This is a genomic window from Calidifontibacillus oryziterrae (assembly GCF_000331575.1).
Lineage (GTDB): Bacteria > Bacillota > Bacilli > Bacillales > Bacillaceae_J > Calidifontibacillus_A > Calidifontibacillus_A oryziterrae.
In genome coordinates, this window is the sequence record NZ_KB223527.1 from 1,082,584 (window position 1) to 1,313,269 (window position 230,686).

At 36.2% G+C, this 230,686-nt stretch carries 210 protein-coding genes, 4 tRNA genes, 4 riboswitches and 2 other annotated features (1 of these 220 cut by a window edge); of the genes, 62 read left to right on the forward strand and 152 right to left on the reverse strand.

The annotated features are described in order from the left end of the window. The first annotated feature begins 91 nt into the window (after positions 1-91). Positions 92-544 (forward strand): universal stress protein, encoded by a 453-nt coding sequence (locus tag D612_RS0113975; protein WP_017756106.1) that lies wholly within the window; start codon positions 92-94, stop codon positions 542-544. Positions 545-591: 47 nt separating this feature from the next. Here D612_RS0113975 and argH read toward each other — a convergent pair whose 3' ends face one another. Both argH and D612_RS0113985 read right to left on the reverse strand, forming a co-directional pair. After that, positions 592-1,974: an argininosuccinate lyase gene (argH, locus tag D612_RS0113980; RefSeq protein ID WP_017756107.1), complete on the reverse strand. Its 1,383-nt coding sequence runs from the start codon at positions 1,972-1,974 to the stop codon at positions 592-594. Further along, positions 1,971-3,179 (reverse strand): argininosuccinate synthase, encoded by a 1,209-nt coding sequence (locus D612_RS0113985; protein ID WP_017756108.1) that lies wholly within the window; start codon positions 3,177-3,179, stop codon positions 1,971-1,973. Before D612_RS0113985 ends, argH begins: the two co-directional genes overlap by 4 nt. A 368-nt stretch (positions 3,180-3,547) precedes the next feature. Between D612_RS0113985 and D612_RS0113990 the strand changes: the two genes are divergently transcribed. Next, positions 3,548-3,865, forward strand: coding sequence for a hypothetical protein (locus D612_RS0113990; protein ID WP_026092516.1), 318 nt, complete (start codon positions 3,548-3,550; stop codon positions 3,863-3,865). Between the two features lie 255 nt (positions 3,866-4,120). Here D612_RS0113990 and D612_RS0113995 read toward each other — a convergent pair whose 3' ends face one another. The 4 genes from D612_RS0113995 to D612_RS0114015 all read right to left on the reverse strand — a co-directional run bounded on the left by D612_RS0113995 (position 4,121) and on the right by D612_RS0114015 (position 8,040). Beyond that, positions 4,121-4,633 carry a MogA/MoaB family molybdenum cofactor biosynthesis protein gene (locus D612_RS0113995; RefSeq protein ID WP_017756110.1) on the reverse strand — a complete coding sequence of 171 codons (513 nt, stop codon included), beginning with the start codon at positions 4,631-4,633 and terminating at the stop codon, positions 4,121-4,123. Between the two features lie 28 nt (positions 4,634-4,661). Beyond that, positions 4,662-5,498, reverse strand: coding sequence for an EcsC family protein (locus D612_RS0114000; protein ID WP_017756111.1), 837 nt, complete (start codon positions 5,496-5,498; stop codon positions 4,662-4,664). A gap of 227 nt (positions 5,499-5,725) precedes the next feature. Next, the gene (locus D612_RS0114010) at positions 5,726-6,913 is read right to left on the reverse strand and encodes an acetate kinase (protein WP_017756113.1); all 1,188 of its coding nucleotides are present in this window, start codon (positions 6,911-6,913) and stop codon (positions 5,726-5,728) included. A 131-nt stretch (positions 6,914-7,044) separates the two neighbouring features. Then, complete coding sequence (locus D612_RS0114015; RefSeq protein WP_017756114.1) at positions 7,045-8,040, reverse strand: class I SAM-dependent methyltransferase; 996 nt, start codon at positions 8,038-8,040, stop codon at positions 7,045-7,047. Positions 8,041-8,396: 356 nt separating this feature from the next. Between D612_RS0114015 and D612_RS0114020 the strand changes: the two genes are divergently transcribed. After that, the gene (locus D612_RS0114020) at positions 8,397-10,115 is read left to right on the forward strand and encodes an IS1634 family transposase (RefSeq protein WP_017755013.1); all 1,719 of its coding nucleotides are present in this window, start codon (positions 8,397-8,399) and stop codon (positions 10,113-10,115) included. A 213-nt stretch (positions 10,116-10,328) separates the two neighbouring features. On the opposite strand, the gene tpx is transcribed toward D612_RS0114020, so the two are convergent. The 5 genes from tpx to sppA all read right to left on the reverse strand — a co-directional run bounded on the left by tpx (position 10,329) and on the right by sppA (position 13,842). Then, positions 10,329-10,829 carry a thiol peroxidase gene (gene tpx, locus D612_RS0114025; RefSeq protein WP_017756115.1) on the reverse strand — a complete coding sequence of 167 codons (501 nt, stop codon included), beginning with the start codon at positions 10,827-10,829 and terminating at the stop codon, positions 10,329-10,331. A 201-nt stretch (positions 10,830-11,030) separates the two neighbouring features. Beyond that, positions 11,031-11,513: a GerW family sporulation protein gene (gene ytfJ / locus D612_RS0114030; protein WP_017756116.1), complete on the reverse strand. Its 483-nt coding sequence runs from the start codon at positions 11,511-11,513 to the stop codon at positions 11,031-11,033. Continuing rightward, positions 11,449-12,165: a DUF2953 domain-containing protein gene (locus D612_RS0114035; RefSeq protein ID WP_017756117.1), complete on the reverse strand. Its 717-nt coding sequence runs from the start codon at positions 12,163-12,165 to the stop codon at positions 11,449-11,451. Before D612_RS0114035 ends, ytfJ begins: the two co-directional genes overlap by 65 nt. Positions 12,166-12,311: 146 nt before the next feature. Continuing rightward, the gene (locus D612_RS0114040; protein ID WP_017756118.1) at positions 12,312-12,812 is read right to left on the reverse strand and encodes an RDD family protein; all 501 of its coding nucleotides are present in this window, start codon (positions 12,810-12,812) and stop codon (positions 12,312-12,314) included. A 13-nt stretch (positions 12,813-12,825) separates the two neighbouring features. Continuing rightward, complete coding sequence (sppA, locus tag D612_RS0114045; RefSeq protein ID WP_017756119.1) at positions 12,826-13,842, reverse strand: signal peptide peptidase SppA; 1,017 nt, start codon at positions 13,840-13,842, stop codon at positions 12,826-12,828. Positions 13,843-14,140: 298 nt separating this feature from the next. Between sppA and D612_RS0114050 the strand changes: the two genes are divergently transcribed. Further along, positions 14,141-14,947: an NAD kinase gene (locus tag D612_RS0114050; RefSeq protein WP_017756120.1), complete on the forward strand. Its 807-nt coding sequence runs from the start codon at positions 14,141-14,143 to the stop codon at positions 14,945-14,947. A gap of 107 nt (positions 14,948-15,054) precedes the next feature. Here D612_RS0114050 and mbcS read toward each other — a convergent pair whose 3' ends face one another. The 4 genes from mbcS to D612_RS0114070 all read right to left on the reverse strand — a co-directional run bounded on the left by mbcS (position 15,055) and on the right by D612_RS0114070 (position 19,572). After that, entirely contained in the window at positions 15,055-16,632 is a 1,578-nt protein-coding gene (gene mbcS / locus D612_RS0114055) for an acyl-CoA synthetase MbcS (RefSeq protein WP_017756121.1), read from the reverse strand. A 269-nt stretch (positions 16,633-16,901) separates the two neighbouring features. Continuing rightward, the gene (locus D612_RS0114060) at positions 16,902-17,111 is read right to left on the reverse strand and encodes an alpha/beta-type small acid-soluble spore protein (protein ID WP_017756122.1); all 210 of its coding nucleotides are present in this window, start codon (positions 17,109-17,111) and stop codon (positions 16,902-16,904) included. Positions 17,112-17,206: 95 nt separating this feature from the next. Continuing rightward, the gene (gene thiI / locus D612_RS0114065) at positions 17,207-18,424 is read right to left on the reverse strand and encodes a tRNA uracil 4-sulfurtransferase ThiI (RefSeq protein ID WP_017756123.1); all 1,218 of its coding nucleotides are present in this window, start codon (positions 18,422-18,424) and stop codon (positions 17,207-17,209) included. A 5-nt stretch (positions 18,425-18,429) separates the two neighbouring features. Beyond that, positions 18,430-19,572: a cysteine desulfurase family protein gene (locus D612_RS0114070; RefSeq protein ID WP_017756124.1), complete on the reverse strand. Its 1,143-nt coding sequence runs from the start codon at positions 19,570-19,572 to the stop codon at positions 18,430-18,432. Between the two features lie 237 nt (positions 19,573-19,809). Between D612_RS0114070 and brnQ the strand changes: the two genes are divergently transcribed. Further along, a complete protein-coding gene (gene brnQ / locus D612_RS0114075) occupies positions 19,810-21,150 on the forward strand; it encodes a branched-chain amino acid transport system II carrier protein (RefSeq protein ID WP_017756125.1) in 1,341 nt (446 codons plus the stop codon). 32 nt (positions 21,151-21,182) lie between these two features. On the opposite strand, the gene D612_RS0114080 is transcribed toward brnQ, so the two are convergent. Beyond that, a complete protein-coding gene (locus D612_RS0114080) occupies positions 21,183-21,623 on the reverse strand; it encodes a hypothetical protein (RefSeq protein ID WP_017756126.1) in 441 nt (146 codons plus the stop codon). A 70-nt stretch (positions 21,624-21,693) separates the two neighbouring features. After that, positions 21,694-23,382 carry a septation ring formation regulator EzrA gene (ezrA, locus tag D612_RS0114085; RefSeq protein WP_017756127.1) on the reverse strand — a complete coding sequence of 563 codons (1,689 nt, stop codon included), beginning with the start codon at positions 23,380-23,382 and terminating at the stop codon, positions 21,694-21,696. A gap of 177 nt (positions 23,383-23,559) precedes the next feature. Here ezrA and hisJ point away from each other — a divergent pair, with 177 nt between their 5' ends. After that, on the forward strand, positions 23,560-24,381 hold the full coding sequence (gene hisJ, locus D612_RS18405) for a histidinol-phosphatase HisJ (RefSeq protein ID WP_017756128.1): 822 nt from the start codon (positions 23,560-23,562) through the stop codon (positions 24,379-24,381). Here the strand turns inward: hisJ and refZ are convergent. The 3 genes from refZ to D612_RS0114105 form a co-directional block, all read right to left on the reverse strand. Further along, on the reverse strand, positions 24,378-25,016 hold the full coding sequence (gene refZ, locus D612_RS0114095) for a forespore capture DNA-binding protein RefZ (protein WP_026092519.1): 639 nt from the start codon (positions 25,014-25,016) through the stop codon (positions 24,378-24,380). The genes hisJ and refZ overlap by 4 nt on opposite strands. Positions 25,017-25,211: 195 nt before the next feature. Then, on the reverse strand, positions 25,212-27,125 hold the full coding sequence (locus tag D612_RS0114100; protein WP_017756130.1) for a sensor domain-containing diguanylate cyclase: 1,914 nt from the start codon (positions 27,123-27,125) through the stop codon (positions 25,212-25,214). Between the two features lie 150 nt (positions 27,126-27,275). Further along, positions 27,276-27,902: a hypothetical protein gene (locus D612_RS0114105; protein WP_017756131.1), complete on the reverse strand. Its 627-nt coding sequence runs from the start codon at positions 27,900-27,902 to the stop codon at positions 27,276-27,278. Positions 27,903-28,210: 308 nt separating this feature from the next. Between D612_RS0114105 and rpsD the strand changes: the two genes are divergently transcribed. Beyond that, a complete protein-coding gene (gene rpsD / locus D612_RS0114110; protein WP_017756132.1) occupies positions 28,211-28,813 on the forward strand; it encodes a 30S ribosomal protein S4 in 603 nt (200 codons plus the stop codon). Positions 28,814-28,947: 134 nt separating this feature from the next. On the opposite strand, the gene D612_RS0114115 is transcribed toward rpsD, so the two are convergent. From D612_RS0114115 to D612_RS0114140, 6 genes are all read right to left on the reverse strand, one after another. Further along, positions 28,948-30,366 carry an FAD-binding oxidoreductase gene (locus tag D612_RS0114115; RefSeq protein WP_017756133.1) on the reverse strand — a complete coding sequence of 473 codons (1,419 nt, stop codon included), beginning with the start codon at positions 30,364-30,366 and terminating at the stop codon, positions 28,948-28,950. A 75-nt stretch (positions 30,367-30,441) separates the two neighbouring features. Beyond that, the gene (locus D612_RS0114120) at positions 30,442-31,362 is read right to left on the reverse strand and encodes an electron transfer flavoprotein subunit alpha/FixB family protein (protein WP_017756134.1); all 921 of its coding nucleotides are present in this window, start codon (positions 31,360-31,362) and stop codon (positions 30,442-30,444) included. Positions 31,363-31,383: 21 nt separating this feature from the next. Next, positions 31,384-32,154: an electron transfer flavoprotein subunit beta/FixA family protein gene (locus tag D612_RS0114125; protein ID WP_017756135.1), complete on the reverse strand. Its 771-nt coding sequence runs from the start codon at positions 32,152-32,154 to the stop codon at positions 31,384-31,386. Between the two features lie 44 nt (positions 32,155-32,198). Beyond that, a complete protein-coding gene (locus tag D612_RS0114130) occupies positions 32,199-32,495 on the reverse strand; it encodes a hypothetical protein (protein WP_017756136.1) in 297 nt (98 codons plus the stop codon). Beyond that, on the reverse strand, positions 32,492-33,781 hold the full coding sequence (locus tag D612_RS0114135) for an FAD-dependent oxidoreductase (RefSeq protein WP_017756137.1): 1,290 nt from the start codon (positions 33,779-33,781) through the stop codon (positions 32,492-32,494). Before D612_RS0114135 ends, D612_RS0114130 begins: the two co-directional genes overlap by 4 nt. Positions 33,782-33,993: 212 nt before the next feature. Beyond that, on the reverse strand, positions 33,994-36,843 hold the full coding sequence (locus D612_RS0114140; protein ID WP_017756138.1) for a transglycosylase domain-containing protein: 2,850 nt from the start codon (positions 36,841-36,843) through the stop codon (positions 33,994-33,996). 138 nt (positions 36,844-36,981) lie between these two features. Continuing rightward, positions 36,982-37,234 (forward strand) — a binding site (T-box leader). Between the two features lie 93 nt (positions 37,235-37,327). On the opposite strand from D612_RS0114140, the gene tyrS reads away from it, so the two are divergent. After that, positions 37,328-38,587: a tyrosine--tRNA ligase gene (gene tyrS / locus D612_RS0114145; protein WP_017756139.1), complete on the forward strand. Its 1,260-nt coding sequence runs from the start codon at positions 37,328-37,330 to the stop codon at positions 38,585-38,587. Between the two features lie 123 nt (positions 38,588-38,710). Here tyrS and acsA read toward each other — a convergent pair whose 3' ends face one another. Continuing rightward, entirely contained in the window at positions 38,711-40,429 is a 1,719-nt protein-coding gene (gene acsA, locus D612_RS0114150) for an acetate--CoA ligase (protein WP_017756140.1), read from the reverse strand. Positions 40,430-40,620: 191 nt separating this feature from the next. On the opposite strand from acsA, the gene D612_RS0114155 reads away from it, so the two are divergent. From D612_RS0114155 to D612_RS0114165, 3 genes are read left to right on the forward strand one after another with little or no spacing between them, the layout of a single operon-like run. Next, positions 40,621-41,253, forward strand: coding sequence for a GNAT family N-acetyltransferase (locus tag D612_RS0114155; protein ID WP_017756141.1), 633 nt, complete (start codon positions 40,621-40,623; stop codon positions 41,251-41,253). 42 nt (positions 41,254-41,295) lie between these two features. After that, on the forward strand, positions 41,296-41,943 hold the full coding sequence (locus D612_RS0114160; protein WP_017756142.1) for an acetoin utilization AcuB family protein: 648 nt from the start codon (positions 41,296-41,298) through the stop codon (positions 41,941-41,943). After that, positions 41,940-43,118 carry an acetoin utilization protein AcuC gene (locus tag D612_RS0114165; protein ID WP_017756143.1) on the forward strand — a complete coding sequence of 393 codons (1,179 nt, stop codon included), beginning with the start codon at positions 41,940-41,942 and terminating at the stop codon, positions 43,116-43,118. Before D612_RS0114160 ends, D612_RS0114165 begins: the two co-directional genes overlap by 4 nt. A 59-nt stretch (positions 43,119-43,177) precedes the next feature. Here D612_RS0114165 and motS read toward each other — a convergent pair whose 3' ends face one another. The 4 genes from motS to D612_RS0114185 form a co-directional block, all read right to left on the reverse strand. Next, a complete protein-coding gene (gene motS, locus D612_RS0114170) occupies positions 43,178-44,002 on the reverse strand; it encodes a flagellar motor protein MotS (protein WP_017756144.1) in 825 nt (274 codons plus the stop codon). Continuing rightward, on the reverse strand, positions 43,992-44,804 hold the full coding sequence (motP, locus tag D612_RS0114175) for a flagellar motor protein MotP (protein ID WP_017756145.1): 813 nt from the start codon (positions 44,802-44,804) through the stop codon (positions 43,992-43,994). Before motP ends, motS begins: the two co-directional genes overlap by 11 nt. Positions 44,805-44,864: 60 nt before the next feature. After that, a complete protein-coding gene (ccpA, locus tag D612_RS0114180; RefSeq protein ID WP_017756146.1) occupies positions 44,865-45,869 on the reverse strand; it encodes a catabolite control protein A in 1,005 nt (334 codons plus the stop codon). A gap of 280 nt (positions 45,870-46,149) precedes the next feature. Continuing rightward, on the reverse strand, positions 46,150-47,226 hold the full coding sequence (locus tag D612_RS0114185; RefSeq protein ID WP_017756147.1) for a bifunctional 3-deoxy-7-phosphoheptulonate synthase/chorismate mutase: 1,077 nt from the start codon (positions 47,224-47,226) through the stop codon (positions 46,150-46,152). 179 nt (positions 47,227-47,405) lie between these two features. Between D612_RS0114185 and D612_RS0114190 the strand changes: the two genes are divergently transcribed. Further along, positions 47,406-49,586, forward strand: a complete 2,181-nt coding sequence (locus D612_RS0114190; protein WP_017756148.1) for a cell division protein FtsA — start codon at positions 47,406-47,408, stop codon at positions 49,584-49,586. Between the two features lie 35 nt (positions 49,587-49,621). Here the strand turns inward: D612_RS0114190 and ytxJ are convergent, their stop codons facing one another. The 9 genes from ytxJ to D612_RS0114235 form a co-directional block, all read right to left on the reverse strand. Continuing rightward, positions 49,622-49,969 carry a bacillithiol system redox-active protein YtxJ gene (ytxJ, locus tag D612_RS0114195; RefSeq protein WP_017756149.1) on the reverse strand — a complete coding sequence of 116 codons (348 nt, stop codon included), beginning with the start codon at positions 49,967-49,969 and terminating at the stop codon, positions 49,622-49,624. Between the two features lie 14 nt (positions 49,970-49,983). After that, positions 49,984-50,367, reverse strand: a complete 384-nt coding sequence (locus tag D612_RS0114200; RefSeq protein ID WP_017756150.1) for a YtxH domain-containing protein — start codon at positions 50,365-50,367, stop codon at positions 49,984-49,986. Positions 50,368-50,413: 46 nt separating this feature from the next. Next, positions 50,414-50,821, reverse strand: coding sequence for a DUF948 domain-containing protein (locus tag D612_RS0114205; protein ID WP_017756151.1), 408 nt, complete (start codon positions 50,819-50,821; stop codon positions 50,414-50,416). 163 nt (positions 50,822-50,984) lie between these two features. Continuing rightward, positions 50,985-52,298, reverse strand: a complete 1,314-nt coding sequence (murC, locus tag D612_RS0114210; RefSeq protein ID WP_026092521.1) for a UDP-N-acetylmuramate--L-alanine ligase — start codon at positions 52,296-52,298, stop codon at positions 50,985-50,987. Positions 52,299-52,482: 184 nt separating this feature from the next. Then, a complete protein-coding gene (locus tag D612_RS0114215) occupies positions 52,483-53,592 on the reverse strand; it encodes a nicotinate phosphoribosyltransferase (protein ID WP_017756153.1) in 1,110 nt (369 codons plus the stop codon). 150 nt (positions 53,593-53,742) lie between these two features. Continuing rightward, positions 53,743-56,079, reverse strand: coding sequence for a DNA translocase FtsK (locus D612_RS0114220; protein ID WP_017756154.1), 2,337 nt, complete (start codon positions 56,077-56,079; stop codon positions 53,743-53,745). 133 nt (positions 56,080-56,212) lie between these two features. Continuing rightward, a complete protein-coding gene (locus D612_RS0114225; protein WP_026092522.1) occupies positions 56,213-57,007 on the reverse strand; it encodes a DUF1444 domain-containing protein in 795 nt (264 codons plus the stop codon). Between the two features lie 41 nt (positions 57,008-57,048). Then, positions 57,049-57,570, reverse strand: a complete 522-nt coding sequence (locus tag D612_RS0114230; protein ID WP_017756156.1) for a hypothetical protein — start codon at positions 57,568-57,570, stop codon at positions 57,049-57,051. Positions 57,571-57,584: 14 nt separating this feature from the next. Continuing rightward, on the reverse strand, positions 57,585-58,655 hold the full coding sequence (locus D612_RS0114235; RefSeq protein WP_017756157.1) for a M42 family metallopeptidase: 1,071 nt from the start codon (positions 58,653-58,655) through the stop codon (positions 57,585-57,587). A 147-nt stretch (positions 58,656-58,802) separates the two neighbouring features. On the opposite strand from D612_RS0114235, the gene D612_RS0114240 reads away from it, so the two are divergent. Then, positions 58,803-59,111 carry a PepSY domain-containing protein gene (locus D612_RS0114240; RefSeq protein WP_017756158.1) on the forward strand — a complete coding sequence of 103 codons (309 nt, stop codon included), beginning with the start codon at positions 58,803-58,805 and terminating at the stop codon, positions 59,109-59,111. Positions 59,112-59,129: 18 nt separating this feature from the next. On the opposite strand, the gene trmB is transcribed toward D612_RS0114240, so the two are convergent. Then, positions 59,130-59,777, reverse strand: coding sequence for a tRNA (guanosine(46)-N7)-methyltransferase TrmB (gene trmB, locus D612_RS0114245; RefSeq protein WP_017756159.1), 648 nt, complete (start codon positions 59,775-59,777; stop codon positions 59,130-59,132). A gap of 494 nt (positions 59,778-60,271) precedes the next feature. Here trmB and D612_RS0114250 point away from each other — a divergent pair, with 494 nt between their 5' ends. Then, positions 60,272-60,565 (forward strand): YtzH-like family protein, encoded by a 294-nt coding sequence (locus D612_RS0114250; RefSeq protein WP_233274998.1) that lies wholly within the window; start codon positions 60,272-60,274, stop codon positions 60,563-60,565. 22 nt (positions 60,566-60,587) lie between these two features. On the opposite strand, the gene D612_RS0114255 is transcribed toward D612_RS0114250, so the two are convergent. The 7 genes from D612_RS0114255 to pepV form a co-directional block, all read right to left on the reverse strand. Then, complete coding sequence (locus D612_RS0114255) at positions 60,588-61,367, reverse strand: phosphotransferase family protein (protein WP_026092523.1); 780 nt, start codon at positions 61,365-61,367, stop codon at positions 60,588-60,590. 89 nt (positions 61,368-61,456) lie between these two features. Then, the gene (gene pulA / locus D612_RS0114260; protein ID WP_017756162.1) at positions 61,457-63,631 is read right to left on the reverse strand and encodes a type I pullulanase; all 2,175 of its coding nucleotides are present in this window, start codon (positions 63,629-63,631) and stop codon (positions 61,457-61,459) included. 28 nt (positions 63,632-63,659) lie between these two features. Continuing rightward, complete coding sequence (locus D612_RS0114265; protein WP_017756163.1) at positions 63,660-64,661, reverse strand: NERD domain-containing protein; 1,002 nt, start codon at positions 64,659-64,661, stop codon at positions 63,660-63,662. Positions 64,662-64,719: 58 nt separating this feature from the next. Further along, positions 64,720-65,406 carry an LrgB family protein gene (locus tag D612_RS0114270; protein ID WP_017756164.1) on the reverse strand — a complete coding sequence of 229 codons (687 nt, stop codon included), beginning with the start codon at positions 65,404-65,406 and terminating at the stop codon, positions 64,720-64,722. Next, the gene (locus tag D612_RS0114275) at positions 65,403-65,807 is read right to left on the reverse strand and encodes a CidA/LrgA family protein (RefSeq protein WP_017756165.1); all 405 of its coding nucleotides are present in this window, start codon (positions 65,805-65,807) and stop codon (positions 65,403-65,405) included. Before D612_RS0114275 ends, D612_RS0114270 begins: the two co-directional genes overlap by 4 nt. A gap of 143 nt (positions 65,808-65,950) precedes the next feature. Then, positions 65,951-68,026, reverse strand: a complete 2,076-nt coding sequence (locus D612_RS0114280) for a sensor domain-containing protein (RefSeq protein ID WP_017756166.1) — start codon at positions 68,024-68,026, stop codon at positions 65,951-65,953. Positions 68,027-68,237: 211 nt separating this feature from the next. Continuing rightward, positions 68,238-69,662 carry a dipeptidase PepV gene (gene pepV, locus D612_RS0114285; RefSeq protein WP_017756167.1) on the reverse strand — a complete coding sequence of 475 codons (1,425 nt, stop codon included), beginning with the start codon at positions 69,660-69,662 and terminating at the stop codon, positions 68,238-68,240. A 371-nt stretch (positions 69,663-70,033) separates the two neighbouring features. Here pepV and D612_RS0114290 point away from each other — a divergent pair, with 371 nt between their 5' ends. Continuing rightward, positions 70,034-70,231 carry a DeoR family transcriptional regulator gene (locus D612_RS0114290; protein ID WP_407637472.1) on the forward strand — a complete coding sequence of 66 codons (198 nt, stop codon included), beginning with the start codon at positions 70,034-70,036 and terminating at the stop codon, positions 70,229-70,231. Positions 70,232-70,352: 121 nt separating this feature from the next. On the opposite strand, the gene D612_RS0114295 is transcribed toward D612_RS0114290, so the two are convergent. Then, complete coding sequence (locus tag D612_RS0114295) at positions 70,353-71,066, reverse strand: pseudouridine synthase (protein ID WP_017756169.1); 714 nt, start codon at positions 71,064-71,066, stop codon at positions 70,353-70,355. Between the two features lie 110 nt (positions 71,067-71,176). Between D612_RS0114295 and D612_RS0114300 the strand changes: the two genes are divergently transcribed. Continuing rightward, entirely contained in the window at positions 71,177-71,395 is a 219-nt protein-coding gene (locus tag D612_RS0114300) for a hypothetical protein (RefSeq protein WP_017756170.1), read from the forward strand. 64 nt (positions 71,396-71,459) lie between these two features. Here the strand turns inward: D612_RS0114300 and D612_RS0114305 are convergent, their stop codons facing one another. Further along, positions 71,460-73,097 (reverse strand): putative polysaccharide biosynthesis protein, encoded by a 1,638-nt coding sequence (locus tag D612_RS0114305; RefSeq protein WP_017756171.1) that lies wholly within the window; start codon positions 73,095-73,097, stop codon positions 71,460-71,462. Positions 73,098-73,507: 410 nt separating this feature from the next. Here D612_RS0114305 and D612_RS0114310 point away from each other — a divergent pair, with 410 nt between their 5' ends. After that, positions 73,508-74,797: a BaiN/RdsA family NAD(P)/FAD-dependent oxidoreductase gene (locus tag D612_RS0114310; RefSeq protein WP_017756172.1), complete on the forward strand. Its 1,290-nt coding sequence runs from the start codon at positions 73,508-73,510 to the stop codon at positions 74,795-74,797. Positions 74,798-75,117: 320 nt separating this feature from the next. Here the strand turns inward: D612_RS0114310 and D612_RS0114315 are convergent, their stop codons facing one another. From D612_RS0114315 to D612_RS0114330, 4 genes are all read right to left on the reverse strand, one after another. After that, positions 75,118-75,660 (reverse strand): peroxiredoxin, encoded by a 543-nt coding sequence (locus D612_RS0114315; protein ID WP_017756173.1) that lies wholly within the window; start codon positions 75,658-75,660, stop codon positions 75,118-75,120. A 186-nt stretch (positions 75,661-75,846) separates the two neighbouring features. Next, entirely contained in the window at positions 75,847-78,264 is a 2,418-nt protein-coding gene (leuS, locus tag D612_RS0114320) for a leucine--tRNA ligase (protein ID WP_017756174.1), read from the reverse strand. 186 nt (positions 78,265-78,450) lie between these two features. Beyond that, positions 78,451-78,703: a binding site (T-box leader), on the reverse strand. Between the two features lie 49 nt (positions 78,704-78,752). Further along, positions 78,753-79,988: an MDR family MFS transporter gene (locus D612_RS0114325; protein ID WP_017756175.1), complete on the reverse strand. Its 1,236-nt coding sequence runs from the start codon at positions 79,986-79,988 to the stop codon at positions 78,753-78,755. Between the two features lie 163 nt (positions 79,989-80,151). After that, on the reverse strand, positions 80,152-80,427 hold the full coding sequence (locus D612_RS0114330; RefSeq protein WP_017756176.1) for a YtzC family protein: 276 nt from the start codon (positions 80,425-80,427) through the stop codon (positions 80,152-80,154). Between the two features lie 211 nt (positions 80,428-80,638). On the opposite strand from D612_RS0114330, the gene D612_RS0114335 reads away from it, so the two are divergent. Next, entirely contained in the window at positions 80,639-81,595 is a 957-nt protein-coding gene (locus tag D612_RS0114335) for a TIGR01212 family radical SAM protein (protein ID WP_017756177.1), read from the forward strand. Next, positions 81,592-82,173, forward strand: a complete 582-nt coding sequence (locus tag D612_RS0114340) for a tRNA (mnm(5)s(2)U34)-methyltransferase (protein WP_017756178.1) — start codon at positions 81,592-81,594, stop codon at positions 82,171-82,173. Before D612_RS0114335 ends, D612_RS0114340 begins: the two co-directional genes overlap by 4 nt. A 71-nt stretch (positions 82,174-82,244) precedes the next feature. On the opposite strand, the gene D612_RS0114345 is transcribed toward D612_RS0114340, so the two are convergent. Further along, the gene (locus D612_RS0114345) at positions 82,245-83,330 is read right to left on the reverse strand and encodes a tetraprenyl-beta-curcumene synthase family protein (RefSeq protein WP_017756179.1); all 1,086 of its coding nucleotides are present in this window, start codon (positions 83,328-83,330) and stop codon (positions 82,245-82,247) included. A gap of 7 nt (positions 83,331-83,337) precedes the next feature. Continuing rightward, positions 83,338-84,144: an alpha/beta hydrolase gene (locus D612_RS0114350; RefSeq protein ID WP_017756180.1), complete on the reverse strand. Its 807-nt coding sequence runs from the start codon at positions 84,142-84,144 to the stop codon at positions 83,338-83,340. Positions 84,145-84,465: 321 nt separating this feature from the next. On the opposite strand from D612_RS0114350, the gene D612_RS0114355 reads away from it, so the two are divergent. After that, complete coding sequence (locus D612_RS0114355; protein WP_017756181.1) at positions 84,466-84,990, forward strand: gamma carbonic anhydrase; 525 nt, start codon at positions 84,466-84,468, stop codon at positions 84,988-84,990. Between the two features lie 219 nt (positions 84,991-85,209). On the opposite strand, the gene D612_RS0114360 is transcribed toward D612_RS0114355, so the two are convergent. Both D612_RS0114360 and metK read right to left on the reverse strand, forming a co-directional pair. Continuing rightward, on the reverse strand, positions 85,210-85,416 hold the full coding sequence (locus tag D612_RS0114360; protein WP_017756182.1) for a cold-shock protein: 207 nt from the start codon (positions 85,414-85,416) through the stop codon (positions 85,210-85,212). A 370-nt stretch (positions 85,417-85,786) separates the two neighbouring features. Then, entirely contained in the window at positions 85,787-86,983 is a 1,197-nt protein-coding gene (gene metK / locus D612_RS0114365) for a methionine adenosyltransferase (protein WP_017756183.1), read from the reverse strand. Between the two features lie 174 nt (positions 86,984-87,157). Further along, a riboswitch (SAM riboswitch) is annotated at positions 87,158-87,318 on the reverse strand. A 242-nt stretch (positions 87,319-87,560) separates the two neighbouring features. On the opposite strand from metK, the gene pckA reads away from it, so the two are divergent. From pckA to D612_RS0114385, 4 genes are all read left to right on the forward strand, one after another. After that, on the forward strand, positions 87,561-89,144 hold the full coding sequence (gene pckA, locus D612_RS0114370; RefSeq protein ID WP_017756184.1) for a phosphoenolpyruvate carboxykinase (ATP): 1,584 nt from the start codon (positions 87,561-87,563) through the stop codon (positions 89,142-89,144). Between the two features lie 266 nt (positions 89,145-89,410). Beyond that, on the forward strand, positions 89,411-90,406 hold the full coding sequence (locus tag D612_RS0114375) for an ABC transporter substrate-binding protein (protein WP_017756185.1): 996 nt from the start codon (positions 89,411-89,413) through the stop codon (positions 90,404-90,406). A gap of 17 nt (positions 90,407-90,423) precedes the next feature. Next, entirely contained in the window at positions 90,424-91,188 is a 765-nt protein-coding gene (locus D612_RS0114380; protein WP_017756186.1) for an ABC transporter ATP-binding protein, read from the forward strand. Then, complete coding sequence (locus D612_RS0114385) at positions 91,181-91,993, forward strand: ABC transporter permease (protein ID WP_017756187.1); 813 nt, start codon at positions 91,181-91,183, stop codon at positions 91,991-91,993. Before D612_RS0114380 ends, D612_RS0114385 begins: the two co-directional genes overlap by 8 nt. A gap of 168 nt (positions 91,994-92,161) precedes the next feature. On the opposite strand, the gene ytkD is transcribed toward D612_RS0114385, so the two are convergent. The 3 genes from ytkD to D612_RS0114400 form a co-directional block, all read right to left on the reverse strand. Further along, the gene (ytkD, locus tag D612_RS0114390) at positions 92,162-92,635 is read right to left on the reverse strand and encodes an RNA deprotection pyrophosphohydrolase (RefSeq protein ID WP_017756188.1); all 474 of its coding nucleotides are present in this window, start codon (positions 92,633-92,635) and stop codon (positions 92,162-92,164) included. A gap of 101 nt (positions 92,636-92,736) precedes the next feature. Beyond that, complete coding sequence (locus tag D612_RS0114395; RefSeq protein WP_017756189.1) at positions 92,737-93,063, reverse strand: hypothetical protein; 327 nt, start codon at positions 93,061-93,063, stop codon at positions 92,737-92,739. Positions 93,064-93,135: 72 nt separating this feature from the next. Further along, positions 93,136-93,540, reverse strand: a complete 405-nt coding sequence (locus D612_RS0114400; protein WP_233274999.1) for a phage holin family protein — start codon at positions 93,538-93,540, stop codon at positions 93,136-93,138. Between the two features lie 260 nt (positions 93,541-93,800). On the opposite strand from D612_RS0114400, the gene D612_RS0114405 reads away from it, so the two are divergent. Further along, positions 93,801-94,061 carry a DUF6154 family protein gene (locus tag D612_RS0114405; protein WP_017756191.1) on the forward strand — a complete coding sequence of 87 codons (261 nt, stop codon included), beginning with the start codon at positions 93,801-93,803 and terminating at the stop codon, positions 94,059-94,061. A 598-nt stretch (positions 94,062-94,659) separates the two neighbouring features. On the opposite strand, the gene D612_RS0114410 is transcribed toward D612_RS0114405, so the two are convergent. Continuing rightward, positions 94,660-95,724, reverse strand: a complete 1,065-nt coding sequence (locus tag D612_RS0114410) for a TRAP transporter substrate-binding protein (protein WP_017756192.1) — start codon at positions 95,722-95,724, stop codon at positions 94,660-94,662. A 113-nt stretch (positions 95,725-95,837) separates the two neighbouring features. On the opposite strand from D612_RS0114410, the gene D612_RS0114415 reads away from it, so the two are divergent. From D612_RS0114415 to D612_RS0114435, 5 genes are all read left to right on the forward strand, one after another. Continuing rightward, entirely contained in the window at positions 95,838-97,442 is a 1,605-nt protein-coding gene (locus tag D612_RS0114415) for an ATP-binding protein (RefSeq protein WP_017756193.1), read from the forward strand. Further along, entirely contained in the window at positions 97,442-98,128 is a 687-nt protein-coding gene (locus D612_RS0114420; RefSeq protein ID WP_017756194.1) for a response regulator, read from the forward strand. The genes D612_RS0114415 and D612_RS0114420 overlap by 1 nt, the downstream gene beginning before the upstream one ends. Positions 98,129-98,355: 227 nt before the next feature. After that, complete coding sequence (locus D612_RS0114425) at positions 98,356-99,402, forward strand: DctP family TRAP transporter solute-binding subunit (protein ID WP_017756195.1); 1,047 nt, start codon at positions 98,356-98,358, stop codon at positions 99,400-99,402. 115 nt (positions 99,403-99,517) lie between these two features. Then, positions 99,518-100,027 carry a TRAP transporter small permease gene (locus D612_RS0114430; protein ID WP_017756196.1) on the forward strand — a complete coding sequence of 170 codons (510 nt, stop codon included), beginning with the start codon at positions 99,518-99,520 and terminating at the stop codon, positions 100,025-100,027. A gap of 1 nt (position 100,028) precedes the next feature. Next, a complete protein-coding gene (locus tag D612_RS0114435) occupies positions 100,029-101,444 on the forward strand; it encodes a TRAP transporter large permease (RefSeq protein WP_017756197.1) in 1,416 nt (471 codons plus the stop codon). Positions 101,445-101,616: 172 nt separating this feature from the next. Here D612_RS0114435 and D612_RS0114440 read toward each other — a convergent pair whose 3' ends face one another. The 5 genes from D612_RS0114440 to D612_RS0114460 all read right to left on the reverse strand — a co-directional run bounded on the left by D612_RS0114440 (position 101,617) and on the right by D612_RS0114460 (position 108,635). Continuing rightward, a complete protein-coding gene (locus tag D612_RS0114440; protein WP_017756198.1) occupies positions 101,617-103,218 on the reverse strand; it encodes an o-succinylbenzoate--CoA ligase in 1,602 nt (533 codons plus the stop codon). Between the two features lie 433 nt (positions 103,219-103,651). Beyond that, the gene (gene menB / locus D612_RS0114445; RefSeq protein WP_017756199.1) at positions 103,652-104,470 is read right to left on the reverse strand and encodes a 1,4-dihydroxy-2-naphthoyl-CoA synthase; all 819 of its coding nucleotides are present in this window, start codon (positions 104,468-104,470) and stop codon (positions 103,652-103,654) included. A gap of 32 nt (positions 104,471-104,502) precedes the next feature. Continuing rightward, the gene (gene menH / locus D612_RS0114450; RefSeq protein ID WP_017756200.1) at positions 104,503-105,327 is read right to left on the reverse strand and encodes a 2-succinyl-6-hydroxy-2,4-cyclohexadiene-1-carboxylate synthase; all 825 of its coding nucleotides are present in this window, start codon (positions 105,325-105,327) and stop codon (positions 104,503-104,505) included. A 114-nt stretch (positions 105,328-105,441) separates the two neighbouring features. Continuing rightward, positions 105,442-107,223 carry a 2-succinyl-5-enolpyruvyl-6-hydroxy-3-cyclohexene-1-carboxylic-acid synthase gene (gene menD / locus D612_RS0114455; RefSeq protein WP_017756201.1) on the reverse strand — a complete coding sequence of 594 codons (1,782 nt, stop codon included), beginning with the start codon at positions 107,221-107,223 and terminating at the stop codon, positions 105,442-105,444. Further along, complete coding sequence (locus D612_RS0114460; RefSeq protein WP_017756202.1) at positions 107,220-108,635, reverse strand: isochorismate synthase; 1,416 nt, start codon at positions 108,633-108,635, stop codon at positions 107,220-107,222. Before D612_RS0114460 ends, menD begins: the two co-directional genes overlap by 4 nt. 338 nt (positions 108,636-108,973) lie before the next feature. Here D612_RS0114460 and D612_RS0114465 point away from each other — a divergent pair, with 338 nt between their 5' ends. The 3 genes from D612_RS0114465 (at position 108,974) to D612_RS0114475 (ending at position 111,947) form a co-directional block, all read left to right on the forward strand. Next, positions 108,974-109,918: a 1,4-dihydroxy-2-naphthoate polyprenyltransferase gene (locus D612_RS0114465; RefSeq protein WP_017756203.1), complete on the forward strand. Its 945-nt coding sequence runs from the start codon at positions 108,974-108,976 to the stop codon at positions 109,916-109,918. 131 nt (positions 109,919-110,049) lie between these two features. Then, entirely contained in the window at positions 110,050-110,799 is a 750-nt protein-coding gene (locus D612_RS0114470; protein ID WP_017756204.1) for a TraR/DksA C4-type zinc finger protein, read from the forward strand. A 356-nt stretch (positions 110,800-111,155) separates the two neighbouring features. Further along, the gene (locus D612_RS0114475) at positions 111,156-111,947 is read left to right on the forward strand and encodes a TIGR00266 family protein (RefSeq protein ID WP_017756205.1); all 792 of its coding nucleotides are present in this window, start codon (positions 111,156-111,158) and stop codon (positions 111,945-111,947) included. Between the two features lie 46 nt (positions 111,948-111,993). Here the strand turns inward: D612_RS0114475 and D612_RS0114480 are convergent, their stop codons facing one another. The 6 genes from D612_RS0114480 to glgB all read right to left on the reverse strand — a co-directional run bounded on the left by D612_RS0114480 (position 111,994) and on the right by glgB (position 120,573). Then, positions 111,994-112,434 (reverse strand): universal stress protein, encoded by a 441-nt coding sequence (locus D612_RS0114480; RefSeq protein ID WP_017756206.1) that lies wholly within the window; start codon positions 112,432-112,434, stop codon positions 111,994-111,996. A 100-nt stretch (positions 112,435-112,534) separates the two neighbouring features. Next, positions 112,535-114,934 (reverse strand): glycogen/starch/alpha-glucan phosphorylase, encoded by a 2,400-nt coding sequence (locus D612_RS0114485; RefSeq protein ID WP_017756207.1) that lies wholly within the window; start codon positions 114,932-114,934, stop codon positions 112,535-112,537. A gap of 68 nt (positions 114,935-115,002) precedes the next feature. After that, positions 115,003-116,433 (reverse strand): glycogen synthase GlgA, encoded by a 1,431-nt coding sequence (gene glgA, locus D612_RS0114490; protein WP_017756208.1) that lies wholly within the window; start codon positions 116,431-116,433, stop codon positions 115,003-115,005. Then, entirely contained in the window at positions 116,430-117,461 is a 1,032-nt protein-coding gene (locus D612_RS0114495) for a GlgC family sugar phosphate nucleotidyltransferase (protein ID WP_017756209.1), read from the reverse strand. The genes glgA and D612_RS0114495 overlap by 4 nt, the downstream gene beginning before the upstream one ends. Before the next feature lie 12 nt (positions 117,462-117,473). Continuing rightward, positions 117,474-118,607: a glucose-1-phosphate adenylyltransferase gene (locus D612_RS0114500; RefSeq protein WP_324603079.1), complete on the reverse strand. Its 1,134-nt coding sequence runs from the start codon at positions 118,605-118,607 to the stop codon at positions 117,474-117,476. A gap of 25 nt (positions 118,608-118,632) precedes the next feature. Further along, positions 118,633-120,573, reverse strand: a complete 1,941-nt coding sequence (gene glgB, locus D612_RS0114505; RefSeq protein WP_017756211.1) for a 1,4-alpha-glucan branching protein GlgB — start codon at positions 120,571-120,573, stop codon at positions 118,633-118,635. 501 nt (positions 120,574-121,074) lie between these two features. Here glgB and D612_RS0114510 point away from each other — a divergent pair. Beyond that, a complete protein-coding gene (locus tag D612_RS0114510; protein WP_017756212.1) occupies positions 121,075-121,464 on the forward strand; it encodes a response regulator in 390 nt (129 codons plus the stop codon). Beyond that, on the forward strand, positions 121,464-122,342 hold the full coding sequence (locus D612_RS0114515) for a hypothetical protein (protein WP_017756213.1): 879 nt from the start codon (positions 121,464-121,466) through the stop codon (positions 122,340-122,342). The genes D612_RS0114510 and D612_RS0114515 overlap by 1 nt, the downstream gene beginning before the upstream one ends. Before the next feature lie 102 nt (positions 122,343-122,444). On the opposite strand, the gene D612_RS0114520 is transcribed toward D612_RS0114515, so the two are convergent. The 3 genes from D612_RS0114520 to D612_RS0114530 all read right to left on the reverse strand — a co-directional run bounded on the left by D612_RS0114520 (position 122,445) and on the right by D612_RS0114530 (position 122,708). Beyond that, a tRNA-Glu gene (locus D612_RS0114520) sits at positions 122,445-122,516 on the reverse strand. A 13-nt stretch (positions 122,517-122,529) separates the two neighbouring features. Beyond that, a tRNA-Asp gene (locus D612_RS0114525) sits at positions 122,530-122,605 on the reverse strand. Positions 122,606-122,631: 26 nt separating this feature from the next. Next, positions 122,632-122,708, reverse strand: a tRNA-Met gene (locus D612_RS0114530). A gap of 366 nt (positions 122,709-123,074) precedes the next feature. On the opposite strand from D612_RS0114530, the gene D612_RS20040 reads away from it, so the two are divergent. Then, complete coding sequence (locus D612_RS20040) at positions 123,075-123,209, forward strand: hypothetical protein (protein ID WP_017756214.1); 135 nt, start codon at positions 123,075-123,077, stop codon at positions 123,207-123,209. A 75-nt stretch (positions 123,210-123,284) separates the two neighbouring features. On the opposite strand, the gene pflA is transcribed toward D612_RS20040, so the two are convergent. The 3 genes from pflA to D612_RS0114550 form a co-directional block, all read right to left on the reverse strand. Then, complete coding sequence (gene pflA / locus D612_RS0114540; RefSeq protein ID WP_017756215.1) at positions 123,285-124,028, reverse strand: pyruvate formate-lyase-activating protein; 744 nt, start codon at positions 124,026-124,028, stop codon at positions 123,285-123,287. Positions 124,029-124,125: 97 nt separating this feature from the next. Next, positions 124,126-126,351 (reverse strand): formate C-acetyltransferase, encoded by a 2,226-nt coding sequence (pflB, locus tag D612_RS0114545; RefSeq protein ID WP_017756216.1) that lies wholly within the window; start codon positions 126,349-126,351, stop codon positions 124,126-124,128. A gap of 291 nt (positions 126,352-126,642) precedes the next feature. After that, positions 126,643-127,068: a hypothetical protein gene (locus D612_RS0114550; RefSeq protein WP_233275026.1), complete on the reverse strand. Its 426-nt coding sequence runs from the start codon at positions 127,066-127,068 to the stop codon at positions 126,643-126,645. A gap of 206 nt (positions 127,069-127,274) precedes the next feature. Between D612_RS0114550 and D612_RS0114555 the strand changes: the two genes are divergently transcribed. Further along, entirely contained in the window at positions 127,275-128,366 is a 1,092-nt protein-coding gene (locus D612_RS0114555) for an ATP-binding protein (protein ID WP_083888521.1), read from the forward strand. A 305-nt stretch (positions 128,367-128,671) separates the two neighbouring features. After that, positions 128,672-128,744: transfer RNA gene (locus D612_RS0114560), tRNA-Ala, on the forward strand. A 416-nt stretch (positions 128,745-129,160) separates the two neighbouring features. Here D612_RS0114560 and D612_RS0114565 read toward each other — a convergent pair. The 7 genes from D612_RS0114565 to D612_RS0114595 all read right to left on the reverse strand — a co-directional run bounded on the left by D612_RS0114565 (position 129,161) and on the right by D612_RS0114595 (position 139,379). Continuing rightward, entirely contained in the window at positions 129,161-129,805 is a 645-nt protein-coding gene (locus D612_RS0114565) for a transcriptional regulator (RefSeq protein ID WP_017756219.1), read from the reverse strand. Between the two features lie 969 nt (positions 129,806-130,774). Further along, entirely contained in the window at positions 130,775-132,661 is a 1,887-nt protein-coding gene (locus D612_RS18815) for a diguanylate cyclase domain-containing protein (protein ID WP_233275000.1), read from the reverse strand. Positions 132,662-132,801: 140 nt separating this feature from the next. Further along, on the reverse strand, positions 132,802-135,372 hold the full coding sequence (locus tag D612_RS0114575) for an EAL domain-containing protein (protein WP_017756221.1): 2,571 nt from the start codon (positions 135,370-135,372) through the stop codon (positions 132,802-132,804). 109 nt (positions 135,373-135,481) lie between these two features. Further along, positions 135,482-135,566, reverse strand: a riboswitch (cyclic di-GMP riboswitch). A gap of 180 nt (positions 135,567-135,746) precedes the next feature. Then, positions 135,747-136,160 (reverse strand): EAL domain-containing protein, encoded by a 414-nt coding sequence (locus D612_RS0114580; RefSeq protein WP_017756222.1) that lies wholly within the window; start codon positions 136,158-136,160, stop codon positions 135,747-135,749. A gap of 53 nt (positions 136,161-136,213) precedes the next feature. Next, positions 136,214-136,414, reverse strand: a complete 201-nt coding sequence (gene copZ, locus D612_RS0114585) for a copper chaperone CopZ (RefSeq protein ID WP_017756223.1) — start codon at positions 136,412-136,414, stop codon at positions 136,214-136,216. A 131-nt stretch (positions 136,415-136,545) separates the two neighbouring features. Next, positions 136,546-138,954, reverse strand: a complete 2,409-nt coding sequence (locus D612_RS0114590; protein WP_017756224.1) for a heavy metal translocating P-type ATPase — start codon at positions 138,952-138,954, stop codon at positions 136,546-136,548. 101 nt (positions 138,955-139,055) lie between these two features. Continuing rightward, positions 139,056-139,379 (reverse strand): metal-sensitive transcriptional regulator, encoded by a 324-nt coding sequence (locus tag D612_RS0114595; RefSeq protein WP_017756225.1) that lies wholly within the window; start codon positions 139,377-139,379, stop codon positions 139,056-139,058. 268 nt (positions 139,380-139,647) lie between these two features. Between D612_RS0114595 and D612_RS18415 the strand changes: the two genes are divergently transcribed. After that, positions 139,648-141,342, forward strand: coding sequence for a methyl-accepting chemotaxis protein (locus D612_RS18415; protein WP_017756226.1), 1,695 nt, complete (start codon positions 139,648-139,650; stop codon positions 141,340-141,342). 116 nt (positions 141,343-141,458) lie between these two features. Here the strand turns inward: D612_RS18415 and D612_RS0114605 are convergent, their stop codons facing one another. The 4 genes from D612_RS0114605 to D612_RS0114620 form a co-directional block, all read right to left on the reverse strand. Beyond that, positions 141,459-142,724 (reverse strand): TRAP transporter large permease, encoded by a 1,266-nt coding sequence (locus D612_RS0114605; RefSeq protein WP_017756227.1) that lies wholly within the window; start codon positions 142,722-142,724, stop codon positions 141,459-141,461. Continuing rightward, entirely contained in the window at positions 142,721-143,194 is a 474-nt protein-coding gene (locus D612_RS0114610; protein ID WP_017756228.1) for a TRAP transporter small permease, read from the reverse strand. The genes D612_RS0114605 and D612_RS0114610 overlap by 4 nt, the downstream gene beginning before the upstream one ends. Before the next feature lie 165 nt (positions 143,195-143,359). Next, on the reverse strand, positions 143,360-144,388 hold the full coding sequence (locus D612_RS0114615; RefSeq protein WP_017756229.1) for a TRAP transporter substrate-binding protein: 1,029 nt from the start codon (positions 144,386-144,388) through the stop codon (positions 143,360-143,362). 142 nt (positions 144,389-144,530) lie between these two features. Then, a complete protein-coding gene (locus D612_RS0114620) occupies positions 144,531-145,898 on the reverse strand; it encodes an FAD-binding oxidoreductase (protein ID WP_017756230.1) in 1,368 nt (455 codons plus the stop codon). A gap of 265 nt (positions 145,899-146,163) precedes the next feature. On the opposite strand from D612_RS0114620, the gene D612_RS0114625 reads away from it, so the two are divergent. Continuing rightward, a complete protein-coding gene (locus D612_RS0114625; RefSeq protein ID WP_017756231.1) occupies positions 146,164-147,486 on the forward strand; it encodes an S-layer homology domain-containing protein in 1,323 nt (440 codons plus the stop codon). A 167-nt stretch (positions 147,487-147,653) separates the two neighbouring features. On the opposite strand, the gene D612_RS0114630 is transcribed toward D612_RS0114625, so the two are convergent. The 3 genes from D612_RS0114630 to D612_RS0114640 form a co-directional block, all read right to left on the reverse strand. Further along, positions 147,654-149,759 (reverse strand): methyl-accepting chemotaxis protein, encoded by a 2,106-nt coding sequence (locus D612_RS0114630; protein ID WP_017756232.1) that lies wholly within the window; start codon positions 149,757-149,759, stop codon positions 147,654-147,656. A gap of 125 nt (positions 149,760-149,884) precedes the next feature. After that, entirely contained in the window at positions 149,885-150,979 is a 1,095-nt protein-coding gene (eutH, locus tag D612_RS0114635; RefSeq protein ID WP_017756233.1) for an ethanolamine utilization protein EutH, read from the reverse strand. 155 nt (positions 150,980-151,134) lie between these two features. Further along, a complete protein-coding gene (locus D612_RS0114640; protein WP_017756234.1) occupies positions 151,135-151,902 on the reverse strand; it encodes an enoyl-CoA hydratase-related protein in 768 nt (255 codons plus the stop codon). Between the two features lie 296 nt (positions 151,903-152,198). On the opposite strand from D612_RS0114640, the gene D612_RS0114645 reads away from it, so the two are divergent. The 3 genes from D612_RS0114645 to D612_RS0114655 all read left to right on the forward strand — a co-directional run bounded on the left by D612_RS0114645 (position 152,199) and on the right by D612_RS0114655 (position 155,866). Beyond that, complete coding sequence (locus D612_RS0114645) at positions 152,199-152,945, forward strand: stalk domain-containing protein (RefSeq protein ID WP_017756235.1); 747 nt, start codon at positions 152,199-152,201, stop codon at positions 152,943-152,945. A 96-nt stretch (positions 152,946-153,041) separates the two neighbouring features. After that, positions 153,042-154,625 (forward strand): S-layer homology domain-containing protein, encoded by a 1,584-nt coding sequence (locus D612_RS0114650; protein WP_154649492.1) that lies wholly within the window; start codon positions 153,042-153,044, stop codon positions 154,623-154,625. A gap of 224 nt (positions 154,626-154,849) precedes the next feature. Then, positions 154,850-155,866 (forward strand): copper amine oxidase N-terminal domain-containing protein, encoded by a 1,017-nt coding sequence (locus D612_RS0114655; RefSeq protein WP_017756237.1) that lies wholly within the window; start codon positions 154,850-154,852, stop codon positions 155,864-155,866. 86 nt (positions 155,867-155,952) lie between these two features. Here the strand turns inward: D612_RS0114655 and D612_RS18420 are convergent, their stop codons facing one another. The 14 genes from D612_RS18420 to D612_RS0114725 all read right to left on the reverse strand — a co-directional run bounded on the left by D612_RS18420 (position 155,953) and on the right by D612_RS0114725 (position 170,613). Next, a complete protein-coding gene (locus D612_RS18420; protein WP_017756238.1) occupies positions 155,953-157,647 on the reverse strand; it encodes a methyl-accepting chemotaxis protein in 1,695 nt (564 codons plus the stop codon). Between the two features lie 119 nt (positions 157,648-157,766). Beyond that, positions 157,767-158,099: a hypothetical protein gene (locus D612_RS0114665; protein ID WP_017756239.1), complete on the reverse strand. Its 333-nt coding sequence runs from the start codon at positions 158,097-158,099 to the stop codon at positions 157,767-157,769. A 37-nt stretch (positions 158,100-158,136) separates the two neighbouring features. Then, positions 158,137-159,075 (reverse strand): FixH family protein, encoded by a 939-nt coding sequence (locus D612_RS0114670; RefSeq protein WP_017756240.1) that lies wholly within the window; start codon positions 159,073-159,075, stop codon positions 158,137-158,139. Beyond that, complete coding sequence (locus tag D612_RS0114675) at positions 159,072-159,743, reverse strand: ABC transporter ATP-binding protein (RefSeq protein ID WP_017756241.1); 672 nt, start codon at positions 159,741-159,743, stop codon at positions 159,072-159,074. The genes D612_RS0114670 and D612_RS0114675 overlap by 4 nt, the downstream gene beginning before the upstream one ends. Further along, positions 159,740-160,537: an ABC transporter permease subunit gene (locus D612_RS0114680; RefSeq protein ID WP_017756242.1), complete on the reverse strand. Its 798-nt coding sequence runs from the start codon at positions 160,535-160,537 to the stop codon at positions 159,740-159,742. Before D612_RS0114680 ends, D612_RS0114675 begins: the two co-directional genes overlap by 4 nt. Before the next feature lie 111 nt (positions 160,538-160,648). Next, positions 160,649-161,938: a nitrous oxide reductase family maturation protein NosD gene (gene nosD, locus D612_RS0114685; RefSeq protein ID WP_017756243.1), complete on the reverse strand. Its 1,290-nt coding sequence runs from the start codon at positions 161,936-161,938 to the stop codon at positions 160,649-160,651. Next, positions 161,935-162,507: a hypothetical protein gene (locus D612_RS0114690; protein ID WP_017756244.1), complete on the reverse strand. Its 573-nt coding sequence runs from the start codon at positions 162,505-162,507 to the stop codon at positions 161,935-161,937. Before D612_RS0114690 ends, nosD (D612_RS0114685) begins: the two co-directional genes overlap by 4 nt. Positions 162,508-162,646: 139 nt before the next feature. After that, the gene (gene nosZ / locus D612_RS0114695; RefSeq protein WP_017756245.1) at positions 162,647-164,521 is read right to left on the reverse strand and encodes a Sec-dependent nitrous-oxide reductase; all 1,875 of its coding nucleotides are present in this window, start codon (positions 164,519-164,521) and stop codon (positions 162,647-162,649) included. Positions 164,522-164,533: 12 nt separating this feature from the next. Continuing rightward, entirely contained in the window at positions 164,534-164,971 is a 438-nt protein-coding gene (locus D612_RS0114700) for a hypothetical protein (RefSeq protein WP_017756246.1), read from the reverse strand. A gap of 227 nt (positions 164,972-165,198) precedes the next feature. Further along, positions 165,199-166,101 (reverse strand): DMT family transporter, encoded by a 903-nt coding sequence (locus D612_RS0114705; protein WP_017756247.1) that lies wholly within the window; start codon positions 166,099-166,101, stop codon positions 165,199-165,201. 165 nt (positions 166,102-166,266) lie between these two features. Beyond that, positions 166,267-167,952, reverse strand: coding sequence for a methyl-accepting chemotaxis protein (locus D612_RS18425; protein WP_017756248.1), 1,686 nt, complete (start codon positions 167,950-167,952; stop codon positions 166,267-166,269). Positions 167,953-167,970: 18 nt separating this feature from the next. Next, complete coding sequence (locus D612_RS0114715; protein WP_017756249.1) at positions 167,971-168,357, reverse strand: STAS domain-containing protein; 387 nt, start codon at positions 168,355-168,357, stop codon at positions 167,971-167,973. A 25-nt stretch (positions 168,358-168,382) separates the two neighbouring features. Beyond that, on the reverse strand, positions 168,383-168,802 hold the full coding sequence (locus D612_RS0114720; protein WP_017756250.1) for an ATP-binding protein: 420 nt from the start codon (positions 168,800-168,802) through the stop codon (positions 168,383-168,385). 179 nt (positions 168,803-168,981) lie between these two features. After that, entirely contained in the window at positions 168,982-170,613 is a 1,632-nt protein-coding gene (locus D612_RS0114725; RefSeq protein WP_017756251.1) for a Na/Pi cotransporter family protein, read from the reverse strand. 244 nt (positions 170,614-170,857) lie between these two features. Here D612_RS0114725 and D612_RS0114730 point away from each other — a divergent pair, with 244 nt between their 5' ends. Beyond that, positions 170,858-171,853, forward strand: coding sequence for a potassium channel family protein (locus D612_RS0114730; protein WP_017756252.1), 996 nt, complete (start codon positions 170,858-170,860; stop codon positions 171,851-171,853). A 19-nt stretch (positions 171,854-171,872) separates the two neighbouring features. Here the strand turns inward: D612_RS0114730 and D612_RS0114735 are convergent, their stop codons facing one another. From D612_RS0114735 to yugI, 4 genes are all read right to left on the reverse strand, one after another. Next, entirely contained in the window at positions 171,873-172,274 is a 402-nt protein-coding gene (locus D612_RS0114735) for a YugN-like family protein (RefSeq protein ID WP_017756253.1), read from the reverse strand. A gap of 168 nt (positions 172,275-172,442) precedes the next feature. Beyond that, positions 172,443-173,792: a glucose-6-phosphate isomerase gene (locus tag D612_RS0114740; RefSeq protein WP_017756254.1), complete on the reverse strand. Its 1,350-nt coding sequence runs from the start codon at positions 173,790-173,792 to the stop codon at positions 172,443-172,445. 36 nt (positions 173,793-173,828) lie between these two features. Further along, positions 173,829-174,992 (reverse strand): iron-containing alcohol dehydrogenase, encoded by a 1,164-nt coding sequence (locus D612_RS0114745; protein WP_017756255.1) that lies wholly within the window; start codon positions 174,990-174,992, stop codon positions 173,829-173,831. 347 nt (positions 174,993-175,339) lie between these two features. Continuing rightward, complete coding sequence (yugI, locus tag D612_RS0114750) at positions 175,340-175,762, reverse strand: S1 domain-containing post-transcriptional regulator GSP13 (RefSeq protein WP_017756256.1); 423 nt, start codon at positions 175,760-175,762, stop codon at positions 175,340-175,342. Between the two features lie 301 nt (positions 175,763-176,063). Here yugI and D612_RS0114755 point away from each other — a divergent pair, with 301 nt between their 5' ends. After that, positions 176,064-177,422, forward strand: coding sequence for a sodium-dependent transporter (locus tag D612_RS0114755; protein WP_017756257.1), 1,359 nt, complete (start codon positions 176,064-176,066; stop codon positions 177,420-177,422). A gap of 31 nt (positions 177,423-177,453) precedes the next feature. On the opposite strand, the gene D612_RS0114760 is transcribed toward D612_RS0114755, so the two are convergent. The 5 genes from D612_RS0114760 to D612_RS0114780 form a co-directional block, all read right to left on the reverse strand. Beyond that, positions 177,454-178,629 carry an aminotransferase gene (locus tag D612_RS0114760; protein ID WP_017756258.1) on the reverse strand — a complete coding sequence of 392 codons (1,176 nt, stop codon included), beginning with the start codon at positions 178,627-178,629 and terminating at the stop codon, positions 177,454-177,456. Next, complete coding sequence (locus D612_RS0114765) at positions 178,626-179,120, reverse strand: Lrp/AsnC family transcriptional regulator (RefSeq protein ID WP_017756259.1); 495 nt, start codon at positions 179,118-179,120, stop codon at positions 178,626-178,628. The genes D612_RS0114760 and D612_RS0114765 overlap by 4 nt, the downstream gene beginning before the upstream one ends. Before the next feature lie 74 nt (positions 179,121-179,194). Then, entirely contained in the window at positions 179,195-180,595 is a 1,401-nt protein-coding gene (locus D612_RS0114770; RefSeq protein ID WP_017756260.1) for a sensor histidine kinase, read from the reverse strand. Position 180,596: 1 nt separating this feature from the next. Continuing rightward, positions 180,597-181,274 carry a response regulator transcription factor gene (locus D612_RS0114775; RefSeq protein WP_017756261.1) on the reverse strand — a complete coding sequence of 226 codons (678 nt, stop codon included), beginning with the start codon at positions 181,272-181,274 and terminating at the stop codon, positions 180,597-180,599. Next, complete coding sequence (locus D612_RS0114780; protein ID WP_017756262.1) at positions 181,267-182,253, reverse strand: YncE family protein; 987 nt, start codon at positions 182,251-182,253, stop codon at positions 181,267-181,269. Before D612_RS0114780 ends, D612_RS0114775 begins: the two co-directional genes overlap by 8 nt. A gap of 198 nt (positions 182,254-182,451) precedes the next feature. On the opposite strand from D612_RS0114780, the gene D612_RS0114785 reads away from it, so the two are divergent. Beyond that, positions 182,452-183,147 carry a nitrous oxide reductase accessory protein NosL gene (locus D612_RS0114785; protein ID WP_017756263.1) on the forward strand — a complete coding sequence of 232 codons (696 nt, stop codon included), beginning with the start codon at positions 182,452-182,454 and terminating at the stop codon, positions 183,145-183,147. 71 nt (positions 183,148-183,218) lie between these two features. Here D612_RS0114785 and D612_RS0114790 read toward each other — a convergent pair whose 3' ends face one another. The 6 genes from D612_RS0114790 to D612_RS0114815 all read right to left on the reverse strand — a co-directional run bounded on the left by D612_RS0114790 (position 183,219) and on the right by D612_RS0114815 (position 188,028). Next, positions 183,219-183,950, reverse strand: coding sequence for an ABC transporter ATP-binding protein (locus D612_RS0114790; RefSeq protein WP_017756264.1), 732 nt, complete (start codon positions 183,948-183,950; stop codon positions 183,219-183,221). Further along, the gene (locus D612_RS0114795) at positions 183,940-184,770 is read right to left on the reverse strand and encodes an ABC transporter permease (RefSeq protein WP_017756265.1); all 831 of its coding nucleotides are present in this window, start codon (positions 184,768-184,770) and stop codon (positions 183,940-183,942) included. Before D612_RS0114795 ends, D612_RS0114790 begins: the two co-directional genes overlap by 11 nt. 21 nt (positions 184,771-184,791) lie before the next feature. Then, the gene (locus D612_RS0114800; RefSeq protein WP_017756266.1) at positions 184,792-185,253 is read right to left on the reverse strand and encodes a nitrous oxide reductase accessory protein NosL; all 462 of its coding nucleotides are present in this window, start codon (positions 185,251-185,253) and stop codon (positions 184,792-184,794) included. Continuing rightward, entirely contained in the window at positions 185,250-186,596 is a 1,347-nt protein-coding gene (gene nosD, locus D612_RS0114805) for a nitrous oxide reductase family maturation protein NosD (protein ID WP_017756267.1), read from the reverse strand. The genes D612_RS0114800 and nosD (D612_RS0114805) overlap by 4 nt, the downstream gene beginning before the upstream one ends. Before the next feature lie 129 nt (positions 186,597-186,725). Next, positions 186,726-186,974 carry a DUF1871 family protein gene (locus D612_RS0114810; protein ID WP_233275001.1) on the reverse strand — a complete coding sequence of 83 codons (249 nt, stop codon included), beginning with the start codon at positions 186,972-186,974 and terminating at the stop codon, positions 186,726-186,728. 307 nt (positions 186,975-187,281) lie between these two features. Beyond that, complete coding sequence (locus D612_RS0114815; RefSeq protein WP_017756269.1) at positions 187,282-188,028, reverse strand: peptidylprolyl isomerase; 747 nt, start codon at positions 188,026-188,028, stop codon at positions 187,282-187,284. Positions 188,029-188,181: 153 nt separating this feature from the next. Between D612_RS0114815 and D612_RS0114820 the strand changes: the two genes are divergently transcribed. Further along, positions 188,182-188,568 carry a kinase-associated lipoprotein B gene (locus tag D612_RS0114820; protein WP_017756270.1) on the forward strand — a complete coding sequence of 129 codons (387 nt, stop codon included), beginning with the start codon at positions 188,182-188,184 and terminating at the stop codon, positions 188,566-188,568. Between the two features lie 94 nt (positions 188,569-188,662). On the opposite strand, the gene D612_RS0114825 is transcribed toward D612_RS0114820, so the two are convergent. The 6 genes from D612_RS0114825 to D612_RS0114850 all read right to left on the reverse strand — a co-directional run bounded on the left by D612_RS0114825 (position 188,663) and on the right by D612_RS0114850 (position 195,312). Continuing rightward, a complete protein-coding gene (locus tag D612_RS0114825; protein ID WP_017756271.1) occupies positions 188,663-189,799 on the reverse strand; it encodes a SpoIIE family protein phosphatase in 1,137 nt (378 codons plus the stop codon). Next, entirely contained in the window at positions 189,792-190,136 is a 345-nt protein-coding gene (locus tag D612_RS0114830) for an STAS domain-containing protein (RefSeq protein ID WP_017756272.1), read from the reverse strand. The genes D612_RS0114825 and D612_RS0114830 overlap by 8 nt, the downstream gene beginning before the upstream one ends. Further along, positions 190,133-190,567 (reverse strand): ATP-binding protein, encoded by a 435-nt coding sequence (locus D612_RS0114835; protein ID WP_017756273.1) that lies wholly within the window; start codon positions 190,565-190,567, stop codon positions 190,133-190,135. Before D612_RS0114835 ends, D612_RS0114830 begins: the two co-directional genes overlap by 4 nt. Before the next feature lie 114 nt (positions 190,568-190,681). After that, on the reverse strand, positions 190,682-192,226 hold the full coding sequence (locus D612_RS0114840; protein ID WP_017756274.1) for a methyl-accepting chemotaxis protein: 1,545 nt from the start codon (positions 192,224-192,226) through the stop codon (positions 190,682-190,684). Positions 192,227-192,251: 25 nt separating this feature from the next. Further along, the gene (locus D612_RS0114845) at positions 192,252-194,849 is read right to left on the reverse strand and encodes a chemotaxis protein CheA (RefSeq protein WP_017756275.1); all 2,598 of its coding nucleotides are present in this window, start codon (positions 194,847-194,849) and stop codon (positions 192,252-192,254) included. Then, positions 194,842-195,312 (reverse strand): chemotaxis protein CheW, encoded by a 471-nt coding sequence (locus tag D612_RS0114850; protein WP_017756276.1) that lies wholly within the window; start codon positions 195,310-195,312, stop codon positions 194,842-194,844. Before D612_RS0114850 ends, D612_RS0114845 begins: the two co-directional genes overlap by 8 nt. A gap of 596 nt (positions 195,313-195,908) precedes the next feature. Here D612_RS0114850 and D612_RS0114860 point away from each other — a divergent pair. Then, positions 195,909-197,777 (forward strand): transglycosylase domain-containing protein, encoded by a 1,869-nt coding sequence (locus D612_RS0114860; protein WP_017756278.1) that lies wholly within the window; start codon positions 195,909-195,911, stop codon positions 197,775-197,777. Positions 197,778-197,909: 132 nt separating this feature from the next. Here the strand turns inward: D612_RS0114860 and D612_RS0114865 are convergent, their stop codons facing one another. The 3 genes from D612_RS0114865 to D612_RS18430 form a co-directional block, all read right to left on the reverse strand. Next, positions 197,910-198,236 carry an STAS domain-containing protein gene (locus tag D612_RS0114865; protein ID WP_233275027.1) on the reverse strand — a complete coding sequence of 109 codons (327 nt, stop codon included), beginning with the start codon at positions 198,234-198,236 and terminating at the stop codon, positions 197,910-197,912. 446 nt (positions 198,237-198,682) lie between these two features. Beyond that, positions 198,683-199,249, reverse strand: a complete 567-nt coding sequence (locus D612_RS0114870; protein ID WP_017756280.1) for a DUF5366 family protein — start codon at positions 199,247-199,249, stop codon at positions 198,683-198,685. Between the two features lie 103 nt (positions 199,250-199,352). After that, positions 199,353-200,600: an SH3 domain-containing protein gene (locus D612_RS18430; RefSeq protein WP_017756281.1), complete on the reverse strand. Its 1,248-nt coding sequence runs from the start codon at positions 200,598-200,600 to the stop codon at positions 199,353-199,355. A 195-nt stretch (positions 200,601-200,795) separates the two neighbouring features. After that, positions 200,796-200,931, forward strand: a riboswitch (FMN riboswitch). A gap of 243 nt (positions 200,932-201,174) precedes the next feature. Between D612_RS18430 and ribD the strand changes: the two genes are divergently transcribed. The 5 genes from ribD to D612_RS0114900 all read left to right on the forward strand — a co-directional run bounded on the left by ribD (position 201,175) and on the right by D612_RS0114900 (position 204,991). After that, entirely contained in the window at positions 201,175-202,269 is a 1,095-nt protein-coding gene (gene ribD / locus D612_RS0114880; RefSeq protein ID WP_017756282.1) for a bifunctional diaminohydroxyphosphoribosylaminopyrimidine deaminase/5-amino-6-(5-phosphoribosylamino)uracil reductase RibD, read from the forward strand. A gap of 3 nt (positions 202,270-202,272) precedes the next feature. After that, positions 202,273-202,920, forward strand: a complete 648-nt coding sequence (gene ribE, locus D612_RS0114885) for a riboflavin synthase (RefSeq protein ID WP_017756283.1) — start codon at positions 202,273-202,275, stop codon at positions 202,918-202,920. 24 nt (positions 202,921-202,944) lie between these two features. Beyond that, positions 202,945-204,138, forward strand: coding sequence for a bifunctional 3,4-dihydroxy-2-butanone-4-phosphate synthase/GTP cyclohydrolase II (locus D612_RS0114890; RefSeq protein ID WP_017756284.1), 1,194 nt, complete (start codon positions 202,945-202,947; stop codon positions 204,136-204,138). 42 nt (positions 204,139-204,180) lie between these two features. Further along, positions 204,181-204,645: a 6,7-dimethyl-8-ribityllumazine synthase gene (ribH, locus tag D612_RS0114895; RefSeq protein WP_017756285.1), complete on the forward strand. Its 465-nt coding sequence runs from the start codon at positions 204,181-204,183 to the stop codon at positions 204,643-204,645. Between the two features lie 154 nt (positions 204,646-204,799). After that, complete coding sequence (locus D612_RS0114900; RefSeq protein ID WP_017756286.1) at positions 204,800-204,991, forward strand: hypothetical protein; 192 nt, start codon at positions 204,800-204,802, stop codon at positions 204,989-204,991. An 87-nt stretch (positions 204,992-205,078) separates the two neighbouring features. Here D612_RS0114900 and D612_RS0114905 read toward each other — a convergent pair whose 3' ends face one another. Beyond that, a complete protein-coding gene (locus D612_RS0114905) occupies positions 205,079-205,615 on the reverse strand; it encodes a DUF420 domain-containing protein (protein WP_017756287.1) in 537 nt (178 codons plus the stop codon). A 380-nt stretch (positions 205,616-205,995) separates the two neighbouring features. On the opposite strand from D612_RS0114905, the gene D612_RS18435 reads away from it, so the two are divergent. After that, on the forward strand, positions 205,996-206,181 hold the full coding sequence (locus D612_RS18435; protein ID WP_017756288.1) for an aspartyl-phosphate phosphatase Spo0E family protein: 186 nt from the start codon (positions 205,996-205,998) through the stop codon (positions 206,179-206,181). A gap of 54 nt (positions 206,182-206,235) precedes the next feature. Here the strand turns inward: D612_RS18435 and D612_RS0114915 are convergent, their stop codons facing one another. Beyond that, positions 206,236-206,451: a hypothetical protein gene (locus D612_RS0114915; protein ID WP_017756289.1), complete on the reverse strand. Its 216-nt coding sequence runs from the start codon at positions 206,449-206,451 to the stop codon at positions 206,236-206,238. 227 nt (positions 206,452-206,678) lie between these two features. On the opposite strand from D612_RS0114915, the gene D612_RS0114920 reads away from it, so the two are divergent. Beyond that, complete coding sequence (locus D612_RS0114920) at positions 206,679-207,236, forward strand: biotin transporter BioY (protein WP_051023222.1); 558 nt, start codon at positions 206,679-206,681, stop codon at positions 207,234-207,236. Between the two features lie 88 nt (positions 207,237-207,324). Here the strand turns inward: D612_RS0114920 and D612_RS0114925 are convergent, their stop codons facing one another. Next, positions 207,325-208,827 carry a leucyl aminopeptidase gene (locus tag D612_RS0114925; RefSeq protein WP_017756291.1) on the reverse strand — a complete coding sequence of 501 codons (1,503 nt, stop codon included), beginning with the start codon at positions 208,825-208,827 and terminating at the stop codon, positions 207,325-207,327. Positions 208,828-208,990: 163 nt separating this feature from the next. On the opposite strand from D612_RS0114925, the gene D612_RS0114930 reads away from it, so the two are divergent. Beyond that, positions 208,991-209,467, forward strand: coding sequence for a divergent PAP2 family protein (locus D612_RS0114930; protein ID WP_017756292.1), 477 nt, complete (start codon positions 208,991-208,993; stop codon positions 209,465-209,467). 54 nt (positions 209,468-209,521) lie between these two features. Here D612_RS0114930 and D612_RS0114935 read toward each other — a convergent pair whose 3' ends face one another. From D612_RS0114935 to D612_RS0114945, 3 genes are all read right to left on the reverse strand, one after another. After that, positions 209,522-210,226, reverse strand: coding sequence for a 3D domain-containing protein (locus D612_RS0114935; protein ID WP_017756293.1), 705 nt, complete (start codon positions 210,224-210,226; stop codon positions 209,522-209,524). 137 nt (positions 210,227-210,363) lie between these two features. Further along, the gene (locus D612_RS0114940) at positions 210,364-210,681 is read right to left on the reverse strand and encodes a YuiB family protein (protein WP_017756294.1); all 318 of its coding nucleotides are present in this window, start codon (positions 210,679-210,681) and stop codon (positions 210,364-210,366) included. Positions 210,682-210,759: 78 nt separating this feature from the next. Then, a complete protein-coding gene (locus D612_RS0114945; RefSeq protein ID WP_205619894.1) occupies positions 210,760-211,986 on the reverse strand; it encodes an NAD(P)/FAD-dependent oxidoreductase in 1,227 nt (408 codons plus the stop codon). Positions 211,987-212,447: 461 nt separating this feature from the next. Here D612_RS0114945 and D612_RS0114950 point away from each other — a divergent pair, with 461 nt between their 5' ends. Beyond that, positions 212,448-213,443, forward strand: coding sequence for an NAD(P)/FAD-dependent oxidoreductase (locus D612_RS0114950; RefSeq protein ID WP_017756296.1), 996 nt, complete (start codon positions 212,448-212,450; stop codon positions 213,441-213,443). A 96-nt stretch (positions 213,444-213,539) separates the two neighbouring features. On the opposite strand, the gene D612_RS0114955 is transcribed toward D612_RS0114950, so the two are convergent. Beyond that, positions 213,540-214,328 (reverse strand): flagellin N-terminal helical domain-containing protein, encoded by a 789-nt coding sequence (locus D612_RS0114955; protein WP_017756297.1) that lies wholly within the window; start codon positions 214,326-214,328, stop codon positions 213,540-213,542. A gap of 83 nt (positions 214,329-214,411) precedes the next feature. Then, the gene (locus D612_RS0114960) at positions 214,412-214,765 is read right to left on the reverse strand and encodes a HesB/IscA family protein (RefSeq protein WP_017756298.1); all 354 of its coding nucleotides are present in this window, start codon (positions 214,763-214,765) and stop codon (positions 214,412-214,414) included. Positions 214,766-215,049: 284 nt separating this feature from the next. Between D612_RS0114960 and D612_RS0114965 the strand changes: the two genes are divergently transcribed. Further along, positions 215,050-215,775: a DUF2225 domain-containing protein gene (locus tag D612_RS0114965; protein ID WP_017756299.1), complete on the forward strand. Its 726-nt coding sequence runs from the start codon at positions 215,050-215,052 to the stop codon at positions 215,773-215,775. Between the two features lie 79 nt (positions 215,776-215,854). Here D612_RS0114965 and D612_RS0114970 read toward each other — a convergent pair whose 3' ends face one another. After that, positions 215,855-216,094 carry a YuzB family protein gene (locus D612_RS0114970; protein ID WP_017756300.1) on the reverse strand — a complete coding sequence of 80 codons (240 nt, stop codon included), beginning with the start codon at positions 216,092-216,094 and terminating at the stop codon, positions 215,855-215,857. A 231-nt stretch (positions 216,095-216,325) separates the two neighbouring features. On the opposite strand from D612_RS0114970, the gene D612_RS0114975 reads away from it, so the two are divergent. Beyond that, positions 216,326-216,565, forward strand: a complete 240-nt coding sequence (locus D612_RS0114975) for a NifU family protein (RefSeq protein WP_233275002.1) — start codon at positions 216,326-216,328, stop codon at positions 216,563-216,565. A 152-nt stretch (positions 216,566-216,717) separates the two neighbouring features. Here D612_RS0114975 and thrB read toward each other — a convergent pair whose 3' ends face one another. From thrB to yutH, 3 genes are all read right to left on the reverse strand, one after another. Beyond that, the gene (thrB, locus tag D612_RS0114980; RefSeq protein ID WP_017756302.1) at positions 216,718-217,635 is read right to left on the reverse strand and encodes a homoserine kinase; all 918 of its coding nucleotides are present in this window, start codon (positions 217,633-217,635) and stop codon (positions 216,718-216,720) included. Between the two features lie 37 nt (positions 217,636-217,672). Further along, on the reverse strand, positions 217,673-218,974 hold the full coding sequence (locus tag D612_RS0114985) for a homoserine dehydrogenase (RefSeq protein WP_017756303.1): 1,302 nt from the start codon (positions 218,972-218,974) through the stop codon (positions 217,673-217,675). A 241-nt stretch (positions 218,975-219,215) separates the two neighbouring features. Beyond that, positions 219,216-220,256, reverse strand: a complete 1,041-nt coding sequence (gene yutH / locus D612_RS0114990) for a spore coat putative kinase YutH (protein WP_017756304.1) — start codon at positions 220,254-220,256, stop codon at positions 219,216-219,218. A 167-nt stretch (positions 220,257-220,423) separates the two neighbouring features. Here yutH and D612_RS0114995 point away from each other — a divergent pair, with 167 nt between their 5' ends. Then, positions 220,424-220,924: a phosphatidylglycerophosphatase A family protein gene (locus D612_RS0114995; RefSeq protein ID WP_017756305.1), complete on the forward strand. Its 501-nt coding sequence runs from the start codon at positions 220,424-220,426 to the stop codon at positions 220,922-220,924. A gap of 83 nt (positions 220,925-221,007) precedes the next feature. Here D612_RS0114995 and D612_RS0115000 read toward each other — a convergent pair whose 3' ends face one another. The 3 genes from D612_RS0115000 to D612_RS0115010 form a co-directional block, all read right to left on the reverse strand. Next, on the reverse strand, positions 221,008-221,778 hold the full coding sequence (locus D612_RS0115000; protein WP_017756306.1) for a TIGR01457 family HAD-type hydrolase: 771 nt from the start codon (positions 221,776-221,778) through the stop codon (positions 221,008-221,010). A gap of 135 nt (positions 221,779-221,913) precedes the next feature. After that, positions 221,914-222,546 (reverse strand): helix-turn-helix transcriptional regulator, encoded by a 633-nt coding sequence (locus D612_RS0115005; protein ID WP_017756307.1) that lies wholly within the window; start codon positions 222,544-222,546, stop codon positions 221,914-221,916. Between the two features lie 79 nt (positions 222,547-222,625). Then, positions 222,626-223,066: a DUF86 domain-containing protein gene (locus tag D612_RS0115010; protein ID WP_017756308.1), complete on the reverse strand. Its 441-nt coding sequence runs from the start codon at positions 223,064-223,066 to the stop codon at positions 222,626-222,628. Between the two features lie 254 nt (positions 223,067-223,320). Here D612_RS0115010 and D612_RS0115015 point away from each other — a divergent pair, with 254 nt between their 5' ends. After that, the gene (locus D612_RS0115015; RefSeq protein ID WP_026092534.1) at positions 223,321-223,593 is read left to right on the forward strand and encodes a DUF3055 domain-containing protein; all 273 of its coding nucleotides are present in this window, start codon (positions 223,321-223,323) and stop codon (positions 223,591-223,593) included. A gap of 199 nt (positions 223,594-223,792) precedes the next feature. Here the strand turns inward: D612_RS0115015 and D612_RS0115020 are convergent, their stop codons facing one another. Next, positions 223,793-224,062, reverse strand: coding sequence for a YutD family protein (locus D612_RS0115020; RefSeq protein ID WP_017756310.1), 270 nt, complete (start codon positions 224,060-224,062; stop codon positions 223,793-223,795). Between the two features lie 28 nt (positions 224,063-224,090). Beyond that, complete coding sequence (gene lipA / locus D612_RS0115025; protein ID WP_017756311.1) at positions 224,091-224,993, reverse strand: lipoyl synthase; 903 nt, start codon at positions 224,991-224,993, stop codon at positions 224,091-224,093. Between the two features lie 166 nt (positions 224,994-225,159). On the opposite strand from lipA, the gene D612_RS0115030 reads away from it, so the two are divergent. After that, the gene (locus D612_RS0115030; RefSeq protein WP_017756312.1) at positions 225,160-226,158 is read left to right on the forward strand and encodes a M23 family metallopeptidase; all 999 of its coding nucleotides are present in this window, start codon (positions 225,160-225,162) and stop codon (positions 226,156-226,158) included. A 77-nt stretch (positions 226,159-226,235) separates the two neighbouring features. Here the strand turns inward: D612_RS0115030 and D612_RS19120 are convergent, their stop codons facing one another. The 4 genes from D612_RS19120 to yunB all read right to left on the reverse strand — a co-directional run. Beyond that, positions 226,236-226,349, reverse strand: coding sequence for a methionine/alanine import family NSS transporter small subunit (locus D612_RS19120; protein ID WP_017756313.1), 114 nt, complete (start codon positions 226,347-226,349; stop codon positions 226,236-226,238). Beyond that, positions 226,349-227,857: a sodium-dependent transporter gene (locus D612_RS0115040; protein ID WP_017756314.1), complete on the reverse strand. Its 1,509-nt coding sequence runs from the start codon at positions 227,855-227,857 to the stop codon at positions 226,349-226,351. Before D612_RS0115040 ends, D612_RS19120 begins: the two co-directional genes overlap by 1 nt. 289 nt (positions 227,858-228,146) lie before the next feature. Beyond that, positions 228,147-229,715 carry a Na+/H+ antiporter NhaC family protein gene (locus D612_RS0115045; protein WP_017756315.1) on the reverse strand — a complete coding sequence of 523 codons (1,569 nt, stop codon included), beginning with the start codon at positions 229,713-229,715 and terminating at the stop codon, positions 228,147-228,149. Positions 229,716-229,842: 127 nt separating this feature from the next. Then, positions 229,843-230,030: riboswitch (Lysine riboswitch) on the reverse strand. 114 nt (positions 230,031-230,144) lie between these two features. After that, on the reverse strand, positions 230,145-230,686 hold the 3' portion of the coding sequence (gene yunB, locus D612_RS0115055; protein WP_017756317.1) for a sporulation protein YunB. The gene runs 214 nt beyond the window's last position; only the last 542 of its 756 coding nucleotides appear in the window; the start codon falls outside the window, past its right edge — the gene reads right to left on this strand; it ends in the stop codon at positions 230,145-230,147.

Below are 230,686 nucleotides of genomic sequence, written 5' to 3' on the forward strand. Positions count from 1 at the left end.
TCACTCTTTTTCCATACAATAACAATAATTTGGTGTTATAATTATTAATAGAATAAAGTACCTAAAATGGATAATTGAGAGGGGGATAAACATGAGCTTTACTTATAAAAATATATTAGTTGCTATTGATGGTTCAAAAGAATCTGAAAAGGCATTCCGTAAAGCTGTAACCATCGCAAAACGGAATGATGCTAAATTAATTATTGCCCATGTAGTAGATACACGATCTTTCGCAACAGTTGAGGCTTATGACCGTACAATCGCAGAACGCGCCGAAAGATTTGCAAATGAGATTCTAAACGAACATAAGAAAACTGCAGAAACAGCTGGTTTGCAAAAGGTAGAATTAATTGTTGAATACGGCTCACCTAAAGTTAAGATAGCAAAGGATATTGCACCTGAAATGGAAGCTGATTTAATTGTATGTGGAGCAACGGGACTTAATGCTGTGGAGCGTTTCTTTATTGGTAGTGTATCTGAGCATATCACACGCTATGCAAAGTGCGATGTTCTTGTTGTACGAAATGATGAGGATAGCAAATAATAAGATGTTAGTTTAGGGACGATTTTTTACTAAAAAGAAGCGTTGGGCTATTTCCCCAACGCTTCTTTTGCCTGCTCTAGTGCAAGTTTAACTTGTGCAAAACCCGTACCGCCTAAGCTATTACGTCTTGCTACAACTGTTTGTGGCTGTAAAACATCATATATATCTTTCTCAAATAAGTCAGATGCTTGCTTATAATCATCAAGTGAAAGATCAAGTAAATATATGCCCCTTTGTATACATGTTAATACTAGCTTTCCAACAACCTCATGTGCTTCTCTAAAGGGCATTCCTTTTGTTGCTAAATAATCTGCAAGCTCAGTTGCATTAGAGAAATCAGATTTTACTGTTTTTTCTAGCACGTCTGTTTTTACATTTAATGTTTCAATCATTCCAGCGAAAATTTTTAAGGAGCCTTTTACGGTTTTCACTGCATCAAACATTCCTTCTTTATCTTCCTGAAAATCTTTATTATATGCTAAAGGTGTTCCCTTCATGACCGTTAATAAGCCAAACAAAGAACCGTATACACGCCCTGTTTTACCACGAATGAGCTCTGCCATATCTGGATTTTTCTTTTGTGGCATAATGCTACTACCAGTTGCAAACGTATCATCAATTTCGACAAAATTAAATTCTGATGTTGACCAAAGAATTAACTCTTCGCAAAAACGTGATAAGTGCATCATTAAGATTGAAGCATTACTTAAAAACTCTAGTATAAAGTCTCTGTCACTTACCGCATCTAAGCTATTGTTATAGACACTTTCAAACCCTAATAATTCAGCGGTATATTCACGATCAATCGGAAAGGTTGTTCCCGCCAAAGCACCTGCGCCAAGCGGAGAAACATTAATCCTTTTTAATGATTCCTGCATTCTCGCATAATCTCGATTTAGCATCCAAAAATAGGCTAACAAATGATGCGCAAATGAGACTGGTTGGGCGCGTTGTAAATGTGTATAACCAGGAAAAACAGTTTCAACATGAATTTCTGCCTGCTTAACCAATGCCCCCTGTAATGCTCTTATATATTCTAAAATTTCCTTTACTTGATTTCGCAAATATAGATGTGTATCTGTAGCAACTTGGTCATTTCGGCTTCTACCTGTGTGTAATTTTCCGCCGACAGGGCCGATTAAGTCAATCAATTGTTTTTCAATATTCAAATGGATATCTTCATATTGAACGGAAAATTCCAATTCGCCCTTCTTTGCCTTTTGAAGTAGATGAACCAATCCATCCTTTATTTTCTCAGATTCTTCACCAGTTAATATCCCGCATTTACCTAGCATTGTGACATGGGCAACGCTTCCTTCGATATCCTCTTCAACAAGCTGTTTATCAAAGTGGATCGATGCACCAAACTCATCGACCCACTGTTCTGCTGTTTTTTCGAAGCGGCCACCCCAGAGCTTCTTTACAGTCACGCGTTCACCTTCTTTTTACCATTAACCATACTGTTCACTTGTGTTGGGAGACCCCAAAGCTTCGTAAAACCAACTGCTGCAGTATGATCAAATGAATCATCTGTTGTATACGTCGCAAGCTTCTCGTTATAAAGTGAATAGTCAGACTTACGTCCCTCAACAATTGCATGTCCTTTAAATAATTTTACACGAACTACACCTGTAACTGTTTGTTGTGTTTCAGTTAAGAAGGACTTAAGTGCGTCTGTTAATGGCGAGAACCATAAGCCGTTATAAATTACTTCTTCAAGCTTCATTTCAATAATCGGTTTGAAATGTGCTACCTCACGGGTTAATGTTAGATCTTCAAGCTCTTTATGTGCTTTAATCAATGTAATAGCAGCTGGCGCCTCATAAACTTCACGAGATTTAATGCCAACAAGACGGTTTTCTACATGGTCAATACGACCAACTCCATGTTTTCCAGCTAATTTATTTAATGTAAGGATTAATTCATCTAGCGGATATTCCTTCCCATTTAAACTTACAGGTTTCCCTTTAACAAATTCAATCTCAACAATTTCTGGAGTATCCGGTGCATCCTCAATTGCAACCGTTAAATCATAAGCATCAGCTGGTGGTGCAACCCATGGATCTTCTAAGACACCACACTCATTTGCTCTTCCCCACAGGTTTTGGTCGATTGAATATGGGCTATCTAAATTAATTGGAATTGGAATACCATGTTTTTTTGCATATTCTATTTCTTCTTCACGTGACCAGCTCCACTCACGAACCGGCGCAATAACCTCTAGATTTGGATTTAAAGCAGCAAACGATACCTCAAAGCGGACTTGGTCATTTCCTTTGCCAGTACAACCATGAGCAACAGCGTCCGCACCTTCCTGTTCTGCAATTTCAACAAGCTTTTTTGCGATTAACGGACGCGATAATGCTGAAACAAGCGGATACTTATTTTCATACATTGTATTAGCATAAAGAGATGGCAATACAAATTGCTCTGCAAATTCATTTTTCGCATCAATAACAACTGATTTAATTGCCCCAACCTTTAACGCTTTCTCTTTAATGAAATCTAAATCCTTTCCCTCCCCTACATCTAAACAAACCGCAATCACATCATACCCTTGTTCTGCAATCCATTTAATTGCAACTGAAGTATCGAGACCCCCAGAATAAGCAAGAACACATTTTTTATTAGCCATTCAAAAATTCCTCCTCTTAATTACCTTGCTATTGTATAAAGATTCTTTTTAACTTATAAATATTCATAAAAAATAAAAATGAAAGAGGATCATTTATCCCCTAAAAAACTGTACTATTCGCAGTTCGATAGAATATACTCTAACAATTTTTTTCGCTTTTTTCAATAGGTATTATAAAAAATATTATAAAAATCTAGAGTTGTTATAAATGGATATCACAAAGTAGATCATGTAAAATATATACTATTCCATCATTGATGAATTTTAGCTTGTTAATAGGAGAGAGGCACTGTTACTATTTCATAACTCATTTTGTGAAAAAACAACAATTACTTTTAACACGGCCTAAGCAAAAAGGGGAGAGTCATTTGACTAGTTATTTTCAATTAGATCAAAGATTAGGAATATTGGTACCAAACCTAGATAAGGAATGGGGTCAATACAATCATGATATTCAGCAAGAGATACTAGCTGAATGGGAGAAAATTCGCGGGCAAATTCCCGATCGGATTAAAAGCTTAGAAGCATCCATTAATAAAAAACAAGCTGAATTAAACGTTGAAGCAAACTTTTTGCGATCATGTCAATTAAACACAGAAATCGCGGAGCTCGCTTCAATTATTAATGATCTATGGATTTGGTATCGAACAAATCAACATATATCTTCTGCAAAAATGCACCAATGAGACTTACATCACTTCAATTCACAAGATCGAAAACTGAATGAACTAACGACGTGAAAATTTGTCTTAGCATTATCTTCTTTTTACTACTAATCAACAACACGCTGACGTAATACATTATGAAAAGTCCAAATTACTTGGCAAAAGCGATTTGGACTTTTCATATTATCATTGTTTATTTCAATGATTAGAAATTTACTTTTCCTTACACATATACCTGTATCATTTTACTTTCCATCGCTCTGATTCCGTATGATTTTACTTGTCCTTCCGAATTTCCCGAATGACGTGGGTAAGCTCTGGAAGAATAAGTTTATTCATTGCCAGTTTTACCGCTCCTGACGAACCTGGGGTTGAAAATATTGGTGTTCCCATTGCAACCCCAGCAATAGCTCTGCTTAATATTGCTGCCGAGCCAATATCTTCCGTATAGCTTAACATTCTGAATATCTCCCCGAAGCCTACCATTTCTTTTTCAAGTAGTTGCTCTACGGTTTCAATTGTAACGTCCCGTTTCGCAATGCCTGTCCCCCCATTTATCAAAACAACATCAATATTACTCGCTTCACAGCCTTTTAAAATAGCGGTGCGGATCGGTCCTTGCTCATCTCTTACAATTTCGTAGTCAACAATTTGATGACCGTTCGCTTCAAGTAACGACTTCATTAACTGACCACTTTTATCGGTTTCCTCAGTACGGGTGTCACTAACAGTAATGACCTTACATCGAACAAATTTTGGGGCTTCTTTTTTATGCTCTTCTACACTCATGCTTTCACCTCAAATGGATTGGATTTATTCAAACTCCCTTTTCACTTAAAAACCGTTTTTGATAATAATAATTGGCAAATTCTGTCACTTGCCTTGAAAGCTTATAGTTCATTCCGGCACCTATTGCCATTCCAACCAAAGGCAAACCTTGGATTAATTTTTTTCTAAACATGATGATTACCATTGATTTTAATAGTTGTAACAGAGGTTGCTCTAGCCACGTAACATCTGTTAAATCGTCATCCTTTTCATATAAATAATAGTATTGCTCGTCAAACTGGCGCACATCCTTTATCAAACTTTCCCAGCTAGCTGCCCGCATTCTTTTTGGTAATGTTGCAGCGTGAAATACTTTTAATGACGTCATCATTTCAAAAGGTACATTTACATCGTAACCATAAACAAGTGCAATATTTTGTACAGCACGTAAATTTAGGATAGTGATCGCCGGAATATCTGCACTTAAAAGCAACCCGCCAGTACCAGCTAGGCCGCCTTGTGAAAATGAATAGATTCGATACTTTGAAATTTGCTGATCTGCTAAATATGTAAGTTGATCAATTGTTAAATTCTTCATATCATCAATTTGTTCAATTTGATCATTGAAAATTCGCGCTGCTTTCAATAAGCGTTCTCTTTCATTCATTTGTGAGTCGGATCCATGAATAAATGAATTCAAATGAAACAACCAGCTATCAAGGCTTTTGAAAAATTGTTCTTTAACAGTTGGATCTAGCTTCTCAAAGCTTTTCTCCAGCCATTTATCAAATGTCCGTTCGAAATCTGTCGGTACATATTCAAATAATTGTTGCTCCCATTGTTCAATTCGCTTAAAAACTTGACGATCACGCTCAGATATTTCCATTGACTATCCCCCTATGCGCTTTATTTATTCCTATTTTAACTGTTTTAAAGCCGCAGTTCCAACCTCAACATGAAAAAATGCGTAATCTGCCCACAACTGCAAATAACGAAGCATACCGTAATTCTTTATTCCATTCACTTTTCTTTGCTCCGTTAACAACGGTTAATAAAAAAATAAACATGAGGTATACCCTCATGTCTACAATTTTTTTACACCAGAAAAGCATTCTATATTGCCAACCTTACAGTATCCCGGGCAATCATTACTTCCTCATTCGTTGGAATAACCATAACCTTAACAGGAGAATGCGGTTGATTAATAAACGCTTCCTTCCCTCGAATTTTATTTAAGGCTCGATCCCAGTATACTCCCATAAATTCTAAGCCCTGAAGAACTCTAGCCCGTACAACATCACTATTTTCACCAATGCCCGCTGTGAAAATAATTGCATCAATACCACCCATACGTGCTGCGTACGAGCCTATATATTTATGAATTCTTGATGCGAATACTTCTAATGCAAGTTCGGCGCGATTATTTCCATTATCTGCTTCCGTTTCGATATCGCGTAAATCACTAGAAAAGCCTGAAATCGCCAACATTCCACTTTCTTTATTTAATATTTCAAGAACTTCGTCTGCTGATTTCCCTGTTTTTTCCATTATATAAGGTATTAAAGCAGGGTCAATATTACCTGACCTTGTTCCCATCGTCACACCTGCTAGAGGGGTAAACCCCATTGATGTATCAATTGACTTCCCAGCCTCTATTGCAGCAATACTTGCACCGTTTCCTAGGTGACAAGATAGTAAGCGAAGAGTTTTTAACGGACGCTTCATTAATTCTGCTGCCCTATGTGATACATATTTATGTGACGTACCATGGAAACCGTATTTTCTAATCCCAAATTTTTTATAATAATCGTATGGTAAGCTATATAAAAACGATTTTTCAGGCATTGTTTGATGAAAGGCTGTATCAAATACTGCTACCGCTGGAACATTAGGCAGTACCTCTTTAAAGGCCTTTATACCCGTTAAATTGGCTGGATTATGTAATGGAGCCAGCTCAGATAATTCATCTATTGCATTCACAACCTCAGGAGTAATTAAGACAGAATCCCAAAATTTTTCGCCCCCATGCACTACGCGATGCCCTATTCCTTCGATTTCCTCTAATGAAGAAATAATTTTCAAGCTTGTCAGCTTCTCAAGCAATAGCTTTACAGCTACCGCATGGTTGGGAATATCCAATATATCTTTATGTTTTTCATCATTTACTGTAATAGTGAAAATTGAGTTGTTTAAGCCTATTCTTTCAACAAGTCCTTTTGTTAATACCGTTTCATTTGGCATCTCAAACAATTGGAATTTCAAAGAAGAACTGCCTGCGTTGATAGCCAATACCTTTGACATGATTCACAGCTCCTTAAAATAATATTTTTATTTTGAACTTTACTATCAGTAGTATGCTTTTTTTGTTCATTTCTCATTACAACTACATCCAAAATAAAAATATTGTCCTAAATCATGCCAGAAACCACAGGTTATTTATAAATATTTGTTTTAAACCAACTATCAATACGCTGAATCATTCCACTCATCGCTTGTTTATTTGAAAAGCTAGGCAAATCAACTAGCAATGCCTGCTTCGGTATTTGCGCCTCGTCACCTTTTTTCTGAAGAATAAAAATACTTTTTGCGTGTTTTTCATTTTTAAACATTGATAATGGTAATTGTAACAACCCAATAATAATTGCATTTTGTTTTATGAAATTGTTAAGGTTTTTTGCCTCTTCTCCTGTAAACATAAAGTTAGGAATCATTCCGATAAAATAACCACCTTCTTTTAAATGCCTTATCGCTTTTTCTATATATAAATAGTGGATAAAAGAATGATCCATTGTCGTTGTATGTAATTCATAGTCTTTCGCTACTATATCATTTGGATAATAGCCTACTGGCAAATCTGAAACAATCACATCAACATCATCAACAAAAATCGGTTGAAGGGCATCCTGCTTAAACAACTCTACTTCATGCTTTTGAAGGTTTGATCCAACAAAGCCTAATTTAATTAGCGTTTCATCTACCTCTACTCCATAAGCACGTATAGCTTTATTCGTATGGTTTAATATGGCCGTCACTAAATTCCCCGTTCCGTAGGCAGGGTCCAATAAGCGTAGAGACGGTTTCGAAACCGTAAGCTTTTCAAAGAGATAGCTTATAAAAAGACATACTGCATCCGGGGTCATTTCATGATTGGGCTGAACCGCTTCCTTCATTCCCTTCAAAATTGCTAACTGAAACGCCTTCCGGATTTGTTCATTTGAAAATTGATTTAAATGGATCTCTTCATATTTTTTCAGAAGCCTCTTTTCGGTAAAGGAATGAACCCCCTGAAGAACCGCATTTTGAAATAAATTTTCCCCGCTTTCTGCTAACGCATCCAAATATGATAGATGAAGCTCTTCCTTTAATATATTTGCAGATTCATCCAAAGCCTGAAATAGCTTTTCTATATCAATAACAGGTGGTACCATCTAATCGCTCCTCTGACTATTTTCTAATGTTTTATTGTAGCATTTGCAAAAGACGACTGCCACCAATTACGTCTATAGTTTACATACCAATCTGCAAAAAAAACCACAGTGTTAAAGACTGTGGCATAAGACCATTGCTTCTTCATATATTGAATTAGTTAGCAATTTTAGCGGCTTCAATTGCCTTTTCATAATTTGGATGATTAGTTGCGGGAGTTTGACACTTAGAATTAATTAAAAATGCTAGAAGCCTTGATAGGGCTTATTTTTTTTGTCAATTTTTCTGTTTTAATATTGAGTACTATTTAGTACTATGTTATTATATAGGTAGATTATAGGGAATCGAGGAGTCGACTATGCGAATAAAAAAGAGCATCTCTAAACATTCTGTTTCTTATTCAGTTATTGAAAATGTCCGTGATGTAAACGGAAAGTCAACCACTAAAGTGGTCGAAGCTCTTGGTAATGAGGATGAGATTCGTGCCAAGCATCCTGGTGTAGACCCAGAAGAATGGGCACGAGCCTATGCGAAAAAATTAACGGAAGAAAAGAAAAAAGAGAAGACCCCTATTATAGCCAAATACCATCCTCATAAAATGATTGATCAGCATCAACGTCGTTCTTTTAATGTTGGTTATTTGTTTTTACAATCGATTTATTATCAACTAGGTTTATCGCAAGCAATGAAAGTCATTCAAGAAAAATATAAATTTCAGTACGATTTAAATGAGATTTTATCCAAAATAATTTATATGCGAGTGCTACACCCAACCTCTAAAAAGAACTCTTTTGAACAAGCAAAATCTTTATTAGAGGGGATTCATTGCCAGCCACATCAAATGTATCGTGCACTAGATATCCTGCAAAAAGAATCAGATTTTATTCAACAAACTACATATAAAAACAGTTTAAAATTAGTCAATCGCCACACGAAGGTTTTGTATTATGACTGTACAAACTATTATTTTGAAATGGAACAAGAAGATGGAGATAAACGGCATGGCATCTCTAAAGAAAATCGCCCTAATCCAATTGTTCAAATGGGACTATTCATGGATGCCTCAGGCCTCCCTCTAGCTTTTTCTATTTTTCCTGGGAATGAAAATGAACAAGGTTCACTCAAACCTTTAGAAAAGAAAATCCTCAAGGATTTTGAATTATCGGAAATAGTTGTTTGTACGGATGCCGGCTTGTCATCAGAAAAAAATCGTATCTATAATACGTTGGGGAATCGGGGATTTATTACAACACAATCCGTAAAAAAGTTAAAAAAACACTTAAAAGAGTGGGTACTAGATCCAGAAGGATGGCACATTACCCCTGGTGATAAAGCGATTCACCTTTCAGAAATTGATGACAGCTCCAACAATAAAACTACCTATTTTAAAGAACGTTGGATTAAAGAAGGCGAATTAGAGCAACGATTACTTGTCACTTTTTCACCGAAATATAAACATTATCAGCAAACCATTCGTGAACGGCAGATTGATCGGGCATTTAAAAAAATAGATATGCCGTCGGCTTTAAAAAAGAAAAGACCAAATGATCCAACTCGTTTTATAAGTGCGCACCATGCCACAAAAGATGGAGAAATTGCTGATAAAACGCATTTTTCAATAGATGAAGCAGCAATCCAAAAAGAAGCTCAATACGATGGTTTTTATGGGATTTGTACAAACCTAGAATCAGATCCATTAGAGTTGATACGTATCAATCATCAACGTTGGGAAATTGAAGAAAGCTTTCGTATCATGAAAAGCGAGTTTAAATCCAGACCCGTTTATGTGAAAAAAGATCAACGAGTAGAGGCGCATTTTCTAACGTGTTTTCTCTCCTTACTGATTTATCGCATACTCGAAAAAAATTTAGATGAACAATTCACTTGTTCAGATATTATACAAACGTTACGTGATATGAGAATGATGGAGCTATCAGGGGAAGGCTACATTCCGCTATACGAACGAACGGATTTAACCGATAAGCTGCATGAAGCATTTTCTTTTCGGACTGATTATGAAATTGTTCCAACAAAAAATATGAAAAAAATTTTAAAACAAACGAAAAAAACAAAATAGTACTCATTTTTCAACCAACTAAAAAACCTTCCAGCACCCTATTATAACAAGGGTTTGGAAGGTTTTTCGCTAAATTAACTGTCAAACTCAGGATTGTAGCATTTGCAAAAGACGACTGCCACCAATTACGTCTATAGTTTACATACCAATCTGCAAAAAAAACCACAGTGTTAAAGACTGTGGCATAAGACCATTGCTTCTTCATATATTGAATTAGTTAGCAATTTTAGCGGCTTCAATTGCCTTTTCATAATTTGGATGATTAGTTGCTTCAGATACATATTCTACATATGTGATGATATCATTACTATCGACTACAAAAACCGCTCTTGTAAGTAGACGAAGTTCTTTTATGTAAACTCCATATGCCTCTCCAAAAGAAAGATCGCGATGATCAGATAATGTTTGCACATTTTCAATCCCATTTGCGCCACACCAACGCTTTTGTGCAAATGGTAAATCTACACTTATCGTTAATACCTTTACATTTGTTAAATTAGAGGCTTCCTCATTGAACCTCCTTGTTTGTGCATCACAAACACCTGTATCTAACGATGGAACTACGCTTATGAGACGGACATTCCCTTTTGTCCCATCCAGTGTAACTTCAGATAAGTCATTTGCTAAAACTGTGAAATCTGGTGCTCTATCGCCAACCTTAACTTCATTTCCTACTAGTGTTACTGGATTACCTTTAAATGTTACGTTTGCCATCTTATTTTCCTCCCCTAAAGCACATTATAATTAAAAAAACTATCTTAAAAATTTATATTCCCTCTAAAGGAAAATAAGAAACATCTTTTTCAATTCCCAATACCTTTTTGAACCTAATCCACATGAAAAAAGTCTCAATAAAGAAAGCTTTTCTAAATTGAGAACTATTTATTATCCAAATTTATTTGTATATTGTCCCTTTTAAATCGGTGGTTCATGCTGCTGCTTTTCTGATTCTTCCTTTTTGTTATCCTTATTTTGATCCTTATTATTACTTAACATACTTTGAATCTTATCTACAGCTTGTGGTGCTAAGTCTAACAACCGTTCATACAAGTGGGTACTCTCATCAAGATGAATCATTTTAACCCCTGATGAGTTAACAATTAAAAATGCGATTGGTGTAATCGAGACTCCCGCACCACTACCACCACCAAAAGGGAGAGTATTTGCACTGTTTGCTCCGTCACTGCTATCTCCACCCTGTGTTTGTCCTTGACTTTGTCCTTGTAATTGAAACTCACTTCCACCTGCCGCAAATCCAAACCCTACTTTGGAAACTGTTAAAATTACACTTCCATCTGGTGTCTCGACTGGATCCCCAATAATTGTATTTACATCAATCATTTGCTTCAAGCTTTCCATAGCTGTTGTCATTAAGCCTTGAATTGGATGTTCTGACAAGTTGACTACCTCCTTTAGTATTTCTCCAATATTTCACTACACTTAATGCCGCGACAATAGCATACCCGATCCGAAATGAAATCATACATTCAAATCGTGTTTGTAACAAATTCTCTTGAAAATATGGAGTCACCATTACGTTAGGAGTGGACATTAATTTCATATACTTACTTACTATACCGATTATTCCACCCTTAAGCGCCCAAATCGTCCCCACAACTATTCCAGTATGAGCTGCATCACCAAGGCCAACTAAACTTTTCCATTCAAGCTTATGAACAGAAATATGCCTCATGAACTTTTTTACTATGACATGGAGATGAATAACTTTTTCTAAAAATTGCTTAGCTTTTTTCACATTATTGATTATTTCATTTGGAGTAATCTTTTGTTTATCCTTTGAAAGTAGCGGTTTGTTTTTATTATTTCCGATATTTTGCTTCGTTTCTATTTCTAAAGATGCACTATCCTTATCAAAGTTTATGAAAGGAACGTTGTAGGTGTATGAGATTAAACCATATAAAGCCTTTATTGTGATCTTAATATGGTTATTGTCCTCTGTGTGTAAAACATCTATTTTTATCTTTATCTTTAAAAATAAAAGTAAAATAAAAAGCAAAATGACTGCCAAACCTATTAAGACCCAATTCATACTCCTTCACCACCCTTTCACTTTCCATTATCACCTCTCAGAAAAACAAATAAACCTGCCAAGTGTAATCCCTCAGCAGGTTTATAGTATGAAATAATGTGAAAATACTGGATATAATATCAACTTAAATGCCTAGTAATATACAATTACCAATGAGAAAGCGTCAAACCTCTACGTTCTTGAACGACTACAGTGTCGGCAATCCAATCATGCCAGCCCTTTTTCCTTGCTGAAAACCCAGCTACAATAAATCCTAAAAAGAATACCGTTTCACTAATAAATTTCCCAACTAATTCTCTAAATACGACTGTACTCCAGGTTAGCTTTTCCTCTGTTTCATTAACAACTCTCAATCCAAATATCATTTTCCCAAGCGTTTGCCCAAAATGCTTAGTCATGATGATGAAATAAGCATACATAATTAACGCTGTTAAAATGGCAGAAATTGAAAACAGACCCGAATCATCCATAGGGACATTTTGCCACCGTAAAAAAGGGGCAATTAATATCCGATTTAAACTACCAACAACGATTAAATCAATCATAAACGCCCAGAAGCGCACCCAAAATCCTGCAAAAACAACAAATTTATGATCCATTTGTTGTGATTTCTGTTCATTTATAATTCCGATCGTTTGTTCTTCCATTTGACATCCCCTCCTATCGTGCATAAAGATACATTAGTCGTGGAGAATTAGGTTGACTAAGCATATTTGATATATTCGTTAATTCAAAATCAAGGTCACCCACAAACAAGTGTTGACTCATTGAACTAAACAGTGAATCAAAACCAAATGAAACTCCGTATCTTACAACTGAAACATCGCCCACTTCTTCAAGATCTTTCATCGCAGCAATTGTTTCATCTAAATAACCAAACTCATCAATTAAGCCTAACTCCTTTGCTTGGCGACCATCATAAATCCGTCCGTCGGCAATTTCCCGTACCTTATCTGGAGACATATTACGACCGTTTACAATAACATCGACAAATCCTTCATAAGAATTATCAACCATTTCTTGAAGGATACGTCGTTCTTCATCAGTTATCTCACGAGTCGGACTCATAATATCCTTATGCTCTCCACTTTTTATTGTTTCAAACTTCACACCATACTTCTCTGCTAATTGAGCGTAATTGATACCCTGCATAATTACACCTAAAGACCCTGTTAATGTTTCGGGACTTGCAAAAATTTTATCCGCAGGAGCAGATATATAATACCCTCCTGAAGCTGCCATACTTCCCATCGAGATATAAATCGGTTTTGAATAATTCTCCTGAATATCTACGATCCGATCATGCAATTCTGCACTTTCCGAAACTCCACCACCAGGTGAATTCACTCGAATGATAATGCCTTTTACACTATCATCCTCCCCTGCATTTTGAAGCATTTTTAAAAACTTACGATGATTATATGTAGGTGATTCAAAAAATGCTCCAATCTCACCGGTATCTTGAATTACTCCATTAACATCCAATACAACAATACTTCCAAATTCTGAGCCTTCCTCAATTATAGTTTCAGTAAATTCCTTGTTCATTTCTTCCATCCAACTGAATCGCCAATCGTCCTCATTATTAAATGCTAGTGAAGTTAGAAAATTAACCCCCAATGAAAAGAAAAATAATATAACTGCTATACCAAGCGCTAACCACCGCTTTCCATTCAAGAAAAACTCCTCCTTATAAAGTTAATAAAGGTTCATCCGGAAATAATGTAAAAAGTTTCCTAAATCCTTCATTAGTTTACCAAATTTAAAACTGAAAATCTTTATGAATTTTATATCCGATTATTACTTTTTAATGATTCATAATCTCTCTCCTCTAATTATTAAGTCTTGTCTTCTTTTATCCAACGATTATTTTTTAAATAAAGAAAGATAGAATTAGTATAGTTTCTTATTATATAAGCAAATCATAATATAGACAAAGAATTACTAGTTAATCTTTCAAGGAGGACCATAACATATGCCTAATCGTCGCAATTTATTCTTTTTTTATCATCATAATGATCAAACTAATCAACAAGTAGAACAACTAAAAAAGATTGCTGCAGACAATAATTTCTTTGTAATAGAAAATGATGAAGAAGCAAACATTGTAGTAAGTATTGGTGGAGATGGTACATTTCTGCAAGCAGTTCGAAAAACAGGCTTCCGTGATGATTGCTTATACACAGGTATAAATAATACGAGCTCACCTAGCTTATATGCCGATTTCAATATAAATGAAACAGCTAAGCTACTAGATGCTATGTCAAATGAAAATATAGAAGTACGCCGGTATCCTACGATAAAGGTGACAATAGATGATCATACATCGTTCTATTGTTTAAATGATTGTTCGATTCGGTCTTCAATTATAAAAACATTTGTTATGGATGTATATATAGATAATCTTCTTTTTGAAACGTTTCGCGGGGACGGCATGGTGGTAGCTACACCTACTGGAAGTACTGGTTATACGAAATCACTTAAAGGTGCTGTCGTAGATCCAATGCTTCCATGTATTCAATTGAGTGAGCTTGCTTCATTAAATAATATAAAATATCGAACATTAGGATCTTCATTAATATTGAGTGGGGAAAGAGAATTAACCCTTAAAGTAGTTCAGGATGGTAATGATCATCCAATTATCGGTATGGACAATGAAGCATTAAGCATTCAACATATTAAAAAAATTTCAATAAAATTAGGAGACAAACGAATTAAAACTGTAAAACTGAAAGATAATTCCTATTGGGAGAAGGTCCACCGAAAATTTATTCAGCAATAATTGAACAAAAGCTATAGGCGCCCTGATTAGCGACGTATAAACTGGAATTTGCTAAACAATCAAAAAAGCTGGAAGATTTTTTGATCTACCAGCTTTTGTACGTAATACTATGCTTTTTTCGCTAACTCCTGTTGACGAAGCTCAACGCGGCGAATTTTACCAGATGTTGTTTTCGGTAACTCATCTATAAATTCAATTGCACGCGGATATTTGTACGGTGCTGTCAATTCTTTAACGTGATCTTGTAATTCTTTGACTAATCCGTCACGATTCTTATCGACACCATCTCTTAAAACAACAAACGCTTTAACTATCGAGCCCCGTACCTCATCAGGGCTAGCAACAACTGCACATTCTTTTACAGCTGAATGTTTGACTAATGCATCTTCAACCTCAAATGGTCCAATTGTGTATCCTGAACTTATAATAATGTCGTCGCCACGTCCCTCAAACCAGAAGTAGCCGTCTTCATCCTTTTTCGCTCTATCACCAGTAATGTACCAATCACCGCGAAACTGCATTGCCGTTCTTTCAGGATCTTTATAATAGTTTTTAAACAAAGCTGGTGTTTCTCTGTGAACAGCAATATCTCCTACCTCACCTACTGCACAAGGCTCTCCATCTTCGTTTACAATATCAACTCGATTCCCTGGAGTAGGCTTACCCATTGAACCAGGTTTGACCTCCATTCCTTCCAATACACCAACTAGTAATGTATTTTCAGTTTGCCCATACCCATCGCGAACAGTAATATTAAAATACTTTCTAAACGTCTCAATTACTTCACGATTCAGAGGTTCTCCTGCTGAAACAGCGCTGCGAAGATTTGGTAAATTATAATCATTTAAATTCTCAACCTTCGCCATAACTCGATATTCTGTCGGCGTGCAGCAAAGAACATTAACATTGTAGTCTTGTAATAATTGTAAATATTTATTCGCATCAAATTTCCCATGATAAACAAATCCTGTTGCTCCAGAACCTAACACAGACACAAATGGACTCCAGATCCACTTTTGCCAACCTGGGGCAGCTGTTGCCCAAACTATATCACCTTGTTTAATTCCTAGCCAACCACTAGCAGCTGTTCTTAAGTGAGCATACCCCCATCCATGTGTATGAACAACTCCTTTCGGATTCCCTGTTGTTCCTGAAGTATAGGATAGAAACGCCATGTCATCCGCCTTTGTATCCGCTTTCACAAGTTCGTCACTTGCAGCGGCTTCAAGTTCATCTAAATACTGCCAGCCCTCTACCTTCTTACCTATAACAAATTTAGAAAAATCAATATCGTTAATATGATTAAACTCATCTACTAGAGAATCAATACTAATAACTGCCTTCATTCCTCCGTGCGTTAAACGGTAACGAATATCTTTTTCACGGAGCATTTCCGATCCAGGGCTGACAGCAATTCCTGCCTTAAGACATCCTAAGTAAATTGCATATGCGTCAATAAGACGTGGAACCATAATAATTGCCTTGTCACCTTTTGTCAAACCGGCTTTTAATAAAGCGTTTCCAATCCTATTTACTCTTTTCATTAAGTTTGCATATGTAATCTCATCCTTGTTACCTTGCTCGTCTTCCCACTTAATCGCTACTGCCTCTGGGTTTTGCGCAAATCGCTCTACCTCTTCTACTAAGTTATAAACTTCTGGTGCTAATAAATCTTCTCTTTTCATTCCTTTCCCCCCCCAAGTTTTGTGGTTTCTAAACATTCCAATTCGTTGCGTTACGCTGAGCGGTCGCTCAATTTGTTTGCACAAAAATGCAACTTATATAGAATATATTAACCTAATAAGTATTGTACTAAAAACTTATAATTTTTTGAATACAATATATTGTCCTTTTAGTTAAAAATTTTAAACAAGGTACTTATACTTACTTAATTAATATCAAAAAGGGTAAGTCTGAAGACTTACCCTATGCCATTTATATATTCAATTTACCGTTATCTTCCAAAGCCTGCCATTTGTTGTTGAGCCATAGAAACGAGACGTTTTGTAATTTCTCCACCAACTGAACCATTTGCACGAGAAGTTGTATCTGCTCCTAGGTTCACACCAAATTCTTGGGCAATTTCATATTTCATTTGATCAATGGCTTGAGAAACCCCAGGCACTAATAATTGGTTACTGTTGCTACTTCTTGTATTAGGCATTTTGATTTTCACCTCCTCAACTGTTGTGTTAATAGAGTGTGAAAAAGCAAAAGCCTTCATACATAAAAACCGTTGGTAATTGTATGCAAAATCACCTAAAATAATTCTTCAAATTGTTGGTCAATATTATGAATTTTAGTAGAACTCTCAATATCGATTACTTCTATGTTACATATAGCTTCACTGATCATTTCTTTCATTTTCGATAACCTTTGCTCATAAAAATTAATTCTATCTTTTTTCGGTTTTGTTTTTGGATCAGAGGGAAGAAAAATTGTACAACAATCCTCATATGGTCGAATTGATATTTCATAAGTATCAATCATATGGGCAAGCTCGATAATTTCTAATTTATCCATAGCAATCAACGGTCTAATAATTGGGAAATTTGTAACTTCATTGATTGTATTCATACTTTCCATAGTTTGACTTGCTACCTGACCTAAGCTTTCACCAGTAGCAATCGCTAAAGCCCCATTATCTATCGCGACCTTTTCAGCAATCCGTAACATCATTCTTCGCATCGCTGTCATTGTATAGCTTGAAGGAATATGTTTATGTAGCTCCTGCTGGATATCAGTAAATGGAACGATATGCAAGCGGATTCTACCACCGTACTTTGTTAGTTTATGTGCTAGATCAATCACCTTTTGCTTTGCCCGTTCATTCGTAAATGGTGGACTATGAAAATGGATCGCTTCAATTTTAACACCACGCTTCATTGTCATGTACCCAGCAACAGGACTATCAATTCCACCTGAAAGCATAAGTAGTGCCTTCCCATTCGTACCAACCGGAAATCCACCGGCTCCTTTTTCAATTTTACATGTAATAAATGTTACTCCTTTACGCACCTCAACACGAACATTTACATCAGGTTGGTGGACATCAACTTTTATGCCATCGGTGTTTTTAAGGATATATCCACCTACTAAATGATTTAATTCCTGCGAGCCAATCGGAAAAGATTTGTCAGCACGTTTAGCTGTTACTTTAAATGTTTCGGCATCTGGCTTTGCTTCCTTTAAGGCTTTTAGAGCACCTTTTTGGATTTCCTCAAGCTCGCTTTTTGTTTTAATAGCTAAACTAAAGCTTTGAATGCCGAATACTTCTTTTAGTATATTACTAATTTTTTCGTGGTCTTCTCCATTTAAATCAATGTACATCCGGTCTTTCGTACGATTAATAACAACATTTGGAAAATCCCTCAACTTATTTTTTATATTCCCTTTTAAAACCTGGGAAAATCTTGACCGGTTTTTCCCTTTTAATGACATTTCCCCATAACGAATTAATATATGATCATATTCCATTTTTTCTACCCCATGACATTTTGTAATTTCGGTACTATTTCGTCTAAAGCTTTTAGAAATTCATCCGCTTCTTCTAGTGTATTATCAAATGATAAGCTAACACGTATCGCACTTTTTGCTCGTTCTTCTCCTAATCCTGCTGCTAATAAAACTTTACTAGGCTGAGCAAGCTTTGAAGAACATGCTGATCGGGTTGAGACATATATATTATGTTTACTTAAACTATGGATTATTACTTCTGGTTTCACCTTTAATACTGAAAAATTTATTATATGCGGTGCCGAATTAGTTAGTGACGTATTTACGATAACACCACTGATTTGATTTAAACCAGCAATTAACTTTTCTTTGATCTTTATTAAAAATTGCGTTCGTTCCTTTGCCTTGTCTAAGTTAATTCTTAACGCTTTTGTCATTGAGACAATTCCAGCGATATTTTCTGTTCCAGACCGTACATTCATTTCCTGGCCACCGCCACTTAACAAAGGTGCTAGCTTGACACCCTCACGAACAAACAAAATGCCTGTTCCCCTTAAAGCATGAAATTTATGACCAGATATAGAACAAAGATCGACCCCACATTCCTTCATATTTAATGGTACTTTCCCAATTCCTTGAACATGGTCCACATGAAAGAATATTTTAGGATAATTTTTAAGGAGCTGCCCTATTTCTTTTATCGGTTGTACAGATCCTAATTCGTTATTCACATGGATTATAGAAACTAATATCGTATCAGTTTGAATCGCTTCTCTTAGCTGTTCGATATTAATTATACCGTTTTTGTCTACAGGAAGATATGTGACTCTATAACCTAGTACTTCAAGTTGTTTACAAGCTTCGCTTACGGATGGATGCTCAATACTTGTAGTGATAATATGCTTACCACGCTTTTTATGACCTATGGCAACACCCTTGATAGCGAGGTTATTCCCTTCGGTCCCACTGGAAGTAAAGATAATTTCAGTTTGTTTTACTCCTAGCATCGACGCAGTTAATAACCTTGACTGCGTTAACAATTTTTCAGCCTCACTTCCGAGCGAATGAATGGATGATGGATTGCCAAAGTATTCTATAGCTACCTTCCCGTATGCTTCTACTACATCTTTATAGGGTTTTGTCGTTGCACTATTGTCAAAATAAATCAATGGATTCACCTGATCTTATATTAAATTTGCATTTACATATAATATCACAAACAACTTCTATTTTGAAACCCGTTGGTACAAAACATCAATTGATAATTCCACATTATCAAACAATTAGAAAATATTTAAACATTATAATATTTTTTTAATATAGCATTTTTTCATTTTTTTATGATAAGATGTTTATTAAATTCTTCAAATTATCTTAAAACTTAACAACTAGGAGGTCCCCATATAATGAAAACCATAACAGCCAAGAAAACACTAGCAGTCGGGCTCATGCTTTTTGCCCTCTTCTTTGGTGCTGGAAATATGATATTCCCACCTGCACTTGGACAAGCAGCTGGAACTAATATATGGCCCGCACTTATTGGATTTTTAATCACTGGTGTGGGTCTCCCGCTTTTAGGTGTAACAGCAATTGCCATTAGTAATGGTGATTTACAGCAAATTGCAAATCGTGTTCACCCGATATTTGGTATGATATTTACCACTATCGTCTATTTAACAATAGCGCCTTTTTTTGGAATTCCACGAACAGGTACGGTATCTTTTGAGATCGGAATTATTCCTTTTTTACCAGTAGGATTCAAGCACAGCGGTGTAGCCTTGTTTATTTTTACTATTCTATTCTTTGCCACCACATTTTGGTTGGCTCTTAATCCGTCAAAATTAGTTGATCGCATCGGTAAAGTACTTACCCCAGCACTATTAATCATTTTAATAATTCTTGTCGGGAAAGCATTTATCCAACCGATGGGTTCAATTTCGGCGCCAATGGATGCATATACTACATCCCCGTTATTCAAAGGCTTCATTGAAGGCTACTTAACGATGGATGCGATAGCAGCACTTGTTTTCGGTATAGTTATTATTACAGCAATAAAAGACTTAGGCATTACTGACAAAAAAGTAATTACAGTCACAACAATCAAAGCTGGAATCATTGCAGCTATTGGGCTTGCACTAGTCTACATTTCATTAGCCCTACTTGGTGCTACTAGTACAAGTGTAATTGGTGTTGCAGAAAACGGTGGTCAAATTCTATCTGGAGCAGCAATCTATTATTATGAATCTCTTGGTACGATCATTTTAGGCTTAGCAATCACGTTTGCTTGCATAACAACGTCTGTAGGGTTAGTTTCATCGTGCTCAGAATACTTTACAAAGATTTGGCCAAAGCTTTCTTACCGTAGCTATGCTGCAATTTTTTCATTTTTTAGTATGATTGTTGCGAATGTCGGTCTAACTCAATTGATTAAAATATCTGTTCCGGTCTTAGTGACTGTTTATCCAATTGCCATTACTTTAATCATTTTAACGTTCCTCGATCGTTATATTAATAGTTCCAAATTTGTATATAGAGGTGCTGTAATAGGTGCTGGATTAATTAGTATTTTTGATGGACTTGTTGCTGCTGGTTTGGTAGGTAAAAATATTACACAGCTGTTATCTAACGCTATGCCACTTTATAGCGAAGGTGTTGGTTGGATTATCCCAGCAATCATAGGAGCAATCCTTGGAATTTTTATTGAAAAAACAAATAATAAAGCCCAACAAAATAAAAAAGCTGCATAAAAACGAGGCTGTCTATTGACAGCCTCGTTCGTTTACTCAATCGTGATATTGCTTATATTAAGCGAATAAAGTAGGGTATCTATTGAGATTATTTTATTCTCCGAAATATTTTTCAATTCCTCCGTTGTTAACCCTTCTATTCTAATTGACATTTGTTTATCTGCATCCACCTGCTCGACCTGATGATGAGCAATATATTTTTCATTACTGCGTTCCCTCAAAAATTCAGATGTGTCTACGTCATTTCGCGCATTTGGCTGTGTTAAATGCTCTAGAGCAATAATACGATTAGCAGCCCTTTCAGCCTGGATTACTGGGGAATCAATGACTAATTGCACGATTACAAGTGACCAAACAGAAATACAAATGATGGCCATAACAACAACAGTTATTATTTGTAGCAAGGGAGGAGATCCTTTGCCTACAATATCAATATCATTAGCAGTTTTGATCACATTAGACATATATATCATTTCCATTCTTCCAAATTAAAAGGTATAAATTATGCGCTTACCTCGCCATTTTGCTCAAGTCACATTTATTTTACTGAGTTTTTACCAATTTATTTAACTTTTTTAATGCATCAGGGTCTATTTCTTCAATTGCTGTTGCAGCTTGTTCTAATGCCAAATCATAGTCATACATTCGGAAAACATGCTCAGCTTCTGAAAGCTTTGCAGCTAAAATTGCATATTGGCTGCGATAGCGGTTACCATATTGAATGACCTTTTCAACTAAAATAGCCTTTTCAACAGTATCTTCTGTTTTTTCATATAGTTTATTAACTGCTTCCTCTGCTTCAGCAAGTAAATTATTAACTGCATACATATCTAAAGGATTTTCATCAAGCTTAAAAGCTACTGCTCTTAAATTTGATTCTGCTGTATCGAAAGCTCTTATTAAAGCTTCCGGAAGTCCTGGTAAGTGGTTATTCCTAATTAAGCTTTTGCAATCAATTATTGTTTTCCTCATATTAATAATTTTTTCTTTTGCTTCTCGCTCATCTTTTCGCAAAGTGTGAAGCATTTCAGTAAATTGTATGTACAAATCATTAACACTTTCGATACTATCCTTAATTTCCTCTAGATCATCACGTAGCTTTGTTGCCGGTTCATTATTTTCTTTAAAGTTATTCACTAACTCTTCGTATTTTAATGTTATTTGCGCAACCTTTTTTTCAATTTTACGCTGGTCTTCAATATCTTTATCCTTCAAATGATAGATTTCTTGGACACTTTCTGTTTCTTGTTTTGACTGTATCATCTTTTCCTGCCAATCTTTTATAATTGGCTCAAGTCCATTATATTCTTTTGATACAATGTGCTTTGCGATAACTTCTCTTTCTAAGCAATCATAAATTTGTTCAATTCTGTCCTGAATATCAGAAATTCCTTCTTTTACAATCTCAATCTCGGTTTGTTCAAGCTTACTTAAATATGATTTCAACTCGCCCTCAATTTTAGTAAGTTCTTTATTTATTTCTAAATGATCAATCACATAGCCTGCTTCAATCATTTCAGCCTGACCTTTTCTAATCTCATGAATCTGCGAAGGTAATTCAGTTTGACATAAACTAAGTAACCTTGGCAAATCTATCAGTTTTAGCCCTAAACTTTCAAGTTCCGAGCGGATTCCAAGCACCATTTCACGAGCTTCCAAGTAATTTCCGCCTTGTGTGGTTACATCAAATTCTGTAAATTTATTTGTAATTTCTTCTAATTCTTGCTCTAATTTAATAATCGCACTTCCGAACGTATGCCTAGCTGTAAGCATAAGTTTTCGATGCTGTTTCATTATACCCTTCAGTTCTTCTATTTCTATTTTATTTCTTTCTTCGCTACCTACCAATTCCTGTAAATCCGCTAAAATACCAGCAATTTTCTCATCGATTTCCTGTAGTTTTATTCGGATACTATTATTTATTCCATTTGCTTTTTTAAACATGTATCGATCTGCAGCTTCTTCAGCATCAAATAACAGTTCCTCTATAGCAGGCAATTCATTTGTTATAATTTCATCCCAAGCCGTTCGCCAAACCTCGAATTTTTCCTCAGTTTGTCCGGTCATGTTCAATTGTTTTACTTTGGCAATTTCATCAGTAACAGGACGGTTCATTATATTAATTTTCCAGTGCTCTAGCTTATCAACTTCGTTGTAAATTTTCTTTCTCATCACAAACCCGTATATGATTATTGCTAATAAAATTATAATAAATATTAATAAGTACTCCATAATTGCCTCCTTACTCCCTACTAATCATTATAAAACAATCTGAACATGTCTATAAAGACAGAAGGCGAATTTTAAATAAACTTTAATATAATGCACTTTTCAATGATTTTATGATACCATGTAAACAACAATTTTGCGCCAATTTTTTTAGGAAATTTGGAAGTTTGGAGGAAAATTATGAAATTTGATGGACACATTCATTCACCATATTGTCCACACGGTAGCCAAGATACATTTGAAGAATATATCCAATCTGCCCTAGCACATGGCTTTCGGGAGATTTCTTTTACGGAGCACGCCCCGTTGCCAGAGGGCTTTAATGATCCCACCCCTGACAAGGACAGTGGCATGAACCGTGTGCATTTAGAAGCATATATTGAGGAACTAGAAATGCTTAAACAAAAATATAAAAATAAGCTGAAAATCAATATAGGGTTAGAAATCGATTATATTGTCGATTTTGAACAAGAAACAACAGATTTTCTTAACAAATTTGGGCGATTTCTTGATGACAGCATTCTCTCTGTTCATTTCCTAAAACTCGAAAATCAGTACTTTTGTCTTGATTTTAGTGATGAGGAATTTGAGAAAATCATTTCCTTATTCGGATCAACTGAGCGTGTTTATCAAGAGTATTATAAACTCGTCAAAAGGTCGGTCGAAGCCGATTTAGGAATCTATAAACCTAAACGTATCGGTCATATGACGTTAGTCCGTAAGTTTCAAAAGAAATTCCCTTGCAGCAATAGTTTTAAAGAGGATATTTTCGCTATTCTAGATTTAATTTGTGAAAAAAAAATGTCTTTAGACTATAATGGTGCAGGTGCGATAAAACCTTTATGTCTTGAGCCCTATCCACCTAATTGGATTGCTACTGAAGCAGCTAAACGGAGCATTCCTCTTGTATATGGCTCAGATGCTCATAGCGTAAAAGGCCTAAAGCAAGGATTTAACAAATTATCTACTTCGATCATACTTTCATCACCGACTGGATTCTAATTTACAGCTCGATGAGAAATCGCAACCCTATCATTTTGCAAACAAAGCACTTCATCTATCCAACGATCAATCTCGTTAAAATATTTAGTTACGAAATATGGTTCCACGGGGTTGATATGTAATACCTCAACCATGTATTGTGGTTGAAGATACGGCATTGTCATTAAGCCCTTTAATTGGGCAATCGTAATCATAATTGGCAGCTTTTTAAATTCCTTGTTTTGAATACCTGTTTCAATAATTGTTTGCAAAATGTATCTTTCCTTTGTTAAATAGGTCGTCATAATTTCTCTAATTAATATTGTATCTACCGTTACTTCTCGATGCACGAGTCTTGCCAATTGGTGATTTTCACTTTCAAATATTAGTACATTCCTAACGATTTCCTGCAAACACATTTTGGCAGACATGCTGTCTTTTTTTGAGAATACAAGGCTTAAAATCGCGATATATTGTTCTAAAAAATAGATCATTAATTGTTCTAATAAACCCTTTTTGCCATCGAAATAATAAGAAATTAAAGCAATGTTTACATTTGCCTGCTTCGCAATCTCTCGTACTGATGTTCCGTTATATCCCTTCGAATTAAACAAAGTAAGCGCCGCATCAAAAACCTTTTGTTTTGTCATCGACATTTCCTTCATCGTTATATCACCCCTTTGAACATATTTTCTTCGTCTAGAGGGCGATTCCTTTAAGATTCGCTCGACAAAAATAGTGCAAACGTATTGATATATAAGAAGATTGGTGATTACGGTCGAAAAAGAACAAAAGTGGAAGCTCCTAGAATAATGTGAAAAGAGACTGTCTAAATAGACAATCTCTTTTTCTTAATCCACTTTCTCCTCGTAGATAACGACACGGTTTTTCCCGGATTGTTTAGCCTTATACAACGCTTCATCAGCTCTGTTAAATAGCCGTTTAACTGAATCCGTGCGCTCCTTCGTCCAGAATGAGATCCCGCATGAAATCGTTACTTTCGGATCGGTTTCAGCGGCAACTCGATTGACTAACCGCTTTGCTACCATCATTCCGATTTCCAGCGAGGCTTTAGGAAGATAAATAGCTAGTTCTTCGCCGCCCCATCTAGCCGCAATATCATGGTCACGAACACTCCGTTTAATAATATTTGCAACTTGAATAATGACCTCATCACCGATTTGGTGACCGTATGTGTCATTGACTAGTTTAAAATTGTCAATATCTATAATCAAAAATGCACCTAAAGCATCAAAATTCATGGATTGCTGAATTTTCTCATCTAAATAATTTCGAGAGTAAAGCTTCGTTAAATGGTCAGTGATGACCATTTTTTCTAATTCTTCCCTTAACATTGAGTTTGTAAAAGCCAAAGTGGAATGATGAATTAGTGATTGAAGTAATTTGAATTTTTCGAATGAAAAATGGTATGGATTTTGATTTAATACATAGACCGCTCCAATTAAAGCATCACTTTGAATCATCGGCACCGCCATAAGGGAGCGGTATTTTTTTTCATTAATACTTTCATCTAAAGTAAGGTCACCAATGAATAACGCATCGTTTTCTTTTTTTATTTTTTTATTAATAAAATCAACAAGTTGTTGACTATCTTCTGAAAGAAAATACTCCGAGCTTCCACCCAGAACCCTAGACTTTCCATCCGATAGGAACATGATAAAACCAATTTCCTCAGCATCAAAAGACGTCGTAATTTGTTCAGTCATGAAACTAATTGTTTCATTTAAACGTAAATTTGAATTTAACCGGTGCGATGTTTTATTGATCAACTGTAAATCAGATATTAACCTTCTCGATTGTTGATAAAGTTGAGCATTTTCTAGTGCACTACCTGCTGTATTAGCAAGAAGCTCAATGAACCCCACTTCCTGTTTCGGGAACATATGTGTATTCGGAGCTGTAACTTGAAGAACTCCATAAATTCCTTGCTTTCCTTTTAATGGGGCATACAAAATGGATTTACCATTTAGTAATGAGTCTTCAAATTGAACCGTCCCAGTTAAATAGGCTTGAGCAGCTGCTTGATTAGCAGATTCTGATCCATACTGTAGCTCACAAATAGGCAGTTCAGGATGACTGGAATTATCGTGAGATAATAATAACAAGCAATCAAAAGAAGGATATACTTCCTTTAGCGTATGAATAATTTCACCAAGTACGTCATCCATATCCATCGACGAGTGGAATTTGGCTGTCACACGGTATAACTGCTCGTATCTTTCATCTTCATTTAGAGATCCATAGTATCTCTTCCAGCTTTCCAATAGAAGCGAAACCTCTATCCCAACCAATTCAAGAAATTCTACCAATGATTTTGCAAGGCTACCTTCGTTAAACTCAAAATATATAAAGCCAAATTTTAATGCTCTGTTATCTTGTTTTTTTAACAGAACAATAAGATCTGCTTTCCCTTGCGGAATTTCCCACAGTGACGCTCGGGAAAGCACATCACCTTTAATGGTATAATTCCCCTCGATTTCTTTTAAATGATCGTTTAATAAAGAATATTTACTTGATTTTTTATCAATCTCTTCCGTAGATTGCTCTAAAATATAGCGATCCTTCCACTTGTTATATAAATATAATCCAACAGAATCTGCTTCTGTTTTATCCTTTAAAAAACGGATTAATCGCTCAATCATATGTGAAAAGTTCGTTTTATTTTGATCATCTGTTATTAAATCAAAGAGGAAACTTTTTAATTCTATTTTTTCATTTAATAGCAAATTTTCGGGCTTTGTCATATAAAAAATCACCTTCAAAAAATACAAATTTCCTTCAGCCGTTCATAATTATTACTTTTATTATAAACGTAATAGTTATATATTCCTATTAATTTTTACAATTCTAGGTTACTATTTTTTATTTTACAAAAGAAAATAGTAGTAGTTTAGTTAATTACTTTCATATATGACGAAATCATTTTGAAAAACAACTAGCCAAATGTCATTGCTATATGATAAAGGATGAATCGAAGCAGGTTCATCAGAAAAACCTTCTGTCCACATTTTTTCTCCTTTTAAATAAACAGTTACCAATACTTTATTTTCGCTTTTTGAACTTTCATACTTAATCAAATTTTCATGAGAAACTATAACTTCTTCCGCATTTTGAGGTCGAGAATTTAAGGTCAAATCAAAAAAGCGCCATTCCTTATTACTATTCATCCAAAATCCACTATTGTCTACAGCGAAAATTTTTTCAGGATAATTCATTAATTCGTGGGAACCAATTGTCTCAAAGCGGTAACGGTCTGTAATATGAATTTCATATAAGATTAAAACAGGTTTGCCTTCATGCTTTTTTACAACTACAACAATTGGGTTTTCTTCACCTGATGTTTGCTTAATTACAGAAACAAGTGGTTTAAAATCATTCTCAAGTTCATTCGTAGTATTTATTTGTTCGAATTTCTGGGATTGAAAGTAAAAAGATATCATCACTATAACGATAACAATTCCTAGTAATGCTAAGCGAATTCGGCGTTCTTTGCTCGTTTCATCATTTAAGCTTCTGTTCATAGTACCCCCAACTTTTACATTCAGCATTATCTTAAATTCTAGTTTTTTTTTGCTAAAATTACAATTAATAATTCCGTTCTTGACTTTACAGTAGAAAATTAATATAATAATCGTTGTGTGTAAAATAAAAGCAGCCTGAGTGTGCTTGCTTTTGTCTCATTTTGTTCCTCTAAAAACTGAGGTGTATCGTGTAACTCTTTGCTGCTGGAGCGAGGATACATGAAAACAAAATGAACAAATGATCTTAAGTGCATACGTCTGTGTTTTTATTTTACAAAATAAAAACATTTGAAGGAGGAACTAAAACAATGTCTCGTTATACTGGACCATCTTGGAAATTGTCTCGTCGTCTTGGTATCTCACTATCTGGAACAGGGAAGGAATTAGAAAAGCGCCCTTACGCGCCTGGTCAACATGGACCGAATCAACGTAAAAAGCTTTCTGAATACGGATTACAATTACAGGAGAAGCAAAAGCTTCGTCATATGTATGGTGTAAATGAGCGCCAATTCCGTAACACATTTGGTGAGGCTGGGAAAATGAAAGGTATTCATGGTGAAAACTTCATGATCCTTTTAGAATCTCGTCTTGATAACTTAGTTTATCGTTGTGGACTTGCACGTACTCGTCGCCAAGCACGTCAGCTTGTAAACCATGGACATATCATGGTAAATGGTAAACGCGTTGATATTCCATCATACCGCGTAAAACCTGGACAAACAATTTCAGTTCGTGAAAAATCTCAAAACCTAGATATCATTAAAGAAGCTATTGAAATTAACAACTTCGTTCCAGATTTTCTAACGTTTGATGCTGAGAAGCTTGAAGGTACTTACACTCGCTTCCCAGAGCGTTCTGAAATGCCTGCAGAAATTAACGAAGCGTTTATCGTTGAGTTCTACTCACGTTAATAACATCGCTTTGTAGATTCAGTATTTTAAAACCCTCAAACCCTTGATAAATAAAGGTTTTGAGGGTTTTTTCATTGGTTTTTGCTTCTTAAAATAATGTGCAATATACTATTATTTTGAGGCAGCTCCTCTATTTATAGCTTGTAACAGACCTTTCCTGGATTCAGAATCATTTTTGGATCAAATACTTGTTTAATCTCCTTCATCAATCGAATATTTGTTTCACCGAGCGATTTTTCCAGATAATCGATCTTTCCAAATCCGATGCCGTGCTCACCGGATACTAGGCCACCGAATTCTGTGGCCTTATCGTAAGCATGATTCATGAAAATATCAACTCTGCGTTTGAATTCCTCTTCTTCAAGTTCATTGCTGCAAGTATAGATATGGAGATTCCCATCTCCAGCATGTCCAAAGCTCTTAATAGTAAGACCAACCTCTTCTTCCAGAGATTTAATATACGTAAGATACGGGGCGATCCTATTAATTGGCACGACGACATCACATTCATCTAATAATTCTGTTTCCTTTTCGATAGCTTCTAAGAAGGAGCCTCTTGCTTCTCGGACCTCTCTCTTCAATTGGGGTTCATTCACAACTAAAACATCAATCGCCTCGGTTTCATAGAACATTTCACCTGCTCGCTCCACCATTGCATCCAATTCATCCTCAGAGGAGGCATCAAATGTCACGAGAAGATAGGCGTTCACATCAACGCCATTCACATTTTTCGGAAATACCTGTTTTCCTAAGTACCTTTCAGAAGACTCTACAATATCCCGTTCCATGAACTCTATCGATTGTGGTGCCAGATGGTTCATGAAGATTTTGGGAACAGTAGAGATACATGTTTCTATATTTTCATAAGGGACAATCAGTGTCATGAATTCTTTTGGCTGAGGCAACAGCTTCAAGGTTAATTCTGTGATGATCCCTAAGGTTCCTTCTGATCCAATCATAAGATTGAGTAAACTATACCCGGAACTATTCTTGGTAACAGCGGAGCCGAAATTGCAGACGTCACCATTTGGTAGTACAACAGTCATGGCACGAACAGATTCTCTTGTAGTTCCATATTTGACTGCCCGCATACCTCCTGCATTTGTGGAAACATTACCACCTAATGTAGCAAACCGTTCCCCCGGATCAGGCGCATACATAACCCCCTTCTTTTCGGCATCATCGGCAAGATTAGCTAATAAGACGCCTGGCTGAACTCTTACAACTAAATTTTCCAAATCATATTCCAATATCTGATTCATCTCAGTCATATTGAGTACTACTCCACCCAATACTGGTACGGCTCCACCAACTAAGCCTGTTCCTGCCCCCCTAGGTGTGACAGGAATATGATGTTTGTTGCAAATTTCCATGATTGCGGAAATCTCTTCTGTACTAGTAACATCGATCACTACATCTGGGAGCTTCTTCCCATATATAGGCATTTCATCATGACTGAAATCGGCATTAATCTCATCCTTGACTTTGACCCGGTCGGGTGCAATTTTTTGAAACTGCTCAATTATTTCTGGTGTAACGTTCTGGTAATCCATAAGGCACCTCCTGTAATTTATGACACTTTCTCCTAAAATGCTATGAATAACTTTAATCCCTCTTCATGCACTTATTTATTTAAGGGCATGAATAATTTCTGAAAGGACTTCTTCAATGTCACCAACGATATAATAGTCAGCAAACTTAAAGATTGGTGCATTTTCGTTTTTATCAACTGCAACGATTGTTTTTGAATCACGGATTCCGTATACATGTTGAATTTGTCCTGAAATACCAGCAGCTAAGTATAGTTTTGGTTTAATAACAACACCTGAAATACCGATATAGCGTTCTTCAGGATACCAGTTTAGATCTTCTGTCACTGGACGCGTACAGCCAATTTCTCCTTCAAGAATCGAAGCTAATTCTTCTGCATATTTCAAATTCTCTTGTTTGCCAAAGCCACGACCAACACCGATTACTACATTTGCTTGGCTTAAGTTTACAGTAGAAGCTTCCTTCTCTTTCCTTTCTATGACGACAGCATTTGTTGCAGAAGCTTCAACTGTTATGATTTCTCCGCTTGCCGGGTTATCTACCTTTTGCTTTTCAAATATGCCTGGTGCAACTGTTACAACAACCGATTGGCTTGTTACTTCTAACTCCTTCTCTGCTAATCCACCGAAGATTGTTCTCTTTGCCACTACTTTTCCACCCTCAAGATTAAGTGACTTACTTTCAGTTACACATGGGATATCTAATATAGCTGCTACTTGTGCTGCAAGTGTTTTCCCTCTTCTTGTAGCTGCAACTAGAATTAGTTCAGGTTGAACTTTTTCACCTTCATTGGCTACTTCTTTTGCATATAGCTCCCACATTGCATTCTCTCGTATAGGTAATAATTTAACTATTTTTGCACCATAAGCAAAACATTCAGAGGCAACTGATTCATCTCCATTAACAAATGCTGTAACTTGATCAGCATCTGTTGCAACCTTTGATAACAATTCATAAGCATGTTCCGGAACATCTGCAATTACCCATATGTTTTTCATTTCAAATACGCCCTTCCTATATTAAATATCCTTATTAGCTTTCAATTGTTGAACAAGGCTCGATGCTGCTTCTTTCACGCTTTCGCCATTGGCATTCATTCTAATTTGCTTACGGTCTTGAATAGAAGGTCCAACATGCGTCACCTTAAAGCCTCCTGCTAATTGGTCTGCATTTAAGCCTAGGTCCGTTACAGTTAATTCATCAGATGGTTTCTTCTTTGCTGCAAGAATTTGCTTCATACCTGGAATGCGCGGAATATTAATATCAGAAAGGACAGTTACAACAGTTGGACCTTGGACCTTCACTACTTCAATTCCATCCTCTAGTTTACGTTCTGCTGTAAATGCATCCCCATCTGCTGTGAATGCAACTACATATGTGACTAATTGATAGTCAAGTAATGCAGCAACACGTGGTCCTACTTGTTGAGAATATTGGTCACCAGAACCTTCTCCACAAATGATTAAATCCACGCCACCGATTTTCTTTGCTGCTTCTGCAATTATCTTTGCAGATGCTGAGCTATCAAGCTCTGTAGTTTCCACATAATAAGCTTTTTCAATACCCCTTGCCAAAACATCTTTAGTAGAAGCTTTTACACCTGTACCAACTGTTAGAGATTCAACATTAAAACCATTTCTTTCGCTTAAAGAAACACCTAATTCAATCGCATTTCTGTCATATTCACTTACTTTATATTTAACTTTGTCCATATTAAGCGTTTTCGAAGCATGATCAACGACAATATCTACCTCATCAGGAACCCATTTATAACAAACAAGAATTTTCATTACTGTTTCCTCCTTTTTACACTGAAAGTTCTTAGATGAAGATATCATCCGTATCTAAATTCAACTCCAAACGTTCCTTTTGGATATTCCCATTTCTCAAGGATGGTGTGACCACATAACACACGGCAAGCACCACATTCTACACAGCCAGCATAGTCAAATCTGTACGAACCATCATCATTAATTTTGTATAGGTTTACAGGACATGCAATAACAAGCTTTTCGAATTCTTTACGATACTCAGGTGTATCTTGACCTTCTTTTTTCAAAACAATATGTGCATTTTCTTCATCAACATTGAATTTAGTGACTCCGAGTTTTTCCTCTACATTTACTTTCATAGAGATTTAACTCCCTTAATTCCGTCTTTGATAATATTTCTCATGCCAACTTTTTTCACATGTTTCTTCATCGCAGTCATAAGTGGCTGACTTGGGTCGCCATCAATAACAAACATACTTTCCATCATATTTGTAATCATGACTGGATACTCATTAAAGATTCTTTCCGTCTCCATGAATTGTGGGAAGTTCTTATATAATTTCAAATCCTTCATAACATAGCTTTCGTCTAATAGTTGTTTATATTTTGTCAGTGTTGCTTCACTGTAATTGCCTTTTCCCTTTGCTTCGATTATTGCTTTGGCAGCACACTCAGCAGATGTAACAGCTAAATCCATTCCTCTTATTGCATAGCCAATATTAATACAGAAACCAGCTGCGTCTCCAATAACTAATACGCCGTCACCAACTAATTTTGGGATCATATTAAATCCACCCTCTGGAACAAGATGTCCAGAATACTCAACCATTTTTCCATCTTTTATTAATGGACTAATTGCCGGGTGATATTTGAAATCCTCTACCATTTGTGGGAGAATCTTTTCTGCTTTGTGTAAATCGGCTAATGTACAAACAACTCCGAGTGAAATCGTTGATTTATTGGTATATAGAAAGCCACCACCAACACGACCAGCCGAAGGGCTACCTACAAATAACCAAGCTGCTCCCTCTCCACTGTTTAATTGGAAGCGATCCTCGATTACATTCTCTGGTAAAGCAATAATTTCTTTTGCTCCAACTGCAACTTCATCAGGCTTCAATTCGCCTCTAAAGCCAAGTTTTTGTGTAAGCAATGAATTAACACCTTCAGCAATTATAACAACTTCTGCTTCAAGCTCATCCTCACCAGCAATAACGCCACATACTTTTCCGTCTCTCTTAATTAAATCATCAACACGGATGCCTGGAATAATTTGTGCTCCAGCTTCCTCTGCTTTCTCTGCTAACCACTGGTCGAATTCACCTCTAATGACAGAGTATGAATCCTTGCCTTGGACACCAAGCTTAGGAGAAGTGTAATCGATTGTAAATGCGCTTTCTTCAGTCATCATACTAATTTTTTCATGAATAATTTTTCTTTGAACAGGTGCTTCTTTCGCAAAGTCTGGCATAATTTTTTCTAAACTATGGGTATAAAGACGACCACCTGTCATATTTTTGCTACCTGGATAATTGCCTCTTTCAATAATAAGTACGTCTTGACCTTCTTTTGCCAATATATAACCTGCTACAAGTCCAGCAATTCCCGCTCCAACAATAATGGCATCAAATTTCTCTTCAGACATATGTCTCACCTCTATTAGTCTTGTTTTAATGAACGGGGAATAAGAGAACTACTTTAATCCCCATTCATGCAGTTATTTTTTCAAGTGCATCCTAATGTGGATGAATGTGGATAAAAAATAGAGAAACATTATTAGTTTGGTCAAAATAACGAAAAAAAACCCCTTGTACTTTCGTTCAAGGGTTTTTTCTTATTTTTGCAAACGTTGCTTTTTTATAGGTTATCCAATGGATCAGGTATCTTCAGCTCATCTTCTGGCTCTTCGGATTCCTCATCATCCTCGAGACTATCTTCAAAATTAGGCTCCTCACCTGGTAACGGAATCTCATCATTTGGATCGTAACTATCCCAATCATTGGTAGATACTTCGATTGAAGGACTAGATTCGTTACCTAGAACATCGACAGCAGTTACATAGTAAATAGCGCTAGGATTTGAAATAGTATAAGAAGGCTCCGAAGTTTTCGGAACACTAGCAACATTACTAAAAGCTTCAAATGGACTATTTGCGCGATAGACCCGATAACCTACAATATCGGTATCTGCGTGCTTTTCCCAAGTTAAAATATTACCATTTAGAGAAACCGCAACGATTGTCCCTGGAATTTTTCCATCATCAGTGATTTCGTCTTTTTCTGGTATGACGATATTAGCCCAAGCTTCTTTATTTCCAAAAAGCTGTGACATATCCTTTAAATCAGCTAATTCATTGGCAGCCAAATATTCTGGATTTATCATAAGCCCCTTTGTGACAAACTCATCTGGAAAACCATCAGGCACCTTATAATATTTGTCATCTACGACAATATAAGACCCTTCAATTAAACTGTCATCAACTTCTTTTGGAACAAATTTCGCATTAAAAAGATCACTTTTTATTAATCCAGCTTTTTCACAAAGCTCAGAAGGAAGCTTCCCACTAACAGCACAATATGATCTCCGTACAATTCCACCAGGCATGGCAAACCTTTCAGTTGTATCAACCAATTCAGGCTTTAAATCATGAACAGCGTTCATTAGGTCGGCCCAAATCATCTGGTTGCGTATGCCATATGAGTAGCCCTTATAGCTTTGTTCAAGTGGTTTAGGTGTGTCATAACCCATCCATACTCCAAATGTAACTTTAGGATTCGTTGCCACTAACCATGAATCATGATAATCCTGTGCTGTACCTGTTTTCCCAGCCCAATCAGATTTGAATTTCATTTTACTTGGTAATCCTGCAGCCGTTCCAGAAGTTATAACATCTCGCATCATGTCAATCATTAAATAGGCTGTTTGTGGTGAAAATACATCAACAGGTTTTGATTCGTGTTGATAAATAAGCTCACCGTCTTTTGTCTCGATTTTTTCTATCATATAGGCATCTACGAACGTTCCACCATTTGCAAAAGTTGCATATGCATTGACATTTTCCTCAACTGAAATTCCTTTTTCTAATCCACCTAGCGACATTGATAAATGACTTTTATCTCCCTCTGTTAAAGTGCTAATACCCATTTTCTCTAGATATTGCGTAGGGTTTCTATCAATAATCGTCGAATAAACTTTAGCAGCAGGAATATTAAAAGATTTTGCTAAAGCGTATCTAGCTGAAATTAAGCCATTATAGTCATTGGAATAGTTTTTGGGTTCCCAAATACTTGGACCAGCTTTTATTTTCAGTGGTACATCGGGTATTACAGAACCTGGATGATAAAGTCCAAGTTCAATTGCTGGCGCATAAACGAGAAGCGGTTTCATTGTTGATCCATTCGAGCGATATCCTTTTGTAGCATGATTTAGGTTCTTTCGTTCATAATCACGACCGCCAACAAAGCTTATAATTGCACCTGTTTTATTGTCAATTAAAATCGCACCTACTTCGACAGGTTCCATTATTTTAGTTGTTTCACCTGTTTCCGGATCGATAACTTTCTCAGATTTATCACTGCCATAATACTGAAAATCATTTTTTACTTCCTGCATTTTATCATATATTTCTTTATCGATCGTTGAATAAATTCTATAGCCATTTTGCCTTAGGTTTTTATCTGCCTTCATATAATACTCATTATAAAGGTTATCATCATTCTTCAAATCTTCATCAGAATAACCATCCTGTTCTGCTAGAATTTTCATGATGATTTCCTTTGCACGATCTTCAATTTCAAATGTTACCCACGGATAATTTTGTACTGGACTCTGTTTAGGTGGAGCTAAATTCCCTTTTATATCATAGGCAAGTGCTTCATTATATTCCTTTTCAGTAATATACCCAGCAATAAGCATTCTATTTAAAACGGTCTTCATTCTATTCAGACTTGGTTCAATATCCTCTTTTATCTCCCCATTGGTCGTGAATGGTGTATATGCAGAAGGACTCTGTGGTAATCCAGCTATATAAGCAGCCTGGGGAAGATTTAATTCACTTGCATCTACACCAAAAATACCCTGGGCAGCGGTTTGAATTCCGGCAATATTTCGTCCGGAAGAGTTGCGACCAAACGGCACAACATTTAAATATGCTTCAATGATTTCATCCTTGTCAAAAAATCGCTCCAAACGAAGCGCAATCATAATTTCCTTTGCTTTCCGTTCAAAAGATACTTCATTTGTTAAAATTTGATTCTTAATTAATTGCTGCGTAATTGTACTACCACCCGTTTTAACGGCTGAATTCGTAAATTCTTGTATTATAGCACGTAGAATAGCTTTCGGTACAACACCAGAATGCTCACGAAAGTTCTCATCCTCTGTGGCAATAATTCCGTTAATTACATGTTCAGAAACATCAGCTAATTTTATTTCCTCACGATCAATATCAGAGCGGAGCTTTCCTAAATAAATTTCATCTTTAAAATAAAGCTCTGTTGTCTCCTCATAGTTATAAATATCCTTCTTCATACTATCATAGCTTCTTATAGGCTCATCCTTAACAAGGGACGCAAAATAGCCTGCTCCTACACCGCCAGCGAAGAATACTCCCATTAAACAAAATGTGATAAATATAAGGACCAAATTCCATGAAACTTTCGTAAATATTCTTGCTACTTTTACAAAATTTTTCTTATTAAAATTCATACTCAATCCCCCTAAGACAGGATTATTATAGCATAAACACTTTATCTTTAATATGATAGTTAACGATTGTCAAATTTAAATTTGACTTTTTGAAGGATTTTGTGTTAAATCTTTATTATATTGTGTTGAATTTAATATTTTATAGCTTTGAGAGGAAGAAGTAGTGTTTATTTCCCTGTTACTAGAGAGCTGACGACTGGTGGAAGTCAGCACAAAAATAGACATGAATTACATCCTTGAGCATTTGTTAGGAACAGAGCAGTTTATCCTTTGAGATCCGCATCTCCCTTTTCTTAGTACTAGCAAACGGTTTTGGCCGTTATCCGATTTAAGTGGAAGAAATAAACGTTCTTCAAATAGGGTGGTACCGCGAATTATATTCGTCCCTATTTGTAGGACGTTTTTTGTATTAGCTGAGTTACAGTACAGTGAAGAATTTTTAAAACTTTGACAGAACCTAATCTTAATAAGGAGTGAAACTTGTATGGATTTATTAAAGGATTTACAATACCGAGGTTTAGTAAATCAAATAACAGATGAAGAAGGACTTGAAAATGAGCTAGAAAGTGGACAAATAACACTATATTGCGGTTTCGATCCAACTGCCGACAGCTTACATATTGGCCATTTACTAACAGTCTTAACTTTACGCCGCTTCCAATTAGCTGGTCACAAACCGTTAGCATTAGTAGGAGGAGCAACAGGTTTAATTGGTGATCCTAGTGGAAAAAAAGCAGAACGTACCTTAAATGAAACAGAAATTGTTCAACAATGGAGCGAGCGTATTAAAAATCAGCTCGCCCAATTCCTCAATTTTGACGGAGAAAATGCCGCAAAAATGGTGAATAACTATGATTGGACTGGAAATTTAAGTGTGATTACCTTCCTTAGAGATATCGGAAAAAATTTCGGACTAAATTATATGCTTGCAAAGGATTCCGTTGAATCTCGAATTCAATCAGGAATTTCATTCACAGAATTTAGTTATATGATCCTCCAATCATATGATTTTTTAACCTTATATAAAAATGAAAATTGCCGCTTGCAAATTGGCGGAAGCGATCAATGGGGAAATATTACAGCTGGTCTTGAATTAATACGTAAATCAACAGATGAAGATGCGAAAGCATATGGGTTCACGATTCCACTTGTCACAAAAAGTGATGGCACGAAGTTTGGTAAGAGTGAAGGTGGCGCGATTTGGCTGGATCGTGAAAAAACATCACCATATGAATTTTATCAATTTTTAATTAATACTGATGATCGAGACGTCGTAAAGTTTTTAAAATATTTTACATTTTTATCTCAGGAAGAGATTGATAGCTTGGAGAAAGAGGTTGAATTAGCACCTGAAAAACGAGTTGCGCAAAAACGATTGGCAGAAGAGGTTACAAAACTAGTTCATGGTGAGGATGCTCTACAACAAGCGATTAGAATATCTGAAGCTTTGTTCAGTGGTGATATTAAACAATTAACAGCTGAAGAAATCAAACAAGGCTTTAAAGATGTCCCATCATTTGAATGTCCACAGGATGAAATTGGTTTACTTGATTTATTAGTTGAGAGTAAAATTTCTCCGTCAAAACGCCAAGCTCGTGAAGATATAAGCAGTGGAGCAATCTATATTAATGGAGAAAGAGCGACTGATCTTGACCATACTATTACTAAAACAGACCGGATTGAAAATCAGTTTACAATCATTCGCCGTGGCAAGAAAAAATATTATTTAATTAAATACTTATAAAATAGAAAAGTCCGTGGGTTCGATATTTTCTTATTCCAATATGTTTAAAATAGTTAAAATTGCTTCAAGTACTAGAAAACCCTTGAACAAAAAATGTTCAAGGGTTCTTTACTATCTTTATAATTAGTCTTCCATTGTTGAAAGGTCTCCAGTTGGCAAGTCAAGCTCCCATGCTTTAAGCACTCGTCTCATAATCTTACCGCTTCGCGTTTTTGGAAGCTTATCTCTAAATTCTATTTCGCGAGGTGCAGCATGTGCAGCTAAGCCTGTTTTTACAAAGTTACGAATTTCCTCTTTTAATTCATCACTTTGCTCATAGCCGTCACGAAGTGCAATAAATGCCTTTATAATTTCCCCACGAACTGGATCCGGTTTACCAATAACACCAGCCTCAGCAATCGCCGGATGCTCAACGAGTTTACTCTCTACCTCAAATGGTCCAACACGCTCTCCTGCTGTCATGATAACGTCGTCAACACGTCCTTGGAACCAGAAATAACCATCTTCATCCATATATGCTGAGTCACCAGATACATACCAATCATTTGCTATGAAATATGATTCGTATTTTTCTGGATTGCCCCAAATTTGTCTCATCATTGATGGCCAACCTTTTTTAATTGCAAGATTGCCCATGCGTAATGGTGGAAGCTCATTACCTTGGTCATCTACAATTGCTGCAACTACACCTGGTATCGGCTTACCCATTGATCCTGGGCGAATATCCATACAAGGATAATTTGAAATTAATTGTGCTCCAGTTTCTGTCATCCACCAGTTATCATGAATTCTTAATCCAAATACTTTGTGTCCCCAACGAACAACCTCTGGATTTAACGGCTCACCAACACTTAAAACATGGCGTAATGATGATAAATCGAATTGTTTAATTATTTCATCGCCAGCACCCATTAGCATTCTAAATGCTGTTGGTGCACTATACCAAACAGTAACACGATAGTCTTGGAGTACTTGATACCACGCTTCCGGTTTGAAACGTCCACCTACAATAACGTTTGTTACACCATTAAGCCATGGCCCAAACATACCGTAAGAAGTACCAGTTACCCAACCTGGATCGGCTGTACACCAGTATATATCATCATCTTTTAAATCTAGTATCCATTTTGCCGTTTGATATTGTTGAATCATGGCATTATGAACATGAAGAACGCCTTTTGGCTTACCAGTAGATCCTGAAGTATAATGCAACAGATGGCCGTCCTCACGGTCAACCCACTCAATTTGAAGCTCAATACTAGCTTCTGCCATCCGATTATTAAACTCGATAATTTTACCTTCTTCTTTTACATTGTCTCCCACAACAATGACTTTTTCTAATAATGGTAATTCAGCAAAAGGAACACGTCCTAACAATTCAGGTGTAGTTACGATAACCTTAGCGCCACTATCTTCAAGGCGATCGCGGACAGCTCCCTCCATAAATGCTTCAAATAATGGTCCAACAATTGCACCTAATTTAATAGCACCGAGAACGACGAAGTAAAGCTCTGGTGAACGTGGCATAAATACAAACACACGGTCCCCCTTCACAACACCAGCAGCATTCTTTAATACATTCCCTGCCTGATTAGAGCGCTCCATCATTTCCTTATAGCTATACTTTTCGATCCTATTTGCATCACGATAATGCAAGGCAATTTTATCTTTCTTATCGGATAATGCATGACGATCGATTGCTTCATATGCAATATTAACTCGTCCAGTTTCTGACCAGCTAAAGTTTTTTTCGACGTCTTTCCAGTCGAACGAAGCATAAACCTCGTCATAATTCTTTAAATTATAGTCCCCCTGTAATGCAGAAAGCGTTTCCATTTTCATCTAACTTTCTCCCCCTTATATTTGTAGAATGGTTATAGTATAATATAAATATTCAGATTTTTCAATTTCCTTATAAAAATATGTCATAAATTATTTTTTGCATTGTCTACCAGCCTATTATTTCATGTATAATAGATCTTAGTTTAAATATTCATAATTATTTATACAACCTATTTTATGGTGGTGACTTAATGGAACACAAAAAAACATACTACGCCAAAGAAATACATACAAAAGCTGGCCCTTTAATGATTGAAGGCCCTGTTGAGGCTGACTTATTAGCAAACTATCATTTTCATGAAGATTTAGTAGCTTTTCGTCAACCACGAGATCAACATAAAGCAATTGTAGAAATTGCTAGATTACCAGAGGGGAGGATCATAATAGCAAGAGACGAAAATACAATAGTAGGATATGTAACGTACTTATATCCAGATCCATTAGAAAGATGGTCAGAAGGAAATATCGATAATTTAATAGAGCTTGGTGCAATCGAAGTAATTCCTAAATTTCGTGGCTGTGGTGTTGGTCAAAATCTTTTACGTGTTTCAATGATGGACGATGCGATGGAGGACTATATTATCATTACAACAGAGTATTATTGGCATTGGGACTTGAAAGGTACCGGTCTTAACGTTTGGGACTATCGAAAGGTAATGGAAAAAATGATGAATGCCGGTGGACTTGTTTATTATGCTACTGATGATCCTGAGATCAGCTCCCATCCAGCAAATTGTTTAATGGCACGGATTGGAGCTAGGGTTGATCAAGAATCTGTTCAAAAGTTTGATCAGCTAAGATTTTTAAATAGATACATGTATTAATTTTCAATAGCTTTACTTATTTTTCAAAAAGGGGGAGATTTCATGATTATCGAGGAAATTATGAATACGAACTTAATTACAATGAGACCGCATGAAACGATTGCTAAAGCTTGTGAGTATATTCAAACGAAACGAATTCGACATATCCCAATTGTAGATGAAAACTTTCATGTTATCGGAATTGTTACAGATCGGGACATTCGCGATGTCAGTCCGTCAATTTTCCATTCAGAGGAACATATTGAGGATCTACAAAAGCCAATTGCAAGTATTATGACAGAAGAGGTCATCACTGGACATCCATTAGATTTTGTAGAAGAGGTCTCTGCTATTTTTTATGAGCATAAGATCGGTTGTTTGCCAATAGAATCAGAAGGTAAGTTAGTTGGAATCGTAACAGAAACAGATATGCTCCATACTTTAGTAAAAGTAATGGGGGCTGATCAACCTAGCTCGTTAATTGAGATTCAAGTTGACAACAAGCTTGGAATGCTTGCTGAGGTGGCCCAGGTTTTTTGTGAAAAGAATGTAAACATTATTAGTGTTCTCGTTTATCCAGATAAAAAAGATTCGTCTCGAAAATTATTATTATTCCGTGTGCAAACAATGAATCCTGTGAAGGTTATTGAAGGACTTAAAAAACGCGGCTATACGGTGTTGTGGCCTAATCTTCCGGGTGTTTCCTCATGAAAATGAATAGTTACTATGTGTTTTCGGAAGAGTTTCAAAGCTATAAATTTAATGATGACCATCCTTTTAACCAGAGAAGAGTGCAGCTTACAACAGATTTATTAAAAATGTCTGGTGCTCTTAATGACGATGACATCATCCCGCCAAGGATGGCTACCGATGAGGAAATCGCCTTAATTCATGATTCTAGCTATATCGAGGCTGTGAAAAAAGCAGGGCAAGGTGAACTATCTGAAGAAGTAGCTCAAAACTACGGACTTGGTACTGAAGATGTTCCAGTCTTTGCAAATATGCATGAAGCAAGTGCTTTCCTAGTAGGCGGAACTTTAACTGCAGTTGACCTTGTAATGGAAGGAAAAGCTGACCATGCTTTAAATTTAGGCGGGGGGCTTCATCATGGTTTTCGTGGAAAGGCTTCAGGTTTTTGCATTTATAATGATAGCTCTATTGCTATAAAATATATGCAAGAAAAGTATGGGGCAAGAGTATTATATATCGATACAGACGCCCATCATGGTGATGGTGTCCAATGGTCGTTTTACGACGACCCAACCGTTTGCACATTTTCAATTCATGAAACAGGAAGATATTTATTTCCTGGAACAGGTAATGTTAATGAAAAAGGACAAGGAGCAGGTTACGGTACTGCCTTTAATATTCCGGTAGATGCCTTCACTGAAGACGAGTCTTGGCTTGATTGCTACATAACATCCTTTCGCCAAATAGCAGAATTTTTTAAACCAGATGTGATACTAACCCAAAATGGTGTCGATTCTCATTATTTAGATCCTTTGACACACCTATCGGCGACGATTAAGATTTATCGTGAAATTCCAAAGCTTGCTCACCAAATTGCTCACGAGTATTGCGGTGGAAAATGGATCGCAGTCGGTGGCGGTGGCTATGATCATTGGCGTGTAGTTCCTAGAGCTTGGTCAATGATTTGGCTAGAAATGACAGGGCAATTAGATCATATAGCGAAGGGGCAGCTTCCTAATGAATGGTTAGATAAATGGCAAGCGCTTTCACCAGTGAAGTTAATTCCAACTTGGGAAGATCCTGATAATTTATATCCACCTATCCCTAGAAAAGCAGAAATTACGGAGAAAAACTCCCAAACACTAGCAAGGGCTTTACTGCACATTCGTAAATCTAACAAAGACATTGTATTATAATTTCAAACATGTAAGCACATAGTAAGACAGGTTGTCCTATTATACAAAGGACAACCTGTTTATTGTTGCTCAGCACTATCATTCGTCATCTCAGCCGGCATGTCTGCCGAAATTGTTTCGACATATTTAGGGTCGGAAATTACAATTTCAACACGGCGATTTTTCGCCCAATTTTCTGGGCCTGTATTGTCAACAATAGGTCTCGTTTCTCCATATCCAACTACGTAAAAACGGGTTTTTTCAAGATTATGATTCGCTTCAAGATAACGGACAACACTAGCGGCCCTTGCTGTAGAAAGCTCCCAGTTTGAAGGAAAACGATAGGTCGAAATCGGACGATTATCTGTATGTCCTTCAACTTTTATAGGATTTGGCACACTATTTAGCAATGTTCCCACTTTATCCAAAAACGGGTATGCTGCAGGCAATAGCTCTGCATTCCCACTAGCAAATAATACCTTTTCTTGAAGAACCAATACAACTCCACGTTCTTCACGATTAGCAGATATTACTTCGGTTAACCCATTTTCTTCTAAAAACTTATTGACTTCAGCCATTAACTGCTGTAATGAATCTGATTCAGAACCACCCTGTTGATTATTATTATCTTGATTTTCTTCCTGCTCTTCCTCATTTTCTTGGTTTGATTTAGAAATTTTTGGGTTTTCAGATGGCTTCGGATTTTTAATCACTGATGGATAACCATCAAAGTTTAATGTGCTTTTTTTAAATGATTCTGCAATTGCTTCGAATTTCACTAAATCAATTTGCGACATTGAGAAAAGTAATATAAAAAACACTAGAATCAACATCGTCATATCAGAAAAGGTCGTCATCCATGCGGCAGAACCGGACCTTTTTTCAGTCTTTTTTCTAAGCTTCATTCGCAGTCTCCTCCTCCGCATCATCATCGTCTTTTTGACGAGCATTTGCTGGTAGGAACGCACTCAATTTTTCTTCTAAAATTTTCGGGTTTTGTCCTGATTGAACACCAATTACACCCTCTATAACAATTTGCTTTAAAAATACCTCTTTTTCTGTTCTAGCTGCTAGTTTACTAGCTAATGGAATACATATAACATTGGCAACTAATGATCCATATAAAGTAGTTATGATTGCAATTGCCATACTAGGACCTAATGTAGATGGATCATTTAAATTTTTCAGCATCAGAATCAATCCAACAAGTGTCCCAATCATCCCCCAAGCTGGTGCAAGTTCACCAGCTTTTTCGACGATAGCTCGTCCAATTTTATGACGATCCTCCATCGCTGTAATTTCGGCGCTCATAATATCATTAATGACATCTGGCTCAATCCCGTCTACAGCTAGCAAAACACCTTTTTTAATAAATTCATCGTCAACATTTTCCATTTCCGCTTCTAACGCAAGTAATCCTTCACGGCGAGCACGATCTGAAAGATTTACAAAGATCTTAATTAACCCTTCTAAATCTTGCTCATGTTGGCTAAATGCCTGCTTAACTACTTTAAACAAGTTTTTTAATTCTGGTAAAGTAAAAGCCGTTAGTAACGCACCCGTTGTCCCACCAATTACTATAAAAAAAGAAGGAATATCGATAAAGTTGACGAGCCCAGCAAAACCTGCATTTGATAAAATACCAAATAAAAAGAATACTACCGCAGCAACTAACCCTAGTGTGGTTGCAATATCATTTTTCTTCATTGGCCTCTCCCTAATAGATAATGTCCATAACATTATAGTTTTCTATTTCTTTTATTCATATCAGTTTTTTGTTGACTGTCGAAACTCAATTCGATGCGGCAAAACTACGATATGATTTTCTACTTTCTCTTTATTCATGTACTTTGTAAGTAATCTCATCGCGACTGCACCAATATCATACATCGGTTGGACAACAGTCGATAATTGCGGACGAACCATTACTGCTAGTCTCGTGTCCTCAAATCCCATGACCTCAATATCATTTGGTACTGATATTCCAAGGTCCGAAGCTCCATTAATAACACCTAAAGCGATTTCGTCAATAACAGCAAATATAGCTGTTTGCTTTAAACCTTTCTCATGGAAGGTTTCAATAGCATGTAATCCCACCTCATAGCGTGAGTAATCGCCAATATAAAGATTGTTTTCATCAAATGGAAGATTGGCTTCTTCTAAAGCACGACGATATCCTGTAAGCTTTAACTTTCGTGTCGTTAATTCTTCTATCGGGCCGGAAACAAAGCCTATATGCTTATGACCCTTCTCAATTAACGCATGGACCGCATCATAACTCGCTTGTTCATAATCAATATTTACCGACGGTAATTCATTGTTTTCCTCGACTGTCGCAGCTAAAACAATCGGTACAGGAGATTTTTTAAATTCCTCAACATGCTGATATGTAATATTGCCGCCCATAAATACGATTCCATCCACTTGTTTGCTGAGCAATGTGTTTAGTAAGTGGAGCTCTTTATCTTTATTACGATCGGAATTACTTAAAATAATATTATATTTATACATCGTTGCAATATCTTCAATTCCTCTTGCTAGTTCAGCAAAAAACATACTTGATATATCAGGAATAATGACCCCAACAGTCGTCGTTTTTTTGCTAGCAAGACCACGCGCTACAGCATTCGGCCGATAACCGAGCCGTTCAATCGCCTCAAGGACCTTTTTTCGAGTTGAAGGCTTTACATTAGGATTCCCGTTCACTACGCGAGAGACAGTAGCCATCGATACGCCAGCTTCACTTGCAACATCATAAATTGTTATATTCAAAATGGAACCTCCTTTACCGTAAAGCGTTGAATTTTTTTATTTTAATTATACGTTAAAAATCATATTTATTATAGCTTAATTCTATTATACAAATAATCGTCATGCAATGAATACTGTTCACAATTGTTTAATTTTGTTAAAATTTGTCTTACTAAAAGGTTCTATATTGGAAGATGAATCCCATTATTGGAATGTTGAGAACCCACTTTGTAAGCACGATTTATAAAAAATAAAAAACCTGTACCACCAAAGATGATACAGGACATTATAACAAATTATTTTACACCCTAACTTTTACATTACTTTTTAGAGCTTCAATAAATTTATCAAAAGTAGGGATATCCATTTGTTGTGCTGAGTCTGATAATGCAACCGCTGGATCTGGATGAACCTCAGCCATGACACCATCAGCACCAATAGCAATAGCTGCCTTTGCAGCAGGAAGCAATAAATCTCTTCTACCCGTAGAGTGTGTAACATCTACCATTACGGGAAGGTGTGTTTCTTGTTTTAAAATTGGAACAGCCGTAATATCAAGTGTATTTCTCGTAGCAGTTTCATACGTACGTATTCCACGTTCACATAAAATAATGTTACCATTCCCACGTGAATGAATATATTCTGCAGCATTAATAAACTCAGAAATAGTTGCCGACATTCCACGTTTTAAAAAGATCGGCTTATTGGTTGAACCTACAGCTTTTAACAATTCAAAGTTTTGCATATTTCTAGCACCTATTTGGATAACATCCAAATATTCTAGTGCTGCATCTAAATCTGAGTGAGTTACAATTTCACTAATAACAGCAAGATCATATTCTTCTGCAATTTGTTTTAGAATTTTTAACCCTTCTAAACCTAGCCCTTGGAAATCGTAAGGAGACGTTCTAGGTTTATATGCACCGCCACGCAACAGTTTTAGACCGTGTCTCTTAACTGCTTCCGCAACTTGTGCTACTTGTTCATATGATTCAACCGCACAAGGACCCATTACAAAATGGACATTTCCATCCCCAACTTTTTCACCCTTGATATCGACGATTGTATCCTCAGGTTTCTTCTTTCTTGATACTAATAAAGCTTTACTGTGGTCATCCTCCTGGAGTTCTAAGCCAGCTTTAAAAATTTCTTTAAAAATATGTTGGATGGTGGAATTTTCAAATGGACCTTCATTATTTTCAATTATTAAATCTAACATTTTTCGCTCACGAACCGGATCAAATCGATATACACCTTGCTTTTCTTTGATTTTCCCAATCTCTTGTACAATTTCCCCACGCTTGCTGATTAATTCCAAAAGTTTTAGATTCACTGAATCTAGTTCAGCACGTAAAGCATCTAATTCAACATTACTCATTTGAAATTCCTCCCTTTAATTGTTTATAAGATTTTAAAATTATGGTACATTTCTAAATGATTAGAGTTTATTATAAACAATATAGCTATAAATGTCACGAAATTTTTCTTTAATGATTAAACGCTTTTAAGCGATAAAGGATTTTGCTTTTCTATTTTACGAAAGGAAGGTGCGTTTCCTTGGGCAACCAAACTTCTATTTTTGCCTTAGACATCGGAACTAGGTCGGTCATTGGCATTATTATGAAAGAACAGAGCAATGGCTATGAAGTAATTGATTTCGAATACAAAGAGCATGATGAGAGAGCAATGCTTGACGGACAAATTCATGATGTACTATCTGTTTCGAAGGTTATTACTGAAATAAAGGAAAAGTTAGAGGAGCGACATGGAAAATTAGAAAAGGTATGTGTTGCTGCTGCAGGCCGTGCTTTAAAAACAAAACGCGCAAAAGTGAGTATTAATATAAGTGGTAAACCTCTTATAAATAAGGATGATATTTTCTATCTTGAATTAAGCGCTGTTCAACAGGCACAATTGCAATTGGCTTCTGAAGAAAATTCAAAGGAAAGCTTCAATTATTATTGTGTTGGCTATTCAGTCTTAAGATATTTGCTAGATGGAGATAGTATCGGAAGTTTAGTAGCACAACAAGGTGATGAGGCAACAGTTGAAATCATAGCAACGTTTTTGCCAAAGGTTGTTGTTGAGTCGCTGATCGCCGCATTAAATCGGTCTAATCTAGATATGGAAGCTTTAACGTTAGAACCAATAGCTGCTATTAATGTATTGATGCCGCCTTCAATGCGACGTTTAAATGTAGCGTTAGTAGATATAGGCGCCGGAACTTCTGATATTGCAATAACTGACGCAGGAACGATTATCGCTTATGGAATGGTTCCAATTGCTGGGGATGAAATTACCGAAGCTATAAGTGATCATTATTTACTTGATTTTCCACTAGCAGAAAAAGCAAAGCGTGACCTTATTGAAAATGATGATATTGCCATTACCGATATATTAGGTTTTGAAACATTAGTACCTAAAAGTGATGTCGTTAGCGCGATATATGAAAGCTTAGACAAGCTTGCTACTTCTATAAGCAATGAAATCCTTTCATTAAATAATAATAAATCGCCTAAAGCTGTTATGCTTGTTGGTGGTGGAAGCTTAACACCCGAATTGCCACACTTATTAGCAGAAAAATTAAGCCTTCCCGATAATAGAGTGGGGATTCGTGGTATTGATGCAATTCCAAAATTAGAACTAGCAGAACATATTAATAAAGGCCCAGAGCTAGTTACACCTATTGGTATTGGAATTGCCTCAAAGGTAAGTCCTATCCATTATGTATCAGTCATAGTAAACAATCGTCCAGTCCGGCTTTTTGATATGAAACAACTAACAGTAGGGGACTCTTTACTAGCTGCCGGAATTGAAATAAACAAACTATATGGAAAACCAGGAATGGCGGCGATTGTTACCGTAAACAATCGTGATATAACTATTCCAGGAATTCACGGAGAGCCACCCATTCTGTTAAAACAAGGTCAACCAACATCGTTTGATGATCCAATTGAAGATGGCGATATAATCATGGTTGAAAAGGGAAAAGACGGACAAGCTGCAATTGTACAAATAAAAGATTTAATTGAAGAAGCAAAGGCTATAAAAATTTGGATCAATGATCATCCATACAATATCTCAATGAAAATTTTTAGAAATGGAAAAGAAGCAGCTATTGATGACATATTAAATGACCATGATAAAATCACTACTTTCTTCCCAAAAACAATTAGTGACATTTTTGAGAGCTTAAATATGAATGAGTTTCAACACTCCTCACCATTTTATGTATTTTACAATAACAACAAAATTGCAATGTCCGGATACGGTTTAACCTATTTAAAGAATGGAATTCAAGTTCATTCGGATGCAACAGTTTCAAATGAAGACAAAATTACGGTGATTAGCGGTAAGCAACCTAAAGTTAAAGACTTATTATCCGAAAAGGCGATTTCCTTGTATTATCAAATTCCAGTTATTTTTAACGGGGAACAAATCAATTTACAAAAGGCTACTTTAGAACTGTATCGCAACGGTGAAATATTAGAGGAAGAAGATACATTATCAGTAGGTGACCATATCCAGTCTGTATCTAAAGATGTCGAACCTTTTATCTTTCAAGATATTTTTAGATATGTTGATATAAACATGCCAAAGATTCAAATCGGCAATTTTACGATATTAAAAAACGGTGAGGAAACAACGTTTTATGACCAGCTGGCACCAGGTGATGAACTTGCCCTCGTTTGGCCAGAAATGAGTGAAGATTCGGCGACGAGTCAAAATATCAAGTGAAAAAAAAGTAGGCTGACTCGATGTGTCAGCCTATTTTATTTTAGCTTTTCTATTGCTTGTATAATATTGGTTTCTGTTATATTCCAATGAGAGACATGCCATTTAACTTGTCCATTTTCAAATAATAAGGCTTGCGGTGATTCATGCTTTATATGAAATGTTTCGGCAATATAATTAGAAAGCGGCCGAGCATCCTGAACATATAAATAATAAGTTGGAAACTTTGTATTATTTGTAAATTTCCCAAATTCATCAAACGCTGCCTGACTAACTGGACAGGTTAAACTATGCTTCATTAATAAAAATGTCCCACTGCTCTCAATAATTCTGTTAAATTCTTCGACTGATGAAAGTTGAATAGAAGGAAGTTGGCCTTTCGACATTGTTTCACTCCTACTTAGTTATTACTATTTTCAGTAACTTCATCCTGAGATTCTTCAGTTTCTTCTAATTCAGTTACAGCTACTTCCTCGACTGCTTCCTCAACATCATCACCTTCAACAACTTCTTTTGTTTCATCAGCAGCGCTTTCAACCTTTGAACTAACTGTTTTAACCTTTTCAATTAAGTCTACGGTTTTATTTTTTGCTGTCTCAGCTAATTGCCCACCCTTCTCCTTGGCGATCAGCGCTTGCTCATTTATATTGCTTCGCAATTCTTTCCCAGATTTAGGCGCCAATAATAATCCAATCGATGCACCAACTATACCGCCTATTAATGTACCTATTAAAAAATCCTTACTATTAATTTGGTCCTGATTCTGGTTCTGGTTATTACTCATACTAATCTCCTCCTAATAAGTTTATTTAGTTTAGCGAAGTCGATTCTTATTTGTTTTTAAATCGCCGCCAAACATCTATCAGCACTGAACTCCAGCCGACAACCTGTGATACTGATTCTTTCCGATTTTCCACATCGGCACTTACTTGATCGGTAACCTTGCGAATTGAGGTATTAATGCGTCCTACGGTATCTCCAATCTCTTTAAATGATTGTACGACTGAATTTACTGAATCGGATTTTTGCTTCAGATCCTCCATTAACTCATTCGTTCGATGTAGTAGTTCCTCTGTTTCTGAGGTAACACCTTGTAATTGCTTTTCAAGACCTGTTAAAGTACTGGCAACATTGTTCAACGTTCGCTGCAGCGAGCTAAGCGTTTTATTTAAATAAATTACTAAAATCGTAAAGGCAATAGCTATTAATGCTACACTAAAATATAATAGTTCAACCATAACTAAGACTTAATACCTCCTCATTTTTATGCCTATTCCTTAACATTCTTTGACAAAAAAGTCCTACACAAAACATATTCTTCATTATAGTATATCTTTCCTGCCAACTCAGGTAAAATGTGAAATAAACTTAAAAAGAGGCAGATCTAAGATCAGCCTCTTTCTATGATACACCCTTCGCACTTAATTCTCGTTCATAGGCTTGCTGATATTTCTGAATATCCCCCGCACCCATAAAAATTAGTACACTATTGTCATACTGTTGCAAAATACTCGTATTATCTTCAGTTAACAGCTGTGCATTGATTACGATATGTTTTAAGTCCTCGATTGTCAAATTCCCTTCATTTTCCCTAGCAGACCCAAAAATGTCACATAAATATACTTGATCTGCCTCCATTAAGCTCTCAGCAAATTGCTGTAAAAACTTTTGGGTTCGTGTATACGTATGCGGTTGAAAAATCGCAACAATATGACGATCCGGATATTTTTGTCTGGCCGCTTGAATCGTTGCTTTTATTTCTGTAGGATGATGGGCATAATCATCAATTAATACTTGATTACCTACCTTTTTTTCACTAAACCTTCTCTTTACCCCTACATAAGTAAGAAGTTGAGCAGCAATAATATCAGCTGAAATTCCCTCATAATGACATAAAGCAATAACTGCCAAGGCATTTAAAATATTATGATCTCCATACCCAGGAATTTGAAAAGAAGCGTAGAAATCATTGCGAATAAAAACGTCAAATGATGTCCCTTTAGTTGTTTTATTTATGTTTCTAGCTTGAAAATCATTTTCTTGATTAAAGCCATAATATACTACAGGCACATTCGCATGAATTTTTTGTAATTGTTCATCGTCCCCGCAAGCAATAATACCTTTATTAACCTGTAGAGCCATTTCTTGAAAGGCTTTAAATACGTCATCAAGTGAACTAAAATAGTCAGGATGATCAAAATCAATATTCGTCATAATTGCATAATCTGGATGATATTGTAGAAAGTGTCGACGGTATTCACACGCCTCAAATACAAAATACTGCCCATCTTCAGTGCCTTGCCCAGTCCCATCACCAATCAAGTAAGAAGTAGGCTTTGCAGCCTTCAATACATGTGCTAAAAGCCCGGTAGTAGATGTTTTCCCATGCGCTCCAGTAACAGCAATGCTAGTGAATTTTCGAATAAATTCACCCAAAAAATGATGGTACCGAAAAATAGGAATCCCTTTGCTCTGAGCTTCTGTAATCTCCTCATGGTCATCTGGAAATGCATTCCCAGCAATTACAATTTCATCCTCATTAATATTAGCTCGAGAAAACGGTAAAATTTTTATCCCCTTTTCCTCTAATGCCTTCTGTGTAAAAAAACTTTTTTCAACGTCAGAGCCTTGGACTTCAAAATTCATATCATGAAGAATTTGTGCTAGCGCACTCATTCCGGTCCCTTTAATCCCGACAAAGTGGTAAACTGTCATAAGTTGAACCTCCACAACTCTAATTGTAGCACTTGCTGTCATTAGTTGATGATCAAAGACAAATAGCATTTTTACCATTTATCATCCGAATACAAATATTATAAATTTAGTATATGAAATTAAATTAAAAACGAGCCTGTTTTTTATCTCTGAATTCTATACTAATTCATTCCTATTTTTTTGTTTAATCTAATATTACCTTCTCAAGCCTTGGATTAGGTCGGTATTTACGACCTGACTTCGCTTCAGGCTGACCATTAAGAATGACATTATCGCCAGTAAAGCCAATATTAATTTTAAGTAAACTACTGCCGACTCCATACATATCTACAGGAACATTTAATTTTTCAAATTGTAAAATACGTTCCTCTGTAAATCCACCTGTGGCAACAATTTTCACATGGCTATAACCATTCTCGTCTAAAGCCTTCCGTAACGCAAAAATTAATTGAGGATTGACACCGCGAGGATCAAACGTCCCCATCACCTCTGGATTCCGAGTAAAATATTTGTCTATTAATGTCCTTGATGTATCAAGGCGAACACCTTTAAGTGTCTTTCCAAACGCTTCTGCAACCTTTAGTGAGTCTACAATGACATCATTGTTATAATCAACTAAAGAAACCAATTCGTCTTCAGGATATTTTTGATGGTATGCTTTTGTGGCTGCTACAATATCACCATTAAACAGTTGAATAAGTGCGTGTGGCATTGTACCCATACCTGTTTTTCCCCACCATTCATTCATCGCGTGGGTCGCCTGAGCTGTTGAACCACCTATATACGCTGCATAGCCATCTCCTGCTTGTTGAGTATAATGATCGTCTCGATCACCCATGAAAATTATTGGCTTTAGTTTCCCAGAGGTTCTTGCAGCCTTAACTACACGATAAACATTCGTAGCAACAGATGTTCTTCTTGCCAATATTCCATCAATAATTCCTTCCAAATAGCCAAAGTTTTGATATGGTCCTGTAATAGTAAGGACCGTTTCGTACGGACTAATCTCATCTCCGTCTTTAAGTGAATAAACCTCTAAATCACATGGGTTTTCAGCAAAGGTTTGTAATAGAGCTATAACTTCATCCGTTCCACATAGGACTGCTTCCTCCTTTTGGAAGAACTGCATTGTAACAATGTTATCCGTCTTAAAATCTTTTACAATTTCGCGCGTTTTAAGAAAATATACAGCCGAAAACCAACCTTCTTTAATCCTTTCATCAAACTTGAAAGTTTTGTTTGTTAAGCGCTTTATTTTTCCTTGAAGCTTCAAAGTAATTTCCTTATCGTTCATAAAAAAGTGCTCCTCTATACAATCCGAAATTTATTGTAGAATGGAATTGTTTACCTTCCTATTTCATGTAAGTTTCATTATACATATCTTTTGTAGTTAATTGTAGTTTAAATCATATAAAATAAATAAAAAATACGCATGACAGCGAAATTAAACACCGTCATGCTGTAAACTTTTCAGTTGTTCTTTTGTTAGTAGAACATCACGTGGCTTTGAGCCTTTTGGCTCCGAAATAATTCCTCGTGCTTCCATCATATCTATTAATCTCGCAGCTCGGTTGTAACCAATTCTAAAGCGGCGTTGCAGACTCGAGGCAGATGCTCCCTCTTGATCAATGACAAAATCACATGCTTCAAAAAACAATTCATCATCGCCGCCAACATCATAAGTATTTTTTATAAGCTCTTCCTGAACGAATAAGTATTGTGGCTCCATCTGTTTCCTGACAAAATTAGTTACTCGCTCAATTTCATCATCACTAACAAAATTACCTTGTATTCGAACCGGTTTATTAGAGCCATTTTCTAGGAAAAGCATGTCACCTTTCCCTAATAATTTCTCCGCACCACTTATATCAATAATTGTTCTCGAATCAACTTGAGACGATACCGAAAAGGCGATTCGTGTTGGAACGTTTGCCTTAATTAACCCAGTAATTACATCAACAGATGGTCGTTGTGTTGCTAGTAATAAATGGATCCCACAAGCTCTTGCTTTTTGAGCAATTCGACATATTGCTTCTTCTACATCAGCAGGCGATACCATCATTAAATCTGCAAGCTCATCAATAATAATAACTAAGTATGGCATCATTTCAGCTTTTTCATTCTCTGATTGCTTTTTTTCATTATAACGGGTAATGTCCCTTACACCTTCATGTGCAAACGACTCATAGCGCCGTTCCATTTCCTCAACCGCCCACTTTAACGCAGCGGTCGCTGCCTTGACATCGGTTATGACAGGGCTAACAAGGTGTGGCAAATCATTATATGGTGCAAGCTCTACCATTTTGGGATCTATTAACAGCAGCTTTACCTCATGTGGAGAGGCTTTATAAAGCAGACTAATAATAATCGAATTAATACAGACACTCTTTCCTGATCCTGTCGCACCGGCTATTAATCCATGCGGCATTTTTTTTATATCTGTCACAATTGGTTGACCTGAAATATCGAGACCTAATGCAACTGCAAGTGGTGATTTGTTCGTTTGAAAGACTGAACTCTGTAATATCTCACGAATCACAACAGGACGGCTTTTGCGGTTAGGAACCTCTATTCCTACAGTGCTTTTCCCTGGAATAGGAGCTTCAATACGTATATCCTTAGCCGCGAGTGCAAGCTTTAAATCATCTGCAAGATTCGTTATTTTATTGACTCTCACTCCATGTTCAGGCTGAACTTCGAACTGAGTAACAGCAGGTCCTTTCTTAGCTCGAACTACTTTCGCCCCAACATTAAAGCTATCAAAAGCTTGATTTAATAAAACACTCTGTTCATTAAACCATTCCTCATCATTATCTATTTCAGCAACGGGCATATTTAAAAGATGTAAATTAGGCTTTAAAAGGCGTAGCCCTGATTCTTTCCCATTATTCCCATCTGCCTGTATTCGCGTTGGGCTGCTCTGTAGTTTATCTTGCTTATACATGAGAACATTAAATGGGATTGTTCGCTCACTATTATTAGTTTTGACAACTTGTTTCTTATTTTGCGCGTCTTTCGCTTCATATTCATTCGAAGTCAACGGTGTTGAATTATTTGCGAATACGCTTCTTTGTTCGTTTTGCAGATCATTTGTGTTCTTGTGTTGCGATTCACTTATGCTTTTGTATTGAGGTTCATTTATGCTTTGATGTTCCAGATCATTTGTGCTTTTGTGTTGCACATCATTTGCGCTTTTGTGCTGCACATCATTTGTGCTTTTGTGTTGCACATCATTTGCGTTTTTGTGTTGCACATCATTTGTGCTTTTGTGTTGCATATCATTTGCGCTTTTGTGCTGCGCTGCAATTTCTACATAACTTTCGGAATCCTTTGTATGACGTACAATAACTCTGTCATTGTTATTAATAATCACTTCATCTTCCACGCTAATTTCTTTTACTCTTTTTTGGGGACGCTCGCCAAATCCATAGATTGGAGATGGGACATCTGTCGGCTTAAATGGACCTTTTTTCCCCTGACCGACCCCTTTCTCGTTTCGAATTTGGCGCCGCAACTCTCTTTGAGCTCTGACGTGTTGAATATTACTATCTTTTTGAATAGCTTTCTGTTCTAATGTAGAAACATCTTTATTATCATACATATTTACATCATCTGGAATAACGGGAAAACGGAATTTCCCCTTCGGATATTCATAAACTACTTTCGCATCATACTTGTCCTGGTTATTATAATTAGATTGACTATGTATCGGTGAGTCATAATAATCTTCGTAAGGTTCGTTATTCCCGATTCCAAAAAAACGTTTAATCCAATTTTTCATTCATTAATCACTCTTTCTAAAGCCTATGTTGTTATAAGAACCTTTACATAAAGTATAAATTAATTTACAGGTTACGTATATAAAAATTAAGAAAAGGCATGGAGCAATAATCCATACCTCTAAGAAATACATACTATTTTAGTTTATTGTTTACAAGAACAAATATCGGTTCGAGTTCTTTATTTTCGTATAAAAACGGAAGAGCTGTTATCGGTACTCGACCTTCTGTAAAAAATTGCATGGCCATATGTCCAACTATTTTATAGCCTTGTTCATTACAAATATCACCTATAATCAAAACATCTTGATGGGGTATAGCTACAACCATAGTACCTTTTATTGTAGACTGAATTTTTTCTAGCAATGATTCATTTAATACACGGCTTGCATCGTAGCCATCATTTGTATTGATAAAATAAAAATGATTTTCGGCAACATCATCTTCTTTTATCTCTACCTTTAATGATCTAACATTAAAGCGAGCAACTTCTTTAATTCTTTCTTCACTCCAGTTTTCTTGAATAGCAAAGTCGCGATCAATTAAACGATATGATGTACCTAAATCCAGCGCAAAATAAATTCGTGTTTCAGCCGTATGTTCATCAAAAATTAATTTTTTCCCATCTTTTGTTTCAGTAGGGAATGAGGTCGAACGAAGCACAGGGAATATATGTTTTTCTTTCCCACCTAATTTTTGTGGTTCCTCCATTGCCTTAAGGGCTTCCTCAACATTATACACTACCTCATCAATTGCTTTTTCCTTTTTTTCTTCCCATTTTGATATGATAGGGGGCAACGAAATTGTAATACCTTTACCAGATACTTTGCTTTCAATCCGAAGCTGAAAATTTGTATGATCATACACTATATTCCATCGTTCTCTTTGAAGACGCTCTACTAATATGTTTTTCATCATTGCATTCGTCATTTTCATTCGTTACACCTCCATATAAAAATTGGGGCTGACCTTTAGTCTTCCCCAATTTTATATTCTACGGAATTTGCAATTTCCATCATTGCTTTTGTATGTTCTACCATATCACTTATTTTCGTTTTAGTAGTAAGCTTTACCCCGCCAATACCTACTATTAATTCATATTCATTGTCTTCAAGTGGCGCAGCACTAAAATATCCAAAACGTTCACCACGTTTAAATGATTCTATAATTTTTTCTCCTTTTGCTTTCTCCAATGCTTGAAAAGCAGCTTCACTATCCAAAGCTTCCTGCGGATTTACAAATAGTATAAATTCCTGTCTTCCTTTTGCTAAAATTATATTGCTTTCAGATTCACTTATAATTTTAAAATCCTCCGGTAAAGAAAAACGTATTCCATAAATTGTCTCGTTATAAGCTGGTTTAGCTTCATTAAATGTGTCTTCAGCTACTTCTATAGATTCATTAATTGCTTCTTCTTTCGTAACACCACAGCCCATTAATAAGCTTATGGATAGTAGGACAACAAATAGAGGTTTAAATATATACATATTCATTAAAAATTCTCCTTTTATTTACTTCGAATTAATTCGACCGTGTTTTTGTCAGTATGTTTCACTAATTTAACTAGTAATTCCTTAGCAGCAGCATAATCATCAACATGAATAATAGATGCAGATGTATGAATATACCTCGAACAAATACCAATGACTGCTGAAGGAATCCCGTTATTTGATGTATGTACCCGTCCAGCATCTGTTCCACCTTGTGAAACAAAATATTGATACGGAATTTGGTTACTTTCAGCCATATCTAAGACAAAGTCACGCATTCCTCGGTGCGTAACCATTGAACGGTCTAAAATCCGCAATAATACTCCCTTACCTAATTGGCCAAATACATCCCTCTCCCCAGAAGCGTCATTTGCTGGGCTTGCATCCAATGCATAAAAAATATCTGGTTGAATTAAATTTGCAGCCGTTTGCGCTCCTCTTAATCCTACCTCTTCTTGTACAGTTGCTCCGGCATACAGGGTGTTTGGTAGTACTTCTAATTTAGTCGCCTTTAAAAGCTCAATTGCTAACCCACAACCGTAGCGATTATCCCAAGCCTTAGCAAGAATCTTCTTTTCGTTTGCCATCGGTGTAAACGGACAAATTGGCACAGCTTGTTGACCAGGTTTTATGCCGATTCTAATCGCATCATCCTTATCATCTGCTCCAATGTCGATCAACATATTTTTAATGTCCATCGGCTTTTTTCTTGTTTCCTCATCGAGCAAATGCGGAGGAATCGATGCAATTACACCTATGACCGGTCCACTTTCAGTAATTACCTCGACACGTTGCGCAAGAAGAACTTGACTCCACCAACCACCTAACGGTTGAAAACGCAGAAGTCCACTATCAGTTATTTGGGTAATCAAAAAACCCACTTCATCCATATGTCCAGCAACCATTACTTTAGGTCCATGCACCGGTCCTTTCTTTACCCCAAACACACCACCTAAATGATCTTGAATGATCTCATCAGCATACTTTTCTAGCTCTGATTTCATAAACGTTCGTATATTTTTTTCAAAGCCCGAAGCACCTTGAAGTTCTGTTAATGTTTTAAATAATTCACGGGTTTCCTTATTCATATCAAAAACTCCTTTTCGATTGTTTCCCACTTCACATGTATTTTCCCCTAAGCTATACTTATAATAAACTTATTAGCAAGGTCAACAATAGTTTACCATTCATGTAAATTGCATGATATTTTTAACGAATAAATAGGAGTGATTTAATTGAGATTGAATCAGTTACTTCTCGGCCTTGGTATCGGTGCCATTGCCGGAGCATATGTTAATCAAAAATATATGAAGAATCATATTTCATCCGAAACAGCGTTAAAAATCGTAAAAAAAGCTTTTAAAGATCACGGCCCAATTGATGGATCATGGATTCACATGAAACCTGAAAAAGTGAATAAGTTTAATCTAAGCTATAACGTTTATCGTGGCGGAATTACCCGAACAATTGATAGCAAGGTTGAGCAATATGAATTTTTAGTCGATTCTAAAACAGGGACGATAATTGATGTTTATGCCCTTTAACTTGTGTTAAACATTAACTTATAAGGTTCTAAACTTTGCCTCGCAGCGGTAAATACGTTTACCTTGTTTTGAAAATTTCGCCTCGTATTCAGTCATTACATTGTCCTTAATATTACTATTGTGAAGATCAAGACTAATATTTTTCAAAAGCATTCCATATGTTGAAAAGCTTTCTAAAGAATATTCAAACAAACCTTGGTTGTCTGTTTTCATATGAATTTCTCCACCTGGAATTACAATATCTTCATAAATACGTAAAAAAGTTTCATGACTTAACCGTCTCTTTTCATGTCGGTTTTTTGGCCAAGGATCCGAGAAGTTTAAATAAATCCTTTCAATCTCACCTTTCGCAAAAATTGACGGTAACTCCAATGCGTCTATATTTAAAAGCCTTACATTAGGCAGACTGTTCTCAAGTGTAAGCTCCAAAGCACTGACAATTACACTAGTATACTTTTCGACCCCGATAAAATTTATATTAGGGTTTTTTCGTGCCATTCCATTAATAAATGTTCCTTTCCCCATGCCAATTTCAATAAAAATGGGATTATCATTATTAAATATTTCATTTTTCCAGCTGCCTTTAACATGATCTAATGAGGAAATTACGATATTTGGGTAATTTTTAATAGTTTCATGTGCCCCTGGCTTATTGCGTAATCTCATGAATCAAATTCCTCCTTTACTTCGAGTACAAAGATAACACTAAAAAAACAAAATGAAAAGCAAAAAAGGCTAAACGCTCGCCTATTAAATCGTGATTATAAACCACTAATAACCAGAGTAGGCGTCTAGTAAGCGAGTTCAAATTCAGCTTTTATAATATGGTGATTGAAGAACAAAAGCTATAGGCGCCCTGCTTAGCGACGTATAAACTAAGAGCGCATCGACTGAGATGAAGGAAACAAGTCGAGGGACGAGTCGATGTTGACTTATCGCAAAAGAGAGATGAGCGAAGTTTACTAGTCGCTGGGCGCTTGCGCTGGACGACTACTCTCTGTGCTATAGTATTTATCCACAGGATCAAATTATAAAATTTCCTAAACAACAAAAGAAGCTGCCCAAAAAGCTTGGATACTTTTGGTCAGCCTATGAATAGTATATTTTTTAAAGTTTAGCAAAGTATAAGTGTATCATTGAATTTTATAATTGAATAAGGAGTGAATAAATTGCCATTAAATGAGCAGTACCAACTATCACTATTACAGGACATCCTCAGAAATCATCAAATAGATTGTTGTGGTACAGTATCAGAGTATGAGCAAATGCAACGCCTAATTCATTCACTACAAGGTCACAAGCAAGTTAATAACGAAATGAATAACACATTAGTCGATGTATATAACTATAGTTTACAGGGACAAAACGCCGATAATATCGATGATCATATATTAAAACACAAGGAGAATTTTGAACAGTGGATTAACAACCTTAATGATTTAAATTTGACATAATCAAACAATATTTCCTAGGAAATTATTTGTAGATTCTTTCTAAATAATGAATTTGCCGTCGATATTTTGATGAATCACCACGGCCCTTATACCATATACCGGATAATAGAGTCTGATAGATTATGTACCATTTCATTCGTCTCTCTAGGTTTTCTGTAAGCTCAATTCCATAGCATTTTAGCCATGTCTCCCAATCGTGTCTAGGAATATATCCATATAAAATCGAACCAAGATCTAATGCTGGGTCAGCAATCGCTGCCCCATCCCAATCTATTAAAAAAAGCTCCTGTTCATTTGTTAATAGCCAATTGTTATGATTTACATCACAATGGCAAACAACCTGATTGTCGTAGTATATGTTAGGCAATTCATTTTCCAAATAAGCTAACGAATCCGCAATTACAGTTTCGCAGGTCATGGTTGGCTTTGTTTTTCGTTTTAACTCAGTTAATAACTCAGAAGGCTCGTACCTAATCTTCCCAATTCTTTGAAGCATATATAATAATTCCTTTGAATGATGGATCTTACTTAAAAGATGTGCAACAGCTTTGTTATTCATGTCAACAGGCTTCAATTCACGTCCATTCAACCAATGCTGCGCCGTAATAACATCGCCATTTTCCATTCTCTTCGTCCAAATTAACTTAGGAACAATACCTTCAGCAGATAAAACCGCTAAGAAAGGGGAAGAATTCCTTTTCAAAAACAATTTGTTTCGGCCTTCATATTGAGCAATATACGCTTCTCCAGTTGCACCGCCTGCAGGAAATACCCGCCAACCTTCTCCTAAACCCAGACTCATTTCCAACACAGCTCACCCTCTATTTCTATGACCTGAAAACTACAACATACATCTTTAGTATAACTTATTTTTTATTAGCTTAAAACCATTTACTTAAAAAGAACGACTGTTGAAATGGCCATTATTTGTAAGGTTTTATTAATTTTATAAAGACCTTGTAAGCTAGCTTTCTCTCCATAGACAGCCACATTCCATGTATCATCATCAGGTATTTTAAATACCTGCTGTTTTACACTACTATTAAACAAAACAATGATTGCCTTCCAGGTGTCGATATGCTCCAGTTGCTCTAGTATATATCCTGCCATTTCTGGCGGTGTTTCCAGCCACCGATAATGATAGCGAATTTCGTTAGCTGTAGCTAATCGAAATGCTGGATGTGCCTTGCGAATTGAGATCAGCATTCGAGTATAGGAGAGATACTCTTTATACATATCCTTCCTTGCCCAATCAAGTTGATTAATATAATCAGGAAGATTATAGCTATTTCCTTCTCCATATTTTGTGCGAAAATACTCAATCCCACTATGTAGAAAAGGAATGCCTTGTGATAGCAATACTATTGCGATCCCAAGTATTTGCCTTTTTCTTCTTACACTGTCTTTTTCGTCACCATTGCATTGTGCTAATTTATCCCAAAGCGTATGATTATCATGACATTCAATATAATTAATTGATTGACAAGGTGATTCAAACATCCCATTTATATTTTTCTGGAGTGATATACTTCCTGCCAACAGCTCCATTAAAAAAGCCTTCTTCGTTGTAACTCCTGAAATAAAACCTTTATCGCGTAAATCGAACGAACTTCCTTTGACAGTATCTCGGAATAAATCATTAAAATGAGCAATCCCGGGAAGCTCCGAAGCATTTTTTATAATTGCTTTTTTTTCGTCTGGTATCGGTGTATCTAAATTCCACCCCTCACCAACTATAATTATCGAAGGATCAATTAAATCAAGAGCGGTTCTTACAGCTTTCATTGTTTCAACATCCAAGATTCCCATTAAATCAAAGCGAAACCCATCGATATTATATTCCTTTGCCCAAAAAGTAACCGAATCGATAATAAACTTACGGACCATTAATCGTTCCGAAGCAATGTCATTGCCAACTCCTGTTCCATTTGAAGGCAATCCGTAATCGTTATAACGAAAAAAATATCCTGGGACTATTTTTTCAAAGGATGACGCCTCAAGAATATAGACGTGATTGTAAACAACATCCATAATGACTCGTATTCCTTTTTGATGCAACGCTTCAATCATTTCCTTTGTTTCAAGGATTCTTACATACGGATCATAAGGATCCGTTGCATAGCTTCCTTCGGGTACATTATAATTAACAGGGTTATAACCCCAATTATATGGAGCAGGATTATAACGCCAATGAAATTCGTCCTCAATAGCACCTTCATTCACACCACCAAAGTCATTAAATGGCAGTAATTGTACGTGGGTAATACCGAGTTCCACGAGATAATCGACACATGTCTTACAATCATTAGGACCCTTGGTCTGTTCCTCTGTAAATGCTTTGTATTTCCCTTTATACATCGCCCCACTTTCGGGATGGATAGAAAAATCACGGATATGAGTTTCATAAATGATTGCATCTGTAGGAGAATGAAATTCTGGTAGTAAATGTGATTGCTTTTTAATTTTTGTTTTTGCAAGATCTATAACAACCCCAAACTCCCCATTTACTGTAGTCCCCTTTACATAAGGATCAACTACCTCTTTCCATTCCTTATTTACGCATACATTATAGAGATAGTAACATCCTTCAAGATTCCCGTATTGGGTAACTGTCCAAGTGCCTTTTGAAGAGCGCTCCATTGGAATTTTTTGTTTGAATTTTCCTTCTTGATGATATAACAACAATTCTACATTTGTTGCAGTAGGTGCCCAAACCTTAAACATTGTTTTCTCATCACAATAAGTAGCACCTAAATCTGTACCATCATAATAGAAAAACTGATCAAACTCTTTTGTTCTTATTACAGAGCCTATTGATAGTTCTACTTGTAGCCCTTTGTTAGTAGTGACTAAATAATGAGTATCTAGTCGAACGTTTTCCTCGGCTTTACAGTAAATTTTAATTACAGTTGGTAACGTTTCGACCTTAAAAACAGACAGTTCAATTTTCTCTTCCTCATTAATTAGGGAAAAGAAATGCTCATTAACGTCTGAAACACCCATAGGAAGAAAAACGACTACCATATCAATTTTTTCTAGATACGCTTCAAATTGAACATGGTTCACTTTAGGTTAACTCCTTAAATGAATATTTTCACCATTGAATTTCATCTTCATCTGGCTCCCATTCGGTACGACGAAAATAAGTTGATTGGCAATGTCGTAAAAGGGCTTGGGCACCTTTTAATTGAACGAATTTAATAGGTGATGGTAGTCTTCTTAATCGGGAATACCAATCGCTATAACTTCGTTTATCAATAATTGTTGTATTGACTGGTTCGTAATCACCTTCAATATATCCTGTTCGGGATAATACAACTTTTTTCACAGACAAATCAATATCATAATGCTTGTAATAGCTTTGAACTAGGTTAGCGGTTCTATTTAAGGAAATCATTGGATTAATCCGCTTTTTCTCATTTTCTCCAGAGCCTTCAAACCAATAGCGCCCTCTATCAGTAAGATAGACACTCATGTCTTCGCTTTCAAGAAGTGAAATACAATATGTTGTCACCGGACTTAAAAGAATGATATCTAAATCAATTGGAGCTTTTTTTACTATTAACGTAGGTTTATATAAAAGTAAATAGTTGTCAGGAAAATGTTGTAAAAAATACTTTAAAACTTCGTCATGATACAAGCTGTTATCTATTATTGAGCGATCTCTCAAAGTAGAACTTGCCCAATTTAGCTGGAAATAAAATAATTCCTCAAGGAATTCCTTTTTTAAATCTTCCTCTGTCTTTACCTCATCCCCGAAAAGTCTTGTCGCCTCTTTTAAAGACGTCTCTAAGTCATTATATTCTATGTCCTCGTTACCAGTTTTCTTAAACCATCCTTTTATCGTTTGAAAAAATCCTTTATTATCATCTTCCAACCAATTTTCATCAAAGCTCTCAAATCCAATAAAAGGTTCATATTTTTTAAGATCATGGTTAATGTTTTCTGACTGATCAATAATTATTTCTTTATTATACCAAGCTGATTTAATCTTTTCCCAACGTTCTTTCTTTAGACGAATATACTGACTTGGGTAACGAAAAATATCAGTTTCATAACGGGAGATAAAATCTTGTAATTTAATTAACTGTGCCACAAGGCTTCCTCCACTCCATGAGGCGGTAAACTTTAATACCGCTTATTACATAAAATCGTTATAATAATAAATACACAAACACCGGGCTTAAAACTGATGCGAAAATAGTTGATAATGTCATTGCAATGGAACTAATTGCGCCTTCTCTTTCCCCTAGCTCGAGAGCCTTCGATGTTCCAATTCCATGTGCAGCAGTGCCAAACCCAATTCCCTTACCAATAAAATGATTGATTCGAATCCATTTTATCAAATAGGGGCCAAAAACAGCACCAAACACTCCTGCTACCATTACAAATACTGCCGCCAACGTAGGATTCCCCCCAATAACAGAAGCAATATCCATCGCAACTGGAGAAGTAACAGATTTAGGAACTAGTGAATATGTTGTTATTTTTTCTATCTTAAACAATATCGAGAGTTCAATACCACTTACTATTCCGATAATTGTACCACAAAAAACGCCTGCTATGATCGGGGTTCCATACTTCTTAATGGTATCAAGTTGATTGTACAACGGATATGCAAGGGCAACAACAGCAGGTCCTAATAAATGGACAATCCACTTGCCACCAACCATATATGTTTCGTAAGGAATTTGAAAAAATAATAAAACCCCAGCAATTACAACTGTAGTTGTTAAGATTGGTACCATAAATGGTGTGAAAAATTTAATATATATCTTTTTCATCAAGTTATATGTAATGATCGTGCCAGCTATTGCTATTATCGCAATTAATAGTTTCATAGTTCTTCCCTCTTTCCAGTATAACTCAATGACGTATTGATAGCCTCTTTTTTTATTGCAATCCACTGGCTTATCATTGCTGATGCAACCATTACTAAAAATGTGCTTATCACAACTACCAAAACGGAAAATAATCCACGTCCTTTAAATAGGTGCAAATACTCTACCACACCTACAGTTACGGGTACAAATAACAATGGTAAATGAGAAAGCATAAAGCTTGCGCCTTTATGTATCCATTTTGCCTTGAATTTTTTAGTTAGCAATAATAAAAATAATAACAGCATCCCCATAATACTTCCAGGAATCGGCAAGTGAAATGCTTTTTGTATCCATAAACCAATATAATAAAAAAGATAAAGAATAGTAATTTGATAGACGACTCGTAAAATTTCCCCCATGAAAATACTCCCCTATTTTTTGGGCAACTCTCTTTGCCACAAGTTGTTATAATACAGAATGATACTGTAATGTAACATAGTTTACATTATTTTTTCACAAAGAAAAAGAGGCCCCTTAAAACTAAGTCGCCTCCGTAAGTAAATTACGATCGATTTTTTTCTAAAAACTCTTGAAATCTATCAGGGCTCAGTGGTCTACTAAAATAAAAACCTTGAATTTCATCACAAGAATGAGCATGCAAGAATGCAAATTGCTTTTGTGTCTCTACACCTTCAGCTGTAACATGAAAATCTAAATTTTTCGCCATAGCAATTATAGTCCTTACAATTGTCGTATCACCATTTTTCTCAAGATCCTGTACAAATGATTGATCAATTTTAAGACGATTAACTGGAAAACTTCGTAAATAACTTAATGATGAGTAGCCAGTCCCAAAATCATCTATCGAAATTTGAATTCCAAATGTTTTTAACTTATTTAACTGTTCGAGTAATGCAAAATTTTTTTCTAGAGAGTTATTTTCGGTAATTTCAAGTTCTAGTAATTGTGGTGGGAATTTTAATTTTTTTACAATTCCAATGATCGTATCACCTATATTAGGTTCCTGAAGTTGTATGACTGAAAGATTAACAGAAACCTTTAATTTGTTGTGCCCAAGTTCATGCCATTTTTTTGTTTGCGTAATGGCTTGTTCCAGAGTCCATATTCCGATTGGGACAATCAAGCCTGTTTCCTCAGCTATTGGAATAAATTCACTTGGCGGAACCTTCCCTAACAAAGAATTATTCCACCTTAACAAAGCTTCCATTCCAACAACGGTTTTCGAATTCGTTTTAATCCTTGGCTGGTAGTTTACGCTTAATTCATTATTATCAATGGCATCCCGCAAATATCGTTCTATTACAATCTTCCGTTCTAGTTCCTGTTCCAACTGTTTATCAAACAACTTATAATGGTTTCTTCTTTTGCTCTTAGCAGCATACATGGCCTGTACCGCTTTTTTTAAAAGTTCATCAAAGCTATTCCCATCACTAGGGTATGTACAAACACCAATACTTGTGGATGTATAGATTCGGTGGTTTTTAATTTCAAAGGGCTTTGGTAGTTCAGTAAGTATTTTCTCGCAAGTTTGTTTGATTTTTTCAACATCATTGTTATTAAGAAGTACTAGAAATTTATCTCCTTCTTTTCTAGCAACAACATAGCCTTTGTCAATAATCCCCAGAAGCCGTTTTGCCACTTCAACTAAAACCATATCTCCAATATTGTATCCAAAGGAGTCATTGATCGATTTAAATCGTTCTAAATTTATACATAGCAAAGCAAAAGGTCTGCCCCTATTTATTCTTACATTGACCTCATCCTGCATTTTCCGCTTGTTTGCTACTGATGTTAATTCATCATAGTAGGCAAGATACAGTAGCTCCTCTTCAGCATTTTTTTTCGCTGTAATGTCTTTACAAATTGACATATATTGATATGGTCTTCCATTTTCATCTATAAACGGTACAATGGTAGCATCCAGCCATATTATTGTCCCATCCTTAGCCTTATTACGAATCTCACTACGGAAGATTCGCCCATTTCCAAGATCAGACCACATTTTTTTAAAAAATTGTTTCGGATGGTATTTTGAGTTAATTACACGGTGGTCAAAGCCCACTAGCTCTTCACTACTGAATTGAAACAATTTACAGAAGTGGTCATTGACATACTTTATAACCCCGCGTGGATCCGTTATTGTTAATAACGATGCCTCATCCAAAGAATATTTGATATTTTCCAATTCGTTAATAGTTTCTTTAATAATTCCTTCTGTTTTTCGGTCTGTTAAATCCTCAATCGTTATCATTAATTCATGCACCGTGTTGTCATTTCTAACTAGAGGTACATTATGAATACGAACCGGCACTGATGAACCGTCCTTCTTTGCCCTAGTAGTTTCAGGAAAAACAACCGTCTTCTTTGCTAAGGCTACACGACGAAAGGCTTGGCGAAACTTACTTTGATTTTTCTCGGAGAAAAGTGGATAAAAGCGCTCAAGCACTTCATCCTCCGTCCATCCAAAAATTTTTTCCGCTTCTTTGTTCCACATTTTCACAATCCCGTTTAAATCAATAATAATAATTGCTATTGGTGCTTGTTTAATGATTTTCTGCAAAATTTCATTATTTTCCCATAGATTGTTAGTTTGGAAATCAGTCGCTTTCGAGGACATCGTTTCACCTCAAACTTTTTTTAAAATAGTTTTTAAAATTGTTTTGTATAATACATTTTACACAATATAAGTTAAAATTCGACATATTTTATAAAAATTTTACTTTTTTTTAATAACTTGGTAATTTTTTCTTAATTCCCGAAAACCTTTAGTAGGACTTTTTATTCATTAAAAAAACTCAGCTAGAGCCGAGTTTTTATTTTTAAACTAACTAATTTTTTACAAGCTCATAAATTGCTTGTGCGTAAATTGCTGTTGCTCTTAGTAAGTCCTCTATTTCAATATATTCATCCTTTTGATGAGCTACGTCGGGACGGCCAGGGAATAAAGGCCCGAAGGCAACACCTGATGTTAATGATCTAGCGTACGTGCCACCGCCAATTGCAAGTAACTCTGCTTTTCCCCCTGTTTGCTGTTCATATACTTTTTTCAATATTTGAATAAACGGTGTTTGTTCATCAACATAATGCGGCTTAGAATCATCTAATTCTGTGTAGCTAAATCCATTCCCTTCAGCTATAGCTATTATTTTTTTCTTTGATTCCTCAATTTTGTGACTAACTGGGTACCGCAGATTCAAGCCGATTTCTCCAATGCCAGCTCGGTCATATGATAGTATCCCGCAATTGATCGTTAGCTCACCTGAAATTTGATCCTCAAATGCAATGCCAATTGTATGGCCTCGCGTTTCTTGCCCGAGGTATTGATTAACAAACGTTGAAAACTTAGTACCGTTGTTATCTAGATGTTGCTTTGCTAAGAATTGATTGAGTAATAGCCCCGCATTTTTCCCATTATTCGGCTCCATTCCATGAGCTGATATTCCCTCTAGCTTTAGTTCAACTGTATGATCACGTAATACAGCTTTCCCTTTTACATTGTTATTCTGCAAAAACAGCACAAACTGTTCTTTTAGTAGATCTCCACTCTTTTCTGTTTTACATTCAAGAATCGCTACAGCCATATCAGGGACCATATTTAATCTGCGCCCTGCTTGAAAAGACTGCAAAACAATTTCACCTTGTTCACCAGACGCTTGAAAATGTTGGGTTAACGTAAAATCAAGAATTCCTTTTTCAGCATTAATGATTGGAAAATCCGCATCTGGCGCAAACCCCATAGTTGGCATTTCCTCGTGTTTAAAGTAATGGTCTACACAACGCCAATTGCTTTCTTCATCTGTTCCCAAAATAATTCTTACTCTTTTTTGAAATGGTTCTCCTAGTTCTTTAACTATTTTGAGAGCATAATAGGCCGCTATCGTTGGACCTTTATCGTCAATTGCTCCCCTAGCAAAAATTTTATTTTCTCTAATTTCAGCACCATAAGGATCACTCGTCCAGCCGTCACCTTCAGGAACAACATCAACGTGGCATAAAATCCCGATTAACTCCTTACCTGTTCCATACTCAATATGACCTGCAAGACCATTTAAATTTTTTACGATAAATCCATCATTTTCTCCTTTATTAAGTAAAAATTGTAATGCTTTCGCTATTCCTACGCCTAAGGGAGCATCTATAGACGTTTCATTTTCATCTAATACACTTTTAATTTGTAAAAATTTTTGCGTATCCTCAATGATACTACTTTTACGTTTATTTACTTCTTCCATCCAATTAATTTCGATTGGCATCTAATTCAGCCCCTTTTTATCTAATGAGATTGAAAGTAACACTAATCTTGGCTATAATCGTGTAGATTTTATATGTAACATACCGCTAAATTGTCATAATATTCAGGCGACTAAATATATTATTATAGAAAAAAGAAAAAGTGAGGTGGGTCAATAGACACATTTACTATAAATTATTTAAATTCTGTTGAAATTTGACATAATGGGTGGTAACTTTTAACTAAGATAGTGTATGATAAAATTGTATCCATTAGTATTACTACTTAGGTTTTGGAGTTTAAATGGTAAGAAGCATCACCTCTATTTAATTTCTTGTTCAATTCATCTTGAACATTACATTAAGGAGTGGTTTTTTGAGCCCAACTGCCCGTATGCTAAACCGTATTAAATCAGTCTACCTATTTATTAATGAAAAAGGAACTGTATCAACCCAAGAACTTGTAGAAGAATTTGGAACTACTCATCGAACAATTCAAAGAGACTTAAATGTACTTACGTACAATGATTTAGTTTGTAGTCCAAGTAGAGGATTTTGGACGACAACAGAAAAGAAGGTTAAAATATCATAACTTGATTATAAAGTATGCACAACCGCCCGTAAAAAAACGGGCGGTTTTAGTTTTCGGAAAAGTCACCTTTGTGATAAATTGAACTATACTAACAAAGACTAACAAGATATCACAACAAGTTTTATGTAGTACTTTTTAGTAATTCTATCTCTTCATTCGTTAAGTCACGGTATTCCCCTTGCTTTAATGTTTGATCAAGTAATAAAGGTCCCATTTTAATTCTCATCAGAAAGCTGACTTTCTTCCCAACGGCGATAAACATCCGCTTTACTTGATGAAATTTCCCTTCAGTAATCGTTAATTCTATTTCCGATTCATTACCAGATGACAAAATTACTAGTTCCGCAGGCTTTGTGATATATCCATCCTCAAGTGTGACTCCGCTTCGAAATCGTTCTATATCGTCTTCTGTTACAACTCCCTCAATTTTTGCGTAGTATGTTTTTGGAACATGCTTTTTGGGAGATAAAAGCCGGTGTGCTAATTTCCCATCATTCGTGAGTATCAATAAACCGACCGTATCTTTGTCTAGTCTGCCAACTGGAAACGGCTCAAATCTTTGATCGTCCAGTTCTAATAAGTCAATGACTGTTGTTTCGTGATTATCCTCAGTTGCCGAAATGACCCCACTAGGCTTATTCATCATTAAATATATATATTCCTTATATTCTACAATCTCCCCGTGAACAGTAACCCCATCCACCTCAGGTGTAAGCTGCGTTTGTGAATCTTTAACAACCTCATCATTTATTTTTACTGCACCTGTTTTGAGAAGCTTTTTTACTTCCTTTCTACTCCCAAAGCCAGAATTGGCTAAAAACTTATCAATTCGCAATACAATACCCCCTTCGAAATACCTTTTACGGTGTTTTTAGGCACTCGTCTATTCCATATTTATCATAATCGCATAAAGTATTAACGAATATAAGAAAGGAGAGAGGATTCATGTACGATTATGATTATTATCGCCAGTTTGGGTTCCCTGGGGGTGGCTTCCCGGGTGGCGGTTTCCCTGGTTTCCCTGGTGGCGGGCAAAATGTGGATCGCCGCTTAGATCGCATAGAAAATACGTTACAGCGCCATGAACAACGTATTAACCGATTAAACAGACGCTTGCAACGTGTGGAACGCCAGCTAGGCTACGCTCTTGATACGCAATTCTAAAATTACGATTGACATTCAAGGCGAGCCTATCGTTCGCCTTGTTTTCCTTTCAGCAACATTCTTTTTAAATACTGTCATTACCTTTATTTCTCGTATTTAAAAATTGAAAACGATAGCCAAGTATTACTCCCGCTAAATTTGTTTTCAAACTTAGCCATGCATACACTAACATCCCTGCAATTACTGCACATGATAAAACAATTATAGATTGGCCACGGCCATCCTCATAGTTTACAAAATATGAAAGAACCTTTTGAACGCCATATACAACTACCATCATCATTCCTACAAATATAGCAATCAACATGCTCCGCCGTATAAAGTACTCGTAGCGAAAGTTTGCATATCTCTTAATAGCCCAGAGGTTAATCAAAATTGAAAACAAAAATCCGATAGCAGTCGCCCAAATTGCACCATAAACCTCGAAAGCCTTAATGAACGGCACATTTAAAATGATTTTAATGAGAATCCCTACGCTAATACTATAGACAGCGAATCGTTGCTGATTAATACCTTGTAAAATCGCTGCCGTAACTGTAAATAACGCAAATAAAAGTGCAACCGGTGCATAATAGCGAATAACGCCTTCTCCAGTCGCAATTTGATCTATACTTAATAAAGCGCCGATCGTCGGGCCAGAAAGAATTGATAATCCCATAACTGCTGGGAATGTTAAGAAAACGATAATCTGCAACGCTTGGGTAATCTGTTTATTCAATAACTTCCGATTCTGATCCGTAAAGGCTTCTGTAATGGTTGGTACAAGCGTTAAACCAAATGCTGTTGCTAGTGAAACAGGAATCATTATTAATTTATGTCCATACATATTTAATATTGAAAATAAATCTACCGAATATGGACCGCCTTTTCCGATACTTTCCATTGCTCGGTTGAAAGTAAACTCGTCTACTAATTGATATAACGATATATTTAACCCAACAAATACAAACGGTCCTGCATACGATAATAATTCAAGCAGCATTTCCTTTGTTGTTAAATTACTTGTCGATGTACTTTTTTCTAAAAGCTCATTTAAGTGCCTTTTCCGCCTAAACCAGTACGTTAGTAGGACAATCATACCGGCAATGGCTCCGATTGTGGCGGCGAAAACAGATAAACCAACTGCTTTATGTAAATCTCCCTTTAAAACATTCATGACAATATAGCTTCCAATAAGCAAAAACAAAATACGAACAATTTGTTCTACGACTTGGGATACAGCGGTCGGTCCCATTGATTGGTGACCTTGAAAGAAGCCTCTAATAATACTCATCATTGGGACAATTATGATGGCTGTACTAACCATGCGAATGACATATGTTACCTCATCATTTGTTAACCCATATTCATTTTCCCCATTTATAATTGGTGCTAACCAAGGAGCTAGTAAAAACAAAATCAAAAAACCTAGGAAACCGCTAATAAATAATAACCATAAGCCAGCCTTAAATAATTTTCTCCCTGAATAATAATCGCCCATCGCATTATATTTAGAGACAAACTTTGAAACAGCCAATGGCACTCCTAATGTTGCAATGCTTAATAAAATCGTATAAGGAATATAAGCATAGGCGTACAGTGCACCACCTGTTGTTCCAACAATACTATAAAACGGAATAATATAAATCATTCCTAGAAATTTTGATATAAAAGTAGCTCCCGTAATGATTAACGTGCCTCTGAGAAAATTAGAACCGGACATAAAAGCCCTCCTAAATGATGAATCCACTGAATTTGACAAGCCATGATAACTCCTGTATTTTAACATACAGTAATAATGTAGAAAAGCAGGGAGCCTTTTCTAATTATCCATCAATACTATACCCGTTTCTACTTTGATGGTCTACTTGATGCCGTAATCTAGGCATTTTGCTTCGGCCTCAGTCTACTTGTGAACTAATTGATGGTCTACTTGGTGAATTAATTGATGGTTTAGTTCAGAGTCTGCTTGATGAACTACCTCACGGTCTACTTGATGAACTACTTGATATCCACTTCAAGCCTGCTAAATGATTTACTTCACAGTCTAATTATTACTAATTTTTTCTAATTGCTATTTTATTAAACATAAACATCAAACTGATTCTTTCAATAAGGAAGCTGGTGAATACCATGACTATATATGATGTAATTGTAATTGGTGGAGGTCCATCTGGGTTAATGGCGGCCATAGCTGCTGCTGAACAAAATGCAACCGTCCTTCTCCTTGAAAAAGGAGATAAGCTTGGACGTAAGCTAGCAATATCTGGCGGTGGGCGCTGCAATGTGACAAATCGACTTCCAATTGATGAACTTATCAAACACATCCCAGGTAATGGTCGGTTTTTATATAGTGCATTTGCAGAATTTAATAATGAAGATATTATCCATTTTTTTGAATCACTAGGTGTTGAGCTTAAGGAGGAGGATCATGGACGAATGTTTCCTGCTTCTAATAAGTCGCAAACGGTCATCTCAGCCTTGCTTGCTCAATTAAATAAGTTAAATGTTACCGTTCGTAACAATACACCCGTAAAAAAAGTTTTATATGAAAATAATAATTCAGTCGGAGTAGAGCTACATGATGGTTCAATTTTTAATTCACATACTGTTATTATTGCAGTTGGCGGCAAATCTGTTCCACATACTGGCTCAACTGGTGATGGTTATACCTGGGCGAAAGAGGCAGGGCATACAATAACAGAACTTTTTCCAACAGAGGTTCCATTAACTTCTTCTGAACCATTTATTAAAGATAAGTCACTACAAGGTCTCGCCCTTCGTGATGTGGCAGTATCCGTCCACAATCCTAATGGCAAAATTATCGTTACCCACCACATGGATATGATTTTTACACACTTTGGATTATCTGGTCCTGCTATATTACGATGTAGTCAATTTGTAGGAAAAGCGCTAAAAAAATATAAGACTGAAAATATTTTAGTTACGGTTGATAGCTTTCCAGATGATAGCGAAGAGGAGATTTTTCAACGATTACTCAAAATGATTAAGTCAGAACCAAAAAAAGCAGTTAAAAATATTTTAAAAGGGTTCATCCCAGAACGCTATTTATTATTCTTACTGCAAAAAAATCAAATTGATGAAAAAACAACGATTTCAAATTTAAAAACGGAAAAATTCCGATCCTTTGTAAAAGATTTAAAAGGATTTGAAATAAGAGTAAACGGTACTTTATCTTTTGAAAAAGCATTTGTTACCGGTGGTGGCATATCCACTAAGGAAATTAACCCAAAGGAAATGTCATCAAAACTAATAAAGGGCTTATATTTTTGTGGAGAAATTCTTGATATTCATGGTTACACAGGTGGATATAATATAACCGCGGCACTAGTAACCGGACGGTTGGCTGGAATAAATGCAGGGCGGAGAGCCACCGATGCTCAAAATCCGGGTGAAGTCTGAATGAAGGACATTTTGCTCTTTTTACATAATCATCAACAAAAGCTATAGGCGCCCTGATTAGCGACGTATAAACTAAGAGCGCATCGACTGAGATAAACAAAACACGTCGAGGGACGAGTCGATGTTGACTTATCGCAAAAGAGATGAACGAAGTTTACTAGTCGCTGGGCGCTTGCGCTGGACGACTACTCTCTGTGCTATAGTATTTATCCACAGGATCAAATTTTATAATTTCATAAACATAAAATAAAGAGATGTCCTGTGGAAGGACATCTCCGGATAAAATTAAAATTCAAATGTGCAAATGCCTGAATATTCGATTAAAGTGTAGCTTGTCCAGGCTTCCAGTTTGCCGGGCAAAGTCCACCAGTTTGAAGTGCTTGTAATACACGAAGAGTTTCATCTACAGAACGACCAACATTTAGGTCATTCACTACTGAATATTGAAGCTCACCCTCAGGATTAATAATGAATAATCCGCGAAGAGCAACACCTTGTTCTTCAATTAATACACCATAGTCACGAGATACTGTGTGGTTTGTATCAGCTGCTAATGGATATTTTAACTGTCCAAGACCGTTTTTCTCACGATCAGTGTTAATCCAAGCTAAGTGAGTGTGGATTGTATCAGTTGATACTCCGATTATTTCTGCATCAAGATCTTGGAATAGTTCATAAGAATCTGACATTGCAACAATTTCAGTTGGACATACAAATGTAAAATCCATTGGATAGAAGAAAAGTACTGTCCATTTGTCGTTCTTCATATTTTCCTCTAAGCTTACTTTTCCGAATTCCTTATTTGGTAAAACAGCTTCCATTTCAAATCGAGGTGCTTGTTTCCCAACCATACGTTCTGCCATATTTAAAACCCCCTAATTTTTTATTATGTAATGTTTACATATTTATTATAATAATGTCGTTTTTTATCGTCAATACTTTTTTATAATTATTATTAAAAAGTTTTTATTTTAAAATTATTAACTGAAAAATTAAAGACATAAGGCTTCTATCGAGAATAACCTTATGCCTTTGAGAAAATTGTTTTTTTAATTTGCAACAATATTTACAAGTTTACCTGGAACGACAATTACTTTACGAATAGTTTTTCCAGATAGCTCTTCTTGTACTTTTTCGTCATTTAACGCAACTTTTTCCATTTCCTCTCTAGAGAGATCTTTAGAAATATTCATCTTAGTTCGGACTTTACCGTTTAACTGGATAACAATCTCGATTTCGTCTTCAATCAACTTACTCTCATCATAGCTTGGCCATAATTCATAGCTGATGCTATGATGATGCCCAAGTTTTTCCCAAAGCTCTTCGGCAAAATGAGGGGCAATCGGTGACATTAATTTAACAAAACCTTCCATAAAAGTTTTAGGTAGTGTCTCCGCTTTGTAGGCGTCATTAATGAACACCATCATTTGTGAAATAGCTACATTAAATCGTAAGCCTTCAAAATCTTCGGTTACTTTCTTTACTGTTTGATGATAAACACGTTCTAGTGGCCGTTCATCAGCTTGTCCACTTATTTTCGGATTAAGAGCACCATCATCTGTCACAAACAAGCGCCAAATTCGATCAAGAAATCGTCTTGCCCCATCTAATCCATTTGTTGACCAAGCAATAGATGCATCTAATGGACCCATGAACATTTCATAAAGACGTAGTGTATCAGCACCATGACTATTAATGATATCATCAGGGTTCACAACGTTTCCTTTTGATTTACTCATTTTTTCATTGTTTTCACCAAGGATCATTCCCTGGTTAAATAATTTCTGGAATGGTTCTTTTGTAGGAACAACTCCAATATCGTAAAGGAATTTATGCCAGAAACGTGCGTATAATAAATGTAATACTGCATGCTCGGCCCCACCAATATATATATCGATTGGAAGCCATTGTTGCAACTTTTCAAGATCGGCAAAACGTTCACTGTTATGTGGGTCTATAAACCGTAAGAAATACCAACAGCTTCCTGCCCATTGTGGCATTGTATTTGTTTCACGGCGTCCCTTTTTACCTGTTTTGGGATCAACAACATTAACCCAATCATCAATAATTGCAAGCGGGGATTCACCTGTTCCGGACGGCCTAATATTATCCGTTTTTGGAAGTAATAATGGTAGCTCTTCTTCTGGTACAGTCGTTGTTGTTCCGTCTTCCCAATGAATAACTGGAATTGGTTCACCCCAATAACGTTGGCGACTAAATAACCAATCGCGAAGACGGTATGTAACTTTCTTCGTTCCCTTCCCATTGGTTTCAAACCATTCAATCGCTTTTCTAATCCCTTCCTCCTTATTTAATCCATCTAGGAAGTCAGAATTTATATGAATCCCATCACCTGTGAAGGCTTCTTTGTCAATATCGCCACCTGCTAATACTGCCTTAATTGGAAGATCAAAAACTTTTGCGAACTCATAATCACGCTCATCATGAGCAGGTACCGCCATAATCGCTCCTGATCCATAACCCATTAAAACATAATCAGCAATCCAAATTGGCATTTTTTCGCCATTAACAGGATTGATTGCATAAGCTCCTGTAAATACGCCTGTTTTTTCCTTTGCTAAATCTGTCCTCTCGAGATCACTTTTTGATTTAATTTTTTCTAAATAATCATATACAACGGCTTGCTGTGTTTCACTTGTAATTTTTTCAACAAGTGGATGTTCTGGAGCTAGTACAGCATAAGTGGCACCAAAAATTGTATCCGGTCTTGTCGTAAATACTTTAAACGACTCATTTGTTCCGTCTATTTTAAATGTTAGCTCTGCACCTTCGGAACGGCCAATCCAATTTCGCTGCATTTCTTTAATGCTTTCCGGCCAATCTAGCTCTTCTAAATCCTCAAGCAAGCGATCTGCATATGCCGTTATTCTTAACATCCATTGCTTCATCGGGCGACGTTCAACCGGATGACCACCGCGCTCACTTTTTCCATCAATGACTTCCTCATTTGCAAGCACTGTTCCTAAAGCAGGGCACCAGTTAACCGGAACCTCATCTACATAAGCCAATCCTTTTTCGTAAAGCTTTAAGAAAATCCATTGCGTCCATTTATAGTAGCTTGGATCAGTAGTGTTAACTTCGCGATCCCAATCGTATGAAAACCCTAGTGATTTAATTTGTCTGCGAAATGTATTAATATTTTTTTCCGTAAATTCGGCAGGATCATTGCCAGTGTCTAACGCATACTGTTCTGCTGGTAATCCAAATGCATCCCAGCCCATTGGATGCAGAACATTATATCCTTGCATTCGTTTCATTCTTGAAAGAATATCTGTTGCCGTATACCCTTCTGGATGCCCTACATGAAGGCCGGCTCCGGATGGATAAGGAAACATATCAAGCGCATAAAACTTTGGCTTATCCTTATCTTCAGATGTTTTAAACGTTTTATTATCCTCCCAAAAAGCCTGCCACTTTTTTTCAATTAATTGATGATCAAACGCCATAATATATCCTCCTTCAATTTAAGTGTATATGTTATATGTACTATTTTGAAAAGCGTATGATATAAGTCTCAGGTGTAAAAACTTTAAGTTTAACAGCTGTTCAATCCAATACAAGATTACCATTTATATATAAAATATATACCTTAATAGGGAATTACACAAAAACCTCTCGCCCCCAGCTTGATAACTTGGGACGAGAGGTTAATTTATACTTCCCGCGGTACCACCCACATTAGTCCAATTTTATAATCTAGAAATTAAAAGATTATAAAATAAACACTCGCTTGTCATCCCTTAACGCGGGCAATACGGCAAATATTACTTAAGTTCATAATTGCAACTTAAAGGCGAGTTCATAATAAAATGCTTATTGACTTGCACCACCCGTCAACTCTCTTAAAGCACTTTTACTATTACTATTCCTCATCAAAGTTGTTCTATATTATATAGTCAGTATTTTATGAAATTTTTTGGTTCGTTGTCAAGACCTAGAGAACTTTATAGTTGTTACCAGTTGATTTCGTTTGACTATTATTATCTATTACATTCAATAAATCTGAGGCTTTTAACGTTTTATCGTAAAACAAAGTTGCTATTGCTGCTATTATATAGAAAAAAATGATTACATAAAAAAGTGATTCAATATTAAAATGGTCGACAATAACTCCCCCAAGTAAAGGTCCGATCATCCTTCCACCAGTAGCCGTACTGTTTACAATCCCTTGGTAAAAGCCCGCCTTTCCACTTGGCGCCAAATCATTTGCAATTGTTGGAATAGCCGGCCATGCCAACATTTCACCAATCGTTAAAACTATCATTGCTACTAAAAATCCAGTGAAAGATACTGCATTTCCAACAATTAGAAATGATAATATAAAGATACCAATTCCAATTAGTATTTGAACTTTTAGAGCACGATTAAAATGATGGATGATAAATGAAACTATCGGTTGCCCTAATACAATTAATGCGCCGTTAATAGTCCATAATAAACTATATTGTTTAAGTGATACATTTAACTGCTGCGTATAGATTGAAATCGTTGATTGCCACTGAACATAACCAATCCAACATAAAAAATAACCTATACATAATACCATTAAGGCCATAAATTTAGCTTTATTTTTTATTTGTATCGTTGGTTTAACGACTTCTATATCTTTCATTTTATGAATTTCAGTTTCTATAGATTTATATGTCAGTAATGCAATTACTAAAAATAGTACTAACATCAGTGCATTCACTGTAAAAACTAACGAAAATTTGAAAGAGGCAACAAATCCGCCGATCGCTGCTCCCAAAGCAACTCCAAAATTTGTTGCTACATAAATCGCATTAAACGGTTTTCTACCACCTGAAGGCCAGACAGCCCCAGCCATTGCATACATGCCAGGAAACACTACCGCAGATCCAAATCCGATTATAATGATGAAAATTACATAATACGTAAAGCTATGGAAAAATATAAGTAACGTCACGGCTACTAGCGTGACGATAATCCCTGAGATAATTGACTTATAACCACCAATTCGATCAAATAAAAATCCACCAACAAGATTCCCAATAACCCCTGCAGCGGCATTTAACATTAAAATTAGCCCTGATACTGATAGCGACTTCCCTAAATGGTCAACAATGTATATAGTGTTTAAAGGCCATAATAAAGAAGCACCTGTCATGTTAATGACCATTCCGATAATTAATAGCCATAAAGACTTAGGCACTTTACTCACTTCCTAATATAATATTCGTTTATACGTATTTATTCATTTTATTTGGTTGCTCGACATTGTTCAAGACGAATATTAATATTCAGAAATAATAATTTTTATTAAAAAAGGAGATATCCCAGTTTTACTAGAATATCACCCCGGCTGTTTTGGAACTTTACATTATTAAGTTATTTTGGTCGAGAATCAAATCATTTTGAATACGGTCAATTTTTAGCTGCATCCGATATAACCGTTCTTTCTGTTGCTTATCTGAACTAAGCATTAGCTGCTGAAGGTCATTATACGTTTCATTAAGCAATCTTTGCGCATCGGTATACTCAGTTGTATTATAGCTTTCTTGTTTATTTGCAGTTTCTAATTGCTCTAAGGCATATTTACATACTTCCTCAGCTCTATGGATAAATTGGTCAACAGATACACGTGTTGCCATTCGTTATCCTCCTTTTTCTTTTTTTGTTAGGCTCAAGTTTATTTTGTACATTTACTACAATAGTTATTTAAAACGGAATATACCTTAAATTGGTAGAATTACTATTTTATATTTTGCTCCATTTCATTTGGTTGTTCTATTTCAAAAATGCTACAATGACTAAAGCTACGATATAGCAAGGACCATATTTTTTTTAAAGGTGAGAATTTCAATGATGAATCCGTTCCCTTATGCTTCTGATCAAAAACGTTACCATACTTGGAATTACCATTTACGACAAACTTTCGGATATAAAGTTTTTAAAGTTGCTCTCGATGGCGGGTTCGATTGCCCTAATCGAGATGGTCGTGTTGCATATGGCGGTTGTACATTTTGCAGCGCCTCTGGATCAGGAGATTTTGCCGGAAAGCGCGGCGATGATTTAGTAAAACAATTTAATGAAATTAGGGGAAAAATGCACCAAAAATGGCGAGATGCTAAATATATCGGTTATTTCCAAGCATTTTCTAATACGTATGCACCAGTTTCTGAATTACGTGAGAAGTTCGAAATCATTTTAAAGCAACCAGATGTAGTTGGTTTATCAATTGCCACACGACCTGATTGTTTACCTGATGATGTAGTTGACTATTTAGTAGAATTAAATGAGCGAACTTATTTATGGGTTGAGTTAGGATTACAAACCGTTCATGAGCAAACAGCTTCACTAATTAACCGTGCCCATGATTATGAATGCTATGTTAGCGGAGTTGAAAAGCTGCGCAAACATAATATAAAGATATGCTCGCATATCATTAATGGACTACCCCAAGAAACGCCAGAAATGATGTTTGAAACAGCTAAAGCGGTTAGTAAATTAAATATTCAAGGAATTAAGATCCACCTACTTCATTTATTAAAAGGAACGGCAATGGTAAAGCAATATGAGAAAGGGCTTTTACAATTCCTTTCATTTGAACAATATGTCCAGCTTGTTTGTGACCAATTAGAGATTTTACCAGCTGAAATAGTTATTCACCGTATTACTGGTGATGGACCGCCAGATTTACTCGTTGGCCCTATGTGGAGTTTGCGGAAGTGGGAAGTTTTAAATGCTATTGACGATGAATTACGAAGACGGGATAGCTGGCAAGGGAAATTTGCAAGCAAAGAAGGTAAAGAGGGATGACAACTTTAAAGCGAGTTCTTCCATTTGCACACTACTTATTAGCTGAAGTTGTAACCGAAGGGGATATTGCTATTGACGCAACAGTTGGCAATGGGAATGATACTACAATTCTTGCTCAATTAGTCGGAGATTCAGGAAAAGTATATGGCTTCGATATTCAAGAGCAAGCAATTCAAAATACAAAAAGACGTTTAGAGAACGGGGGGCTTTCAAATCGTGTCGAACTTTTTCAAACGAGCCATGCCAGCATTGAACAGCTCATTCCAAATGAGTATTTTGGTAAAATAAAAGCTGCTATTTTTAACCTAGGCTACCTACCCGGCGGCGATAAGAATATTGTAACAACCCCAAGCTCTACGATCGATGCGATACAACAATTATTAGCTATAATGGCAGCAGGGGGATTGATCATTTTAGTTGTTTACCATGGCCATCCAGAAGGCCAGCTAGAGCGCGACCAGCTTTTACAATATGTAACTGCGCTTGACCAAAAAAAAGCACACGTATTACAATATCAGTTCCTAAATCAAATCAACCACGCACCATTTATTATCGCTATCGAAAAACAACAATTGTAAAATTTTCCCGGGGTCAGGAACCTGGGTGGTACCCTCTGTGGACACCTCTATGGCACCTGCCCTGGCACCACTTAAACAATTGGATTAATTTCTAACTTTTTACGTAACAGCTTCCGATACCACCGGCCATTTAAATAAAAAAACAATGCTTCTTTTCCACCATTTTTTAATATTTTTCGCTTTATATTTCTTAGTGAACCTTGACTGCTTGCTTTTTGATCTGATAAATAAACACCTAACAGCCCCCGATTAATAAGGCGATGAAATTCTTCATCCGGTAAACCTTCTACATGCTTGTCTGCTTGTTTTAAAAAGTGCACCATTCGTTCTGTCATAACATGGTTACTTGGATAATAAGTGCAAAAATTCAAGTCACCGCCAACTTGGTCCTCCTCCTGATCAATAAAATAATCCAACAATATATGTAATCCTTGCACATAAGGAAAAAGTCCATTTTTAAGCTGCAAAATTTGTTGATCTGTTAGGTGATAGCTGAATGCATAGGAAACTAGGCAAAATATTCCTAATGTAGACCCTGTACAAGCTGAAAACTCGTACCATGTCATATAAGGCAACTGGTCTCGATATTGTGAAAACCATTTAGTTAAGTGTGGTATTCGTTCCTCATAAGCAATATGCTTATAAACCTGTAAATCACAATAGTAAGAAGCAAGCTCATGCAAGTATGGCGCAATCCGCTCATAGTTATCGAGCCTATCTAAAATTCCCTGACATGTTTTAACTAATGCTTCCAAATAGCCACCATCATCTTGCTCTTCACGAAACCGATAATAATTTGCCGTTCCCGCTCCTGGTGTTAATGCATGTAACATTGATTCGTGTAGTGCTCGAAAATCTAGTGGATCTAACGACGTACTTCGATCACATAAATTATCTAAATAGTCACTAATCGTTTGATAAGCTACTATAAAACGAACGCTTTCATTCATTGATTCCTTTGCCAGAATGGAATAAACAGCACCACCCTCACAGTGGAATGTTTTTGTTTCAATACTTGCTAGAGCTTGTCTACGTAATTCTAGATTCGGTACTTCTGAGGCTCGCTGTTTCCATTCACCTAAAAACGTATGAACAACTGGAAAAACATGCTTATATAAGCTTTTTAATAATGAAACTGGATCCTTTGGTGCCGTCAAACGAAATTCACCCCATCTTATTGAAAAACGATTGATTATTTAACTGTAGATCAATAAATCCTTTCGCAAATTCAAACACTTGCTCACGCTCAGGCTCGTTAAATATTTCATGATAGAGCTGATGCCACTCTTTATAATATTTTTCACTTACCTTTAGCTTATCAAACCATTCTTTTACAGCTGTTTTATCAACAATTTTATCTTCACCACCCTGCATTACCAAAATAGGCAGGTCTGGCACCTTATCCAGATTTTGGTGGGCTAACTTAATTGCTTTTACAAGTTCACGATACCAACGGATCGAAACCTTCGTCACAAATAACGAATCGTTTTCATCGAGCTCTAAAACCTCTTTATTTCTTGTTGCTAAATTTGGTTCAAGATCATAGCCTACAAGATATGTTGGGACAACAAAATTTAAAGCTTTAGATAACCATTCAATACTAATCGGTTGAGGTTCAGCAAACCCAAAACATGGTGACGACAAAAGAACCGCAGAAATCGGTAACGGTTTTTCTTGGAGTGCACGAATAATTGCTAAGCCCCCCATGCTATGACCTAATAAAAAAATTGGTAAGTTATAGCCTTTTGCCTCATCCACCAACTCAGAAATAGCATCTATATATACATCAAATGAATCGATATGGCCCCTGCGTCTACTTGATGTTCCTTGACCTGGCAAATCACCGAGAACAACATTTAAATGAACGCTCCGCCACATTTCAGTTAACCATTTATAGCGGCCCTGATGCTCAAATGCACCATGCACGATAACAATAACAGCTCGAGGATTTTCTACTTCCCATTTCCACATGAAAAGTCCCCCTTCTACAAGCAATCAAATTTTAGTTAATTTTATATTATATGCAAATACTGGTATTTCTATTTAATTTTCTAAAAATTACATGTTACAATAATTTTATGTTTTCACCTAAACCTATTCAAGGAAAACGAATTCTACTATGTAAATTTCAGATGTGCTAAAGTACACTGTAGATTTTTATAATAGGGAACAAACATATTTTTCAGCTCAAAAATTTTATGGCAAATGATAATGCTAGTACTATTCAGCATGGAACTTTTATCCATAGTCATTTTAGGGTAGAGCTATATTTTAAGAACGGAGGATACTTTTATGATTTATGAATTCAAAGGAAAATATCCCAAAATTGCGGAAAGTGCTTTTATAGCAGATTATGTCACGATTACAGGAGATGTAACAATTGGTGAATTGACAAATATTTGGCCTAATACATCGATTCGAGGCGACGTCGCTCCCACAATAATTGGCAACCGGGTCAGCATCCAAGACAACTCAGTTTTACATCAAAGTCCAAACAATCCACTTATGATTGAGGACGAAGTAACCGTAGGTCATATGGTTATTTTACATAGTTGTGTTATTCGTAAAGGCGCTCTTATTGGAATGGGGTCGACAATCCTTGATCAAGCAGAGATAGGTGAAGGAGCTTTTATTGGGGCAGGTAGCTTAGTGCCACAAGGAAAGAAAATACCCCCTAATACGTTAGCCTTCGGCCGTCCTGCCAAGGTTATTCGCGAGTTAACAGAAGAAGATATTAAGGATATGGAAAGAATTCGACGCGAATATGTTGAAAAAGGACAATTTTATAAAAACCTTCAAACTGAACAAGATAGTTAAAATTTTTAAAAGCTACAATACATTGAAAAATTACATTGAAAAAAAGTGGCACAGATTTTATTTTGTGCCACGTTTCACTTATTTCCTTACTACAGCCTATCATATCAAAACTTAAAACAGTTTCGGACATTATCCGGCCATGACGAAAAATATTTAATTATTGTTAATATAGCTTGTGGGTGTTGATGGACATCAGGTTTTATTCAATAAATTTCAATTCTATTTAAGATGATGTCTACTATGATTTTCTACGACAGGCAATACCTTTGTACTCGGGTTCATCGGGCTATCACATAATGGGCAAGTCGGAACATCACTGCTTTTAAAATTATCTCGAACCCAGCAAATACAATCCTCTGATGTACACTCCCATATTTTAGTCTCCTCAGTAACTACCTCTTCCACATTTCTTCTACCAAAAGCCATTGTACACACCCTCCATCGTTTTTATAACAAAAAAACTTATTATAAGCAAATAACAAAAGAAATTGTTAAATCCAAATAATAAGTGGACGAAAATATTTAAATTTTTAATCCTTTATTATATTATAACCTATAAAAGTTTTTTATACCAATTTTCAAAAATATTTCTACTTTTTCCCTTACTGGAATGTGAGAAGGTGAAAACATTGCAATAGAAGCTATTCCTTTTCCGGTACGATGACTTGAACATTTAAAAAATTAAGTAATTAGATTCTAGCGTTAGAGTTAGAGTCCTTAACTAGAAAAGGATGGGGCTGTCTAAAAAGTCATAATGAATGACTTATCGGACAGCCCTATCCCTAAATTTTATTATCTATGCTTGCTGCTTTAAAGCCTCTGCCTTATCTGTCTTTTCCCAAGGAACGTCAATGTCAGTTCGTCCAAAATGACCATATGCCGCCGTTTGCTTGTATATCGGACGGCGTAAATCTAACATTTTTATAATTCCGGCAGGACGCAAATCAAAATTAGCACGAATTAATTCGACTAGCTTTTCCTCTGATGCTTTGCCCGTTCCAAACGTATCGACTGAAATCGATACAGGATGAGCTACACCAATGGCATAAGCGATCTGCACTTCACACTTATCTGCCAAGCCTGCAGCAACAATATTTTTTGCTACATACCGAGCAGCATACGCGGCGGAACGATCAACCTTAGTTGGATCTTTGCCAGAGAATGCGCCGCCGCCATGACGGGCGTAACCGCCGTACGTATCTACTATAATTTTTCGTCCTGTTAAACCAGCATCTCCTTGAGGTCCACCAATTACAAATCGACCGGTTGGATTGATAAAATATTTTGTATCCTCATCAATTAATTCTTTAGGTACAATCGGATTAATTACATGTTTTTTAATATCTGTTTGAATTTGTTGTAATGAAATTTCAGGGTTATGCTGAGTCGAAACAACAATCGCATCAATTCGTACCGGAACATCATTTTCGTCATATTCTACAGTAACTTGGGTTTTTCCGTCCGGCCTTAAATAAGAAAGAATATCCTGTTTCCGAACCTCTGACAAGCGCCGAGAAAGCTTATGCGCTAATGAGATTGGCAGTGGCATTAATTCAGGAGTTTCATTACAAGCAAAGCCGAACATTAACCCTTGATCGCCAGCCCCAATCGCATCAATTTCTTCGTCAGTCATTTTCCCTTCACGAGCCTCTAATGCCTTATCAACCCCCATTGCAATATCTGGTGATTGCTCATCTATCGCTGTTAGAACTGCACATGTTTCGGCATCGAAGCCATACTTGGCCCGATTATATCCAATTCCATTAACAGTCTCACGGACTAATTTAGGAATATCCACATATGTAGAAGTCGTTATTTCACCCGCAACTAGTACTAGTCCCGTTGTTACAGAAGTTTCTGCCGCCACACGGGCATTTGGATCATTTGCCAAAATGGCATCTAAAATAGCATCTGAAATTTGATCACACATCTTATCAGGATGGCCTTCCGTAACTGACTCTGAAGTAAATAAGCGACGGTTTCTTTTTGTCATAAAATTTCGTACCTCCTTAAAAAATTTAATTAACGGTACTCATTTCCCTTTTATAGTTGGTTACTTCATAACTACTATCTAAGGTATCCACTTTTGTTGAAAAAACACAAAAAATAACATAAAAAAACCTTCCCTACTTTTAATGAGGAAAGGTTTTGAATACTTAGCCTTTCACTCTTATCGATCAAGGCATTATGCCTTGCAACAGGTTAAGCACCTTGTCACTAAATAAAATGTTCAAAATAAAACAACTTATGTATTTTTTGAATCATTTATTAGTGTCGGTTGCCGGGTTTCTTTGGGCCTGTCCCCCCTCCACCAACTCGGGATAAGAGAGTATCCGTTTCGACCTATAATATCGTAATAAATCAAACCCTGTCAATAAAAACTTAAATTACAACACAACCTTGTTGTTTACGCTATTTTTTGACAGCTTTGTTTTTTGAGGATGTGATAAAAATCACATTCTTTTCGAAAGAAATGATAATTAGTATAGACTAATTGTTTAATTATGTTATACTAATCATCAGAATGTATGTATAAACAGACTATATTAGCGTAAAGGAAGGTTTTGTCCATGAAATCAGTTGGTAGTCCAATCGAATTAACAGATTTGATCAACGGTAGCAATGTTCGTCATAATCTCTCTGTACCTCAATTAGTAGAAAAATCTTTAGCAAGAGGCGAAGGAGTTTTAACCTCTACAGGTGCCATTCGTGCAACGACTGGTAAATATACAGGTCGTTCACCTAAGGATAAATATATAGTTGAAGAACCATCTACAATAGATAAAATTGATTGGGGTTCAGTTAATCAACCAATTTCAGCTGAAATATTTGATTCATTGTATAAAAAAGTAATTAACTATTTACAAACAAAAGATGAAATCTATCGCTTACAAGCTTATGCAGGTGCAGATAAGAAGTATCGTTTGCCAATTCAAGTTATAAACGAATACGCATGGCACAATTTATTTGCTCGCCAACTATTTATTCGTGCGAATGAAGAGGAATTAAATTCACATAACCCAGAATTCACCGTACTTGTCGCACCAAACTTCAAAGCAGATCCTGCTATTGATGGAACAGCATCTGAAACATTTATCATTGTTTCATTTGAACGCAAGACTGTTATTATTGGTGGTACTGAATACGCTGGGGAAATTAAAAAATCAATTTTCTCAATTATGAACTATTTATTACCACAGCAAGGTATTTTCCCAATGCATTGTTCAGCAAATGTAGGCCAGGAGGGTGATGTCGCTTTATTCTTTGGCCTTTCTGGAACAGGGAAAACAACATTATCCGCTGATGCAAACCGTCGCTTAATTGGTGATGATGAACATGGTTGGTCTAATAACGGAGTATTCAATATTGAGGGTGGCTGTTACGCAAAATGTATTAACCTTTCTCAAGAGAAAGAACCTCAAATTTGGGATGCAATCCGTTTTGGATCTGTTTTAGAGAATGTAGTAGTTGATGAAGATAGTAGAGTAGCAGACTACGATGATGCGTCATTAACTGAAAATACTCGTGCAGCTTATCCAATTCAAGCTGTTGATAATATTGTTGACCCTAGTATTGCAGGTCACCCGAATACTATTATTTTCTTAACTGCTGATGCTTACGGGGTATTACCACCTGTTAGCCGTTTAACAAAAGAACAAGCAATGTATCATTTCCTAAGTGGCTACACTAGTAAATTAGCTGGTACAGAGCGTGGTATTACAGAACCACAAGCAGCTTTTTCAACATGCTTCGGTTCACCATTCTTACCGCTTCCTGCAAGTGTATATGCTGAAATGCTAGGTCAAAAAATTGACCAATATAACGCTAAAGTTTATCTTGTTAATACAGGTTGGACTGGCGGAGAGTATGGCGTCGGTAAACGTATGAACCTTTCTTATACAAGAGCAATGGTACGCGCAGCTCTTGAAGGAGAACTAGATAACGTTGAAACGGTTCAAGATCCAATCTTTGGCTTACCTATCCCATTACACTGCCCAGGAGTTCCTGATGAAGTACTCCAACCACGTAAAACTTGGGCAAATGAAGAATCATATGAAAAGAAAGCTAAAGAATTAGCAGAACAATTCAAAGAAAACTTCAAAAAGTTTGCAAACGTGTCAGACGCAATTAAAAATGCAGGTCCATTAGTATAATAATTTAATCCCAAAAAAGCCATGGTAATCCGGAAACCGGATCACCATGGCTTTTTACATTTTTTGCCGGGGTCATTTTTACATTTTTTGCCGGGGTCAGGAACCTCTATGGACACCTCTATGGCACCCACCCTGGACACCTCTATGGCACCCACCCCGAGACGTTCCAGAAACCCTAAAATGAATCCTGAAAATAGGCATACACACATTTTGAGTTTGCGACATATTGTATGTTAGATTCACATTTCCAAGGAGGGAACATCATTATGAAATTGCGTCAGTATCTCATTGTGATTGTATCGCTAGTTTTGGCGTTTGCATTAACTGCTTGTTCTACAGAAAATGAAACACAAAAAATCAGGGTTACTGAAGTAACTCGTTCAATCTTTTACGCTCCATTATACGCCGGATTAGAAAAGGGATTTTTTAAAGAAGAAGGGTTGGATATTACCCTTACAACTGCCTGGGGCGGGGACAAAACAATGACCGCTCTTCTCACAGATGGTGCTCATATTGCCCTCGTAGGATCTGAAACATCGATTTATGTTCATGCACAAGGGGCAAATGATCCGGTCATTAACTTTGCACAATTAACACAAACTGATGGCACATTTTTAGTGTCACGTGAAAAGATAGATGACTTTTCATGGGAGCAATTGAAAGGAACAACCTTCCTCGGCCAACGTAAAGGTGGAATGCCGCAAATGGTTGGTGAGTTTGTATTGAAGAAGCATGGTATTAACCCACATCAGGATATGGAACTGATTCAAAATGTTGACTTTGCAAATATTCCTAACGCCTTTGCATCTGGTACAGGAGATTATGTTCAGTTATTTGAACCCCAAGCAAGTATCTTTGAAATGGAGGGCAAAGGCCATATTATCGCATCGTTCGGTGTCGAGTCAGGCCATGTACCTTACACAACGTTCATGGCAAAAAATAGCTACATGAATGAAAATCCAGAAATTATAGAAAAGTTTACAAGAGCAATTTATAAAGCACAAATGTGGATACAAACAGCAAGTGCACAAGAAGTTGCTGAAGCCATTCAACCCTATTTCGAAGATACCTCTCTAGAATTAATCGCAACCGTTATTGATCGTTATAAAAGCCAAGGTTCGTTTGCAACGGATCCAATCCTTGATGTTGAAGAGTGGAACAATTTACAGGATATCATGGATGAAGCCGGTGAATTACCTACACGTATCGACCATGCAACACTTGTAAACACCGAAATTGCTGAAAAAGTTAAAGCGGAGTAGGAGGGAGGCTTTCCCTAATGAGCTTTTTAGAAATTAACAATATTCATCACACATACTTTACACCTAAAACTGCTACAACTGCATTAAAGAATATATCCATTTCAATTGAGGAAGGAGAATTTGTATCCTTCCTCGGCCCAAGCGGCTGCGGAAAAACGACGTTACTATCCATAGTTGCCGGATTATTACAACCTTCTTCAGGCACAATTATAGTAGATGGCATTCAAGTTCGTCAGCAGCAAACAATGATGGGTTATATGCTCCAGCAAGACTACCTTTTCCCCTGGAAGACAATTGAAGAGAATATTATGCTAGGCCTAAAAATAATGAAAAGGGATTCTGAAAAGAACCGCATACGAAGCCTTAAACTCCTAAAAGAAATGAATTTAGATCATATCGAGAAACAATTTCCTAGCCAATTATCTGGCGGGATGCGACAGCGCGTTGCCTTAGTTCGCACACTATCTACAAATCCTAAAATACTGCTTCTAGATGAGCCATTTTCCGCCCTAGATTATCAAACAAAATTAAAGCTTGAAGACCTAGTCTCACAAACGTTAGAGGAATATAAGAAGACAGCCCTGTTAGTAACCCATGACATCGGTGAGGCAATTGCCATGAGTGACCGAATTTTTTTATTAAAAGCGAATCCAGGCGAGATCGTACAATCATTTGAAGTACCAGCTGAACTAAGAAAATTGTTGCCATTTTCCGCAAGACAGCACCCAAAATTCTCAGAGCTGTTCCAGCAAATATGGAAGGAGTTGAACAATCTTGAGTGAAAAACAACTCCATAAAGATCTCCTTCATCAAAACTATATCAATAGCCTAAAAAAGGAAAAGCGTTGGACGCGATTTTGGCAGCTTCTCATCTTCATAACATTTTTCTGCCTTTGGGAAATAGCAAGCCAAAACCAATGGGTAGATCCTTTAATTTTCAGTTCACCTTCAAAGATTTGGAGTTTATTTGTAGAAAAAATTAGCGACGGGAGTCTGCTGGAAAATTTGCAGGTCACCTTATTTGAGACAATATTAGGATTTATAGTAGGGACAATTATGGGGACTATGCTAGCTGCATTATTATGGTGGTCTCCTAAGCTTTCTAGAATACTAGATCCTTACCTTGTTGTATTAAACGCAATGCCTAAAGTTGCATTAGGACCGATTTTAATTGTTGCATTAGGACCGGGCTATGTTTCGATAATAGCAATGGGGGCGATTATTTCCGTCATTATTACAACAATTGTTGTATATACCTCCTTCAAAGAAATTGATAGCAATTATATAAAAGTCATGCAAACTTTCGGAGCAACGAGGACACAGACCTTTTACCACGTTGTCTTACCCGCTTCATTTCCAACAATTATTTCAACCTTAAAGGTTAATGTTGGTCTCTCCTGGGTTGGTATTATTGTCGGTGAATTTCTCGTCTCTGCAAAAGGACTTGGATATTTAATTATATATGGTTTTCAAGTTTTCAACTTTACGTTAGTCCTGATGAGTCTTTTGCTCATTGCGTTTTGTGCTACCGTCATGTATCAGCTCGTTGAATGGCTAGAAGCGAAATTAATAAAAAATAAAGTGTAATATATTATATAGCTAAAGGGTTCGATAACCATTACTAAAAATCGTCTTTTTCAGACAGCGAATCCGTACTCTTTTAGAATCCCTTCACCGAATCGGGATCTCCATGCCAAAATGCTATTAAAAAACGGGATGTCCTACAAAAAATGTCAATACTTAACGAGACATAATCTACAGGACATCCCCTTTCCCTATTTTTTTTATACTCTCTGTTAACACTTTATCCTTCATCATAAAACTATATTTCTCATTCGTTTGGATATTTTCAGGTAATTCTGTTAATAATATCGGACCATCAGTTTCAAAATAACTTTCTTTTTTTTGAATCTTTTCAATATCAGCAAAGTAAATATTTTTAATAATAGTCTCTGCTTTACCGCTTACTTCATACTGCCCTACATATTTTAAAGCTCTTATAGACGCTCCTGTTTCCTCCATTACCTCTCGATATGCTGCCTGTTCGGGAGTTTCTCCCTCTTCCACTTTTCCACCTGGAAATTCAATTCCCCGTCTTTTGTGGATCGTTAACAACCATTTCCCATCATATTTGCAAATTACCCAAACATGCTTTGGTGATTGTGAAAACGGCTGAAAAGCAAATGAAAGCCTAACCGTGTTTTGGTAATAGTCCTGAAAAGTTATCATTATAAAAACTCCGTCCACAAGTAAAATAGAATCTTATTGATCTTAACATGATGTCATTTCAATTAGCAAAAAAAACCGTTAAAAATCTAATTTTGCACATTCTACATAGAATAATTTGGGTCGTCAATAACCCCCATCGTTTCTATATGTCGTTTCGTTTCTGGCTTACCTAACTCATATAATTTCTTATATACTTTATATAGCCCTTCGTCGATCATATCATTTTCTTTATCGTAATGGTATTGTACGTATGGAACATGAGCACGGAAAAATCCCATCCAATCAGCAGCATACATCTCATCAAAAAGCTCGCGTAACTGTCTAATTTCTGTTTCATTTGCTTCAATTTCTAATTCAAACGGTGAGGACGTCTTACTTCTCGAAATTTCCCTTGATCCCACAGATATATAATATGTTTCTTTTCCCATCAGAAATCGCCCCTCAAAATAGCATTTTATTTTACTTTTTCCTACTTTACAGGTTAAATATTCATAATAGGGTTACTTTGCTTTATTACGAAACACACTTACTGCTTTTTTTAAAATGTTTGGTATAGGTATTCCAACACGACCGGCATTTTCTATGATCGAAATTATTTCATTTACAATATAAAAATAAATGGTTGCATCACGGATCAAATGATTTCCATCAACTAACTGATCAATAATATGTGCGACAGCCACTAATGAAAAAATCATAAGCTTTTTTGCAATCCCTTTGAAGCCGACTCGACTGGATAGTTCTCCCGCAATTCCAGATGCGATTAAACCTGTAATATAGTCAATTATGACAAGAAAAATTAATACGGTAAATAATCGATCAAAACCACCAAATAACTGTGTAATAATAGAACCTGAAGCGGCCAAAGTCAACTTTACAGTTTCTTGAGATACGATTTCGTGCACCTCCCAACACTTATTTGACTGAAGAATGTTTCATGCGAAAATTCCATAAAACTTTGAACCTGCTACATTGTATTCAGAAAGGATCCTTTTGCTTGAGTAAATGATCAATGGTAATCAAAGATAATTGTAAATACAGATGCAAATTATATAATTTTTATCCCTTAGGAAATAGATGGAATATAACCAAACTCTTAAAAATATGCATCTTTTTAAGAGGAAACGGAAACCTAAAAATACTTAAGGCTATGGGGTGATAAATATTGAAATTAATAGATGATTTATATAAAATGTACAGCCATATACTTACTGGGGACGAAGAAGATGCGGACATTATTGTTTTTTCCGTATTAGAATCATTAAATCGTAAAGATATTTTAAAATTAATTGAAGAAATGTCTGAACAAGAGTTATTTAGTATGGTTGGAGTTTACATGATTGAAAAATTTAAAAGTAAAATGGCGCAGGATGGTATTGGCCAAACACAGATGCTTTCAGAGGACGAAATAAAAAACCTTCACTAATTTTAAAAAAGGGGAACCATAAAGCCATAAACAATCGAACTAGACGAAAGTACAGTCCTTATTATAGGAATATTTATTCATTTTACAGAAATATTACGATCCTATTTCATTTATTGAAGATTTATTGTATAATTTGGATATATTCAATTTGTAATCAATTTTGATTAATAAATATTTTTCTCCCTATGTTAGCGCATGTGAGTACATGCGTATTTTTTATTGCATGCTTGTCTCGATACACAAATATTTTGCATTGTAACACTCCTCTTGCATATAAAATATACCGATAACGGTATAGAGTGCCTCGATAAACAATCTGTCAATTCTTTTTCATGAACAAATGCGCAAGCGCCCTGCTTAGCGACATATAAACTAAGAGCGCATCAACTGAGACAGAGGAAACACGTCGAGTGACGAGTCGATGTTGACTTATCGCAAAAGAGATGAGCGAAGTTTACTAGTCGCTGGGCGCTTGCGCTGGACGACTACACTCTTTGCTATAGTATTTATCCACAGGATCAAATTTTATAATTTTCTACAGAATAAAAAAGGCCAATTGCTGGCCCAAGTATTATTATATTTACTGTGTGTATTTAATTTATTTCCCTATGTGTGTTTTAGCGCTAAGCTCCAAAATTTCCGTTAACCATTTATCTCCATATTTAATTGCATGCTCTTTATACATTGGTTCAAAAAAATCAATCCACTTTTTTCTCTCTTCCTCTGTTAATTCGTGTATTTGAATATCAGAGCCATTTCGAATAGCACGTAATTGCTGTTCGTTAATTTCTACATTATGCTCAAATAGCCAATCTGTTGTTTCATCCATAGCTACTATTATTGCTTCTTGAATATCCTTCGATAAGCTATCCCAAAAGGCTTGGTTTATTAATACAGCATAGCCCAAATAGCCGTGATTACTAAGTGTCATGTATTCTTGAACTGTATAAAATCGTTTGGAATAAATATTTGAAATTGTATTTTCCCCACCATCAATGTACCGTGTTTCAAAGTTACGATACACTTGATTAAATGGCATAACATTTGTTCTTGCTCCTAGCATTCGAAATTGTTCTTCAAGTCCTTTACTCGGCATGATACGAAAGCGTAATCCCCGAAAATCCACGGGTTCAATAAGCGGGCCCTTATTGCTCGTCATTTGTTTAAAACCATTTGGCCAAAAAGCAAGCCCCTTCACATCACGGTTCTTTATCTCTCCAAGTAATTTCTTGCCTATTTCCCCGTTTAAAACTTTTTCAACATGATCATCATCCTTGAACAAAAACGGTAAGTCTAACACCAACCATTCGGTTTCATATGGTGTTATATTTGAAAAGGATGGTGCAATCATTTCAACCTCTCCTCGTATCAAAGCTTGGAGTTCATCGCTATCAGAGTATAACTCCCCATTTGGAAAAACCTCAACTTTCACTTTTCCTTCCGTTTTTTCCTGTACTAGGTTTGAAAACTTTTGTGCGGCTAAACCCTTAGGCGTGTTTTCGGCAACAACATGGCTAAAATTAATGACAATTTGTTCATTAAGCCCTTCCTGTTCATCATCATAAGTGCTAGTAATAGACTCTTCCCCAATACCAATACCTTTAAAAACTATGAAAATAAAACATACTATTATAACAATACTTGTTACAATAAAAGATTTCATATTATTCACCATTTTATTAATATTTATTTAGATAATTCTATCATAACAAGTTTCACATGGTACAATTATCTTAGTACAATTGTTTTTAAAAAATAGACTTGAGGGAAATCGCTATGTTTCATAGAATACCAATACGTTGGAAAATAATGTCATTGATTTTAATGATTATGGTATTTTCAATTTTAATAGTTGGAGTAGGATTAATTGGAAATTTCATTAAAGAGAAAGAAGATGAATTACGAGAGCGTGCCCTCATTACCGCTAGAACAGTAGCTGAACTTCAAAAGGTAAAAACTAGTGTAAATGGGGAACCCGAGGCCCGAAAGACTATCAATTCAACAGTAGATCAAATTCGAATTATAAATGGTGCAAGCTATATTGTTGTTCTAGATATGAATAAGGTACGCCTTTCCCATCCGGTCGAAGCTTTAATTGGGACAGTATCGAGTGGCTCTGACGAAGGACCTGCGTTCGCTGAACACACTTATACTACAAAAGCAGTCGGAGATTCCGGTACGGCTGTTCGCGGTTTTGTTCCGATCATGAATGACGACCACGAACAAGTAGGTGTAGTTGTTTCAGGTTACATTCTTCCAACAATTCCTGAGGTTATTATAAGTCTTAAGTATGAAATTATGATAACCCTTGGACTATCAATTTTATTTGGAGGGTGGGGTTCCTGGATATTAGCAAATCATATTAAAAAGCAGTTGTTCCAGTTAGAACCACACGAAATTGCTAGATTACTAGAGGAACGCATCGAAACATTTAATGCAATGCATGAAGGTGTTGTCGCCATTGATACAAACGAAGTCATTACTGTTTTTAATGATCGGGCTAAACAACTTTTAGGAATAACAGGGGATGTAATCGGAAAAAAAATTGAGGATGTTATTCCAGATACGTTTCTCCCAGAAATATTGTCAATCAATTATCCGATATATAATAAGGAACTAAATGTAAGAAATCAAATCATATTGAGTAATCGAATCCCTATCAAAGTTAATCAAAAGACAGTAGGGGCTGTAGCTATCTTCCAAGATATTACAGAGGTAAAAAGACTAGCAGAGGAGCTTACAGGCGTGAAAGCATTTGTAAATGCTTTGCGTGTTCAAAACCATGAACATATGAATAAACTGCATACAATCGCTGGACTACTACAAATGGGGAACAAGGACAAAGCATTAGATTATTTATTTCAAATAACAGAGGAGCAACAGGAGCTTACAAAATTCTTAAGTAAAAACATCCACGATGATAGCCTATCAGGGCTATTATTAAGCAAAGTTAGCAGAGGAAAGGAATTAGGAATACAGGTAAAAATAGATCGAAATAGCCAACTAAACTGGTTCCCTGAACCACTTGACCATCATGATTTTGTGGTTATTATTGGTAACTTAATTGAAAATGCTTTCGAATCCTTCCAAGGCTTAAATCAACAGGATAAAGAAATTTTTATTAGCTTTGAGCAAGATGAAAATGTTACCTCTATTCTAGTTGAAGATAACGGCATTGGAATGGATGAAGAAACAAAGAAAAATATTTTCAAACATGGCTTTTCTACTAAACAAGCCGCAGGTCACGGAATTGGTTTATATTTAGTTCAACAAATCGTAAATAAAGCCCATGGAGACATTGTAGTCGAGTCAGAAAAAGGATACGGAGCAACATTTATCATTTCTTTTTACCATAGTGTCAACATTAGGAGGGATTTTTAATGGCTATCCATTCCTTTCGAGTCTTATTAATAGAGGACGATCCAATGGTGCAGGAGGTAAATCGTCAATTTATTGAAAAAATTGATGGCTTTACTGTTATTGGAACTGCTGCAAATGGAGCAGAAGGAATTGAAATGATCAAAAAATTAAAACCTGATTTAGTTTTTATTGATATTTTCATGCCAGAACAGGATGGTTTAAAGACAATCCATCAGATTAGAAAAGAGGGGCACTCTGTTGATATTATCGCAATTACCGCTGCAGCTGATATGGATACAGTTCGTCTAGTCTTACAAAACGGCGCGTTTGACTATATTATGAAGCCATTTAAATTTGAACGAATCAAAAAATCACTCGATAACTATCGAACCTTCCGGAATCAATTGCAAAATAAGAGTACACTTACGCAGAAGGAACTTGATGAACTACGCTTCGAGCGAGAAGAAAGCGAAAACAGTGACTTACCAAAGGGCTTAAATGTCGTGACATTAAATAAAATTATCGTATACCTAAACGATCAAGAACAGCCTGTATCAGCAGAAAATGTAGCAGAAGGCGTTGGACTTGCACGGGTTACAGCAAGAAGATATTTAGAATATCTCGAAAAATGCGGAAATGTGGCAATTGACGTCCAATATGGCGGGGTTGGCCGACCGATAAACCGTTATATAACAACTCGGAAATAATATTATAACATTCTTATATTTTTATTTTACAGACGGCAGCGATGCCGTTTTTTGTTGGTATTATCACGTTTTGAGTTTTGACCAAAAAGACCAAAAAATACATTATGACCAAATTATTAACAAAGAAACCGCTTTCCTGTACTATAATAGACGAATTCATAATTGGCAAAATACACTGAATTTTTGACCTTTTATGAATAAGCATAAAAATTATAGGGGGTTTTAGGATGAAAAAATGGCTTATGATGATGCTTGCAGCAGCTTTAATGATCGGTGTTTTAGCTGGTTGCGGCGCAAGATCACAACAAAGTGGCGGTTCAACTGAAGGAAGTAGTTCAGAAGGACAAGCTACTGATGAAAAAATTATCATTAAATTTTCACACGTAGTTGCTGAAAACACTCCAAAAGGTCAAGCAGCTCAAATGTTTAAAGAATTGGCAGAAGAATATACAAACGGTAAAGTAGAAGTTCAAGTATTCCCGAACTCACAGCTTTACACAGATGAAGACGTACTGGCTGCAGTACAACAAAATAACGTACAATTAGCAGCACCTTCAACATCTGTTGTAACAAAGCTTTATCCACAATGGACTTTATTTGATTTACCTTTCATTTTTAAAGATGAAGCTAACGTTCAAGCAGCAATGGAGAGCCCAGAAATTGGTGGAAAACTATTTACAATGCTTGAAGAGCAAAATTTACTTGGTTTAGCTATGTGGGATAATGGATTTAAACAAACTCACTCTAATAAAGCAGTAAGAATGCCAGAAGATTTCAAAGGGCAAAAGCTACGCGTAATGTCAAGTAAAGTATTAGAAGCACAATTCCATGCTGTTGGTGCAAACCCAACTCCAATGGCTTTCGGTGAAGTTTATAGCGCATTAGAGCAAGGTGTTATCGATGGTGGAGAAAACACATTATCAAACGTTTATTCTCAAAAAATGCATGAAGTTCAAAAATATTTAACAATGAGTAATCATGGTTACCTTGGTTATGCGGTTATTACGAATGCTGACTTCTGGAACGGTCTTCCTGAAGATGTTCGTGCAAGCCTAGAAAAAGCATTAAACGAAACAACTACATGGGTACGTGAAAATAGTGCGCGTGTTAATAATGAACAATTAGAGCTTATTAAACAAGCTGGAACGACTGAAATTATCGAATTAACTGAAGAAGAAAAACAAGCATGGGTTGATGCAATGACAACAATCTACGCTGACTTCGAGGGAGAAATCGGTAAAGACTTAATTGACGCTGCTAAAGCTCTTTGGTAATTCTTTTAAATTATGAAAAATAAAATAAGGGGCGTCATTGCCCCTTATTTTTTAAAGTTTGTTCTGACAAATTTCGACATTTATAAGAAGTATGGTAAAAGGGATGTGAAGAAAATTGAAATTCCTTAATACACTTTTAAACCGGACTGAGGAGGTTCTTTGCGGACTTGCTTTATCTTTAGCAACATCGTTAGCCTTTATTGAAGTTATTTTACGCAGAGGATTCGGTTCTAGTCTTGGTTTTACACAGGAAGCCGTAAATTATTTATTGATCTTTGTTGGCTTAATCGGTGCTTCAATTGGTGTCCGCGAAAAAGTACATCTAGGTGTAGATTTATTAGTACAGCAATTCTCTCCAAAATTTCAAAAAGCAATGATTATTTTTGTGTATTGCTTAAGTATTTTATTTTGCGTGATCGTTGCTGTCCTTGGTTATCAGCATGTGGCGATTTTACTACAATTCGGCCAAGTATCCCCAGAAATGGAAATCCCTATGTATATACCAAAAGGAATTGTTGCAATTGCTTTTACTTTAATGACGATTCGTTACCTTCAGGAAATGATTAAAGCAATTAAAACACCAACAGATCAATTATTAGCTCAGCAGGAAGAAGGTGTCCATTAAAATGAATACGACTCCTAACACAGCTGTCGAATCAATGATGAGATCCGGAACTATGCCCAAGAAGATTACTTCTATCTTTTTCATCTTATTGGCATTAGTTGGTGTCATTTATTCTTTCATGATAAATAGCGCAGCGCTAGCCGTGTTTACATTGTTATTCTTATTTTTATTCTTAGGTTTACCTATTGCAATCTCACTAGGTTTTGCATCCTTTGCAGTTATTTACTTTTTTACAACGGATCCACTACCAGATTTAGCAGGAAAAGTATTTTCCGGGATCAATAACTTCCCTTTAATGGCAATTCCGTTTTTTGTGTTAGCTGGTAACATCTTTACAACAGGTGGCGTCGCGAAACGTCTTATTAATTTAGCAAACGCCTTTATTGGTCATTTACCTGGTGGTATATCGATTGCGGCTATATTAGCGTGTGCGTTATTCGCTGCAATTTCCGGATCTTCTCCAGCAACAGTAGTTGCGATTGGTAGTATTATGATTCCGGCAATGGTGAAAATGGGCTTCCCAAGAGAATATGGAGTTGGATCGATCGCAACTGCAGGTTCCCTTGGGATACTCATTCCACCAAGTGTTCCAATGATTGTATACTGCGTAACAGTAGAACAATCTGTTGGGAAAATGTTCTTAGCAGGCATTGTGCCTGGACTTTTGCTCGCAAGCATGCTTGCTTTTGTTAGTTTTATTGTAGCGAAGAAAAATCAATATCCGTTGAGTCCAAAAGCAACCTTTTCTGAACGGATGAAAGCATTACGTGAGTCTATTTGGAGTTTATCACTGCCGGTTATCGTAATCGGTGGGATTTATTCTGGATTGTTTACACCAACTGAATCAGCAGCAGTTGCTGTTTTCATCGGTCTAGCTGTTGGATTATTCATTCATAAAGATTTAAAGCTTCATGATTTACCTAGGATTTTAGTTGAATCAACTAAAACAACAGCAATGTTATTCTTCATTATTACAATGGCTATGGTTTTTGCCCATATTTTGACACTAGAGCGAATCCCACACGAGCTTGTTGCAATGATTGAAGATATGAATATGGGGAAAATTGCGTTTTTATTAATCGTTAACCTTATTTTATTCATTGCCGGGCAATTTATGGAGCCGACAGCCATCATTACAATTTTGGCACCTATTCTTTTCCCGGTTGCAATGGCATTAGGAATTGATCCAATTCACTTTGGTATCATTATGATTGTAAATATGGAGATTGGGATGATCACGCCACCAGTTGGCTTAAACCTATATGTTGCCAGTGGGATTACGAAAATGCCACTTATTGATGTTACGAAATCAACTGGGCCATGGTTACTTGCAGTTGTTATCGCACTTGGTTTAATAACGTTTGTTCCGCAAATTAGTATATGGCTACCAGAATTCTTATATAGCTTACAACGATAAAATAAACGATAAAACAGTTTTCCATTTTCAATTCAAGCAAAAAGGCATGGGGAGATCTTTTCCTTAACGATTGAGGCAGGTTATGCTTCAAACGTTAGTAAAGAACATCCACATGCCTTATATTTTCTGATAACATGAAAGATATTGAGAATAATGTATTGAAGGATACTTGTTATTTCATAAGTTGCTTTAATTGGTGTCGCATTAATTTATTGGATGCATTTCTTGGGAGCTCATCTACAAAGTAAACTTGAGTTGGAACTTTGTATTTAGCTAATCTTTCCTTGCAATATGAGAAAATCTCCGATTCACTGACTATTTGACCCACTAATTTTTTTATAAAGGCGACAGGTACTTGTCCCCACTTTTCGTCTTCCATTCCAATTACACCTGCTTCATCAACAGCTGGATGGGCTAATAGTACGGACTCAATTTCTGCAGGATAAATATTTTCGCCACCAGAAATGATTAAATCACTGCGCCGATCTAAAACAAACAAAAAGCCGTCATCATCTAAATAGCCAATATCGCCTGTATAAAGCCAGCCATCTTTAATGGCTTTTTCAGATTCTACGATTCGGTTCCAATAGCCTTGTGCTACATTAGGCCCCTTAACGACAATTTCACCTGCAACACCCGGCTTAGTAAGCACGCCGTTTTTTTCGATCCGTAGCTGAACCGGGAATAAAGGTTTTCCAGCAGACCCAATCTTTACGAGCATATATTCTGAACTTAAGGTCGCTACCTGCGAAGCTGTTTCCGTCATGCCATATGTTTGGTATAGCGGAATATTTCGCTGTCTGCAGGATTGTAATAACGGCATGGGCGCTGGGCCACCACCTAGTAAAACACACCTTAAATGACTCGGATAGCTATCTCCACCTAACTCATCAATCATTCTCGTTAACATTTGACTAACTACTGATAGGATGGTTACTTTATGTTCTACAATTGAATCATTTATAATGTTGGCTTCGAATTTTTCATGTAAAACAATGGGAATTCCATAAAAAATACTGCGAAGCAAAATTGATAACCCACCAACATGGAAAAGTGGCAGGCAACAAAGCCATCTATCATCTTCGTGGATGCCTAAATTGAGCGATGAACCCACTGCATTCCACCAATGATTTCCGTATGTTAACATCACTCCTTTTGGGTTCCCAGTTGTCCCAGAGGTGTAAATAATTGTGTGCAAATCTGTTAAGCACCACTCTGAACGAGCTTCAAATGTCGTCTCGGTCAATTTTGAGAAGTGTTCTAATGAAATACACTTTTGACCGCTCCTTCTTACATCAGCATTACCTTGAAAATATGAGTGATCTTCCCTCGTACTACAGTTGCCAAACCTGTCCGTTTGTTGAGTAATTTCGTTCTTCGCTTTGTCTAAACGAACCTTATCGTTTTCGTAATTGTTGCACCACTGTTCTACCTTGTCTTTATAATGCAAATCAAAAATAAGCAGTTTCGTATTCGCATCGTTTAGCTGCCAAAGTAGCTCATGACTCGTTAATCTTGTATTTAACAGTACTGCTACTGCACCAACATGTTCAATCCCATGGATGATTGCCACGAAATCAGGTTTATTATCCAATAAAATCGCAATGTGATCGCCACTTTTTACCCCTAATGTCATCAGTTTCCTTGCAACTTGTAAAGACTTTTCATTAAGCTCAGAAAACGTCCATGTAACGTTTTTTGCAATTAATGCCATTCGATCTGGCGAGAGCTGTGCCCGCTTTTCTAGCCAATTTGGCATAATATCGTTCCCCATTGTGCGTTCCCCCCCTTCTCTTTATTTAATTTGCTAAAAAAGTATCGATGTTTGATTTATTAATACTAAATCTTGGCATCATTCGCACAAATTATTTTACTTACTATCACTTTTTTATTAACTGAGAATAGTTATTGTCGGAATTTACAATTTTATTGTCCGAAGTGAGATTTTATTGTCGGAATTTACAATTTTATTGTCCGGAGTGTACAGTTTATTGTCCGACTGCCAATATTTGGAACTAAGAACATTCTTCCAACATTATTTCTGCTGCTTACCACTATTCTAGGTTTCCCAACCGTAAACTAGTTAGCAAAAAACAGTTTAGCAAAATAATTGCTAAACTGTTTTACAGCTACCTTCAAAATTGAAACTTAAGAAATAGCGGAAATTTAACGATAATAGCACCCTTGTCCAATTTACAAAAATTCGATTATGGAAAGCGAGGGAACTGTTTGAAGTCTGGTGTACGCTTTTCTTTAAACGCATCGCGGCCTTCCTTCGCTTCATCAGTTGTATAGTATAAAAGAGTTGCATCACCTGCAAATTGCTGAAGACCTGCTAATCCATCCGTATCGGCATTCATTGCTGCTTTAAGGAAACGAAGTGCTGTTGGTGATTTTGAAAGCATTTCATTACACCATTGAATTGTTTCTTCTTCTAATTTTTTAAGCGGAACAACTGTATTCACGAGTCCCATATCTAACGCTTCTTGAGCATTGTATTGACGACATAAATACCAAATTTCACGTGCTTTTTTATGTCCAACAATACGAGCTAAATAACCTGATCCATAACCTGCATCAAAGCTACCTACAGTTGGACCTGTTTGTCCAAAAATCGCATTATCGGCAGCAATTGTTAAGTCACAAACGATATGCAAAACATGGCCTCCGCCAATCGCATAACCCGCAACCATTGCAACAACTGGTTTAGGAATCACACGGATTAATCGTTGTAAATCAAGAACATTCAAGCGTGGAATTTGGTCTTCACCAACATAACCACCATGCCCGCGTACTTTTTGATCTCCACCTGAGCAAAATGCTTGATCACCAGCACCTGTTAAAATGATAACCCCAACCTCTGCATCATCACGTGCATCGGCAAACGCATCAATTAATTCCATTACCGTTTTAGGACGGAATGCATTTCGGACTTCTGGACGATTAATGGTAATCTTTGCAATCCCATTGTATGTTTCATATAAAATATCTTCATATTGACGTTTTGCTACCCACTCCACTGCCATTCTTTTACCTCCTAAAAATATATATGTATAGACTATTTAATGTTAAGCTTACCCTTTAAATAATCCATTACTATTTTACCAAAAATCTCAGGTTGTTCCAGATGAATTGTATGACCTGCATCTTTAACAACAATAATTTTTGAATTTGGTAATCTTTTGTTCATTTCATTATTAATTCGGCAAAACTTTTTATCATCCTCTCCTACAATTAGAAGAACAGGGATTTGTAACGTTTGCAAATGCTCCCACCAAGAAGGCTGTACACCTGTTCCAAATCCGCGCAAACTGTTCCCTAAGCCAGCAACATCATTTTTTAATCTTTCTCTTCTTAGTCGCTGCCTTTTATCAAACGATAATATATCCTGTTGTGAACGAAACAGGGGTAAACCTTCCCAATAATCGATAAAAGCCTCGATACCTTCTTGTTCAATTTTCGATGCTAATTTATAATCATTGGCCTCTCTATCAGTCCGTTCCTTCTTTTCGCTTAAGCCAGGCGAACTACTTTCCAAAATAAGCGATTGCACCGAATTAGGGAACATTATAGTGAACGATAATGCTAATCGACCACCCATTGAATACCCTAAAACATGTGTTTTCCCAACACCCAAGGTATTTAAGATTGTTTGCAAATCAAGTGTAGCACATTCAGTTGAATAACGTTTACTATCAGGTGGATGATCGGTTTGACCATGACCAAGAAGGTCAACTAGGATCAGCGTAAATTGCTTACTCCATTCCTCAATAAAAGGATTCCAGCTCTGAATTGAGCCGGTAAAACCATGCAATACAAGGAGTGGGTCACCTTCCCCAACCACTTCAACATGATATTTTATTCCATTTACCTCCATAAACATTACACTACACCCGACCTACGCTCCAAAATTCATCCGCTACTAAATAAAGTAGTAGCTATTGTTCTGATTACAATTCCATCGCAAACCATATTCTTTTCACTGTACCAACAACCTTCACGATAAAATCCTTTTCGTTACATTGTGTGCGACCTGTTTCCAAATTTTCCGATGCTTATCGGCGTTTTCACGACGATCTGTCTTTACTTCGATCACCTGTAGGCCTTTTGCAGCAATACTCTGAAGAATTGTTTCCTGTAACGATTCCCATTCAGCCAAACGAATGAATTCACCGCCGTACATCTGAACAACATGGCGATAATCTAAACCTAAGGGCGTTCCGAATAACAGTTCAAAATTTTTAGGATGATCACTTTGTGGTAAAAATGAAAAGATTCCACCACCATCATTATTTACAATTACAATCGTTACATTTAGTTGGTGTAGCTTCGCTGCTAATAACCCATTTAAATCATGATAAAAAGATAAGTCACCAATGAGCAATACAAGCGGATCTACAGCTGTGCTGGCCCCTAAAGCCGTTGACACTAGTCCATCAATGCCGTTAGCGCCGCGGTTTGCAATAACGCGAATATTTTTATCGTTGTTAAAAAAGAAACTATCTACATCTCGAATCGGCATACTATTTCCAACAAACAAAGTGGAATGTTGAGGAAGACAATCTGCTAATTGCATGACAACCTGACCTTCGAAATGTTCCTCTTCATATCCTAATGTTCGCAATGTTTCTCGTGCCATATTGTTGGCTGAAATCCACAATGAAAGCCACATACTATCCGATCTGGGAATACTATTTCCATTATCCTTAGCTAAAGCCACCGTCAAGGATCTTGAGAACACAACAGGATCCGCATGGATAATCTCAGATGTAAGCAGCGTTGGGTCCCGCCACAACCCTTCACCATCAATAATGATTTGCCTAATGTTAGGATTGTTTTTCAAGAACAGTAGAACCGCCTTTGATATAGGCATTGCCCCAAATCTTATCACAACATCTGGCACGTATTGTGTTGCTATGTACTCATCCCGTAGAAATGCATCGTAGCTATCGAGAATCAGTTTTTTTGAATGGGAGCCGCTTCGAAGCTGCGATAACGGATCAGCAATGATCGGATACGATAATTGTTCAGCTAGCGAAATAATCGCTTCCGCAAACCCTGGACGATCATAGGGCCCGCAAATAATTAAACCTTTTTCAATGTTATGTAAGCTTTTCACCAAATCTTCTAGCTCAACATCATCATTAATTTGACCGATAGAACGAGTTACCTTCACAAATTGCTTTCTACCTTCAAGACCGATTCCCCACAGAGCCTCATCCTCAATATCTTTCATATGTGGTACAAGTGGTTCACGAAATGGGAAATTCAAATGAACAGGACCACTAGGTCCATGTATGGATGTTGATACAGCTCTAGCAGCTACTGTCCGTACATAGCGTAATAGGTCAGGTGTATCTTCAGGAATAGCCATTTCTACAAACCATTTTACTTGATTACCAAAAAAATGAATTTGATCAATCGCCTGCGGGGCTCCGACATCTCTTAGTTCATGAGGGCGATCCGCCGTTAAAACGATTAATGGGACTTGTGACTCCTTTGCTTCAACTACTGCTGGCATATAGTTAGCAACTGCAGTACCTGACGTACAAACAATAGCTACTGGTTCTCTTCTAGCCTTTGCCATTCCTAACGCAAAAAAGGCAGCTGAACGCTCGTCCACATTAAGCCAAACCTTAATTTCTGGATGTTCAGCAGCTACCATCGCAATCGGCGTTGATCTTGACCCAGGACTGACTACAATATGCTTAACATTGGATCTGACAAGTTCATCCAAGAATGCCGCGACATATTTTGTTAATGATTGATTAGACTTCATATAGATCCCCCTAAAGCAGATAGCATCGGTCTGAATTTCATCTCTGTTTCCTGATATTCACTTATCGGGTCAGAATCTCCAACAAGACCACAACCGGCGAACAAAGAAGCTTCATTACCTTGGATAAGACCTGAACGAATTGCCACAGCAAATTCACCATTTCCGTCCCCATCGAGCCAGCCTACTGGCCCTGCATACAAGCCACGGTCTAATGATTCAAGTTCACGAATCCTTTGCAATGCTCGTTCGCGCGGATAACCACCTAAAGCTGGTGTAGGGTGGAGCTTTTCAACTAGAGTTAACAAGGAAACCCCTTGTTTAACTTGTCCAATGACTGGCGTATATAAATGTTGAATATCTCTTACTTTGTATAGTATTGGCTGGCTTGGTACTTCTACTTTTTCACAGCCTTGCAAAAAAGCCCCCTTGATTGCTCGAACGACAACTTCATGTTCAATAAGATTTTTTTCATCAGTTAATAGTTCATGGCCTAAAATATCGTCCTCAGCTTCAGAGGTCCCTCGGGCAATTGAGCCGGCTAAACACGTTGTGAATGCCTGATTTCCTTCTTTTTTAATTAACCGCTCCGGAGATGCTCCAATAAAACAATCGGGGCCGCTCTCAATAGCAAAAATATAGCTTGATGGCTGTTCTTGCTTAAGCTGTTGTAATATTAGTTCAATCGAAAATCGTTCTATTATACTTTTCACACGTATTTCCCTTGCTAAAACAACCTTTTCAATTTCATGGTTACGAATTTCAGTTGTTATTTGCTTTACAGCTGCTAGCCATTCCTCTTTTGCAACCTCTTCGATGGTTAATGGGTTTGCTAATGGGCTATTTAAAACTTGACCGAGCGGCAAGCTGTTAGCCTGTATTAAATAGTTTTGCTCATCCAATAATTGAGATGTTACTTGTTGAGTGTTTGTATTTGGATGAACGACCATATTAATTGTAAGCCATACATCGTTGTTTTTAATGGTTAATAAATGTTTAGGAACAGTCATTTTCACATTAGGAAAATGTCTCCATAACGTTGATTTCTTTTTTACTGGATCAAAGGAAAATGCACCCATCAACACAGGGCCTACCCCAGATATTTTTGTGACAGGATCAACTACACTATGCGTTAAAAGTTGCAACCAATCTTGTTCAAGTTTTTTAAAATCATTATCTGTATTTGCATCAAATATATAGCTATCACCAATTCCGACTAATATAAATTGTCCGTTTGGATCTGACCAAAATGTTCTTTGCCAAGCATTCCCACGGGCAAAAAAAGCTATCGGATCAATTTCATTGGAATTAAAATGAATACTGTGACTTACTAAAATAGAGCGAGATAGAGCCTTTGCTTGTTCAACTCCAATAGCTATATTATCGTGTAACCCTTGATGCTGAATTGTAATCACTATTTCTCCCCCCAAAAAACGTACCATTCTTAATTGAAACTTATTTTAATATATATCATTGATTTTTTAGTGCCAGATTTTTTTCATATCAAAATTTTTTTCATATCAATAAGAAGTATAACGGTCTATTTGTATAATATCTAGTTTAACCTTATTTCTCACCCTAAACCAATAGAAAAACTGTAAAAGTTGTACAAAAACTTCAATTTATGCATAATCACTAAAAACCATTGACACTTCCGTTTCCTTTTCCTAAACTAAAATTTGAACAAACGGTGAAAGTAGGCTTATTTATTCTGTTGTTCTGTTGGTTCTTGATTTTTGAAGGGGGCTATTGAATGGAAGCAAAAATTCCAACTAAAGATCCATTTATTAATAAAGACAAACAAACTCCCCATAATTGGCAAGTTTGGTATCGATCATTAAGACCACATACATTAACTGCATCTTTCGTTCCGGTAGCAATTGGTACTGCTTTAGCATTACAGGATGGAGAAATTAAAATCTCCTTATTCTTAGCAATGCTTATTGCAAGTATGCTCATTCAGGCAGCTACTAATATGTTTAATGAATATTATGATTACAAACGAGGGTTAGACAACGAGGAGTCCGTTGGTATCGGAGGAACAATCGTTAGAGATGGAATTGCACCTAAGACAGTTCTAACTGTTGCTTTATGCTTTTTTGCTATTTCGCTACTATTAGGTGTTTATATTTGCGCTAACTCTAGCTGGTGGATTGCAGTTATTGGTATATTGGGTATGATAACTGGATATTTTTACACAGGTGGACCTTATCCTATTGCGTATTCGCCATTTGGTGAAATCGTTGCCGGATTTTTTATGGGAGTTATAATTATCCTTATTTCATATTTTATCCAAACAGCAACTATTTCATACAATAGTGTACTAATTTCGATTCCAATCTCCATTCTAGTCGGGGCGATCCTGCTTTCAAACAATATTCGTGATTTAGATGGAGACAAAAAAAGCGGCCGCCGAACATTAGCAATTTTGCTTGGCCGCGAAAAAGCAATTCTCTTTTTAGCTGGAATGTTTGTTGTATCATATGGCTGGATCATTATACTAATGGGTATCGAAATCGTGTCACCATGGCTTTTATTAGTGTTTGCAAGCTTGCCAAAGGCGATAAAAGCAATTCGCGTTTTCAAAGCAAATACATTACCAATAAAAATGATGCCCGCAATGGTAGCAACTGCCCAAACAAATACGCAATTCGGTTTTCTAGTAGCCATCGGATTGTTATTAGGCTATTGGGTATAAACAATAGGTGTTCATAACGATAAAGTCGATAAAGTATACGGTTTTAAAAATCGTATGCTTTTTTTTATTGTGTTCATACTAATTATTGAAGAAATACCTTTAGAATACACAAGCGAAAGGGGAGCTTTACAATGCTTACTCCTAATGAGCTTTCTGCTTTCAAATCCATCTTGTTACATCGAAAAGACGAAATACAAAAGGAGCTAGAGGCAACAGATTACTTTCAAACAAAACAGTCACACGTACAGGATTCGGTTGGTGAATTATCACGATATGATAATCATCCTGGTGATACGGGTACTGAACTTTATGAGCGTGAAAAGGATATCGCACTTGTTGAGCATTATGAAAAGGAATTAAAAGATATTACCCACGCGTTAGAAAATATTGAAAAAGGTGCGTACGGGAAGTGTGAAACATGTGATAAAGATATCTCTCTCGAACGATTAAAAGCATTACCTACCGCAACTCATTGTGTGGAACATAGCCCCGACCAAAATGTATCCCATCGTCGTCCAGTTGAAGAGGAAGTTTTGATTCCAGCTTACGGCAAGTTTGAATACGATGAAAAGGATGCCACTCTTTATGATGCTGAAGACGCATGGCAGGATGTTTCAAGATTCGGTTCATCTGAATCCCCATCCGATTTCTTTGATCAAAGTATATTGGATTATAATGATATCGTTGTTGAAGAAGATGAAAGAATCGGTTATGTAGAGGATATCGAAAGCTTCGTTGGCACTGATATAGAAGGTAACAATATTCAAATTTATCCTAATGCTGTGCATCAAGCATATGAGGAACAATTAGACTCAGAAGGAATTGTCTCTGCCGTTGGGAACATTGGACATCCTGAACTAGAATCATTTGATGATGAATAAAGATCTCTTCCCCTCTTACCCTTGGTTGTAGCATAATACTTCCAAGGGCTTTATTTTTATTTGGTGGCTGTGTTAAAGCGCAATGTTGATTTTTATATTTATATTGATTGTAGCGACGGGCGGCGACTCCAGCGGGAATAGCATGAGCTGAAGATCCCGCAGACGAGTTTACGAGTCGAGGAAGCTGAAGCCGTGCCCGCTGAAAGCGTCCGCCCATAGCGAAAATCAACAACCGAGTTTAACAGAGCCTATTTGGTAAAAAGGATGTGTTATATATCCAAAATAAACCAAGCATATTGATTCCAAATCATGTATAGTTAACTTGTAAATAAATTTCTTCGATTGGAGGATTTTCCATGAATTCCCACGAAATTGAATACAAAATTTACGGCGATGACATGCAGTTTGTTGAGGTAGAATTAGACCCTGGAGAAAGTACAATTGCAGAAGCAGGGGCAATGATGATGTTTGAAGAAGGGATTGGGATGGAAACTATCTTTGGCGATGGTTCATCCTCATCAGAGCAAGGGTTATTTGGTAAATTATTAGGTGCTGGAAAACGTGTTCTAACTGGCGAAAGTCTGTTTATGACTGTATTTACGAATCAAAGTCAAGCAGTTAAACATGTTTCATTTGCCGGACCATATCCTGGAAAAATAATCCCAGTCGATTTAAGTTTGCTAAATGGGAAAATTATTTGTCAAAAAGATGCCTTTTTATGTGCAGCGAAAGGAGTCTCAGTGGGTATAGAGTTTCAACGCAAGCTAGGTGCAGGCTTTTTTGGCGGCGAAGGTTTTATTATGCAAAAGCTAGAAGGCGATGGTTTAGCCTTCCTTCACGCTGGTGGAACAATTTATCGGAAAGAACTTCAGCCCGGTGAGCGACTAAAAATTGATACCGGCTGTTTAGTAGCGATGACAAGGAACGTAAACTATAATATCGAATTTGTTGGCAAGGTTAAGTCTGCTTTCTTCGGTGGTGAAGGATTATTCTTTGCAACAGTCGAAGGTCCTGGTACAGTTTGGATTCAATCGTTACCATTCAGCCGACTTGCTGATCGAATTTTTGCTGCCGCACCAAGCAATGGTGGGCAAACACGAGGAGAAGGAAGCGTATTAGGTGGACTATCAAATCTTTTTGAAAGATAAAAAATAGGATAAAAGGGACTGCGCAAATGCAGTCCCTTTAACTTGTTTATTTTACAATAAATACTGGGCAATGAGCACGCTGTACAACGAAATGACTTGTACTTCCTAAAAACAGCTCTGCAAATGCATTTAATCCGCGGCTACCCATAACAATTAGATCACAATTACTATTCTTCGCATATTCAATAATCATTCTGCCCGGATTCCCTTCCAAAACAACTGTCGTTGCTTTATTAGGAAGATCCTTCATTTTTTCCATTGCACCTTGCAGTAACTTCTCAGTATTCTTTCTTAACTCATCGATTAATTCTTGACTGTATATACCATAGCTACCCATTGAAGCAGCTGAAGGTGGATTTGAAACAGCAACAACAAATAATTCAATTCTTTCGTCTTGTTTTGCTAATGTAATCGCCATATCTAATGCTTTCTCACTTAACTCTGATCCATCATGAGCTACTAGAATTCTAGAGTAAAACGTTAACATTTTTATCACTCCATTTCTTCATTCTTTAATTTATTATACTATGAAAATACATAGAAAAAACTGAATTAATAGTAAATTTTCCTAAAAAATTGTCACAATCTTATTGTTTACTACTATGAATCTTCCAAATTTCATCAGCGTATTCTTTAATCGTCCTATCACTTGAAAAACGTCCTGATTTCGCAATATTAATAATACTTTTCTCTAGCCAGCTGTTCTGATCATTATATGCAGCACCTAACTTTTCATGTGTATGAACGTAGGAATGGAAATCTTTTAAAACAAAATACTCATCATTTTGAACTAGTAGTGAATCATAAATAGTTTCAAACTCTTGACTAGTGACTGAGAAAAACCCACCTACTAGCTGATCGATCACTTGATGTAGGTACTTATTATGATGGTAGTACTCGTGAGCACGATAGCCACCATTTCTTTGATAGGCTAATACTTGATCAGCTGTTAAACCGAAAGTATAAATATTATCTGAACCTACTTCTTCAAGGATTTCAACGTTTGCACCGTCTAATGTGCCAATCGTAATCGCACCATTCATCATGAATTTCATATTTCCTGTGCCAGATGCTTCTTTACTAGCTGTTGAAATTTGCTCACTAACATTGGCGGCCGGTATTATTTCTTCGGCAAGAGAGACACGGTAATTTTCCAAAAAGATAACCTTCAGCATCTCTTTTGTTTTCGGATCATTGTTCACTTTTACAGCTAATGTATTTATTAATTTAATAATTTTTTTTGCATAATAATAACCTGGAGATGCTTTCGCACCGAAAATAAAAGTTCGAGGTGTAATAGAAAAATTCGCGTCTTCCTTCAATCTGTTATATAAATACATAATGTGTAAAATATTTAAAAGCTGTCGTTTGTAAGCATGCAACCTTTTTACTTGGACATCAAAGATTGATTGTTCATCCACTACAATTCCAGTTAAACTTTTAATCCGTTTTGCTAAAGACCTCTTCTTACATTGCTTCACTTCGAAAATCTTATCTTGAAAACTCGCATCTTTTGCATAATCCATAAGTAGCGCTAATTTCTTGGGGTTAACAATCCATTCATCACCTATTGCATCTTTTATCGCACTAGTAAGCTCAGGATTTGCTTTCATTAACCAACGGCGATGCGTAATTCCATTCGTCTTATTATTAAATTTATATGGATAAAATTCATAAAACATTTTCATTTCTCGTGATTTTAAAATATCTGTATGAATTTGAGCAACACCGTTAACGCTATGACTTCCGACAATGGCTAAGTGCGCCATTTTAATCATACCGTGAGCAATGATTGCCATCTCCTCAATCCGCTTCCAATTACCTGTATACTTCATCCATAGTTGTTTGCAAAATCGTTCATTTATTTCTTCGATGATCATATAAATTCGTGGTAATAATGGCTTAAATATTGAAGTTGGCCATTTCTCTAAAGCTTCTGATAATGTTGTATGATTCGTATATGAAATGGTGTGAGTCGTTATTTCCCATGCTTCTTCCCATCCAAAGCCATGCTCATCCATCAATATTCTCATTAGTTCAGGAATTGCCAATACAGGATGTGTATCATTAACATGAATAGCCACTCTTTGATGAAACTGTAGTAAATCATAATTATTTTTTAAATAGCTTCTAATAATACTTTGTAATCCAGCTGATACAAGAAAGTACTGTTGTTTTAAGCGAAGTATCTTCCCATCTATATGAGAATCATCTGGGTAAAGAAATTCGGAAATTGCTTCAGTTTCACGTTTATATTTCATTACGTCACCTTTATCAGGCCGAAATTGAGATGGTTCTGCACTCCAAAGTCTTAACGTATTAACAACTTTGTTTTGATAGCCTATAACAGGCATATCATAAGGTACGGCCGTGACTGTTTCTGCATTAACATGATGGAACATTAATTGCCCATTATGTGAAACTTGAACTTCACCACCAAATTTAACCTCAATTGAGTGGCTAGCTTTCCGTATTTCCCATACGTTTCCATTTCTAAGCCATTGCTCTGGAAGCTCCACTTGATAACCATCTACAATTTTCTGATCAAATAATCCATGCTTATAACGAATACCCACCCCATGACCGGGTAGACTTAGTGATGCTAGTGAATCCAAAAAACAGGCAGCCAAACGTCCAAGTCCACCATTACCTAACCCAGCATCAACTTCTTGCTCTTCAAGCTCAATCAAGTCTACTCCTAACTCTTTTAGGCCGACTTCAATTATGTCTCGAACACCTAAATTTAATAAATTACTTCCTAGTAATCTACCAAGTAGGAATTCTATTGAAAAATAGTACGCTTGTTTTTTTTGATTCGAACGATAAAATTCATTCGTTTCTATCCAATCATGGCTTACAAATTCACGGACGAGTTGACCTAAAGTATTATACTGCTCCTGTAGTGTCGATTCCGCAAAGCTTTTACTATACATTTTTTCAAACTTTTCTAAAAAACGTTGTTTAAAAGCCTCCTTGCTAGAGAACATTACTTTCTCCCCTTTTCCCCAAACTATTCATCTTCAATATTTCTGCTAGATTAGCGAATAGTCATTTTTTAGCCTTGCATTTTGTTATACAACTGATAATATTCGTTAGCTGACTTTGACCAGCTGTAATCGTACGACATTGCAGTTTTCATTAGATGACTCCACTTCCCTTTTTGATGATAAAACCACAGTGCTCTTTCAATTGTATATAGCATATCATGGGCATTAAAATTGTGAAAACTAAAACCGTTGCCTTCACCTGTCACCTCGTTGAAGGAATGAACTGTGTCATTCAGTCCACCCGTTTCACGAACTATCGGTATCGTTCCGTAGCTTAACGCAATGAGTTGGCTAAGGCCACAAGGCTCAAATTTTGAAGGCATAAGAAATATATCACTACCCGCATAAATTTGATGAGCCATCTCTTCATTAAAACCGATGTAAGACCGAACCTTATCGTGATATTGCCACTCCATTGCCCGGAAGAAATGCTCAAATTCATTATCCCCAGTACCTAAAACGATAAATTGGACATCGTTCCTTATTATTTCATGGAAAACCCTTTTTATTAAATCTAGGCCTTTTTGTTTTGTTAATCGAGAGATAATCGCAATTATCGGTTTATTTCCAATAACTTCAAGTCCAAGTCTCTCTTGTAAATTCGCCTTGTTCTTTTCTTTCTTTTCAATCGTCTTCTTATCATAGTTCTCAATGATATAGCGATCGGTCTGTGGATTATAAATATCGGAGTCAATACCATTTAAAATCCCGACCAATACTGCTTGCCGTGAGCGAAGAAGACCGTCAAGCTTTTCACCATAATATGGAGTTTGAATTTCATCTCGGTATGTAGGACTAACGGTAGTAATGAAATCTGAAGATACAATTGCAGCCTTCATAAAATTTACACAACCGTAAAATTCGAGCTGATCTGTTGTAAAATAACGATCATCTAAATTTAATAAATCCCCAAGAATTCCTCTTGGAAAAATTCCTTGAAATTGTAGATTATGAATTGTAAAAATAGTACGAATGTGCCTATATGGTTCAGACCATCTATATTCAGCATTTAACAAAAACGGTATCATGCCCGTATGCCAATCATGACAGTGGATTATATCTGGCTGAAATTCCAAATGGGGAATTGCATTTAAAACTGCTCGACAAAAATACGAAAACCGTTCCCCATCATCATAATGTCCGTACATTGTATCCCGATTAAAATAATATTCGTTATCAATAAAATAATAAATAATACCCTCATACTCTAGCTTTTCTATTCCACAATATTGATTTCTCCAACCTAATTGAACATTCAGTTCACATGCCTTTTCCATCTGATCTTTAAAATGTTGCTGGATCGTCCCATACTTTGGCATTATAACCCGAACATCACCGCAAAGCTTTTTAAGTTCCTTCGGCAATGCCCCCGCAACATCAGCAAGTCCACCTGATTTAATAAAAGGCACACATTCAGATACAACAAATAATATGTTCACGAACTCATCAGCTCTCCTTGTATACTGCTACCCTTTTGAATTACGACTGGTGATGATGCATCTCCGGTGATAACGACATCTTTTTTTATGATTACATCTTTATCAATAATAGCTCCATCCACATATGCGCCAGCTTCAATTTGGCTTTTTTGCATAATAATACTATTTTTAACAACAGCATCTTTCCCAATCTTTACACCTCGGAAAATAATGCTATTTTCGACATGACCCTCAATAATACTTCCATTAGCAATCTGTGCGTTTCTCACCATTGCTTCACTCATGTATCGCGTAGGCGGCTCATCCTTAACCTTTGTAAATATAGGATTATCCGGGTTAAATAATTCCTTCATTATTGCTGGCTGTAACAGATCTAAACTATGCTTGTAATAACATTGAATTGTATCAATCGTTACGGCATACCCGGAAAATTCATAATGATGGACATTAAGCTTTCGTGCAAACCTATCTAGAATATCCGACAGCGTACTATTTGGATCATTATTCGGAGATTCAATCAACTCCATTAATAATGATGTTTTTAAAATGCACATATTTAAAGGTCTTCCACCTTTGAAAATTCTTGTAATATCCGCACCCGTTTCAATATGCTCCTTTAGAACATTTTTATAATTGAGATTGCAAATTGTATTGCTACCTACAATAACCGCGTACTCTTGTGTGCTCCGGTAAAAATAATCTTTATGAAATTTCATGTAGTGGAATACGCTCGCTAAATGATCTTTATCTGTATTAAATGGTGGCGGAAAGAAAAACAGCCCATCTCGTTTGCGGTTCAAATCCCAATCCTTACCTGAGCCTAAATGGTCCATCAATGAGCGGTATTGATACTTCGGAAAAATCGCAACACTTTGAACGTCCGAGTTTACCAAATTTGATAAAGCAAAGTCTATTAATCGATATCGTCCGCCATATGGCACCGCTGCGAGAGACCGTACCATTGTAAGTTCTTGTAACCCACCAAAACTTGTCGTAGCATCAATAATACCTAACATTAAGTTTTTCAATCCCCATCCCCCTTAACAGTTTATTTTCTCTTCTGCAACCAACACAACCTGCCCCTTCTTTTCAGGTGTAATGACCCGACCTTCCTCAATGACCATGTCACTTGCAACGATTGCATTTTCAATTCGGCAATTTTCTCCAATTTTAACTCCTGGCATAATAACTGAATCTTTTATAATTGAGCCTAGTCCAACGTCAACGCCAGGAAATAGAACAGAATGTAGTACTGTCCCATAGACCATACACCCTTCATTCACCATCGATCTATTTACGATCCCCGTCGGCGAAATGTAATGTGGCGGCTGATTTGGATTGACGGAATAGATCCGCCATTGATGATCATTTAAATCAAGCTCAGGCTTCTCCTCTAATAAATCCATGTTGGCTTCCCACAAGCTTTTTACCGTTCCAACGTCTTTCCAATATCCTTTAAAAGGATAGGCAAATAGCTTTAAACCTTCCTCAAGCATATGCGGAATGACATCCTTTCCGAAATCATGGCTAGAATCTGAATTTCGGTCGTCCATTTCCAAAAATTCTTTTAAAACTGACCACTTAAATATATAAATTCCCATCGAAGCTAAATTATTTTTTGGATGCTCTGGCTTTTCTTCAAACTCTACAATCTCAAGCTTTTCATTCGTATTCATAATCCCAAATCGACTAGCTTCATCCCAAGGAACTTCAATGACCGATATGGTTGCATCCGCATTCCTTTCAATATGATAATCTAGTAATTTAGAATAATCCATTTTATAAATGTGATCTCCTGATAGGACAAGAACATGCTCAGGATCGTAAAGATTAATATAATTTATATTTTGATAAATTGCATTAGCAGTACCTTTATACCACCTACCACCGTCTTGCTCCATATAAGGGGGTAATACTGTAACACCCCCATCTCTTCTGTCTAAATCCCACGCACTTCCGATACCAATATAAGAGTTTAATACTAGAGGCTTATACTGCGTTAATACTCCTACAGTAAATATTTGGGAGTTCGTGCAATTGCTTAATGGAAAATCAATGATTCGGTATTTTCCACCAAAAGATACAGCTGGTTTTGCTAGATTTTTTGTTAACAAGCTTAGACGGCTACCTTGCCCCCCAGCAAGTAGCATAGCAATGCATTTTTTTCTTCTCATAATCAATTAATCGCCCCCTATTTATTTATCGATATTCAGCCCTGCCTATCTCTAATTTATAGCTATTTCCTTTTACACTAATCTCATAAAAGCTACGTGGTTTATTTGTTGGTTTTAGGATCGAAATGCCAAAGGGTGGGATTGTCATCGAAATATAGTATGGCTTTTGATGCCAGCTACCCTTATTACTATATAACTCATCATTGTTCAGTTTTCCCGAACCACCATACTCAGTTTTATCGCTTGAGAAAACCTCAAGATAAGATGTATTGTCTGGCACGCCGACTTTATAGTCATAATAAACGACAGGTGTAAAATTACAGATAATAACTAAATAATCTTCTTTTTTGGAGGATTTTCTTATGAACGTTAAAATACTTTGCTCATTATTATCCGCATCAATCCACTCAAATCCCTCCCATGAATAATCAAGCTCCCATAACGCTTGTTCTACTTTATAGAAATTCACAAGCTTTTTAGTATATGCATGCATTTTATTATGCATGTCGTAATCTAATAAGAACCAATCCAATTGTTCAAGGTCCTTCCACTCATCAAACTGCCCAAACTCTCCACCCATGAACACTAACTTTTTCCCGGGGTGAGCAATAAAATATCCATAAAGTAAACGAAGCTGTGCGAATTTCTGCCAATAATCACCGGGCATTTTATTTAATAATGATTTTTTCCCATGGACAACCTCATCATGAGAAAATGGCAAAATAAAATTTTCAGAATACGCATATAACAAAGAAAATGTAAGAAGATTATGATGATACTTCCGATAAATAGGATCCAATTCCATATATTTAAGAACGTCGTTCATCCATCCCATATTCCACTTATAGCTAAATCCGAGGCCACCATGGCTCGTTGGTGCGGTTACTTGTGGCCACGCCGTCGAATCCTCAGCTACCATTAACACTTCTGGATTAAACTTAAAGACTTCTTCATTTAGTTGCTTTAAAAAGCGAATAGCATATTCATTTTGATGTACTCTTCCCTGCCCATGCATATCCCAATAAAGCATATTTGCGACTGCATCAACACGGAAACCATCAATATGGTAAACATCCATCCAAAAAATAGCATTAGATATAAGGAAACTAATTACTTCCGTTCGTCCTAAATCAAAATTTGCCGTACCCCAAACATCATTTTGCATAACGAAAGGGTTTGAATATTCATATGTAGGTTTACCATCAAACAAATACAATCCATGTTCATCCTTACAAAAATGTCCAGGTACCCAATCGAGTAGGACGCCGATTCCATTTTGGTGACATCTATCAACAAATGCCATGAAATCATGTGGTTTTCCATAACGACTTGTCAATGAATAATAGCCAGTTCCTTGATAACCCCAGGATCGATCAAATGGATGTTCAATCAAGGGTAATAATTCAATATGCGTATATCCTCTCTCGACTACATATTGAATTAATTCATCTGCCATTTCAGTATATGTTAAGTGTTCATCCTTTTCTTTTCTTTTCCATGTCCCTAAATGGACTTCATAAATAAACATCGGCTCTTTAAAAGTGGACTTTTGACTGAGTAATTGTTTCCAAGCTGTATCGTTCCATTGATAGCCAGATAAATCACAAATAATTGATGCTGTCTGAGGGCGCTTTTCGGAAAGAAACGCAAAAGGATCACTCTTTTTCAAGATCCTTCCATCCTCAGTCGTAATTTCATATTTGTAAGTAATTCCTTCAGATAGTCGTGTAAAAAAACCACTCCAAATACCTTCATTTGATATTTTTATAAGACGATAATCGCTCCCGCTCCAGTTATTAAAATCTCCTATGACACTTACCTGTTGTGCATGTGGAGCCCAAACAGTAAAACGAACTCCATGACTACTATTTTCTTCTCTAGGATGTGCTCCGAAAACTTTATAGCTTTGAAATAGTTTTCCTGCATGAAATAAATATGTATCAAGCTCAGTAGGATGGTATATCATTTTTCAACCTCCTTACTTGCTGGTAATTTTATAGAAGATACCTTCATAATTGCTATATTCAAGAAATAACCATAAAAATCCTTTTAATTATATGTTAAAAGATTATGAAAATTTTCATTTTTTTACATTTTACCCTTATTTCCCCACTTATCTATCATTTTTCGGCAAAATAAAAAGCGCAAGCACTAGATTAATACTATCATTGCAATACTTATCCACAGGTCAAAATTTTCTATTTCTTAAACAATAAAAAAAAGAGAAGACGTGATGTCTTCTCAAAAAATTATGTACCCTACTTTGAGGATATGTCTTCCAACCAATTTTATTATAACAAACGCATGAATGTGTTACAATCATCCTTTTTTATTTGTAGTTAGCAAATAAGTACAATCTTTTTATATATTACCATTATGTGAAAAGGAAGGAATTTTGGCGATTTATGCAGAAAATTATTATATAATATATAAAGGTATGTATTTTATACTACAAGGGGGATTAAAGATGGAAATTAATTTAAAAGTGTTAATTTGTGATGACTCTATCTTAATACGAAAAAAGTTAAAAAGCACATTGGAAAAATGCAGGATTACTAATATTCTTGAAGGCGAAAACGGCCAACAAGCTATTGACATTGTTAAATCCGAAAAGCCTGATTTAGTTTTTTTAGATATCGTCATGCCTGATAAAGATGGAATTGAGGCGTTAACGGAAATAAAAGAGTTTGATCCTTCCATAAAAGTCGTAATGGCTTCTTCCGCTGGAACACAGTCCCATTTAAAGAAAGCTATTGAACTAGGAGCTTATGATTTTATTCAAAAGCCGGTAACTTTAGAGGCTGTTGCCAATATTATCGATAAAATTGTGAAAGAAGGAATGGAGGGCTCTCTATAATGTTTAGTCAATATTTCGGGCATTATTTATTAAATAAAGGTTTAATAAGTGCGGATCAACTAAAAAACGCCTTAGACCTACAGGCATCCACACATGTAAAATTGGGCGTCCTTTCCGTAAATGAAGGCTTTATGACTGCAAGTCAAGTTGAAGAGGTCCACGAGAAACAAAAACAAGTCGATAAAAGGTTTGGAGAGATTGCTATTGAACTTGGTTATCTTACTGAGCAGCAACTTGATCAGCTTTTATCAGGTCAAAAACAAAATCATTTAATTTTAGGACAAGCACTTGTTGACCGCGGCTATATGTCAATTGAACAATTCTCAGACGCATTGGCAGCCTACAAAAAGGATAATAGCTTGTCAGATGAACAATTTGAAGCGATTAAAGATGGTGACATTGATACATTAGTTGAAGCATTATTGCAAATCAAAGATTCAGCCAATAAACAGCATTATACAGATTATGTATCACTATTCGCCAAGAACTTAATCCGTTTCATTGATGATCAAGTACGTATAGAGGCTAAAGCAATTAGCGGCAACTACCATTCCCAATGGTGGACATCACAAAACATTATTGGAGAAAATGGATTTGCAACTGCCATCGGATGTGACGAAGATGTATTTGTGAAATTTGCTTCAATTTATGCAGAGGAAACACTTGAAGAAGTTGATGAATTGGCTCAAGCCTCTGTAAGTGAATTTTTAAATTTACATAATGGCATTTATACAGTTAATATGTCAAATCGTGGAATCGAGTACGAAATGGACGCACCAAAGGTTCAACAAAATGTTGATATCGCTCCAGAAAATTCCGTTTTAATTATTACTGCCTATTTGTCATTCGGAACGATCGACATTATTATAACCAACTAATGGTTTTACGGTTACACATAGATTCTATTGAACGAATTATATCAGGACTACCATTAACACGAAAAAGGGCTAGCACAAATTGTGCTAGCCCTTTTTCGTGTATGACCCGTACGGGATTCGAACCCGTGTTACCGCCGTGAAAGGGCGGTGTCTTAACCACTTGACCAACGGGCCATATTCATATTTATGGCGGTTCCGACGGGGATCGAACCCGCGATCTCCTGCGTGACAGGCAGGCATGTTAACCACTACACCACGGAACCATATAAAATACTAATTTAATTATTATTGGTTGCGGGGGCAGGATTTGAACCTACGACCTTCGGGTTATGAGCCCGACGAGCTACCAGACTGCTCCACCCCGCGATAATATTATGCAAATATTTTAAACCTGCTTACTAAATTGTATAGAATCTACTGTCCCTTCATCTTCCAGCTTAAGTAAAATCGTCGTCCCGATTTCAGAATGCTTATTCAAGATGCAGTTCAATCGGTACGCTGTTGCGGATTCGATGAAGCTTATTCGATCGTGCTCCACCCCGCGATAATATTATGCAATTTCACAACGACCTACCTAATATAACATTTACGAAATAAACAGTCAACAACTATGAAATGATGAAAAATCACAAAATATTTTTGGTAACGCTTTCATAAAATTGGAATATTATGTTATTATACGTATATACTGTGTTAATGGTGTAAACTACTACAAAAAAGGAGTTGTTGTGAATGATTAAAAATTTTATTAGTTTTATAATCCCTTTAATGGGTTTACTTTTCCTTGCTTTTTCCTTCCACTTCCTTGATAAGTACTCCTTTCCAGTTAAAGAAGAAGAAAGCAACGTTGAAAATCAGCCTGAATAACTGAACTAATTTCGTTCACTAGCTCTATTATTTAATGCGTTATGTTCATACATGCTTTCTTCATTCCAAAAGACCCTATACGTTTACTAATGTTTTTGTAGTTAGAATCTGGTAAGCCCATTCAACTTCTGCTTCAGAAGGCGGTTCTACATTTTCTAATGGATATTTTATGCCAAGCGCGTTCCATTTATAGACACCAAGTTTGTGATAGGGTAGAATTTCAATTTTTTCTACATTATTAAGTGTATGAATAAATTCGCCTAACCTTTCCAAATCTTTTTCATCATTAGTTACTCCTGGAACTAATACATGTCGTATCCATACAGGAATTTTTAGGTCTGATAAAAATTTCGCAAATTGTAATATGTGCTTATTACTTTTCCCAGTTAATTTTTGGTGTTTTTTTTCATCGATATGCTTAAGATCTAGCAAAACTAAATCAGTAAGTTCTAAAACAGCCTTCAGCTTTTCAATAAATACTTCATCATAAGAAAAACAGCCCCCTGACGAATCAATTACGGTATGAATGCCTAGACTTTTACATCGTTTAAAAAGCTCATGCAAAAAATCCAGTTGTAATAAGGGCTCACCACCACTAACAGTAATTCCACCACCAGAAGCTTGCATAAACGGCAAATATGATTTTATATCATCAATTATTTCTGTGACCGACATCACTGTACCTTTTCCAAGTTCCCAAGTATCAGCATTATGACAAAATTGGCATCTTAATAAACATCCCTGCAGAAATACTACATATCTTAGCCCAGGGCCATCAACAGTACCTAGGGTCTCGATTGAATGTACATTACCGTTCATTCTTTATATCCCAACCTTTTATAAAAACACCCCCTGTTTTTTAACTTACAAGTAGCAGAGGGTGTTCTTTTATTTTTTATTAACCTACTTTATTGTTTTACATACTTTCATGGAACGTACGATTAATAACATCTATTTGTTGTTCTCTTGTCAATTTAATGAAGTTCACAGCATATCCTGATACACGTATAGTCAATTGCGGATATTCTTCTGGGTGTTCCATTGCATCTTGTAAGGTTTCGCGATTAAAAACATTAATGTTTAAATGATGCCCTTTTTTACTTGCATAACCATCTAGAATACCTACCAGATTCTTTTTTTGCTGATCTTCTTCCTTCCCGAGCGCTTTAGGAACAATCGAGAACGTGTTGGATATACCATCTCTCGCATGATCATACGGAAGTTTACTTACAGTTGATAATGATGCCAATGCACCTTTCGTATCACGACCATGTAACGGGTTTGCACCAGGTGCAAACGGCTCTCCTGCACATCTTCCATCAGGTGTATTCCCTGTTTTCTTTCCATAAACAACATTGGATGTAATCGTTAGAATAGATAATGTATGCACAGAATCGCGGTACGTTTTATGCTTGCGAAGCTTTTCCATAAAGCTTTCGACAAGCCCAACGGCTATGCTATCAACGCGATCATCATTATTTCCGTATTTCGGGAAGTCTCCTTCAATTTCATAATCTACAGCTAATCCAGATTCATCACGTATAACCTTCACTTTAGCAAATTTTATGGCGCTTAGTGAATCCGCTGCAACGGATAAACCAGCAATCCCAGTTGCCATCGTGCGAAGAATATGTGTATCATGTAATGCCATTTCAATTCTTTCGTATGAATACTTATCGTGCATATAATGAATCACGTTAAGAGTATTAATATATAGACCCGCTAACCAATCTAAAACTTGATCAAATTTCTCCATCACATCTTCATATTTTAAATAGTCAGTAGTGATCGCACCAAATTCAGGGCCAACTTGGATATTTTTCTTTTCATCTTTCCCACCATTAATTGCATATAGTAATGCCTTTGCAAGGTTCGCTCTAGCACCAAAAAATTGCATTTGCTTGCCAATTTCCATCGCCGAAACGCAGCATGCAATTCCATAATCATCTCCATATACCGGTCTCATAATGTCGTCGTTCTCATATTGGATAGAGCTAGTTTTAATTGACATTTTTGCACAATATTCCTTGAATTTAACCGGTAGACTCGGCGACCAAAGTACGGTTAAATTTGGTTCTGGTGCTGGACCTAAATTATCCAAAGTGTGTAAAAATCTATATGAGTTTTTGGTAACAAGTGACCTTCCGTCCTCTGCCATTCCTCCAATTGATTCTGTTACCCATGTTGGGTCTCCACTAAATAATTCATTATAGTCAGGTGTCCTAGCAAATTTAACTAACCGAAGCTTCATGACGAAATGGTCGACAATCTCTTGCGCTTCCTTTTCAGTTAAAATACCATTTTGAAGATCACGTTCGATATAAATGTCTAAAAACGTTGAGACACGACCAAGGCTCATTGCAGCACCATTTTGTTCTTTAATTGCAGCTAAATATGCAAAATATAACCATTGAAATGCCTCTTGTGCATTTTTCGCAGGCCCAGAAATATCATAACCATAACGGCTAGCCATTTCTTTTAGCTCGTGTAAAGAACGAACTTGTTCAGAAACCTCTTCACGAAGGCGAATCACATCTTCAGACATAATACCGCCTAAATTTTTATAATCATTTTGTTTTTCTTTAATTAAGCGATCAACACCATAAAGCGCTACACGTCGATAATCCCCAATAATCCGCCCACGCCCATAAGCGTCAGGAAGACCTGTAATGATACCTGTCTTTCTCGCTAGCTTCATCTCATCAGTATATACATCAAATACTCCTTGATTGTGCGTTTTACGATATGTTGTAAATATCTCTTTTAGTTCTGGGCTTACATCATAGCCATATGCTTCACAGGCTTGTTCAGCCATTCTAATACCTCCATAGGGCTGTAAGGAGCGCTTAAATGGCTTATCTGTTTGAAAACCAACAACTTTTTCTAAATCTTTATTTAAGTAGCCTGGACCATGTGATGTAATACTAGAGACAACGTCTGTGTCCATATCTAAAACGCCGCCCTTTTCACGTTCGAGCTTTGATAGCTCCATCACTTGCTCCCAAAGCTTTATCGTTTGCTTAGTTGCTGCTTCAAGGAAGGCCTCGTCACCTTCATACACTGTTATATTTAAACTTATAAAATCTCTAACGTTTATTTCCTCTGTCCATTTACCAACTTTAAAACCTTCCCAAGCTTTCATTATGTCATCCCTCCGTTGAGTAATACAGATCATGTATATAGTATGGTACAGGTACACAAAAATCATACTACAGTATCATTATCTTTGGACCATATAATATTGACATTGTTGTGAAATGTGAGTTTTGCTTATTTTTTTATAAATTATAATTCTACAATTTATATATGGTACAGTTTCTATCATTTATATATAACAGGTAATAATTACCTCGTATTAGAAATGATGAATATTTTTCATTATCGATAATGATTGGTGACATAATTTGCTTAGCTAGAATTACTTAAACAATTCCTATTTTTTATAAGCTACATAAAACGGCCACCTCGCAGTTTGACCGTCCATACCAACAGCTTCAACAACAATGAAGGTAAGCAAGTTTTCTTTTCCATAATAAAAAGTTGTTGTCCAACCATCTTCACCATCCTGATCCTCACTTATGAGCTTTTTATGCTCCCATGAATCTTGCCACGATTTATTTTTTACTGGAACTGTCCAAAATCTTACCTTCCATGCATTTTCGACTATCGCTTCAATATGCAGCTCTCCATTCGTTCTTTGTCGTAAAATTACCCATTGATTAATGATTGGTGTCGGACTAGTTTTTATATCAATTATTTTCGGCGAACTTTCATCCATTTGAGTAGTAGCAAAGCAGGTGTTAATAGCAGAAATACACATATAGCAAACACTAATAAAAAAAATACTGAGTAGTTTCATTTGCAAAAATAATCATTCCTTTTTCTGTATTGTGTCGCTATTATTATTGTTTTTCTAAAGGTAGAAAAATATTGCCCCAACAAATATTGCAATTTTTTAACATATATTTATAAAAAAGATTGTAAGCTTTTGTCGAAAGGGTTGTTTTTGAATTTAATTACAACTATTATGTTTTAAGGCATTAATGTTTTAAAGAGGAGAAGAAGATGATGGAGAAATGTTCGATATTTTGGAGTACATTTTACCAATCAGCAATTGGCCAATTACTCATCGATTTATCCGGTAAAACGATTGCCGTAAATCGGGCTTTTTGTGAGTTTACCGGCTATAAAGATGAGGAATTGTTAAATAAAGTTCCAGATTTTCTTTGTACAAAAGAAGATTTAGCGAATGATTATTACTTCTTCACTCAACTTAGAAAGGGCGAAATTGATTCTTTTCATGCAGAAAAAAGATATAAACACAAAAACGGAAAAATAGTTTGGGGCTTAATTAACGTTTCTTTCATTGAAAATGAACTCGGAAATGAACGTTACTATTTTATCCAAATTCAAGATATTACTGACGAAAAGTATACTAGAGACTATTTTCAGAAAGTAGAAAAAGTTTCAGTTGCTGCCCAATTAGCTGCAGCTGTCGCTCACGAGATCCGAAACCCATTAACAACAATAAAAGGTTTTGCCCAACTACAAAAGAAATTTCATTCATATAGCGACCAATATACAAATATCATGCTAAATGAAGTCCAAAAAATCGAAAATATTATTACTGAATATTTAGCAATGGGCAACGCACAAATAGAAACTCACTTTCAACTTGAAAATATAAATGAACTGATCGAGCAAGTTATTATCTTATTACAAACACAAGCGAATATGGCAAATCAAAATATAGTGTATATAAAACCAAATCGACTGTTGAAAGTTGAGTGTGATGTAGCAGCTATTAAACAAGTGTTACTAAATATTATCAAAAACGCGCTTGATGCAAGTGAGGCAGGCGATTTTGTACTAGTTAAAATTAAGGATAATAAAAACGGTTTTATTACAATAAAAGTGATTGATGAAGGCTGCGGGATAAGCAAAGAAAGATTAAACCACATCGGGGAACCTTTTTATTCAACAAAAGAGCGTGGGACTGGCCTTGGACTAATGACTAGCTTTACTATTATTGAGAGACATCATGGAACAATCCATATTGAAAGTACGATCGGTATAGGTACAACTGTAGAAATTAACTTACCAATCCAACAACCTGCAAAATTGTTAATGACCACAGGTGGTGGTAAATCAATTTAGTTTAAGCTTTAGTTACAATCAATGGTGTTTACATTATTATGATCTTAGGTAAAGCTAATAACAGCTTTTGGTAATAGTAATTTCATGCAAATGATTAATGTGCTTTACATTTTAATTGTGTGCTATTAAAATTAATTTCATAATAGGAAAAAGGGCGGTAGAGCTCAGTTGGGAGTCCACCATCGTCGTTACACTACCCCATTTGATAATTTGATATTTGCTTTTCACGGGGGGCTTAGCTCAGTTGGGAGTCCGTACTTGTCAACTTCACTACCCCATTTGATAATTTGATATTTGCTTTTCACGGGGGCTTAGCTCAGTTGGGAGAGTGCAACACTGGCAGTGTTGAGGTCGCCGGTTCGAGCCCGGTAGTCTCCATTGAAAGAATCAGCACCGTTTCCTTTGATTATAAGGGAACAGGTGCTATTTTTTTGTTTTTTCTCTAGTTTTTCCACGTTCCCTCTATTTTCCAAAGGTTCTGAACTCCGCTGGTTTTTACGGACACAGGATCCCTTATTTAAAAAACAAGACTATTTTTTGATGATTAACGGACACACGTTCCGTTATTTTGGATTTTAGCAGTAGTTTTTTTGTGAATATGATGAAATAACGGATTATATGTCCGATAAAATTATAAAAATACGTTTTTTGGTAAAATAAAGGATCTGGTGTCCGTTAAAAGCACAATTTGTTCCAATGCAATGTTCTATGTGTCATCTTTACATTGCACTAGATGTCGTAAAAATAAAGATTTATTACTATTTTGGAAATAATGGTTAAAATTTTCAAAAAAATTATTCGAGCTGATAAGTTCGATACCGTTTATTACCGCTCGCCACACGTAGAATATTCATGTCTACAAGAGTGTGTAAAATACGTCTTGCGTGACGGTCACTAATGTTTAAATGATAGGCAATCTCAAGTGGAGTAATTGGACGAAGTAGACGACGAGCATAACGTACCACCTCTGCTTCCATCCAAGATAATTGTGGAGATGTTTCAGTTGAGATAAATTTCCCGATAAAAGCAAGTATAAGTTGCTGACATTGTTTAGGTTCTTCTTTAATAGAAAGATAAGCAATCGGTAATAATGTCCATCCATCAAGTGCCAATAATGAATGTCGCCAGCATAGATCCTTAAATCGCCTAGTATCAAGATCTCGAGCATGAGGGCCGAATCCCTGAATTTCTATACACCCTTTCGCATCCCTAGGTCTGTATACTAAGTCCAAATAACGATAACCGTTATTGAAATCACGCACCTCCCACTCAGGATACAAATGATTAAAACTCCCTACAGTTGGAAACCATATTTTACGAAGAAATTCTATCGTTCCATGACCTAGACCCTTTTCTAGTATTTCACGTCGCCTAGGATTCTTCTCTTCGTTAATATTTTCTCCAAGCCATTTGTTGTATTTTTGTTCAAATCCTTCCATCGATCATTCACTTTCCTTTCTAATTTTATAGTTTTTTATAATCTTCATATAATTAATAACTCATGGCTGTTTTGGAATTATAGGTAGGTTTTTAGCAGACATTAGCCCCACTGTCTTTTGTCTGTGACTGAAATTATGGGTGGTTAACGGACATTAGCTCCGCTATCTTTTGTCATTGATTGAAATTACGGGGGTGAACGGACATTAGTTCCGTTATTAAGAAGAATATTAACTGTTTCTTGGGGATTAGTAGTAATTAACGGATCGTGTGTCCTTTATGCAGCTCGTAAAGAGGGATTACGCGAAAATAAAGGATTTTATGTCCGTTAAATAATCAGGTACTCTATTTCTTCTTAAGTATACTGTATTTCATTAATAATAGAAGACTTTAATAATAAAAAACTTTAACTTTTTGGGAAACCAAATTCTATCAACAATATATAGATGGTTTTACACAGACTATTTAAAAATCACGAGAAGCCATCCACCCCATCCATCTATAGATGGTTAAACTTTTACAAAGCTAGTAATAGTAACTATAAATACAAGACAATTAACGCAAAAAACTACCCCAGTTCTATGACTGGGATAGTAGTTCTTGACTAGGACCCCAGTTCTATGACTGGGATAGTAGTTCTTGACTAGGACCGCAGTTCTTGACTGGGATAGTAGTTCGTTGACAAGGACAATAATTCATGAATAGGACCGCAGTTCTTGACTGGTACTGTAGTTCGTTGACTAGGACAGTAGTTCTTGGACTGGGACAGTAGTTCTTGGACTGGGACAGTAGTTCTTGGACTAGATCTGTTTTTTTAATCAAACGTTAATTTATTTATCATGATTAAGCGAAAAAGGAACCATAGTTTTTTTGTAAAAAGAAAAGTTGTCCTTACCACGATCTTTTGCGTCATACATCGCGATATCAGCATTCTTCTCTTGACTGGGGTAGTTTTTTAATCAAACAATAATTTATTTATCATGATTAAGCAAAAAAGGAACCATAGTTTTTTTGTAAAAAGAAAAGTTGTCCTTACCACGATCTTTTGCGTCATACATCGCGATATCAGCATTTTTCATTAAATCTTCAATTGTTTTTCCATCATGAGGGAAGGTACTAACCCCAATACTACACGTTACGAGAATTTTATTTCCTTCAATAACATAAGGCTGCTTAATTTTTGTTATGATTCGTTCACAAATCTTTTTTAACACATTGTTATCGGTATTTGTAATTAACATTGTAAATTCGTCGCCACCTTGACGTGAAATTATCCCCATATCTGCTACTGCGTCTCGTAGTCTATCGGCAACCTCAATTAGAAGTTGGTCACCAATTAAATGGCCAAGTGTATCATTAATTATTTTAAACCGATCCAAGTCTAGAAACATAACTGCAACTTGATGTTCATCAGCAATTGCTTCCTTCAACTTTTCTTCAAAAACTCTTCGATTTGAAAGCTGTGTTAAATCATCCGTTGTTGCTAAAAGTCTTATTGCCTTTTCCGCATTTTTGCGGTCAGTAATATCGTTGCGAATTGTTAAGTACTGATATGGCATCCCTTCATTATTAATAAACGGAATAATCATAGTATTAACCCAGTAGAAGCTACCATCCTTTGCTCGATTTCGAACGTGCCCTTCCCATACCCGACCAGCTTGTATTGTTTCCCATAAATTACGAATAAACTCTTTCGAATGGTATCCAGAATTAAGGATGCGATGTGTCTTGCCAACAACTTCTTCTTTTTCATATTTTGATAACTGGCTAAACTTATCATTTACGTACAAAATCACACCTTTATCATCCGTGATTTCTACAATATTCGATAAATTTAACGCAGTTTTAATATTGTTAAGCTCCTTGAACATATATTCAAATTCACTTTCAGATCGTTTATGATCAGTAATATCATGGAAAATAGTGAAATGACCACCCATTATATTAAATGGGAGTGACATGACTTCAACGGTAATCTTTGTTCCATCAATCCTAGTAAATTGTTCCTCCACTACTTCTGCTACTTGCTTCTCTTCCTTTACATGGCAAAATAGTGCATTTGTTCTGAATGATGACTCTTGTGGGATGATCTGATAAATAGATTCACCAATCATCTCGTCCTGATCAGATAATCCAAGTGCCTTACGTGCATAGTTATTAATAAATTGAAACTTTCCATTCTTTGAAATAACAATGCCTAGTGGTGAATGCTCAATAAGCATTCGATATTTTTTTTCACTTTTTGCTAAGTTCACTAGTAGATGCCAAGTACTGAATATTACTAAAGCAAATAATAGATTTACCGTAATAAAAATTGCATTTTTGGTAGTTAGTCCTTGAATTACTTTTTTTCCTTCATCCTCAAACATTTTTACAACGATATCTAATTGATCGATCAACTCTTCGCTTTTCATAATTATACTCGTCGCGTATACTTGGTCGGATTCATTATTAACTGCTTGATGAATATCAGCTTTTAATGATAACCAATTTATCTCAATTTGCTTTAATTGCGCTTTTATATCTTCATTTTCTAACGGAAGTAAGCCAAGCGCCTCATTCCCATTCATTAAACCAATTAAGTTCTCTTCAAATTCATTTAAGGTAGCCAATAATTCTTCCTCTACAGTAGCTTCATCCGAATACAATAGTTTAATGGAATGATTGTTTATTTTTTGAGCTAGCATCCTTTCTCGTCCAGCAACGTTAATGTTATGACTAATATTTTCTTCATTCGTAATTAATGTTGTTATAATAAAATAATTAGCACCACTTAAAACAACAATTCCAATAATAATAAAGGTTATTTTATAATAAAGTGATTTCAAGGCAACACCCTCTCTCTCTAATGATGTCACTGTCCTTTTGCCTCGATTTACCTATATGTTGAATATAATCGTTGAAAGCATTGCCCAATGCTAATGAATAAAAACATTGATAGAAAGCACGACTCTAAGTGCGCTACTTGCATATTTTATATTTTCTGTAATTAGGATTTTTAAGCCTTGCTGCTACTTTCGACCGTGCTAAAATTAAAAAATTTCTGCCTGCTTATTGATAAAAACCAGCTTGTTGATGAGACTGCCTGATTTCGTAGCTTTACTTGAAACTTATTTAGAATACTTATTATTTCATCACGTTGTTTATCATCAATATCAAACTGGAAGCCATACTGTTGAATATCGCCCACTTCTTTTCCCCAAACAATCGAGCCCGTTGCTTCAACTTTCTCTTCTAAAATATACGTTCTTATTCTTAATATTAAGTCAGGTCTTGTTGGAAGTTTAATATTGGAAGAAAACTTAACCCCACCAGGACCGATATCCTCGATTAATACCTTCGTCATACCAACTTGTATTTTCTTACCACCTATAGATGCGATCGTCATCTCCGCTATAAGTGGACGTGGCAATTCGATTCGATAATATGCACGCCGATTCTCAAAAATTTCAGCATCAGTTTTTATACTGTCACCTAAGTGACATTTACCTCTTCTTAACAATCTCTCAAATTTTCCAGCGGATAATGGCTTACTAAAGAAATACCCTTGTAGATACGTACAATGAATTTTCCGCAAATATGCTGCTTGTTCACTAGTTTCAACACCTTCTGCAACAACGTGAATCTTTAGTCTTTCTGCTAGTTTAATAATCGATGTTGCAATTTCTGTACTTTCTTGATCAGCGGGGATTTCTTTAATAAATGATTTATCAATTTTTACTGTATCCGGTTTTATCTTTTTTAAATGAGATAGTGACGAAAAACCTGTGCCAAAATCATCAATCGCGATGGTAATTCCTAATTTGCGCAATTGATTTAATTTCGAAAGAACCGCAACTTCATTTTTAAGGACTGCAGTTTCCGTTAATTCAATTTCCAGCCACTTTGCCTCAAGTCCGGTTTGTTCGAGAACTTTTTCGACCATTTCCACTAAATCTGCTTGCAAAAATTGAAGAGGTGAAAAGTTCACTCCTATCTTGATTGGTGCATAGCCTTCATCCTGCCATTTCTTGTTTTGCTTGCAAGCTATCAATAACACTTGTTTTCCTATCATACTAATAAGCCCTGACTGTTCAGCTAAAGAAATAAATTCATCAGGAGAAACAATTCCCCACTCTGGGTGATCCCAACGAGCAAGCGCTTCTACTCTAACGATTGTATGAGTCTTCGAATCTACCTTTGGCTGATACTGTAAAAATAGTTCCCCGTTATTAATTGCATCCCTTAGATCATTCTGCAATGAAAACTTTTTATAAGCGCCAATACTTAATCGTGGCGAAAAAATTTCGTACGTGTTCTTCCCATCGTCCTTCGCCCGGTACAATGCCAAATCAGCATTTTGGATTAATGAATGGGTGCTTTCTCCACCATCTGGATAAATACTTATCCCAATACTTGCCGTAATATGTAAAGTATAATTATCTATTAAAAACGGATTTATAAATAATGCCAAAATTCGCTGTGCCACTTTTTGAATTTCAGCTATATCGTTTACATTTGCAACAATGATTGTGAATTCATCGCCGCCAATACGTGATATAACGTCCGATTCATTTTTGCTTTGAATGAATCGCTCAGACACTTCTCGCAATAGCTTATCACCAATTTCGTGCCCCAGCGTATCGTTAATAAACTTGAAACCGTCTAAGTCAATAAACAACAATGCAAACATCGCGCAATTTTCTTGTGCCTCACTAAGCCTTTGCTTTAATTCCAGTTCAAAAAGACGTCGGTTAGGAAGTCCTGTTAAATAATCAAAATATGCCATATATTCAACTTCTCGTTGCTGTTTGCGAAGCTCCTCTTCAATCAGTTTACGATCTGTAATATCTGAACAAATCGCAATATATTGAACTGGCTTATTATTGCCATCTATTAAAGGAACGATTGTTGTATTTGCCCACCAGATTCCACCATCTTTCGTAAGGTTCTTTACTTCACCTTTCCAAATATCCCCTTTCATTATCGTAGCCCACATTTTTTTAAAATACCTCTTTGGGTGATATTGTGAATCTAAGATGGTATAATGTTTTCCTAGTAATTCATCCTTTTTAAACTTTGAAATCTCACAAAAGTGATCATTTGCATAAATAATTTTTCCTTCACTATCAATTATTGTGATTGATGAGGAAGCATCTAATACATATTTATAATCTTCTAAACGTTTAATCGTTTTCGCCAATTTTCTTTCATTCTTTTTATGGGCTGATATATCTTTAATAATGGCTATATATCCATTTATTCGACCTTGGTCGTCATACCATGGTAATGGGTTTATCGTAGCATCAATTAACGTTCCGTTTTTCCTTTTTCTTTTTGCCTCAACATTTGTTAATACATTTCCGTTAATAACATGAGTAAACATCTTATGAAACGCGTCTTTTTCAAACTCAGGTAAAATCGGAAAAGGACGATCAATCACCTCTTCCTCATGCCAACCAAATAAATCCGCCGCAGTTTGGTTCCATTTCTTTACATTCATATTTTTATCAAGTGCAATCATTGCTAACGTTGAATTATGAAATAAAAGTTTTAAATAACGATCCTCTTTTAAAAAATGTAATGACAATCTCCACAGCTCCCTTTAAATACGCATCTGCTGATTTTTTTCGTTTAGAAAAAGAAAAACAAAAAAACATATCCGCACATTAGTAGGACATGTTTTTGACGTTCCCAAAAGCGGCAGCTGGCTAACATTCCAAATATGGATTAGTCCCTATAGCTTTGCGTCACTACGTTTCCGTAGTTTTGCCCTTTTCGTTATTTATGAGCATTTATACCGTTATTAACGTGTTAATTATACATTATCGTTGCATATAAATCTGTGATAAATTTGTTAAAAATTGTTGAACTTTGTCGGAAGATGTTGCATTAAGAGGAATATATTACTGCCCATAATTACATACTGCTTAAATTTAGCCTTTAAATGATATTTTTCAAAGGTTAATTTTGCTCTTGAAACATTTCTGCAATAATTGGTTTTGGAAAGTTCATTCTGTAATGTTTTCTGCGTTCAGTACGTAACGCTTGTCTAGTACTGGAACTATTGTCTATCTTAATAAATGGCTGGTCCAAAAACTTTTCAAAAAGATTGACATTTACCGGACGGCTATATAAAAAGCCTTGAATTAAATGACAATTTCGGTCGCGGAGAAATTGAAGCTGCTGTACCGTTTCGACTCCTTCTGCAACAATTTTTACATTCATAACACTTGCGAGTGAAATCAAACTTGAAATAATACTTTCTTTTCGTTTATTTTTCCCAATCTCTTTAATAAATGAAGAATCTATTTTAATAAAATCAATATCATATGTAGATAAATATGAAAGGGATGCCCGTTTCGGACATCCCTTCAATTTTTATTAACTTCTCGTTGGCTCTTGATTTGTCAATTGCCTGTTTAAATTCTCTACTTTACATCGTAACCTTGATCTTCAATTGCCTCTTTTATTTTTTCTATTGTTACAGTTGCTTCATCATAAGTAACCGCAACTGATTTACTTGCTAAGTCAACTTTTGCTTCGACACCAATTTCCTTTAACGCTGTTTCAACTGCATTTACACAATGTCCGCAAGACATTCCTTCAACTGTTAATGTTTCGTTTTTCATATCATTCGCTCCAATCTTTTGTTAATTAATATTTATATAAAATGGGACTAAGTATCTTACCCCAATTTTATCCGATAAAACTTAGAAATTTTGTTATAAGCCTTTCTAAAGCTAGTAGTAACAAAAGACATTTAGATTTTTGCTTTTTGTAATCGCAATGCATTTAATACAACAGAAACAGAGCTTAACGCCATAGCTGCCCCAGCTACCCATGGTGCTAGGAGACCTATTGCCGCAATTGGAATACCTAATGAATTGTACCCAAGTGCCCAGAACAAGTTTTGTTTAATATTTTTCATTGTTTTTCGGCTCATTATAATCGCATCCGGTATGCTTTGAAGATCTCCTCGCATTAACGTTACATCCGCTGCTTCCATTGCAACATCTGTACCGGTACCAATCGCCATCCCAATATCTGCAGTTGCTAGCGCAGGTGCATCATTAATACCATCCCCTACCATCGCAACTTTCTTTCCAGATTCCTGTAATTTTCTAACTTCTTCTGCTTTTCCTTCTGGCAATACTTCCGCTCGCACGTGTTCAATTCCTACTTGTTGTGCAATCGCTTGTGCTGTTCTTTCATTATCACCTGTTATCATAATGACTTCAATTTCCATTTGTTTCAACCGTTCTACAGCTGCTTTTGACGTATCTTTAATTGTATCGGCAACTGCAACCATTCCAGCAAACGCACCATCGATTGCAACAATCATTGCCGTTTTACCTGCTGACTCGAATATGTTCATCGTTTCAATTGCCGCTTCGATATCAATGTTATGTTTGGCCATTAAACGTCGCGTCCCAATATACAAATCCTTTCCTTCAACAACAGCGTGAATTCCGTACCCGGGAATGGCTTCAAACTGATCTGCTTTCGCCAATTCAATTCCTTTTTCCTTAGTACCGGCTACAATCGCTTCTGCTAAAGGATGCTCGGAATTATTTTCAGCACTAGCAACTAAGCGTAGAAATTCGTCTTCTTCACCCCTAGCTACTATTACATCAGTAAGTTCTGGTGTTCCTTTTGTTACCGTTCCAGTTTTATCAACAATTATCGTATCGATTAAATGAGTTCTTTCAAGGTGTTCCCCACCCTTAAATAGAATTCCAAATTCAGCGGCACGTCCTGAACCAGCCATAATTGAGGTTGGAGTTGCAAGACCTAATGCACACGGACAAGCAATCACTAGAACTGCAATCATATTTTCAAGCGCATTTGCAAAGTCATTAGGCGTTACAACGAAAAACCAAACAAGGAACACAACAACAGCAATACCGACAACAACAGGAACGAAAATACCTGAAATTTTATCTGCTACTCTTTGAATTGGGGCTTTTGAACCTTGAGCATCCTCAACAACTTTAATAATTTGTGCTAATGCCGTTTCCTTCCCAACTTTTGTTGCCTTCATTTTTAAAATGCCATTTTTATTGATCGTTGCTCCAAATAGTTGATCGCCAATCGCTTTATCGATTGGAATACTTTCTCCTGTGAGCATTGACTCATCGATTGTCGATTGCCCTTCAATCACATGGCCATCAACCGGAATTTTTTCGCCAGGCTTAACAATAATGGTATCGCCAACCGCTACTTCTTCAATTTTAATTACCGTTTCCTGACCGTCACGAATGACGGTTGCTGTTTTCGCCTGCAAGCCCATTAATGTTTTAATTGCTTCAGATGTACGGCCTTTTGCAAGCGCCTCAAATAATTTCCCAAGTAATATTAATGTAATCAAAACAGCACTTGTTTCATAATATAATTGAACGCTATGATGATCATTGCCTATCGCTAAGATCGATTGGTATAAGCTGTAAAAATAGGCAGCAGATGTTCCTAACGCAACAAGGACATCCATATTTGCACTGCCATTTCGTAAAGCTTTATAGGCTCCTACATAGAACTGCTTTCCTATATAAAATTGCACAGGTGTTGCAAACGCAAATTGAAACCATGGATTCATAAAGATATCCGGCATCCAAATGAACGATGTAAAAGTAAAGTGCCCAACCATTGACCATAATAACGGCAAGGATAGTAGTGCCGAAATCAGTAATTTCTTCTTTTGCTTAGAAATTTCCTTTTCTCGATGATCACTGTCGATTCCGTTATCAGCGTCTTTCGTTGATGCCTCATAACCTAAGGCCTTTACTTTCTGCAAAATCTCATCTAGGCTCACTTCTCCTGTGTATTCCACATGGGCGGTTTCTAACGCAAGGTTCACATTTGCTTTCGTAACACCGGATAATTTATTTAATCCTTTTTCAATTCTAGCCGAACACGCAGCACACGTCATACCTGTTATTTTAAGTTCAACACTTTCTTTAACAGTTCCGTAGCCAAGCTTTTCAATTTTCTCCTCAATTGCTGCCACATTTGATATTGACGGATCAAATGAAACGGTTGCTTTTTCTAAAGCAAGATTAACATTTGCCCTTTGAACACCGTCCATTTTAGTAAGACCTTTCTCAATTCGATTCGCACAAGCTGCACATGTCATTCCTGTTATTTGTATCGTTATCTGTTTTTCGTCAGCCATTTAGGTATCACCTCGCTTGCTATTTAATAGCAAAAATTACTATACCGCACTATAGTATATTCGATACTACAATTTACACAAGAATTACATACTAAGAAAAGTTATTTCTTCATTAACTTCATGATTGTAGTTAGTAACTCATCAATAACCTCATCCTCACCAGCTTGAATTCGTTCGATTACACAGCTTTTCATATGGCCTTCTAATAAAACTTTACCGACACCATTTAATGCGGCTTGAACGGCTGCTATTTGATTTAATATATCATCGCAATAAATATCCTTTTCAACCATTCCTTTAATACCTCTTATTTGGCCTTCAATTCTGTTTAGCCTCGCAACTAAATTTTTTTTCAATTTATCTGAATGATGGCTATGTCGTTCGTGACATCCGTTCTCACAAACATCTATCTCATTCAATTCCATATTAATCGTCCCCTTCTTATTGCTCGAAAATAAAATTATTATGAGATACCAAGCAAACCTAATTACTGAATAATTTAATAATAGTATACTCCCCTACCCTATGTCAATGATATATAAAAATATTATTAAATTGCAACTCCAGCTGGTAAATCGACACTATTTTGACACGTTAGTTAACATATTATTACTGTATAATAATTTTATCATATAGTTTAGTTGCATCAAAACTTGAACGACTTTGATTTATACATATGGAAGGATGATTGCAATGAAAACGATAAAAGCAAAATTATTTTTACCGATTTTTTTTATGTTTATCTTTTTTACTACCGTGTTGGTTGCACAAGTAACAGGTATTAACAAGAACCTGGAGGAAATTAACGAAATTAATGATAAATTTTTTACAACACTAGTAAAAGCAGAACAATTAAAGCTGAATGTCGTTCAAGTACAGCAATGGTTAACCGATATCAGTGCAACAAGAGCTTCAGAAGGTTTAGATGATGGCTTCGATGAAGCCGCTAAGCATGCCAAAAGTGTAGATACTCTCCTTATAGAGCTCGGAGAATTAAATCCTGAGCGTAAACAGCAGTTAACGGATATTACAAATCATTTCCATGACTATTACGATTCAGGCAAAAAGATGGCTCAAGCTTATATTGATGGTGGACCTGAACAAGGGAATTTGATGATGGAACAGTTCGATAGCGATGCTGCAGCAATTAACGACGACGTAGATGCACTTGTTGAGGATTCGAATATACAAGTTGAAACTGCCATTCATACTATCAAGCAAATAACTTCTAATATGATTATCGTTACTGTTATCTCTATTGTTTTGTCACTACTTATTTGTGCAGCTGTTTGGATACTAGTTTCAAAAAAGGTTATCAAACCAATTTCTCTTTTATTAAAAAAGCTGGAAAGTTTATCAGAGCATGGTGGAGATTTGACTCAACAACTCAATATAGATACGAGCGATGAAATTGGGGGTTTAGCAAAAGCAACGAATAAGTTTATAGATAATATTCGAAGTATAGTTACTAATGTTAAGCAAAGCTCCAGTCAAGCAGTAGCAAGTGCAGAACAGTTAGCTACCCATGCAGAAGAAACCGGTCAAAAATCAAATGAAATTGCAAACTCGATTGGAGAAATAGCTGATGGGTCAGCTAAGCAAGCAGAGCATGCTGAAAAGATTTTAAAAATGATGGAAGAAACAGCGATAGAAGTATCTAATGGGCGAAATCAAGCAGCTACCACACTGTCAAACGCAAAAAAATCAAGCCTATACGCTCGTGAAGGAAATGAAGCTATAAATGATGCCATCGATCATTTACGAACAATAACAGCTACAGTTAATGATGCTGCACAGTCCGTTCAAAACCTTGGAAAACGATCTGAAGAAATTGGTGGTATTATAACAGCCATCTCGGCTATATCTGAACAAACAAATTTACTTGCCTTAAATGCTGCGATTGAAGCGGCACGAGCTGGGGAAGCCGGGAAAGGATTTGCTGTCGTCGCCGAAGAAGTGCGTAAACTTGCAGAACAAGCAAGCCAATCATCAAAACAAATTACAGAATTAATTAAGTCTATCCAAACAGAAACGATTAATACTGTGGCTCTAATGGAGAAAAATTTACTAGAAGTTAAAAACCAAGAAGATATGATAGAAAAAAGTAGAGCTTCATTAAAAAACATTGTAGTGCAGGTTGAAGAAACTGAAATTGAAACACAAAACATTAATGAGTTATTAATTGCATTTAATGAAAAAGCGCAGAACGTACTTATTGCTATTCAAGAAATATCAAGTATATCAGAGGAATCAGCCTCATCAGCAAAATCAGTTGCAGAAGCTTCTGAGGAACAATTTGCAACCATCGAAGAAATTTCAGCTAGTTCTGTAGAACTCGCTCAACTAGCTGAAAGTTTGCAAAAACAAGTAAATCGATTTACCGTATAGGAATATAAAACGGTATCGCCCTGCCAGATCAGCCCGACAGAAAAATGTCCTTCATCATTGCTATGAAGGACATTTTTATATATTTTTTGTCGTAACGTAAATACAGCAATTTTCATTTAATCAACAAGCATTAGGCTAATTGATGGGATAAATGATACTATTAAGACATCAATAATCATTATAATAATAAACGGAATAATCGCTTTAACTAGGCTTTCAAATTTAGTACCGGCAATATTGGATGCAACGAACAAATTAAGACCAACCGGCGGTGTAATAAATCCGATTGCCAAGTTTACGATCATAATGATACCAAAATGAGTTAAATCAATGCCAAGCGCTGTAGCTATCGGCGCAAGAATTGGTGTCAAAATGATGATCGCTGCCGCTGTTTCCATAAACGTACCAACAATTAACAGCAACACGTTAATAATTAACAAAGCGACAATCCAGTTATCTGTAATACTCAACATTAATTCTGTCATTTCTACAGGTACTTTCTCACGTGTTAACAAATACCCAAATACTGCTGCACAGGACATAATGAACATAATGACAGATGTAATGACTAGGGAAGAATTAAAAATTTCGCCCAAATCCTTCCACTTAATCTCTTTATATACAAACAATCCGATAATTAAGCCATATACAACTGCGACAACTGCTGCCTCTGTTGGGGTAAAGATCCCACCATAAATACCGCCTAGAATAATAACTGGCATAAGCAGAGCAAAAATCGCATCCTTAAAAGCGATTAAAAAGTCTTTAAAACCATACTTTTCTCCGCCACCATAGCCCTTCATAATAGAAATGATATAAACTAAAATCATAAGTGAACCCATTACTAATAATCCAGGAACAATACCAGCAATAAATAAATCACTAATTGAGACACCAGCCGCTACCCCAAATAGTACAAGCGGAACACTTGGCGGAATCATAATCCCTACCGTACCACCTGCTGCTTGAATAGCTGTTGAAAAGTTTTTATCATAGCCTTTTTTCACCATCGCCGGAATTAAAATTGAGCCTACAGCCGCGGTTGTTGCTGCGGCTGATCCGGAAATTGCTGCAAAAAATCCACAGGCAATGATCGAAACAATCCCAAGTCCACCTTTTAAACGACCAACCATGACTTCAGCAAAATGAATCAACCTTTTTGAAATACCGCCCGTTTCCATTAGTTTACCTGCCAAAATAAAGAACGGAACTGCAAGTAGCGGGAACGAATCGACGGAATTAAACATCCGTTGCATAACAGCCAATAACGGAATATCGCCTTGAACAATGATAATAATTGCTGCTGAAACACCTAGAGCAACAGCGATTGGAACGTTTATAATAAAAAGAACAACTAAAAGTCCAAACAATAATGCACTCATCGCTGCGCTCCCCCTTTAACACCATGAATTGTAATCGAAATTGTATTAATTATGAGGAGAATAGCACTGATTGGCATAACTGCGTATACGACGCCCATTGGCAATCGAAGAACCGGAGAAAGCTGAGCCATTGATCGATTTACTAACTCATACCCTTGAACTAAAAGTATGACAAAAAAAGCAATACTGACAAGTGCTGATAGTATCGTTAAAAAATCTCTACCAAGCTTAGGTAACCTATCTTTAAAAAATTCTAATCCAATATGGGCTTTTTTGCTCATTGCATATGCTGCACCCAAAAAAGTAATCCAAACAAGACAATATCTTGCTAATTCTTCCGTCCATGCAAGCGGTTGCTCGAGGACAAACCGGAAAACCACCTGCGCAAATACAGCAATAATTAATATCGTTAAGAGGAGATAAAGAATATACTTCACGACATTATTTAGCCCATCAACTACTTTTTTCATGTTAATTTTCCTCCTCTAGTTTTAGAGATATATGTATGTAGTTAAATGGATAGGGGCCCGGCGCTCTGGTCTACACAACATTTAGTCACTGTTTCCATTGTTATCTAAATGGAGTCCCAGAGGCGCCTGCCCCCAAAACATAGGGTAGCCCCTAATCTTTCAAACCTATTTTTGTGCTTCTAAAATACGATTTAATAAATCTTGGTTATCATATTTATCATAAACTGATGTAATTGCTTCACGGAATGGAGCAACGTCTACTTCTTCAATAACCTCCATACCTTGCGCTTTAACCTTTTCTAACGATTCTTGATCCATTTTTACAAGTAGGTCACGCTCAAATGGACCTGCTTTTACCAACTCATCGACTACGATCTCTCTCAAATCTTCAGGAAGCTTATCATATGTAGCCTGACTTAGCATGTAGATTGCTACTGAATACACATGTCCTGTTAAAGTCATATACTTTTGATTAGATTCAAACAGATTAAACTGATCGGCAACAATGATTGGATTTTCTTGTGCATCAACAACACCTTGTTGTAGACCTGTTAAAGCTTCTGTCCAAGCCATTGGAGTTGGTTGAGCTCCAAGTGCTTCAAAGGCAGCAAGATGGTATTGATTTTCTTGTGTGCGAATTTTTAAACCTTTTAAGTCTTCAGGTGTCGTTACAGGTCTTTTTGCATTTGTAATATGACGGTACCCATTTTCACCCCAAGACATTGCCATAATCCCTTGTTCACCAATTTTGTCGAATAACTCTTGTCCAATCTCACCATTTAATACTTCAACTGCTTTTTCGCGACTATCAAAAAGAAATGGTAGATCTAACACACCTAAATCAGGTACAAAGTTTGTAATTGGAGCTGTTGATGAAACAACGATATCAACAGTACCTAATGTTAACCCCTCAGTTAATTCACGTTCTGCACCGATTTGACTATTCGGGAATGTTTCAATTTTAACGCGTCCTTCTGTGCGCTCTTCAACATTTTTGGCCACCTCTAATAATGCTAGCTCATATGGATGTGTATCAGGTAATGAATGTCCTGCTTTTAATACGAAAGTTTCGCCAGTATCAGCAGGAGCTCCACCTTCACTAGATTGAGTTGCTGTTTCGTTGCCGCCACATGCAGCAAGCATTAAACTTAATACCAATGTTAAAACTAATGCTAATAAACTTTTCCTTTTCATTGAGATCCCCCTAAATATTTTTTCTTTGTATCTTGCTATGTTAACCATCATTGTTACTCGAAGCACGCCACCTAAACATAGCTGTTTATTTTGAAATCTTTTTTTACAAGCATCCCCTCCTTTAAATGGTCATTAATGGTTATTAATATTTATCAATGATTTTATCTGGATTTAACAAGCATTTCGGATCCAATGCTTTTTTGATTAAAGCCATTGTATTCAATGCTTCTCCATGCTCAAGCTTTTGATATTTCTTCTTGCCGACCCCAACGCCATGCTCTCCCGTACATGTGCCGCCACGTGCTAGCGCATATTCAACAAGGTGCTTATTGAATGTTTCAGCTTTTTCAACTTCTTCTCGATTCTTTTTATCAATCATTAAAAGTGCATGATAATTACCGTCACCAACATGTCCTAACAATGCTCCATCAATGCCCGCTTTATCCATTGTTTCACGAGCATCGTGGATTGCTCCCGCTAATTCAGAAATTGGTACAACAACATCGGTTACCATCATTTCTTTGCCAGGAGTACCGTGAATAAATGCATAAGCAAGATTATGGCGAGCCTCCCATAACTGATGAACAGCCTTAGAATCTGTTTCAAACGTAAAATCCTGACAGCCTTGATCAAAAACAAGCTCTTTTGTAAATTCTACATCTTGTTTTAAGCCTGCTTCATTCCCATGGAACTCTAAGAACAATGTAGGGGCAACCGGATATGATGTTCCACTGAATTGATTTACTTGCTGAATCGAACGAGCATCTACTAGTTCACTCCGTGCAATTGGGATCCCTGCTTGAAGAATCGACACAACCGCGTTAACAACATGTTCTGTTGTAGGGAATACTGCCCTTGCCGCCATTGTATATTCCGGAATACCGTATACTTTCAGTGTAATTTCCGTAAAAACTCCTAATGTTCCTTCTGAACCAACAAATAAAGAGTTTAAATGATAGCCTGATGATGATTTTGCGGCTAAATTACCGGTATGGATGATGGTTCCATCAGCTGTGACAACCTCTAAATCTCGGACTTGGTCTCTCATTATTCCATAGCGGACTGAAGTTGTTCCACTTGCATTTGTTGCGGCCATTCCTCCGATTGTCGCGTCCGCACCAGGATCTACCGGGAAAAACAACCCATATTTTTTAAGCTCTTTATTTAATTGTGATCTTGTTACACCTGGTTGGACTTTTACGAGGAAGTCTTTTTCTCGAATTTCTACGATTTGATTCATTTGTGAAAAATCAATAGTAATTCCCCCGCTATATGGGATTACATGTCCTTCTAGGCTTGAGCCTAATCCAAATGGAATAACTGGTACATCGTACGCATTTGCTACTTTCATTACCTCGACAACCTCAGCCGTCGTAATAGGAAAAACAACGACGTTTGGCCGTGCCGGTTCATTATATGATTCATCCACACTATGCTGATCGAGAACGGTTTCATTAGTCGTTACTCGGTCTTTTGGAAATATTTGCTGCAATTCATTAATAAAATCCATTTCTACCCCTCCAGCATTATTTGAAAATATCTATTACTATAATTATTTACTATAATAACAATTTATTAAATATTTAGAAAGTTACTTTATTAAAAAATTAATAGTTTATTGTCTTATTATAGTAGTTTTTGTCGATTCGGCTTTTTTTCTATATATCCCAAAAAATATTTTTGGTATTTTTTCTAAATTAACCCATAAACGTGAATGTGATCTCGAATAGTTTATTGAAAATATTTACTTAATTGTTTAAGGGGAGGAAAATTTCATGAAAAACTGGATAAAAAAATCAATACCACTTGCAGTTGCAGCTTCATTAGCAACAACCGCTATTCCTTATGGTGTTGACGCAAAAGTAAACGGAAATGGTAAAGGAAATGGTAATGGAAACGCAAAGTGGGCACAAATTCTAAAGTCAAAGCCTACGAAAAAAGTAAATTTTAAAGATGTCAGACAGCACTGGGCTTTAACAGAAATTGAAAAGATTGCTGCTCTTAACTTAATAAGAGGCTACGAGGATTTTTCTTTTCAACCTAATAAACCAGTTACACAAGGCGAAGCCGTTTCCTTAATCGTGAGAGTATTAGAGATGGAGGAAGGGGAATCACTAAAATCGAATTTAAACCCTTTCAATGGAAATTGGGCTAGCAACAGCTTTGGCATTGCAATTGAACGGGGGTTGTTGGAGAACACGAAAAACATAAACCCTAACAAACCAGCCACTCGCCTTTTTGTCACAACACTATTAGTCAAATTACTTGGCGAAAAGTTTGATGTTGAACTTGATGATATTACTTTTACAGATATAGATGAATTATCTGATCAAGAAAAATCATTGCTACTATTTGCAGCAATGAATAATCTTGTAACTGGCTATGGAGATGGGAAGTTCCAACCAAATAAGCCAGTAACACGAGCAGAAATGGCTGTCTTTTTAAATCGTCTACTTGATTTAAAAGTTGAGTTAGAAGATGATGATGATTCAGATGATGATACAGATGATAAAAAGTCTTATCAAGGGGTAATTGAATCAATAGATGATGACGAGATTACAATTGAGCTAAAGAAAAAGGTAAATGGTGAATGGAAATATTACGATGAAGAGTATGAGCTTTCAAATGATGTGAAAATATATATAGATGGTAAACGTGCAAGAATTAGAGATTTAGAAGAAGATATGACCATTACTTTTGAGTTAAACAAGGCAGAAGAAATAACAATTTTAAAAGCAAAATCAGCATCTGATGATAAAGAAATAACAAATCTTTTAAAGCAAATTGATGATGTTGATAGTATAGATATCCGAATTTTAGGTGATGATGCGTTTTATTTGGAGATTTTCTACGAGCGAAAATCCTCGACAACCTTCACTGCCAAAGTAATTGTTAAAGGCAATACGACAATAAATAAGAGTGGTATAGAAGCACTTGAATATTTGGTTGAGTTTTTAAATGACTATTCTATTAAATTAACGGAAGATGATGTTGAAATTAAAGAATTAAAGGCTGATTTAGTTGACCAATTTGATATAGAAAATCCTGTATTTAACGGTTCAGTGGTGGTCGACAACACTGCATATGGTTTGAAATAAAATATAAAAGAGCGCCATAGCCGCGCTCTTTTGTTTGCTTAATATTCTTCAATCGAAAGTTCGGAAAATACTTGCTCAATTGATCTAAAAATGAAAGTGATTGTAAAGTTATGGGCATATTACCACCACATCAAAATTGATTGTTCCCATCACTATTACCTCATTTATTATGATATTTTGAATCTTTGAATCTCTTCCTGCAGTTCATCTGCAAGTTTTGCTAGCGCAGTTGCGTTTGTCGACATATCTTCAACGGTTGCTGATTGCTGCTGTGCTGCGGATGCTACCTCTTCAGCTGAACCTGCAGTATCTTCTATAATAACTGCGATATCTTTGACCGATTTATAGACATTTTCCGAGTTGGTTTCAAGCTTTATTAATACGTCTTGAACATCTTTTACACTTATTTCCGTTTCTTCAACGTTAGCTACTATTTCCTTGAGCGACTCCCCGCCCTTTTCAATGATGTTAACCTGGCCTTGTACTGCAGTTAAATTACTTTCCATCGTTCTAACGGTTACCGATGTTTCAGATTGAATTGCATCAATTAAACGAATAATTTCTTTTGCTGCTCCATTAGACTGCTCCGCCAGCTTGCGTACTTCTTCAGCAACAACAGCAAAGCCCTTGCCTTGTTCACCTGCTCTTGCCGCTTCAATCGCTGCATTAAGCGCTAAAAGGTTCGTTTGATCAGAAATATCAGTAATGACTTTAATAATACCGCCGATTTCATTAGATCTTTTCCCTAATTTTTGAATTGAATCCGTCGCAAACTCTACAGTTCTTGTTACATCACCTAAATGGCTAATTGCTTCAGAGATCGCTGCGTTTCCTTCATTAGCAAACTTCGTTGATTCGATTGCTTGCTGCAATGCCTTCATTACCTTTTTTGATCCAAAGGCTACTTGGCCTTTTGTGTCTTCTAACATTTCTCCTATTAAACCAATATGCGTAGATTGTTTTGTTGCACCACTAGCAACATTGTTAATCGATTTCGCTATTTGTATTGATGTTTCATCTGTATCATCCGCATTTGCTGACAATTGATCAAGCGCTGTAGCTAATTGATTGACGGCTAATTGGCTTTTTTCAATCATTGCCGTGAATGATTCAGCCATATGATTAAAGGCATTGCCGACTAGCAACAATTCATCACGGGACTTTATGTTTGTTCGCACAGTTAAATTCCCCTTGGCCATTTCACCGGAAATGTTAACTAAATCGTTAACGGTCTCTTTAACTGATAAAAAGAAGGAAATACCAAGATATGTTATTACAACTATTAACAATGTAACAATCGAAATTATTATTGTTTTCTTTATAGCTAATTGTTGGACATTTTCGGATAATAGTTCATTTAAAACTTTTGTTTCAAGCTCATATAAGTTAAAGCTATGATCAATAGCAACCGTACCTAAATCAAAGAACGTTGCTGAATCTATATCAATTGTTTTAACAATCTTATTTTCAAAAACATGAAGAAACTCTGCCACTGCCTTCTCTGAGGTTTGAACAGATTCTTCTATTTCAGCTCCAACAGTTGGATTTTCTTTATTGATAACAGAAAATGCCCTAGATATATTGTTCGCGGATTCTTTTGTCAAACTAATGAAAGAAATTAGGCTTAATTTTTCCTCTTCCGTCATCGAACCCTTAGCTGCCACACCTGAGCCTAATCCGCGAGCCTTTCCCATATATTCTGTTAATACAGGTAAGTCCGTAACAATTGATTGCATTAAATAACTGGATTCTAATTGGGATACAACGGTAAGGTTGGAATGATCTGCAACTGTTTTAATTAATTCCAACGTGTCATCAATAACTTCTGTATGGAGTGCGAAACTATCTGGCGCTTTCATTGTGAGTACTTTTTCAGGCATTGGCTCCCATTTATTTTTAATAGCAAGCCATGCTTCAGTTGTTCTTAACTCAGCCCCTATTTTATTATCTAACTGATCGATCCTGTTAACAGATTCAGCAAGCTGTTGTTGGATCGTAATCATCTTCTCCTTAAAGGATTCATTTCCATTTAAATACGTATTTGTAGTTCCACGATGTTGCTGCATATATTTTAAGAATGTTTTCATTTCATTATTGTAGCTAGCACCTAATACTTCTTGTTCAGCTACTTGTATATCATCATTAATCTCACTAAGTAACAATATTGAAAGTACAAGTAATGGGATTAGCATTATTGCACCAATTAGCAAAAATTTTCCTGAATACTTGAAGCGGTTAATTAAATATGTACCTGGGGCAAACACCCTTTTCATCCTAGATTCCTCCCATTCACCTTTGCTTCATGTAATTTTACTATAGCGACAGTCGAAATATTGTGATTAAAGTCACTAATTGTTTAGAACATTTTTTGAACTTTTTACAAAGGTGAAACAGGAATTTAACGATCACTTAAATTAGTATAGTCACCTGATGTCGACATTACAGCTACTATAATAGCCGTAATCCCTCCTACTAGTTTTCCAATAATCATCGCGAATACCATTTCCTTATTAATACCTGCAACAAAACCAAGGTGACCACCAAACACAAACGCTCCACTTACAGCAAAAGCAACGTTAATTACTTTTCCTTTTGGCTCCATATCCTTCAACATTGCAAGCATTGGAATATTATGGGCTAGCGAGGCAACTAGACCTGCCGTTGATGTTTCGCTTATTCCTAACAATCTCCCAAGCTTTACTAGATAATTTTTAAATGCTTTAGTTATAAAAGTAACCATTGGAAACGCACCAGCTAACATGATCGCAATCATTCCAACTGTTTTAATCCCTTCTTCAATAGGAGCCATATTTGGAATAATTGTAATCCCAGTTAACGTTTCAACAATAATAAACGTTAATCCAGCAATTGCAATAATTTCAATAAATTTCCCGAATATTTGAAAACCGCTAATCATTTTGTCTGGCTTTTTCCATAAGCCAAACGAAATTAGTATTGAAAAAACTATTGTTGGCACAAGATTTTTTAATATGATAAATAAATCTAGTTTAGCTACTATTCCACCAACGAAGCAGCCAACTGGTATCGTAATAATTCCTAACAAAATTCCTTTAGCAAAATACTTTTGATCTTGTTTTTCAATGAGTCCTAATGCAACTGGAATCGTAAAAACAATCGTCGGCCCCATCATCGTACCTAAAAATACCCATGAAAATAGCTCGGCATCTTGACTTTGTGCCATTTCTTTCGCTAGTGCATACCCACCCATATCAATTGCGAGCAATGTGTTGGCAAACGCCGCAGGGTCCGCTCCAATCAATCCATATATAGGTGAAATTATTGGCGTTAATAAAGCTGCTAATACTGGCGCTAACGATACAATTCCGACCATTGCCAAAGTTAACGATCCCATTGCCATAAAGCCATCCGTGAATCGTTGACCATATCCCCAGCGATTCCCAATACATTTATCAATTGCCCCAAGACATAAAAATGCTACCATGATGTATACAATAACAGTATTGATCCCCATATTAATTAGTCTCCTATTATTAATAGATTAGCTAAAACTTCCCTTGCTTCCGGCTACTATTTAGTGCCGTTCTGTTTTAAAGAATAAAAGGAAGGACTGTGAGATCAATACCCTCATACAGTCCTTTTTGAGAAAAGTCATTTATTTTGCAATTATTAGTTTGCCCATTGTGGTGGCCTTTTTTCAAAAAACGCTTTAATTCCTTCTGCCGTATCCTCCATTTGACTATTGTCCGTAATAACCTTAGAGCTATATTGCAGCGCGCTAAAATCATCCATTTTTAATTGATTATAAAATTGTTTTTTCCCTAACTCTAAAACTGCTAAACTATGACGGGCAACAGAATTTGCAAACCTTTCGGTTTCTTCGTCTAATTGGTCACGAGGGACTACTTTATTAACTAGCCCATGAATAAGAGCGTCCTCGGCAGACATGAAATCACCTGTAAATAAAAGCTCAGCTGCTTTTTTCCTGCCGAGATTTCTACTTATAAAAACTGCTGGAGTACTACAGAACAACCCAACCTTTATTCCAGGAGCTGCAAATTTTGAATCGTCGCTCGCAACTGCAAGGTCACAAGCAGCAACTAATTGACAGCCAGCAGCCGCTGCTATTCCGTGAACCTTTGCGATAACAACCTGCGGAAGCTTTCGCAAGTTCTCAAACAAAAGCTGGCATTCGTTAAACAACTTGGCTACATCCTGCTCAGGTGTGTCCCCAATTTCATGCAAATTATGCCCTGAACTAAATAGTTTTCCTTCTGCTTGAATGATGACAACATTAACAGAACGCTTCTCCGCAATTTCTGATAATAACGCATCAAACTCTTTAATTAAGGAAAGTGAAAGCGCGTTATGCTGTTTTTCATTACTTATTGTTATAGTTCCAATTTTCCCTTTTTCCTCATACTTAATATAATTCATTACAATTCCACCTTTCAAATGAAAAATTATGTGATGATTCCAATAAAACTATTCTTAATTTTTAAAATAATTGTTCCTGTTACTTTTTACAACTACTTTTTATAAATTATATATAATATTTTTACATTTTAATTTTTTTATAAGTATATGGAGTAGCATTCTCCTATCTTATCTTTATAAAGGATGCTTTCATTGTTTTTTATATAAAGGAAAAACTATTTTTAGAGAAGGAAAATAAGGGTCCATAAAGAATGTTAAAATTATAGAATCAAACAAAGGAAAGAGGGGGACTTATTTTGAATCATAACTCATATTTGAAAGGACTATTATCAGGCATTGTTGGCACCACAATTGTAATTTCTTCCTTAGCTTCCGTTCAAGCATTTGCTCCCTACTATAAGGATATCAAAGCGCTCGTAACATCTCTTACGATCGTTGTTGACGGAAAACCGGTCACGTTAAAGTCACAACCACTCTTAATTGACGGGACAACATATTTACCTTTACGTGAAATTGGCCAAAGCCTCGGTAAAGAGGTCAATTGGGATGGCCCAAATAATACGATTTTTATTGGTCAAGAAGAAAAGAAATACAGACCTTCCATAGGCATCTCACAATTAGAGCCTATATATGGAGAGACATATTTAAATGTAGGTTACGGCGGTGAAGATTACCTTGAACCAGCTGAAGACGGCGGAAAAATTACGCTGTACCGCCAAAATTTCAGCACCATTAATTCGATAGCCTTTCTTGATGCAAGCTCAGTCGCTTACAACTTATATGATGATAAATATTTTCTTGTTCGGGGCTTTGCTGGTGTCGATGATTCAAATCCTGATAGCGAAGATAAAGGAATTATTAAATTCTATGGTGACGGTAAAGAAATTGCAACGATTACAACTGGAACAAAGCGAGATGAGCCAATACCATTTGAGGTGGATATCACCGGGGTTGAAAAGTTAGAAATTAAAAATATTAATGCTTTAGGTACTGCTTCAAGGGTAGCACTCGTTGACATCATTTTCGAAGCTGTACAGAACTAGACCCATTTAAAAATATTGTCAAAAACTAAAGAAAAAGTTGGGATTATGTATTAAAATAACGATAAGGCACATAAGAAAGGAGACAGAATGAAAACTATGCCAAAAAAAATTCTATTCATGCTAACGATATTCATGTTTTCTTTAACTCTATTAATCCCAAACTCTTATAGCCATGCTGAACATCTATATAATGAAGAGAATGGCTATCATTATTTCTTTGACAGCTCAAGTGGATTTTATATTCGTTTAGATAATCCAAGAAAGAATAATATTAGTACAAACATCATTGATGAGCTTACCTTTACGGTTCTTTGGTATGATAAGGAAAATTCAAAGCCAAACTTTGGCTATAACGGGATTGGTTACGGTGTATTTGATATTGATACGACTGTCCAGCATTTAAAAATTACAAAAGAACGCTACAATCACGTTTATACAATCCATGACATTAATACAAAATTAACACAAACATCAACAGGTTACAAAATTCCAATTGAAATTATAAACCGCGATCCCGATGATACATCCCTTCAAAACTTCAAAGGGGAAGACGGAAAAATTGATATCGAATTAAACTATTACCACGTTGATCATGCAAACGCAAAATTTTACGCTGACTTTGAACCAGGTAAAGACATGAAAATGTTCGGAGATAAATTAATGCTTCGCTTCCCTACGAACGCTTACATTTCAGATAGTTCGTTAGGTCAATCTATATTACTTGATCAAAGGTTAATTATCGATGTTCGACAAAAGCCAATGCCGTCTGACGATTATGTATTTTTAAGTCAGCAATATACAATTGATGATTCATCTCGAAGCATATATGCAAAGCCTAGTACATGGGGTGATGTTACAATCGCCTATGAAGGTGTCGTTCCAAAAGCAATGGAAGGCTATAATTTGGCCGTTTTAAAAAACAGTTATGGCAAATGGGTCCCGATCGGCGGTGTTGTAGATAGTGAAAATAAAACAGTTACCGCTGTATTTGACGATTTTGCTACATATGCAATTGGCTTAGTGTATAAGGACTACGGATTAAAACAGCATTGGGCAAAAAAGGATGTACTTGGCCTTGCTTATAAAGGTGTTATTCAACCCGAAATAAACAGTAAGGATCTTGCCCTACTTTCTAAATTAGATCAACCAATTGATCGTTTCACATATATTGTGATGCTCTCGAAAGCAGTTGGCTTCCAACCCCTTGATTATACCGGCATTTTTTCAGATGTTAACGAATTAAATTACAGTCAAGATGAATTGGGTTATTTAATGGCCGGTGTCATGAACGGACTTGTGTACGGTCGTGAATCTAATATACCTGGCTATACAGTAATGGAACCAAATCAAACACTTACACGTGAAGAAGCAGTGGCGTTTTTAGCAAGAGCAATTAACGTTAGCGCAGAGGAAGAAGCAAATAGCAAAAATTCTAAGAAGAAAAAAACTGTAAAGAAAAAAACTAATGAAGAGCCAGTCGATCCGAAGGTTGAGCTTCAACAAATTTATAAAGATGCAAATCAAATTTCTGATTGGGCTGCAGCCGCTGTTCTGCAGGTGACAAATGAAAAATTAGTTAGCCCATCATCTGCAGGAAACTTTAATCCGAAAAATAAGCTCACAAACGCTGAAGCAATGTCACTAATTCATAATCTTATGGAAGTTAAAAAATTAAAATAGGAATAAGATGCACTTACCTTTTGCTTTATTTAAGGCTGAGGGATAAGTGCTTTTCACTGTAAAGTTTGAATACTTTCATCTATCATTCTATTAATAGGCTAGGAAAACGATAGGCTATGAATGAAATTTCATGAAATTTTCTCGGGAATTGAAACCAATTCTACTGAATTATCGTCTATAATAGTAATTAAGGAATCTACCATTAAGAGGAGGAATTATTCACAATGAAATTTATTAAAAAACCCATCGCAATTTTGACAACGGGATTACTTTTCTCTGGAATTGTATTTGCATCTAACGTAGATGCTTCACAAGGTATTAAAAAACTAGATGCGAATTATCGAAATATCAAAATTATTTATAACAGCAAAGCTGCTACAATTGATCCAAAAACAGAACCATTTATTACTAATGGCACTACATATGTTCCGTTGCGAATGGTAAGCGAATTATTAAACAAGAGTGTTCTTTGGGATGCTAAAACAAATACAATAACCATTAATGATAAAACAGCAACAATTAGCCCAACCGTTGTTGCAAATTTAAATGCTCAAATAACGACAAAGGATGCAAGAATTGCCCAGTTAGAAAAAGAACTCAATACGTTAAAAACTCAACAATCCAGCGAAATAGATCTAGATGATTTAGAAGACCAATTGAATGAAGATTATGGAGATTTTAGAGATATTGATGATGTGGAAATTTTCCTCGATGGGGATGAGGACGATATCGAAGTTACAATTGAGGTTGACGATAAGGATTGGAAGGCATTAACGAATAGTAAGAAAATAGATTTTCTTCAAGATATTGTCGATGATATCCTTGATGAATTTGAAGATGCTGACATCGAAGGTACAGTAGAGGATGCAAATGGTGGCGATGAATTATCTACATTCGAAGTTGACAGAAATGACGACGTTGAACTAGAAGATGAAACAATCGATCTTGACGATTTAGAAACTGAGTTATTACGAAATCACCGCAATAACAGTGACATTGATGATATTGATATTTATTTAGATGGCGATGAAGAGGACATTGACCTTACAATCGAAGTGAACGAAGCAGATTGGAATGCACTTTCTGAAAGTGAACAAGAAGACTTTATTGAAGCAATTGTTGAAGATATTTTAGATGAATATGAAGACGCCGATATTGATGGAACAATTGAAAGAAGCAGTGATAATAGAGAAATCGATGAATTTACGGTTGATTCTCGCGGATATGTGACAATTAGATAGTAAAACTAAAAGAGGTTGCCTAATTGGCAACCTCTTCTTCTTTGAAAATCTCATCCTTCGTTATATTTTGATCACAAGCCCTACAGTTAAATTTTGAATATCTTAACATTTTCGCGAAGGTCTTGGGCTAGCTTACTTAAAATCCCTGCTGCACTTGATACTTCTTGCATTGATGCTAGCTGTTGCTCCGTATCCTCCCGCATTGCGGCCGTGGCATCGGACACCTGTTTAGCTAAGTTTGACATTTCTTCTACTGCTGCAGTTACCTCCTCTGAGCTTGCTGAAATTTCCTCAGAGGCTGCAGATACTTCCTGGATTTGTTCAGCAACACTTTGAACGGATTCGACGATTTTTTTAAATGATTCCCCTGCTTGGTTAATTACAGTTTCACCGGATGCTACTTCATGGGTAACTCTAACCATACTGCCAATGCCCTCTTCTGTTTCATCTTGAATTTCCTTCAGTACCTCAACAATTTGGTTTGCAGATTCCTTAGACTGCTCTGCAAGTTTTCGCACCTCATCTGCCACAACCGCAAATCCTTTCCCGTGCTCGCCTGCACGTGCCGCTTCAATAGCCGCATTTAGCGCCAATAGATTTGTTTGTTCTGAAATTCCGGTAATCGCACCAATAATTGTTCCAATCTCCTTTGTACGCTCTCCCAGATTTTGAACAATTACTGTTGAGTTGTTAACAGATTCGGTAATAGACCTCATCTGAGTGATTGCTTTTTGAATTGCTTCATTTCCAAGCAGTGCCTCTTGTGAGGAGTCAGAGGAGTGCTCGGATACGAGCGAAGCTGATTCCGCAATTCTCTGAATGCCAATTGCAGCTTCTTCAACACCTTTTGAAGTTTCGGCGCCAACTTGAGCCGAATTGCTCGCCCCAGCTGCAATATTATTTATCGATAAAACTAATTCTTGAATACTTTTTTCAGTTTCCCCTGTATTTTGGAATAATTGCTCCGATGAAACTGCAAGCTTTTCAGAGTCAGTTTTCACTTGTTCCACAAGCTTTTTTAAGTTAGCTTTCATAATATTAAACGCACTTGCTAAATCGCCAATTTCATCATTAACATTAATTTTTATATCATCTATCGTTAAATCACCATCGGCAACCTTACAAACCTCACTTGAAACAAGCTTAACTGGTTTAATTATTCTTGCTCTAAGGAATAGGTAACCAAGCACAGCTAAAACAACAATAAATGCAATAATTAAATAAGAGGTAATTATATTTTTGCGACCTTGCTGAAGTTGTTCCTCGGTCATGTCGTTAAGCTTTTTCTTTACATTTTCTTCTAAGCTAAAGTAAAGGTCTTTTACCGCTCTCCACTGTGGTGTTTCTTGTTCCCTAAGCAACACAATTGCTTGTTCAACATTACCATCCTCAACCAAATCAACTACTTGTCTTTGGAGGTCTATATCCTTTTTTACTTCTTCACTTATCAACTGGATATCTGCAGTTAAACCATAATTTCCTGCTTCATTTTGTAATATTTCAATATTATTATTACAATCAGAAATTGCTGCTTGAAAGTTTTCTTTTGCCTTTTCATCATTAGGATTTAAAATAATATTTCTTACTGCCTGACCACGCTGTAAACCTTGTGCATATATATTAGTCGTACGATTAATAAAATCTGTATGCTCTTTTGCAAACTTCTCAAGCTCATTTGATGTAGTGAGTAACGCTTGAAGTAAAAAGAAAGATGATGCGAGTGATACTACAATGAATACTATTAAAAATACTCCTAACTTTGTCCCCAATTTCAAACGCATTACAAGAACCTCCATAATAGTATATTTTTACTATGTTTTGCTAGTCAAAATTATAGAGGTTTTTTACAAAAAAATAAACAGGGTATTCCCTAGTTTTATAGCAGAGAATACCCTGAGTGTTAATTTTCCTTCAATAATGCGATTTCTTCCTCTAGCTTTGCAATTCTTAGTAATTGTGAATCTAATCTTTTAAGTAAGCTTAGTACATCACCGTCGCTTGCCTTATTATGATGGTCTATAGCAGGATTCGTTTTAAAAACATGATTTTCTTCAATTCTTTCCAATGCTTCTTTTATATCTGTTAAATCAATCTGATTTACACTGACTCGGTGTTCTATACTATCAACCTTTTCTAACCTTGCCAATCTTGTTTCAATCGTTTCAAGTTTATTTATAATAATATCATTCATTTTATCAAGTTGAATTTGTATATTTGTCAATGATGTATCCATTGAAAATCCTTCTTTCTATTAATAGATAGTACCGATCTTATGATTTATTGATCTTAATGTTTAATGTTCCTATCTGAGAAACTACAAGCTCTTCATACTTTTTTTCTGCCAACATATTTATTTCGTTTTGTTCTGCCTTCGGATTTTCTTTTTTTACGTTTGTCAGTACATCTTGTTGTACCTTAGACACTAAAACAATCGCTTCCTGTTGCCTTTTTTGAATGTCCCAAAACTTGTCTTCCCCAAATGATTGAATCATTTCCATAGCTACTGAACTCGTCTCATAAGCCTTTTTTGCTTCTGTTAATTTTTTTTCGATTTCTTCAGTGGTTGCTTTATGACCTTTTTCTTCGGCTAATAATGCCATTGCACGTAACCGAATAATTTGGGTTAATAACGTATTTTTATCCTTTGCAATTGTTTCCTGCTGGTCCCAATAGGCATCTACTTCTTCTAATTCTTTTCCAGTAAATCTTTTTTTGTCAGCCTCACGGTTCATTGCAATTTGAATCATATTTATTTGTTTATAAAAATCAATATCTTCTTGATAAATATTGTCATCGTTAATAGTGGCAATGACCTCATTATCACTACTTAAATTTGCCTCTTCTTTATTTCCATTGACGGTAAAGGAAATGATTTCCTCACTTCTATTATTACCATCCGAAATATCTAGAAAAGCCTGCCATTCCCCATCCATCGGAAGGGATACCTCACCGCTATAAATACCATTCGCTTGTTCACTCAAATCAACTTCAATCGTCCCATGATCCATTTTCTCCATTTCAAAGGTCGCATTCACGGATAGGTCCGTGGCAGGCTTACCTTCTTTACTAATTTTAAAGGACACTGGGCTTTCTTTATTCGTAGCAGCATTTGGTATTTCAACTATTTCAACCTGCCATTTTTCTAACGTGTTACAACCTGATATAATGAATAGCCCAATAACAAACAATGATACAAAAACTTTCTTCATACTAATACACCTTCTTTAATGATCTTTGCTTCAAATTCCGAAACTGTATATTTTACTATTTCTCCGTCTTTTAAATAAGCAACATGTGTACAAATTTGTTTAATTTCCTCTAAGTGATGTGATGATAACAGTATTGTTTTATTCGTTAATGCTTTTAGTATTGCCAAGATTTCAATCCTACCAATTGGATCTAGGCCACTTGTTGGTTCATCCAATATAAGGATTTCCGTATCAAAATAAAGCATCACCGCAAGTCCCAATCTCTGTAACATTCCTTTTGAATAACCTCTTATTTGAACATTCCGTTCATCCCATAGTCCTACGACCGTTAACTTTTCTTTTAATTTATCCTCATTTACTTCATTTCCATCTAACGATGCAAAAAATCTAATATTCTCTTCTCCAGTTAAATGAGGATATAGCTGAAATTTCTCTGGTAAGTAGGATACAGATTTTTTCCATTCCTTTTTATGGACAGGGATGCCGTTTAAGTGAATGGTACCCTTTTTCAGAGGTAAGAGATCTAGCATTAAGTGAATAAGTGTCGATTTCCCTGCACCATTTCTCCCGACTAAAGCACACAACTCATTTTTCTCAACAGTTAAGCTTATGTTATTTAATACCTTCTTTTTGTCGTATGAATGTGACACTTCAGCGATTTTAATCAAACCTGTTCCCCCTTCCCTCTTAATAAGGAGCTTAATTCAAAAGAAATAACTAACCATATGGCTAAATCTAGTAATAAAAAAATCGAAGGTGATGCCCAAACCATTTTTTCCATTAATCTTGACATATGCTCTAATGAAAATACTCCTAAAGAGGATTCCAAATAAAATCGAATGGAATGAAGTGGATCTAAAAAGAAAAATAGCGAAAAAATTGTAATATTATCATAGGACACTGCTGGTAAGAAATATAAAAACAACAAATCAGTTAAAAAAACAAATAAGAACCATGTGAAAATATTGGCCCCAATTAATTGCATACGCGTATTACAAATACTACCCAAAAAAAGTCCAATTTGGTTGAATACAACGATAAATGTAATGACCGTACTTAGAAATACTAGAAAATGAAAAATATTAAAGACAAAATATAGCTTCATAATGAGCGCAAATATAAAATACCAGGATACGAATATCGCCAAAGTAACTGCATGTATTGCAATACTTTTTTTAAGCAAAAAGCTGCGATACGTCTCCCGCTTTGTCGTCAAAATCATTAATGTTTTTAATTCCTTCTCTTGGATAATCGCAAATGAAGCAATAAACAAACTTAAAAGTGGCAAAATAAATACATTCATTTCGTGCAATGACAACAAAAATACAGTAAAGCCTTGCTCGGACGGAATTGATTTGGCCTCTAACAAAATAAAGAGCGACAATAGCACTACCATCGCCAAAGAAATCCAAATCCCTTTCCCTCTCGATTGCTCCTTCCACTCTTTCCAAATATAATTCATCCACTTTGCTCCTTTGGAAATTTTTACCGGGGTCAGGAACCTCTATGGACACCTCTATGGCACCCACCCTGTCCCTGTTAAATAATGGTATTGATAAAATCTCTATAATTATTAGTTTCGTTCGATCAACGGATACTCATCTCGAAACATTACTTCCTGTTTATTTAACAATTCATTCATTTTTTCATAAATTTTGATTGCGGGACTTTTTAAAAATAAATAAGCTAATTCATTCTCTTCAACTAGTTGATAAAGAGAAGATTTATATTGAACAGGATAATCGCCAATTCCATTTTGATCTAAATCTAATACCGGAATTGCCTTACCCCAGTAATTTCCACGCCCATTTTCGCTCCAGCTGTTTTTATCCTTGCCTCCAAGCGTTAACACAGAAGCGATATTATTTGAAAATCGATTTTCTGTAAAAACTAAATTCGAGGATGATGCCCAAACTTCGATACCAATTTGGTTTTGAACAAATTCATTATTATGTATTTTATTTTTTTGTGATTGATCAATATAAATACCTCGTTGATTTTGAAAAAATTTATTTTCTGCTACAACGCTTTCATTACTTGCCTGCAAAAGTAACCCGTACGATCTTGTACCTTGATTTAATGTAAACTGATTATCACGTAAAACTAAGCCCCGAGAATGCATAATAGCTGCACCACCTAGATTATAGCTAAACGCATTGCTATAAAATTCATTATGATCGGAGTACATATAGTGAAGCCCATATCTTGTATGCTTAATCGAATTCCCTATAGTTACATTATGATTTGAATAATCAAAGAAAATGCCATCGCGTGTGCCATCGATAACATTATTTAGCAACTTATTGTAATTTGAATAATAAACATGAAGTCCATTTCCCTGACCTGCAATTTCCCCATTTTTACTCCCAGTCACATGAATGTTACTTACTTCATTGTAATGAGATTGACTTAAATAAACTCCATGGAAACAATCTGTAATTGTAATGTTCTTAATAATAGTATGGTCAGCCATTATTTTAATCCCAGCAAATTCTTCGCCAGTATTACGGTTAAAGCTACCATTTGTTACGGTAAGATTTTCCAATCTAACATTAGGTGATTTTATTGTAATAACATTACCCGTTCCATCACCCTTGATTATTGTTGTAGACTGTCCAATAATAGTAATAGGCTTCGTAATGACGAGATTCCCATCATATATTTTGTTCTCTAGCTTTATCACATCGTTTTCTTCAGCAAGATCAACTACTTCCTGCAACGAAATTTCAGCAAAAACGAAGCCTTTTGTTGTAATAAAAAGAAAAGCACCAATAACAAACATAACAATAGCAATACATACCGCCATAATCAGTTGTTGATTTTTATACTTTTGTATAAACAAGGTGCTTTTCTCTATTCTCATTTTTCTCGTTCCTTCCAAAGTGGAATTACCATTAATATAAATGCAATACCAATCATATAAAAACCAGTAGAAAAGTAACTATTGGTTACAAAATTTGCAATTGTATTTTCCCCTATGATAGGTGGAACAAAAGGTGGTACATCAATTGGCGCCATTGGATCTAAATTTGTACCATAGCTTTTTAACCAACGATGGATATCAAAAATACCTACCCCCCCACCAATAATAAATAGCGAGATTAAACCAATCAGTAATTTCCTATTACGTATGATTGCCACAACTAATGTAATTAATGCCATTGCCCCAATAATATACGATAGGTAATTTAATTCAGGGAAATTTTCCTCACTAAATTCCTTCATCCCAATGTAATGGTTCAAACCATTAATAATGGCTACATCATTCTGGTCCTCTAATTTATAGGGGTAAACAATAATATCTAATCCTTCTGGATATTGAGGTGCAAAAAATTTCATCCCCCACCAAGGAAAGAATATAGAGGCTGCTAATACTGCTGCTGCAATTATTAATAAAATCATCGAAGAAACTGATAGCTTTTTAGTTGTCATGCCTTCCACTCCTCAGAGATTACTTAAACGGTAAAAATAGCACAAAACTACAGCATTATTTATGTTACTTATGCCGTTTAAGATTTTTTATACGAAAAGGGGACTATATTAACAATAATCCCCTTTTCGCTCCTACTAATTAATTACTAGGCTTCACTAATAAATACCCTGTCATTTCTTGGTGCAATGCAGAACAGAAGTTCGTACAATAAATCGGGAATGTACCAGCTTTATCTGCTGTAAAGCTAATTGTTTCTGTTTGCCCTGGTTGCACTTCCATGTTCAAATCATGACGGTTAATCGCAAAACCATGTGTAATATCTTCATCAAAGTCAATATTTGTTAAATGAATCACTACCTTATCGCCTTCATTTACTTCAATAACATCAGGTCGTTCTGCTTTCGCATCAAAGATAAATTTCGAGCGCATTGCGATACCATAAACATGTACTTCATTGCCTTTGCGTTCAATTCGTGTTTGGTCTTGACTGTAAACAGCATCTGGATTTGTTTCATCCTTTGGATAAACTTCAATTGGACTTAGTTTGTCCGCTTTAATAATTTGAGCATAATGCGGCTCTGGATTTACTGGTGCTGATAAAATAACCTCCATCTTATCACCAGACAAATCAATTAACTGCATAGACTCTGGATGTGATGGCCCAACTGACAAATAGGAATCCTTCGCAATTTTGTTTAATGAAATTAACCATTTTCCATCTGGAGAAACTGAGTCACCTTCAGCTGCAACAGAGTGGCCTGGTGAATATTGAACAGGTACACGGTCTACTGTTTCACCTGTTGTAGGGTCCCATTTCACAATTTCTGATGAAATGAACATTGTTGTATAAGCCATACCTTTATCGTCAAATTGTGTATGAAGTGGTCCTAAAGCATTTTCAGGGTTCACTTCACGTTCCATTACAGACTCATAATTGATTACAGGCATACCGTATTTTTCGCCAGAAAAATCTCCAGCTTCAATCGCTGCAAATGCCTTTTCAAAAGAAAAAACTGTCATTGCCGGAGCTAACTTGCCTGATGCAATAAAATATTTACCATCTGGTGTAACGTCAACACCGTGTGGTGATTTTGCAACTGGTACTAAGTAAAGTCCACCTTTATGCTTTTCAGGGAAAATAACTTTTTGCCCATTAACCTCTTCATATTGACCGTCAGCAACCATCTTTTCTAACTCTTTCCAGTTAAATAAAACGATATAGTCACGGTCTGCTTGTGATGCATTTATTTCAAGATTAGTTGTTGCTTCTTCTGTATTATAAGTAGTTACAACTGCCCAGCCATGTGATGGCCCTTTACCAGCATCGGAAAGGTCATAACTCCAAGGTGGTAGGGCAACCTGCCATGATACTCCTAGTTCTTCTTTTTCTTCATTAAATTGAACAGCGCTCATTACACCGTAATATTTTGAACTGTATTCATCAAGTGAAGCATACTCACTACCAAATGGTACGGCAAAGCGAGTAGGCAAGAACATGTATTCAGTGTTTTCTGTTACAAACATCGCACAGTGTGGTCCGCTTGTGTTAGGTACATCTAATATATCTTTAACAGTAAATGTTTCTAAATCCATTACAGCTGCACGACTATTGGCAACGTCTGTGGCAAACATCCATTTCCCATCATATTCACCTTTTGTTTCTGAGAAAGCAGGATGGTGAAGGTCACCCCATGTATAGTCGCCCATCAGTTCTTTCGTATGATCAGACCAACCATATCCTGTTGCAGAATCCTGTGAAAACACTGGAACGGTCCGAATATGCCTCATAGATGGTACACCGTAAATAAACATCTGACCTGAATGACCACCAGAAGCGAATAAGTAATACTCATCTTGTTCTCCAAAAGGAACATAGACTTTTTCAGCATTTGACTTAGTTGATGTATCGGCTACTGATTTTGGGCCTACATTCGTATAATCTGCAAAAAAGACTGTTGATGCAACAATACCAACCAAAAGTCCACTCAGTGCAGGTATTAACTTTTTCTTCATTTACTAACCCCCTTATTTTTCGCTTGCAATTTTCAATGCTTCAACTATTTTTGTTCTTTCTTCATCTGTTAACGGATTGCCACCAATAACAGTTGACATGACAGCTGAAGTTGGCTCTTTCAAGAATTCCTCAATCGGCTTCCCATGCTTTCCTTCTACATTAGTATAAGCATCAGATAAATCCGGGCCTGTAGCACCGCCTTGTAAGCCTAAGTTTTCAACCGCATGACATGCTAAACAGCCTTTATCACTAATAATTTGTCCTTCTCCAGACACAGTGTTTGCAGGCTGGACAACCTCAGTATTTCCTTCAGCAACGGTTTCGGTTTGTTTGGTTGTCTCAACATCCGGAGTAGAAGCTTCATTCGAACCTTTAGCTTGATTAAATAAAGCTCCCCCACCAAACCCTATTACCGCACATACTAGGAAGATCATTACTGAATTTTTCATAGGGTTTCCTCCCTTCGGATTAAATAAATCTATTACTTAATTAATAATAAATTGGCTATCACACGTAAGGTGTGACGTTAATCACTGTTTTTACGTTCTGTATATTGTTTTCATAATTTGTTCACATATAGTTCACAAACTTATCGTTCTAGTGCCATCTAACATAGAAGAATGCCAAAAAAAATTGAGGCTATCCTTTCGGACAACCTCCTATCTATAAATCTTAGTTAAGCTTTAGTATATATGCTATGTAAAATCATTCCCAAAACGATTAAACTGAGTCCAACTGACGACCAGCCTGTAGGGAATAATGCTTCTAAGAATATAACTTCTCCAATGACCGCAAAGACAATTTCACCAGCTTGGGTTGATTCTACAGCAGCTAATTGTTTTGAACTATGTCGAGCTATATCTGTTGCATAAAAAAACAAAACGGTTGCAATAATCCCAGCACAAACCGCAACTAAAAAAGACTGTGCCACTTGACTATTGGTAGGTGCTCCATGAAACACTAATCCAAAGACTGATAGAATGACCCAATATGGCAAACTCGCAATTGTCATCCCTAACACTCGTTGAAATGTATCCAGCCTGCCATCACAAATTTGCATCATTTTCCGATTTCCTAACGGGTAAGCAAATGCAGCAACTAAAACTGGAATAGAGCTTAAGAGCATTGTGCTAATATGCTCCACCGTTGCTTGCTGAACTTGTAAAACAATAACACCTAGCAATATAATAAGGGAGAAGCGTAATTCCTTATATGGGATTTCAGCATTTTTAGTTAGTAATGGAACGAGAAGTGAGCCGGCTATAATTGTTACTTGCCACGTTCCGGCGACTAGCCAACCTGGACCATATGCTGCTGCAAACGTTATTGGTGTGTAAAAAAGGCCAAATCCTATAAAACTCCATAATAACCAAGCTATCGGTCTTTCTTTCATTTCAGCAAAAAGAGGCATTAATTTCCCCCTTATGCCAACTATCACTAGTAAAAACGGAACCATAAAGAAAAATCGTAAAGAAGCACTCCAAATCCAGCTCCCACCATTTAAATCCATAGATCTATTCAATATAAATGTTGATGCAAAAAAGAGTGAAGCAACAATGCCAATTAAGATAGCCTTCAAATGTAACCCCCCACCATTTTTGTAGCTATTACTCTATTTTATTTTTTAATACAGTAATATATCCACTATATAAACATTAATTATTTTGAACCATTCTTACCTATACTTTTACAAGAGGATGCCCCACCAAAAATTATGAAAAAGCCTGGGGCAATCCCCAGGCTCTTATGCACCTTGTTTTAAAGTATCTAGCATTTGCAAAACTTGTAGTGATAGCTGTTCAATTTCTGTTTGCTTTAATCTAGCACCTTTTTCGTTACCTGTATTATACTCTTCAATTGCTTGCGCGCAAATATTATGAAACTTTGCATGAATCGCATCAAGTTCCTTAAAAGTTGCATTTTCTGCAAACGCTTCTTTTCCTGCACCAAAATACCATTTACCTAAACGGCACATCGTATGATCGTTTACTTTTGTGCTATCCAAACGCTCCCCGCGTCCGGCTAACATATTATCAATTCTCCATTTCCAAAGCATATGATCTGTTTTTGCTAAATCAATGATTTCCGTTGTTGTTAGATTAATCTGATATTTACTTAATTCAGCTCTTGACTTATCAGCCATCTGCGTAACCTCTGCTGTTTTCCCTATGATTTCAGCGACGGTTGCTGATTGCTCCTCTGCAGATGCAGAAACTTGTTCTGCTGCGGCGGCTGATTGCTCAATAATACTAGAAATTTCTTCAATACCTTTTAATACATTAACCGCATTTTGATGAAGTTGATCGAACGTAGTTTTCATTGAGCGGGCACCCTCTTCAGTTACGACAACCTGCTCTACAATTTCTTTTAAAGCTGCTCCACCTTTACGAATAATATCCACTTGGTTTTCAACAGCTTCCAAGTTACTTTGCATCGTCCTTACAGTAACAGATGTCTCTGCTTGAATGTCACTAATCAACTGTGTGATTTGATTTGCCGATTGACTTGATTGTTCCGCAAGCTTTCGGACCTCCTCAGCAACAACTGCGAAGCCCTTTCCTTGTTCTCCAGCTCTTGCAGCTTCAATTGCAGCATTAAGCGCAAGTAAGTTCGTCTGATCAGAAATTGCCGTTATAACAGTGATGATTCCACCTATTTCTTCCGAACGTTTCCCCAAATTTTGAATGGAGTCTGTGGCATATTTTACAGTTTTCGTAACGGTTCCTAAATGACTAATAGCCTCATTAATTGCAACATTTCCTTCATTCGCTGTCTTTGTTGATATTAGCGCATTTTCTAACGTATTATCAGCAACTATTACCCCTGAATCAACCTGTTCCATCGTTGTTTGCATTAGCTGTAGAATTTCATTAGCATATTGTGATTGATCCGAAACCCCATTTGCAACTTCTTCAATTGTTGTGGAAATTTGGTTTGCCGCTTCTCCAGTTTGCTCTGCACCTTCAAGAAGCTGTTGTGATGATTTTACCGACACTTCGGCATTTCCCATATTTTTCTTCAATATGTCATTAATTGTGTTAGACACATCCTGAAAAACATTTCCTAATTGGCCAATCTCATCAGATCTTTTTAATAGTTTTTCAGGTACCACGCCTGTGAAATTCCCTTGGCTTAATTGCTTTCCAAATAAAATAACATTTGAAAACGGCTTTAAAATAAAGAGACTTATAATTGTTATTACAAAAATTCCAATTAATAGTGCGACAACCGTCATCAATACTGCACCAATTTTATATAACGTTAACGATTGAACTAAATGATCAAAAACTGCGGAATCGATATTTGTAGTTAACGAATTGAGATTATTAAGCTGTTTATTAATTTGAACTGTAAAAAATAATCCTAACCCTGCAAAAAACAGCACCATTAAAATAACCGCACTATATAGCTTTCCTTTCAAACTGTTCATATAAACCGCCGCCTTTATCTAGTATTCATGAATGGTCAAATCCGTTTTAAAACCGTTGTTTAATAGTTGAATTGCTTCCTGAACTGTTTCTCCGATCGGAAATACAAGATGAAATTGAGAGATTTGAAAAAGTTCTCGTATAAATCGATCGGGGACAACCATGACAATCTTTCCAATGCTTGATTGAATTCTTTTTGCAAAATTTACAATAGCCCCAAATCCGGTACTATCAATATGTAATACTTGGTCAAGTACAATTATGTAGCCTTGTGAATTTACTTCCAATGTTTTAAATACTGCCTTTACTTCATCTAGATTATGATAAACTAGTGTTCCTGTTAAGGTGATTTTAGTATAACAATCAACCGACTCAACTGAAATTTGAGCATCGTGATTACTATTCATCAAAAAGCCCCCTATTAAATTTTTGCTATGATGTTTTTTTCAACTGAACAATAAAAACGCCATTTTCTTGTTTTTGAAAATGAACTTGATCCATTAACTTTTTCATAAAAAGAATTCCTCTGCCTCTTTCGGAAAATCCGACATCCCTAAACTCCCTTTTCTCAAGCAGCTTTATTTGCTCATCACTCATACCTCCAGCTTTATCTATGACTTGAATGTCAACTACATTTGAAGTAATTTGCATATGAACAATGACTGTTTCAACGGTGGACATACCATACTTTTTCTGGGTAGCTTCAACTGCATTAATAATCGCTTCATTCAATGCAAATGCTACGGAACGTATTTCTTTCCAATTAATTAGTTCTAACGCTCTTTCGCATAATTGATTAAAATAGTTTATTGATTCTACGTTTGCTTTACATTCAACTTGAATATTAATCATTACAATCTCCTAGCAGTATATTAACAGTGAATAACTAATCTATTTGATTATACTCTAATATGAGCCATTTTTGTCGTTTTTTAGCAAAAAATATTGTAAACAATTCTAAATTTTTTAGTCAAAAAAAGAAAGCCCTCGCTGGACTTCCTCATTCAACTTTCACCTTTTTTCTCACCTAATTAGTCTTCACCAAGGACAACCTCGGCAATATTAACTGCATGGTCACCAATGCGCTCAAGATTACTAACAATATCTACAAATACAATACCTGAAGCTCCAACACAAATACCTTCATTTAGACGAAGAATATGCTTCTTCCGCAAATTCCTTTCCATCTTATCAATTTGATCTTCTTTTTTCACAACATCCTGAGCTAATTGGCGGTCATTTTTTTCAAGCGCCTCAATTGCTTCGCGTACCGTTGTAATAGTCAGCTCAAACATTTCCTCCAAATCTTTTTTCGCAAAATCAGTTAACTTTGCTTTATTTGCAATTTGAAAATCAACTAATTCAACAATATTTTCAAAATGGTCTCCGATTCGTTCAATATCATTGACCGTGTTCATTAAGATCGAATGGATTTCTGAATCCCCTTCCGTTAACTCCCCTGATGAAGCTATATCAACTAAGTACTGAGTGATTTTACGATCAAGATTATTTAAAGCAGATTCATATTGGGTTGCCAATTCTGAATGAACAGGCTGCTTATTATTCAAATAATGATTTGTTTCCTCTAATCCTTTTATTGAAAATTCACCCATGCGGATGATTTCTTTTTTCGCTTGTCCTAAGGCAATCGATGGAGACTGTCCGATTAATAAAGGATCTAATCCTTTCGTATTATATTCAATAATATTCTCTTCACCTGGAATCAACTTAGTTACAATTAGTGCCAACAAAGCGATAAACGGTGCTTGCATTAACGTATTGGCAATATTAAAGGTTCCATGTGCAAAAGCAATTGTCATTTCCTCATTTAAATTCATGGATGTTTGTAAATTGGTAATAAACCTAGTATAAAGTCCTAAAATAATCATAAAGATTGTTGTACCTACAATATTGAAAATCACGTGTGTTAGCGCAGCACGTCGGGCTGCAATTGATGAACCTATTGAAGCCAAAATTGCTGTAATTGTCGTCCCAATATTATCTCCAAACAATACAGGTAACGCTGCTTTTAAATCTAGAGCCCCTTGTGAAAAAAGCTCCTGTAAAATTCCGATTGTTGCACTGGAGCTTTGAACAATAACGGTGAAGACTGTTCCAATGATAACCCCTAATAACGGATTGTTACTCATACTGACTGTTAACTCTTGAAACGCTTCTAAAGATCGTAACGGCTTCATCCCGTCTCCCATTAATTCCAAACCAAAAAATAACGCTCCAAAGCCAAACACACATTGACCAATATAATGAACTTTTTTGTTTTTAAAGAAAAATAAAAGAATTGAACCAGCTGCAATGATAGGAAGAGCATAATCCGATATTTTAATACCGATGATAAATGCAGTCACAGTAGTACCGATATTTGCGCCCATAATTACGCCAATCGCTTGCTTTAATGTCATGAAACCAGCATTTACTAAGCCAACCGTTAATACTGTAGTACCAGAGCTTGACTGGATTAATACAGTAACTATAATTCCTGCAAAAATTCCCATAATTGGGTTCGTTGTGAATTTATCTAAAATATCTCTTAGCTTGTTTCCTGCTGACTTTTGAAGACCATCCCCCATAAACTTAATACCAAACAGGAAAATCCCTAAGCCGCCAAGAAATTCAAAAATCATTTTTTGAATATCAAGTTCCACTTTTTCAGCCCCTTTAACTATTCCATCATCTCTACCTCAATAACAATGACTAGTTTTACTTATTCACAAGTCACCTATAACAGTATGAAAAAATATTAAGCTAATGTAAATGGATCGCTAAAAAAATTTACATTAAATTTACAAACCTTTATAGATCCTTGATTAGTTTTCCCATTTTTTATAATTTATAAATTCTGTTCATAATAGGTATGTAGCATAAAAATGGAGCATGGAGGAACCTACAATGCGGTTGCAGGCCATCATTAACCGATTCTTACAATCTAATATGTTTCTTCGAATACTCATTGTCATATTGTTAGTAGTCATTTCTTTTGGCGTTGGTATACATTTTATAGAACCAGAAGAATATCCGACTATTTTTGATGGGATTTGGTGGGTATTTGTTACGGCATCCACTGTTGGCTATGGGGATTATGTACCGAATTCAATTATCGGCAGAACTGTTGCCATCATATTAATTTTACTAGGGGGCGGCTTTGTTAGCTTCTTTATGGTGACATTAGCAACAACAGTATTTCAAATATTCAATGCCCTTAAGGAAGGGAGTGCTGCATATAAAGGGGAAGAGCATTTTATTGTAATTGGCTGGAACTCACGAGCGAAGACGACGATCCAACAATTACTAATTGTTAATCCATCGTTACAAATCGTACTTATTGATGAGACATTAACAGAAAATCCTCTGCACATTCGATCTATTCACTTTATCCGCGGCAACCCAACGAACGATGAAACATTAAAGCAAGCAAATGTGGAAAAAGCCGGGACAGTGCTAATAACAGCCGATCAAAATCGGAATGAACATGAAGCAGATATGCAATCAATCCTAATTTTACTTGCAATAAAGGGATTAAATCCACGTATTTATTGTTTAGTAGAAGTTTTAACACAAGAACAAATTAATAACGCTAAGCGCGCAGGAGCCAATGAAATTATTGAGACATTCCTTCTTTCTAGCTATGTTATGATCAATAGTATCGTTTCGCCTGGACTATCAAGTACAGTTAAAACGTTACTTAATCAAATTGACGGAAGCAAATTGGAGCTACTACAAACTTCCAATATGCATATAACTAGTACCTTCACAACTTGCTTACAACAATTATTAGAGCAAAATTTACTTTTAATTGGCATAAAAAGAGGAGAGGAAACTTTAATCTTTCCTTCTCCATCGTTTGTTATAAATGAAAATGATTACTTTATTGTGATCAGTCATTAAAGGATGTGACATGTAAACACTACATTAGGACACTTTCAAGCTCCGCTACTAACGCTTGACCAATCTCAATATACTTTTCTGGAACATTTGCGTCTTTATTTTCAGGTTCAGAAAACTGATCAGTTAATGCAGCAAAATTGCCAACTCCTGCATGATCATCAAGACCACTCTCGTATTGATGTGCAAGCAAAAACGGCCTGCCCAAGGATACTGTTGCCCCGTTAGAGTCAAGCTGCCCATCAATTGCTTTAAATGGAACTCGTAAAAATTGGTAGCCCGAATTATCAGCAATTTTATAATCAAAATAACCATGATCGTAATCCCAGTTCCCACCAATTACATATCCTAACGGCTTTAATTTTTGCTCCAAATCATATAGTAGATATGTTTGGTTTTCAATTTTTGATGAGATTGGTTTCAAAGCTAAACAACCCCTTTTCACAATACATTTACCTATATTGTGTCCAATTGTGCTTTGAAATATCTCCCTTTCTATGGGGCTATTCCGTCTTTATACAGACTATAATTTTATTTTTAAGCCTCATTATGATTCTAATCGAAACTTCTTACTGTATCAGTTTATCATTCATTACCGAAGTCTCTTTTCAAGCTGCTGTTTTTCAATTTCATATCCTGGCTTCCCTAATAAAGCAAACATGTTTTTCTTGTATTCTTCCACTCCGGGTTGATCGAACGGATTTACACCTAGCAGATAACCGCTCATTGCACATGCTTTTTCAAAAAAATACACTATATAACCAAACGTGTAATCATTTAGCTCTGGAATCGTAATAAGTAGATTGGGCACATTCCCATCTGTATGCGCCAACATTGTACCATGAAGCGCCTTTTTATTAACGAAGTCCATTGTCTTTCCTGCAAGATAGTTTAATCCATCTAAATCGGTGGATTCCTTCGAAATGGTAACCTCATGCCTAGGCTTTTCCACATTCAAAACTGTTTCAAATAAATCTCTCCGACCATCTTGAATATATTGACCAAGTGAATGGAGATCAGTAGAAAAATTAGCCGATGCAGGGAAAATGCCTTTATGATCCTTCCCTTCGCTTTCTCCGAAAAGCTGCTTCCACCATTCAGAAAAATATTGGAGGCTTGGTTCATAATTCACTAGCAATTCAACTGTTCTTCCTTTGTTATAAAGAATATTTCGAACTGCCGCATATTGGTAGGCTGGATTGTTCGCTAACTCTGACTCGTTCAATTCCTCTCTGGCCGCCTGTGCTCCACTAATAACCTTTTCAATATTGATGCCACTAACTGCAATGGGCAACAATCCGACTGCTGTTAAGACAGAATAGCGACCGCCAATGTTATCTGGTACAACAAACGTTTCATAACCCTGTTCAGTTGCCATTGTTTTCAGCGCACCTTTTGCTCGATCAGTTGTTGCATATATTCGTTCCTTAGCACCCTCAACACCGTATTTATCTTCTAGATATTTTTTAAAAATTCGAAATGCAATAGCTGGTTCCGTCGTTGTTCCCGATTTTGAAATTACATTAATTGAGACATCCTTGCCATCCAACACTTCAATTAAATCATGGATATACGAAGAACTGATATGGTGACCTACAAATATAATTTGTGGTGTGGATCGCTTTGATTTTGGTAATTGATTATAAAAAGAATGAGTTAACATCTCAATTGCTGCTCGGGCTCCCAAATAAGAGCCACCAATTCCAATAACTAACAAGACATCAGTATCAGTCTTTATTTTCTCAGCAGCTTGTTGAATTCGCAAAAATTCTCCGCGATCATATTCAACCGGCAGGTCTACCCATCCTAAAAAGTCGTTACCAGGGCCTGTCTTTTCATGAATAGAGTGGTGGGCACATTTAACAAAGTCTCTTACATATTGAAGCTCCTGCTCACTGAAAAATGATAAAGCTTTTGTGTAATCAAAACGAACATGCGTCACTACAATCGCCCCCATATTGAAATATTTTTAAAAATATTAAAGTGACATCGATAAAATTTCTAAAACATCAGCTTTATTTAGCTTTTTAAAAATCCCAAATTCCCCACGAGCCATCGCTTTGTCTGCGATTAAATCAAGCTCTTCGGCCCCGATATTATAATCTGCTAATCTTTCAGGTGCTCCAAGCGTCGACCAAAAAACACGGAGTTTTGTAATCCCCTCTATTGCTACGTCACGATCTTCCTTGCCTGTAGGATTTACATCAAAAACGCGAACCGCAAGTTGCTTGAACTTTTTAACATTTTCATCTAATACATGAAGCATCCAGTTCGGTGTTAGGATTGCTAATCCTGCACCATGTGGTATATCATAAACTGCTGAAACAGCGTGCTCAATATTGTGTGTTGCCCAATCGCCTCGAGCTCCCATCGCTAAAATACCATTCAAGGCAATGGTTCCCGAAAACAAAATCGTCTCCCTATGCTCATAACTATCCAAATTATTAACTAACTTTGGAGCAGTCTCCATTACTGTCCTTAAAACGCCTTCACACATACGATCCTGCAATGGCGTGTTATTATCATGGTGAAAATATTGCTCAAATACATGTGACATCATATCAACAATCCCATAAACCGTTTGGTTTCTTGGTACTGTGTATGTAAATTCCGGATCTAAGATTGAGAATTTCGGGAAAGTAACCGGGCTTGACCACCCATACTTTTCTTTTGTTTCCCAATTCGTTATGACCGAGCTATTATTCATTTCAGACCCTGTTGCAGCTAATGTTAACACCGCTCCTAATGGAAGGGCTTGTTCAGCCTTTGCCTTCCGAGTAATGATATCCCAAACATTTCCATCATATTTTGTCCCGGCAGCAATTGCTTTTGAGCAGTCAATTACACTTCCACCACCTACAGCCAATATAAAATCTATATTGTTTTCCTTACAGATCTCAATCCCTTTATGAACAGTTGCTAAACGCGGATTAGGCTCAACACCAGACAATTCGAAAATATCAACCTCTATTCCCGTTAATAAATTAATTATTTGGTCATAAAGCCCATGTTTCTTTATACTTCCCCCACCATATACTAACAATAGCCTTTTCCCATACTTAATCACTTCATTCTGCAAATGCTCTAATTGACCTTTTCCGAAGATGAGCTTCGTCGGATTATGATATACAAGTGGTTGCATCTTAAATCTCCTTTCATTTTTTACATGTCCATATTGGGCTATAGCTGCAATTAACGGTAAAACTTTCCAATACAATTATTATAAGATATTATTTACAAGAACAAAAGCTATAGGCGCCCTGATTAGCGACGTATAAACTAAGAGCGCATCGACTGAGATAAACAAAACACGTCGAGGGACGAGTCGATGTTGACTTATCACAAAAGAGATGAGCGAAGTTTACTAGTCGCTGGGCGCTTGCGCTGGACGACTACTCTCTGTGCTATAGTATTTATCCACAGGATCAAATTTTATAATTCCTAAACAATAAAAAAAGAAGACCCCCTACTTGAGTCTTCATTCGTTAGTTACTTCTTTAAAAGCTTTTCACGATCAGAAGATTGTTTAATCCAATCTTCAAGCTTATCTTTTAACGTATTAAAGCCTGATGCATTAGCAGTATCAAGTTGTTGTTGCTGTTTAATAACTTGTCTGCGAGTCCTTCTTTCCTTTTTAGGTCTCGTGAAATCTTCTGTCTTTTCTGGAGCCTCTATTGTTGCTTTAATTGAAAGGCTAATTTTACCGGCTTCCTCGTCAACTGATAATACCTTAACTTTCACCTCATCACCAACGGATAAATGTTCACTGACGTCCTTTACATAGCCATGAGTAATTTCTGAAATGTGAACCAATCCTTGTGTATTCTCATCAAGAGCTACAAACGCCCCGTAAGGCTGAATACCCGTTACCTTTCCTGATAATTCACGACCAACTTCATATTTTTCTGACATGGAAACACTCCTAATTTATACATTTTTCTTAGACATTTTATAACTATATCACAATTTTGATACTTAATCAAAAATAGACTCATTTCATTTCTATAGTATGCAAAACATTTTCCTTTTATCCTGATACCGCCATTATGGCGTTATTTTCTCTCATTTCACACCATTACTTATACTCATATTAAGGATTGCAAACAGTAAAAAGAGATAGACATTTTATAAATGAGATAAATTATACTGAAATACTTTCAAAAACAAGTTTAATCCTCTATTATATTAGAAGCGAAAGGTGTTGATATACATCATGGAAAAGTCAAAACAAGAGCAATGGTCTTCTAAAATAGGATTTATTCTAGCTGCAGCAGGTTCTGCAATCGGTTTAGGTGCAATTTGGAAGTTCCCCTACATTGCCGGAACAAATGGGGGCGGAGTATTCTTTCTTATTTTTATTTTATTTACGTTATTTTTTGGTGTTCCAATGCTGTTTTCTGAATTTATCATCGGTAGAAATACACAAAAAGACGCGATTACCGCGTATAAAACGATCGCTCCAAAAACTCCTTGGTATTTAGTTGGTGTCATTGGAGTAATTTCTTCATTTATACTTTTGTCATTTTATAGCGTTGTCGGTGGGTGGATTATTTCCTATACAATTCGGAGTTTTACCGGAGCGCTTAGCGGACTAACTAACGAACAATACGAAAATTTATTTTCAAGTATTATTTCGAATCCATTCGAACCATTACTTGCCCAGTTCGTTTTCCTTGCGCTTACTATTTTTGTCGTACAAGGCGGCATTCAAAATGGTATTGAAAAAGCTAATAAAATCATGATGCCTAGTCTATTTATATTGTTTATCATCTTAGTAATTCGGTCTTTAACGCTTGAAGGTGCAAGTGAAGGAATTAAGTTTTTTCTTATGCCTAATCTTGATGAAATTAATTCTGAAACATTTATAATGGCTCTTGGTCAATCCTTTTTTGCTTTAAGTATCGGTAATTCCGTGATGGTTACATATGCGTCGTATTTATCTAAGCAAGAAAGTCTCCCTCGATCAGTTAGTTCTATTGTTAGCTTAAATTTATTAATATCCTTTTTAGCTGGTCTAGCTATTTTCCCTGCAGTATTTGCACTTGGTTTTCAACCTAATAGCGGGCCATCCTTAGTATTTATTATTTTCCCAGCAGTTTTTGAACAATTAAGCTTTGGTGGCTTTTTCTTGGCAGCCTTTTTGATCTTATTATTGTTTGCCACGTTAACATCCGCTTTTTCAATCCTAGAAATAATTGTTGCTACAATTTCTAAAGGTGAAGCAGCAAAACGAAAAAAATCCGCATGGATTGCCGGATTACTTGTATTTATTGTTGGCATTCCATCAGCACTATCATATGGGGTACTTGGAAATTTTACACCTCTATTTAATAAAACAATCTTTGATTTGGCTGATTATTTTGTCAGCAATATTGCATTGCCTTTTGGTGCACTGCTTATCGCCCTTTTTGTCGGCTTAAAGATACCAAAACATGTACTTAAAGATGAACTACTCCGCTCATCCTCTATGAGTACTAAGCTTTTTTCACTCTGGTATTGGTCTATCCGCTTTGTCGTCCCAGTCGGCATTATCATTGTCTTCTTACATGCATTAGGACTGATTGATGGTTAAACAGCAAATAGCCCCTTTTAGGGGGCTATTTTTACACGGTAACTTGTAGTCTTTCGACAAAACGCCTCATTCGTTTTACTGCTTCTTGAAGTTGCTCTATTGATGATGCATATGAACAACGAACATGCCCCTCGCCGCTGTCACCAAAAACACTTCCGGGGACAACTGCAACCTTTTCTTCATTTAATAATCTTTCTGCAAACTCCTCTGAAGTGAGGCCTGTTTTTTCAACCGACGGAAAAGCGTAAAAAGCTCCCCCAGGCATATGACAATCAAGACCAATTTCATTAAGTGATTTTACAAAGTAATTTCGGCGTTGATTATAGCTTTTCTTCATTGCGGCTACATCGTTCATACCATTTCGAAGTGCTTCAATCGCACCATACTGTGCCATAGTTGAAGCACACATCATTGCGTGTTGGTGGATTTTCAGCATCGCTTGAATGAATACTTTCGGACCAACTACAAATCCTAAGCGCCAACCGGTCATTGCAAATCCTTTCGAAAAGCCATTAATGACAATCGTACGCTCTTTCATTCCTTTAATCGCAGCAAAGCTTGTATATGGTCCGTCATAGCTTAATTCCGCATAAATTTCGTCAGAAATTACAATCAAATCATGTTTTATAACAATTTCTGCAATTTTCTCGAGTTCTGACTCGACTAATAAAGTTCCCGTTGGATTATTAGGAGAACAGATGATAATAGCTTTAGTTTTTGGTGTGATTGCTGCTTCAATTTGCTCCGGCTGTAGCTTGAATTCATCAGTACTTGTTGTATTAACAGATACAGGAATCCCACCAGCTAATGAAACTAAAGATGGATAAGCAACAAAGCTAGGTTGAACAACTATGACTTCATCACCTGGATTTACAAGTGCCCGCATTGCTAGGTCTAATGCCTCGCTGCCACCAACAGTTACCAATACTTCTTCTTCTGGTTTATAAGAAACTTTAAATTGGCGTTCCATATATTTTGCAATTTCTACACGTAGTTCAAGTAAGCCTGCATTTGCTGTATAAGCCGTATAGCCCTGTTCTAGTGATAAAATACTTGCTTCACGAATCGCCCATGAGGTAACAAAATCCGGTTCACCAACTCCTAATGAAATCACACCCTTCATTCCAGCTGCTAAATCAAAAAAGCGGCGAATGCCCGATGGTTTTAAATCAATAACTCGATCTGATAAGTAACGCTCTCCACTCATGGTGTCACCACAATTCGTCGATCTTGTTCATCATCACCAAAAATGGTACCGTCATGCTTGTATTTTTTCATAATAAAGTGCGTTGTAGTTGATAACACAGAGTCTAATGCTGATAATTTTTGTGATACAAACCGAGAAATATCATGAAGTGAATTCCCTTCAATTGTTACAGACAAGTCATATGCTCCTGACATTAAATAAACAGCCTTTACCTCAGGAAAACGGTAAATTCTTTCAGCAATATCATCAAAGCCTACATCCCTTTTTGGAGTAACCTTAACATCAATCATTGCTGTAACACCCGGGTTGCGATCAACTTTATTCCAATCAATAATTGTCGAGTATTTTAAAATAATCTTTTGGTTTTCCAAGTTGGCAATCATTGCCTCCGTCTGCGATACTGGTAAATCAATCATCTTCGCAATATCTTCAATTGGCAAGCGACCATTTTTTTCAAGTATTTCTAAAATTTCTATTTCCTTTTCTCCCATTGATTGACACTTCCCTAGACAAAATTATTTGTAGACCCATTATATCAAAAACCACAAATATTTCTATCCACTTTTTAAATTGTTGGCAGGAAAATCGAGATCTTTGTTCCCTTTCCTTCTTCACTCTCAATCATTATATCGCCTTCATGCAGCTGAACGATTTTTTGCACAATGGCCATTCCTAGTCCAGTACCGCCATACTGACGTGTTCTTGCTTTATCAATTCTAAAAAATCGTTCCCCAATTCGATGAAGGTGTTCCTTTGGTATCCCAATACCGTTATCCTTAATTACAATTTTACAACCGTTTCCTTTTATAGTTACCAACGTGACCTCAATAACATCATTAGTAGGGGAGTAACGAATAGCGTTTTCCATCAAGTTTTGGATAATTTGTTCAATTCTGTCTTGATCCCCCATAATAATCACATCATGATCTAGTTCTTTAAACAAACGCAAATTTTTCTCATGTAGAAACGGATCAAATTTCTCTAATGCCTCTTCGATAAGCTGAGCAAGCGCAAGTGGTTGTTTGTCCATTGGGATCGATTTACCATCCATTTGAGCGAGATCCAATAAGTCACGAACCAAGCGCTGCATCCTTCCGGCCTCGCGATGAATTAAATGTAAATATTTTTTTGAATCCTCTCCATTTGTCACCGTACCATCTAATATCGCTTCGCTATATCCCTTAATATAACTAATTGGAGTTCGAAGTTCATGCGATACATTTCCTAAAAACTCTTTTCTTCGCTCATCCTCTTCTTTTACCGCCTCTGACATTTGATTAAAGGCAATTCCAAGTCGACCAATCTCATCATTTGATCGAACTTGAACCTTTTCGCTATAGTCCCCTTTTGACATTTGATAGGCAACTCGTTCCATTTCATTTAGAGGAGTTGTCAGCTTTCTCGCTATTTTCCGACCCAATACAATGGCAGCTAATGTAAACAAAAGGCTAATTATTGCAATAAAGACTCCCGCTTCCCGAAACAAATCATTAATTGATGCTAGTGGTAAATATATATAAAGAATCCCCTTTAGTCTTTTTTCCTCCAATAGCGGAACGATAACCCCCATTATTTGCCTATCAAATCTCTTCTCATAGCCGGTTTTTGTTATAATTTCTCCATTTATCAGCTGTTCCCGTTCCACAACACCAATTAACGATTCATAATCTACTTCAAACGGGAGACATGCACTTAATTCTTTAGGATTGTTGACAAATAATATTTCCGCTTGAGAAATTTGGTTGTACCATTCAAACCTTTCTTTTAATTGTGGTGTTATTTCCCCACCCGTATATTCGCTAGCTAACCTCATACCTTCTTGCTTTAATGAAACTTCAACATGATCAACATACAATTTTTTATAAAAGTAATGGGTCATTCCATATGTTGCGAGTATTCCTAATACGACTGCGATTGTAACTGTAAGCCAGAGCTTTTGCCATAACGACATTGAAATTTTTTTCATATCATACCTCGAATTTATAGCCAATTCCCCAAACGGTTTGAATTAAATTCCCTTGATCCTTTAATTTTAGTCTTAAAGTTTTAATATGAGTATCAACAGTGCGGACACCGCCAACATAGTCATATCCCCATACCCGCTCTAAAAGCTGTTCTCGGCTTAGTGCTTGACCATTATGTTGACAGAAAAATAGCAGTAGATCGTATTCTTTTAATGTTAATGATATCGGTTCTTTATTTATGAATGCCTGTCTTCCTTTCACATTTATTTCAATTGGACCAAAATGTAGGACTTCATCTTCTTTCTTCGCTGACGGTTGAAAACGCCGTAAGACAGCATCTACTCTAGCAATTAACTCACTAGGACTAAATGGCTTAACAACATAGTCATCTGCGCCAATCTTTAAGCCATAGACCCGATCCCATTCATCACCCCGAGCAGTTAAAAATATAATAGGTATCGCGGAGGTTTCTCTAACTTTCATACAAAATGTTAATCCATCAATATTTGGCATCATAATGTCTAAAATAATTAGATGAAAAGGTTGCGATTTTAATAATTCAAGCGCTTGTTGTCCATCTTCAGCTTCTACACAAATAAAATTTTCTTTCTCTAAATACATCCGGACTAGCTGCCTCATATCAGCCTCGTCGTCAACAATTAATACTTTTCGATCAGTCATTTTCCACACCTCTTCTAAATAGAACTTGAAATGGTCCTTCCCCTGTTTTCAGAGTTGCGCAAACCTTCATGTCATTTGGATCAACAATAATTAGTTCATTGCTATCATAGCTCACACTATAAATAAAATTGTTATAGATCGATATATCAAAGGGATTTGCTCCTATTTCAACAGCGGCTTCAACCTCCTTCGTATTCATATTAATTTTCCTCAGTTGATTGGAGCCGTGGCTCACAACATAAATAAACTCACCATGCTTTTCTAAATCAACAGGCATAACAGGAGTATATATTTCCTTTCTTATATGCCCCGTTTCAATAGAATAAACGGTCACGTTATTTTCTACTTGATCACCAGCACCATGTCCACCCGTCCATAGCTCACCTAACGATTCAACAAGAACCGCACCAACGGCAGCTTGTTTTGCCTCGAAGCTATTTACGACTTGATTTGTATGCAAATCAATAACAGAAATAACAGGTGCGTCAAAATTTAGTACATATAATAATTGTTCATTTTCGCTCTCCATTAATGTTAATGGATCATCGTTTACATCAATTTCAGCAAATTTTCTTCCTTCTTTATCCGTTATAATGATCATGTCATTTTCCTGATCTGCAAAGTAGATCTTAGACTTATCAATCGAAAGTAGTGCATTTGCGATACCTTTGCCTAACTTCCATTCATCAACCTTTTCCCCTGATTGCAAATCATATAAGTATACTCTTTCTAAATGTTTCCCATAAAGCAAAAGCGTTCTGTTATCTGGTAAAACAAGTGCACCTGTAAATGTAAACGGCATTTGCCATCGAGCCAGCTCAGTTCTTGTTTCCTCATTATAGAAAGATAAACTCTTCTCAATTAAATTAACAATAATGATTAAAGGTGAATCGGAATCTATCTTTTTGTATTGCTCGTTTTGACACCCTGCAACTAGCAATAGCAGAATGAAAACGACAAAGTATCTCGTTTTAGCCATAATGCACCCTCCAAAAGCTAAACTACCATTATTATAACTTGAAGTTGTGAAATTAACGTGAAAAGATTTCACTTTTATTACTTGAGATCTTCAAATATATTTTCTAATTTTCTAATAATTTCTTCACAGTATCTTCATAATAGCAAGTTAAGCTATTAATAGTGTTAAAAATATCACATTTTTAGTGGAGGTACTTATATGAAAAAATTATTAATTCTTCTTTTTGCTCTTAGCATTGGGGTTATCGCAGGCTGTGGGACAACTTCTAATCAAGGAGCAGAAGAACAGGCACCAGCGGAAGAAACAGCGCCTGCTGAAGAGCAAGTAATGGAGTCCGAGACAACTGAGTCTGAAGTGGAAGATGTAGCTACTGTAGCTGATGAGCACGACCATGGTGTAATGCCAGAAGAGCCTGGTGAAGGAACTATGTGTTCAATGTGTGATATGATCGTGTATCATAAAGACCATGAAATGGGGAAATTCACTGGACAAGTTGTAACAGCTGACGGGGAATATCTTTATACGGATGATGTTGGTTGTTTATTGAATCAAGTTAGAGTTCTCGAAGAAAAACAAGAGCAGCCATTGGCAGCTTGGGTCCGTGATTATAACACGCTTGAATGGATTCCCGCTGACCAAGCAATCCCTGTAAGAGCCAGTATTGAAACACCAATGAAAATGGGCTTCGCACTATTTGGCACTGAAGAAGCGGCTAATAAGTACGTGACAGAAAACCCAATGGTAGCACCTGTTCTTTCAACTATGGATGATGTCGACAAAATTGCGTTAGAACGCCGCAAAGCAAAAATGGCGAAGATGCAAGAATCTCAGCAAAAGATGGAGCAACAACAGAGTAATATGGAAGGAAATATGGAAGGCGAAATGAGCCACTAAACAAGTCAAAAGGTTGTCCTGGAATAATCAGGACAACCTTTTTATATGGCTGTTATTGTTACTAAAGCGTTTTATTGTCTAGCTTTTACTAATGAAAAGAAAACTTCCTCTAATGTTGTTTCTGAACGATCCTCCCCTTTTGTCAATGATTCCACTGTATCCGTAACTAAGAGCTGACCACTGCTCATAAAGGCAACACGATCGGCTAATTCCTCAACATCAGACAATATATGTGATGAGAACAAAATGGTTGTTCCCTTTTGTTTTTCTTCTTTAATTATCCTCTTAAATTCTCGAACCCAATAAGGATCTAAACCATTGGTTGGCTCATCCAATATAAGTAGAGGTGCTTCAGGTAATAGACTTTGAGCTAAAGCTAACCTTTGCTGCATTCCTTTTGAATAGTTTTTTACCTTTTTATCCTTATCTTGATCTAACCCAACCTGCTTTAGTAGCTGATGTACCCTTTCATCTGGAACGTTTGACAGTTCAGCAAAAAACTTTAAAACTTCATAACCTGTTAACACACTTGGAAATACCATTGCATCCGGCATATATGAAAATAATGATTTATATTGTTGACTTTTTGTACTAACTGGAGTTCCTGCAAGCCTAACCTCTCCTGATGTTGGCTTTACATTGCCAATGATCATTTGAATGACTGTACTTTTCCCAGCACCGTTCCCACCACAAAGAGCAAAGCACTCCCCATTGTGAATGTTGAAATTTATATGCTCAATTCGATTTGTTTCATTAAAGATCTTACAAAGGTCATGTACTTCCACCATATTATTATGCTCCATGTCTTATCCCTCGTCTAATCATAAAATTTGCTATGATTAATGGTATGATGATCCATAGAATAGCAGTGATTGAAAATGTTAGTTGTCCGACCATTCCCTCACTCCAGATAGTTAAATCATACAAGTGCGGTCCAAAGATCGTACCACTTTCCATTGTAATTATTGTCCAAACACGAACTAATTCAACTGGATTCAATAAAATTGAAAAAGTAAACATGTTTAAAATCGCGTGTTTACTAATTACCATTGCTAAGCCCATTACGGCAAACTCATAAAATAGTACGGTAATAGCCCAGACAATTAAACTAAGTCCTAATGCCTGAAAGCGAGTAGCTGAAACAACACCAACTAACATTGCTAGGCCAAGAAATAAAACCATCAACAGCAAAGTAAATCCATAAAATAATAGGAAAAATTGGATGGAAACTCCCGTTTTTGTGATAAAAAGGATTAGACCTGCCATCCCATATCCAAAGGTAATCACAGCTATTAACGTTATGAGTAGTCCGATAAATTTCCCTAATAAAATCGTAGCCGGGCGCAGTGGATACGTAAACAACAGTGTTAAGCTCCCGCCTTCTTTATCACCTGCTATTGACGTACTGCCAATTAATAAAGTCAATAACGGAACTAAAAACAATGATAAATTTAAGAGACTTGCTGCCATTCGATTAAACCCTTCAAACCCAGCTTGCTCCGCACTACCACCAAATAAAACAATGGTGACCGCGAGAACGGTATATAAAATCGTGAAGCTTACGACCCATCTACTTCTTGAAATGACCTTCAATTCATGCCTTGCAATTTTTGCAACCATCATTTTTATTACACACCTTTACGATTAATGATGCATCGTCCAGTCAAGCTTTGCTAAGCCTGAGTAGTCGATTACTTCACCTTTTCCTTCTTGTTTAATATAGTCCTCAGCACGTTCTTTTGATGAAAATGATACAACACCATAAGCCATAGGTGTCCAAAATTCGGGGTGATAAGCATGATAAGCTTGTTCAATTGGTACCCATTCCAAACTTTCAAAATCTCTTACATATTGCCCAGCAATTTCTTTATTTTGTCCTTCTCCATTTACATATTCAACCATACAACCAATATCATCATACATATGAACCGTTCCGTCACTTTCAATTAGCTGTGTGGCAAAATCTACATGGGCGACTGACATATTACAAACTTCACACGCATCAATTTCTGGATTTACTTCTCTCGGTTCAATGCTTACCTCTTGACCACATCCGCTAAGAACAAACAGCCCCACGATTAGTAAAAGACCTAGCTTTTTCATCATCTTAAAACCCTCCCACGATAAAATGTTAATAAACTAAAAGCAATCATAACAATTCCTAGCAAAGCCGCAACAAAATTGCGTTCAACCGTTTCATTCTCCTTTAAAATTACACTGCCTTCTACTGGACGTGTTAACGGATACCGATCCATCCCTTTATCACTAGAAAAAGCCGGAAAAATTCTTTCAATTGATGACCATAACTTAATTGTCGGACTTTCAAAAAAGAATTGTAATGTTGGATTTTCTTCAACTAATTTATCAAACAACTTCCCTGACTCATAAGGTATCTCTCCAATGCCATCGCCATCTAAATCTAGTCCACTATAATCATCCCAATAGTTTCCTTGTTCATTAATATCCATCGGTTCAACCTTTGTAAAAATTTTTGTTTGGACGATATTACCAATAAAGTTGTTGTGAACCATTGTATTACGTTCATTTTTATCCTTTAAATCTAAACCAATATAATTCCCGGCAAATAAGTTATTTTCAATTTTGCAATCTCGTGCATCCTGTAAGCTTAAGCCAGTATTATTGTAAGTCACATTATTATTTGTTATCTCAATTCGATCAGAATCAAATATAAGAACCCCATGACCGCGATAGTTTAAATTTTTTGTAATTACATTATCAATAAAGCGAAAGTCCGCCGCATCCATAATCATTGCACCCGTAATATTTTCGGAAGAAATATTGTTTTCAATAAGTCCCTCTTTGGCATACATGACATGATACCCATAGCGGACATGACTTACCTCATTATTTTTTAACGTGCTCCTTTTGGCGAAGTCAAAATAAACACCATCTTGTGTATCGTAGATTTTATTCCCAATTAAACTAGTATCCTCCGCATAAAATAAATGAATGCCATTTCCCTTTGTTGCAAAGTGACCACGATAGCCGATAATTTGATTATTTACTATTTGATTATTACTACCCTTGTTCACATAAATACCAAAATGGACATCCTTTAACACGTTGTTTTGAATAATATTGTTTGACGATTCCACCCATATTACCGCGTTTGTATCTTTTTTCCCGCTCTTTTCAATCATCAAGTTTTCAATCGTGACATTTGGAGCATTTATTTCAATTGTATTGCCTTCTCCGCTCCCAGAAATAAGAGCACCTGCTTCACCTTTTAAAATAATTGATTTATTTATAACAAGATTGCCATGGTACTGTCCCTTCTTAATGTAAATTGTATCCCCCTTTGCAGCGTTATCAATGACCTCTTGAATCGACATACTAGGTGTTACAGTTAATTCCTCTGCAGCTGCTTCATTCATAAGTAAGAATTGACAGCTTACTAGCATGAAAATGATGCTAATGATCCGTTGCATACTCTATCTACCACCCATCTTCACAATAGTTTTATAATATTCATAAAATGTGAAGAAACTAAAAAATAAGTTTGAATAAATCAAGAAAAAATAATAAGAGTCCCCTTTATTAAAAAAGGCAACTCTTATTCACATTGCATATGAAATTGTTTCTTTAAGAAGTAATACTCTCTTGGCTATTTTTTGGCATTCTGTTAGCGGAATTAATTCCTCAAAGGAAAATTCATAAATGAACTGAATCCTTTTTGCTAAAAGCTTAGGATCATTGATTTCATGTACTGCTTGGATGATATCAATGATTTCCACTTCATATGATCCAGGACCTAATCCAATCGGATCCCATTTATTAATAACCTCTTTTATTTTTTCATTCAACATTCTCGACCCTTCCATTTTAATCACCTAATTATAAAGAGATTATTTTTTAACTATATGCAATTTTGTCTGTATGTTAATTTTAATCTCTTTATATAGCCTATAACCCATTTTAATCTTACAGATTTACGACAATATTGAAACAACTTTGCGACAATAATTATACAAATTTGCGAAACTTTTCAAAATTTTGTTTCTATTATAATCAATTACCCATTATATGCTTACTTTAAACATCCTTGTTGTGAACATTTTTTGAACAAAAAAGTGATCCACCTTAACGATTGGATCACCTTGCTTCCGTTATTATTTATTCTTGTACAACCACTTCATTTATAATTACTGGTTCAAGTGGGGCACTTGTTTTCGAATCTACTTCAACACTACTAATTGCGTCAACAACCTCCATACCTTCCACAACTTGTCCAAAAACAGTATGTGCACCATCTAACCATGGAGTGCCGCCAACTTCCTTGTATTTCTCAATTACGTTATTCGGAAACCTAGCTTGAACCATTTGATCAACTAATTCCTCATCAATTAGATCCGCCTGAACGATAAAAAATTGGCTACCGTTTGTATTTGGACCAGCGTTTGCCATTGATAGGGCTCCACGAAAATTAAATAGCTGTGAAGAAAATTCATCTTCGAACGGCTCACCCCATATACTCTCTCCGCCTTTACCATTCCCTTCTGGATCACCACCTTGAATCATGAAATCACTGATCACGCGGTGAAAGGTTAATCCGTTATAATAGCCATTTTTACTGTGTGTCACAAAATTTTCAACTGCTTTTGGGGCCTGCTCAGGAAAAAGCTTAATGACTATATTACCTTTTGTAGTTTTTAACGTAACAATTGGCTCCTTTGACAAAATATCATTGTCAAATTGAATTAAATCAACATCCTCTGCTGGCTCTGGAGCTTCATTATTTTGTTCAGCTGTTTCTGTATTGTCGTTACCTGCTGTACCATTTTCAATAGAATTGTTTTCACCACAGCCGCTAAAAATTAATAAAATAAAAGTTAGCATTGTGTATAAGAATATTTTTTTCATCATAACCCTACCTTTCATTCAATATGATAACTTGAGAAACTTCTCTACTAATTATGTACTATTGCCTATATGATAAGATTTTTTGCATCTATCTGTCAAAAGTATATACTAATATTTAATAATGTATAAATACAGTTTAAGGAGTGTTCCTAAATGACAACAGAGCTTCAAGTTGGTCAATTAGTGACTGGTATATATAAAACCGGTAAATATGTTGGAGAAATAACTGCGATAAAACGAGACCATTATACAATTCGAGTAAAGGCAGTGTTGAAGCACCCCTTACAAGGTGACTTGCATGCACCTAAGGAGTCTGATGTTCTTTTTTTCCATGAGAGAAGAGCGTTAGCTTATAACGAACAAACAAATGTTCCAAAATCACATGTGAAGCCTTTTGCCAATCCCGTACCTATCTATCATGAGTCTTTAAAGGCTGCACTTTCAGAACAAATAAACCAGCTTGAAGCTGATAACTCCAAGTGGGCAGAGGAATCATTAAAAATATTTAGAAGGCTTGAAGCTGATTACTTTAAAGACTAAACAAAGTGCGCAATCAATAGCTAGTTATGTCTATCACAATAGTTAGTAATGCCGATGAAAAAGGGGCTTTTCTAGAGCCCCTTCTTACTAATTTCTATTTAATTGTAATAGCGACTACAGTAACGTCATCTGAAAAACGTCTGTTTGTTATATCAATACTTTCGATTATTGATTGAAGCAATTGTGAGCTTTCCCACTTATTTATACTACTTACTATATTCTTTAGCTTTTCGATATTTTCATAAGTACTACGTCCAAATGAATCAGTTAATCCATCGGTATATAAAATAATTTGTGTGCTACCTATTATAGATAGTTTCTCCGTTTCTACAGACAGCTTTGTAACCATGCCAATTGGTGGACAGCCTTTATCTAAATATTTGATACGATGGTCGTCACTAATTAGAAGTCCTGGAGGATGGCCTGCGCTTGCGTATTCAATTGAATTTTCCTCCAAATCAATAACAAGGTAAATAGCTGTAAAAAAGTATGAAATTGACATTTCATTTTCGCGGTACAGAACCTGCATGTGTTCATTTAGTTCCTGCAAAACCTTTTCAGGTTTCACATAACGAGTAATAATCCCTCTTAATAACGACCGAATTGACATACTAACAAGTGACGATGCCACACCATGCCCCATAATATCAAATAATATAACTCCATATTTACCCGGATTAATTTGATACCACGCATACATATCACCAGCTAATTGTGCTGAAGGAAGGTAAACTCCATCGATATCAATATGGTCATTTTTTAGCGGTTTGCTTAGTACACTTTTTTGGAGCTGCCGCGCTAATTCTAAATCTGATGCCAATTTTCGTTCAGCTTCCTTCGCCTCGGTTACATCACTAAAAATAGCGCAATAGCTAATTGGTTCGTCCTTTGAATTTTTTATCGTAGCAATAGTTGTCCTTTGATAATATAGTTCCCCGTTTTTGCGCTTATTAATAAGTTCCCCTTGCCATTGGCCATCCCTTTCGAGTGCTATCCATAACTCTTTATAAAACCCTAATTCTTGCTTACCTGACTTGAGAATGCGCGGATTGCTGCCGATAACCTCTGCCTCAAAGTATCCTGTAATAGACTCAAATGATCGATTCACCATTTGAATATTACCTTCTAAATCAGTTAAAAAGATGCCTTCAATAGAATATTTAAACACTTTGGCCATTAGCTCTAATTGCTGTTCAATTGTATTTTGTCGTGGTAACCTTGAATCAGTCATTCGTTTCCCTCTGAAAATATTTTAATCCCTCTTCCTCTGTCTCAAAAAACTTAATAAAAGATCCAAACTTTACAATATTAAAAATCTCTTGAACAGGTGGTTGAATTTCAACGATAACTAGTTCCTTTTGATTCTTTCTAGCAGTCATCACTGAGTCTGCAATTGTACCAAGCGCTGCGCTGTTTACATATTGTACTTCTTTAAAATTCAATATTAGATCTGAGGAATCTGATTCAATTAATTGATTCATTGCAGCTTTAAATTCATCAATATTTCTTAAAGTAACATCCTCTTCCCATTTTAAAAGAAAAACTTTTTCATAGGAAGTAAATATCATAGTATACCATTCCCTTCGTGCTGTCTTTTATTGTTAACATATTTTCGCATTGAAAACTGAACATAATCTCCGTTCTCCTCAACACCGACATGATCCATCAAATTCACAATTAATTGAAGTCCTCTTCCTCTTAAACCTACATTAATCTCGTCATTGTTAACATGAACATTAAATTTTTTCCCTTTATGCTTTAAATAAATCGAAAGCATATCACGATTAGTGTTCCACCATATTTCAAATCCGACTTGTTTCGTTTTTTTACAATATTCATAGGCATTCATGCATGCCTCTTCAGTGGCTAATCTTAAATATAATTTATCATCTTTAAGAAATCCCAACTCACCAGCAATCCGTTCTGTTACATCCATGGCTTGGAAAATATCATCCTCTTTCTCAACTAATAAGCATTGCTGTCCCTCACCCTGTTTCATGGATTCTTTTCTCCTTAGAGTAATAGAGTTTGTCCAAACTACTATTATTATAAAGGAAGAAAAGAAAAACTTCTCTTCCTATCAAGATTTGTCACTAAATATTTACATTTTTTTCTAAATTTTAAACCTGCCCGCAAGAATAGATAACCCTTCTGCCATCTTTGCCAAATCATTGGCTGTTGCTGCTGTTTCTTGAACACTTGCCGCAGTTTCTTCTGAAACCGATGCAATATTTTCAACCGATATTAATACTTCTTGTGATTGGGCTGCTTGCTGTTCGGCAGCGGCCGCTATCTCTGCAACTTTTTCAGCAGATGTTTTTACAAGTGTCACTATTTCTTTGAATGAAGATCCACCTATTTTCGCTTTTTCATCGCCCTCGTTTACCGCTTCAACTGCAGAGTCCGTATTTTCTTGTATAGAATGAATCAATTCCGAAATTTCCTTTGTTGCTTTTCCACTTCGTTCAGCGAGCTTCCTTACTTCATCGGCTACAACAGCAAACCCTTTACCCGCTTCGCCTGCACGTGCTGCTTCAATTGCTGCATTTAAGGCAAGTAAATTTGTTTGTTCAGCAATATCATCAATGACTTCTACAATTTCACCTATTTGCACAGATTTGGACGATAAATCGCCTATTTTATTACTTATTACACCCATACTATCTACTGCTTCTTTAATTACTTTTCCACCCTGGTCAGCTGCCTTAACTGTTTGTTCTGTTGAAAGTGCAGCATCCTCTGCATACTTTGCAACATTTTTTATCGCATTAGACATTTCCTTTACCATTTCAGAAGACGCGCTTGCCTCATTCGCTTGCTGCTGGCTACCACTCGCAATTTCCTCTGTACTTGCAGATATTTCTTGCGAGCTTGCAGCTAAGTTGCTGGAATTTTGCACCACTTCTCCTACTAATTGTCGTAGCGAAAATACCATATCGTTTATTGAATTTGCTAACTGACCGACCTCATCCTTTGATTTCAGACTAATCGTTTCTCCGGTTAAATCCCCAGCAGCTACTTGCTTCAAACGATTTACTATTTCGAGAATTGGACCGGTAATTTTTTGCGCAAGTATCCAAGCAACGATGACACCTATTGCAAGAGCGGCAATAGTAAAGACTACTGTAATGAACATGATAGTATTTCCCGCTTCAATTACCTGTTCTTTAAGTGTTGTCATTACTTCTCGTTTTCTTTCTACCTCAACATCAAATCCAGCTAATATTTCATCCGTTAACGCACGGACATCACCACTTTTAGCAATAGCTTCTTCTGGGCTTTGTCGATATAACTCAAATAGCGCTATCATTTCTTGATCCCACGGTCCAGCCTTAACGAATATTTCCTTTGCTTCGGCTGATAGGTCTGTTTTTGATAATCTTGCTTCAACTTCATTATTGTTAATTCCAATTTGATCAAATTCCTCATAAAACTCTTCATTTCCTGTTAATAGAAAGGCTCGTAAAGCAGCCGTTTGTCTTGTTACGTTAGCAGTTAATTGTTCCCAGTCAAGTAGTACTTGTAATTCATTTTCAAGAGCATTCTCAACTGCCACTTTAAAGTTATTCGTTTGAATAAAATTGTATATAGAGTAACTTAGAAGTAACAAAAGAGGAATTGCCACTCCACCCAATATTTTGGCACGCAAGCTTTTCATAATAAATCCTCCTTGAAATAGTTTTTTACAAATCAACCAATTCGTACTTACTATTTTCAACTATGTTAGTTAACATTTTTAATTCTTGAATATCTAAGATAAGATCTAAATCTAGCAATATAACTAACCGATCTCCTAAGTTACTAATACCACGAATGTATCTTGCTTCAATTTGTCCTGTACTATCTGGTGGCGCCTCAATTGTATCCGTACTAACCTTTAACACTTGAGTTACTTGATCAACTAATAGTCCTATTAATTCATTTACAAATTCAACAACAATAATGCGTGACTTTCTCGTAACAGCACATTGTTCAATACTAAACCGCTCCCGTAAATCCATAACAGGAATTAGTTTTCCACGTAAATTGATCATTCCTAAAACTGAGTATGGCGCATTCATAAATTTAGTGATGAACGGTACTGTAATAATATCTTTCACACGATCTATACCAATACCATACTCCTCATTACCAAGTTTAAAGGATGCGACCTGAATCATTTTCTCTTCTTGCTTCGAGTATTTCAAATTTGCCTCTAAATTTGTTTCATCCTTAGTTCCTTCTTCACGCACAATTGCGCCAGCATCCAAAATAAGAGCTACATTACCATCGCCCATAATTGTTGCTCCGGCAATATACTTTGGAGTACCAATATATTTCCCTAATGATTTAATGACTATTTCTTGATTGCCTAGAGTTTTATCAACAATAATGCCAATCCGCTTGTCTGCTAAGCCTACAACAACGATAAATAATCGACATTTCTCATTTAGGCCGCTCTCACTTACTCCTAAACGGTTATGCATTCTCACTAATGGAAGCACGCGTTCACGAACTATTCCAACCTCTTGATTTTTGATAGTCTTTACTTCATCCTTATTCAGACGGACAATCTCTTGAACATTTGCTAACGGAATTGCAAACTGTTTTTCGCCTAGTTCTACTAATAAGGAACGAATAATTGCTAATGTTAGTGGCAACTTAATCGTAAACGTTGTTCCCACTCCGAGCTGCGAGTCAATATCAATGAGGCCATTTAGTTTTTCGATATGACTCCGTACGATGTCCATCCCTACACCTCGACCGGAAATATCCGTAATTTTCCTCGCAGTCGAAACGCCAGACTTAAATATTAAAAAAATAAGGTCCTTATCTGTCATCCTTTCGGCTTCTTCTTCTGTAATCTGCCGTTTTTTTATAGCTGCATCTTTAATTTTCTTAGGATCAATACCTCTACCGTCATCGGAAATCGTGATAACGATATGATTTTCTTCATGCGCAGCCTTCAGTACGACTTTCCCTTTTCTCGGTTTCCCTATTAACTCACGCTCTTCTGGAGGTTCCACGCCGTGGTCTAGTGAATTACGTAAAAGGTGAATAATAGGGTCCCCAATTTCTTCTATTAAATTTCGATCAAGCTCTGTTTCTTTGCCCTCAATGAAAAAGTCAATCTCTTTATTAGCCTTTTGACAAAGGTCACGAACCATACGTGGGAATCTATTAAATAATTGTTCAATTGGTAGCATTCTTGTTTTCATCATGCCTTCTTGAAGCTCACTAATTACTTGACCAATATGATTGCCAACTTCGCCAAAGGATTCAATCTCTAAATCATTAGGATATCGGTCAGCTAAGCGGCTTCGCACATCTGCTAATCTAGTTTGGTCAATTACTAACTCACCAACTAAATTCATTAAATGTTCTAACCGTTCAACATCAACACGAACAGTTTGCTGAACTTTGATCTTGCTATCTAGCTTTTGGTTGTTCAACACGGTTTCTTTCGGTTTGACATCGCTAAACTCTACCTTTTTCCCTTCACAAAAACTATCAACATTGTCCTTTGTAATTAGCGTCAGTGCAACGGTACGGATATCGGAAATACTATTAACAATATTAATGACTTGTTGCTTTGTTGCTGTCGTTACAACAATATAGACAAGGTTGCCATCAAATTTAGTGTCATCCTCGATAATGTCTGTTGGTGGAAATGAGGCAATTATTTCGCCAATCTCCTTTAAATTATTTTGAATTAGAAATGCTCTAACAGATTTTAGCATGGCTTGCTGCATTAAGCTTATATAGGTTGCCATTACTTGAAAGCCTGATTGCAACGCTTTTTCAACAATATCTTTTTGATAGAGATCTAAAACAACTTCAGGGAAAGAAACATCATCATTTATAGGTTCTGTTTTGTCGCTTTCAACATGTTTTGCGGAATCACTTGTTCCAACTGAATCCTTTATTTTCTCTAACTTTTCAACCAATGGTCCAATATTTGTTTCATCTAGGTTGCCGTTCATAATTGCTTCCCTTAAAACTTTGATATAATCAATAGAATCAAAGATTACATTGATGATTTCAGTATTGACCTTAAGCTGCCCATTACGAATAGAATCAAAAACATTTTCAATTTTATGGGTAAGCTCCTTCATCTTGTCAAAGCCCATTGCGGCGGAAGAACCTTTCAGAGTATGGGCCGCTCTAAATATTCGTTGAATGGTATCTGCATTTTCTCCGTCGTGCTCTAGATTTAATACTTCTTCATCTAAAATTTGCAGTTGTTCGTCAACTTCATCCAAAAACACACCTAGATAGGCGGACATATCAAATTCACTCATTATTTTCCACCCCCTTCTCATATTCAGGGTAAAGAACCTTTGTTTTATTTAATATTCCTATTAACGTGTCACCCACTTTTGCAAAGCCTCTAAAACAATCTTTTTCCAGTGAATTAAACATATCTAGCGTTGGTTCAAACTCACCCTCTGCAACGTACGTAACCATTACAACTTCATCGACAATTAAACCAATATGTTCCCCATCATCTTCGATAATAACGATCCTCGTTTTCTTAGTAAAAGGATCATCTGGCATGTGGTACCTTTTTCGCAAATGAACCACCGGGATAATCTTCCCACGCAAATTGATCATTCCTGATATATAGTCAGTTATTCCAGGAACTAGTGTAATAGTTTGAACACGAATAATTTCGATAACTTCTTCAATTGGCAATGCGCAAAGCTGATTATTAATTGCAAACACAACGTATTGACCTGCTTTGTTTTCCGTTACCGTATTCACATTATTTCACCACCTTTCTTTCTATACTTAACTAGTGGCACTTTTAAACAATAATGTTGTTTCGTTTCAAAACGTAAAAATTGCATACCCAAAAACACCATCGAAAATTTGAATTATACATTAATTTATGGATGGTGCTTTTCTTCAAATATGGATTCGTAATTTCTAAGATGGAATTAGCCTTCAGAAAATATGGAAGATATGTAAATGAGAGGATATGTGAACGATTAAGTTGTTACTAATTTGTTGCAAATTTTTCCTTAAAATATTAGATAAATCAATAAATATACTACAAAATTCACACTTGTTTTTACGTGATATATTTCACAATTTAAGGACATAAATATACATAAAATAACAACAACTTCAAATTTTTGTAACAATTTACTAGAATGGCTATTCCTTTGACCAGTTTCTAAGCATTACATTTGCTAAGACACTGTTAAATAATTAGTTGAATTAGCTGAAACCTTAGCCAAAATAACTATTATTGTAAAATTTTCTAAAACGGCACGATATAGCCTTGATTAAATTTACTATTTATAATCGCAACATGATAAAATAAACGCATTAGATTTGGTAAAGTAGGGAGAAAAATGCGAGTCGTATTTGGCTTTTTTATAATATTTTGTTTCATAATGGGTTTTTCGGCATCACTAGCAGGGACTATGAATCAATACAATAAAACGGTTTCCGTTACAGAAGTTTTAGATGAGGCTGTTAATATAGAAGAATTAAAGGTTTCGCAAACAAGCTTTATTAAGGATAGCAACGGACAAATTATATCAGAAATTTATGAAGCAGATAACCGCATCATACTTCCATATGAAGAAATTCCTGAACACGTTATTCATGCATTTATTGCCACAGAGGATCAGCACTTTTATTCTCATCAAGGCTTTGATCTGTTTGGAATTACTAGAGCACTTCTAGTAAATGCCAGGCAGCACACAATTGAACAAGGCGGAAGTACGATTACTCAACAGTTAATAAGAACTGTTTATTTAGGAACGGAAAAAAGTTATAACCGCAAACTTAGCGAGCTCTTATACGCTTATCAGCTTGAAAAGGAACAATCAAAAGAAAAAATAATCGAAATGTATGTAAACACGATCTATTTCCAAAATCACGCCTATGGCATTGAGGCAGCAGCTCAGTTTTACTTCAGCAAGCATACGAATGAATTGTCACTCGGTGAAATTGCTTTCTTATGCGCAATCCCTAATAATCCAAATTTTTATAACCCGCTATTGCATTATGACAATACAAAGCAACGACAAAAATGGATGCTTTCCAAAATGTTGGAAACGGATTATATTACTCAATCTGAATATGAACAGGCGCTTAGCGAGGATATTACTCTCACTATTAAAGAAAGAACGGACTTACATCCAAATTTCGTAACATTTATACACGAAGAATTGAAACAACTCATATCGCAAAAGGAAGGATTTAAACAACAATTACTTGCCGCAGCAACTAACGAGGAAATAGAAAGAATCTCTGAACAGCTAACAAATCGAATAAATGAGGTAATAAAATCTGGTATTGTAATTGAAACATCTCTTAACCCTAAACTACAACACCGGGCAGAGGCTGTCCTAGAGCAAAAACTTCGGAATACCGATATCGAAGGTGCTGTTGTAGTCATTGACCATAGCTCCCACGAGGTAGTAGCAATCGTTGGTGGCAAAACATACAAAAAGCATGATTTCCATCGTGCCTTTCAAGCATACCGCCAACCAGGTTCTGCAATAAAGCCTTTACTTGTTTATGGTCCGTATTTAGCTGAATTCGGATATTCGACGTCAAGCTCAATTAGCGCAGGTCCATTTTGCAAAAATGGGTACTGTCCAGAAAATTATGGTAACAGCCAATATGGAGCCGTATCTTTAGAAACGGCACTAAAATATTCCTATAATACAGCAGCTGTCCGCATTCTTGATATTGTTGGAATCGATAAAGCATTCGACTACTTAGAAGCCTTTGAATTTAATAAAATTGTAAAAGAGGACCGGCGGCTCCCTGCAGCTATTGGTGGATTTACAAATGGTATAACACCTTTAGAACTAACGAATGCCTACACTACCTTTGCCAATAAAGGGACATTTTTACAAGCAAGAGGAATTCGGAAAGTAACAGATTTACAAGGAAATACACTTTACACATGGCACGAGGAACCAGCTTTAGTTTGGGATGAAAAAACAAATGACAAAATGCGAGACCTCCTTCACAAAGTAATGACTGAAGGAACTGGTAAAAAAGGCTATTATTCAAGCGAATATATTGGTGGAAAGACTGGAACCACAAATGATTTTAAGGATTTATGGATCATTGGCCTTAACGAAAATTATACAACTGGCGTTTGGATTGGAAAAGACAATCCAGCCAGTATTGAAAAGGTTAATAATAGCTCCCCGCATTTAGCCATTTGGCGAGAAATTATGTTAGCTACTAAGGACTAATCGATTTTTGATTTACAAAATGGGGACTGAACACACATGTTCATCAATGTATCTACGCTATTACTATTTTAAAGTATAGTATGTAATGTGGTGTGTCTGCCCCCGTTTTTTAATTGTTTTCATTTCTTGCCTTTAATTGACAACTACATTCTTTTCTGCAAAATACTTTCTTGCGGCTAGCTCGTTAGGGAAAACTCGGACAATTGAATAAAAGCATACGATTTTAAAAATTTTTTTAATGGAACTCTGTATGTTAGAGATCACTAGTTCCTTTCTCATATTTTCTGCTTCTTTTACTGCGTTTGCAATAATGCCTAAGGCTCGACTATTTATGAAAGCGACTTTCTCGAGATTAAGAATATATCCTCTTGCATTCGATTGTAATAACCTTTGCAGAGCCGCACTAAAGCTTTCTAAATTTTCCATTGAAATATTATGACTCCATACTAATGTTTGCACCAAAAAAATATCCCCTTTCTCCCCCAAAATGACACACATATACTATTATTCATAGACTACTTGCCCGTGAACACCCCTAAATCATCGTATTATTTAGACATTTATTGCTTAAGGCAGACAAAATCATAGCTAACTTCCGCTAATTTTGTAGGAATGTGCGCAGTTGTTCCCAACAACTAAAAAAGGCGCAAGCGCCCTGATTAGCGACGTATAAACTAAGAGCGCATCGACTGAGATAAACAAAACACGTCGAGGGACTTAGTCGATGTTGCCTTATCGCAAAAGAGATGAGCGAAGTTTACTAGTCGCTAGGCGCTTGCGCTGGACGACTACTCTCTGTGCTATAGTATTTTTCCACAGGATCAAATTTTATAATTTCCTGAACAAAGAAAAAAGAGTTAACTCGAATTACTACTCGAGCTAACTCCTTTATAATTTTATTCAAATTATATAATTGGTAAACTTTTGACGAAGCTGTTATAGAGCTTTAAAACCGCAAATGCCACCGTAAATAAAAACCCGCTCCAAAAAAACAAATGAAAGCAAACGAGACCGATTTGATTGACAACTGACAAATGGTCACTAACTCGATAAATGAAAAAGATAAAATAAATTAGGCTTGCTAATAGGAACAGTGCTAATGGAACAATAATCACTTTAAAAGTGACCATGGCAACTACACTAGCTAACAAGTAAATCCATGAGCCAACACGGATTTTATTTAACGTATAACCTTCCGCATCCTTTGAAAAAAACAATAAAGAAAGCTGGACCATCGTATCAGCAATTAGCTTTAATGCGGCAATTACCATAAAAAATATTAAAACTAATAAAAAAAAGATTGTTAGCTTAATACCGCCATCTGTAAAAAATTCAAGCATTCCTTCATAAATTCCAAAGTCCCGCAAAAAGTCAACAACACGAATTTGAACATTGATCGCAAATGACATACTGAAAAAAATGATTGAAATTAGTGGAAAATAGCTTGTAAAATACGTATTTTTAATGATCATAATTATCCTCGTGATAATATCCGATGGGTATGCCATCTCATTTTTTTATAAGCTGTGCTAAAGAGCACAGTGTTCCTGCATAAATAGAGAACGCGTCACTGTTTTATTCAATGGTAAAATCCTTTTTGATTTCTTCAGCTAAAGGAATACCTGTTGCTGATTTTACACGTTTTATATAAAGCGAATACGTTTGATTTGATTTAAACGCTTCTAGTGGTTCGATCACTACATTTTTGTTTTCGACAACTACTTCTGTTGGATGAATATTAAGATTCGAGTCTAAAATGTAAATGGTATCATTATGAACAGAATTTCGATCTACAGTTTCATTAAATTCAATCGTCCAGACCTTATTTACCGATACAGTTACAGGCTCGTTGTTTCCATTTTGGCTAACATCATCATTACTACTTTTATTATTTATATAGCTAGCTGCCACATAGCCTTCTGTTCCATCATCCAAACGAACTAAATTCCAAGCAAAAGTATTAGCTTCGTTACGTTGGTCAAAGGTAAAAGTATCAAGAACGGTTACTCTATCATTTTTATTTAAGACCTTTACGATCGGACTAGATGTCGAAGACTCCTCTCGAAGTCTTACATCATTACTAGTAATATAGCCTTTGTCCATCGGCTTAAAATCGTACTTGCTACTATTAAGCTGATCAATTGGCAATTCATATTGTTTCGTCAAAAATTGAATATTGGTAGTGCTTTCTGTATTATATAAAAAGTCTGTTGTTTTAAACGGAATAGGCTTAATATCTAGTAAACTTTGTTTGCGAATAATCTCAAAAATCTTTTCTTGGTAAGCATTAACGTTCAATGAACCATCGTTTTGCAAAACAGGACTATTCATCGGCTTAATGCCGTTATATCCTAGTATTGCAAAATACCAATGTTCAATAACGTTTCTTGAACCATCATTTATTTTCGGTAAATCCTTACGTTGAAAATTATCATTTAAGATTTGAACACCAGCTTCGATGTTATAAACTAGATCATTTTTAAGCTTTTCAACGTCAAATCCACCCGTCCACGTAATTTGCATCATACCGATGCCCCCATCTTTACTAATAAGAGGCTCGCCGGTATTCCCAAATTGCTTCCAACCACTTTCTTTTTCAGCAATCGCTTTAACAATTTCCGGTGGTATATTATTTGCAAGAGCAACTTCAGTTAATAAACAATTAATGATCTGCGCAGGAGGGTTAACACCCTCATCAGGAATGTATCCGCATTTCGAATGAATAGAAGATTCAGCATGAATAACAGTTGGATTAAGTAGATTAGACACTAAGTATAGAAAACCTATGAATATAGTAAATTGAAACTTTATCGTTTTTTTCAAGAACAAACCCTCCTTCTCAACCTCACTGTATAGTATTTTACCATACGATTTAATAGATTGGTCCTGTTAAATAATAACGTTTGTATATAGGGAATTTAATAGCACGGGAAAATTAATTAGACTGTTTTAAATTGTTTTTATACGAAATACTTGTTTTTTGGATGAAACATACTATATAGTAAAAGAAACTAAATACGTTTTCTTCGGGGTCGGGTGAAATTCCCAATCGGCGGTGATGTAGTATTTTACTACTAAGCCCGCGAGCCTTTTTGGGCAGGATCTGGTGCAAATCCAGGGCCGACAGTTAAAGTCTGGATGGAAGAAGAAAAGAAAAGTGGCATTCACATCAAACTTATTGTTTGTTCATGTAGTTTTTTTGAACAATTTGGATGTATATCCTCTTAATTTGTTATGCTTTTTTGTTATGCTTTCGTTCTTATTTTCATGTACAAGTGCGAAACTTACACAATTTTGTCTACTATTTTCTTACTCTTTATAAATAGACCCTAGGAGATCCTAGGGTCTTTTTATATTGTAAAAACATCCTTTATTGTTGCAAAGGAGATATGTATGTATGACAGATGAAAACTATATGCAACTTGCCATTCAACTTGCTTTTAATACAATTGGGCAAACAAGCCCCAATCCAGTTGTTGGTGCTGTAGTTGTGAAAGACAACCAAATTGTTGGACTTGGTACACATTTGCGGGCAGGTGAAGCCCACGCCGAGGTGCATGCTATTAATATGGCAGGTGAAAAAGCTAAAAACTCATGCATATATGTAACACTTGAACCATGTAGTCATTTTGGCCGTACCCCACCATGTGCCGACTTATTAATCAAAAGCGGGGTTAAGCGAGTTGTGATTGCCTCTACAGATCCTAATCCACAAGTTGCCGGGAAAGGAATTGAAAGGCTAAAAAAGGCGGGAATCGAAGTTGATGTCGGTGTATTAAAAGAAGAAGCAGATAAGCTGAATGAAGTTTTCTTCCATTATATTTCAACTGGCTTCCCTTATGTAACGTTAAAATCGGCAACAAGCCTAGACGGTAAAATTGCTACTGTAACGGGTGAAAGCAAATGGATTACAGGAGAGTCAGCTCGTTTAGACGTTCATAAGTATAGACATCAGCATGACGCGATTTTGGTTGGTGTAAACACTGTTTTGAAGGATGATCCCGAATTAACAACACGGCTTCCATTGGGTGGGAAAAATCCTATTCGAATTATCCTTGATACAAACTTGCGAATACCACCATCAGCAAAGGTCATAATGGACCAATGTACACATACATGGGTTGTTGTTGGGCAAAATGTACCAAATGATAAGGTCGAAATGTTAAAAGCTAGAAATATTGACATTATCAAAGCTCCTACTAACAACATTGAAATCCCATACATTCTGAAAATGTTAGCAGAAAGGGGGATAACATCTCTATTCGTTGAGGGTGGTTCGAAAATTAACTGGAGCTTTATTAAAGCTGGAGCAGTTAATCAAATGATAACATATATAGCTCCGAAAATTATTGGTGGAACGACTGCTCCTACCGCGATCGGCGGGAGCGGTTTTGAAAAAATGAATGAAGTCCTTCAGTTTAAAATACAATCTATCTCGCAAATTGGTGAAGATATAAAAATTGTATCAATTCCATACACAAAGGATGGGTAAATTATGTTTACAGGAATTATAGAAGAAAAGGGAACTGTGAAAGCAATTTCAAAAGCAAGTGATGCGATAAAAATGACGATTGAAGCCCCAGAAATTTTAAAGGATGTTCATTTAGGTGATAGCATTGCCGTTAACGGCGTCTGTCTTACAGTAACAACCTTTGATAATAACTCATTTTCTGTTGACATTATGCCTGAAACAGTTAAGGCAACATCGTTACGAGATTTAACTCCAGGTTCGAAAGTTAATCTTGAACGTGCAATGAGTGCAAACGGACGATTTGGTGGTCATTTTGTAACAGGTCACGTCGATGGAATTGGTACGATTCGCAAGAAAAAACCTGTCGCAAATGCTGTATATTATGAAATCGAAGTAGACGAAGGATTGCTTCGCTATTTGTTACTAAAGGGCTCGATAACTGTTGACGGAACAAGTTTAACAATTTTTAACTTGAGCGACAAAACGTTTACAATTTCGCTTATACCACATACCCTTTCAGAAACGATTCTTGGCAGTAAATCTGTTGGAGATATCGTTAATATAGAATGTGATATTTTAGGTAAATATATAGAAAAATTCCTTTTGAAAAGTAAGGTAAAGGACTCAAATGCAATAACTGAATCTTTTTTAGAGCAACATGGATATAAATAGAAAAGTAGTAATGGAGGAAGAAAAATGTTTGATTCAATTGAAGACGCGCTTCAAGAATTAATAAAGGGAAATGTCGTTATTGTTTGTGATGATGAAGACCGTGAAAACGAAGGGGACTTCGTAGCTTTAGCTGAGAAAGCAACACCTGAGGTCATTAACTTTATGATTACACATGGACGTGGTTTAGTTTGCGCGCCAATTACAGAGGATGTTGCTCGCAGTCTCGATTTAGTCCCTATGGTAAATCGTAATACTGATCCACACGGGACAGCTTTCACAGTAAGCATTGACCATAAAACGTCTACTACTGGTATTAGCGCATTTGAACGCTCAACAACCATACAGCAATTAATAAATCCTGCTTCTAAAGCATCCGATTTTAAAAGACCAGGACATATTTTCCCTTTAATCGCAAAGGATGGAGGTGTATTAAGAAGAGCGGGACACACTGAAGCAGCAATTGACTTAGCAAAACTATGTGGTGCAGCGCCTGCTGGTGTCATTTGCGAAATTATTAAAGATGATGGAACGATGGCAAGAGTTCCTGACCTACGTCAAATCGCCGATGAACTTAACTTAAAGATGATTACAATTAAGGATTTGATTAGCTACCGTAATCGTAAAGAGAAATTAGTAACTCGTGAAATAGAGGTTAAACTTCCAACTGAATTCGGAAATTTCAAAGCCTTCGGTTATTCAAATATTGTTGATTCGAAAGAACATGTGGCGCTTGTAAAAGGGGAAATCAATAGTGATGAACCAGTATTAGTTCGCGTCCACTCTGAATGCTTAACTGGTGATGTTTTTGGCTCGTTCCGCTGTGATTGTGGTCCACAGCTACATGCCGCACTATCACAAATAGAAGCTGAAGGGAAAGGTGTCCTTCTTTATATGAGACAGGAGGGACGAGGAATTGGTTTATTAAACAAATTACGTGCCTATAAGCTACAAGAAGAGGGCTATGATACTGTTGAAGCCAATGAAAAGTTGGGCTTTGGAGCCGATTTACGGGATTATGGAATCGGTGCGCAAATCTTAAAAGATTTAGGCGTAACGAAAATGCGATTATTAACAAATAACCCACGCAAAATTGCAGGACTTGAGGGTTATGGTTTATCTATTGTTGAGCGGGTTCCGATTCAAATGCAAACAAAAAAGGAAAATGCCAATTATTTAAAAGCGAAATATGAAAAACTAGGTCACATGCTGAATCTTTAAAAGGCATGACGCTATTCATTTTGTATAAGGAGGATTTAAAAGATGGGAAAAACATTCGAGGGGAATTTAGTTGGGACAGGTCTAAGGATTGGAATTGTTGTTTCACGATTTAATGATTTTATTACTAGCAAGCTACTTTCAGGTGCACAAGATGCCCTTAATAGACACGGCGTTCAAGAGGATGCTGTTGATGTGGCATGGGTTCCTGGTGCTTTCGAACTCCCACTGATTGCAAAAAAAATGGCGGAATCAGGTAACTATGATGCGGTTGTCACATTAGGAACTGTTATTCGTGGAGCAACAACACATTATGACTATGTATGTAACGAAGCCGCAAAGGGTGTATCGCATGCAGGGCTTTCAACCGGTATACCTGTTATTTTCGGTGTCGTTACGACGGAAAACATCGAACAAGCGATTGAAAGAGCTGGAACAAAAGCAGGTAACAAAGGATGGGACACTGCTATAGCTGCAATTGAGATGGCGAATTTACTGAAAAACTTTTAATCGGTACTTTGCTATACAACAAGTATTTATAAATGGATACCAAAAATACACCCAATGGTATTTGTTCACATAATGTTCAATTTATTCAGCTGTTTTATCCATTATACTTATACTATTAAGTATGTTTACTCGGTTGATTTAAAGGGGTGTAATTATGACTATAAAATATACAATTATGATGTTAGCAACATTAGTTGCTCTTCTAGGAAGTGGGTATGCAACAGGTATTATTCGTGAAAAGTATGGAAAAACTCATGTTTTAAATTTTATACCTATTTTAATTGCAATTTTAATGATTAACATCGTATTTGCCTTAGTAGAAATGTCACGTGCAGGTCGAATTTAACAACAGGGGCGTAAACTACATTTTATGGAACTAAAAAGCTGCAGGACTTATAATAGTCCTTGCAGCTTTTTTTAATCACTTTACTTTTTAATAGTATGGTGAAATCATAATATATACAATTACACCGGTCAAACTTACATATAACCATAACGGCATTGTCCAGCGTGCAATTTTCCGATGCTTATCAACCTGCATATTAAAGCCTCTTGTAACAGAGATTAACGCTAAAGGCACTATAACAGCCGAAAAAACAATATGAGTTAATAATATAAAATAGTAGAAGTAGCGAATAGCTCCCTCACCACCAAATACTGTAGATTCAGCCATAGCATGGTAGGCAACATACGATAATAGAAATAAGGTAGTTGTCGCAAACGCTGATAAAACAAAACGTTTATGAAGCTTTATATTTTTTTGTTTAATAGTCACTAATGCAGCTACTAAAAACACAAACGTAAAACTATTAAATACTGCATTTAAAAACGGTAGAATTGTTAGATCAACATCACTAAATCCATCATACTTTGGCATAAAATATAAAACAGCTACGATTGCATTGATGGCAATGGTTAAAATAACAATTAATGGTGTAAAATTTCGTTGTTTTACAGAATTTTCATTCATCTAACTTGTCCCCTTTTAAAGAAATCAACTTATTAAAATATATTATATGAGCATTTTCAAATCTAGCTTATGTTATCCATTTCTATTATTCAACTTAAATCAGTTGAATTTTTTGTCAATTTTTTGAAACTACTAGTATTTGAATTACATATTATTTTATACCGAATAAATGTGAAATTCCAATGAAGTTTGCAGAATTTTAGCAAATTTGCTCGAATACCTGTGTCCAAAATTTGTGAATTAACAAGAAAATGTATGTATTATATAAAATATAACCTTTTTTTATTAAAGCCTGACTAGTTTTGTCGAATCTATTAAATTATTACTAGTTTTATGTATAATACATTCAAGGTATAAAAAAATTGACTGGAGAGAGAGTAATGAACCACTTCATGGGTGTTTCAATTTTGATGACACACCAACAAATAGAGAGAAAAAGAAAAGAAATGTTAGAATTAGCTGCAATTTATGGAATTAACAATCAATTAACAATCCAATGCAGCCAAGAGCTTGATCAACTTTTAAACAAATTAGATCAAAGGGTATACAATAGAAAAAGTGCATGAAATATATAGACTGTCCGTGGTTACGGACGGTCTATATATTTTTGTAACTCTTTATTAAAACCAGAACCCACCGTAGGGATAATACGGTCGCCCATATGGATAAGGGTATCCATATGGATATCCATAAAAATACGGATTAAATAGAGCACTCCCTACTAGCCCACCTAGTAATCCCCCAACAAACGGACCGCCAAAAAACGGTCTTCCATATGGCCTTCTAAAAGGTCTTCCATAAAAACGGCTATCATTTACGAATGGACTACCTACCATTAAAGAATACCTCCCTTTCATGTATCGTTAATACGCCTACACTGTAATGTATGCCAATTTTTAATTATTGTTTAGGCTTCTATCCTACTAGGGGGAAAAAACTATTTGTTAACCTAGTTGGTTTTCCGGTTGACATTAATCGGATAATTTACTATTATTTTGATTAACGGTAATTATAGGGGGAGTTTTTCTTGTCAAACAAACGGTTTCGAACAATTGATTTAACAATGATTGCAGTGTTTGTTGCTTTAATGGCAATTGGAGCGAACATTTCATCATTTCTTATCGTAGGCGGCGTACCAATCACATTACAAACCTTTTTCAGTATACTGGCCGGAGCAATATTAGGTCGACGCATTGGAGCAATATCAATGATTGTTTATATTCTTGTTGGCATTGCTGGTGCGCCCGTGACCGCGCAATTTGTTGGTGGACCAATTATTGTAATGAAGCCTACATTTGGATTTCTTCTATCTTATATTTTAGTTGCATATGTTACAGGATATATAATTGAAAAGGTCAAAGATCCGAAGGTAGGTCGCTTTATTATTGCTTCATTAATTGGAATGGCTATTAACTATGTTTTCGGTACAAATTGGATGTATTATGCATATAAGTTTTGGGCGAATGCCCCTGAAGGATTTAGTTATGGACTTGCCTGGGCATGGATGCTAGCCCCTCTACCAAAAGATATTATTTTATCAATAGCAGCTGGTTTAATGTCGCCACGAATATATAAGGCTGTACAAAAAGCAAATCATGTTTACAAGCAAGAAACGGTGTAAACATTTATCAAAAAGACATCTAAGGAATAAAACGAAACAAACAAGGATGAGTGCGCACTCATCCTTGTTTTGGCTTCTATCAATTTTTCTAACGATTCGCTGACATCCGTTCCGCTAATGTTGCTAATGTTCTTACCATAACACCGGTTGCACCAGCAGGTCCTAAATCATGCTCCCCTTTTGAAGTTGCAGTACCCGCGATATCAAGATGAATCCATGGTGTGTCCTCCACAAATTCCCCCAAAAATGCCCCAGCCATGATTGGATGGGCCTCTCGGCCTGGAGAATTACTTAAGTCTGCAATTTTACTGTGATTTCGAACCTTTTCTTTATAGTGATCAAAATAAGGAAGTCGCCACAAAAGCTCTCCTACTTCAGCTGAAGCCTCGAGCATTTCTTCAAAAAACGTTTCATTATTCGTCATCGCACCTGTTACTGCATCTCCAAGGGCCACAATAACTCCGCCTGTCAGAGTTGCAATATCAACAATATAGCTTGCGCCTAGTTGTTTTGCATAGTGAATCGCATCACAAAGCGCAAGACGACCTTCTGCATCCGTATTAAAAACTTCAATCGTTTTTCCACTCATCGAAGTAATCACATCATCTGGCTTTAATGCTTCCCCACTAATCATATTATCTGTTGCAGGAATAACAGCGATTACGTTCTGTTCTGGTTGTAATTCACCAATTATCTCCATCGCACCAAGAACGGCAGCAGCTCCACCCATATCTGTTTTCATACCAACCATGCCTTCACGAGATTTTAAGCTATAACCACCTGTATCATATGTAATACCTTTCCCAACAAGTGCTAAGACATTCTCCCATTTTTCATTACTTATGTATTTTAATACAATTAATTTAGGCGGTTGGACTGAGCCTTTATTTACTGCTAAAAGGGCTCCCATCCCTAGTTGCTCCATCTCTTCCTTTTCTAAAATCTCGTATTCCATTCTATATTTTTTTGCAATTTCAACCGCATAATCTGCTAAATCAGCTGCTGTTAGCTTATTAGGGGGTAAATTTACTAGTGTTCTGGCACTATTTGTTCCTTGTCCGTATGTATAACCCACCGTTAAGGCTGCCATTATTTCATCTTGATCTGCCCCTGTATATACAAAGGTTGATTCAAGTTCTTTTGCAGAAATATTTGCCTTACGCTTATAATGATTAAATTTGTAGCTTGCTAATGATAAAGCTTCACTAAACGCATGCGCCGCGTCTAATACTAACCCATCCTCAGTTATAAATGTATCTAGAGCAACCGTAACAGTAGCTAAACGGTCTCTGTTTATTTGTTTCACAACCCGTCCAAACGCTTCTCGTACAATAGGAAATGTTAACTCACTTGCTTTCCCGAGTCCAACAAAGTAAATTCGCTTAAAGCCAATTTTCCCTAATGTATGGATTTTTGAAATAACTTTTTTCTTTCCTTTTATATCCCCATCCTGCAGCAATTCAGATATTTGGCCTTGAAGAACATCATCTAATTCCTTTAGGAATCCGTCTATCTTTTCATGCTCAAATACACCTACTATAAGGCCTTCTTGCACCTCACTCAGCGGCAGCTCGTTTATGACTTTAAACATTTAATTCCTCCTGTCTATTTTTCTCCAAATAAATTACATGCTAATTTTACAAAACATAGTCTTATCATATGATATAATTATATATCATTGCAAAAAATAATGATTACGAAACACTAGCGAGTTCTAGGTCCTATACTTTTTTGAAAGGAAGACATGCTACTATATGGAATTATTTACAAACTTCCCTTTGTGGGCAGCACTTTTTTCCATTTTTTTTGCACAATTTATTAAAGTACCCATTACGTATATAACAACCAAAAAAATAGATTGGTCTTTGTTAACAAGTACCGGTGGCATGCCAAGTTCCCACTCAGGTGCGGTAACTGCATTGGCTACTGCAATCGCACTTCAAGAAGGATTAGGATCTCCACTGTTTGCTATTGCGACAATTTCTGGCATTATTGTAATGTTTGACGCAACAGGCGTACGTCGTGAAGCAGGCGAACATGCTACGGTATTAAATAAGCTTGTAATGGAATTTCAGAGGTTTGTGGAAGAGGCCAAAAGCTGGCCCAAAAAAGAAGAATTTGAAAAAAGAAAAGAATTGAAGGAACTTTTAGGACACCAACCTATCGAAGTTTTCTTTGGTGCACTGTCGGGTATCTTCCTCACCTTACTTTTATATTATTTAATTTATTAATAAATAAAAAGTAATAGCTCTCTATAAGCTTTACATAGAGAGCTTTTTACTTTCCTATAATCTTTTAACTATTTGCTGCCTGAACACTTGCATCGTTTTGTCTTCATTTAAACGAGCTAATTCTTCTTCGGTTAATTTACCATTACCTTTTTTAATAACATATACTTCTACTTCTTTCTTACCCCATTCCCTGTAAACATCTTCAACCGTTTCATAATAAAGATCGATTTTGTGTCCTTTTATTGCTCCGCCTTTATCTGCAACTACACCGTATCCATAATTTGGTATAAATAAAATAGTACCAATCGGAAAGACGTTCAAATCAGCTGCAACAGTTGAATAAAGATCGCGTTTCACACGTACTCCGGAATATGTAATTCCATATTGGGGATGGCTTTTTGTTTTGCCGGTTGATTCATAGCCAGCAGTATAACCGGTAGCTACTACCTGCTTTGAAGGGAATTTTGTCCAGTCAAATGCTTCTTCTAATTTTTGAGGCATTACGACTGCTTCACTAGATATCAACTTTTTTTCTGTTTTGTATCTTGCTAAAGCTTTTTTGCCTAAAACTGTTCTTTTTTCTTGATGTATTTTTTCTACATATGAATAACTTTTGTTTTTTTGTTTGTTTTGATTAAACAACCAGATTGAAAAATCCTTTGCCTCAACGCCAGAAATGGATTGAAAGGTTGTTAATAAAGCCGCAAGAAACATAATCGACATGATAGCTCGTTTTATTGGCTTTTTCCAAAAGCTCACTATTCATACACTCCTCTCTCAAACTATTTATTTCCAAAAAGAGAAGTAAATATACAAAAGAGGGTGTTATTTTTTACCAAAAAAATATAACTTCTACCTATTTCACAGGAAGAAGTTATCAGTAAACGTGTATTTCATTAAAACATTTGGTAGCCATTTTTTCGTAAAAGCTTAATAATAATCCCAGATAATAGCGCCCCTACAAATCCGCTACTAAGAATGTACACATCTGCTCCACCAAGAGCAGAAAAATCATTTACTAAAGAATTAAAAGCTACTTTTGGTTCAGTAAAATATTTAAAAAAACGAACGTTATCTACTATTAAAATTACAATAATTGGGTAAACAATTGCCATTATCCATGTTTTTCTAAGCAACATATTTAAAATAAAGCCAATTCCCAAAAACAATACAATAAATAAAAGCATTGAAACTAGTAGCTGTGGTATCCCCACTGCCTTCACCTCCGGTACACATCATAGTAAGTGTACTTAAACGGTGGGCAACAGTCAACGACTAACATTACTAATTTTTTAGAAGAAATTCAGTTTACCTTTTTTAAGGACTAAGGATAACCCACCTAGCTTCCATAGATAGCGATTATCAATCACTTTTTTCATAATAGATGCTTGTGCGCCATATAATTGTTTTTCACCAAAAACCACACCCATCGCATCATCATGTCCTAGTGAACAAACCGTGCCTTTTATATCTGGTACAAATTCTTTTAAATTGTCCTTTCCCCTAACTAGGGCAACAAGATTGTCAGCACAAGTTTCTGCCATTTGAATTGCAATCTGTGCTGTTGGAGGATAGGGACGATCTATTTCTTCATTAATGACAAGTGCACAATCCCCGATAATAAATACATGATCGTACCCAGGTGCGCGCAAATCAGAATTTACTTTTACACGACCACGCATAGCCTCAAATCCGGATTTTTCAACTATTGAATTGCCACGAACCCCAGCTGCCCAAATAACTGTGGCTGCTTTAATCTCCTCAACATTTTCATCCTTTGCTACGATGATACTTGTTTCAGTACATTCTTTAATTGCTGTCCCGATTTTGAACTCAATACCTTTCCTTTCCAGTTGATTCATCGCATACTCTACAAGTGCGGGATTAAAACCAGGTAATGCAGTAGGTGCAGCTTCAACACAAATCAACCGAACCTTCCTGCGATCAATGTCAAATTCTCGACATAGTTCAGGAATTCGATTAGCAAGTTCTCCCAAAAGTTCAATTCCTGTAAATCCTGCCCCCCCTACAACAATTGTTAAAAGCTCATCCCGTTTTTCCGACTCGTTGTTATATGCTGCAAAGCAATATTCAATATGTTCTCGAATAAATCTTACAGAGTTAATACTGCGTATGAAAAGAGCATGTTCTTTCAAGCCTTTTATTCCAAAAGTTTCAGGCTCAAAACCAAGTCCGATAACTAAGTAATCATATGTCAATTTATTGTTTTCAAGAATAACTTGTTTTTCGTTTGGACGTATTTCAATAACAGTGTCCTTGAGAAATTTTACTTTATGCTGAGTAATGACATCTTTAATTGGAATCCGGATTTGGTCCTGGTGAATAGTTCCGGCTGCCCCTTCATGCAACCAAGTTGATTGGTAGTGGTAATCATGTTTATTTATTATGGTAATATGGGCTTCATCCACACCTAATTTCTTTTGTAAATTTACCGCGGTCATGAGTCCCCCATAACCTGCTCCTAGAATTAAAATTTCTGGCTTTTTCAAAGCTATCACTTCCACCCTGTTATTTCAATTTAGTTAGTTTTTATTGTTTCCTATTTCACTCATTTCATGATCAAATCATATAATAATACTAATTGGTAGCCGAGTATTGATCACACTAATGACTAAGTAGCGACTGTCCATAAAATGTTTGTTTTTTGTAATAAAGTTTTAATATTTTGCCGTAGACATCATCTTATTCCTTTTCATACTTTTTATCAACCATTATGTAGCGAGAAACTAAAAAATGATTTTTCCTCGGAATTTTATACACATAAGTAAAAGTTTTTTATCAAAATTTAGCTCGTTAATGTAATGAAAAAGCAACATTTACATTTAACAGAGCCTAAAATTATAAAGCATCATAAAATCATGATTACTTCGGAAAAATTGAAGAATTTTTGAATTTTTTATGCTAGAATAAAACGTGATGAAAAATTGGTAAATCAAAAATTTATCTTGGGGTGAAGAGTGTGAAGGAAGATAGCAAAATTTATGATATCACGATCATCGGGGGTGGACCAATCGGTTTATTCACCGCATTCTATGGCGGAATGAGACAAGCCAGTGTGAAAATTATTGAAAGTCTAGGGCAACTAGGTGGTCAATTATCCGCCCTCTATCCTGAAAAATACATATATGACGTAGCTGGTTTTCCAAAGGTACGTGCTCAAGAGCTTATTGATCGCTTAAAAGAGCAAATGAGCAAATTCCAACCAACTATCACGCTTGAACAGGCGGTTGAAAATGTTGAAAAGCTTGAGGATGGTACTTTTAAACTTACAACAAATTCAGAGGTTCATTACTCAAAAACAATTATTATTACTGCAGGTAATGGTGCATTCCAACCGCGCCGTCTCGAACTGGAAGAGGCAGCACAGTATGAAGGTAAAAATCTCCATTATTTTGTGGAGGATATGAATAAATTTGCAGGTCAACGCGTAGTTGTACTTGGCGGCGGCGATTCAGCCGTTGACTGGACAATGATGCTTGAACCTATTGCTAAAGAAGTTACAATTGCACATCGTCGTGATAAATTCCGGGCACATGAGCATAGTGTAGAAAACCTAATGGCTTCTAAAGCAAAAGTATTAACACCTTATGTTCCCGCTCGCATAATAGGTGACGGCGACAAGATTACGCAAATTGTCTTATCAGAAGTTAAAACAGGTGAAGAAGTAACAATTGATATTGATGCATTGATTGTAAACTATGGGTTTGTTTCATCTTTAGGACCTATTAAGGAATGGGGATTAAACATCGACAAAAATTCAATTGTTGTTAATTCTAAAATGGAAACAAACATTCCAGGAATTTTTGCTGCAGGTGATATTGCAACATATGACGGTAAAGTTAAGCTTATTGCTGCAGGCTTTGGTGAAGCGCCTGTTGCCGTTAACTGTGCAAAATTGGTTGCAGATCCAGATTCCAAGGCGCAGCATTTACATTCATCAAGTATGTTTCAATAATACATTGTATAATATCACAAAACATTATATTTTATAAAAAGTGAGAGCTAAGGCTGATTTAGGCCTTAGCTCTTGTATTATCTTGTATTATATTTTCTAGAATAATATATTCAAAATTTGCCCTGCCATCATTTGCTGCATCTTTTGGGTTGCAAAATATGTTTGCTGAAATAGGTTTGCACGATTTAATTCAATCGTTGTTTTTGCTACATCCGCATCACGAATTCTGGATTCAGCAGCTTGCATATTTAAATGCTTATTTTCACTATTTGCAACCGAATGGTCTAGGCGATTAGTTGTTGCCCCAATAGATGATCTAGATTTAGAAATTTGCTCAATTGCCCCATCTATAATATTCAACGCAGCTTGAGGATTTTCTTTGAGATTAATATCATTTAAGCTAAGGCCCGAATTTGCATCTCCAAGCTGGCTAGCCAAGGCACTTGATATACTTGTGCTTAAGGTTTCTCCGTTTGCATTTGTTGTGGTTTTCATATTTTGAAAACTTCCATCTAAAATAGGCTTCGTGTTGAATTGTGTGTGCCTACCAATTGAATCAATTGTATCACGTAGTTGGGAGAATTCTTGTTGAATGATCGAGCGGTCAGCATCCGTTAATAACCCATTATTAGCTTGAATAGAGAGTTCTCTCATTCTTTGTAGTACTGAATGCGTTGAATTTAATGCCCCATCAGCAGTTTGTAATAACGATTGACTATCCCGCATATTTCGTGAAGCTATGTTTTCACCTTTTATTTGCGTTTGCATCTTTTCTGAGATTGCTAATCCTGCGGCATCATCCGCAGCTGAGTTAATTCTTTGTGCTGTCGAAAATCGTATCATCGCCAGCTGTTGGTCGCGACTTGCTACTTGAACATTCACCATAACCACCTCCCTTTTCTATTATCTATTATAACGGAAAAATAAGGAAATGGACAATCGTATTTATATGACTATTGAATTATTTTTTAGCACTCTTCTGGAGTTCCTTCATTGGTTGCCGTGCGGAACGACGAGCCACAGCCACACGTTGCAATTGCATTCGGATTATCAATCGTAAATCCGCCGCCCATCATGTTTTGTTTAAAGTCAATTTTTACACCATTAAGGATAGGAGCATCACTTTTATTGACTAATACTTTTAACCCATGTTGTTCAAACTCTATATCATCATCAGATTTTTCCTGTTCAAAGCCCATTCCATACGATAAACCACTACAACCGCCGCCTTTTACAGCTACACGCAAAAACAAGTTTGCTGATTCCTCTTCCTTCATCATTTCATTAATTTGTGAGACTGCAGTTTCAGTAATAATAATCATGATTCAACCTCCCTCTATTATGCTACTATTATTAGTATACTAAATTGCCGTTACCAAACACAAAAAATACTGCCTATTTTAAGGTATAATCATTAAAGTTATTGTTCATAATAAAGATATCCCCCCGTTTCTCTTGATAGAAACAAAAACCCTAAGTGATGAATGCTTGCTTAGGGTTCTTTGTTATTATAGGCGAAAGACCTATATTTGTTTGTAATCTCTTACATCCTCCCTAAAATAATGGTACATTAGATGTGTAACTACTTTTGGGGGATGATTTATTTATGTCAGATAACCAACTCGCGCCATTATATGATAAACACGAAACATGCGCTCTATGCAAATCCACTTTTACTTCAAAAAAAATCCGTTCAAGGTTTATAAAATTAGATCATACAGATACTGACCTTTGTCCATATTATAAAGATGAAGAAATTAGTCCACTTCTATATTTTGTTAAAGTGTGCCCGAAATGCGGTTATTCCTATTCAGATCACTTTGGTACATATTTCCCTGAAGGCACCAGGGACGCGATTGAAAATTTAGTATCGGCGAAATGGGTCCCGCATAATTACGGTGAAGAGAGAACTGTTCAACAGGCTATTCAAACTTATAAGCTGGCGTTATATTGCGCAACATTAAAAAAGGAAAAAGCTATTGTGCTTGCTAGCTTGTTAATTCGTTTAGCTTGGCTATATCGTAAAGCCGAAAACATCAAAGAAGAACGACGTTTTCTAGAACTCGCAGTCGAGAAGTTTAATGAATCATACTTAGAAGCATATTATAGCAATACCGACATGACGGAAATTCGTGTTATGTATTTATTAGGAGAACTAAATCGTCGCCTCGGAAACTATGATAAAGCAGTTGCTCACTTTTCCAAGGTCGTTGATCAACAAAATAGTACGCTGGAAAAAAAGGTCGTTGATATGGCTCGTGAGCAATGGTATACAACAAGGGATTTAATGAAAAAAGAACAAGAAGAAGAAGCACCAAATGTAGAAAGCTAGCAAAGGTGCCAGGGTAGTATCCATGGTGGTGTCCATAGAAGTATCCATAGAGGTTCTTGGCACCACCAGAAAATGGAAATTAGAACATGGGATTATCGTCCAAATATTGATAAATGTTTTTTACGAGCTCAGCTGGAGAGTCCGCACCGACAAACTCGCCATTTACTAATGCAAACAAAGACTCCGCACATTTCCCACAATAGCTAAGGCAACCATATTCAATAATATCTAAGTTGGGATCCTTCTCCAATTGTTCCCTTGCTTCCTGCGCTCCACTTGCTAAATTACTGACACAAAATTCGATTAATGGTTTTATCACGTATATGACCTCTTTCCATAAAACTTGAGACGTAGCAACGTTATATCTATTTATAGTCTATCATTAATGATATCGTCTATCCTTCTCTGAATTTATGGCTTGTAGCCTAGTTTAATTTAATGCAGGTTTAAGCCTTATTTTTGTTCAAAAATTAACTACATAATCAGAAGTGTTTGAATAGATTTTTTATGCTTTTACAATTATAATAGGGAGTGAAAGAAAGGAGAAGATATGATGAGTGAAAATACAATCTTTCAACAAGTTGAAGAAGTCATTGATAAGCTTCGCCCATTCCTACAACGTGATGGCGGCGATGTTGAATTAGTTGATGTCGAAGACGGTATTGTTAAATTACGTTTGATGGGTGCTTGTGGAAGCTGCCCAAGCTCTACTATCACTTTAAAAGCAGGGATCGAACGTGCTCTACTTGAAGAAGTTCCTGGCGTAGTTGAGGTAGAACAAGTATTTTAATACACCATATAAGAATAAATATAGCCCTCTAGGAAACTTGAATGTTCCCAGTGAGGGCTATTTTTTATACTTTATAGATTTAACCTTGTTGAAGGAGTATAACAAAAGCCATCGTAATTTGCCGCCGTGGGCAGATTACATGTTTTCTATTATTATTGTTTTACGAATGAATCTCTATTCACAACTACTCCTGTTTGATCAACCTTAAGGAGCTCGATACGGGCTTCTGGATAAGCATGTTGTAAATGAACCTGAATTGATTTACCTTTACCGCTTGGAGCAAAACATATAATCGTTGGTCCTGCACCACTTAAGGCAACTCCATAAGCACCTAAATCATCGGCTAAGGAATTAATCATTGCAAGCTCAGGGACAAGCTCGCCACGATACGGCTGATGAAACAAATCCTTCGCCATCATCTTCCCAGCTAACTCCCAATTTGAGGTTAATAACGCTGCGACAAGAACATTGCTAATTCCACTTGCTAAAACTGCTTTTTTATATGCCATACTCTCTGGGAGTACACTTCTTGCTTTTTCCGTCTTCAATTCATATGCAGGTATATAAACTACCATATCAATGTCAGGGAACCCACCATGTACCATATCTGTTCCATCACCTCGGTGGCTACCAATTATTAGCCCCCCATACAAGGACGCTGCGACATTATCTAGGTGACCTTCAAAAATACTTGCTCTTCTTAATTTCTCCTCATTGGATAATTGAAGATTTAGCAATTGGTTTGCTAGTTCGATTCCTGCTACAATCGCCGCGGCACTACTGCCCAGCCCTCTTGAGAGCGGAATGTCACTTGTCACCTCAACCCTGCAGGCTGGCAATGTGAGCTTGTAATCATTAGCTACAGACTCTGCAACCTTATATATTAGATTTTCTTCATCCTCGGGTACCCCGTTAAGATCACTTGACATCGGTATAAAGCGCCAAGTATCATTTTCCATTACATCTAAAATTAAATAACGATTTACAGCCATTCCTACTGAATCAAAGCCAGGCCCTAAATTGGCTGTACTTCCCGGAGTTGTAATTCTAAAAGGAATAAGCTGCTTCATTGCGTCACAACTCCTTGAATTTGATCAAAACACCACATTATAGTGTACCCTCTCCTTCAACTCTATAGCTGCTTTTCACTTTATATACAACGTCTAGCTTCATGAGCGTATCCATAATATCATTATAAGCTTTTTGACTAGCCTTGTGGGTTACAATAACGATCTCTGCCAGCTCCCTTTTCTTTAATGGCAGCTGTAAAATCTTCTCAAAACTCACATTATAATTTGAAAATAAAGTAGTAATTTCAGAAAGTGCACCGGCTTGATCCTTTACATGAATCCTCATAAAGTATTTTGATAAAATCTCATCAGCAGATTTTAAGCTTTTCGGATATTGAGGCATGATCGCATTACTTCCATTTACACCTAATCCCATATTTTTCATTACAGCAACTAAGTCAGATACAACTGCAGTTGCCGTCGGCAATTTTCCAGCACCAGGACCATAAAACATCGTTTCGCCGACAGCTTCACCATAAACATAGACTGCATTAAATACGTCGTTTACGGACGCTAACGGATGTACATTTGGAAGTAGGGTTGGTTGCACACTGACCTCGACCTTATCGTGATCCTTACTTGCTATACCAATTAATTTAATTGTATAGCCAAGCCGTTTGCTATATTCTAAATCTTCTTCAGTAATCCCTGAAATACCAGTCACTTTTACATCGTCCAAGTCAATCGGCATTGAAAAACCTAATGTAGCAAGTATCGTCATTTTTCGGGCAGCGTCAAGTCCTTCGACATCTGCAGTAGGATCAGCTTCTGCATATCCTAAGCTTTGGGCTTCAGCGAGAACCTCTTCATATGCACGGCCCTCCTGAGTCATTTTCGTAAGAATGTAATTTGTTGTACCATTCACGATCCCCATGATTTTTTTTATCCGATCTGAAGCAAGACCTTCGGTCAAACTGCGAATAATTGGTATACCTCCCGCTACACTCGCTTCATAAAATAAATCGCAACCATTTTCCGCCGCTACTTTAACAAGCTCAGCGCCATAAACTGCCATTAAGTCTTTATTGGCAGTCACGACATGCTTTTTGTTACGTAGTGCTTTTAATACGTGATTGTAAGTCTCTTCTATACCGCCCATGACTTCAATGACAACATCAATTTCTGGATTTTCAATTACTTCATATGGGTCTGTTGTTAGTTTTACAGGATCAATTTCAATATCACGTTGTTTATTTAAATTTTTTACGGCAATCTTCGTAATTTCAACCGGACAGCCAACCTGATGAATTAATTTATCCTGATGACGTTCCACAATTTGAACGACACCGCTCCCTACAGTTCCTAGCCCCAACAATCCGACAGAAATTGATTTAACCATTAGACTTCTCATCCCTTCTCTTTGTCTACATCCGAAATCCACCTGTTTTTACTTTACGGACATTATAGATGGATTTTCTTTTCAATACAAGGCTTTTTTTAAAGCCTTAGTTTGTTCATTTATTATGATTCAGCTATTTTTGCGAAAAACAATAACTGAGCTGTCCAAGAAGTCACAATGAATGATTTGTTGATCAGCCGCCATAAATTTTCATTCTATTTTTTATATTAACACAACTATGCTAGATTTTAACCCTATAAAGCCAATCTAATTTAGGAAGCTGTAGTTTTTTTACAGGCAGTTCAATCGTTTTATAAAAATCTCTTAAAAAACTTTCTTGATCTTCTGCATGATTAATGAATTCATAAAATTGTGTTGCACACCTCTCTTTAATTGAATCCGTTTCTGCACTATAGTACTTTTCAATCAGTTCAAAATATGGAAGCGGAAATAATAAGCGACCATAGATCTGTCTAATATTGATAAAAGTAAGAGGTGTTACTTTTTCATAATCCTTCAAGAACTTACTAATTTCTTGCTCCTGTGATCGTTGTTGCATGCTCAAGTATCGTATCCCCTCTGCAACATCACGTGTAGGGTGATCAAATACAAATTCAATTGGCAACAAGTAAGAATCCTGATTTAGCTGTGGAGTATACTTAACGTAACATATTGTCCCAAATTGTGATTCTTTACGATGATCGTCCCATTCACAATCAGCAATATACTGAATTGCATTTTCTGTTAACCCTAAATAATAAGGAAATGTTTCAAAAAATATTTTTTCAAAGCGATTTTTTGGCCGGTTTTGAATTTGTTTTCCCCACCAACTTTCCAATTGATCAAGCCTTTGTCCCCATAATTGTCGCCATTGGCCTACCCTCGATAAAGTCTTAGGTGGATAAGGTATAAATCTTCCTTTTTGATGAAACGTTGCTAATGCTTCCCCCTCTGATGTATACACCTTATTTCTTTTGTTACGGTGGATATTTGACCTAGTATTATGGACTTGAGCGATTTTAAAAAGGACAACCTGCTCACCATTTACTGTTGCTATTAACTCTTCAGTAGTTGTTGGAACAAATTCGGCAATGCGTTCTGTTTTTTGGAACCTTAAATAATCGCTCATTTGTTTTATTTCCAATAATTCAGCTTCACTAACATGTGGAATTGGAACAATTATATACAAATCTCCATTCTCCTCAAATGCTTGAAATCCTTTATAGTTAATGAAATACGGTCGATGGAACCGATATTGCTCATACAAGTCTCGTTCAATCATCAGTTCTTCCTCCTCTTTTGGCACTTACCTTCAATCATATATATGACTAAAACAGCTATATTTTGAGTATGAATCTAGAATTACGGTAAATATTAAGGGAATATTATATTTGTCACATAAAAATATTGTTTACGTATAATTATGTTAAGAAAAGGTGAGAAAAACAGATGAAGGATGGAAAAACAATGGATGCAATTGAAAAAAGAGCTAGAGAATTACTAAGTGAACGTGGTGTAACCCTTCATGACATAGCAGATTTAGTTTACTATCTCCAAAAAAATTATCATAAAAATTTAAAGATAGAGGATTGTTATGAAAATGTCGATCGCGTCTTATCGAAACGCGAAGTTCAAAACGCTGTTATTACGGGGATTGAGTTAGATAAATTGGCGGAGAAGAAACAAATTGAAGAACCTCTCTTATCAACGCTCCTAAATGATGAAGGCTTGTACGGCGTCGATGAGATAGTTGCCTTATCGATCGTTAACGTCTATGGCTCTATCGGATTTACAAACTACGGCTATATCGATAAACAAAAACCCGGAATATTAAGCAAAATTAATGAAAAACACCCCGGTGTTTGTAATACATTTCTTGATGACATCGTTGGCGCAATTGCTGCAGCAGCCTCTAGCAGGCTTGCACACCGCGCTGCAAATGCCGAATAAATGTATCAAGGGGTCAGGTTGGTGTCCATAGAGGGTGCCATAGTGGTGTCCATAGAGGTTCCTGCCCCCTCCAGAAAGTGGAATTATAGTTTCATCGTCCACTCCTCTAAAGTGTCGGCTGCGTATGTTGGTTGAACTTTATATTCGTTTAGCTTTTCTTTTGATGTAACACCTGTATGGACGAGAAGTGTATCAATACCGGCATTTATACCTGCTAAAATGTCTGTATCGTAGTTATCGCCAATTAATAGTGTATCAGCTTTGTTTAATCCTAATGTCTGCAGTGCTTGTTCAATTATGATTGGTTCTGGTTTACCAATAAATAATGGTTGGACTCCAGTAGATATTGCTAATACTGATGTCAATGAGCCATTCCCAGGAAGTAATCCGCGCTCGGTTGGAATGGCCACATCTGCATTTGTTGATATAAACTTTGCACCATTTCGAATTCCTAAGCATCCGTTGGCCAATTTTTCATATGTTATTTGGCGATCAATACCGATCACAACATAATCAGGATCTTGATTTACTAATTCAAAACCTTTTTGTGCCAGTGCTTGTCGAAGCCCTTCTTCCCCAATAAAACAAACCTTCGCATTTTGTTTTTCTGCCGCTATGTAATTTGCTGTTGCCATACTTGTCGTAAAAACTTGCGTAGATGTAGCTGGTATATTAAATGAGGACAGTTTATCTGCAACCTGTTCAGGTGTTCTTGAAGAATTGTTTGTTACAAAAAGATATGGTACTCCATTTTCATATAATCTATTAACAAATCGCACGGCTTCCGCAATACTTTCCTTTCCACGATACATGGTGCCATCTAAATCAATTAAATACGCCTTATATTGCTTCATATTATAGTTTCACTCCTATCCTTCTCCTTTGACGTTTTCCCCCAATTTCATCCCTACACCTATATAGTATAAACAAAAAAGGGCCTAGCTTCCCTTGAAATAAAAAAGAGAACACTAGACACTATAGAAACAACATCAATTCCTTTTTTTTATATGGTAGTGGCAGCAATTATCACCGGAACCTAGGCACTCGTGTCGCTCAACTGTTGCCGTCTCTAGTACCTCCCGAAATAATTCTAGCTCACAGCTACACGCTTTTTCAAATCGATCGGCAACCTGAGCAATCGGACAATTAAATTCTTTAAACTCATAGCTCCCGTCTTTTTCTTTTTCTACACTAACCATATAACCATTTTCATTTTGAATTCTTACTAATTCTTCAATTTTTTCCTCGAAATTTTTATTTTCCATGCGTTGAAGTAGCTTATCCTTTATGCGTTCCTTACGTCTTTCAAATAGCTGATCAACAACTTCTTTTCCACCGATATCTTCGATATCATCCATAAAATCTAAAAATACATTTTTATAATTACGTGGAAATAACTCTTCTCCATCACTTGTGAGCTGATAAATATTTAACGGCCTTCCCATTGCTTGGCGGACAAGAATCGTTTCTACATAACGGTCCTTCTCAAGCGTATTTAAATGACGCCTTACAGCCATCTCTGTTATATGTAACTGATTAGCCATTTCAGTTACAGTCATCCGTTTCTGATATTTTAACATTTTCAAGATTTCATCGCGTGTTGAAGCGGTCTTAGTTTGCATATACTCACCTTCCACCTTAAGAATCGCTTATATTTCAGATTTACTAAACTATAATGTATAAAATATTCCGTAAATATAACTATGATGGTATAAATGCAGATATTGGACCCAATTCATTATCTAAATATTGTCTAACCTTTTTCGGAAAGCGTTCTAATATCGGCAATTGCATAGTCATACCGTCAATTATTGCAGTATGGTCAATATATAAGTAATTTTGAACAAGCGATTTGCGATAAGAAATTATCGCCTTTAACGGGCCCTCATCTTCAGAAGAAATTACTTTTTCATCAAGTAAAATATCAATTATATCCTCATAACTCCCAGGATCCCTCATAATAAAGCCATCGATCATTGCATTTCCCACATCTAATATGGACTCAATGATAATGTACACGATCCGCTCTAATGCAAGCTTTTCAATATTTGTTCCCCAGTTAAGCTGTCCTTTAAAAATAGCCGTATCTTCTTCTATTAGTGTCAGCATTTCTTCAATTCTTTGGCGATCTACAAAGTACACAGAATATACACCTCTCTTGTTGCCCTTTCACAGGTTAGAATCGGGTTCTTTTTTATATTTTAGCATAGGACCGTAAAGAAACGATACTTTTTTGCATAAAAACCGACATTATTCTACATCACCACCGAAAAAGTACAATTATGAAAGGCGTATGGTTGTACATGAAATGATAAATAGATTATTGTAAAATATACAGAACGATATTTTTTGAATAAGTCTTGGCACAACCAAGTAAAAAGGAAGGAGCGATTTTTATTTCTGATTTTTTTTATTTGTACGATGAAACAGTCGAAGCAAAAACAAGATTTGTTAGCTTCATGGGCTCTAAGCAAAGGTTTGATTTAGCAATACTACAAACCGATCGATATTACGGGAAAATAATCGTCCTAGATACTCAGAGTCATCGCTTTGCCATCATTGGCTCTGACGATTTGAATGAGCCCGGTTATCTTGAACATATATATAACCTAGATGAGGAAGATGCTGAAGACCTTCGGACGTTTCTTCAAAAAATAACACCTGTATAAAATTATAAACCTCATACAAGTTGTTAGCCTAAAAAAAGATTCAAGTAAAACATAAGGATCGCGCTCATTTCGCAACAATAGCGGTAATTCATACCCCTAAGTCTTGTTCATTTGAGCTCGATCCCTTTCGTTTTTAATAAAATTCATACCGTACATTCAATTACTGGAATTCCTGACATTAAGTAACAATTATTACTTGTTACTTAATTTTTTTCAAAACAAAATAGGCACAGCCAAAATTACAATATTCAAACAAATACTCTGATAAAACGCTTATTTTCGTCTCAGGAGTAGCTTTTTGATTTACATCCTCAAAGAATCCTTTTAGGCGAAGCTGGCTATAACCCCAATCCCCCACTATATAATCGTATTTATTTAAAATATCACTATAACGCTCTTTAAAAGCTTCTTCATTAAAGCCATTTCGATAATCCTCAACAAGCTCATATGTATGACCATTTATATACATGTTCTCACCTCAACCTTATTTTACCACACTACGCCTCTTTTTTTGATATATCATTATGAGTAGCGGACCGGACCTGTTCATCAGCATGATAGGACGAGCGCACAAGCGGTCCTGATTCGCAATGTGTAAAGCCTTTCTGCAAAGCAATTTCCTTCAGATGATGAAATTCTTCAGGATGATAATATTTTTCAACTGACAAGTGTTTTTTTGACGGTTGTAAATATTGGCCGATTGTTAAAATATCGACATGATTTTCTCTTAAATCATCCATTGCTTCTATGACCTCATCCACCGATTCCCCTAAACCGATCATAATACTTGATTTTGTCGGTATCATTGGTTGAAGCTGTTTAGCATTATAAAGAAATTTCAAGGATCTATCATATTTGGCTTTCGAACGAACTCTGTCAGATAGCCGGCGCACCGTTTCTATATTATGATTTAAAATATCAGGCTTTGCTTCCATCAATATGCGTAAGTTCTCAATATTTCCTCCCAAATCTGATGGCAGCACTTCAATCGATGTTAACGGAGAAGCTTTTCGAACCTCTTTAATAGTTTCAGCAAAAATTGACGCACCACCGTCATTTAAATCATCTCTTGCTACAGCCGTAATGACAACATGCTTTAAGTTCATTGCAAGTACAGATTCCGCAACTCGCTTCGGTTCCTCATAATCTGTTTTTGTAGGAACCCCTGTCTTAACAGCACAAAACCGACAAGCTCTTGTACAAATATCGCCCAAAATCATAAAAGTAGCTGTTCTTCTTGACGCCCAACATTCATGAATATTTGGGCACCTTGCTTCTTCACATACTGTATGTAAACCCTTATGACGCATTAGCTTTTTTAAATTTGTATAGTTTTCATTTGTGTTTAACTTAATTTTTAACCAATCTGGTTTTCTTTTAAATTGTTCTTCATTCATCATTAAGTCACACCCCAACTATATTGTAATACTTGTCAATTTAACATAAATAAATAGTCATTTCTAGTTTTCCCTCATTGTCCTGCAACAAAAATTTTCCACCCATTAATTTTAGTTTTCTTCGCAAACTAAAATTATGATTTAAATTTTTGAAAGGAGAATAAACGTTGTGAAACGATCGATTATATTTATGCTCCTAATATCCTTTTTACTATCAATAATCCCAATACTCCCACAATCTATTCCTAAAGCAAATATAGATAAGATCGCTATTTATTCCGAAAGGATGGCCTTATATAAAAAAGTAGAAGCCTTAACGCATATTCCATGGTTTTATTTAGCTGCAATAGATCAGTATGAACGAAATATCCGCCATGCGCGCCGTGATCTCCCAAATGAAGAAGGTTTAATTGGTATTTATTTTTCACCTCGTCAATGGGTTGGTCCTCTCAATCCTAACCTAGATGATAAAAACGCAAACTCTATCAAAATCTTTGGTGGAATTGGCCTAGATGGTAATGGGGATCAGAAAGCAGATCGGAACAATGATGAGGATATTTTGTTTACATTTGCAAATTACATTTCAACTTACGGGTTTGATAAAAATCATATAAAAATTGCATTATGGGATTATTACCAGCGTGATAAAACGGTGGGTATCATTATGAATATTGCTTCACTATATGAGAAATACGGTCTAAATATAGAAAAAAATTCCTTCCCCATTCCGTTAAGACGAAATTATTCATATAAAAATACTTGGGGTGACCGAAGAGGCTGGGGTGGCGTTCGCATTCATGAAGGTACTGATATTTTCGCCAGCTATGGTACTCCAGTCCGCTCAACTACATTCGGAGTAATTGAATTGAAAGGCTGGAATAAGTATGGTGGCTGGAGAATCGGAATTCGAGATATTAATAATGTATACCACTATTATGCACACCTTTCTGGCTTTGAAGGGAAATTAAAACCCGGACAAATCGTCGAAGCTGGACAAGTAATCGGTTATGTAGGTAGCTCCGGATACGGACCACCTGGTACATCCGGAAAATTCCCGCCACATCTTCATTACGGAATGTATAAAGATAATGGTATTTCAGAGTGGTCATTTGATCCATATCCGTCGTTGCGATTATGGGAGCGTAAAGAAAGAAAAATGAAAAAGTAAAAGAGGGCCTGGCACCTTTCTTGTACAGCTTGGTTACTATTGCTGTTAGCGAAAGCGCCAGACCCTCAATATTTTTACTATGATAATCTTTTTGCCTTTGATTTTTTAACTGCATGAGTAATACTCGCTGCCAAGCCACCCCAAAGAATAACCATACCTAATAACATCATAAAAATTGCACTGCCAGCCATTATTTAGATACCCCCTTATTGTATCCTTCTAATTTTGCAACATCCCACTTCTTGATTGTAAAAACAAAACCTAGAATAATGACTACCGCTGCAACACCCCAGCCAAATTTTAACAGAAATTCAATTGGATAGTCTCCATACGGAACTGTGATATCCTTCATTACTGACTTGAACATCATAAAACCTAATACAACTGGTGTCACAAATCTTAAGCAAATATTCCACCAACTTCCAAGTCGAATATCTGATAATTCATTTGCATGATTTTTAAGATCTTTTAGATTTTTAACAAACCACGCAATCGCCACTACCTCTACTAAACCAGCTAACGCGACTCCGTAGTTATTAATAAACGCGTCGACTACATCAAGGAACATTAAGCCACCTTGTGTTGCATATAGAAGTGAAATAACCGCTGATAGTCCACCACCGATAATAACCGCAGTTGTCCTCTTTACTTTAAACTTTTCTTGAATACCAGCAACATAAGTCTCAATAATTGACATAAGTGAGGTTAAGCCAGCTAATACAAGTGATGCGAAAAATAACAAACCAAATAACCCATTTAATGCTGGGAGCTCGTTAATAATCGATGGGAAAACAACAAACGCTAGTCCAACACCACCAGCTACAACCTCATCAACACCTACTCCTTGCTGCGTTGCCATAAAACCTAGGATACTAAATACACCAATCCCTGCCAATAATTCAAAGCTTGAATTCGCAAAACCAGTAATAAATGCATTATTTGTAATATCACCTTTTTTAGGCAAATAGCTTGCATAAGTAATCATAATTGCAAAACCAATGGATAAGCTGAAAAATATTTGCCCATAAGCTGCAACCCAAACGCTGCCGTCCATAATTTTATCCCAATTTGGTTGGAAAAACGCATTTAATCCGGTTGCTGCTCCAGGTAATGTAATGGCACGAATAACAATGATTGTGAATAAAAAGAGAAGTAATGGAATAAAAATTCTATTCGCTGCCTCGATACCTTTTTTAACTCCTTTTACAAGAATGACCAAAACAACAACCCACACAAGTACTAACGGCAAAAATACATTCGGAACTATACTACCCATTTGACCTGGGTCAACGGACATTTTTAAATAATCTCCAAACAAAAAGCTCTCTGTATCTGTGCCCCAGCTTTGTTTAAATGCAAAAATACTGTATGACATTGCCCATGCGATAATAACTGCATAATACGTTGAAATAACAAAAGATACCCCTAACTGCCACCAACCAATCCATTCAGCCTTTTTATTTAATCTCGCAAACGTCAATGGAGCTGATCCGCGAAATTTATGACCTAACGTAAATTCTAGTATTAATAAAGGAATACCAGCAGTTAATAAAGCAAATAAATATGGTATAAAAAATGCTCCACCACCATTTTCATAGGCTACTGCTGGAAATCTCCAAATATTCCCTAAACCAACCGCGGAACCTATTGCCGCCAAAATAAACCCTGCTCGTGTACCCCATTGTTGTCGATCTTCCATTTTTAAAAAACCTCCTCATCAATTGCTACTCGTTAAATTCCAAAACTACTTTTTCAAGAAAAGGAATTTAATTATTAACTTTTTTCAGATAATTTTAAAAGTTATTTTTAGTATATCTATATAGCATTATAATGTCAAAACATTCTTGCAATTTTATCTGAAGAAAACTATAGCAACATAGGTTAGTTTTACTAATTGCACCACTTGATAAATACGGAATTTTTGTTTATATTTTACTGTAATCATAATTAAAAAAGGCGAAGGACGTATGACCCTTCACCTTTTCTAATTACGACGCAATCCTCGTTCGTTTTAATAGTAGTATAATAATCATTACAACTATTGCAATAGTGGAGATCATCCCTGTTACCCAGCTATTTGTTATACCAGTTATTATATAACCAATACATGCAGCTAGTGCTGAAGTGAGTGCGTACGGTAATTGTGTAAGAACATGATCGATATGATGGCTACCCGCTCCTGTAGATGACAGTATAGTTGTATCAGAAATTGGTGAGCAATGATCACCAAACACTGAACCAGCTAGAACGGCTGCTAATGTGGGTAACAATAGAGTAATGTCCGTAGCCGCAACAATATCTCCAGCTATCGGTAGCATGATACCAAATGTCCCCCAGCTTGTCCCTGTTGCAAACGCCATCAGTCCAGAAATAACAAATAATATTGCTGGTAAATACGATATATTCATATTTGAATTCTCTACAATCCCCGCTAAATACTTCCCTGTTTCTAAAGAGCCGATTATATCAATAATGACCCAAGCAAATAACAATATATAAACTGCAGGGAGCATTGATTTAATTCCTTCCCAAACACCTTTTGGCAAAACAGCTGCCCTCATATTGTGTCTTAAGTACATGAATATCGTTACAATAACACCAATAATACCACCATAAAAAAGTGATGTAGCAACATCCGTATTCTCAAAAATAGCTAAAATTGTAACGGTCCCTTCTGTTGCCTTTGCCCCTGTTAAAAACATCGAACCAACCGTTCCAATAACAAGCACCACAATAGGGATCACTAAATCAGCAATTTTGCCTTTATTACTAACCGGTAAATCCCCTTTTAATTCTCCTGGTATGTCCTTCCGTTCGGGATCAACAACCTCTCCTGTTTTTAATGCACGAGCTTCGTGAACTTTCATCGCTCCAATATTGATATTAAAAATACTGACAGCGAATATTAGAATAAATGCTGCAATAACATATAAATTCATAGGAATCATTTGAACAAAAGCCGAAAACGCACTCACATCGGCAACTTGATGAGTGACTAACAAGGAGCCTATTAAAGCAATTATATATGCGCCCCAGCTCGAAATGGGCGATATCACACAAACCGGCGCAGAGGTTGAATCTATTAAATAAGCTAGTTTTGCTCTTGAAATTTTATGACGATCAGTTAGCGGGCGACTTATTTGCCCCACTGCTAGAGCATTGAAATAATCATCAATAAAAATTATAATACCTAAAAACACCGTAACTACATGTGCTCCCATTCTTGTTTTCACACGTTTCATTGCCCATTCTCCAAAAGCACGGCTGCCACCTGTTATCGAGATAAAGGCTGTCATAATACCTAAAAGCAATAAGAATAAAATAATGTATATATTCCACGTATTCGCTTCAAATGCACTTGTTTCCTCGTTTACACTAGCAAAAATTTCGATAGCGCTTTTCATAATCGTATCAAGTGTTCCTATTACCGAAAAATCATTTAGCAACAAGGCCCCTGTTAAAATTCCAACACCGAGTGACAATAAGGTTTTTCTTGTTAAGATAACCATCACAATTGCCACTAGTGGTGGTAATAATGAAAATACTGTCCCTTCCATCGCTTAGCCTCCTCAATTTGGTTATTAAATCCCTACTATAATATTGAAATACCATTAAAAAATAAAAAAGAGCTAACGATAGAAAATAACCTATCATTACCTCTGTAATGTCATGTTATCCTCCATCCCGATCAGTAGCTCTCCGCCGTGAACTTAAATTGATGTTTACAGCGACAATATTACTCTTATTTAAAGTAATACCAGTAGAAAATGATCCGACATCAAATTCTACTTCGGCACGCAACCCTTTCGCTAGCAATCATCGTTGTCATCCTCATACTAGTTACTAATGTTACATGCACCTCTACCCCATCGCAATGATAAGGTCGATGTATTTAGTTTTATTGATATTCCAATATAGTATACAAGAATACTAACCATTCCGCAACGAGAATTTTTATAGAACAATGGAACATATCTTTATTTTTATTATGGTAATGGCGCTTCAATGGAAGCCTCTCCACCTTCACCGGTATTATAGAAATAAGGTACCTCTGAATGAATTCCACGGATATCTAAAGGTATTTGCGTTGATACCTTAACAGTTGAAGACTCAAACGGAATGGTAACGCGAACATTAACCTCGACTAAGATGAAAAGCTCTAGTAACATATTATTAATGCCCCACTCGGTTAGATTTTTTACAACATCAGTATTCACATCACCCACAACGGATAATCGTACCGGGACGACTGGACCAAGGTTAGCTAATAGAACATTTTGTGTAGCTTGACCTAAAGGTATTTCGACAATAACACCTTTTTGCTTCGATTTTGATGGCACTTGACCCTCATCAGGTGACAACGCCGGTGGCGGAACTATGCCCTCTTCAATATCATGCAAATAGGTTTGAACAGTATTTGTCACTTCCTTTAGGAAACTCCTCATTACCGCCGTATTCCAGCCAATCGTAGATACTCTACCATCTTCAGATTTTTCTATTATCACTAACTCTTCAATATTTTCGTCCT

Excerpts from the sequence above, each read along its gene's own strand:
- D612_RS0113975 (WP_017756106.1), top strand. The coding sequence starts at position 92 with ATGAGCTTTACTTATAAAAATATATTAGTTGCTATTGATGGTTCAAAA.
- D612_RS0113985 (WP_017756108.1), bottom strand. The coding sequence starts at position 3,179 with ATGGCTAATAAAAAATGTGTTCTTGCTTATTCTGGGGGTCTCGATACT.
- D612_RS0113995 (WP_017756110.1), bottom strand. The coding sequence starts at position 4,633 with ATGAGTGTAGAAGAGCATAAAAAAGAAGCCCCAAAATTTGTTCGATGT.
- D612_RS0114000 (WP_017756111.1), bottom strand. The coding sequence starts at position 5,498 with ATGGAAATATCTGAGCGTGATCGTCAAGTTTTTAAGCGAATTGAACAA.
- D612_RS0114010 (WP_017756113.1), bottom strand. The coding sequence starts at position 6,913 with ATGTCAAAGGTATTGGCTATCAACGCAGGCAGTTCTTCTTTGAAATTC.
- D612_RS0114015 (WP_017756114.1), bottom strand. The coding sequence starts at position 8,040 with ATGGTACCACCTGTTATTGATATAGAAAAGCTATTTCAGGCTTTGGAT.
- D612_RS0114020 (WP_017755013.1), top strand. The coding sequence starts at position 8,397 with ATGCGAATAAAAAAGAGCATCTCTAAACATTCTGTTTCTTATTCAGTT.
- tpx (WP_017756115.1), bottom strand. The coding sequence starts at position 10,829 with ATGGCAAACGTAACATTTAAAGGTAATCCAGTAACACTAGTAGGAAAT.
- D612_RS0114035 (WP_017756117.1), bottom strand. The coding sequence starts at position 12,165 with ATGAATTGGGTCTTAATAGGTTTGGCAGTCATTTTGCTTTTTATTTTA.
- D612_RS0114040 (WP_017756118.1), bottom strand. The coding sequence starts at position 12,812 with ATGGAAGAACAAACGATCGGAATTATAAATGAACAGAAATCACAACAA.
- D612_RS0114050 (WP_017756120.1), top strand. The coding sequence starts at position 14,141 with ATGCCTAATCGTCGCAATTTATTCTTTTTTTATCATCATAATGATCAA.
- mbcS (WP_017756121.1), bottom strand. The coding sequence starts at position 16,632 with ATGAAAAGAGAAGATTTATTAGCACCAGAAGTTTATAACTTAGTAGAA.
- D612_RS0114060 (WP_017756122.1), bottom strand. The coding sequence starts at position 17,111 with ATGCCTAATACAAGAAGTAGCAACAGTAACCAATTATTAGTGCCTGGG.
- thiI (WP_017756123.1), bottom strand. The coding sequence starts at position 18,424 with ATGGAATATGATCATATATTAATTCGTTATGGGGAAATGTCATTAAAA.
- brnQ (WP_017756125.1), top strand. The coding sequence starts at position 19,810 with ATGAAAACCATAACAGCCAAGAAAACACTAGCAGTCGGGCTCATGCTT.
- D612_RS0114080 (WP_017756126.1), bottom strand. The coding sequence starts at position 21,623 with ATGATATATATGTCTAATGTGATCAAAACTGCTAATGATATTGATATT.
- ezrA (WP_017756127.1), bottom strand. The coding sequence starts at position 23,382 with ATGGAGTACTTATTAATATTTATTATAATTTTATTAGCAATAATCATA.
- hisJ (WP_017756128.1), top strand. The coding sequence starts at position 23,560 with ATGAAATTTGATGGACACATTCATTCACCATATTGTCCACACGGTAGC.
- refZ (WP_026092519.1), bottom strand. The coding sequence starts at position 25,016 with ATGTCGATGACAAAACAAAAGGTTTTTGATGCGGCGCTTACTTTGTTT.
- D612_RS0114100 (WP_017756130.1), bottom strand. The coding sequence starts at position 27,125 with ATGACAAAGCCCGAAAATTTGCTATTAAATGAAAAAATAGAATTAAAA.
- D612_RS0114105 (WP_017756131.1), bottom strand. The coding sequence starts at position 27,902 with ATGAACAGAAGCTTAAATGATGAAACGAGCAAAGAACGCCGAATTCGC.
- rpsD (WP_017756132.1), top strand. The coding sequence starts at position 28,211 with ATGTCTCGTTATACTGGACCATCTTGGAAATTGTCTCGTCGTCTTGGT.
- D612_RS0114115 (WP_017756133.1), bottom strand. The coding sequence starts at position 30,366 with ATGGATTACCAGAACGTTACACCAGAAATAATTGAGCAGTTTCAAAAA.
- D612_RS0114120 (WP_017756134.1), bottom strand. The coding sequence starts at position 31,362 with ATGAAAAACATATGGGTAATTGCAGATGTTCCGGAACATGCTTATGAA.
- D612_RS0114125 (WP_017756135.1), bottom strand. The coding sequence starts at position 32,154 with ATGAAAATTCTTGTTTGTTATAAATGGGTTCCTGATGAGGTAGATATT.
- D612_RS0114130 (WP_017756136.1), bottom strand. The coding sequence starts at position 32,495 with ATGAAAGTAAATGTAGAGGAAAAACTCGGAGTCACTAAATTCAATGTT.
- D612_RS0114135 (WP_017756137.1), bottom strand. The coding sequence starts at position 33,781 with ATGTCTGAAGAGAAATTTGATGCCATTATTGTTGGAGCGGGAATTGCT.
- D612_RS0114140 (WP_017756138.1), bottom strand. The coding sequence starts at position 36,843 with ATGAATTTTAATAAGAAAAATTTTGTAAAAGTAGCAAGAATATTTACG.
- tyrS (WP_017756139.1), top strand. The coding sequence starts at position 37,328 with ATGGATTTATTAAAGGATTTACAATACCGAGGTTTAGTAAATCAAATA.
- acsA (WP_017756140.1), bottom strand. The coding sequence starts at position 40,429 with ATGAAAATGGAAACGCTTTCTGCATTACAGGGGGACTATAATTTAAAG.
- D612_RS0114155 (WP_017756141.1), top strand. The coding sequence starts at position 40,621 with ATGGAACACAAAAAAACATACTACGCCAAAGAAATACATACAAAAGCT.
- D612_RS0114160 (WP_017756142.1), top strand. The coding sequence starts at position 41,296 with ATGATTATCGAGGAAATTATGAATACGAACTTAATTACAATGAGACCG.
- D612_RS0114165 (WP_017756143.1), top strand. The coding sequence starts at position 41,940 with ATGAAAATGAATAGTTACTATGTGTTTTCGGAAGAGTTTCAAAGCTAT.
- motS (WP_017756144.1), bottom strand. The coding sequence starts at position 44,002 with ATGAAGCTTAGAAAAAAGACTGAAAAAAGGTCCGGTTCTGCCGCATGG.
- motP (WP_017756145.1), bottom strand. The coding sequence starts at position 44,804 with ATGAAGAAAAATGATATTGCAACCACACTAGGGTTAGTTGCTGCGGTA.
- D612_RS0114185 (WP_017756147.1), bottom strand. The coding sequence starts at position 47,226 with ATGAGTAATGTTGAATTAGATGCTTTACGTGCTGAACTAGATTCAGTG.
- ytxJ (WP_017756149.1), bottom strand. The coding sequence starts at position 49,969 with ATGTCGAAAGGCCAACTTCCTTCTATTCAACTTTCATCAGTCGAAGAA.
- D612_RS0114200 (WP_017756150.1), bottom strand. The coding sequence starts at position 50,367 with ATGAGTAATAACCAGAACCAGAATCAGGACCAAATTAATAGTAAGGAT.
- D612_RS0114205 (WP_017756151.1), bottom strand. The coding sequence starts at position 50,821 with ATGGTTGAACTATTATATTTTAGTGTAGCATTAATAGCTATTGCCTTT.
- murC (WP_026092521.1), bottom strand. The coding sequence starts at position 52,298 with ATGACAGTTTACCACTTTGTCGGGATTAAAGGGACCGGAATGAGTGCG.
- D612_RS0114215 (WP_017756153.1), bottom strand. The coding sequence starts at position 53,592 with ATGAACGATAAGGAAATTACTTTGAAGCTTCAAGGAAAAATAAAGCGC.
- D612_RS0114220 (WP_017756154.1), bottom strand. The coding sequence starts at position 56,079 with ATGAAAAATTGGATTAAACGTTTTTTTGGAATCGGGAATAACGAACCT.
- D612_RS0114225 (WP_026092522.1), bottom strand. The coding sequence starts at position 57,007 with ATGACGAATGCAATGATGAAAAACATATTAGTAGAGCGTCTTCAAAGA.
- D612_RS0114230 (WP_017756156.1), bottom strand. The coding sequence starts at position 57,570 with ATGAATATGTATATATTTAAACCTCTATTTGTTGTCCTACTATCCATA.
- D612_RS0114235 (WP_017756157.1), bottom strand. The coding sequence starts at position 58,655 with ATGAATAAGGAAACCCGTGAATTATTTAAAACATTAACAGAACTTCAA.
- trmB (WP_017756159.1), bottom strand. The coding sequence starts at position 59,777 with ATGAGATTACGCAATAAGCCAGGGGCACATGAAACTATTAAAAATTAC.
- D612_RS0114255 (WP_026092523.1), bottom strand. The coding sequence starts at position 61,367 with ATGAGTCTGGGTTTAGGAGAAGGTTGGCGGGTATTTCCTGCAGGCGGT.
- D612_RS0114270 (WP_017756164.1), bottom strand. The coding sequence starts at position 65,406 with ATGAAACTATTAATTGCGATAATAGCAATAGCTGGCACGATCATTACA.
- D612_RS0114275 (WP_017756165.1), bottom strand. The coding sequence starts at position 65,807 with ATGGGGGAAATTTTACGAGTCGTCTATCAAATTACTATTCTTTATCTT.
- D612_RS0114280 (WP_017756166.1), bottom strand. The coding sequence starts at position 68,026 with ATGTCCTCGAAAGCGACTGATTTCCAAACTAACAATCTATGGGAAAAT.
- pepV (WP_017756167.1), bottom strand. The coding sequence starts at position 69,662 with ATGCCAATCGAAATTAATTGGATGGAAGAAGTAAATAAACGTAAAAGT.
- D612_RS0114290 (WP_407637472.1), top strand. The coding sequence starts at position 70,034 with ATGCTAAACCGTATTAAATCAGTCTACCTATTTATTAATGAAAAAGGA.
- D612_RS0114300 (WP_017756170.1), top strand. The coding sequence starts at position 71,177 with ATGTACGATTATGATTATTATCGCCAGTTTGGGTTCCCTGGGGGTGGC.
- D612_RS0114305 (WP_017756171.1), bottom strand. The coding sequence starts at position 73,097 with ATGTCCGGTTCTAATTTTCTCAGAGGCACGTTAATCATTACGGGAGCT.
- D612_RS0114310 (WP_017756172.1), top strand. The coding sequence starts at position 73,508 with ATGACTATATATGATGTAATTGTAATTGGTGGAGGTCCATCTGGGTTA.
- D612_RS0114315 (WP_017756173.1), bottom strand. The coding sequence starts at position 75,660 with ATGGCAGAACGTATGGTTGGGAAACAAGCACCTCGATTTGAAATGGAA.
- leuS (WP_017756174.1), bottom strand. The coding sequence starts at position 78,264 with ATGGCGTTTGATCATCAATTAATTGAAAAAAAGTGGCAGGCTTTTTGG.
- D612_RS0114330 (WP_017756176.1), bottom strand. The coding sequence starts at position 80,427 with ATGGCAACACGTGTATCTGTTGACCAATTTATCCATAGAGCTGAGGAA.
- D612_RS0114335 (WP_017756177.1), top strand. The coding sequence starts at position 80,639 with ATGATGAATCCGTTCCCTTATGCTTCTGATCAAAAACGTTACCATACT.
- D612_RS0114340 (WP_017756178.1), top strand. The coding sequence starts at position 81,592 with ATGACAACTTTAAAGCGAGTTCTTCCATTTGCACACTACTTATTAGCT.
- D612_RS0114350 (WP_017756180.1), bottom strand. The coding sequence starts at position 84,144 with ATGTGGAAATGGGAAGTAGAAAATCCTCGAGCTGTTATTGTTATCGTG.
- D612_RS0114355 (WP_017756181.1), top strand. The coding sequence starts at position 84,466 with ATGATTTATGAATTCAAAGGAAAATATCCCAAAATTGCGGAAAGTGCT.
- D612_RS0114360 (WP_017756182.1), bottom strand. The coding sequence starts at position 85,416 with ATGGCTTTTGGTAGAAGAAATGTGGAAGAGGTAGTTACTGAGGAGACT.
- metK (WP_017756183.1), bottom strand. The coding sequence starts at position 86,983 with ATGACAAAAAGAAACCGTCGCTTATTTACTTCAGAGTCAGTTACGGAA.
- pckA (WP_017756184.1), top strand. The coding sequence starts at position 87,561 with ATGAAATCAGTTGGTAGTCCAATCGAATTAACAGATTTGATCAACGGT.
- D612_RS0114375 (WP_017756185.1), top strand. The coding sequence starts at position 89,411 with ATGAAATTGCGTCAGTATCTCATTGTGATTGTATCGCTAGTTTTGGCG.
- D612_RS0114380 (WP_017756186.1), top strand. The coding sequence starts at position 90,424 with ATGAGCTTTTTAGAAATTAACAATATTCATCACACATACTTTACACCT.
- ytkD (WP_017756188.1), bottom strand. The coding sequence starts at position 92,635 with ATGATAACTTTTCAGGACTATTACCAAAACACGGTTAGGCTTTCATTT.
- D612_RS0114395 (WP_017756189.1), bottom strand. The coding sequence starts at position 93,063 with ATGGGAAAAGAAACATATTATATATCTGTGGGATCAAGGGAAATTTCG.
- D612_RS0114410 (WP_017756192.1), bottom strand. The coding sequence starts at position 95,724 with ATGAAATCTTTTATTGTAACAAGTATTGTTATAATAGTATGTTTTATT.
- D612_RS0114415 (WP_017756193.1), top strand. The coding sequence starts at position 95,838 with ATGTTTCATAGAATACCAATACGTTGGAAAATAATGTCATTGATTTTA.
- D612_RS0114420 (WP_017756194.1), top strand. The coding sequence starts at position 97,442 with ATGGCTATCCATTCCTTTCGAGTCTTATTAATAGAGGACGATCCAATG.
- D612_RS0114425 (WP_017756195.1), top strand. The coding sequence starts at position 98,356 with ATGAAAAAATGGCTTATGATGATGCTTGCAGCAGCTTTAATGATCGGT.
- D612_RS0114435 (WP_017756197.1), top strand. The coding sequence starts at position 100,029 with ATGAATACGACTCCTAACACAGCTGTCGAATCAATGATGAGATCCGGA.
- D612_RS0114440 (WP_017756198.1), bottom strand. The coding sequence starts at position 103,218 with ATGGGGAACGATATTATGCCAAATTGGCTAGAAAAGCGGGCACAGCTC.
- menB (WP_017756199.1), bottom strand. The coding sequence starts at position 104,470 with ATGGCAGTGGAGTGGGTAGCAAAACGTCAATATGAAGATATTTTATAT.
- menH (WP_017756200.1), bottom strand. The coding sequence starts at position 105,327 with ATGTTTATGGAGGTAAATGGAATAAAATATCATGTTGAAGTGGTTGGG.
- menD (WP_017756201.1), bottom strand. The coding sequence starts at position 107,223 with ATGAAGTCTAATCAATCATTAACAAAATATGTCGCGGCATTCTTGGAT.
- D612_RS0114465 (WP_017756203.1), top strand. The coding sequence starts at position 108,974 with ATGGAAGCAAAAATTCCAACTAAAGATCCATTTATTAATAAAGACAAA.
- D612_RS0114470 (WP_017756204.1), top strand. The coding sequence starts at position 110,050 with ATGCTTACTCCTAATGAGCTTTCTGCTTTCAAATCCATCTTGTTACAT.
- D612_RS0114475 (WP_017756205.1), top strand. The coding sequence starts at position 111,156 with ATGAATTCCCACGAAATTGAATACAAAATTTACGGCGATGACATGCAG.
- D612_RS0114480 (WP_017756206.1), bottom strand. The coding sequence starts at position 112,434 with ATGTTAACGTTTTACTCTAGAATTCTAGTAGCTCATGATGGATCAGAG.
- D612_RS0114485 (WP_017756207.1), bottom strand. The coding sequence starts at position 114,934 with ATGTTCTCTAGCAAGGAGGCTTTTAAACAACGTTTTTTAGAAAAGTTT.
- D612_RS0114500 (WP_324603079.1), bottom strand. The coding sequence starts at position 118,607 with ATGAGAAGAAAAAAATGCATTGCTATGCTACTTGCTGGGGGGCAAGGT.
- glgB (WP_017756211.1), bottom strand. The coding sequence starts at position 120,573 with ATGATATACCATCCTACTGAGCTTGATACATATTTATTTCATGCAGGA.
- D612_RS0114510 (WP_017756212.1), top strand. The coding sequence starts at position 121,075 with ATGGAAATTAATTTAAAAGTGTTAATTTGTGATGACTCTATCTTAATA.
- D612_RS0114515 (WP_017756213.1), top strand. The coding sequence starts at position 121,464 with ATGTTTAGTCAATATTTCGGGCATTATTTATTAAATAAAGGTTTAATA.
- D612_RS20040 (WP_017756214.1), top strand. The coding sequence starts at position 123,075 with ATGATTAAAAATTTTATTAGTTTTATAATCCCTTTAATGGGTTTACTT.
- pflA (WP_017756215.1), bottom strand. The coding sequence starts at position 124,028 with ATGAACGGTAATGTACATTCAATCGAGACCCTAGGTACTGTTGATGGC.
- pflB (WP_017756216.1), bottom strand. The coding sequence starts at position 126,351 with ATGAAAGCTTGGGAAGGTTTTAAAGTTGGTAAATGGACAGAGGAAATA.
- D612_RS0114550 (WP_233275026.1), bottom strand. The coding sequence starts at position 127,068 with ATGAAACTACTCAGTATTTTTTTTATTAGTGTTTGCTATATGTGTATT.
- D612_RS0114555 (WP_083888521.1), top strand. The coding sequence starts at position 127,275 with ATGATGGAGAAATGTTCGATATTTTGGAGTACATTTTACCAATCAGCA.
- D612_RS0114565 (WP_017756219.1), bottom strand. The coding sequence starts at position 129,805 with ATGGAAGGATTTGAACAAAAATACAACAAATGGCTTGGAGAAAATATT.
- copZ (WP_017756223.1), bottom strand. The coding sequence starts at position 136,414 with ATGAAAAACGAAACATTAACAGTTGAAGGAATGTCTTGCGGACATTGT.
- D612_RS0114590 (WP_017756224.1), bottom strand. The coding sequence starts at position 138,954 with ATGGCTGACGAAAAACAGATAACGATACAAATAACAGGAATGACATGT.
- D612_RS0114595 (WP_017756225.1), bottom strand. The coding sequence starts at position 139,379 with ATGGAATTGAATGAGATAGATGTTTGTGAGAACGGATGTCACGAACGA.
- D612_RS18415 (WP_017756226.1), top strand. The coding sequence starts at position 139,648 with ATGAAAACGATAAAAGCAAAATTATTTTTACCGATTTTTTTTATGTTT.
- D612_RS0114605 (WP_017756227.1), bottom strand. The coding sequence starts at position 142,724 with ATGAGTGCATTATTGTTTGGACTTTTAGTTGTTCTTTTTATTATAAAC.
- D612_RS0114610 (WP_017756228.1), bottom strand. The coding sequence starts at position 143,194 with ATGAAAAAAGTAGTTGATGGGCTAAATAATGTCGTGAAGTATATTCTT.
- D612_RS0114615 (WP_017756229.1), bottom strand. The coding sequence starts at position 144,388 with ATGAAAAGGAAAAGTTTATTAGCATTAGTTTTAACATTGGTATTAAGT.
- D612_RS0114620 (WP_017756230.1), bottom strand. The coding sequence starts at position 145,898 with ATGGATTTTATTAATGAATTGCAGCAAATATTTCCAAAAGACCGAGTA.
- D612_RS0114625 (WP_017756231.1), top strand. The coding sequence starts at position 146,164 with ATGAAAAACTGGATAAAAAAATCAATACCACTTGCAGTTGCAGCTTCA.
- D612_RS0114630 (WP_017756232.1), bottom strand. The coding sequence starts at position 149,759 with ATGAAAAGGGTGTTTGCCCCAGGTACATATTTAATTAACCGCTTCAAG.
- eutH (WP_017756233.1), bottom strand. The coding sequence starts at position 150,979 with ATGGGGATCAATACTGTTATTGTATACATCATGGTAGCATTTTTATGT.
- D612_RS0114640 (WP_017756234.1), bottom strand. The coding sequence starts at position 151,902 with ATGAATTATATTAAGTATGAGGAAAAAGGGAAAATTGGAACTATAACA.
- D612_RS0114650 (WP_154649492.1), top strand. The coding sequence starts at position 153,042 with ATGCCAAAAAAAATTCTATTCATGCTAACGATATTCATGTTTTCTTTA.
- D612_RS0114655 (WP_017756237.1), top strand. The coding sequence starts at position 154,850 with ATGAAATTTATTAAAAAACCCATCGCAATTTTGACAACGGGATTACTT.
- D612_RS18420 (WP_017756238.1), bottom strand. The coding sequence starts at position 157,647 with ATGCGTTTGAAATTGGGGACAAAGTTAGGAGTATTTTTAATAGTATTC.
- D612_RS0114665 (WP_017756239.1), bottom strand. The coding sequence starts at position 158,099 with ATGGATACATCATTGACAAATATACAAATTCAACTTGATAAAATGAAT.
- D612_RS0114670 (WP_017756240.1), bottom strand. The coding sequence starts at position 159,075 with ATGAAGAAAGTTTTTGTATCATTGTTTGTTATTGGGCTATTCATTATA.
- D612_RS0114680 (WP_017756242.1), bottom strand. The coding sequence starts at position 160,537 with ATGAATTATATTTGGAAAGAGTGGAAGGAGCAATCGAGAGGGAAAGGG.
- nosD (WP_017756243.1), bottom strand. The coding sequence starts at position 161,938 with ATGAGAATAGAGAAAAGCACCTTGTTTATACAAAAGTATAAAAATCAA.
- D612_RS0114690 (WP_017756244.1), bottom strand. The coding sequence starts at position 162,507 with ATGACAACTAAAAAGCTATCAGTTTCTTCGATGATTTTATTAATAATT.
- nosZ (WP_017756245.1), bottom strand. The coding sequence starts at position 164,521 with ATGAAGAAAAAGTTAATACCTGCACTGAGTGGACTTTTGGTTGGTATT.
- D612_RS0114700 (WP_017756246.1), bottom strand. The coding sequence starts at position 164,971 with ATGAAAAATTCAGTAATGATCTTCCTAGTATGTGCGGTAATAGGGTTT.
- D612_RS18425 (WP_017756248.1), bottom strand. The coding sequence starts at position 167,952 with ATGAACAGTTTGAAAGGAAAGCTATATAGTGCGGTTATTTTAATGGTG.
- D612_RS0114715 (WP_017756249.1), bottom strand. The coding sequence starts at position 168,357 with ATGAATAGTAATCACGATGCTCAAATTTCAGTTGAGTCGGTTGATTGT.
- D612_RS0114720 (WP_017756250.1), bottom strand. The coding sequence starts at position 168,802 with ATGATTAATATTCAAGTTGAATGTAAAGCAAACGTAGAATCAATAAAC.
- D612_RS0114730 (WP_017756252.1), top strand. The coding sequence starts at position 170,858 with ATGCGGTTGCAGGCCATCATTAACCGATTCTTACAATCTAATATGTTT.
- D612_RS0114745 (WP_017756255.1), bottom strand. The coding sequence starts at position 174,992 with ATGCAACCACTTGTATATCATAATCCGACGAAGCTCATCTTCGGAAAA.
- yugI (WP_017756256.1), bottom strand. The coding sequence starts at position 175,762 with ATGTCAGAAAAATATGAAGTTGGTCGTGAATTATCAGGAAAGGTAACG.
- D612_RS0114755 (WP_017756257.1), top strand. The coding sequence starts at position 176,064 with ATGGAAAAGTCAAAACAAGAGCAATGGTCTTCTAAAATAGGATTTATT.
- D612_RS0114760 (WP_017756258.1), bottom strand. The coding sequence starts at position 178,629 with ATGAGTGGAGAGCGTTACTTATCAGATCGAGTTATTGATTTAAAACCA.
- D612_RS0114765 (WP_017756259.1), bottom strand. The coding sequence starts at position 179,120 with ATGGGAGAAAAGGAAATAGAAATTTTAGAAATACTTGAAAAAAATGGT.
- D612_RS0114770 (WP_017756260.1), bottom strand. The coding sequence starts at position 180,595 with ATGAAAAAAATTTCAATGTCGTTATGGCAAAAGCTCTGGCTTACAGTT.
- D612_RS0114775 (WP_017756261.1), bottom strand. The coding sequence starts at position 181,274 with ATGACTGATCGAAAAGTATTAATTGTTGACGACGAGGCTGATATGAGG.
- D612_RS0114780 (WP_017756262.1), bottom strand. The coding sequence starts at position 182,253 with ATGGCTAAAACGAGATACTTTGTCGTTTTCATTCTGCTATTGCTAGTT.
- D612_RS0114785 (WP_017756263.1), top strand. The coding sequence starts at position 182,452 with ATGAAAAAATTATTAATTCTTCTTTTTGCTCTTAGCATTGGGGTTATC.
- D612_RS0114790 (WP_017756264.1), bottom strand. The coding sequence starts at position 183,950 with ATGGAGCATAATAATATGGTGGAAGTACATGACCTTTGTAAGATCTTT.
- D612_RS0114795 (WP_017756265.1), bottom strand. The coding sequence starts at position 184,770 with ATGATGGTTGCAAAAATTGCAAGGCATGAATTGAAGGTCATTTCAAGA.
- D612_RS0114800 (WP_017756266.1), bottom strand. The coding sequence starts at position 185,253 with ATGATGAAAAAGCTAGGTCTTTTACTAATCGTGGGGCTGTTTGTTCTT.
- nosD (WP_017756267.1), bottom strand. The coding sequence starts at position 186,596 with ATGCAACGGATCATTAGCATCATTTTCATGCTAGTAAGCTGTCAATTC.
- D612_RS0114810 (WP_233275001.1), bottom strand. The coding sequence starts at position 186,974 with ATGTTGAATGAAAAAATAAAAGAGGTTATTAATAAATGGGATCCGATT.
- D612_RS0114815 (WP_017756269.1), bottom strand. The coding sequence starts at position 188,028 with ATGAAAAAAATATTCTTATACACAATGCTAACTTTTATTTTATTAATT.
- D612_RS0114820 (WP_017756270.1), top strand. The coding sequence starts at position 188,182 with ATGACAACAGAGCTTCAAGTTGGTCAATTAGTGACTGGTATATATAAA.
- D612_RS0114825 (WP_017756271.1), bottom strand. The coding sequence starts at position 189,799 with ATGACTGATTCAAGGTTACCACGACAAAATACAATTGAACAGCAATTA.
- D612_RS0114830 (WP_017756272.1), bottom strand. The coding sequence starts at position 190,136 with ATGATATTTACTTCCTATGAAAAAGTTTTTCTTTTAAAATGGGAAGAG.
- D612_RS0114835 (WP_017756273.1), bottom strand. The coding sequence starts at position 190,567 with ATGAAACAGGGTGAGGGACAGCAATGCTTATTAGTTGAGAAAGAGGAT.
- D612_RS0114840 (WP_017756274.1), bottom strand. The coding sequence starts at position 192,226 with ATGAAAAGCTTGCGTGCCAAAATATTGGGTGGAGTGGCAATTCCTCTT.
- D612_RS0114845 (WP_017756275.1), bottom strand. The coding sequence starts at position 194,849 with ATGAGTGAATTTGATATGTCCGCCTATCTAGGTGTGTTTTTGGATGAA.
- D612_RS0114860 (WP_017756278.1), top strand. The coding sequence starts at position 195,909 with ATGCGAGTCGTATTTGGCTTTTTTATAATATTTTGTTTCATAATGGGT.
- D612_RS0114870 (WP_017756280.1), bottom strand. The coding sequence starts at position 199,249 with ATGATCATTAAAAATACGTATTTTACAAGCTATTTTCCACTAATTTCA.
- ribD (WP_017756282.1), top strand. The coding sequence starts at position 201,175 with ATGACAGATGAAAACTATATGCAACTTGCCATTCAACTTGCTTTTAAT.
- ribE (WP_017756283.1), top strand. The coding sequence starts at position 202,273 with ATGTTTACAGGAATTATAGAAGAAAAGGGAACTGTGAAAGCAATTTCA.
- D612_RS0114890 (WP_017756284.1), top strand. The coding sequence starts at position 202,945 with ATGTTTGATTCAATTGAAGACGCGCTTCAAGAATTAATAAAGGGAAAT.
- ribH (WP_017756285.1), top strand. The coding sequence starts at position 204,181 with ATGGGAAAAACATTCGAGGGGAATTTAGTTGGGACAGGTCTAAGGATT.
- D612_RS0114900 (WP_017756286.1), top strand. The coding sequence starts at position 204,800 with ATGACTATAAAATATACAATTATGATGTTAGCAACATTAGTTGCTCTT.
- D612_RS0114905 (WP_017756287.1), bottom strand. The coding sequence starts at position 205,615 with ATGAATGAAAATTCTGTAAAACAACGAAATTTTACACCATTAATTGTT.
- D612_RS18435 (WP_017756288.1), top strand. The coding sequence starts at position 205,996 with ATGAACCACTTCATGGGTGTTTCAATTTTGATGACACACCAACAAATA.
- D612_RS0114915 (WP_017756289.1), bottom strand. The coding sequence starts at position 206,451 with ATGGTAGGTAGTCCATTCGTAAATGATAGCCGTTTTTATGGAAGACCT.
- D612_RS0114920 (WP_051023222.1), top strand. The coding sequence starts at position 206,679 with ATGATTGCAGTGTTTGTTGCTTTAATGGCAATTGGAGCGAACATTTCA.
- D612_RS0114925 (WP_017756291.1), bottom strand. The coding sequence starts at position 208,827 with ATGTTTAAAGTCATAAACGAGCTGCCGCTGAGTGAGGTGCAAGAAGGC.
- D612_RS0114930 (WP_017756292.1), top strand. The coding sequence starts at position 208,991 with ATGGAATTATTTACAAACTTCCCTTTGTGGGCAGCACTTTTTTCCATT.
- D612_RS0114955 (WP_017756297.1), bottom strand. The coding sequence starts at position 214,328 with ATGGTGAATGTTCAAGTAGCAAGTCGCGACCAACAGCTGGCGATGATA.
- D612_RS0114960 (WP_017756298.1), bottom strand. The coding sequence starts at position 214,765 with ATGATTATTATTACTGAAACTGCAGTCTCACAAATTAATGAAATGATG.
- D612_RS0114965 (WP_017756299.1), top strand. The coding sequence starts at position 215,050 with ATGTCAGATAACCAACTCGCGCCATTATATGATAAACACGAAACATGC.
- D612_RS0114975 (WP_233275002.1), top strand. The coding sequence starts at position 216,326 with ATGATGAGTGAAAATACAATCTTTCAACAAGTTGAAGAAGTCATTGAT.
- thrB (WP_017756302.1), bottom strand. The coding sequence starts at position 217,635 with ATGAAGCAGCTTATTCCTTTTAGAATTACAACTCCGGGAAGTACAGCC.
- D612_RS0114985 (WP_017756303.1), bottom strand. The coding sequence starts at position 218,974 with ATGGTTAAATCAATTTCTGTCGGATTGTTGGGGCTAGGAACTGTAGGG.
- yutH (WP_017756304.1), bottom strand. The coding sequence starts at position 220,256 with ATGATTGAACGAGACTTGTATGAGCAATATCGGTTCCATCGACCGTAT.
- D612_RS0114995 (WP_017756305.1), top strand. The coding sequence starts at position 220,424 with ATGAAGGATGGAAAAACAATGGATGCAATTGAAAAAAGAGCTAGAGAA.
- D612_RS0115000 (WP_017756306.1), bottom strand. The coding sequence starts at position 221,778 with ATGAAGCAATATAAGGCGTATTTAATTGATTTAGATGGCACCATGTAT.
- D612_RS0115005 (WP_017756307.1), bottom strand. The coding sequence starts at position 222,546 with ATGCAAACTAAGACCGCTTCAACACGCGATGAAATCTTGAAAATGTTA.
- D612_RS0115020 (WP_017756310.1), bottom strand. The coding sequence starts at position 224,062 with ATGTATATAAATGGTCATACATATGAGCTTGTTGAGGATTATCGAAAT.
- lipA (WP_017756311.1), bottom strand. The coding sequence starts at position 224,993 with ATGATGAATGAAGAACAATTTAAAAGAAAACCAGATTGGTTAAAAATT.
- D612_RS19120 (WP_017756313.1), bottom strand. The coding sequence starts at position 226,349 with ATGGCTGGCAGTGCAATTTTTATGATGTTATTAGGTATGGTTATTCTT.
- D612_RS0115040 (WP_017756314.1), bottom strand. The coding sequence starts at position 227,857 with ATGGAAGATCGACAACAATGGGGTACACGAGCAGGGTTTATTTTGGCG.
- D612_RS0115045 (WP_017756315.1), bottom strand. The coding sequence starts at position 229,715 with ATGGAAGGGACAGTATTTTCATTATTACCACCACTAGTGGCAATTGTG.